The following is a 230686-nucleotide window of genomic DNA, read 5'->3' on the forward strand; positions in this document are numbered from 1 at the left end:
GAACTCCGCGCCGCCTTCGAACACCGTGCGATCCCGGAGCCCGCTCGACTGCCCGTCGACCGGTTCCACTACGACGACGCCGCACGGCACACGATCCCGGCGACGGTCGTCACGTGTGAGATCCGCCCCGAGGACCTCGCCGCCATGGTCGCCGACCACCAGGCGTGGGCGGCTGAGCTCGTCGCGACCGAGGAACTCACCATCGTCGGTCTCGACACCGGCCACTGGCCGATGTTCACGGCGCCGAGGCAGCTCGGCGAGTTGCTGGTCCACGCGTTGGCACCGAAACCCGCGGACGGTCCGTAGCCGAACGGGAGGCCGTGCCCCGTCCGCGACGCAGGTGCGGCCCATGGACGTGACCACCTGCAGGGCCGCGGTCGCGTTGCGGAGCCGAGCCGAGCCTCCAGACCGGAGGCCGACTTGCGACACGCCCGGCCGTCCCGTAATGTGGATGGCTGGTCCGCGCCTGCGCGGGCCCAGTTGTTCAGCCCTCCTGCCGTCGCGAACGCCGCGGCCGGATCGGGCGGCACGCACACCCCCCTCGCAGAACCACCGTCGGTGGCGACGCGCGTGCGTGCCAGGCAAGTGACCTTGGGTGTGGCCGATCGGCCGCACGGTACTCAACAGGAGGAAACCATGGCAGCAGTGTGCCAGGTGACCGGAGCCACCCCCGGCTTCGGACACAACATCTCGCACTCGCACCGCCGGACGAAGCGCCGCTTCGACCCGAACGTGCAGAAGAAGACGTACTACGTGCCCTCGCTTCGTCGTAACGTCACGCTCACGCTCAGCGCAAAGGGCATCAAGGTCATCGACGCACGCGGCATCGAGTCCGTCGTCAAGGACCTCCTCGCCCGTGGGGAGAAGATCTGATGGCCAAGAAGGGTCAGGACGTTCGTCCGATCATCAAGCTCCGCTCCACGGCGGGCACCGGGTTCACCTACGTGACCAAGAAGAACCGTCGCAACAACCCGGACCGTCTCGTGCTGAAGAAGTACGACCCGGTGGTCCGCAAGCACGTCGACTTCCGTGAGGAGCGCTAAGCATGGCGAAGAAGAGCAAGATCGCGAAGAACAACCAGCGCGCCGAGATCATCGCGCGCTACGCCGACCGTCGTCTCGAGCTGAAGAAGGCCCTCGTGGACCCGAACGGCACGGACGAGTCGCGTGAGGCCGCTCGCGTGGGGCTGCAGAAGCTCCCCCGCGACGCCTCGCCGATCCGCTACCGCAACCGCGACGCCATCGACGGCCGCCCCCGTGGCCACCTCGGTGAGTTCGGCATCAGCCGTGTCCGCTTCCGCGACATGGCCCACCGTGGCGAGCTCCCCGGCATCACGAAGAGCTCCTGGTAAGCACTCGCTTCCCGAACGCCCCGTCACCCTCACCGGTGGCGGGGCGTTCGTCGTCCGCGGGTGAACTCGGTTCGCTCTCGGGGGACAAGTTCGTCACATTCGTCACATCTGTCACTCGAGCACCTCAACAACCCCGGAAATCCGGGCGAGTCGGCAGGTTTCGTCCCACCCTGCTGGTAGTTTCAACTCCGGTTCCGCCGGGCTCCGGCCCGCTGGTCCGAAGCACCGGGCAACCGCCCGGGGCAACGGACGCCACGTGCGTCCGACCGATACGCAAGAAGTCCGAGGAGGACATCCAATGGCTGACAAGTCACTGAACCGCACCGAGCTCGTCGCGGCCGTCGCCGCCGAGTCCGGCCAGAGCCAGGCCACCGTCAACGGCGTCGTCGACGCACTCTTCAGCGTCGTCTCGGGCTCCGTCGCCGACGGCACGAAGGTCACGATCCCCGGTTGGATCGCCTTCGAGAAGACGCACCGTGCCGCCCGCACCGGCCGCAACCCGCAGACGGGTGAGGCCATCGAGATCGCCGCGAGCGACTCGGTCAAGGTCAGCGCCGGCTCGAAGCTCAAGGCTGCGGTCAAGTAAGACTGCTCCGGCACGAAGGGGACGGCGTTTCGCCGTCCCCTTCGTCGTTCGTTCTCCACATCTGCCGCCGGCGATTCTGCTGGGGGTCTGGCACGCCCGTAGGCTGTCCTGGTGAACCGGATCGCACGTGTCAGCGGCCCAGCCGTGCTCGTGCTGGTCGCGTTCGTCGCGGTCCTCGTCGCGCTCGTGATCGGCGGGGGAGCGAACGCCGCGCTCATCGCCGACCCCGGGGCCGTCGTGCGGTTCGGGCTCCCGATCGCCCGGGTCTTCGTCGACCTGTCCGCCGCCGCCACGATCGGCGGACTCGCCCTCGCGACCGTCGGCCTCTCGCGCTCCGCCCCCGAGTGGAACCGGGCGATCGACGTCGCCGCCGCGTCGGCCGGCGTCTGGACGGTCGCCTCGGCGGTCACCACCTTCTTCACGTTCCTGAGCGTCGCCGGGTCGAAGGTCAGCCTCGACGAGCAGTTCGGGCAGTCGATGGGGGTCTTCCTCACCGGCACCGACCTCGGTCTGGCGTGGCTGGTCACCGTCCTCGTCGCAGCAGCGGTCACGGTGCTGTGCTTCGCCGTCCGGTCGCGTGGCATGGTCGCGCTCACCGCCGGCGTCTCGATGATCGGGCTCATCCCGCTCGCGCAGCAGGGACACGCCGCCGGCACGGCCAGCCACGACGCCGCCGTCACGGCCCTCGGGTTGCACCTCGTCGGTGCGGCGCTCTGGATCGGCGGGCTGCTCATGCTGGTCCTCGTCCGGAGTGTCGTCCCCGCCGACCGCCTGGCTCCGCTCGTCGGTCGGTACTCGAGCATCGCGCTCGGGTGCTTCGTGCTCGTCGCCGTGTCCGGCGTCGCCTCCGCACAGATCCGGGTCGGCACGCTGTCGAACCTGTTCACCCCGTACGGCGTCCTGATCCTCGTCAAGATCGGAGCGATCGTCGCGATGGGGGTGCTCGGCGCGGTGCAACGACGTCGCACGATCTCCTCGCTCGTGTCGACGCCGGGTCGGTCGCGCCCGTTCTGGCTCCTCGTCGTCGTGGAACTCGCGGTGATGGGTGTCGCGTCCGGGTTCGCCGCAGCGCTCGGTCGCACGGCCACCCCGGTCGACCAGATCGCGTTGAGCAAGACCACGAACCCGTCCCCGGCGGAGCTCCTCACCGACGACCTCCTCCCGCACGCTCCGGGAACCTGGGGCTGGCTGACGTCCTGGAACCTCGACCTGTTCTGGCTGATGGCGGCGGTCCTGCTCGCGGCGACGTACGTGGCAGGGGTCGTCCGCCTGCGCCGTCGGGGCGTCTCGTGGCCGGTCCGCCGGTCGGTGGCCGCCGCGATCGCGATCGTGTGCCTGGTCGTCGCGACGTCCGGCTCGCTGCACGACTACGACCGCTTCCTGGTCTCCGCGAACGTCGGTGCGCACGTGCTCCTCGGGCTCGTCGTGCCCGGGCTCGTCTGGGCGTCGGCGCCCGTGCAGCTCATCCGTGCCGCGGTGCTGCCGCGTGACGACGACAGCACGGGTGTCCGCGAGTGGACGGACGTCATCGTCGACCACCCGGCCGTCCGGTACCTCGCGCAACCGTTCCCCGCGTTCCTGCTGCTCGCCGGCATCTGGTGGGCCTTCTTCGGCACCCAGGCCCTGCGCTGGTCCACGAGCGACCCGACCGGACGCACCGTGATCGACACGGTGTTCCTGCTGGTGGGGCTCCTGGCACTCCCGACGCTCCTCACGCCGATCGCCGCTGGTGGCCGGACGCCGTCGTGGTCCGCGTTCCTGGTGCGTGCCGTCGGCGGGGTCGTCGTCGCCGCGGGGTCGGTGTCGCTCGGCATCGCGATGCAGGGGCCCCTCGGGCTGCTGCAGGCGTCGTGGTTCGGTGCGATGGGGCGCACGTGGGGCCCTGACCCCCTGGTCGACCAGGCCCTGGGTGGTGTCGTGCTCGTCGTCGCCGGCGTCCTGCTGCTCGTGACGGTGCTCGTCGTCGGGCTCGTGCGCGTGCGACGGGGCTCCGGCGATGCTGGTCGGCCGCAGCACCCCGCAGTGGACACAGAACCGCGAGGTCCCGAACACGGTTCCGTGCAGGCGGCGGAGGACGACTTCGACGACGTCAGCGCGGACTCCGAGGCGAGCACCCCGTGAGCGTCGAGCTCAGCGCCGAGCAGCGGGCCGTCTTCGAGTACATCGAGTCCACCCGCGACCACGTGTTCATCACCGGCCGGGCGGGTACGGGCAAGTCCACGCTGCTGAACCACCTGGCGTGGAACACCGAGAAACAGGTCGTGATCTGCGCGCCGACCGGTGTCGCGGCCCTCAACGTCGGCGGCCAGACGATCCACTCGTTGTTCCGGCTGCCGATCGGGCTCATCGCCGACGCCGAACTGCGTCAGGGACCGGAGACCCGCAAGCTCCTCAACACGATGGACACCCTGGTCATCGACGAGGTCTCGATGGTCAACGCCGACCTGCTCGACGCGATGGACCGCTCGCTCCGCAAGGCCCGCGGGCGTCAGTTCGAGGCGTTCGGCGGGGTGCAGGTCGTCATGTTCGGCGACCCGTACCAGCTGCCCCCGGTCCCTGGTGACGCCGACGAGCGCGCGTACTTCACGGACCACTACCGGTCGTTGTGGTTCTTCGACGCGAAGGTGTGGCTCGAAGCCGAGCTCAACATCATCGAGCTCGCGACCGTGCACCGGCAGCGGGACGACGCCTTCGCCGCGATGCTCACGGCCGTGCGGCACGGGCGGGTCACGGCGGACATCGCGGGTCGCCTGAACGAAGCGGGAGCCCGGCCGGCCCCGGACGACGCCATCACCCTCGCGACCAGGAACGACACCGTCGCGAAGATCAACAAGGCCGCGCTCGACCGGTTGCCCGGCGCCACGAAGACGGCCAGGGCGGACGTCAACGGCGACTTCGGCGGGCGGAACTTCCCCGCCGACGAAGCGCTCGAGCTCAAGCCGGGGGCGCACGTGATGTTCCTCCGTAACGACCCGGACCAGCGCTGGGTGAACGGCACGCTCGGCATCGTGCAGACCATCCGCGACACCGTGTGGGTCGACGTCGACGGGGAGTCCTTCGAGGTGCAGCCGTCGGTGTGGGAGAAGTTCAAGTACTCCTACGACGCGGACAAGAAGGAACTGAAGAAGGACACCGTCGGGGAGTTCCAGCAGTTCCCCCTGCGCCTGGCCTGGGCGGTCACCATCCACAAGTCGCAGGGCAGCACCTACGACCGGGCGGTGGTCGACCTCGGCAACCGGGTGTTCAGCGCTGGGCAGACCTACGTCGCGTTGTCGCGGCTGACCTCCCTCGACGGGCTCTACCTGAGCCGACCGCTGCGCCCGCAGGACATCATCGTGGACCTCGACGTCCGGCGCTTCATGTCAGAGGCCCCGCGCATCGTCGCCACGCAGCTCGAGGCCCCGAAGGACACGACCGAGTCCTGAGCACGTCGCCGCCGCGCACGTGGTGGTCCGGGCAGGTGGTGGTCCGGGCTCGCGCTGCGCGGGTCGTTGCGCGTGCAATGAGCGACAAGTCCGTTGTCGTACGACAGCGAGTCTGTCGTTCCGAGTCGGTCGGGATGCTTGCGCGTGCAACGGGCGACATCACCGTTGTCGTACGACAGCGAGTCTGTCGTTCCGAGTCGGGCGCTAGCGACCACCCCACCCACCCCACACACGACGACGCCCGCCTGCCGAGCGGCAGACGGGCGTCGAGGTGTCGCCGAACGCGTCAGGCGGTGGCCGACGCGCGCAGCGCGCGGATGTTCTGCTTGTCGGCGCCGAGCGCGGTGAGCAGCAGCACCACGCCGACGATGGCGTTGAAGACGTTGTCGGTGGTGTTCAGCGCGAAGACGTTGGCCGAGGTGTTCACGAACACGAAGCCGTACGCCGCGAGGACGATCAGCACGACGCCGACGAGGAGGTTGACGTTGCGGGACCCGATGGTGTTGCCGAGTCCGACGATGAAGAGCGCCGCGGCGAGGATCGTCCACAGGAACGCGAGTGCCGGGTTCACCTGGAAGGCGTTCCAGAGCATGCCGCCCGAGTCGCCGAAGAACGCGTGGCCACCGTCACCGGCGAAGAAGAAGCCCAGGACACCCCAGATGACGAGCAGGGTACCGACCGTCAGCGCGAGTGCGCGGTTCGGCGATGCGATGATGCTCGGTTCCTTGACGGCCACTTCGGTCTCCTCTTCTTGCGCCACGAGGGTCGTCGTGGCTGACTCCTGCGGCGCGGTGCGTCCAGCGCTGCTGGACACTGCCTGCCGGAACAGGCCGATCGGGCCCTGGTTCCCAGGTTCCGACCGGCGCGACAACGGTATCGTGTTCGACCCCGACCGACCCAATCGAACGGCCGACGATCCGCTCGGGCGACCGCCCGTCCGGAGCGCCGTGACGAGGCGCACCACCAGGCCCGCGACGACGACCCCGAGGAGGACGATCCCCGTGACCCGTACGCCGGAGCGCACAGCGTCCGATCCGCGCGACGACGGGCGCGGACCGAGCGTCTCGCGCCGGTTCCGGTGGGCTGTGCTGTCGGCTCTGGGGTTCGTGGTCGTGCCTCTCGTCTACGCGGTCGCCGTGCTGACGCCGCTCGGGCAACGGGTCGAGGACTCCGCGCTCGGCGGGGTCCGGGAGACCGACCTGTTCGGGTCGGACACCGCACTCAACGTCATCTCGGTCCCGGTGATCCTGCTGCTGGTCGTGGTGATCGCCGCCGTCGCGTTCGCACGGAGGCGGCTCGCCGTCGGACTGGCGGCGGGTGTGGTGATGCTCGCCTCGGCTGGCACCTCCACGCTCCTCAAGCGTATCGCCGTGCGCCCGGAGATCGCCGGGTCCACGACGCCGAACTCGTACCCGTCCGGTCACGCGACGATCGCGATGGCGGCGTTGTTCGCGGTCCTGATGGTCACACCCCGTCGGTTCCGGCCGATCGTGCTGCTCCTCGGCGCTGCGTACGCGGTGTTCGTGGCGAACCAGACGGTGGTCTACGGCTGGCACCGGGTGAGCGACATCGTCGGCGCGTGTGCGGTCGCCCTGTTCTGGGTGGGGCTGGTCCGTGCCGTCGGGCCCGTCGTCGACCGTGGTGCGCGTGGAGACCGGGACGGCCGGAGGGGTCCCCGCCGCGTGGTGACGGCGGTGCTGCTGGTCTCCACGGGGGTGACGCTCGCCGTGGGGATCGCCGCGCTCGTGCTCGCGGTGACGAACGGCAGCGGGCACGACCACGACGCGATGCTCGTCGCGGGGCGCATGGCGTCCTCGGCCGTCGTGTTGCTCACCGTCACGGCGGTGTGGCTGGCGGACGGGATGCACCACGCGGCGCCGACGACGGACACCAAGGGGCTGCCGGCCCCCGTCTGACCGCGGGTCCGTCACAGCCCGGTAACACCTCGGACGCCGCTGCCGGAATCCGGATAGCGTCGTCGATGTCGGCGGAAGAGGGACCCGCCGCGGACCAAGGGGACGCATGCGGGAGCAGCACACCTCGGCGACGATCGGTCGCCTCCGCCGGACCCTCGCTGCCGCCCTCGGGCTCCTGGTGGGAACCGGTGCCCTCGTGCTCCCGGCTGCACCCGCCGCCGCCGACGTCGTCCCGCAGAGTCGGATCTGCTCGAGCCTGGCGGACGACGCCGCGACGCCGGTCTTCGGGAAGGCGTTCACCCAGCTCTACACACCTGCTGCGCCCGGCACCGACCTCGGCCTCGACACGAAGGCGTCGGCGTTCCCGCCGACGACCGGGACCTACGCGACCGCGACCAGCGCGTTCTACAGCTCGTACGCGCCCGGCGGGTACGGGGACTCCACCGTGTACCGCGGCGAGCTCGCGATCGGCGCGCAGAACATCACGGACGCATCGGACTCGACGGTGACCATCACGCTGCCGTACGCGCAGCGCCTGCAGTTCACGGTCGGCGGACTGGACGCGCCGTCGACCGTGGACGTCACGGCGTCCGGGCCCGGCGGGGTGGTCGTCCCCTCCGGCGCGGCCAGGAGCGCGGACGCCGGCTCGGCGACCGCGGCCGCGGTCGGGAACGTCCTGCGCGTCGGACCGTCGACCGCCTACGCGAACAACGGGGACGCGGACCCGCAGAAAGCCGTCGACGTCTGGTTCGATCGCCCGGTCACGAGCATCACCCTCCACCAGTACGGCGACGGCCCGGGCAACGACGGTGGGTACATCATCACGCCGGCCCTCGGGTGCCAGTCCGGCACGGTGTCCGCGTCGGACGCGACCGCCACGGCGACGGACGTGACCACCGATGGCGCCGGTGGGGCCTCCGTCACGTACGAGGTACCGGTCGCGACGACCGTGACCAACACGAGCGGCACCGACGACATGCAGCTCCTGCCCGCCGTCAGGAGCGACCTCGCTGCGCGGGTCCAGGCCCTCGGCGGCACGCTCGACGGCATCGCGTCGTCGGGCACCGGTGCGTGCGCCCTGCCGGCGGACGCGGCGACCTCCGGCCTGCTGACCGCATCGACGGCGGCCCTCGCCCCGGGTTCCGCGTGCACGCAGACCGCGACGGCGACCGTCACCCTGCCACTCGACGCCGACCCGCGCTCGATCACGACGACGTCGACCCTCGCAAGCTCGACCGACGACACGGCGTCCCGGACCAAGGGCACCGCCAGTGCTGCGATCACGTTCCCGGGCGTCCGCGCCGGGTTGACGGTCGACGCCGCGGGCACGACCGAGGCGCTGCCGTCACGGGTGGTCGAACGCCGGTTCACCGTGACGAGCACCGGTCCGGACCCGGCCGGACGGGCGACGGTGCGGCTCGACGCGCCGAACGGCTTCCCGGCCTCCGCGTGCAGCGTCTCCGGGGTCGAACCGCGACCCACGTGCGCCGAGCTGCTCAGCGGCGACGCCGTCACGCTCGGCACCGTGCCGGCCGGGGCGACGCGGACCGTCCTGCTGCGGGGGACCATCCCCTCCGGTACTCCCGCCGGGACCGCCTACCCCGTGACGGCGACGGTCGCGTCGCCCGCCGACCCGACCGGTCCGCACGACGCCGGCTCCACGCTGCGGGTCGTCCCGCTGAACGCGCCGGTCTTCACCTCCCCGGCCTCCGGGGCGACCACGACCGACGCGACACCCGTCATCCGGGGCGCCCAGGCCGTCGAGGGTGCGGTCGTCACGGTCTTCCAGGGTCCGACCGCGATGTGCACCGCCACGGCGGACAGCGGCGGGTACTGGTCGTGCGTCCCCTCCCCGCGTTTCGCGTACGGCCCCGTGAACCTCACCGCTTCGCAGTCGTACGGCGGCATCACCTCCGGCCCCGCGGCGCTCGGCTTCACCGTCCGGCAGCCGTCGGTGCCGCCGACGACCCAGCCTGGAGGCTCGGCTCCCGTCCCCGGGACACCGTCCGGTCCGGCGAACGGCGGCTCCACCCCGTCCGGCGGCTCCGGCGGGAGCGGCACGTCGGGCGGCAGCGGGAACACGAGCGGTGCCATCGGCCCGGCGTCGCCGTCCACGCCGGCGACGCCGGCGACGCCGCCGTCGGACGACGGGGCAGCCGGTGGATCCGGCAGCGCGGGACCCGCTGGGCCCGGCGGCAGCGGAGCCGGGGGCGGGGACGCGAGCGGCGCCCTCCCGATGGACCTGCGGTTCGGGACGCAGCGGATCATGCCGGGAACGGCAGCTGACATGCGCGGCACGCTCGGGCCGAACGCGTCTGGCGCCACCGTGGCGATCACGTTCTCGGCCCGCATGAGCACCGGCATGGTCTACCGGAACGTCGACGTCGAGGTCGACGAGCAACCGGTCGACTGCTCGGTGGCGACGACGACGTTCTCGTGCCTGATCCCGCTCGACCCCGGCGAGCAGGCCGACGTGGCGATCCGGGTGTTCGCCGACGCCGTGAACGCTCCGGACACCGCCGTGCAGCAGATCCAGGTGGCGTCGAACCGGTCGTCGCAGGCCAACGCGATGACGGTGACGACCGCGGTCGCGAAGGGCGAGACCGAGGCGTCCCAGCTCGCCGACCAGAGCACCACGTTCAACGTCACCGAGTTCCCCGGCGCGATGGTGCCGCTCCTCGCGATGCTGCTCTTCGCGCTCGCCGCCACGGTGGCGGGCCGTCGGGCGACCGGCGGGAGCCCCACGGCCCCGGTGGCGACCGGCCCACCTCCGGGAGCCGACCCACCGGGCGGCACCACAGCCTCCAGTCCGATCCGACCTGACGACCAGTCCGGGAGCAACCGATGACGCAGACGACCGAAGCCCCGCCGGAACGGCGCACCCGACGCAACCCCGCGCCGATCATCCTGCTGGTCGCGGTGGTGCTGCTGGCGGTGTACTACGTCGTGATCGGGCTCTCCGGAGCCCTGAAGACCACGACGACCGTGCCGGTGTCCGGGCCGAACGACCGGATCGGCAACTACATGTCGCTGCGGATGAGCGTGCAGGACGTCGACCTCTCGAACCGGGTGATGCAGGCGAACGTGCTGCCGATCCCGCACGGGGACTTCGTCGGCGACAAGGCCGGTGAGATCTCGGAGCCGTTGCGCATCGAGGTGTCGAGCGGCGGCGTGACCACGAGCGTCGTGACGTTCCCCGGCCAGTCCGTGGTGGACGCGACCTCGTTGGCGTTGACGCTCGACCGCGGTGACACCTCGTACCCGTTCGACCAGCCGTTCGCGAACTTCCAGCTCAGCGTGCAGAACGACGACACCGGTCGAGCGGTCCCCTTCCAGGTCGACATGTCGAACTCCGCGCGACCGTGGAACATGCAGGCCGAGCGCTCCGGTGCCGAGCAGCAGGACGGGCGCACGCTGGTCCCGATGCAGATCGACGGACACCGCGACGCGCTGAGCATCGTGATCGTGTCGTTCTACATCCTCGCGATCCTGTTCACGACGCTGATGGCGGTCGTCACGGTCGGCAGCGCGATCCTCCGGCGGAAGCTGGAGTTCGCGAACGTGATCTGGCTGAGCGCGACGCTGCTGTCGTTCCCCGCACTGCGGTCCGCGATGCCGGGTGCGCCGCCGATCGGGACGACGCTCGACTTCGTGTTCCTGTTCCCGTGTCTGGCGCTCGTCGCGATCATGTTCGTCTGGACGGGCGCGTACCTGCTGTGGCGCGAGTCGAAGGTGCTGCGCGGCAGGGTGATCGAGGACGACGCCTAGTCGCGCTGCCCGTCCGCGGGCTGCGGCTCGTCGGCGTGGTGCAGGGTCCGGAGGATCCGCCGGGCGATCCGTGCTTCCTCGTCGGAGCCGAGCTCGTCGCGCACGGCACGGACGGACAGCCCGAGGATCTCGGCGATCTCGGACGGCGCGACGTTGAGCTCGGTGAGCCGTGCGACCAGGGCGTCGCGGTCGTCGGCGACGGCCTCCTCGAGCGCCCGGGCCTCGGCGCGCATCGCACGTGCGCGCTCGCTCGCACAGCAGACGGCGGCGATGCGCGTGGCGGTCGAGGGGTCGCCGACGACGAACTCGATGCGCGGGGTCTCGCCCGCGAAGTCGTGCACCATCGTGCGGTGCTGGACGACGACGTCGTCGAGCCACGCGCCGTGGTGTTCGATCGCCGGGTAGTCGACGCAGCGCAGCACCCATTCGTCGTCGACGAGTGCGGCTGTCGAGGTGATGGTCGTCACGGTGGAACCTCGTCCTGATCAGCGAACCTGGTGAGGGGTTCCGGTTCGACGCTACGCGGATCGGCGGGCTCTCGCGGTCCGCAGTTCGGCGGACAGGAGCGGGCCGCTGCTCGGTCGCGCGGCGGGCACGCTGCTCGGTCGCGTGGCGGGCCCGCTGCTCGCGGGAATACCGTGTGGGGCGCTACGTTGTACCCGGCAGTTCGATGCAAACGCATTGATCTCATGGAAGGCGGCATCATGCAGTTCGGCATCTTCACGGTCAGTGACGTCACGACCGACCCGACCACGGGGACCACTCCGGACGACACGCAGCGCGTCCGCGACATCATGACGATCGCCGAGCACGCCGACCAGGCCGGGCTCGACGTTTTCGCCACGGGTGAGCACCACAACCCGCCGTTCGTCGCGTCCTCGCCGACGACGATGCTCGGCTACCTGGCCGGACGGACGAAGCACATCACGCTCTCGACGTCGACGACCCTCATCACGACGAACGACCCGGTGCGCATCGCCGAGGAGTACGCGATGCTCCAGGTGATCTCCGACGGCCGCATGGACCTGATGATGGGCCGAGGCAACACCGGCCCGGTCTACCCGTGGTTCGGGCAGGACATCCGGCAGGGCGTGAACCTGGCGATCGAGAACTACGCGCTGGTCCGCCAGCTCTGGGAGAACGAGGTCGTCAACTGGCAGGGCAAGTTCCGCACGCCGCTGCAGGGCTTCACCTCGACGCCGCGTCCGCTCGACGGTGTCGCGCCGTTCGTCTGGCACGGCTCGATCCGCACGCCCGAGATCGCGGAGCAGGCCGCCTACTACGGCGACGGCTTCTTCCACAACAACATCTTCTGGCCGATCGAGCACACCGCGCAGATGGTCGGGCTCTACCGGCAGCGCTTCGAGCACTACGGGCACGGTGCCGCGAACCAGGCGATCGTCGGGCTCGGCGGGCAGTTCTTCGCGCGCAAGAACTCGCAGGACGCCATCGCCGAGTTCCGCCCGTACTTCGACAACGCCCCGGTCTACGGGCACGGGCCGTCGATGGAGGACTTCACCGAGCAGACCCCGCTGACCGTCGGGTCGCCGCAGCAGGTCATCGACCGGTACGCGGCGATGAAGGACAGCGTCGGGCACTACCAGCGCCAGCTGTTCCTCGTCGACCACGCGGGCCTGCCGCTCAAGACGGTCCTCGAGCAGATCGACATCCTCGCGTCGGACATCGTGCCGGAGCTCCGCAAGATCAACGACGAGGGGCGCCCGGCAGGCGTGCCGTCGAACCCGCCGTCGCACGCGGAGCGTGTCGCCGCCGCCCGCGCAGCGGGCACGGTCGGTACCGACCACGTGGCCGCTGTCGACGAGTGGACCGGCGCGTCGGTCTGATCGCACCATCCGCATGACGGGAGGCCCGGTGCCAGCTGGCACCGGGCCTCCCGTCCGTCGGTGGTTCCCACCCATCTCACGTGCGGTGGGAAGCCGAATCGCGCGTAGGAGGTCGGAGGAACCGACCTCCTACGCGCGATTCGACTTCCTACGCGCGATTCGACCGGGCCGGGGAGGCCGGGGAGGCCGGGGAGGCGGGCGCCGGGGAGGCGGGCGCGGGGGCGGGCGCGGCCGGGCGGGCCGGCAGGAGCTTCAGGCCGACGACGCAGCCGACGATGCCGGCGATGAACACCAGGCGGAGGACCGTGACGGGCTCGGCGCCGGTGACCATGCCCCAGAGCACCGTGAGTGCCGCGCCGGTCCCCGTCCACACCGCGTACGCCGTGCTGATCGGGATGTGCTTCAGGACGTAGCCGAACGCGACGAGGCTGATCACGATCGTGATCGCGAAGACGATGGTCGGCTCGAGCCGGGTGAAGCCGTGACTCTGGCCGAGCGCGGTCGCCCAGACGGTCTCGAGCGCTGCGCTGACGAAGAGGACGATCCAAGCCATCTAGCTCACCACCTTGAGTCCGACGACGCAGACCACCAGGCCGAGCACCAGGGCGACCCGGCCGAACGACGCGGTTTCCTGCTTCCGGGCGATCGCGACGAGCACCGTGAGCGACGCACCGATGCCGACCCACACCGCGTAGGCCGTGCCGACCGGGATCGCCGTCATCGCGTACGCCAGGCCGGCCATGCTCGCGGCCATGCCGAGGACGAAGACGATCGTCGGCACCACCTTCTTGAACCCGTTCGACGCGCCGAGTGCGGTGGCCCACACCGCTTCGAGCACGCCGGAGAGGACCAGGACGATCCAGGTCATGACGCTTCCCTTCCGATAGTCGCACGACTGTGCGACACGACCTTTCTAGCATGAGTCGTACAGTCGTGCCAGAATGATCGGGTGACGCGCAGCATCGACCTCGAGGAACGGCGCCGCACCGTGTCCGAAGCCGCCTGCCAGGTGCTCGCGCGCGACGGCCTCGGCGCGCTGAGCGTCCGGAACGTCGCGGCCGAAGCCGGTCTCCCGCCGAGCACCGTCCGCTACGTGTTCCCCACGCAGGCGAGCGTCCGCGAGCACGCGTTGAACCTCGTCTTCGACGGAACCGCTGCCCGCATCGACGCGCTGCCCGCCTCGCTCGGTGGCACGGACTTCGCGCACGCGGTCCTCGTGGAGCTGCTGCCCCTCGACGACGAGCGCCGCATCGAGCTCGACGTGTACCTCGCCCTCGGGACGGCGGCCCTGACGGACCCCGAGCTCCGTCCGTTCCACGACCGGGTCGTCGACGAGATGCGGCAGTGGTGCGTGCGGATCCTCGACGCGGTCGGCGTCCCCGCGGCGGACACCGAGTACGAGACGCGGCGGCTGCATGCCATGGTGGACGGGCTCGCGCTGCACGTGGTGCGGCTCGACCCCGCTGGCGACGCCACGTGGGCGATCGACCTGCTCGACCGCCACGTCGCTGCGCTGGCCGCGGGCTGAGGCCGGCCGGCCACGCTCGTCGCCTATCCTGAGCCGGTGACGACGCGCACCACCACGCCGCCGCAGCGTGCCCGGACCCGCACCGGCCCCGGTCTCGTGCTGCTCGCCGTCGTCGTGCTGCTCGGGATCCGGCTCGCCACCCCGGCCGTCGGCACCGCCGGGCTCCCCGACGTCGTGCAGGACTTCCTCACGCTCGCGATCAGCGTCGTCGTGGAGTCCCTGCCGTTCGTCGTGCTCGGCATCGTGCTGTCGATCGTCGTCGAGGTGTGGGTCCCGCACGGCGCCCTCGAACGCATCCTCCCGAGTCGCCCGATGCCCCGTCGCGCCGTGATCTCCCTGATCGGCATGCTCTTCCCGGTGTGCGAGTGCGGCAACGTCCCCCTCGCCCGCGGCCTCATGCTCCGCGGGTTCACCCCGGCCGAGGCGGTCACGTTCCTCGTCGCGGCCCCGATCCTCAACCCGCTCGTCATCGTCAGCACCGCGCAGGCGTTCGGCTGGTCCGGGTGGATCCTGCCCGTCCGCATCGTCGGCGGCTTCGTGGTCGCGAACCTCGTCGGCTGGATCGTCGCAGCGCACCGTCGCCCCGCGGACCTGCTGCTGCCCGCGTTCGAGGCCCGCTGCCGCGCCGCGATCGGCGCCGCAGCCCCGACCAACCGCTGGCGGGAGAGCGCAGCCCAGTTCGGCGGGGAGACCGCCACGATGATGCCGGCGCTCTTCGTCGGCGCCGGACTCGCGGCGGCGATCCAGGTCGCGGTGCCGCGGAGCACCCTCGTCGCGATCGGGTCGAACCCGGTGCTGTCCGTGCTCGCGATGATGCTCCTCGCGATGACGGTGTCGCTCTGCTCGAACGTGGACGCCTTCTTCGCGCTGTCCTTCGCCTCGACGTTCCTGCCCGGGTCGATCACGGCGTTCCTCATCATCGGGCCGATCATCGACGTCAAGATGATCGCCCTGCTCCGCACGACGTTCCGCGCCCGCTTCCTCGTGCTGCTCGCCGTCGTGTGCGTCCTGTTCGCCCTCGCCGTGGGGTTGGTGATGAATGTCCTCGTCTGAATCGCGGAAGCCCGCGTACCTCGGCCTCGGCTCCGTCCTCGCGGTCGCGCTCTGCACCCTCTGGCTCGCCGTCGCAGGGCACCTCGACCTGTACATCAACCCCCGCTACGCGGTCTTCACGATCGTCCTCGCGGCCGTCGCCGTGCCGGCGTCGATCGCCGGACTCGTCGTGGTCGCGCGGGGAGCCGGACACACGCACGACCACGCGGGTCCGGACGACGCACCGGTCGCCCGGCCTGGAGGCTCGGCTCGGCTCGTGCGCGCCACGCTCGGTGGCATCGCGGCCGCGATCACGATCGGGGTCACCGTGGCCATGCTGGTCCTGCCCCCGGCGACGCTGTCGGCGCGGACCGCTCAGCAGCGGAGTGTGGACTCCGCGACGCTGTCGAACGCCACCGGGTCCGGCACCGTGTCGCTCCTCGGCAGCGAGTCGGTCGACACGTCCGGGTACGGCGTGAAGGACTGGGCAGCGCTCATCCGGCAGACCACCGACACGAGCTCCCTCGTCGGCAAGCGGGTCACCCTCACCGGGTTCGTCGTCCCCGGATCGGACGGCTCGTTCACCCTCACCCGCTTTGTGATCAGCTGCTGCGCCGTCGACGCACAGCCGGTCGGCCTCGTCGTGACCACCGACGGCACCGTCCCGGCCGAGAACCAGTGGGTGACCGTCACGGGGGCCCTCGCCGCGAACCCCGACCAGTCCGCCGACGCCCGGATCGTCATCAAGGCCGCCACCGTCAAGCGGGTCGACCAGCCGCGGGACCCGTATGAGTACTGAGTCAGAACCGCGCCGCCCGGTCGCGCACCGGTTCCGGCGGCGGTTCACGGCCGTCGTGCTCGTGCTCGTCGTGGTGGCGGCGCTCGCCGCGGTCGTCGGGTCGCAGCAGGGCCCGCGGCTGAAGTCGGTGTCCTACGACGCGAGCGGCATCGTCTCCCGTCCGGCGCAGCGTGTGATCCTCACGGCGAACCAGGCGCTCCAGAAGGTTTCCGCGGACGACGTCCGGGTCTCGCCGGCAGCGGCCCACACCGTGACGTCGAGCGGCAACACCGTCGCCGTCGAGTTCGCCGGCCCGCTCGCCTACGACCGGTCGTACACGGTGACGGTCAGCGGCGCCCGGGCACCAGGGCAGCGTGCGACCGCCGACCTCCGCGCGACGATCCGCACCGGGACCACCGACGTGCTCGCCCTCGTCCCGGGCACCGACGGCGCGAAGGACCGCATCGTGCGCCGGTCGCTCGACGCGTCGGGCGCGACGACCGTGTACCAGGGGACGGGCATCACCGAGTACGTCCGCCTGAGCCGGTTCCTCGTCGTGCTGAGCGACTCCGACGTCGGCGACTCCCGGATCGACGTCGTGACGCTGCGGAACGGCGTGGAGGACCCCGACGCGCCCGTCGAGCACCTCACGCTCCCGACCTCCGAAGGACACGCGAGCGCGCTGCACGCCGCGGACGACGGCGCGTCCTTCGGGTTCCAGTACGCGGACACGTCGACGGGGCAGTCGAAGGACGTCGGGCTCTACGTCGTCGACATGACGGGCACCCACATGCCCGAGGCGATCGCGGCCGACGGCAAGCCCACTACCGGAGCCGTCCCGATGACCGTGAGCCAGTGGGCGTACGTCCCGCGCACCGAGAGCGCGCTGGTGCGCACGGCCGCCGACGAGCTGTTCCTCGTCGACATGAGCGGGCGCGCCGACCTCGTGCGGCTCGGCTCCGCCACCTACCTGCACGGCTTCGTCGGCACCGGCACCACCGCGGTCGTCGAGTCCGGCACCGGGATCGAACGCGTGGACCTGACCGACGGCAAGCGGACCGCGATCGTCGCACCAGCCGCGAGCACGGACGCGCAGTACCTCGGTCGGATCGCCCAGCTGACGGACGACACGTACCTGCGCACGGTGGGCGACGTCCGAGCTGACGGGACGATCGCCAGCCGCATCGTGCGCGTGGACGGGAGCCGAGCCTCCCGGCTGCCCGTCGCCATCCCTGATGACGCGAGCCTGACGGCGGTCTGCCCGTCGCCGAACGGCCAGTTCGTCGCGGTCGCGACGAAGTCGCCGACCGGCGCGCTCGTCAGCATCGTCGATGCGACGTCCGGCGCACTCGAGGCGAGCACCGTCGGTGAGGACGTCGACTGGTGCGGCGCGCTGCCGAGCGGCGACGAGGTCGGATAGCGTCGAGCCCGATGCATGCAGCAGTCGTCGAGCGGTGGGTCGCCGGGTGGGCACGGTCGCGGTCGATGCCGTTCGAGGCGGACGGCAGCGGCTGGCACGTCACCGTCGGCGCGGAGACCCGACTGGACGAGTACGTCGTCGCGGAGCCGTCCGGCGTCGAGGCGCTGCGGCTCGCCCGCGTCGTGGCACCGCGGTACACGAGCTGGCTCACGATCGTCGGCGGGATCGCCCCGGACGCGCTGTCCGCACTCGGCTCGCTCGACCGGATGGCCAGGCCGGGCACTGTGATGGAGGCTCGGCTCGCGCCCGTCCCGATGCTGGCGGACGTCGTGGTGGACACCGCCGACGGGGTGGCGTTCCTGCGGATCGAGGTGGACGGGGTCACCGCTGCGCGCGGCCAGGTCGCGCTCGTCGGCCGCGACGCGGTGTTCGACTGCATCGAGACCGAGGAGCCGTACCGACGGCGGGGCCTCGGTGGGCGGATCGTGGCCGGTCTGACGGCGTGGGCGGTGTCGCACGGCGCGGACACCGGGCTGCTGGTGGCCTCGGACGAGGGCCGCGCGCTCTAGCGAACCGTTGGCTGGCGCGACGTGGCCCCGGTGGTGACCTACCGAGGCTTCGCGTGAGCGCGCGGTGCCGAATCGCGCGTGGGCCGAAGCGCGCGTGGTGGGCCGAATCGCGCGTACGAAGCCGAATCGCGCGTAGGAGGCCCGTTGTTCGGACCTCCTACGCGCGAATCGGCTTCCCATTGCACCCGTTGTGGGTGCGAACGGACTACGCCAGCGTCGCCGCGTCGATGACGAAGCGGTAGCGGACGTCCGAGTTCAGGACGCGCTCGTAGGCCTCGTTGATCTGGTCGGCGCTGATGAGCTCGGTCTCCGGCAGGATCCCCTTCTCAGCGCAGAAGTCGAGCATCTCCTGGGTCTCGCGGACGCCGCCGATGGCCGAACCGGCCCAGCTGCGACGGTGTCCGATGAGGGAGAACGCGGGGACCTCGAGGGGCTCGGCCGGGGCACCGACGTTGACGATCGTGCCGTCGACGGCGAGGAGGCCCAGGTAGGCGCCCATGTCGATCTTCGCGGACACCGTGTTGATGATCAGGTCGAACGAGCTGGCCAGCTGCTCGAAGGTCGCAGCGTCCTTCGTCGCGTAGTGGGCCTTCGCGCCGTAGCGGAGCGAGTCGGCTTCCTTCGACGTGGTCTGCGACAGGACGGTGACCTCGGCGCCCAGGGCGACGGCGATCTTCACGGCCATGTGGCCGAGGCCGCCCATGCCGACGACGGCGACGCGCTTGCCGGGGCCGGCCTTCCAGTGGTGCAGCGGCGAGTAGGTGGTGATGCCGGCGCAGAGCAGCGGCGCGACCTTCTCGATGTCGAGCGACTCGGGGACGCGGAGGACGAAGTCCTCGTTCACGACGACGGCCTGCGAGTACCCGCCCTGGGTGATCGAGCCGTCGGCCGGGTCGACGCCCGCGTAGGTCTGGATGTTGCCCTTGAGGCAGTACTGCTCCTCGCCGGCGAGGCAGTTCTCGCACTCGCCGCAGGAGTTCACCATGCAGCCGACGCCGACGCGGTCGCCGACCTTGTGCTTGGTGACGTTCTCGCCGACGGACGAGACGTGGCCGACGATCTCGTGACCGACGACCTGCGGGTACTGGATGGGGCCCCACTCGCCACGGACGGTGTGGATGTCCGAGTGGCAGATGCCGGCGTAGGCGATGTCGATCTCGACGTCGTTCGGGCCGAGGTCACGACGGGTGATCGTGGTCTTGACGAGCGGTTCGGTGGCGGACGGTGCCGCGTACGCGTTGACGGTGCGCAATGGTCTCCTCGTGGGGTTGCGGACGGGCCGTTTCCGACCCGCGGTCGGGCCGCTTCCGGCCCGCCGACCATCGTGCCCGGTGGAGCGCTCCCGTGGGGGGTACGGACAGGGCACCCCGGAGCGGGAAGACCGCGTCCTCGTCCGGAACACGCACGCCCTTCGACAGCGCCCGATCCGGACCGTACGGTTGCTGTACCGAGTCGAAACGAATCCGTCGTCACGATGCCGTCCGCGTCCTGCGGATCCCTGGCACAGCGGAGCGACCTCGGGAGACACCGGGCCAGTGGCCCACGAAGGGCTGGTCCTGATGACCGCCACATCCGCATCCCTGCCGTCCCACGAGTGGCACCGCCGAGGCCTCCGTTCCCCGTCCGAGATCGCCGCACTCGTCGAGGCACGTCTCGGGCACCCCATGCTCGCGGTCGTCGACGAGCCCACCTACGCCGACTTCCTCCGGGCCCCCGCCGCCTGACGCCGCTGCCGGGGCCCGTGTGCCGGGCCGTCCGGGCCGTCCGGGCGTTCCGCGAAAGCGACACCCTCCCGCCGAAGTCCCGCGGCAATCTGTCGCTTCCGCGGCACTGACCGCGGGTCAGGCCCGGGCTCTGTCGCTTCCGCGGCACGGACCGCCGGCGCCGACCTGTGCCGTCAGGCCATGCGGGCCAGGCGCTGCCCTGCGATCCGGGCGAAGCGCAGCGGGTCCGCGAGCGCATCAGACGGTGAACCGGTGGTCTGCGTGGCGATGACCGTCAGGGAAGCACCCGCGTCCCAGTCGTCGAGCGGAGCGTCGATCGCCCCCACGACGAGCATCCGCCGACGTCCTGAAGCGAGCGAGGCCACGACCGACGGCACCTTGCCCACGGCACTCTGCCCGTCGTAGCGCCCCTCACCCGTCACCACGACGTCGGCAGTCGCGACCGCACCGGGGAGCCCGAGCACCGAGGCGATCCCAGACGCCCCACCCGCGAGCGTCGCGCCCCACACCAGCAGCCCGAATCCGGCACCTCCCGCGGCACCCGCTCCTGGCGTGGACGGGTCGACGTCCGGGAACCGCGCGGCCCACGCCGCCAGTCGTTCCTCGTGCACGGGAACGCGCGACGGGGTGATGCCCTTCTGCGGACCGAACACCGCCGCAGCACCGGACGGCCCGAGCAGGGGTGATGTGACGTCGGTCAACACCGAGACCCCGAGCGGCGGCAGCGGGCGGAACGACCCGTCGGGGAGGGTCAGCGCGGACAGCAGTCCCTCGCCTCCGTCGGTCGACGCGCTCCCGCCGATGCCGAGCACGAGCCCGGTCGCCCCGGCGTCGAGCGCTGCGGCGATCGCCTGCCCGAAGCCGATCGTCTGCGCGGTGTCCGGCTGCAGCGTCGTCAGCAGCGGGAGCCCGCTCGTCGCCGCGAGCTCGACGACCGCACGTCCGTCGGGCAGCGCCAGCCACGACGCGTCGACGGGGTCGCCAGCCGGCCCCGTCACGGTGATCGGCACGCGGCGGGCATCGGGGAACGCGGTCGCGAAGGCGTCGAGCGTGCCCTCTCCGCCGTCCGCCATGGGCACGAGCGTGACGGTGTCACCCGGGCGCTCCGATGCCCACCCCTCGCCGATCGCGGCGGCGACGGCGGCCGCGGTGGCGGTCCCCTTGAACGAGTCAGGAGCGATCACGACGTGCACGCGACCACCGTAGCGGTCACGTCGCGGACTCAGGCCAGCGCGAACCTCGGGTGCGGAGCACCGCCGGTCGCCAGGTCCGCGAGCATCTCCCCGAGGAGCGGCGCGAACTTGAAGCCGTGACCGGAGAAGCCCGTCGCGACGGTGATCGGCCCGCGACGGTCCATCACGAAGTCGTCGTCGGGGGAGTTGTCGTACAGGCAGCTGATCGGCGAGGGTTCGGTCGGATCGACACCTGGCACGAAGCGCGCGATGTACGCCTGCAGCCGCTCGAGCTCCTCGGGCACAGCGGTGAAGTCCCGCGCGTCCGGGTCGACGACCGGCCCGGTGCCGTGGAACCCGACCTTGACGCCCTCGCCCGGTGTGAGCAGCCCGTACACGTCCCCGCCGTCGAGCGGGTAGTGCACGAAGCTCGGCCAGGCGTCGTCCGCCAGGTGGCTGGGGAAGTGGGCCGGCTGCTCCTGGGTGACGCGGATGGCCGGGAGGCTCGCCCCGCGTGCCGCGAGCAGGTCGCCGACCAGCGCGGGAGCCCACGACCCCGTGGCCGCGACCACGGACCGGGTCGTCGTCCGCAGGACCGTTCCGTCTGGCTCGGAGGACGAGACGGTGACCGTGTCGCCGTGGTCCTCGATCCCGGTGACCCTGGTGTCGAACCGGAGTTCGGCGAGGCCGGTCCGCTCGGCGAGCGTGAGGAAGACCTCGATCGCGTCGGCGGAACGGATCCGGCCGGCGGTGGCGTGCGCGAGGACGTGCCCCTCGAAGGCGAGCCCGGGCCACCGTGCTGCTGCGGCCTCCTGGGTCAGGGTCTCGTGGGGGATGCCGGCGTCGGACAGCGCCGCGGCGATCGCATCGACGACCTCTGGCCGACCGTGGTCGACGGCACCGGTCCGGTCGAGCAGCGTCTCGCCGCTCGCGGTCTCGAGCGCGTCCCATCGTTCGAGTGCGCGCGTGGTGAGCGCGACGTACTCCGGGTCCGCGTACCCCTGCCGGAAGATCCGCGTCGCGCCGTGGGACGAGCCGAGGTGGTGTCCGCGACCGTGCTGCTCGAGGAGCAGGACGCGCTCGCCCCCGGTCGCGAGGGCGTAGGCGGTCGCGGCGCCGACGACCCCGCCGCCGATGACGACGTGGGTGGTGGTCTGGTCCGAGGACATCTCCAGATCGTATGCGCTGGCCGCGACGGCCTCGATATCGTCGAGGACACTGAGACAAGGGTGGAGGGTCCGAAGTGAGCATGCAATCCGCGCTCCGGCGTGCACGACAGGTGGTCGCGGCCACGATGAACCCGGCGATCCCGGCGGACCGGTTCGAGTGGGTCGGTCCCGACGGGGCGGTCGACCGTGAGATGTTGTCGGAGACCAGGGAAGCGATCGAGCTCCTCCTCACCGACCGGGCTGTCCTGCACGTCGGACGGATCAGTGATCTGCCGATCGAAGCGAACAAGCGTCGAGAACTTTCGAACGCCATCGTGCGCACCGCGTTCGATCGGTTGCCGAGCCGGCGCAGCATCAGCGAGGAGACGCTCAACGCGGCACTCGCGATGTTCGTCGAGGACGTCGCGCTCGTCCGCCGCGACGCCGTCGACTCCGGCGTGCTCGTCCGCTCGCAGGATGGTGCCGCCTACCGACTCCAGTCGATGTGACGTCGTGCCGCTAGCTCGGGAAGCTGGCCCCCGCTCAGCGTCCCGCCGATGCTCACCCGACCGTGGCGGGGTCACATCCCGCTGCCGTCGAAGAACGCGGACAGGGCCGGTGCCGTGTCCGCGACGGTGGACACGTTCGCCAGGAGTACCACGCCGAGGAACAGGAGCATGCAGGGGAGCAGGACGCCCCCGACTGTCAGCACGCGTCGGAGCCGCCGATCGGGCTTGGGGGTGCGGGCCCGCCGTGCCCAGAGCGCCACGGTGCCGGCGGCGACCAGCACGATCGCAGCGACCGCGGTCCCGACGAGGGCGGCGTGGTAGAGCCGGAAGTCGTCGACGAGGGCGGTCAGCACCGGGGTCGTCGCCCCGGTAGCGAGCTGGTCGCGGACCTGCGCCACCGGAGCGCTGTCCAGCGGGAGGAAGTTCAGGACCGACGACAGCGGCGCGACCGCACCCTGCACGTTCGCCATCGCCACCAGCAGCACCAGCGGTGCGACCGCAGCGCCGAGCACCCCGACCAGCAGCAGGCCGGTCCGAGGTCCTCTGGAACTCGCACGTGCCCACGCACCCCAGATCCGCCTCCCGACCGGCAGGAGGGCGACCAGGAGTGCGATGGCCGCCGCGGCCTTCACCACGTGGAACACCGACCAGTACGACACCGCTGCGGCGAGCGGGGCGCTCGACGCCCGCCCCGACGCCACCCACTGACCGAACCCGGAGGCGACGTTGCCGGAGAGCTCCGCGACCGATAGGTGTGTCCCCGATGTCCAACCGGCGACGGCGGCCGGCGACAGCACCACGGCGATCGCCAACGCCCCCGCCAACGCGAGCCACGCGGCGCCGCGGCGGTCCAGGAGCTTCGTCGTGTCCACCATCGTGATCGCCCTCCAGGTCGTCGGGCACATCCCGATGGCACAACGCTAGGGAGACGGACCACGTGGCCGCGTCCTCCTCGATGACGAAGGCCGACCGTCGGAAGTCATCCTCTGGCGTGACCCGACGGCTGGTCAGCGCACCACGGGCGTTCGCAGCGTGGACCGTGCGGCGACGGCGACGACGAGCTGTGTGGCGACGAGAGCGCCCGCGACGACGGCGATGGCGAGGGTCCGGTCGATCGGCAGCAGCGCGGTGAAGAGGGTGCCGAGGACCGCGACCCCCAGCGCGAGAGCGGTCTGCTGCACCGTGACCATCACGCCGCCGCCGACACCCGCGAGGTGCGACGGGACGTCGGCGAGGACCGTCCCGAAGAGCGCGCCGACGCCGAGGGCCTGCCCGATCCCGGACAGCGCCAACGTCAGCACCACGGCGACTATCGGGGGCCCGTCGGGCGCGGCGATGACGAGCGCTGCGGTCCCCGCGAACCCGATCCCCTGGGTCAGTCCGCCGGCGATGAGCACCCTCCGTCCATGGCGTCGCAGGAGCGCGGGAACGGCGAACGAGGTGCAGACGTAGGCGATCGTGATCGGAGTGACGGCGACACCGGACCACAGCGGGCTGATCCCGAGGAGGTCCTGCGTGGTGAGGGCGAAGACGAACAGGAACGCACTGACTGCCGGGAAGAACACCAGCAGGATCGGGAGTCCTCGCCGCATGGATGGTAGCCGGAGCAGCGACGGCGGGAGCAGCGGCAGTCGCCCGAGACGTTCCGCTCGTGCTTCGACGACGACCAGCGCGGCTGCTGCCGGCGCGACGGCGACGAGGACCACGACGGTCCACACGGGCCAGCCGAGCGAGGGTCCCTCCGCCAACGGGACCAGCAGACAGACGAGCACGACGGCGAGCAGCACGACACCGACGAGGTCGAGCCCCGCGCGGACGGACGACCGGTTCTCCGGGACGGTGCGACGTGTGAGCAGCAACGCCGCGAGGCCGATCGGCAGGTTGACGAGGAACACCGTCCGCCATCCCAGGCCGAGGAGGTCGGCCTGGATGAGCAGCCCACCGACCAGCTGCCCGGCGACCGCGGAGAGTCCGCCGGCGACCGCGTACCGGCTGATGGCGCGAGCACGCGCGGGGCCTTCCAGCACGGTCTGCACCGTGGCGAGCACCTGCGGTGTCAGCAGCGCGGCGGCGGCGCCCTGGGCGAACCGCGCGAGCACCAGCACCGTCGCGGTCGGCGCAGTGCCGGCGAGCAGGGAGGTCAGGGCGAACGCGACGAGTCCGATGCCGAACAGGCGGCGTCGTCCGAAGCGGTCGCCGAGCCGGCCACCGAGGACGAGGAACGCGGCGTACGTCACGGCGTACCCGCCGGCGACCAGCTCGAGCGCTCCGGCGGACGCGTGCAGGTCGTGCGCGATGCTCGGCAGCGCGACGTTCGTGATGAACAGGTCGAGGTTGGCGAGGAACGGTCCGACGAGCAGGACCGTCAGTCCGAGCCTGCTGAGCGCCGGGGTGCGCCGCGATGCGGTGTCCTGGGACGTGCCTGAGGTCATGAGAGGAGCGTCGCGCAGGTGCACTGCTGGTACCAGGAGCCTCTTGGTACGGGTACCAGCACCACCAGGACGGAACGGCTCCCCAAGGGCAGGATGAGGTCGTGGACACTCGACTTCGCGAGCTCGGAGCGTTCCTGCGGTCGCGTCGCGGACGGATCCCGCCGCAGGAGATCGGCCTCGCCCCCGGTGGACGTCGGCGCACACCCGGGCTGCGGCGTGAAGAGGTCGCCCAACTCGCCGGCGTCGGCGTCACCTGGTACACGTGGCTCGAGCAAGGGCGTGACATCCACCCGTCCGAGCAGGTGCTGCGGGCCGTCGGTCGCGTGCTCCGACTCGATGACGACGAGCTGGCCTACGTGATGCACCTCGGCGGGTACCGAGTGACGCCCTCGTCACACGGTCGACCACGTGTGGACGACGTGGTGGTGCGGCTGATCGAGCGGCTGTCCCCGGTTCCGGCGTACGTCCAGGACGGCTGCTTCGACGTGGTCGCCCACAACGCGTCCTTCGGGCACCTCGTGACGGACCTCGACGCGCTGCCGACGACGGAGCGGAACACCATGTGGCTGGCGTTCACCGACGCGGACTGGCGTGCCGCGATGCCGGACTGGGAGTCGGTGACCAGACGGATGGTCGCGCAGCTGCGGTCGCAGAGCGAGATCGAACCGCTCGCCGACCGCCGCGCCGCGCTCGTCGCCGGGTTGAGCGCCGCCTCCCCGCGGTTCGTCGAGCTCTGGCATCGCCACGACGTGCTGCAACCGCGGACCGGACACAAGGTCTACGACAGCCCGCGGGTCGGACGGCTCCGGTTCGACGTCGCGACCACGTGGCTCGAACCCGATCCAGGGCTGCGACTGCTGGTGCACCTGCCGGCAGACACCGAGACGGAGGAGCGGCTGGGGCTCTTGGCGGCCCGGCGGTAGGGGACTGGTACCCGAGGACGACCACGGGGACCTGTGGAGCGAGTGACGGGAATCGAACCCGCGCTACCAGCTTGGGAAGCTGGAGTTCTACCATTGAACTACACTCGCGTGCCCGCTCAGCGGGACTCGACAACCATACCGGATTCTCGCCTGGAAGCCAGCCGACCGCGTGCCGTGTGCCGCCGTGCCGGGGCCGACCCGAGCCTCCCGTCCGGTGCCCGTGTCTCTTCTGTGAGCCCGCCCGCCTGACGGACAGGTGTCGGACGCGTGTGTACCGTCCAGGGAGTTCCAGCGACCCCGAACCGAGGAGGACCCGGATGGTCAGACATCCCCTCATCGACGACGTCGTCGGCCCCGCGATCGTGGTCGACTCCGACTCGCAGGTGGTGTGGCTGACCGAGGCGCTGGCCTCGCTGCTGCGGCGTGCGTCCGCTGCCGAACGCATGGTCGTGCTCCGGACCGGGCCGCAGGCTGCGCTCACGCCGGCGCTCCGCCACGCCCTGGGCGTGCACGGTGCCGCGTGGGCGGTGCGGGACTTCGACGGGAGCCTCCGCGACGGCCGGACCGGTGTCCGTGCCGCCGGCGTCGAGGACTTCGTCGAGCGCGGGCCGGAACTGCTCGGGACACCGTCCCCTGAACACCCGGTCGCCGGTGACTCGGTGCGCCAGATCAGCATCGACCTCACGCTGCGCCACCACGACGAGCGGGCGATCGACATCGGGTCCGCGATCGAGGCCCTGTGCCACACGGTCGGTACCTGTCCGACGCGCTGGGGGACTGCCGAACCGCTGTCGGTGCCGTGGGACCGCTGGGTGGTCACGCAGTACGCCAAGCACGAGTCGCCCGGCGTCAGCACCTCGTACGCCGTCGGCGACGGCTTCTCCGCGACCATGACCGCGCACCTCACCGACGGCGTCGTCATCGAGACCATGTCCGCCGTCCTGACGATCCCGGAGGACGGGGCGGACCCGGAGCTCGCAGACCGGCTGCTCGAGGCCGTGCACCGCGTTGCCGAGGACGTCGTCCCGGTGTTCGGCGTCGTCATGCAGCGACGTGGGGACGCCGACCACCTCGTCCGTGCCGTGTCGCACGGCGAACCGGCACCGCTCGCCGTCGTGGTCGGACCGGAGGCGGCCGGGTTCCTCGACCGAGGTGCCGTGTGGCCGCCGCCGCACACCTCGACCTCGACGTTCGGCGCCGGTGCTGCGGTCGACGGAGGCGGGCAGGGACTCATCGTCCGGCTCGAAGACGGCTGGACGGCGCTCGAGTCGTTCCTCGACCGCATCGACGAGGACCGCTTCCTCCAGCTGGTCGGCGGTGCTCCGCTCGACCCGGCGCACGACGAGGGAACGCTCGACGGGCACGTCAGTGCCGGCGGTCGGCACGGTGGCATCGGTGCCCCGTGACGTGACCCTGCTCTGCCGGGAACAGGTGGAGATCCGCGAGGTCGCCGAGGCGCTGCTGCTCCACGACGACACGTGGGGTGTGCGGGCACTCGACGACGGCCCGATGATGCAGGTCTGCCGTGACCAGGAACACCCGGTGATCACGGTGCTCGGCGTCCGCCGGGTCGACTCCTTCGACGAGGTGGAGCGGATCCTCCCGGATGCCCCGACCCTCGGAACCCCGCTGTGGTGGGTGGACACCGTGACCCCTGCCGGGTCGGACGGCGAGTCGGGGATCGCGGCTGCGCTCGAGGCCGCACTCGACCTCGACGCGGTCTGCATCGTCCACGGTGACTGACCGGCGGACAGCCGGACCCCGGTAGCGGACAGCCCGTGCGGCCGTGTCAGTCGCGGTTCATCGCGGACAGGCGCTCGTTGTACGCCTTCAGCTCGGCGTCCCCGTCGCGGTCGGCCTGGCGGTCGAGGCGCTTCGCGTCGCGCTTGTCCGACTTCACCCAGTTCCGCACCACGAGCAGCGCCACGAACACCATCGGCAGCTCGGATGCACCCCACGCGATGCCCCCGCCGGTGTGCTGGTCGGCGAGGAGTGCGGCGTCGTTCGTCTGCCCGAGGGCGTGGAACCAGTCGACGGCGTAGATCGACTCCGACGTCATCACGGCGACACCGAAGAACGCGTGGAACGCCAGGGTCGCGAGCAGGGCGATGATGAGGATCGGGTACTGCGGGCGCTTGGGACCGGGGTCGATGCCGACGAACACCCAGAAGAACAGGTAGCCGCTCAGCACGAAGTGGACGACCATCGCCACGTGCCACTCGTGCGACTGCATCGCGGCCTGGAACGCACCGGTGAAGTAGAACACCACGAGGGACCCGGCGAAGATCACCCCGGCGACGGCCGGCTTCGCCATGAACTGCATGTACCGCGAGTGCACGAACAGCATGAGCCACTCCCGGGCGCCGCGCGAGCCGTCGTTCCGGACCGGCAGGGTCCGCAGCGCGAGCAGTACCGGGCCGCCGAGCACGAGCGGCAGCGGCACGAACATCATCAGCAGCATGTGCTGGATCATGTGCGACGAGAAGTGGATCATGCCGTAGACCGACGGACCGGCCGAGGTCGTCCAGATGAACACCGCGCAGCCGAGCAGCCACGAGATCGTCCGGCCGACCGGCCACTTGTCGCCGCGCTTCCGGAGCTTCCGGACGGCGAAGAGGTACCAGCCGGCACCGACCACGGCGAGGGCGAGCCACACCCAGTCGATGTGCCACTGCGTCAGGAAGGTGTGCAGTGTCTGCGTCGGCGGGTACGGGTAGCCGATGAGGCCCGAGCGGGTGTCCTCGCCGGTCTCCGGGGTCTGCGGGATCGGCGGCTGGCTCCGGGACACCGCGACGGAGACGCCGATGGCGACGGCCATGAACACGATCTCGGCGAGGGCGAACCGGGTGAACGACCGGCGGTCCAGCGGGGAGCGCAGCAGTGCCGGCACGAGCTTCCGTCGCTGCACGACACCGGCGAGCCCGAGCAGGATCAGGATCGACGCCTTGACGGTGATGAGCCAGCCGTACGTCGTGGTGAACAGGTCGAGCGGCCCGGTCAGGCGGAGCGACGCGTTCACGATGCCCGAGAACGCCACGGCGGCGAACGACCACCCGGCGAGTGTCGAGTACCGGGCGACCATGCGTCCGGTGGCGCCCTTCGTCCTGGTGCGCAGTGCGACGACCGCGACGAGCCCTCCGGCCCACACGCACACCCCGATGAGGTGGATCGCGAGGGAGTTGACCGCGTTGGCGTGCTCGAGTGACCCGGCGGCGTGGCCGGAGAGCGCGAGGGGGAGCAGCGCGAAGAGCCCGGCGACCGTGGCCACGGCGAGCGTCGTGACCCGGGTCGCGAACGCCGCGAGCACCGTCGCGATGAGGATCGCGGCCGCCGACACGACGAGCGCCTGCCCGATCTCGACCTGGAACGCGAAGAGCATGAAGTTCCGCGCGAACACCGAGTTCGTCAGCGGGGCCCCGAGGGTGTTCGCCCCGGTGAAGACCAGGCTGACGACGGCGGCGAGGAACCAGATCGCCCCGGTCGTCGCCGCCCACCGGACCGCCCGGTGCTGGACGCTCGACATCGCGCCGTGGTCCTTCTTCTGCGCGGGGAGCGCGAACGCGGCGACGATGAGCAGCCCGATCGTGAGCGCCGCCATCGTGTCGTGCACCACCCGCGCGACGGGGAGCCCGTACTGCACGAGGTCACCGGCCGACACGAGCTGCTGGCTCGCCGTGAACGCGCCGGTCACGGTCATGCCGAGGATCGAGCAGCCGACCGCGAGCGGGATCGCGATGGCGAGCACGGTCGCGACGGTGGATGTACGAGCGGTGACGGGCGCCGATTCCGGCGCCGAGCCTCCAGGCTGTGTTTCGGGTGACGTGACGGTCATCGACCTGTTCCGGGGACGCTTGCGTCCGCGAGACCGCGGACCCTCCATGGTAGGCGCTGCCGACTGATCACACCTTGCGCTCCCAGATCCCCTCGCTGCCGACGCCGACGAACCCGACCGCCTCGTTCACGTCGAGCATCGGCCGGTTCTCCTCCGCGTTGAACGTCACGATGGACGGGTGCCCCGGGTGGTCCCGCTCGACCGTCTCGATCCCGACGACCTTGAGCAGCCAGCCGAGCCGGTGCCCGCGGTGTTCCCGGAGGACGAGCGTGTCCCACTGGAACACGGGCTGATCGCGGTCATCCGGCACGGACAGCTGCGTGAAACCCACCAGGGTGGTGCTCGGGACGTGTTCGACCGCGACGGTGAGCAACGTCCTGGGGGAGTCCTCGAGGTGTTCCTCGTGTTCCTGCAGCCGCTCGACGGTCCACACGTCCTCCGGCTCCTCCATGTCGCCCTCTGGTGCGTCGGTGCTCATCCGGGTCTCGAGCAGCGCGATGCCCGCCTGCCACTCGGTCGGCGTGCGACCCGTCCAGGAGTGCACGCGGTAGTCGGGACCTGCCGCGGTCGACGCCCGCTCGTGCAGGGTCTGCACCACCGAGTGGTCTGCCGGCAGCGCGAGCCGGCTGATGCGGTTCACCTGGCCGAAGCGCCAGCCTCGGCCGGTCAGGAAGCGGACCCCTGGCTCGTCCGCGGGGACGGCGCCGAACCCGGTCGGGGCGACGACGTACCCGGGGCCGGCAGCGGGACCGACCTGCCGCGACACCGCGTAGGTCTTCCATTGGGTGCGGCCCTCGGCGCGGGCGATGCCCTCGATGTGGTCGGCGAGCAGGGTGCCGATCCCGCGGCGACGGTGCTCGGGGTCGACGCCGATCGAGATCCAGCAGTTCGGGGTGCCCTCGGCGGTCTTCGAGTCGTACGCGCCGGCGGCGACGACGATGCCCCCGTCCTCGGAGTCCGCCGTCTCGTCCCGGACGACGAACAGGCGGCTCGGTGCCTCCGGATCGTGCTGCAGGGGGAGCTGTTCCTCGGCCTTCCAGGCGAGCTCGGCGAGGCCGTGGACGGCGACCTCGGAGCGGTTCGACACGTCGACCCACTCCTGGAACGCCCGAACCTTCGCAGGGTCGTCGGTCATGGTGGCGGGGACGTCGAGTTCGACGACGCGGTACACGGTGTGGTTCCTTCCGCCGCCCGTGCCGTCTGCAGGGCAGCCGAGCAGCATATCGGGGGAGCGCCTGTGCCCGCTAGGATTCCGTACCGTGCTGCTCTCCGACCGCGACATCACCGCCCAGCTCGCCGCAGGCCGGATCGGCCTCGATCCCCGCGATCTCTCGCTCGTCCAGCCGTCGAGCGTCGACGTGCGCCTCGACAAGTTCTTCCGGCTGTTCGACAACCACAAGTACCCCCACATCGACCCGGCCGTGGACCAGCCCGACCTCACCCGTCTGGTCGAGACCGACCCGGACGAGGCCTTCGTGCTGCATCCAGGTGAGTTCGTGCTGGGGTCGACGTACGAGGTCGTCACGCTCCCCGACGACATCGCCGCCAGGCTCGAGGGCAAGAGCTCGCTCGGCCGTCTCGGACTCCTGACGCACTCGACCGCCGGGTTCATCGACCCCGGGTTCTCCGGCCACGTGACCCTGGAGCTCTCGAACGTCGCGACCCTGCCCATCAAGCTCTGGCCGGGCATGAAGATCGGGCAGCTCTGCTTCTTCCAGCTGTCGAGCCCCGCGGACAAGCCGTACGGCTCCGCCGAGTACCAGTCGCGGTACCAGGGCCAGCGTGGCCCGACGCCGTCGCGGTCGGCGCAGAACTTCCACCGGACGGACGTCTCCGTCCGCGACTGACGTCCTCGCGGACGGCCCACACGCCCCGATCCGACACGCAGGGCAGAACGATCGGTGCGCGAGATGATACGAAATTTTTCATCTTGTGTATCGTGGCGTCATGTCAGGTGTCCTTGCACGACCCGCGGACCGACTGTCCGCGGCCGACCTCATCCGTGACGCGCGACTCCGTGCCGAGCTGACCCAGGTCCAGCTCGCGAAGCGGGCCGGCGTCACGCAGAGCGTCATCAGCACCTACGAGAACGGTCGACGCGAGCCGTCCCTCGCGGCGCTCCAGCGGTTGCTCTTCGCCGCGGGCTTCATGACCGTCATCGACCTGGAGCCCGTCGCCGATCCGCCGCCGCTCCGCGAACGGGTCGCCGCCGCCCGACTCGAGCTGCTCGAGGTCATCACGCGACTCGGCGGGATGAACCCGCGGCTGTTCGGCAGCGTCGCCCGGGGCGAGGACGGTCCGGACAGCGACGTCGACCTGATGGTGGACCTGCGCCCGGGGCTCGGGATCTTCGCCCTCATGCGCATCCAGGACGCCGCGGAGCAGGTGCTCGGCGTGCGCGTCGACGTCGTCGCGGCGGCCGGCATGGGCGAGGACGTCGTCCGGGACGCGGTGCCGCTGTGAACCGCGACGTCCCGGAGCGGCTCGACGACGTCATCCGGGCGTGCGGGGTCATCGACCGGTACGTCTCGGACACGTCGCTGCCGGAGGACCTGGTCTACGACGCCGTCCGGATGCGCCTCGTCGAGATCGGCGAGGCCGTGCGGATGCTCCCAGTGGCGGTGACGGCCGGCGAGCCGGGCATCCCGTGGTCGCGCGTCTCGCTCCTCGGCGAACGACTCACCCGGCGCTACTTCGACACGACGCCGGCGATCGTGCTCGGGACCGCGCGGGTGGACGTCCCGCACCTCTGCGAGGCGGCGCGCCGCCTGCGTGCCCGCCACGGCTAGCCCCGGCTCGCGCGCTCCGGACGGGAGGCTCGTGGCGGGCCCGCCACGAGCCTCCCGTCCGACGGTTGGTGGCGGCCGGCTGGTTCGCACCCCGGTGCGGACATCGCGCCCCGTCGCGAACGGGCGCGATGTTCGTGGCCGGGCGCGACGCCCCGGGCCCGCAGGCCGGGAACGGGACAGGGCCCCGTCCGCGAGGCGGACGGGGCCCTGTCGGGTGCTGTGTTGCTTACTTGCCGGCCTCGGCCAGCTTCTCGAGGGTGTCGTTGCCCTTGTAGGCCTCGACCGCGTTCTCCTTGGTGACGAGCACCGGGGTGAGTTCGATCGCGGGGACCGTCTTCACACCGTTGTAGTTGTTCGTCTTGTCGATCTTGGTGTCGGGCTTGTCGCCCTTGGCCAGCGTCGAGACCAGGTCGACGGCCGCCTGGGCCTCTTCCGTGGTGTTCTTGTAGATCGTCGAGTACTGCTCGCCGCTCATGATGAGCGGGATCGACGCGGTCTCCGAGTCCTGCCCGGTGACGACGGGGTTCTCCTTGCCGGCGGCCTTGGTCGCGGTCAGGATCGCGCGGGCGAGGGTGTCGTTCGGCGACAGGACGCCGTCGAGCTTGGTGTCACCCGTGTAGTACTGCGACAGCAGGTCCGTCATGCGGGACTGGGCCTTCTGCGCGAGCCAGCCCTGCGTGTTGACCTTGCCGAACGTGGTCTGACCCGAGACGACCTTGAGCGTGCCGTCGTCGATCTTCGGCTGCAGGACGCTCATCGCACCGTTGAAGAACACGGTCGCGTTTGCGTCGTCCGGCGAACCGGCGAAGAGCTCGACGTTGTACGGCCCGCTGCCCTTCTTCTCCTTGAGGCCCTTGAGGAGCGCGTTGGCCTGCAGCTGGCCGACCTTGTAGTTGTTGAACGCGACGTAGTAGTCGACGTTCTTGGTGTTCAGGATGTTGCGGTCCCAGGCGATGACGACGGCACCAGAGGACTTCGCCGACTTGACCTGCGAGGTGAGCTGCGAGCCGTCGGCCGCACCGATGATGACGGCCTTCGCACCCTTGGTGATCATGCCCGAGATCTGCGACTGCTGGTCCGGGACGGGGCTGCCGGCGTTGGCGTACTGGATGTCCGCCTTGAAGCCGGCGTCCTCGATCGACTTCTTGAACGCGGCACCCGCGAGGACCCAGTTCTGCGAGGTCTTCGCCGGGAGCGCGACGCCGATGAGGTCGCCCTTCTTGATGGTCGCGTCGGAACCGCTGCCGGAGTCCGAGCCACGTGCGGAGCAGCCGCTGAGGGCGAGACCCGCGATGAGCGCCAGGCTGAGGCCGGCGACGATCTTCTTGCGCATGTGATTGCTTTCTCTTCGTTGAGGAGGGATGGGGCCGGAGCCCCGCTGTGGGGAGTGGGTGAGCTAGGGGAGGGTGATCTTCTCGGGCTGGTCCTCGATGGACTTCGGCTGCTGCGCGGCCACCGTGTTCTGTTCGGTGTCCTTGCGCTGGAACTGCCGCATCATGCCGCCGATCAGGGACGGACGCCCCTGCGACTTCGAGTAGACGTCGAAGGCGACGGCGACGAGCAGGACGAGACCACGGATGATCTGCACCTTGTTCGACTCGATGCCCATGAGCTGCAGGCCGTTCGACAGCAGCGCCATGACGAGACCACCGATGATCGACCCGGAGATCGTGCCGACACCACCGGCGACCGCTGCACCACCGACGAACACGGCGGCGATCGCGTCGAGCTCCCAGCCGGTGCCGTCAGCAGGGCCGGAGGCGCCCGAGTACCCGACGAAGACCATGCCGGCGATCGCGGCCAGGACGGACATGTTCATCATGACGAAGAAGTTGACCTTCTTGGCGCTGACGCCGGAGAGGACCGCGGCGTTGGCGTTGCCACCGACGGCGTAGACCTGGCGACCGAAGATCGTGTTCTTCGTGACGAAGCCGTAGATGATCGTCAGGACGCCGAGGATGATCGCGACGACGGGGACCGAGGTGCCGACGGGGCCGGCGCCGAAGAGGTACGTCGCGACGAGCGTGACGGCGACGAGGACACCGGTGCGGACGATGGAGACCCACAGCGGCGGGACCTCTGCCTGCATCTTCCGGCGGCGGGCGCGTCCGCGGACCTCGATGATGATGAGGGCAGCGATCGTCACGAGGCCGATGAGCAGGGTGCCGTTGCTGTAGCCGAAGTCCGGCCCGAAGTCGCCGAGGAAGCCGGCGCCGATCGGGGTGTAGCCGTCCGGGACGGGGACCGAGGTCGAGTTGCCGATGATCTGGTTCGCACCACGGAAGATCAGCTGACCGGCCAGCGTCACGATGAACGCGGGGACCCGGACGAACGCGACCCAGAAGCCCTGCCAGGCACCGATCAGGGCGCCGCACACCAGGCCGAGGATGATCGCGGCCCACACCGGGAAGTGCCACACGGCCATCGACTGAGCGACGACGATGCCGACGACCGCCGCGACCGAGCCGACCGACAGGTCGATGTGACCGGCGATGATCACCATGACCATGCCGAGCGCCAGGATGAGGATGTAGGAGTACTGCAGGAACAGGTTGATGACGTTCGTGGGCTCGAGGATGAGCCCGTTCGTCGTGATCGAGAAGATGATCAGGATCGCGATCAACGCGATGATCATGCCGTACTGGCCGATGCTGTTGCCCTTGCCGAAGAGCAGTCTCAGGTTCTTCATTTCGCGAGTGCGCCCTTCCGCGCGGAGGTCATGCTGCGCATGAGCGTTTCCGGATCGGCCTGGTCGGCCGGTACGTCGTTGGTGATCTGGCCCTCGAAGATCGTGTAGATCCGGTCGGAGAGGCCCAGGAGTTCGGGGAGCTCGGACGAGATGAGGATGATGCCCTTCCCCTCGGCCGCGAGCTGCTGGATGATGCCGTAGATCTCGAACTTCGCGCCCACGTCGATGCCGCGGGTCGGTTCGTCGAGGATGAGCAGGTCCGGGTCGGTGAACATCCACTTCGACAGGACGACCTTCTGCTGGTTCCCGCCGGAGAGCTTCCCGACGTTCTCCTCGACGCTCGGCACCTTCGTGCGGAGCAGCTTCCGGTACTTCTCGGCGACGTCGTACTCCTCGAGGGAGTCCACGACGCCGGCCTTCGAGATCTTGTGCAGGTCGGCGGACACCGTCGAGCGCTTGACGGTGTCGAGCAGGTTCAGGCCGAGGGCCTTGCGGTCCTCGGACACGTAGCCGAGTCCGGCGTCGATCGCCTGCTGGACGTTGTTGAGCTTGATCTCCTGGCCGTCCTTGAAGACCTGGCCGCCGAGGAACGTGCCGTAGGAGTGGCCGAAGATGCTCATCGCGAGCTCGGTGCGGCCGGCGCCCATGAGCCCGGCGAACCCGACGATCTCGCCGCGCTTCACGTGGAAGTTCGAGCCCTTGCAGACCAGGCGGGACGAGTCGAGCGGGTGCTGCACGGTCCAGTCGCGGACCTCGAAGAAGGTCTCGCCGATCTTCGGGGTGCGGTCGGGGAAGCGGGACTCGAGCGAGCGGCCGACCATCCCGCGGATGATGCGGTCCTCGTTGACGCCGTCCGCCTTGACGTTGAGCGTCTCGATGGCCTTGCCGTCACGGATGATCGTGATGCTGTCGGCGATCTGCTCGATCTCGTTGAGCTTGTGGCTGATGATGATGCTCGAGATGCCCTTGGCCTTCAGACCGACGATCAGGTCGAGCAGGTGCTGCGAGTCGTTCTCGTTGAGCGCCGCGGTGGGCTCGTCGAGGATGAGGAGCTTGACGTCCTTGTGCAGGGCCTTGGCGATCTCGACCAGCTGCTGCTTGCCGACGCCGATGTTCTTGATCTGCGTGTCCGGGTCGTCGGCGAGGCCGACGCGGGCGAGCAGGTCCTGGGCGCGGAGCTGGGCCGTGGTCCAGTCGATCGCCCCGAAGCGGCTCGGCTCGTTGCCGAGGAACAGGTTCTCGGTGATCGAGAGCTCCGGGATGAGCGCGAGCTCCTGGTGGATGATGACGATGCCGGCCTGCTCGGACTGCTTGATGTCCTTGAAGCGGACCTCTTCGCCTTCGTAGACGATCTCGCCCGTGTAGGTGCCGTACGGGTAGACGCCGGACAGGACCTTCATGAGGGTCGACTTGCCCGCACCGTTCTCCCCGCAGATCGCGTGGATCTCACCGGCGCGGACCGTGAGCGAGACGTCCGCGAGGGCCTTGACACCAGGGAACTCCTTGGTGATCGACCGCATCTCGAGGATGGTCTCGGGTGCGGTGATCGACCGGGTCTCGAGTCCGGTGTCGATCGGGTTTGACGCCACTGTGCATCTCCTTCTGCCGCTTCGGTGCGGCAGTCCTTCGGTGGTTCTGCGAGCGGCAGCGAAGGCACAGAGGTCTGTGTGGACTTCGTTGTCGCGTCCGGTGTCCCAGTCTGTGTGACGGTCCATGTGAACGGTCACATCGGCTGGAACGGAGGTAATACTACGCACGGCGTCGGCGCGGGTGTCAATTCGGATTGGTCGCGTTTCGGTAACGGCCCGCAGTTCCGCGCCGTCGGGCCGCACGGTGACCCTCGATGTGGGGTCGCTTCCCCGGCGTGGCGGGCATCGGACGGGAGGCTCGTGGCGGCCTGGCCACGAGCCTCCCGTGCGCCGTTCTGGCCGGTCTCGGCCGTGGGCCGAATCGCGCGTAGGGAGCCGAATCGCGCGTAGGAGGTCGAATATTCCGACCTCTTACGCGCGGAAGGGCCTCCTACGCGCGGAACGGCCTCCTACGCGCGGAACGGCCTTCTACGCGCGGAACGGCCCGCTACCCGCGGTGCCGCGGCGCGCTCGTGGAGGCGCGGACCACCAGCTGGGGGACGATCTCGATCGGGCGGAGCACATCGCCCTCGTGGGGGAGGAGCAGGTCCACGCAGCGTCGCCCGAGCTCCGCGAAGTCGACCTGCACGGTGGTCAGCGGCGGCCAGAAGTGCTTCGCCTCCGGGATGTCGTCGTACCCCACCACGGACAGGTCTCCCGGCACGTCGAGCCCGTACGACCGCGCCGCGTGCATCACCCCGAGCGCCATGGCGTCGTTCGAGCAGAACACCGCCGTGCAGTCCCGCCATCGAAGGAGCTCGCGGCCGGCGTGGTACCCGAAGTCCGCGGTCCAGTCGCCCAGGATCGGCGGCTGCACGGGCTTGTCGCGGTCGGACATCTCGCGGAGGAAGCCCTGCATGCGGGCGTCGGCCTCGATCCAGTCCTGCGGTCCCGCGATGTGCCTGATGTACTCGTGGCCGAGGTCGAGCAGGTGCGCCGTGGCCAGGCGCGCGCCCTCCATCTGGTCGACCCAGAGCGCCGTCGGGTCCTCGCCGATGCTCGAGCGCAGCGTGATGTACGGCGTCCGGACGCCGAGCTCCTCGATGAGGTCGAACACACGCTGCTGCGGCGCGATGACGATCATGCCCTCGACGTCCTGGTCCAGCAGGTGCCCGAGCCCGTCGCGTACTGCGGCGTCGGTCGGCTCGGCGATGTTCGCCGTCGTGACCGAGTACCCGCGCGCGACGGCCGAGTCCTCGATCGCCTGCATCGTGACCGCGGGGCCGTAGTGCGAGCGCTGTGCCGTCAGCACCCCGATCGTCCGGGTCCGGCTCGTCACCAGCGCGCGTGCGGCGCGGTTCGGTCGGTACTGCAGCTGCTCCATGGCAGCGACCACGCGCTCCCGTGTCTCGGCGCGGATCGCGTCCGAGTTGTTGAGCACCCGCGACACGGTCTGGTGCGACACCCCGGCGACCCGCGCGACATCGCGGATGGAGGGCGATCGCGGTTGCTGTGCCCGCGTCGACGCCATTGCTACTCGTTCCCGCTCGGTCTGCTGGCACGCCCATGTGCACGTTCACATTCCGAGCCAGATCATTATGCACGTCCGGATGCTCGGCGCCACCTGAGTTGTCGTGCTGCTGATGCACCCCCGAGCGCCTGAGACACCTCCGAGCTGCTGAGACACCCCCGATTCCGGAGGTGTCTCAGCAGCTGGGCGGCGTTTCGGCGGCGCGTCAGAGCCAGTTGCGCTTGCGGAACACCACCCACAGCACGCCGGCCAGGGCCAGCATCGCGACGATCGCGGCCGGGTAGCCGTACCGCCAGTGCAGCTCGGGCATGTGGTCGAAGTTCATCCCGTACACGCCGGCGATGAGCCCCGGCGCGAACAGGATCGCCGCCCACGATGAGATCTTCTTCACCTCTTCGCCCTGCTGGTGCGCGGCACGGGCGAGCTGCCGGCTCTCCTCGCCCTGCGCCAGGCTCGCGCTCGTCATCCGCCGCATCGCCTCGTTCTGCTCCTGCGACACCAGGGTCGAGTGCAGGGTCAGGGCGTTCTCGAGCAGGGCGCGGAACGAGTCGATCCGCTCGGTCACCCGCAGCGCGTGGTCCATCACGTCGCGCAGCCGGTGCTGGACGTCCTCGTCGACGGCGTACTTGTCGGCGCCGCGGAGCAGCCCCTTCACCATCGCGGGGACCGGCTTCGTCGCACGCTGGAACGCCAGGACCTCGCTGAGGAGCTGGTAGATCCGCTTCGAGACGTCGGCGGCGACGTGGCCGGCGAAGAGCTGGTCCTCGATCTCGTCGATCTCGTCCTGCAGCACCTCGACGACCGGCGCGTAGCCGTCCACGACCTCGTCGAGCACCGCGGCGGTGACGGCTTCCGAGCCCTTCGCGAGGAACTCCGGGTCCTGCTCGACGCGTGCGCGCAGGGCGGCCAGGTCCGGGCGGTCGGCGTGCCGGACACTCACCACGAAGCGGTCGCCGACGAACAGGTGCACCTCGCCGAACTCGACCGTGCCCTGGTCCGCGTCGTACCAGGCCGGACGGAGCACCACGAACAGGGTGTCGCCGTAGCGCTCGAGCTTGGCGCGCTGGTGGCCCTTCATCGCGTCCTCGACGGCGTTCTCGTGCAGGTCGAACTCCGTCGCGACGGACTCGAGCTCACGTGGGTCCGGGCGCAGCAGCCCGATCCACGCGAGGTCGCAGTCCCGTCGTGCATCGAGCGACAGGGTCGATGACGACTCGACGCGACGTCCGTCGACGTAGATCGCGTTGTCGATCATTGCCATGCTGTGCTCCTTCGGTCGGGAGCAGGCAGGCGCGAGTCCGCGCGGGAGAACCGCTGCGGGGCGGTGGATCTAGGACACGGGCACGGGGGCGACCGGAAGGGTCAGCCGGCCCGCGCGAGGATGGTCACCCGACATCGCGCCTCACCTGCCCTTCTGGTTCGTCCTGTGCCGCGGGGTGTCCCGCAGCCAACCGCCGAGCGTACGCCTGTCGTCCGCGATTCCCAAATACTCCCGGGTGTGCTGATGTTTCAGTGTGACATCTCGGTCACGCTGATCGAAGGAGATCTGATGAACGCATCACTCGTCCGGAACGGCCTCGTCGCGTCGGCACTGTCGGCTGCCCTGCTCGTGGGCATGACCGCAGGGCCCGCGGTCGCAGATTCCGCACCGACTGCCACCGGCAGCTTCGAGGTGAGCTGCGGCAGCCCCGGCGGCGGAGCGAAGGTGTCGTGGGAGCGCACCGGCACGACGTACCGAGCGACCATCGACCAGTACCGGCTGTCGCCGGCCCACGGCAACACGAACTCCGATGGCGAGGTGACGCTCGAGGTCAACGGAGGCGCGTACGTCCAGAAGACGAAGTTGCTGTCCGATGGCGGGTGGCACGGTCTCGGCGCCACGGTGACGGCGAACGTCGCCAGCGGGGCGTCGATCGAGAACCGGTTCACCTTCGTGTACCAGGGGTTCCCGAGCTACCCGTCGTGCACCGCGACGAAGTGGCTCTGACGACGCCGTGACACGGACCGTGGTGTCCGCGGCACCCGCCCCGGACGCCACGGTTCCGCTGCGAGGTCAGTCGAGCGCGCGGACCGGCAGTTCGGCGAGCTGCCAGCCGAGCCATGGGCTGAACGCGAACGGCGCTGCCGAGACCGCGGCGCGCAGCTTCTCCTCCGAGAGCCACACCCACTCGGACACCTCGTCGTCGGCGGGCTCCGGGTCGTGGTCGGCGACCGCACGGAACACCGGGCAGACCTCGTTCTCGACGATGCCGGACGCGTCGACCGCGCGGTAGCGGAAGTCCGGCAGGACCTCCTCGATGCCGTGCAGCGTCATGCCCAGCTCGCGTGCGGCCCGGCGGGCGATGGCGTCCTCGAACGACTCGTCGGGACCGGGGTGTCCGCAGAACGAGTTCGTCCACACCCCCGGCCAGGTCTTCTTCGCCAGCGCACGACGGGTCACGAGGATGTCGCCCGCCTCGTTGGTCACGTGGCAGCTGAACGCCAGGTGGAGGGGCGTGTGGTCTGTGTGCACCGTGAACTTGTCCGCCACGCCGATCGGGGTACGGTCGTCGGCGAGTAGCACCACGGTTTCCGGGAATTGGTTCATCTGTCTCGATAGATTAGTTGCATGACGGACGAAGCGGCCACCGTGGCGCCGATCGACCTCGCTTTGGTCGATGCGTGCCTCGAGCGCTTCTTCACGGTGTCCTCGGGCAGGGCACAGGCGTTCGGGCGTCCGTCCGAGGAACTCTGGCGGGTGCTCCGCAAGGCGAGCATGGGTGGCAAGCGCTTCCGCCCGCGCATGGTGCTCACCGCGTACGCCGGGCTCGGCGGCGACGACATGCACGCCGCGTCGCACATCGCGGCCGCGTACGAGCTGCTGCACACCGCGCTGGTCGTGCACGACGACGTCATCGACCGGGACTGGTCCCGCCGTGGGCAGCCGAACGTCGCAGGAGCCTTCCGCGACACGGGCACGACGGGTGGGCTCCCGCTGCCGATCGCCGAGCACCGGGGGATGAGCGCCGCCGTGATCGCGGGGGACCTGGCGCTCGCCGGAGCCCCGCGCTTCATCGAGTCGAGCGGCGTCACGGGCGACCGTCGCACCCGCCTGCTCGACCTGTTCGACGACGCCGTGTTCGCCAGCGCCGCCGGGGAGATGGCTGACGTCGACCTGAGCCACGGCGTGATGCCGACGGTGGACGAGGTCCTCCAGATGGAGCGGGCGAAGACGAGTGTGTACTCGTTCGAGGCGCCGCTGCAGTCCGGTGCGGTGCTCGCCGGCGCGGACGAGTCGATCGTCGCCGCGCTCGGGGCCTTCGGCCGTGAGATCGGCATCGCCTACCAGATCGTCGACGACCTGCTCGGGGTTTTCGGGGACGAGGCCGCGACGGGCAAGACCGCCATCGGTGACCTGCGCGAGGGCAAGCGCACCATGCTCATCGCCTACGCCGCCACGACCGACTGCTGGGCCGAGCTCGCGGCGTACCTCGGGGACCCGCACCTGACCGAGGAACGTGCGAGTGCGATGCGCGCGCTCCTGACGTCGTGCGGGGCCAGGGATGCTGCCCTCGCACGGGTCGAGGAGCACACGGCCCTGGCCCGCGCCGAACTCGCAGCCCTGCCGTACGACCTCGCGGACCGGCTGGAGACGCTCGTGTCCGAGCTGGTGGAGCGCGTCCGGTGACCTCCAGCAACGCCGGGAGCACGCACACCGCGCGGCTCCCGCTCTACGACGCCACGGCAGAGGCGGCGTCCTCCGTCGTCATCGAGCGCTACTCGACGTCGTTCGGCCTGGCGTCGCGCCTGCTCACGAAGGACACCAGGGAGCACATCAGGAACGTCTACGCGCTGGTCCGCGTCGCGGACGAGGTCGTGGACGGCCCCGCGACCGAGGCCGGGCTCGCACCGGACCTCGCCCGCACCGTGCTCGACGAGCTCGAGACGGACACCGAACGCGCGATGCGCCTGGGGTTCTCGGTGAACCCGGTCGTGCACGCGTTCGCCAGGACCGCCAGGACGATCGGGTTCGGCGCGGAGCTGACGGCCCCGTTCTTCGCCTCGATGCGGATGGACCTCGAGCAGACCGAGCACGACCAGGCCTCGTTCGACGCCTACGTCTACGGCTCGGCGGAGGTCGTCGGGCTGATGTGCCTCCGCGCGTTCGTGTACCGCGCCGGACGGCCGACCTTCGACGAGTCCGTGCTGGTCGAGGGTGCCAGGGCGCTCGGTGCCGCCTTCCAGAAGGTGAACTTCCTCCGCGACCTGCACGCCGACTTCGAGGTGCTCGGCCGGTCGTACTTCCCCGGTGTCGACGTGCGGACGTTCGACGAGGCCACGAAGGACCGACTCGTCGCGGACGTCCAGGCCGACCTCGACACCGCCGCCAGGACCGTGCCGCTGCTGCCGAAGGACGCCCGACAGGCGGTCGGCCTCGCGCACGCGCTGTTCCAGGAGCTCAACGACCGGATCGCGGCCACGCCGGCCGACCGGCTGATCACGACGCGCGTGCGCGTCCCGAACCCCGTCAAGGCGCGGCTCGCCGCGCAGGTGCTCGCCGGTCGCGCGCCGCTGCAGTCCCGGACCGTCACCACCACCCAGCCGGGAGGCTCCTCATGACCCCGCCACGAGCCTCCAGTCCGAAGAACCAGCCGTCCACTGCACGCAAGGTCCCCGTCCGTCGCGCCGTCGTGATCGGCGGCGGCATCAGCGGACTCGCGTCCGCCGCGCTGCTGGCGCGGGACGGCTTCGCCGTCACCGTGCTCGAGCAGCGCACCCAGCTCGGCGGCCGCGCCGGGTCGTGGGAGCGGGACGGCTTCCGGTTCGACACCGGGCCGTCGTGGTACCTCATGCCCGAGGTGTTCGACCACTTCTTCCAGCTGCTCGGCACCAGCGCCGAGGAGCAGCTCGACCTCGTGAAGCTCGACCCCGGGTACCGCGTCTACAGCGAGGGGTACGACGACCCGATCGACCTGCGGGCTTCCCGCGAGGACAACCTCGCGCTGTTCGAGTCGATCGAGCCGGGGGCCGGCGCCCGGATGGCGAAGTACCTCGACTCCGCTGCCGAGACGTACGAGATGGCCGTCCGGCGCTTCCTGTACGGCACGTTCCAGGACTTCCGGAAGCTCGCGGCCCCCGACGTGCTGCTCCGCATGGGCAAGCTCGCGCGGCTGCTCATCGAGCCGCTGTCGACGTTCGCCGAGTCCGCCGTGCGGGATCGTCGCCTGTGGCAGATCCTCGGATACCCGGCCGTGTTCCTCGGCACGAGCCCGTATGCCGCACCGAGCATGTACCACCTGATGAGCCACCTGGACCTCGCCGACGGGGTGCTCTACCCGAAGGGCGGCATCACCGAGGTCATCGCGGCCGTCGAACGCGTCGCCCGGGCCGAGGGGGCGCAGATCATCGCCGGCGCCAAGGTCGAGCGGATCCAGGTCGAGGGCGGCCACGTCACCGGCGTCGTGCACCGAGACCGTCGTGGCGCGCAGCACGTCGCACCGGCGGACGTCGTCGTGAGCGCCGCCGACCTCCGGCACACCGAGATGCAGCTCCTCGACCGCGAGCATCGGACGCACGACGAGTCGCACTGGAAGAAGCGTGACCCCGGCCCCTCCGCCGTGCTCGTCTACCTCGGTGTCGACGGCCCCGTGCCGGGGCTCCTGCACCACACGCTGGTGTTCACCGCGGACTGGAAGGCGAACTTCGGCGCGGTGTTCGGTGACGACCGGCACGTGCCCGACCCCGCGTCGATCTACGTCTGCGCCCCGTCCGAGACCGACCCGACCGTCGCACCGCGGGGATCGAGCAACCTGTTCATCCTGGTGCCGCTCCCCGCCGACGTCGGCATCGGCAAGGGCGGGGTCGACGGCGCGGGTGACTACGAGGTCGAGCAGATCGCGGACCACGCCATCGACGTCGTCGCCGAACGGTCGGGCGTGCCGGACCTCCGCGACCGCATCCGGGTGCGCAAGACGATCGGCCCCCGGGACTTCGCGGACGACTTCAACGCGTGGAGCGGCTCGATGCTCGGGCCGGCGCACACGCTCAAGCAGAGTGCGTTCTTCCGTGAGGGCAACGCCTCCGAGAAGGTCGAGGGGCTCTACTACGCGGGGTCCTCGACGATCCCGGGCATCGGGCTGCCGATGTGCCTGATCAGCGCCGAGGTACTGCTCAAGCGCATACACGGCGACACCTCGACCGAGCCGCTGCCGACGCCGCTCGAGCGTGCGGACGGTGCACCGCCCCGCCCGCCGAAGCGCGCGCCGCGGCGGACGCCGACCACGCCGCCGCCTCCGACCAAGACCCCGGCCGCGACGACCTGATGCCAGGGCTGTACCTCCTCGGGCTCCTCGTGGCGCTCACCGGGATGACCGTGCTCGACGCGCGCTTCCGGTTGTTCTTCTGGCGGGCGCCGTGGCGGGCCGGGGCCGTGATGGCGGTCGGTGTCGCGTTCTTCCTCATCTGGGACGCCGCGGGCGTGGGGCTCGGCATCTTCTTCATCGGGCAGCAGCGTCTGCTGACCGGCGTCCTGCTGGCGCCGGACGTCCCGCTCGAAGAGGTCTTCTTCCTGCTGCTGCTCGGCTACACGACGATGAACCTGATCGGGTTCATCCGGCCCCGCGTGGCCCGGGCGCTCGATCGGGCGGGGGACCGGTGACCGGCTCCGGCGCGTACGCGCTCCTCAGCCTGCCGTTCTTCGGGGTCGTCGCCGTGGTCGGGATCGTGGCAGCGGTGGTCGCGGCACGTCGCCAGCGCCGGCTCGGGCGCGACGTCCACCGCCGACGCCGCACGGGCGTGGTCACCGGGCTCGTCGCCGGTGTCGTGCTGCTCGTGATGACGATCGTGTTCGACAACGTCATCGTCACGCTCCGCGTCGTCGCCTACGACCCGGCGCTCATCAGCGGCGTGAAGATCGGGGCGATCCCGATCGAGGACCTGGCGTACTCGATCGCGGCCGTCGTCCTGCTGCCGAGCCTCTGGGTGCTGTTCGACCGCAGCCACGGGACGGACCACGAGACCCAGCCATCCACCGGACAGGAGCACGACCGATGACGGCGACCCCGGCCTCCCGGCAGTCCACCATGCGCGCGCTGTTCACCTCGTCGCGTCCGATCAGCTGGGTGAACACCGCGTACCCGTTCGGCGCCGCCTACCTGCTCGGCAGCGGGGAGCACTTCTCGATCCTCGCGTTCCTGATCGGCGTCGTGTACTTCCTGGTGCCGTACAACCTCGCGATGTACGGCATCAACGACGTCTTCGACTACGAGTCCGACCTGCGGAACCCGCGGAAGGGCGGCGTCGAGGGGGCGCTGCTCGACAAGAGCGTCCACCGGACGACACTCTGGGCGGTCGTCATCACGAACGTGCCGTTCCTCGTCGCGCTCGTGCTGCTGGGCGGCCCGTGGTCGTGGCTCGTCCTCGCGATCAGCGTCTTCGCGGTGATCGCCTACTCGGCACCGGGGCTGCGGTTCAAGGAGAAGCCGTTCCTCGACTCACTGACGTCGTCGACGCACTTCGTGTCGCCGGCGGTCTACGGGCTCGCGCTCGCCGGGACGCACTGGACCGGGCAGCTCGTCGCCGTGTGCGTGGCGTTCTTCCTGTGGGGCGTCGCCTCGCACGCGTTCGGCGCCGTGCAGGACGTGCTCGCCGACCGGGCCGGCGGGATCGGCTCGGTCGCGACCGTGATCGGTGCGCGGGCGACCGTACGCCTGGCGTTCGTGGCGTACGTGGTGGCCGGGATCGCGCTGCTGTTCTCGGCGTTCCCGGGGCCGATCGCCGCCGTGGTCGTGATCCCGTACGCGCTGAACGTGCTGCCGTGGTGGAACGTCACGGACGACGGCGCCGAGTCGGCGAACGCGGGGTGGAAGCGGTTCCTGTGGATCAACTACCTCGCCGGCTTCCTGGTGACGATGGCGCTCATCGCCTTCGCGTTCACGCGCTGAGCGGGGGCGCGCGGCGCGGGCGGCGCGGGTCGCTTCGCGCGTAGGAAGTCGAATCGCGCGGAGGTGTCCTGGATTCCAGACCACCCACGCGCGAAACGACCTCCCATGGCATGCGTTGTGGGAAGGAACCGCGCGCCTGACAGACTGGACGCGCGCGACGACAGCGCAGTCGAACACGAAGGAGTGCACGCATGACGGTCCGCATCATCCACGTCGGTCTCGGAGGGTGGGGCGGCAGCTGGGCCCGCACCGCACTCCCCGCGGTGTCGGAGGTCGAGGTGGTCGGGATCGCCGACCCGAGTGCGCCGACGCTCGAGGCCGTCCGGAAGGACCTCGGGCTGCCGGAGTCCGCCGCGTTCGGCTCCCTGACCGACGCGCTCCAGGCCGTCGACGCCGACGCCGTGGTCATCACCGCCCCGGCCGTCACGCACGTGCCGCTCGCCCTCGAGGCCCTCGCCGCCGGCAAGCACGTCCTGGTCGAGAAGCCCTTCGCCAACAGCGCCGCCGAAGCCGCCGAGGCCGTGCACCTCGCGGAGGAGCTCGGCCTCGTGCTGCAGGTCAGCCAGAACTACCGCTACTACCCGGCGCCCCGCGTCACGAAGGACCTCCTCGCCGCTGGTGCCGTCGGGGAGCTCTCGGCGATCAACATCGACTTCCGCCAGTGGGACAACGACCGTGCGTTCGAGGACCACCCGCACTACCGGTTCCCGCACGCGATGATCAACGACATGGCGATCCACCACTTCGACCTGCTCCGCATGGTCACCGGCAAGGAGGCCGTGCGGGTCTACGCCAGGGCCACCTACCCGTCATTCAGCAAGTACCAGGACGAGGCGGTCGCGTCGATGCTCATCGAGATGGAGGACGGCATCGTCGTCAGCTACCGCGGCAGCTGGCTCAGCCGCGGGGAGCACACCCCGTGGGCCGGCGAGTGGAGCATCCAGGGCGAGGACGGCGAACTCCAGTTCACCAGCCGGGGCGGGGAGCCCGGCGACGTCAGCTGGGACCGCGTGACCGTCCGGAAGCCCGAGGGGTCCGGTCGGACGTCCGGGGAGGCCGCTCGGACGTCCGTCGAGCTCCCCACGGCGGAGCACCACGACCGGCAGGGCGGGCTCCAGGCCTTCGCCCGTTCGGTGTCCGGCGGCGACGTCCCGGAGACGAGCGGGCGCGACAACCTCAGGAGTCTCGCGCTCATGGAGGCGGCCACCCGCTCAGCGGCGTCCGGCCTGCCAGAGGACGTCGTCGTCCCGAGCTGAGACCGAGCGGACATCGGGCTGAGACCGAGCGGACACCGGGCTGAGACCGAGCGGACATCGGGCTGAGACCGGGCGGACACCGATCATCCGCCACGCGCGAGCCGGACGCAGCCAGGGCCGCGTCCGGCTCGCGACGTGTACGAACGATGTATGGCGAACGACAGTCTCCCCGAGCTCGAACTCGCGAACGTCCGCACGCGTGAACGCATCACCGACACCGTCGAACGCATCCGGCACAAGGTGGACGTCCCCGCACGCACCCGCCTCGCGATCGCGAAGACGAAGCAGCGCTGGCACCGCGACCCCACCCCGCTCGTCGCGCTCGCCGCGACCGCCGCGGCCGGCGTCGCGGCGATCGTGGTGGGTGTCCGGATCCGGAACTCCCCGGCCGCGCGCCTCGACGCACTCCGCACCCCGGCTCCCGTCCCGGTGTTCAAGCCCGTCAAGGTGGGCAAGGACGGGACCGCGAAGGGCGTGCCCGTGTTCGCCCGCAAGGACGACAAGCACAACCCGGTGCTGCGGGACCAGAAGGCCTCCGAGAAGCGCCGCAAGACGGTGCAGAAGCAGGCGAAGAAGGCCGGCAAGCGCGCCGCCAAGCGAGCGAAGAGGATCTGACCATGGCGCGAGAGCACCACAAGCCGGACCCGGACGACCCCCGGAAGGCGGACAGCCCCACGGAGCTGACGAAGCCCACGCTCGTCTACACGCTGAAGAAGACGCTCCGCGAGTTCTCCGCGGACCAGTGCACCGACCTCGCCGCGAGCCTGACGTACTACACGGTCCTGGCGCTCTTCCCCGGGCTGCTGGCGATCGTGTCGATCCTCGGCCTCGTCGGGCAGGCGCAGTCGGTCGTCGACACGTTGCTCGACATCGTCAAGAACGTCGGATCGGCGCAGATCGCATCCCTGCTCGAGGAGCCGATCAACAGCCTCGTCCGGTCGCCGGCGGCACCCATCACCTTCATCGTCGGTGTCGTCGGCGCACTCTGGTCGGCCTCCGGGTACGTCGGCGCCTTCGGCCGCGCGATGAACCGCATCTACAACGTCCGCGAGGGCCGGCCGATCTGGAAGCTCCGCCCGACGATGCTCGGTGTCACGCTGTTCACCGTCGTCCTGCTCGTGATCGGACTGCTGGCACTCGTGAGCGGACCCATCGCGCGGAGCTTCGGCGACACGATCGGGCTCGGCGACGTGGCCGTCACGGTGCTGTCGATCGTGCAGTGGCCGATCCTGCTCGTCATCGCGATCATCGTCGTCGCGGTGCTCTACTACTGGTCGCCGAACGTCAAGCAGCCGAAGTTCCGGTGGGTGAGCGGCGGGTCGATCCTCGCGATCCTGATCCTCGTCATCGCGAGTGTCGGATTCGGGTTCTACGTCGCGAACTTCTCGAACTACAACGCCACGTACGGGTCCCTCGGTGGCGTCATCGTGTTCCTGCTGTGGGTCTGGATCACGAACAACGCGCTGCTGTTCGGCGCGGAGTTCGACGCGGAGCTCGAGCGCGGGCGACAGCTGCAGGCCGGCATCCGTGCCGAGGAGGACATCCAGCTCCCGGAACGCGACACCCGGCAGATCGAGAAGCAGGACGAGAAGCGTGCGCAGGACGTCCTCGACGGCATCAAGATCCGGGAGGGCCGGGGATAGCTCCCGGATGCGTCCGTTACGGTTCCGGGCGTGCCGTCCTTCCTCGAGGGGCTCCCGTTCTGGTGGCTCGTCCTCGCGCTCTTCGTGATCGTGTTCTGCCGTGCGCAGGCCACGTACTGGATCGCGCGTGGAGCCCTCGCCGGCGCATCGCGTTCCCGATGGGGCCGCTGGCTCGACTCCGCCGCGGTCCGTCGCGGCTCGGCGCTCCTCGACCGGTGGGGGCTCCCCGTCGTGACGGTGAGTTTCGTGACGGTCGGGCTGCAGACGGTGATGAACGCGGCAGCCGGGCTCGCCCGTGTCCCGTGGTGGCGGTACCTGCTCGCGATGGTGCCCGGGTGCGTCGCGTGGGCGTTCCTCTACGCCACCGTCGGGCTCGCGGTGTTCTGGGCCGTCGTCGCGGCGCTCGCCGGCTCGCCGTGGGGGATCGCAGCGGTGGCCCTCCTGGTGGTCGCCGCCGTCGTCGCGGTGACGGTCGTGCGGCACCGCGGCAGCCGGACGGGAGGCTCGTCCCGCCTTCCGTAGGCTGGCCTGCGTGACGCACGCACAGCCTCCAGTCCGTCCGGTCGCCCTGGTGACCGGAGCCACCCGCGGTATCGGCCGCGCGATCTCGGCCGATCTCGGCCGCACCCACCACGTGCTCGTCGGCGGCCGGACGGCCGACGCGGTGGACGCCGTCGTGGCGGAGCTGCCGAGCGCGTCGCCGTTCGTCGGGGACCTCGGCGCCGGCGACGTCCCCGAGCTGCCTGCACGACTCGACGTGCTCGTGCACTCCGCCGGTGTGGAGCAGGGCAACCGGATCGCGGACACCCCGCGGTCCACGTGGGAGGCGGTCTTCGCCACGAACGTCTTCGCCGTCGCCGAGCTCACGCGCCTCGCGCTGCCGGCACTCCGGGCGTCCCGCGGCATCGTCGTGACGATCAACTCCGGCTCAGGCTTCGTATCGGGACCGGGTGGCGGGGTCTACGGCGCCTCGAAGTTCGCGCTCCGGGCCTTCACCGACGCCCTGCGCGAAGAGGAACGTCCCAACGGCGTGCGGGTGTCGAGCGTGCACCCCGGTCGGACGGACTCGGACATGCAGCGGGCACTGACGGAGAAGCTCGGGGAGTCGTACGACGCGGAGTACTTCCTCGCGCCGGAGGACGTCGCCGACGCCGTGCGCACCGTCGTCGACCTGCCGGAGCGGGGCACGATCGAGACGCTGTCGATCCGTCCTACTCGCAAACGCTAGTCATATACGAAGTGTAAAATATGCAATTATGAGGGCTCCCCGTCCGAGGAGTCTTCGTCATGCGTTTCCACCGTCCTGCCCGCCTCACCGCCTTCGCCTTGTCTGCGGCGACCCTGGCCGCAGCCGTGATCCTGCCGGTGCTCCCCGCCGCCGCCGCCGAGATCACCACACCCGGTCCCCTGACCAAGATCGAGACGACCAACGCGCTGCGATGTCAGGTCTGGTATCAGGGCACGCAGCAGTTCTACGGCTCGAGTTCGTGCTACACCGCGGTGGCAGTGGACAACGTCATCCGGGGGTACGGTGCCGCGTGGACTCCGGAGAGTCAGACCGTGAGTGGTGCCGGGACGAAGGTCGACCCCCGGGTCATCACGACGACGGTCACCGGCGGCGGGCTGCGGCTCACGCAGCAGGACAGCTACGTGATCGGCAAGGGCGACTTCGACACCCGGGTCGACGTCGTCGACACCACCGGGCGGGACCGTGCCGTTACCGTCTACCGTGCTGCCGACTGCTACCTTCGCGGCGGTGACACCGGGTACGGCGAGTACGACAGCGCGACCGGCGCTCCTTCCTGCCTCAAGAACCCACCAGGGAGCGCCGAGCAGGGCCAGGTGGAGTCGTTCATCCCGAAGACGCCCGGTTCGAACTGGGCGTACGGGGGCTACTCCGCGGTCTACAAGTACTTGTCGGACCGGAAGCCCTTCCCGGACCGGCTCCTCACCACCAACCTGGTCGACAACGGCATGGGGATCAGCTGGGACGCGACCGTTCCGGCGAACGGCTCGAAGTCCTTCGAATGGCAGAACCACTTCCTCACGGGTGAGGACCCGGAAGTGCAGCTCGCGGCCTCCGGCGCGCTCGAGGACACCAACGAGAACGGCAGGACCGACGCGGCGGACACCGTCACGTGGACGGCCCTGCTCGAGAACACCGGCAACGTCCCGCTCTCCTCGGCCGCGGTGACGAACACCCTCGGAGCATCGGTGACCTGTCCCGCCGGCCCCATCGCCGTCGGTGCGACCGTCACGTGCACCGGGAGCGCACCGGTCGGTCAGTCCGCGATCGACGCCGGCTCCCTGACGAACACCCTCTCCGTCTCGGCCACGTCACCGAAGGGGAAGCCGGCCGCTGCCGGTCCCGAGTCCGCGACGGTCGAACTCTCCGGCGCCGCTGCGGTCTCCGCATCGGTCACGAGCAACCTCGGTGCCGCACCCGTCGCGGGTGACACGGTCACCTACCAGGTGGACGTCGAGAACACCGGTTCGCTCACCGTCGCCGACCTGTCGGTCAGTACGGAGTCGGCTCGGCTCGTGGAGTGCACGCCCACCACGATCGCGCCTGGCGGGACCGCAGTGTGCCGACTCGAGCGTCAACTGACCCAGGCGGACGTCGATGCCGGACACCTGGTGTTCACCGGTGTGGTCCGGGGTACTCCTGCGCGTGGTGAGGCCGGTACGCTCGCAGATCTCCGCCTCGACCAGGACATCGCCTCGTCCGCGACGGCGTCCGTCGCGACGACGTCCGACGCCGGCGTGTCCGTGCAGGCAGGGCAGACGATCCGGTACACGACGACCGTCACCAACACCGGGACCGTGACGCTCTCCGACCTCGCTGCTCGGCCGGCGATCGGCGATGCCGCGGCGTGCGAGCGGACGTCCCTCGCTCCCGGCGCATCGACGACCTGCGTCGTGACGTACAGCGCGACGCAGGCCGACGTGGACGCAGGAGCGGTGGAGCAGACCGTGACCGTCGTCGGTGCGGCTCCCGGTGCGGATCCGGCCCGACTCGGGTCCGCGGACGTCCGTGACGTCGCCGTGCCCGCGCCCGACGTCGACGCATCCGTCGAGACCGACGCGGCAGACGTCCCCGCCGTGGGCGACGTCGTCACGGCGACCGTCACCGTGACGAACACCGGGAACGTGACGCTCTCCGACGTGACCGTCGATCCCGCCACCGGCGACCCGGTGACCTGCGTCGCCGCCACCCTGGCTCCCGGAGCGACGACGACCTGCGTGGTGACCCGCGCCCCCCTGACCCAGGCCGACATCGACAGCGGCGCCATCGCGTTCTCCGGCGACGTCCTCGCCACCACGCCGGCCGGTGCGCGATCCGTGCTCGGCGGCGTCCGCGTGACCGATCCGGTCCCGGCGACCCCGTCGGCCGCTGCCACGATGACCTCGAACGCCGGCTCGGCGAAGGTCGGGCAGACCGTCACGTGGACCACCACGGTGACGAACACCGGCAACGTGACCCTGAGCACGGTCGTGGTCGACACTGTCGACGGTGCCGCCGTGTGCGACGTCGACGCCCTCGCCCCCGGACAGCGCGCGACGTGCACGTCGACCGCCGAGGTCACCCAGGCTGACGTCGACAGCGGCACCCTCGACCGCGAGGCCATCGTCAGCGCTGCAGCTCCCGGAGCCGCCCCGGCCGAACTCGCCCGTGCCGAGAGCTCGGACCGCATCGCGCCGGTCCCCGCGCTCGGGGCGTCCACGACGTCGGACGTCACCGAGCACACCGGTGTCGGTGACCAGGTGACGTGGACGACCACGGTCACGAACACCGGGAACGTCACGCTGTCCGCGCTCCGGATCGGTGCCGGCACCTGCGACTCCGCGGTGCTCGCGCCCGGAGCCGAGACCCGCTGCGTCGTGAGCCGGGAGCTGGCCCAGGTCGACGTCGACGCCGGTGTCGTCCGGCTGGACGGGGCGATCTCGGCGACCACGCCGGCCGGGGCCACGGCGGTCCTCGCTCGTGCCGCGGCGGAAGCTCCCGTCGCACAGCACCCGGCGCTCACGGCGACGAGCTCGTCGGACGCCGAAGCGCAGCCGTCCGTCGGTGACGTCGTCACGGTCGTCGTCGCCATGGAGAACACCGGCAACGTGACCCTGCGCGACCTCGCGCTCCGCCCGAGCCGCGGTGAGGTCGCGGACTGCGCGTCGGCGCCGCTCGCACCCGGAGCGCGGATCGAGTGCACCGTGACCACGACCGTCACGCAGGCGGACGTGGACGCCGGCGGGTTCGACGTCGGCACGACGGTCCTCGGGTCCACGCCGGCCGAGGACGGCGCCGAGCTGGCCGAGACCTCGGTCCGGGTGGACGTTCCTGCTCAGCCTGCTGCCACCCTCGCGCTCGCCGCCGCGGTGCGGGAGCGGCTCGACCCGGGCGCGGAGCTGCAGGTCGAGGCGACGGTGACGAACACCGGCAACGTGACCCTGTCCGACATCGAACTCGACGCTTCCGCCGATCAGCAGGTGGCCTGCCCGGACGGTGCGATCGCGCCGGGTGCGTCCGTCACCTGCACGATCACGGTGACGGTGACGCAGGAGCACGTCGACGCAGGTGGGATCGAGTTCCACGTCGACGGCACCGCCGCGGTCCCGTCCGGGGCGCGCACGGCCGTCCCGACCGCGGACCTGACCGTTCCGATCGACGCCGAGCCCGGTGCGACGCTGACCCTGGCGGTGGTGCCCGGTGGCGACCTGTCCGTCGGCAGCACCATCGGATTCCGCGCGACCGTGGCGAACACCGGGAACGTCACGCTCAGCCGACTGGCCGTGAGCCGACTCGTCGCGTTCGCGGCGAAGCACGGCGACGCCGGGGAAGCCCACGATGCCGGTGTGCTGGCGTGCTCGGACGAGACCGTCCCCGTGGGCGGTTCGGTGGCGTGCACCTTCGAGCGGACGATCACGCAGTCCGATCTCGACAGTGGTTCGCTACGCGAAGCCGTGACCGCGTCCGCCGGGGTCCCCGCAGGCGACGACCTCGCGATCGCTCCGGCGTCGGTGACGGTCACGGTGCCCCGGGCGATCGAGGGCTCGACCGAGTTGACTGCGAACACCGACGGTCCGGTGTCCGAGGGCACCAGGGTGACACTGACGACCACGATCCGGAACACCGGGTCCGTCACGCTCAGCGACCTCGTCGTTCGTCAGCACGATGCCGGCGAGCAGGTCTGCGTCGCGCCGGATCTCGCCCCCGGCGCTGAGACGACCTGCTCCGGTGAGCGAACGGTCACCGCGGCCGACGTGGAGCACGGCGCCCTCGAAGCCGCTGTCACGGTGACCGCGACGGATCCGCAGGGCCATGGGGTCGACCTGCCGGATGCCTCGGTGAAGATCCCGGCGACCGCTGCGGCCGAGTTGGCGTTCACCGGCGTGCAGGGGATCAGGCTCACCTCCGCGGCCGCCCTGGCGCTGGTGGCCCTCGGCGCGGCCACGATGGCCCTCATGGCGCGCCGGGCCCGCGCGGAGTCCGAATCGGACTGACCGGTGCCGCCGTGGGCCCGGCTCGGCCTGCCGCCCGTCACTGCGACGGCGACAGGTCGAGCCGGGCGTCGAGGTCCAGCCGGTCGAGGAACGTCTCGTCGTGGCTGACCACCACGACGGCCCCGCGGTAGGCCCCGAGCGCGTCGACGAGCTGGTCGACGCTCGTCATGTCGAGGTCGTTCGTCGGCTCGTCGAGCACCAGCAGCTGCGGGGGCGGGTCAGCGAGCACGAGTCCGGCCAGCGCCACCCGGAAGCGCTCACCACCGGAGAGCGCACCCGCGGGACGGTCCACCGTGTCCCCGCGCACCAGGAAGCGGGCGAGCCGGTTCCTGAGCACGGCGTCCCCGACGTGCTGCGCGCCGCGACGGACGTTCTCGAGCACGGTCAGGTCGTCGTCGAGCGAGTCCTTCCGCTGCGGCAGGTAGGCGATGTGCTCCACGTGCGGTTCGGCGTGCGTGCCCGGGAGCGGGTGCTCCCGCGCGGAGGGCCACCCGACGAGTTGCTCGAGCAGGGTCGTCTTGCCGACGCCGTTGTCCCCGCCGACGGCGATGCGTTCGGGTCCCTGCACGATCGTGTCCCGTCCGCGGACCGTGATCGTCGCGATGCGTCGGGACGCGGGGACGTCCGGATCGGGCAGCTCGACGTGGATGGACTCGTCGACCCGGAGCCGCGTCTCCGCCTCCCGCTTCGTCTGCAGGGCCGCTGCCTCGTCGTCCGCGTACCCGGTGCGGAGCCTCCCCGCCGTCTCCTCTCCCTTCTTCCGCATCTCGTTCGCGAAGATCTTCGGCATGCCCTGCGCGGCCTTGACGCCGGAGCGGGCCCGCCGCGCGATCTTCGTCTCCGCCTCGATCCGCTGCCGCTTCTCGGTGCGGTGCCGCTGCTCGGCGACCCGGACCTCGCGCTCGACGGCGGCCTGCTGGACGGCGAGGTGCTCCTCGAACGCGCTGAACGTCCCGCCGAACACGGTCATCGACCCGGCGCGGAGCTCGGCGACCTCGTCGACGTGCTCCAGGAGCTCCCGGTCGTGGCTGACGACGACGAGCGTCCCGTGCCAGGCGTCGACCATGTCGAGCAGCATCGTCCGCGCTCGTCGGTCGAGGTTGTTCGTCGGCTCGTCGAGGAACGCGATCGGGAGCCCGCGCAGCCGGATCCCGGCGACCGCTGCGAGGACCGCCTGACCGCCGGACAGCGTCGTGACGGGCCGGTCGAGGTCGATGCCGAGCGGGTCGAGCGCGGCTGCGGCGCGTTCCTCGACGTCCCAGTCGTCGCCGATGACGTCGAAGTGCGCGGGCGATGCGTCACCGCCGAGCACGGCTCGGAGCGCCCGGACCGTGGCGCCGATCCCGAGCAGGTCGGCGACGGTGTCCTCGGCGCGCACGGACATGCGCTGGGGGAGGTGGTCGACGGGACCCGACGTCGTGACGGTGCCAGACGTGGGGTGGAGCCGACCGGTGACCAGCCGGACCAGCGTGGTCTTCCCGGCCCCGTTCCTCCCGACCAGACCGGTCCGGCCGGAGCCGAAGGCGGTGGTGAGGTGGTCGATCGCGACGGTGCCGTCCGGCCAGGTGAAGGTGAGGTCGTGCAGGACGACCGATGGGTTCGCGGGCATGGAGGTGCCTCCCGTGTGTCGATGCGGGCGCACGACACCGGAGCCGCGGATGCGGCAGGGACCCGACTCAGGCGGCCGTGATCACGGTGTCAGCGCAGGGGCTGCTGCTGCGAGGACGCAGTACCGGTGATCACGCGCAAGGCGACTTCTTCCGTCGGTTCACCCCCGTTTCCGTGACCCGAGCCGGCGGTCGGTCTCCCGCCCCGCTGCTCCGCGGTCACGACGGAGTGTCCCCCACGGTAAGCCCGTTCCCGGACGGCCGCAAGGGATGACAGGGTGGAGGCATGCCCGAGAACCTGCTGCCGACCCCGTCGAGCAACCCCGAGACCCTGCTCCCCGCCGAACCCGAGGTGACCGCGGCGCTCGCCGCCGACGCACCCGTCGCCAGCGTGGTGGTGTCGCACCCGTCGTCGAGCCTGGCGTGGGCGCTCCTCGCCGACGAGGCGTGGGAGCGTGGCGCGACGCTCGAGTCCTACGCGTACGCCCGTGTCGGCTACCACCGCGGGCTCGACTCGCTCCGCAAGGCCGGGTGGCGGGGTGCCGGGCCGGTGCCGTGGTCGCACGAGCCGAACCGCGGCGTCCTCCGGGCGCTGTTCGCCCTGCGTCGCGCGGCCCAGGCGATCGAGGAGCCCGGCGAGCCCGAGCGCCTCACCGAGTTCCTCGACGGCGCCGACCCCGCAGCGATCCCCGCGCTGACCGCGTAGGGCGGCGCGCCCGCCGCCCCTCCGCCCGCCGACCGCCGGCGCGGATCGCCGAGCCCCGCCGCCTACGCCAGCAGCACGCTCCACGCGCGGGTGGACGGCCAGAGCTGGTGCTCCGGGAGCACGTCCAGCCCGCACGCACGACTCCCGAGCCCGTGCTGCGCGGCATCGAGGTACAGGTACAGCGCGTCGGGCGTCGGGAGCTCGTATGGGTGCGCCGCGCGGCTCACCTGCTGCGCGGTCCACGGCGTCAGGGTGAACCCCGCCCGGTGCGCCCCGACCGTCGACACCGTGAACGGGCCCACCGTCAGTGAACGGAGGCCCGGACGGTGCCCGGTCTCCTGCGGCCTGGAGTAGTTCGCGTTCAGCAGCGACACCGGGGAGCCGAACCGGCCGACGTGCGCCGCGTGCGACGAGTCCGCGTACGACTCGAGCGGCCCCGTCCCGAACCACTCCACGGCGGCGTCCTCGGACACGAGGGACACCGGCAGGTCGATCCGCACGCCGATCCTCGGCCACGTCACGTCCCAGGCGCCGAAGGGGATCGCCGTCGTGTCGAGCAGCAGCCCCTCGTCCGTCCGGGTCCATCGGTGCGTGACCTCGACACCGGCGCCGCTGTTCGCCGCCGCGACCCGGACCCGCTGCACGAGACCGTGCTCGGTCCGCTCGACGTCGATCAGCCGGTGCGTCAGCCGGTCGAGCCCGGCACGCACCCACTTCTCCGCCGACGCCGGCGCGTCGGGATCGCCGACGCCGTGCGTCAGCACCGGGTCAGCGGTCTCGTAGCCGCCCTGCGACGCCAGTCGATCGTTGTCGGTCGGCGCGCGCCAGAGCTCCAGTCGCGGCCCGGCGACGGGCAGTCCCTTCCAGCTCGACAGGTCGCCGCGTTCGGTGAAGGTCGCCTCCCCGAGTCGGTCGCCGTCCCACCCCGTCCTGGAGGCTCGTGGCGCCTCCGCCGGACGGCTCGCGACGAGCGTCTGGGCGCGTGCCACGACGTGGCCGGTGTCCGCCCAGGCCGTCGGTCCGGCGAGCTCCGCGACGACGTCGAACCACAGTTCCTCGCCGGGGGCGATGTCGCCGGCAGCCGCGCCGAGCACGTCGTCCGGGACGGGCACCGTTGCCGACTCGCGAGCGGCGATCACGCCGGGGGCGATCCGCCCCGAGGACTCGACGACGCCGTTCCGCGCCAGGGTCCAGCGGAACCGCACGCCCGCGGTCGAGGCGGAGTGGTACCGGTTCTCGACGAGGACCGTGCCGTTCCCGACCGAGATCCGGACCGGTGCCACGACAGCTGCGTACTCCGCGAGCCCCGGCGTCGGGATGTCGTCGGGCAGCACGAGGCCGTCCATCACGAAGTTGCCGTCGTGCACGACCTCGTGGAAGTCACCGCCGTAGGCGTAGTACGGGGTGCCGTCGGGTGTGTGTGCGAGCAGCCCGTGGTCGCGCCACTCCCACACGAACCCGCCGTGCAGCCGGGGGTACCGGTCGACCAGGTCCTCGTACTCCTGGATCTGCCCGGGGCCGTTCCCCATCGCGTGGACGTACTCGCAGTGGATGAACGGCTTCGACCGCTGCCGTGCGGCCTCGGCGGGGCCGCAGCCGAGCAGGGGCGTCGGGGTCCCGCCGCCGATCGACTCGGTCTCCTGCAGCGTCGGGTACATCCGCGAGTACACGTCGGTGTACTCGCCCGTGTAGTCGCCCTCGTAGTGCACCGGGCGCTCCGGGTCGCGGGCGTGCACCCAGGTCGACATCGCGGCGAGGTTCCGCCCGGTGCCGGACTCGTTGCCGAGCGACCACATCACGATCGACGGGTGGTTCTTGTCGCGCTCGACGGTCCGTTCGATGCGGTCGAGGTAGGCGTCCTCCCACGCGGGGTCGTCGGACGGGTTGCCCTGCCAGTCGAGGAACACGAAGCCGTGCGTCTCGAGGTCGCACTCCAGGATCACCCAGAACCCGAGCTCGTCGGCCAGGTCCAGCACGCGGGGGTGCGGCGGGTAGTGCGAGGTCCGGATGGCGTTCACGTTGTGGCGCTTCATGAGCGCCATGTCGGCGCGGGCGTGGTCCTCGTCGAACACGCGGCCTCGTGACGGGTGGGTCTCGTGCCGGTTCACCCCGTGGAAGACGACGCGTTCGCCGTTGACCAGGAACCGGTCACCGACGATCTGCACCGTGCGGAACCCGAGCCGCAGCGACACGGTCTCCCCGCCCTCGGTCCCGCCGGCCGTCGTGCCAGTGGACAGCGTGGCGTCGTAGAGCTTCGGGAGCTCGGCGCTCCACGGCTCGACGCCCTCGACCTCGATCGGGGCGACGTCGTCGGCGTGCTGCCAGACGACGGACACCCCGAGATCGGGCACCGCGAAGCGGACCGGGAACACCGCGTCGAGCGTCGGCACCGTGATCGTGCCGGAGCCCGTCGCGGGACGCCCGGACGCCGCGGTCCCCGCGGTCGCAGCAGTGCCCAGCGACGCCGTCCACGACGCCCTGACGAAGACGTCGTCGATCGGTGCCGTCGGTCGCGCCAGCAGCGTGACGTCGCGGAAGATCCCCGGCAGCCACCACTGGTCCTGGTCCTCGAGGTACGAGGCGGCCGACCACTGGTGCACGCGGACGCGCAGCTCGTTCGGCCCCGGCCGGAGCAGCGACGTCACGTCGAACTCCGTCGCCAGGCGCGACCCGGTCGACCACCCGACGAGGTCGCCGTTCAGCCACACCCGGAAGTGCGACTCCACCCCGTCGAAGCGGAGCAGCACGCGCGCCGCCGCGTCGAAGGTCGTCGGCACGTCGAACGTCCGTCGGTAGTCGCCCGTCGGGTTCTCCTCCGGCGGGTTCGGCGGGTCGATCGGGAACGGGTACTGCAGGTTCGTGTAGCTCGGCGCCCCGTGCCCGTGCAGGACCCAGTGCGCGGGGACCGGCAGCGTGCCCCATCCGTCCGGGTCCTCGAACGGCGCTGCGTCGGCGACGGGCGACCAACGGAAGTCCCACTCCCCGTCGAGCGACAGCGACGGAGCGTCGGTGTGCAGCCATGCTCTGGGCGTCAGCCGGGACGCCGATCCGGGTGCGGTGGACGCGAGGTCGGGAGTGGTCAACCCTTGACCGATCCTTCCGTGAGGCCCCCGCGCCAGAAGCGCTGCAGGACGATGATGGCGATGACGAGCGGGATGACCGAGACGAGCACCCCGCCGGTGGTGAGCTGGTAGAACTCCGGCAGCCGGTCGACCTGTGCGCGCCAGTTGTTGAGCCCGAGGGTGATCGGGTACAGCTTCTGGTCGGCCAGCATGATCAGCGGCAGGAAGAAGTTGTTCCAGATGCCGACGACCTGGAACAGGAACACCGTCACGAGCGCCGGCGTCATCTGCCGGAGCGCGATCGTGTGGAAGATCCGCAGCTCGCTGGCGCCGTCGAGTCGCGCGGACTCCATGAGCGCCGTGTCGATCGACGCCGCGGCGTACACCCGGCAGAGGAACAGGCCGAACGGGGAGACGAGGCTCGGGATGAGCACGCTCCAGTACGTGTCGGTCAGGCCGAGGGTCGAGAACAGCAGGAACAGCGGCAGCGCCGTCGCGGTCCCCGGCACGAGCACGCCGCCGAGGATCGTCCCGAACACGAGCTGCCGCCCGCGGAACTCGTACTTCGCGAGCGCGTACCCGCCGGCTGCGGCGAAGTACGTCGCGAGCACGGCACCGACGCCCGAGTACAGGATGCTGTTCGCGATCCAGCGGACGAAGATGCCGCCGTCGTACGTGAACACCTGCTGGATGTTGCTGAACAGCGCGAACTCGCCGCCGAACCAGAACCCGTTCGTGGAGAACAGCGCGCCGGTGGTCTTCGTCGCCGCGATGACGACCCAGTACAGCGGCACGAGGAAGTAGATCGCGACGATCACGAGGATGCCCGTGACGACGATCTGGCTCTTGCCGGACCGGTCGAGCTTGCGGCGCTGGTGCGCCGAGATGGACGTGGTGTCCACCGGGACGGCGGACTGCTTGGCCGGTGCTTCGACGGTCATGCGTCCGCCCCCTTCGTCTCGTTGTGCAGACCGGACCCGCCTTGGAGGCCCGGTGCGGCTTGGGAGGTGACCGGGCGGACGGCGGATACGCGCGTCTGGAGCGCGCGCCGCGCCTCCAGTCCGTCCTTCTTGGCCCGCTTGCGCTGGTCGCGCTCCTCCTTCGGCGGCCGGTTCGTCAACGCGAGGAACGCGAACGACAGGATGAACGCGGCCAGGGCGATGATGACCGCCTGCGCACTCGCGACGCCGTACTCGTTGAACGCGAACGCGTTCGTGTACGCGGCGTAGTTCGGCGTGTACTCGGTGTCGATGGCCGGCGCGACCGTCGACAGGATCTGCGGCTCCGCGAAGAGCTGCAGCGTGCCGATGATGGAGAACACCGTCGTCAGCACCAGAGCCGGCGCGATGAGCGGGATCTGGATGCGCCAGGCGACCTGGACCGGACCGGCGCCGTCCATCTTGGCGGCCTCGTAGACCTCGCCGGGGATGGACTTCAGCTGCGCCACGATGATGAGCATGTTGTAGCCGGTGTACGTCCACGTGACGATGTTCGCGATCGACCACAGCACGCTGTTGGCGCCGAGGAAGTCCGGCTGCAGCCCGATCGACTGCAGCAGGGCGACGATCGGCGACAGGCCGGGCACGTAGAGGAACGACCAGAGGATCGTCGCGATGACGCCGGGGACGCCGTACGGCATGAAGTAGATCGCGCGGAAGAACCCGGGCCAGCGGGCGCTCGCCGACTCCAGCAGCAGCGCGAGGATCGTGCAGGCGATGATCATCACCGGGACCTGCACGATGCCGAACAGCAGCATGCGGCCGATCGAGGCGACGAAGCCGGGGTCGTTCAGGGCCGTGACGTAGTTGTCGAACCCGGCGAAGCGGCCGGTGACGCCGTCCTCGCCGAACAGGCCCTTCCGGTCGACGGTCGTGAAGCTCTGGAACAGCGCACTGATGATCGGGATGATGAACGTCAGCACGAACAGGGCGAGGAACGGCGCGAGGAGGACCCACGGCGCGCGCTTCTGTGCGCGGGTGGCCTTCGTCGACGTGCGGAAGGTGGTGTTCGGCTGCGTGCTCATCGTGCCGTCCTGACGCTGAGGCCCTTGTCCTTGAAGGACTGGACGATCTCCTTCTGCGCGAGCTCGACGGCGTCGCGCAGCTTCAGACCGGAGGTGAGCTTCCGGCGGAACTGGTTCTGCAAGCTGGTGAACGCCGACTGCGTGACCGGGGACCAGGACCAGTCGATGTTCTGCTCCTTCGACGCCGGCACGAAGACCTCTTCGTTGTAGTTCTGGCCGGAGAACCACTTGCTCGGCTGCTCGCGCTGCTTCCCGATGTAGTCCACCGCGGGCGACCACCCGATGCCGCAGTACTTGATCATCGCGTCGATGCCCTCCTTCGAGGTGGTCATCCACGTGATGAACTCGAGCGCCTCCCTGGGGTGCTTCGCGTTCGCGAGGACCGCGGCCGTGGAGCCGCCGATCGCGCTCGAGCCGTAGCCCGTGTCGCCCCAGGTCTGCATCTTCGCGACCTTCCACTTGCCCTCGCCGCCCTGCACGGACTCGATGAGGGCGTCACCCCAGCTCGCGCTCGTGACGGCCGCGATCTTGCCGCTCGCCGCCGAGGCGTACCAGCCGGGGGTGTAGGCGCCGGCGCTCGTGTCGACGAGCTTGTCGTCGATGCACCCGTCGAAGAAGTCGGCGACCATCAGGGTCTTGTCGTCGGTCATGTCGACGACCCACTCGTCGCCGTCGACCTTGAACCACCGGGCGCCGGCCTGCTGCGCGTACGCGGCGAAGGGTGAGGCGTCGGCCACGGGGAAGACCTCGAGGTAGTTCTGCGGCCCGGTCTTCCTGACCTTGTCGGCCAACTCGCGCCACTCGTCCCACGTCGCCGGTGGTTCGCCGCCGGCCTGCTCGAGCAGCGCGGTCTGGTAGTAGAAGCCCATGGGGCCGGTGTCCTGCGGGATGCCGTAGACGCCGTCGACGAACGAGACCTGGGCCCACGCCGCCTCGTCGTACTTCGACTCGTGGTCCTTCGCGCCGTACCGGGCGAGGTCGACCAGGCCGTTCGCGAGCATGAACTCGGGGATCTGCCGGAGCTCGACCTGCCCGATGTCCGGACCACCGCCGGCCGCGAGCGCGGAGTACATCTTCTGGTACCCGCCGGAGTTGCCGCCGGGGATCCAGTTCGCGGTGACCTGGACGTGCGGGTTCTTCGCGTTCCAGACGTCGCAGACCTTCTGCAGGTCCTTGAGCCACGCCCAGTAGGTGATCTGGACCGTCTCGCCGCTCGCGGCCGCGGGGATGACCCCGGCCTTGTTGACGTTCGTGGATCCGGGGACCGCGCATCCGGCGAGCAGGCCGGTCGCGGCTGCTCCGATGCCGAAGCCCAACAGCTGTCGTCTCGAGATGGGTCGTGGTGATGGGGGCGTCATTGCCGTCGCACTCCGGTTCGTCGTCGATCGGGGTTGCGGTTCAGCCAACCACAAAACCGAGCGCCAGTGCGATTTCGGCGCTGGGTGTTCCCTCCGATGTGTGACGTCGGAGCGCCGACGGGTGGAGTGTGGTCGGAACGTGAGAGCGCAGGGGCTCCTCGAGTTCCTGCTCCGTCCAACCGAAGGAGCTGCCATGACGTCGACCAACGTCACGAACGAACTGCACCGGATCCTGGGCCAGCGACTGGAGGGCGGAGGCACGTGGGCGTGGGCCTACGTGGACGCCTCGGGCAACGTCGAGGATCCGCGTCGCCAGGCGGCGCTGAAGCTCCGCGGGGTCGAGGAGGCACTCCGAGCGCAGGGTTCGGACCTCGACGCGGTCGACGTCATCGCCGGTGAGCTCGAGAACAGCCCAGGCGTCCCGTCGCCGGTTGCGCGGTACGTGCTCGTGCACGACGGTGAGCTCGTGCTGAGCGAGGTCCTGCCCGGTCCGATGCACGCGGCCGAGTCGATCGGCGTCGGGGCCGTCCCCGACCTCGTGCCGCTCGTCGCGCACCGGCCGATCGACCTGCCGTTCCTGGTCGTCCAGGTCGGCAAGGACGGCGGCGGGTACCGGGCGTTCAAGCTCGGGCACCCGGCGACCGCCGACGACGAGGAGCGCATCTCCGGGGAGACGTTCGACCAGCACAAGGTGAAGGGCGGGTTCGGCGACTGGAAGCAGCCGCGCTGGCAGAGTCGCACCGAGGAGGTCTGGCGGCAGAACACGAGCGAGGTCGCGAGCGCGATCGACAAGGCCGTCGCGCGACTCTCACCCGCGCTCATCGTCGTGGCCGGGGACCTGCAGGCACGTCCGATGCTCATCGAGCGGCTGTCGTCCGACGCACGTCGGCTCGTCAGCGAGGTACCAGGGGGCGGGTTCGACGAGGAGGTCCTCGGCGATCACGTGCGCGTCGCCCTCGCCCGGGTGATCGCGAAGCACCGGCACGACCTCGAGGACGCGCTCCGGTCCCACATCGGTCGCGGGGACAACCAGGCGGTGACCGGGCTCGGACCCGTGGTGGAGGCACTGCAGCAGGCCCAGGGTGCGACGATCGCGCTGGACGCCGTGGCCGTGGGTGATCGGACGTTGCTCGCACTCGGGGCAGCGCCGTGGATCGCGACCGCGCCGGAGCAGGCTGCCGGCGTGCCGGTGATCGGCCCCGTGCCCGCCGTCTGCGCGCTCGTGCGTGCTGCGGTGCTCACGGACGCGGAACTCGTGCTCGTGAACGCGGCGTCGTTGCCCGGAGGGGCTGCTGCGGCGGCGCTGTTGCGCTGGCCGGTGGGCCCCACCGTCCCGGCCTGAGCGGCCTGCGCTACCCCGTGCCCTTTCGCGCGTAGGGGGTCGAATCGCGCGTAGGAGGTCGGGAGTTCCGACCCCCTACGCGCGATTCCGCATCCCATTGCGGGCGTTGTGGGACGAATCGCGCGTGGTTGCCGCGCGGGTCAGTCGTGGGAGCGGTCGGCGTGCGGGACCAGGGGGAGCGCCAGGAGTGGCAGGACCGCCACGATGCCGAACGACGCCGCGAACCCGAGCGCCCCCACGAGCGCACCGATCCCCGGGCCGACGGCGCTCGCCGCGATGAACTGCCCGGTGTTCTGCGCCCCGAGTGCTCTCCCGGACCAGAACGGCCCAGCGGCCTCGGCGACCGACGTGTACGCGAGCCCGTTGTCCGCCACGGTGACGCTCGTCGCGATGACGAGGAACACCGCCGCGCCGGCCAGGTGTGTCGCGTCGACGAGTGCCAGCACGGCCATGACCACGGCGGCGCTGATCGCGACGATGCGCAGTGGTCCGACCCGGGATCCCGCCCGGTCGCTCCACACGCCGACGAGGATCCGTCCGATCGCGCCGACGAACTGCGATGCCCCGACGAGCAGCCCCGCCGCGGGCGTCGACCACCCGAGCCCGACGAGCCACACCAGGCCGTAGGTCGACAGCGTGAACTGCGGCACCACGAGCAGGATCGACACCGCGTGGATCCGCCACAGGAAGCCGTTCGTCCGGTAGGGGTTCGCCGTGACGGTCGTCGCCGCCTCTGAGCGGACCGGCCGCGGCGGGTTCGCGATGCCGATCGCGCACGACACGGCGAGCACCGCGCAGAGGAGGATCGGCAGGACGAGCGACGCCCTGATGCCCTGCGCCTCGGCGAGCTGCGGCACCGTGACCGCCGCGAGCGTCACCCCGAGCGGCTGCGACATCTGCCGGATCCCCATCGCGAGCCCTCGACGCTCCTTCGGGAACCAGCCGACGACCACGCGTCCGCTCGCGGCGTTCGTGGACGCGCTCGTCATGCCGCCCGCCAGGAACGCCAGCCCGAGCAACACCGGGTTCCCTGCCGCGGCCCACGCGCCGACCACGGCGAGCGTCGTCAGGACCAGACCGCCCGCGATCACGATGCGCTCGCCGAAGCGGTCGGTGATCGCACCCCAGGCGATGAGCGTCAGTACCATGCCGAAGGTCGGAGCGGCGGCCAGGAGCCCCGCAAGGGTCAGCGACGTGCCCTGGGCGTGCAGGTACGGGATGAGCAACGCCGGTGCCGAGACCACGAGCGTGCCGGCGGCCTGTGCGGCGACGCCGAGCGCGAGCATCGTCCAGGCGCGGGCGGTGATCGGGGGTGTCGCGGCCGTGCGGTGAGCCGTCGTCGTCATGGAAGCAGTCGTTTCGTCGCGGAACTGATTGGTATACCAAAACGGTATACCATTCGAGGCGCCGCGCCACTAGGCTGATGTGCCGTGACCGAACCGACCGACGCAGCCCCCGTGTCGCAGACGGCCCAGCTCTACGACAACCTCCGTGGCGCGATCCTCACCCTCGACATCGCGCCGGGCGAGCGCATCTCCGAGCGCGGGCTCGAGGCGCGCTTCCACGCGTCGCGCACGCCCGTCCGTGCAGCGCTGTCACGACTGGAGCGCGAGGGGCTGATCCTCCACGAGGGGCGCTCGTGGACCGTCACCCCGATCGACCTCGACGAGATCGCGTCGCTCGCCGAGCTCCGCGGCGTGCTCGAGCCCGCCGCCGCACGGCTCGCCGTCGCGCGCGCGTCCCGTGAGCAGCTCGCCGAGGTCCGGTCGCACCTCGACGCCCTGCAGCCGACGCCGGACCAGCAGGCCGGCATCCGGATGGGCTCGACATTCCACCTCGACCTGGCGGCCCTCGGCGGCAACCGGTTCGTCACCGACGCGATCGCCGATGCGCTGACCCGACTGGAGCGGACGCGTTGGATCGAGGTCCGGACGCCCGAGGCCCGGGACGCCGCGTGGGACGAGCACAGCGCGATCCTCGACGCCGTGCAGGCCGGGGATGCCGACCGCGCGGCCGAACTGCTCGCCGCGCACGTCGCCGGGACGAACGACCGTCTGCTCGCCTTCATCGCCCAGGAACGCCGCCGTCTCCGCGGTGCCGGCATGGCGATCGTGGGTGCGACGGAGCGCTGACGGCGCAAGACCGCACCCGGAACTGCCCGTCGCGACCCGATCTGCGCGACCCACGGCGAGCACGGAACGCGACCCGCTCGACGAGGTGACGGCGCAGACTCGCTGCACCGGGCCTCCTGTCCGGGGCCGCGTCAGCGGCTCACTCGATGCGCGTCCGTTCCTCGGCGATCCAGGCGGTCACGGAGTCTTCGGAGTGCTCGAGGAGCGCGTCACGCACCTCTGCCTCGTCGCGGTTCAGGCGGTGCGCGTCGCGGCGCCCGGAATGTGTCGACTGTGACATCTCGATCGTCCTTCCCGAGTGCGGGCGCATGCCCGCGATGATGCGGACACCGTCCGCTGATTGCGCTTCCCCACGGGACGTACTGAGGTCGCTCCAGTGTCGTCGGATCGCTTCGGACCGCGCAAGGGTCCCGCGGCGGTTGTGGAGAAGTGTGTCGGCGACCGGTGCCTAGGATGGTCCGCTGTCGGGGCGGCTCGCCCCGGTACGGATCACCAGACGGACGGGAGGCACGGGTTGGCCGACCAGCGCACGGCACCTCCCACGGTCTACGACGTCGCCTCTGCGGCCGGCGTCTCCATCGCCACCGTGTCCCGCGTGCTGCGCACGCCGGACGCCGTCCGCGAGGGCACCCGCGACCGCGTGCAGGCGGCGATCCGAGCACTCGGGTACGTCCCGTCGGGCAATGCTCGAGCGCTTGCAGGACGTCGCACGGGCGTGATCGGGTTGCTGCTCCCCGGCTTCGACGTCGTCGCGGACGAGCGACCAGGGCTCGTCACCGACGGCGGCGTCCGCGTGGTCGACGACCGTCGGCACGTGACGCAGCCGTTCGCCTCGAACCTGTACTTCGACGAGGTCCTCCGCGGCGCCGAGACGGAGGCGTGGCAGCGTGGCCTCGCACTCATGGTCGCCGCCGGTCGAGGTCCCTCACGCGACGTCGTCGTGAACGACGTCGCAGGCCGGGTCGACGGGCTCGCGGTGCTGGCGCAGACCGTGCCGGACGACCTGCTCGAGCACGTCGCCCGCCGGATCCCCGTCGTGATGCTCGCCGACGACCGACGCTCGCACGGCTTCGACTCCGTCAGTGTCGACAATGCCGCCGGGATGCGCACGCTGGCGTCACACGTCATCGGGCGGCTGGGCGTCCGGTCGATCGCGTACGTCGCCGGGCCGATCGACTCGCCGGACGACCTGGAGCGTGCGGCAGGGTTCGCGGCGGCGCTCGCGGACCACGGTGTCGAGGCGTCGTCCGTCCGCACGGTGCACGGCGACTTCGGGCGGGTCCGGGCGCGGGAACTCGTCGGGCCGCTGCTGGCCGATGGTGTGCCGCGGGCGATCGTGTGCTCGAACGACCAGTCGGCGCTCGGCGTCCTCGACGGGCTGCTCGCCGCTGGGCTCCGCGTGCCCGAGGACGTCGTCGTGACCGGGTTCGACGGCATCGACGCCGGGCGGTTCTCGTCGCCGCGACTGACCACCGTGCACCAGCCGATGGGGGCGCTCGGGCGCGCTGCCGTCGCGGCGATCGTCGACCGGCTGGACAGCCCCGCCGGCCCCCCGCGCTCGATGCGCCTGCCCGTCGAGGTCCTCCTGCGCGAGAGCTGCCCCCCGGCGCTCTGACGCGCGTCGTGCCCGCGCCCGCGCGTCGTGCCCGCACTCGTACTCGTGCTCGTGCTCGTGCTCGTACTCAATTTCGCGCCTCGGTGCCCGCCCGCCGCAGTCCGGAGTGGTCACGACACCCCGCTGGTTGCGCGCCGACTGGTCACATCTCGTCGGTCCCCGCGCGTTCTGGCGACGGTTCGTGACCGCTGGGTGAACCTGAGCGGGGCGTTGTGACCGGTCGCACGTCGCCCGTCACGCGCCGCGCGCCGCACGCCGGCCGGCCGCTGGCCCGCGCCGGTACCCGAGCGAACCGTGACGGGGGACACCGGAATCCGACGCTTGCGCAGCGCGATGTAAGCGCATACATTGTCTCGGTACCCACTCGACACGGAGGTCGACCGAGCAATGACGCTTCCCCCACAGCGCACGCGCGGCCAGCGCGCACGACGGCGCGGACGCCTGATGGCGGCCCTCGCCGGGCTCGCAGTCGTGGCCCTCACCGCCACCGGCTGCAGCATCCAGGTCCGCTCCCAGCCGGACCCGAGCATCGGCAAGGACACGATGCTCATCAACGCGGACCACGGCAACCCGCTGTTCGACCGCAACTTCAACCCGTACATCGCGAACGCCCGCACGGCGTCGAAGTGGATGTACGAGCCCCTCATCGAGGTGAACCCGCTCGACGGCAAGCGCAACCCGTGGCTCGCGAGCAGCTGGACGCAGCCCGACGCGAAGACGATCGACATGACGATCCGCAGCGGCGTGAAGTGGTCCAACGGCGACGCGTTCAGCGCGAAGGACGTCGTCTTCACATTCGACCTGCTGAAGAAGTTCCCCGCGATGGACGTCAAGGGTGCGTGGCAGCACATCGCCAGCATCGACCAGCAGGGCCAGCACGTGGTCTTCCACCTGAAGTCGGAGGACGTGCCCAGCCTGACGATCATCGGGCAGACGTACATCCTCGGCGAGCAGCACTGGAAGGACGTCAAGGACCCGACGACCTACCGTGACCCGAACCCCGTCGGCACCGGCCCGTTCGTCCTCGGGAACTACACCGACCAGCAGTACTCGATGGACAAGAACACGTCCTACTGGCAGGCCGACAAGATCGCCATCAAGCACCTGATCCTGCCGGCGACGAACACGCAGCTCGACACCGTGACCCGTGGCTACGACTGGGCGTACTCGTTCATCTCCGACGTGAAGGGCACGTGGGGTGCCGCATCGAAGACGAACACGTACTGGTTCCCGCCGGGCGGTGTGATCGGCCTGATCCCGAACCTGACGAAGGCGCCGTACAACGACGTCAACGTCCGCCGGGGGATCTCGCTCGCGCTGAACCGTGACGACATCGCCGAGACCGCCACCGAGGGCAACCTCAAGGCGGCGGCACAGACCGGCCTGATCCTGCCGAACCAGGAAAAGTACGTGAACGACGCCATCCCCGACAAGGGCGTCATCACGCAGGACGTCGACGCCGCGAAGGCCTCCTTCGCGAAGTCCGGCTACGTGGAACAGGGCGGCAAGATCGTCAAGGACGGCAAGCAGCTCGAGATCACGATCATGACCGCGAACGGGTACTCCGACTGGCTCCGCGCCGCGCAGGAGGTCCGCCGCAACCTGACGGCCATCGGCATCAAGGTGACGATCCAGGCCCCGCAGCCCGCCGGGTACCAGCAGAACATCAACAACGGCACGTTCGACATGGCGATGGGTGGCATGGGCAACGGCGACGTGTACCAGGCGTTCAACTCGCTGCTGAGCTCCGACTTCTACCAGCCGGTCGGCAAGTCGACGGTGAACAACTACGAGCGCTACAAGAACGCCGACACGCAGAAGCTCCTCGACGAGTACAAGGCGACGACGGACACCGCGAAGCAGCAGGAGATCCTCGACCAGCTGCAGGAGGTCGTCTACAACGACCTGCCCGTCATCGGGATGTACTACGGCGGCCTCTGGGGGCTCTTCAACACCAGCAAGTTCGTCGGCTGGCCGAGCGCGAAGGACCCGTACATGGCGCCGCAGAACTACGACTCGGCCCCGTTGCTCATCTTCTCCAAGCTCCGTCTGCGCGACAGCGCCGCCGGGCAGAAGATCCTGAAGGACGCAGAGGACAACCAGTGAAGTACATCCTCCAGAAACTCGTCCTCTTCGTCCTGACCCTCTGGGCAGCGGTCACGCTGAACTTCGTGCTCCCGCGACTCATGCCGGGCAGCCCGACCGACGCGGCCCTGGCGAAGCTCAGCCAGAACGGCCCGGTCACCGACGCCACCAAGAAGGCCATCGAGGCGCAGCTCGGCGTCCCGACCGGCAACCTCTGGGACCAGTACGTCAGCTACCTGCACCAGGTCGTCACGCTCGACTTCGGCGTGAGCTACACGTTCTACCCGCAGAACGTCGGGGACCTCGTCGCCCGGGCCCTGCCGTACACGCTGATCCTCGTCGGCCTGGTCACGGTCATCGCCTTCGTGCTCGGCACCCTCATCGGTGTCGGCGCAGCGTGGAAGCGCGGCACCTGGCTCGACTCGCTCCCCACCCTGTCCGGCAGCTTCATGTCGACGTTCCCGTACTTCTGGACGGCGCTCCTGCTGCTGTTCTTCCTCGGCTACGTCCTGCACTGGTTCCCGACCACGGGCGCGTACTCGGCGACGACGACACCCGGCTTCAGCGCCGCGTTCGCCGGCGATGCGATCCAGCACGCGATCCTGCCGGCGCTCACCATCCTCGTGACGAGCCTCGGCGGCTGGATCATCGGCATGCGCAACGCGATGATCAACACGCTCGGCGACGACTACGTGACCTTCGCCGAGGCGAACGGTCTCCGTGGTCGCACGGTCGCGATCCGCTACGCCGCCCGCAACGCGATCCTGCCCAACCTGACCGGCTTCGGTCTGGCGCTCGGTGGTGTCGTCGGCGGCTCGGTGCTCGTCGAGCAGGTGTTCGGCTACCCGGGCATCGGCTACCTGCTGTTCAACGCCGTCATCGGCCAGGACTACCCGCTCATGCAGGCACTCTTCCTGATGATCACCGTGTCGGTGCTCATCGCCAACTTCATCGTGGACGTCCTCTACGGCGTCCTGGACCCGAGGACTCGACGATGAGCACAGTCGCAGTACGCACTCAAGAAGCGCCGGAGCAGCAAGCCCCGAGCCGCCTGAAGTCAGCCGCCCGCCAGTTCGGCGTCGTCTGGGGCAACACCAAGGCCCGGATCGGCATCATCATCCTGGCGGTGTTCGTGATCGTCGCCATCGCGGCCCCGCTCCTCGCCCCCTACGGCGCCAGCCAGAACGGGTTCCCGCGAAGCCAGGACGCGACCGCCGCGCACTGGATGGGCACGACGGCCGCCGGTGAGGACGTCCTGTCCCAGATCATCTACGGCGCCAGGATCTCGGTCCTCGTCGGAGCGGTCGCGGGCATCCTGTCCACGCTCGTGGCGGTGGCGATCGGCCTCAGCTGGGGATACGTCCGCGGCTGGATCGCCGAGGTCATCGGGTTCATCGTGAACCTGTTCCTCGTGATCCCGGGCCTGCCCCTGATGATCGTCATCGCGGCCTACCTGCAGAACGGTGGCATCGCCGTCATCATCGCGGTCATCGTGGTGACCGGCTGGGCATGGGGCGCTCGCGTCCTCCGCTCGCAGACGCAGTCGCTGCGCGGCCGTGACTTCGTGACCGCCGCGCAGTTCTCCGGCGAGGGTGCCACCCGCATCGTCTTCCGCGAGATCCTGCCGAACATGACGTCCCTGATCGTCGGCAGCTTCTTCGGTGCCGCGACGAGCGCGATCCTCGCGGAGGCCGGCCTGGAGTTCCTCGGCCTCGGTGACTCCTCGATCGTCAGCTGGGGCACGATCCTCTACTGGGCGCAGAACTCGAACGCGCTCCTCACCGGCCAGTGGATCCTGCTGTTCGCACCGGGTCTGTGCATCGCGCTCCTCGCGATGAGCCTGACCCTGATCAACTTCGGCGTCGACGCCGTGTCGAACCCGCGACTGCGCGAGGGCGCGCGGGTCAAGAAGGAGAAGGCCGTATGACCAGCCTGGAGGCTCCCATCACGTCCGCCCCGCGGGCTGCGGACGTCCTGCTCGACGTCCGCGACCTGTCGGTCGTCTACGAGTCGGCCGGCCAGACCGCGGTCCAAGCGGTCGACCACGTGTCGTTCTCCCTGAAGAAGGGCGAGTTCGTCGGCCTGGTCGGCGAGTCCGGCTCCGGCAAGTCGACGCTCGGCTACGCGCTGACCCGACTGCAGAAGCCGCCGGCGCGGACGAACGGCGGCAGCATCGTCTTCGCCGGCAAGGACATCCGCGACCTCGACGAGGAAGCACTCCGCCAGCAGCGGCAGGGCGGCTTCGCGATGGTGCTGCAGTCCGGCATGAACGCGCTCAACCCGGTGCGGACCATCCGGAACCACTTCATCGACATCTTCAAGGCGCACGGTCACGTCCCGCGCGAGCGCTGGGACAGCCGGATGCGCGAGCTCGTGGGCAAGGTGAAGCTCCCCGACTCGATGCTGGCCCGGTACCCGGGCGAGCTCTCCGGCGGCATGCGGCAGCGCGTGTCGATCGCACTGGCGCTGTCCCTCGAGCCGCAGCTCATGGTGTTCGACGAGCCGACCACGGCGCTCGACGTCCTCGTGCAGCACGCGGTGATGGACACGATCATCGAGCTGCAGCGATCGGAGGGCTTCACGGCCGTGCTCATCTCCCACGACCTCGGCATCGTGCTCGAGGCCACCGAGCGCGTCCTCGTGATGCACGAGGGACGGATCGTCGAGGACGGCGGCTCCCGCGACATCCTGCGCGACCCGCAGGACGAGTACACGCAGATGCTCCTCTCGCACTACGCGGATCCCCGTGCCGAGGTCGTCTCGCTGCCTGGCTTCCCGGACCGCTCGCTCCGCGCGGAGTCGGGGGAGAAGCGACAGGAGGCGACGACCTCCCACGCCACCGTCGGCACCCGCGAGCGCACGGCCGCGAAGAACCCGATCGTCGTCGACGGCCTCGTGAAGACCTACGCCCCGCCGCGTCGCGGCGAGGAGCCCGTGCGCGCCGTCCGCGACGTGTCGTTCACGCTCGAGCCGGGGCAGTCGCTCGCGCTCGTCGGCCAGTCGGGCTCCGGCAAGTCGACCATCGCGAAGATGCTCACGGGCGTCGAGAAGCCGACGAGCGGCACCGTCCGCTTCGGTGACCTGGACGTCGCGAAGCTCGGGCGCCGGGGCCTGCGGGACCTGCGCTCCGAGGTGCAGATGGTGTTCCAGGACCCGTACGCGGCGCTCAACCCGCTGCACACGGTCGAGTACACGCTGACCCGCCCGGTCGTGAACTACACCGGCCTCCGCGGCAAGGAAGCGCGGCACCGCGTGCTCGAACTCCTCGAGACCGTGGGGCTCACGCCCGTGGAGCAGTTCGCGCAGAAGCTCCCGCACCAGCTCTCCGGCGGTCAGCGGCAGCGCGTGGTCATCGCCCGGGCGCTCGCGAGCGACCCGCAGGTGATCATCGCCGACGAGCCGGTCTCGATGCTCGACGTCACGCTCCGTGCCGGCGTGCTGGCGCTGCTGGAAGACCTGCGCGAGCAGTGGGGCGTCTCGCTCCTCTACATCACGCACGACCTGCTGAGCGCCCGGCTCATCACCGACGACATCATGGTGCTGCACGACGGCGCCGTCGTCGAGCGCGGGCGGACGGCCGACGTGCTGCAGAACCCGCAGGACAGTTACACGATCGACCTGCTCGACGCGGTGCCGAACCCGCGCCGACGGCTGGCGGAAGGAGCACTGTGAGCACCCTGCACGACTTCGAGGCGGTCACCGCCTTCGGACACCTGCCCACCCCGGACGGCGTCGATGTCGTCGGCGTCGACCTGCCGATCGGACGACTGACGGCGTACCGGATCGTGCCGGAGGGCGAGTCCAAGGGCACCGTCCTGATCGTCCCCGGGTACACCGGCTCGAAGGAGGACTGGCGGACCTTCCTGCCGGTCCTCCGCGACGCCGGCTGGTCCGCCGTGGCGATCAGCCGGCGCGGCCAGGCCGACTCGGTGGCGCCGACGGACCGGAGCGAGTACACGCTCGAGCAGGAAGCCGCCGACGTCGTCCGGGTCGCGAGGCTCCTCGACGACGGCGCGCCCGTGCACCTCATCGGGCACTCGCTCGGCGGGGTCATCGTCCGCGCGGCCGCGATCCAGGACCCGAGCGCCTTCCGCGACGTCACGATGTTCTGCTCCGGCCCGCACGGCTGGGCGAACCGCAAGGCCGCTGAGCGCGCGATCGTCTCGGAGTCGTGCAGCAACCGCGCGCTCTTCGACGCGACGAACCCGCTCTGGGCCGGTCGTCCCGACGAGGAACTCCCCGACGACGTCCGGATGGTCCGCGAGCGCTTCGACCACACGAGCGTGCTCAGCGTGCTCGCCGGCGCAGGCATCCTCGAGGACCCGTCCGACACCACCGACGCGCTTCGCGAGACCGGTCTCCCGACCCTCGTGGCGCACGGCGTCTGGGACGCGGCATGGCCGATCCCGTGGCAGCACGACATGGCCGAGCGGCTCGGCGCCGACTACGCGGTCATCCCGGAGAGCTACCACGGCCCCCAGGTCGAGAACCCGCTCGGGACGGTCGCCGTCTTCGATGCGTTCTTGTCCGAGCACTGAAAGGACCCCATCATCACCACGCTGACATTCCCGGACGGCTTCCTCTGGGGCGCGGCCACCGCTGCACACCAGATCGAGGGCAACAACGTCAACAGCAACTGGTGGGTGCACGAGCACGAGCCGGACACCTCCATCGTCGAGCCCTCCGGGGACGCCGCGGACAGCTACCACCGGTACCGCGAGGACATCCGCATCGCGGCCGACCTCGGGCTGAACTCCTACCGGTTCAGCATCGAGTGGGCGCGCATCGAACCGGAGCGCGGGTTCGTCAGCCGTGCCGAGATCGACCACTACCGCCGGATGGTCGAGGCCTGCCACGAGTTCGGCATCGAGCCGATCGTCACCCTCATGCACTTCACCGTGCCCCGGTGGTTCGAGCGCGACGGCTTCTGGCGTGCACCCGACGCCGCCGACCGCTTCGCCCGCTACACCGAGGCGGCGCTCCCCGTCGTCTCGGACGGCGTCCGCTACGTCTGCACGATCAACGAGCCGAACATCGCGGCGATGCTCGCCGGAGGCGAGGACGCCAGGAACCTGGTGGCCTACGGCCTGCCGAACCCGGACCTGGGAGTCGCCGACGCCCTGCTGGCCAGCCACCAGCGGTCGCGCGAGGTGCTGGGACAGGTGTCGGGCCTCCAGTCCGGGTGGACCGTCGCGACCCAGGCGTTCCGCTCGAACGGCGAGCCCGGCGCCGACGAGATGCTCCGCGAGTACGGGTACCCGCGCGACGACTGGTACCTGGAGAACGCCGCCGGCGACGACTTCCTCGGCGTGCAGGCGTACACCCGCACGTTCGTCGGGCCGAACGGTCCGCTCCCCGTCGACGAGACGAACGAGACCACCCTGACCGGCTGGGAGTTCTACCCGGAGGCCTCCGCCGACGGACTTCGCAGCGCGTGGGAGCTCTCCGGCCACGTCCCGCTGATGATCACCGAGAACGGCATCGCGACCGCAGACGACACCCGTCGCCAGGCCTACACGCAGGGCGCCCTGGAGGGGATCCACCGCTGCATCGAGGACGGCATCGAGGTTCTCGGGTACCAGCACTGGTCGCTCCTGGACAACTACGAGTGGGCGTCCGGCTTCCGGCCGACGTTCGGGCTGGTGTCCTGGGACCCGGTGACGTTCGAGCGCACCCCGAAGCCGTCAGCGCACTGGTACGGCGGAGTCGCGAAGGCGAACGCCCTCGAGTCCTGACCCGCCGGCTGCCCGTCACCGGGCAGCCGGCGCGCTCCTGGTGTCCGCCGGGATCGTGAACAGCCGGCTCGTCTCGGTCCGCCCGTTCGCGGTCTGCTCGATGGCGAACCGGAACTCCGTCACACCTGCCGGGACGGTCAGGGCGAACGCCCACGTGCCGTCACCGGACACGGCGTGCTCCCCGGGGGTGAGCGGGTTGCCGGAGGCATCCAGGACGCGGAACGAGGCTCGGGGCGTCGCGGTGCCGGTGAACCGGTTCTCGACACCCGGCTGCACGGTCGCCGGACCGGTCACCGTCACCGGGTCGAGCGCCGGCGGGTCGATGACGACGGACAGGGGCACCCGGTCGTACTCGATGCCGTTGATCTCCTGGATCGCGACGAGCGGGTTCGTGCCGATGGACAGACCGGTGACCGTGATCGACCACGTGCCGGTGTTCGCGTCGACGACCGTCCCCTGACCGCCGATCGACACGCGGGCACCCTTCGTCGCCGTGCCGGCGATCACCGCGGACTTCGCGACGGGGTCGACCGATCGGATCTCGGCGACCAGCTTCGTCCGTGCCGGGCCCGGGCGACCCACCCACGGATCGCCGCCGCCCCATCGCTCGACCCGGCCGCCGTTCCGGCCGTACGCGACCGAGGTGAAGCGGACCGTCATGTACTCGCCGGGTTGCACCCAGGACGGCCAGGGCTGCGACCCGATCGCCAGGGGGCGGAGCTCCCTGCTGCTCGGCGTCACACCGGCGGCGGTGACCTCGCAGCGGACGGCCTCCTGGCACTCGGGCGTCGCGGTGACGGTGACGGACGTCGCGGTGCCCGACACCTTCTTGTCGATCGGCGGGTACGCGAACGGGCCGGCCAGGACCGTGCCGCCGGCGTCGTGCGGCGGCGTCGCCGCCGCCGATGCTGATGCCGGTGTCGTGACGACGAGTCCGACAGTGGCCGCCACGGCCAGCGTGGCGAGGGCGATCAGAGAGCGTGGTCGCGTCGAGGGACCCATGTGCGGGACGCTAGCGAACATCCTGCATCCAGAACAGGAATATCGACAAGCCGGTGTGGTCAGGTGTCGTCCGCGAGGACCTGGGCCACGGTCGGCTCACGGAGCAGGTCGGCGCGGTCCGCGGCGGTCGAGCCCTCGTCGTCCCGGGCGTCCCGGTCCACGTCGAGGTCGAGAGCGGCACGCACCGTGTCGACGTCCCCGGAGTCGACCGCGGCGATGAGCAGCGTCGCACCGCGCGACCCGCGCACACCGGGGTCCGCCCCCGCCTCGGCGAGGGCGCGCACGATCGCCGCGTGGCCACCCCAAGCCGCGCGGACGATCGGCGTGTTGCCGTCGGTGTCCCGGGCCTCCAGGTCGGCGCCTGCAGTGACGAGGACCGCGACGGCACGACGTGCGCCGCGGTCGATGGCCAGCGTCAGCGGCGTGCGGCCTTCGACGTCGTGCAGCTCGAGGGAGGCCCCGCGCCCGATGAGCTCCTCGAGCATCTCCGGCCGGTCGAACCAGGCTGCGGCGTGCAGCGGGGCGAAGCCCCATCGCGGGTCCAGGTCGTCGACGTCGCTGGCGTCGTCGGCGAGGTGCAGGCCGCCCAGGTCGCCGTACGCTGCGGCGCGGACCACCTCGTCCGCCCACTCCACCCATCCGTCCGGCACCGGACCGTGCCAGCCGCGTGCCGGACGCGACTCGAGGCTGGTGAAGTCCGCTTCGTTGACGCTGCGGACCTCGATCGTGACGTCCGTGAAGCGGATCGCGACCTCGCCGATGGGGGAGACGAGGAGCCGGAGCTCCCAGGCGTCCCGACCCGCGTGCTCGATCTCACCGCGGATGACGTGCGCGTCACCGGCGAGGAGGGTCGCTGCGTCGAGGAGCGGCGGCTCGATCACGGCGTCGTCGAAGCGGACACGGACGCGGGCGTGGTTCCAGCGGCGCCAGAGTCCCTCTGGCGTGTCCAGCACCTCGTCGTTGCGGACCAGCACGTCCGCGTGCAGGACCACGGGGTCCGGTTCGCCGTGATCGGGCAGGGATGCGGTGTCGTCGTCCGCGGGCGCCTGGTGCCGGTGGCCGTCCTCGACCGTCCACCTGGCGATGCGGGAGTCGGTCCACCGGACCGTGGCGAGGGCGGCGACCGGCGGAGGTGCGTCCTGCACCAGCCGGGCCAGGTGGTCGGTCTTGCCCTCGAAGTCCTCGAGCGACACGTAGCCCACTGACGGCCAGTTCACTCGACTCCATCGCACGGGGTCGAGACTAGCCGGAATCGACCGGTGAACTCCTCGTGTGAATGTATTTCAAATGTTAATATTGCAACGTGCATGCCGATCGCCGACTCCGGACCCTCATCGTCTCGCAGTACTACCCGCCGGAGAACGTCGGCATGATCGTCCACTCGGTCGCGATCGGTCTGCACGCCCGCGGGCACGACGTCACCGTCCTCACGGCGTTCCCCAACCACCCGGGCGGCCGGGTGTTCCCGGGCTGGAAGCAGCGGTTCGGCCACGTCGAGCGACGGGACGGCGTGACAGTGCATCGCGTCCCGATGTGCCCGGACCACTCCGACCGGGCGTTCGCCCGGGTGATCGCCTACCTGAGCTTCGCGCTCTCGACGTGCTCCGCGTCGAGACTCGGCCGCGATGCCGACGTCGTGTACGTCTACAGCGCGCAGCCGACGGTCGGGATCGCACCGATGCGGTGGCGACGACGGTTCCGGACGCCGTACGTCATGCACGTCCAGGACATCTGGCCGGAGTCCGTCACCGGGTCCGGGATGATCGCCAACCGCTGGGCGACGCGGGCAGTCGCACGCGCAGTGCTGTGGTGGCTCCGGTCGGTGCTCCGGGCGGCCGCGCACGTCATCGCGATCGCCCCTGGTGCCGCGGCGCTGCTGACCGATCGTGGCGCGGACCCCGACCGGACGACGTCGCTGCTCAACTGGGTCGAGCCCCGCAGCGGGGACGTCGTCCGGGACGTCCGCGACGACGGGCGGACCAGGATCGTGTACGCGGGCACGCTCGGGCCGAACCAGGGCCTCGACACCGTGGTCCGTGCCGCGGCCCGGTGCGGTGACCTCGGGGACCTGGAGTTCGTCGTCATCGGGACCGGGGTCGTCGACGGCCACCTCCGGGCGCTCGCCGCGCAGCTCGGAGCAGGCAACATCGTGTTCCGGGCGCCGGTCCCCGCGGCGCAGATGCCCGAGGTGCACGCCGACGCCGACTTCGAGATCGTCTCCCTCGCGGATGCCCCGATGACCGCGGTGACCGTGCCGTCCAAGCTCCAGCAGGCGCTCGGGCACGGTGTCCCGGTCATAGCGGCACTCTCCGGGGACGCCGCGGACCTCGTCTCCGACGGTGGTGCCGGGATCGTCGTCCCGCCGGGTGACGTGGACCGACTGGAGGCGGCATTCCGCCGCGCGCACGCGACCAGCGGGGACGAGCGCAGGCGGCTGTCCGCCAACGCCCTGGCCGTCGTCGCCGAGCACATGGACGGCGGCGTCGCGCTCGACCGTGTCGACCAGATCCTGCGGAAGGCCGCGCGGTGACCGCCGGGGACGCGGGGGCCCGCCGCGCGTGGGACTCGTGGAAACGCGTCGCCGACCTGATCGGCGCGAGCACGCTGCTCGTCCTGTTCGCGCCGTTGCTGCTCGTCCTGGCGGTCGTCGTCCGCGCCGGCGGCGGTGGTCCGGCGCTCTACCGGCAGACCCGGCCCGGTCGGGACGGCGTGCCCTTCCGGATCCTCAAGTTCCGGTCGATGCGACCGGACGCCGCGTTGGAGCTCGCCGGCACCGAGGGCGACCACCTACGCATCACGCGGGTCGGGCGGTTCCTCCGCGCGACCAGCCTCGACGAGCTGCCGAACCTGGTGAACGTCGTCCGCGGCGAGATGAGCCTGATCGGCCCGCGCCCCCTGCTCGTCTCCTACCTCGACCACTACTCGGAACGGCAGGCGCGCCGGCACGAGGTCCGCCCGGGGATGACCGGCCTGGCGCAGGTCCGCGGCCGCAACGCGATCGACTGGGCGAGTCGGCTCGAGTACGACGTCGAGTACGTCGAGCGGCGGTCACCGGTGCTCGACCTCCAGATCCTCGTGGCCACCGTCCGCACCGTGCTCTCACGCCACGGGATCGCCCAGCCGGGGCACGCGACGATGCCGACCTTCGAGGGCACCGACCCCTCGCCGCGCGCCTCAGTCGTCGCCGAACACCAGGTCGAACACGTGCGGCTGCTGCACGGTTGACCGCCAGCGGTCGTAGACGTCCGCCGCCGCTCCGGCACGGCGCGCGAGCTCCGGCGCGGGCATCGCGGCCCACGACTCGATCGTCGCGGTCCAGGCGCCGTCGTCGACGACCGCGCCTCCGCCGTCGCGGACCCGGTCCGACCAGGGCGTCGTGTCGGGCAGGAGCACGGGGCGTCCGACCGACAGCGTCTCGGCGACGGTGTGCCCGAAGTTCTCCGCGGCGGTCGCGGTGACCATCGCGTGCGAGCGGGCGATGCACTCGAGGACGTCGTCGTGTTCGAGCGTCCCGGTGAACGCCACCTCGACGTTCGTGGGGAGCCGCCGTGCCGCATCCAGGCACCGGCGTGCGTAGGCGGTGTCGATGGCAGGACCGACGACCTGCAGGCGGACACGCCTCCGCACGTCCGCCAGCGCCTCGATCAGCAGGTGCGTCCGCTTCTTCGGGCTGATCCGCCCGACCGTCACGAGCTCGAGCACCTCGCCGCGCTCGGGTGCACGTCGCCGGGCCCGGTCCGGGAGCGACGTCTCGTTCTCCCGGACCACGACCCGGGTCCGGCCGCCCACGGCGGCCCGCACGTGGTCGGCCTCGTCCTCCGTGGACGCGTGCCACGTGACGCCGTGGAACACGCCGAGCGCTCGAGCAGCGCGCAGGTAGCAGCGCTTCTTCCGGTTGCCGAGGGCGAGCGCTCCCGGGTCGAGTTCGCCGCGTGGGGCGAGCAGGACCCGACGGGAGCGCATCACCCCGAAGCGTCGGAGCAGGAGCGGGAGCACCGAGAACCGCGCGTCGAACACGCTGTTGACGTAGGTCAGTTCGGGAGCGGGTCGTGCGCGCAGGGCACCGACGAGCGACCACGCGCCGGACACGCCACGGGTGTCGAGGTAGCGGATCGTCACGGCGCCGTCCACCACGGGGCACGTGGGGACCACGAGCCGTTCGGCGGCGCCGAGGTCACGATCCCGCGTCACCACCTCGAGTGCGACGTCCGCCGGGGCGGTCCTGACGAGCGCGCCGAGCGTCCGGATCGGACCACCCCCGTCGACCGCCGGCGCGAAGTACGGCGCGAGGACGCGGACGCGCCTCATCGTGCGACACCGCTCGAACGGCCCGCGGCCAGCGACGACACCAGGTCGCGCCACCGGCGAGCTGCCACGTGGAGGGCGTACGTCGTGTCGACGTGCGCCCGTCCGCTCCGGCCCATGGCGTCCGCGCGCGGACGGTCGTGCAGGACCTCGGCGACCGCACGGGCCAGGTCGTCCACGATGTCGTCGCCGAACGGCACGTGGACGCCCGCGAGCGCCGGTACCGCGTGCTCGGCGCCGCGGGTCGCCGTGGTGACGACGGGGAGTCCGGCGGCCATCGCCTCGAGGAAGACGACACCGAGTCCTTCCTCGCGGGAGGCCAGCGCGAAGACCGACGCCGTGCGGAGCAGCGCGGCGAGATCGGTGTCCGACGGTGCCGCGACCACGTCGACGTCGTTCCGGAGGCCGAGCGCGTCGATCATCGCCCGGTGCGCGGCGGGGAGACCGTGGCGGCCGGCGAGGACGAGGCGGTTGGTGACGCCGTGGTCCCGGCGTGCGACGGCGTAGGCGCGCAGCAGGGTCGGCACGTCCTTGCGCGGGTCGTTGAGCCGGCTGACCATGACGATCGGTCCATCATGCACCCGGACGTCCGCCGGTCGGAAGCGGTCGGTGTCCACGCCCATCGGGAGCAGACGGACCGGACGGCTCGTCAGTTCGGCGAGGCGATCCGCCATCGAGCCGTTCAGTGTGACGACCGCATCGGGCAGCTGCAGCGCCCGCCGGTCGAGGTGTGCTGTCGACGCGGTCGCCCGCCGGAGGAGGAACCCGCGGGCACCGGGGGTGTCCGCGAGGCGCGCGGCCCGTTCCTCCTCGACCAGCGAGGCCACCTTGAGCACCCAGGGGATCCGGACGTCCCGCATGACGCAGCCGATCGCCGGCGTCCCCGCGATCACCACCGCGGCGTCGCACGCGTCGACGAGCTCGGTCAGCGGACGTCGCGGTCGGTAGCGGTTCGCTTCGACCTCCGGCATCACGGTACCGACGTCCCACACGGCCCGGTCGCCGTCCGGCCGGCGGGCCGCGAGCACGCCGCGGACGATCGACCGCGGTCGGAGGAGCGATGCGTGTTCCGGTGCGGCGTGGAACATCCGCGGAGCGACGATGCGGACGTCCCACCGCTCGTGGACGGGCACCGAGTCGCCCCCGAGCGCGTCGGCGACGAAGTCGGCGACGGCGGCCAGGCCGCCGCCGGGGGCTTCACGGGTGCGGTACTCGGGAACGACGATCGCGAGCTTCGGCATGCTGTCCTCTCTCATCGGATCGGTTGTCGGACGGGGGAGGACCCGTGGCGGACCACGAGGAGGCTGCACCACCACGCGACCGCGTTCACGGCGGTGACGACCGTCGCCGTGGCGACGAGCGCGCCGATCCCGAACGGTGCGGCGGCGACCGCGGCCGGTACCCGGACGACCGCCGAGACCGTGCGCAGGGCGACGATGCGCTGCGACAGTCCCAGTGCCCGGTGCGCGGACTCGGGCACCGACGCCACCAGCTGGAACAGCAACTCGACCGCGGTGCAGAGCAGCACGGGCGCGACGAGCGGCCAGGTGTCGCCGAGCAGCGCACGTCCGACCGACGGTGGGAGCGATCCCGCCGCGGCGAGCACGACGAGTGCGGGAGCGGCGACGAGACAGAGCACGGCGGTGTCACCCGCGAGGCCACGGACCCCGCGCCCGTCGGCGAGCCGGGAGACCGCTCGTGGGATGAGCAGGGACCGGACGGCGCCGAGGCCCACCGTGACCGGACCGGCCAGGGTCCCGGCACCTCGCAGTGCTGCGGCGACGGACAGCCCACCGATCGCGGTGGCCACCCACGTCACGAGCTGCACCACACCGCTGCCGATCAGCGTGTCCGCGGCGAACGCGACCGAACGGGACGTGGGCACGGGTGTCGCACGCCAGCGCGGGACCACGTCGAAGCGTTGCCAGACGCACGACGCGTACCCGAGCGCCGAGCCGGTGCCTGCCCAGACCGCGAAGGCGGTCACGGCGGTCCAGGGGCCCAGTGTGGTCGCTCCGAACGACACCGCGGCGGCGAGCAGCCACACGGCTTCCACGGAGGCCGCTGCGCGGGTGGACCCCCGCGCGACGAGGACGGCACGGGCACACTCGCGGAGGGTGATCCCGTGGAGTGCGAGGGCGCCGACGAAGAGGTACTCGGACCGCAGCAGGACCGCCGCGACTCCCGCCACGACGGCGCCGCCGAGCCCGAGGACGGAGGCGCGACCGAGCAGCCGGAGCTCCGGCGACCCGCTCGGGTGGACCACGAGCGGGTCGGTCACGGCCGACCGCGCGAGTGCCGTCAGGAGCACGATGGTCGCCGCTGCGATCGCGAACCGCCCGGTCTCGTCGACCGTCGACACCCGGGCCACCGCGATGGCGACGAGGAAGCCGGAACCACTCGTGCACGCGGCCACCACGAGCGCGCCGACCGCCCGGTTCCGCAGCCGAGTCGCAACGCCGTCGACCGTCACCTGTCCCGCTCCCGCGCCCAGACCCAGAGCACGAGCACGACCGGGGAGGCGGCGACGACCGCTTGCAGCATCGCGATCGACGCGTCCGGCGGTGTCGAGAACCACGCGAGCGGACCGCTCACGAGCAGGGTCGCGAGGACCAGCGCAACTGGGCGCCGGCCGATGGCGTCCCACGGGCGGAGCGAGACCATCGCGGCCGCGAACACGGCGTACAGCAGGACGACGACCGCACCGCCCCAGAAGAACCACGTGGTCGCGACCGGCAGGAACGTGTACGAGGAGATCGACGATCCGCCGAGGAACTCGTTGATGGCGTTGCCCGAGGTGATCGCGGGCCGCTCGGGGTCGAGGAACCGCGGGACGAGACCGTAGCGGACCGTCGCCCACAGATCGGGCTGACCGAGGTCGTGGCCGGCGCCGTACTGCTGCGCGCGCACGATCTGCTCGTCGAACCGCAGACGGTCGCTCGCGGTCACCGCATCGCTGACCGCGATCCCGTCCGCTCTGCGGAGGTCGTTGCGGACGGCGAACACCACCGGCCACGATGCGATGCCCGCCGTCGCCAAGCCGACGATCCACCGGGTGGGCACCAGCTTGGTCATCACCGCCAGCGTCATCGCGGTGATGATGAACGTCGTCGTGGCCGCCGTCGTGCCACGGACGACCGCCATGGTGATGTGCGCCACGACGAGGAGCACGATCCACCTGACGGTGGCGCCCCGACCCAGCCCACCGAGTCCGTTCGCCGCGACGAGCAGCGCGAGTGCCAGGACCGGCCACGACGTGAACGGCGTCAGCAGGGTCAGCACGCCGGACGGGACGACCGCGTTCACCTGCGACAGCAGGGTGAGCCCGCCGAGGAGCACGAGCGTGAGGTTCGCCGTGACCGCCGCGACCGTCACCCAGCGCGCCACGGTCGCGACACGGCCCGGGTCCCACCGGACCGCGCCGTCGAGCCGGGCGGTCGCGGGGCGTCCTGAACGCCGTTCCGCGCAGGCGAGCAGCGCGATCGAGCCCTCGACCGCGACGGTCCCGAGCAGCGCGAGCCCCGCGGTCCGGACGATGAAGTCGATCCCAGGGGCGTCGTTCCACACCGCCATCGGCAGGATCAGCAGCACGTACGGGGCTGCGACGACCAGCGTCGTCGTGAACCGCAGTGCCGGTCGGCGGACCGCCGCCCGGACGGCCGTCACGGCCGGCGCCGGATCCCGGCGTTCGCGTGGTGCGCGTGCGCCGTGCCCAGGACGAACCCGACCACGCGCCGGGCGGTGTCCTGCACCGAGTACTCGGACGGGCCTCCAGACCGGGTGTGACCGGTGGCGGTGCGCACGAACCGCACCGCCTCCGTCACCGCACTGGCTGTGACCCCTGCGGTGATCATCGAGCCGGTGTCGATCGCCTCCGGCCGCTCGATGCGGTCGCGGAGCGTCACCGCGGGGAACCCGAGGATGACCGACTCCTCGCTGATCGTGCCGGAGTCGGACAGGACGACGAACGCCGAGCGCTGCAGTTGGTTGTAGTCGTGGAAGCCGAACGGCTCGTGGAACCGGACACGCGGGTACGCCGACAGGTCGATCGTCGCGAGTGACCGCCGGGTCCTGGGGTGCGTCGAGACCAGGACGGGGAGGTCGTACTCGTCGCCGACCGCCTGGACCGCCTCGAGCAGCGCGACCAGTCGGGCCGGGTCGTCGACGTTCTCCTCACGGTGGGCGCTCACGAGCACGTAGCCGTCGCGGGACAGGCCCGTGCGGTCCAGGACGTCGCTCGCCTCGATCCGGCGGCGGTGGGTCGTGAGCACCTCGCCGAGCGGTGACCCGGTCAGCACGATCCTGGACGGGTGGAGGCCCTCGGCGAGCAGGTTCCTGCGGGCGTGTTCGGTGTACACGAGGTTGTAGTCGGCCACGTGGTCGACCATGCGGCGGTTGGTCTCCTCCGGCACGTTCTCGTCGAACGAGCGGTTGCCGGCCTCCATGTGGAACACCGGGATGCGCATCCGCTTCGCCACGAGCGCCGACACCGCGCTGTTCGTGTCGCCGAGGATGAGCACGCCGTCCGGACGTTCCTCGCGCAGGACCCGTTCGGTCTCGAGCATGATGCCGCCGAGCACGGTGCCGAGTGACGTGGTGTCGATCGCCAGGTGGTGGTCGGGCCGGCGGAGGTCCAGGTCCTCGAAGAAGACGTCGTGCAGCTGCCGGTCGTGGTTCTGCCCGGTGTGCACCAGGACCTGGTCGCAGGTCGCGTCGAGCAGATGGATCACCGCGGAGAGTCGGATGACCTCGGGGCGGGTGCCCACGATCGTCACGATCTTCGTCCGGTCGGATCCGTGTCGCGTGGTCATGCTGCGTCCTGGTGGGTGTCGGGTCGGGCGGGGTCGAAGAGGTCGTTCGTCCAGAAGGCCGTGACGAGCGGGGACGTCCCGGTGTTCGTGATCGAGTGCGCCCACAGCGTCGGCATGTCGACCGCGACCGGGTCCTCGCCGGAGACGTCGATGACCTGGCGTTCGCCGGTGAGCACCCGGCGGAGCACGATCCGGGCGCTGCCCTGCACGACGACGAAGCGTTCGAGCTTGCGGCGGTGGAAGTGGTTCCCGCGGGTCACACCGGGGAGCGTGGTCGAGACGCCGGTCTGTCCGGTGCCGCCGTGGCTCCGGACGAGCTCGGTGAACGCGCCCCGGTGGTCGGATGCCGACGTGAGCCGCTGGACCGGTGCGACCCCGAAGGCGTAGGAACGGTAGGTGTTCAGCAGATCGCGGTCGTACGGACCCGGGAGCGCCGGGATCTCCCCCCGGTCGTAGACGTTCGCCAGGGCGCGCAGCCGTGCCGCGAGCTCCGGGATCGTGATCGTCGTCCCGCGCGACGCGAGCTCCTGCTGGTCGATGTGCCCGACGAGCGCTTCGGCGACGTCCTGGGCGTGCACGAAGGTCCGGACGTGGTCCGAGTCGACCGGGAGCGCCTGTCCACGCGCCAGGCGGTCGCAGAACGTCGACGTCACGGTGTTGTGCCCGGGGACGCCGTGCTCCCCGAAGACGTTGTCGATGACGACGTCGGTGTAGCGGGCTCCCCAGCGGGCGGCGGCGCGGAGCAGCACCTCGCCGGCGAGGGCCTTCCCCTCGGCGTAGGCCCCGACGGAGCCCGGAGCGGACGAGTTGGCGTAGACGACCTCACGGGGCGATGCCCCCGATCGCTCGAGCGCGTCGACGAAGCGGTGCGCCAGCTCGACGTTGCCCTCCCGCAGTTCCCGGTCGGTGCCGCGGACGATGCCTGCGACGTGCACGGCGGTGACGGTCGGGGCCAGCGCGGCGACCTCGTGCAGGGACGGGTCCTGGACGCGGACGTCCACGTCGCGCCACGGCCGTCCGTCGGCGTGGAGCAGGGCGCGGAGGTGCCATCCGACGAAGCCGCCCCGGCCGCTGACGGCGAGGAGCCCGTCGCCGCGACCGCTGCGCGAGCTCACGCCGCGACCCCGACCGGGGTGCGGCCGGCGCCGGCGAGCGCGGTGCGGATCTGCGGCAGGGTCAGCAGGAGGTCCTCGACACCCCGGACGTCGAGTCGGTCGACGGTGTGCGAGTCGTAGGCGACGCGTTCGGTCTGCTCCGGGTCGCCCTCCTCGTAGTAGGCGGCGTAGTTGAGGTCACGGATGTCCGCCGGGATGCGGAAGTAGTCGCCCATGTCCTCGGCGCGCGCGAGTTCCTCGCGGCTGGCGAGCGCCTCGGAGAGCTTCTCCGCGTGCCGCGTCCCGATCACGCGGAACGGGTCGCCCTGGACGCCGAAGAGGTTCGCGAGCGCACGGGCCAGGTCACCGATGGTGCACGAGGCGGCCTTCTTCACGAACAGGTCGCCCTGGTTCGCGTGCACGAAAGCGTGCTCCACCAGGTCGACGCTGTCGTCGAGCGACATCATGAACCGGGTCATCTCCGGGTTCGTGATGGTGAGCTCCTGCCCACGGCGGAGCTGGTCGACGAACAGCGGGATGACCGAGCCGCGGGAGTACATCACGTTGCCGTACCGCACGCAGGAGACCTTGGTCGTGGCGTCGGCGTTGTTGAGCCCGAAGGACAGCGCGACCTTCTCCATCAGCGCCTTGCTGATGCCCATCGCGTTCACCGGGTAGACGGCCTTGTCGGTGCTCAGGCACACGACCGACTGCACATCGGCGGCGACCGCAGCGGCGACGACGTTCTGGCTGCCGAGCACGTTGGTCCGTACCGCCTCCAACGGGAAGAACTCGCACGAGGGCACCTGCTTCAGTGCGGCCGCGTGGAAGACGTGGTCGACACCGCGCATGGCGCGGCCGACGCTCTCCGGCTCGCGCACGTCGCCCAGGTAGAACCGCGCGCGCGGGTCGCCGAGCTCGTGCCGCAGCTGGTCCTGCTTGGCCTCGTCGCGGCTGAGGATGCGGACCTCGCCGACACCGCGGGCGAGCAGCCGCTTGGTCACGGTCTTGCCGAAGGACCCGGTGCCCCCCGTCACGAGGACGCGGGAGCCGATCAGGGATTCGGTGCTGGAGATCATGGTCTGTCCTGTCTGGGGGTTCGGTTCGTTCTCGTGGTCCGTGTCCGCTCCGGCGGGGCTGAGTGGTTCCGGCGCTCCGGCCGGTACGCGTACCCGTCGGTTCGTCGTGGGACGGCGGCCATCCCGATGGCGATGCCGACCACGCGCGCGCCGGCGCGGTCGAGCACGGCGAGCGCGTCGCGGAGTTCCGTGGTGCGCGAGCGTCCGACGGCCGTCACGACGAGGGCGCCGGCCGTCGAGCACGCGAGGACCGCGGCGTCCGTCACCGGCAGGAGCGGCGGCGTGTCGATGAGGACGTGGTCGTGGGTGTCCGCGAGCGCACCGAGCACCTCGGTCATCGCGTCCGAGGCGAGGAGGTCCGCCGGGTTCGGCGCGGCGGTACCCGTCAGCAGCACGGAGCCCGTCCCACCCCAGGGGTGGAGGACGTCCTCGAGCTCCGCGCGGCCGATCAGCACGTCGGTGAGACCGGCCTCGTTCGGCATGCCGAGCCGCGTTGCGATCGCCGGACGACGGAGGTCGCAGTCGACGACGGCGACGGTCGATCCCCCCTCCATGAGCGCTGCGGCGAGGTTCAGCACCGTCGTCGTCTTCCCCTCGCCGGCGCCCGCGGACGTGACGACGACGACGCGATCGGCGCCCGACCGGCTGACGAAGCGCAGGTTGGTCCGCAGCGACCGGAACGCCTCCGCGAAGGACCCGTGGGTGTCGCCCTGGACGTACACCGGAGCGCGCTCGACGTCCTTCGTCCGCGGGATGAGTCCGAGGACCGGGCGGGCGGTGACGGCCTCGACCTCGGCTCGCGTGCGGATCCTGGTGTCGAGGAGGTCCCGGAGCAGCGCGGCGAGCACACCGACCGCGAGTCCGGCGCCGATGCCGAGCAGGATGCTCCGCATCGCGCGGGGCGTCGCTGGGGTCTCCGGGACGAGTGCCGGTTGCACGGTCCGGATCGACACCGGGGTCGGCCCGTCCGGTGTGGCGCCCTGCTCCAGGTCGTCGGCGACGAGCGCGGTGAAGCTCTCGCCGATGGCGTTCGCCGTCGCCGCCGCGCGCTCGGCCGACGTGTCGTCCACGGTGAGATCGAGGAGCACGGTGTTGATCGGCGACGCCGCGGTGACGTGTCCCGCGAGTTCCTGCGCCGTGGTGTCGAGACCGAGCGCGTCGATGGCCGGCTGGAGGACGCGGGGTGTCGTGATGATGTCCACGTACGACTGCACTCGCTGTTCGGCCGCGTTGCCGCCCTGGAGGAGATCGGTGGTGGAACCGGCGCCGGCGGCCTGGACCGTGACGTACATCCGGGTCGTCGCGTCGTACGTCGGGACGGCGAGTGCCAGCTGCCCGGTCGCTCCTGCGACGCCGACGGCGAGTCCCGCGAGCACCACGCGCCACCGCCGACGGAGCGCGCTGAGGATGTCGGGGAGGTCCATGTCGTTCCTTCGGGTGAGGGGAGCTGCGGGCGGGGTCGGTTCAGCGGACGGTGTTGCCGTGGCCCTGGTCGTCGACCTCCGGTGTGGACCCCGTGACCGTGACGGTGTTCCCGGAACCGAGGAGCGTGACGTGTTCCGTTCCGGTGACGGTGATCTGGTTCCCGCTGCCCTCGACCATGAGCGCCTTCGTCTTCCCGAGGGTGACCGTCGCACCGGCACTGACGATGGAGACCGTGGCGCAGTCCCCGAGTTCGTGCGCGTCGCCGTCCCCGCTGATGACCGCCTGCGCACCGTCGCAGGTGTTGTCGTACGGTGCGCGCTCGGTTGCCGTCGAAGCGGTCGCTGATACCGACGGCTTCGAGGCGGAGTCGTCCGTCGGCTGCTGCTGTGCGCAACCGGAGAGCAGGAGCGCCGCGCCGGCGACGGCGATACAACCGATGGCGACGCGAGATGTCGGGTTCAAGCCAAGCATGTATTCAGAATATCAGTTGAATGTTAAATATCGCAATAGTGATATCGCGGAGAACTTGCGTCGTTCGGACGCAACTTTCAGTTCGCTGGGTTGACTCGGCTCCAGTCTGGAGTAGAGTTGAGTCCATCGGACGCAAGTCCGCAGACTTCAGCAGCATCCGCATCAACAGAAGGAGCACCAACACATGGGACGTGCAGTAGGCATCGACCTCGGAACCACCAACTCCGTCGTCTCCGTTCTCGAAGGCGGCGAGCCCACGGTCATCGCGAACGCCGAGGGCATGCGCACCACGCCGTCGATCGTCGCGTTCACGAAGGACGGCGAGGTCCTGGTCGGCGAGACCGCCAAGCGCCAGGCCGTCACGAACGTCGACCGCACCATCGCCAGCGTCAAGCGCCACATCGGCACCGACTGGACGACGGACATCGACGGCAAGAAGTACACGCCGCAGGAGATCTCGGCGCGCATCCTCGGCAAGCTCAAGCGCGACGCCGAGCAGTACCTCGGCGAAGACGTCACCGACGCGGTCATCACCGTGCCGGCGTACTTCAACGACGCCGAGCGCCAGGCCACCAAGGACGCCGGTGAGATCGCCGGACTCAACGTCCTCCGCATCATCAACGAGCCGACCGCGGCCGCGCTGGCCTACGGCCTCGACAAGGGCAAGGAAGACGAGCTCATCCTGGTCTTCGACCTCGGTGGCGGGACGTTCGACGTCTCCCTGCTCGAGGTGGGCAAGGACGACGACTTCTCCACGATCCAGGTCCGTGCGACCTCCGGTGACAACCGCCTCGGTGGTGACGACTGGGACCAGCGCATCGTCGACTACCTGATCAAGAAGTTCAAGGACGAGCACGGCGTCGACCTGTCCACGGACAAGATCGCCAAGCAGCGTCTCAAGGAAGCCGCAGAGCAGGCCAAGAAGGAGCTCTCGAGCCAGCTGAGCGCCAGCATCCAGCTGCCGTACCTCACGCTGACGGCCGACGGCCCGCTGAACCTGGACGAGACCATCTCGCGCGCCCAGTTCGAGCAGATGACCTCCGACCTGCTCGACCGCACCAAGAAGCCGTTCAACGACGTCATCAAGGAAGCGGGCGTGTCGGTCAACGACATCGCGCACGTGGTCCTCGTCGGCGGCTCGACCCGCATGCCCGCCGTGGCCGAGGTCGTCAAGTCGCTGACCGGTGGGAAGTCGCCGAACCAGGGCGTCAACCCGGACGAGGTCGTCGCCGTCGGCGCCGCACTGCAGGCCGGCGTGCTGAAGGGCGAGCGCAAGGACGTCCTGCTCATCGACGTCACCCCGCTGTCGCTCGGCATCGAGACCAAGGGCGGCCTGATGACGAAGCTCATCGACCGCAACACCGCGATCCCGACCAAGCGGAGCGAGACCTTCACGACCGCTGACGACAACCAGCCGTCGGTCGCGATCCAGGTCTTCCAGGGCGAGCGCGAGTTCACCCGCGACAACAAGCCGCTCGGCACGTTCGAGCTCACCGGCATCGCGCCGGCTCCCCGTGGCGTCCCGCAGGTCGAGGTCACCTTCGACATCGACGCCAACGGCATCGTGCACGTGTCCGCGAAGGACAAGGGCACCGGCAAGGAGCAGTCGATGGTCATCTCCGGCGGCTCCTCGCTGCCGAAGGAGGACATCGAGCGCATGGTCCGCGAAGCCGAGGAGCACGCGGCCGAGGACAAGGCCCGTCGCGAGGCCAACGAGCGTCGCAACCAGGCCGAGCAGCTCGTCTACTCGATCGAGAAGCTCATCAAGGAGAACGACGAGAAGCTCCCCGCCGACGTCAAGTCCGAGGTGCAGGCCGACGTCGACGCCCTGAAGTCCGCCCTTGCTGGTGAGGACGACGACGCCGTCAAGACCGCCTTCGACAAGCTCAACGAGTCGCAGGGCAAGCTCGGCCAGGCGATCTACGCGCAGCAGGACGCGGGCGCGGCCGCCGGTGGCGACCAGCCCACGGACGAGCAGCCGGCCGACGACGAGGACATCGTCGACGCCGAGGTCGTGGACGACGACGAGAACGACAAGAAGTAGCCGATGACGGACTCCACGAACGACGACAACGTCGAGAACAACGAGGAGCCCCAGGTCGAGGGCGACGCCACGAACGCGGCGGAACCAGAGGACCTCATCGAGGCCGAAGGCCCCGATGTCGAGGTGTCCACCGACGCGGCGAACGACCTCAGCCCCGAGGACGAAGCGCTGCTCGCCGACGCGGCCCGCGGCATGGCCGAGGACAAGCTGTCCACGGCCGACCGTGACCTCGTCGCCGAGATGCGGGCGGACATGCTCCGTGCGCAGGCCGAGCTCGTGAACTTCCGGAAGCGCGTCGAGCGCGACCGAGAGGCCAACCGAGAGGTCGCGATCGCCGAGGTGGTGCGCGCACTCCTGCCGGCGCTCGACGACCTGACCCGCGCCGAGGCACACGGCGACCTCGCCGAAGGTCCGATGCTGGTCATCGCGCAGAAGATCCGTGGCGGCTTCGGCAAGTTCAAGCTGGAGCAGATCGGTGAGAAGGGTGAAGCCTTCGACCCGACCATCCACGAGGCGATCGTGCAGCTCCCGACACCGGGCGCCACCGGCCAGACCGTGGCGGACGTCGTCGAACCGGGCTACAAGCTCGGTGAGCGGGTCCTCCGTGCGGCCAAGGTCGCGGTGGCGGTCCCGGCCTGATCCGGGCAGGAAGGTAGGTATCCGTGGCCAGTCAGGACTGGTTCGACAAGGACTTCTACAAGGTCCTCGGCGTGTCCAAGGACGCGTCCGAAGCCGAATTGAAGAAGACCTACCGGAAGCTCGCGCGGCAGTTCCACCCGGACTCCAACCCGGGTGACACCGCGGCGGAGAACCGCTTCAAGGAGATCAGCGAGGCGTACTCGGTGCTCTCCGACAAGGAGCAGCGTGCCGAGTACGACCAGGTCCGCGCCATGGGCTCCGGCGCTCGCTTCACGGCGGGCGGCGGAGGCCAGGGCGGCGGCTTCGAGGACGTCTTCGGAGGCATGTTCGGTCAGCAGGGCGGTGGCGGACAGCGTGTCCGCTTCGGCCAGGGTGGCGGTGGCGGCTTCGAGGACATCCTCGGCGGCATGTTCGGCGGCGGCGCCGGGGGCGGCTTCGGCCAGTCCTCCGGCGGGTACCGCGGCTTCGGTGGTCCGACGAAGGGGCGCGACGTCACCGCGACGACGACGCTCGACTTCACGACGGCCATCGCCGGCGACACCGTCAAGCTGTCGCAGGGCAACGGCCGTCCGGTCAACGTCCGGATCCCCGCTGGGGTCGCGGACGGCCAGAAGATCCGGCTCCGCGGTCGCGGTGAACCCTCGCCCGACGGCGGCGAGTCCGGTGACCTGGTGGTGACCGTGCACGTCCGCAAGCACCCGGTGTTCGAGCGCGACGGGCAGAATCTGCGCCTGGACGTCCCCGTGACGTTCGTGGAGGCAGCGCTCGGCGCGACCATCCAGGTGCCCACCCTCGGCGGCGACCCCGTCAAGCTCCGGGTCGCACCAGGCACACCCTCCGGCCGTGTCCTGCGCGTCAAGGGGCGAGGCGTCGCGACCAAGAACGGGACGGGCGACCTGCTCGCCACCGTCCAGGTGGCGGTGCCGTCGCACCTGTCGGACAAGGCGAAGGAAGCCGTCGAGGCACTCGCGGCGGCCCTGCCGGACGAGGACCCCAGAGAAGACCTGCTCGCCAAGGCGCGCAGCTAGCACGACCAACCCGGCCTGGAGGCTCGGCGCGGCTCCGTCAGGAAGCCGACCCGAGCCTCCAGGCTGTTTCCAGACCACGCGGACGACGGAAGGAGCACTCGATGACCGACATGGACGAGAACTCGCCCGTCTTCGCGATCGCGGTCGCGGCGGAACTGGCGGAGATGCACCCGCAGACGCTGCGGCAGTACGACCGGCTCGGCCTGGTCGTGCCGGGGCGGACCCGAGGCGGGTCCCGCCGGTACTCGATGCGCGACATCGTGCAGCTGCGCGAGATCGCGCGCCTCGGTTCCGAAGGGGTGTCGCTGGAGGGGATCCGGCGGGTGCTCGAGCTCGAGAACGAGAACAAGGAACTGCGCGACCGGGTGCGTGAGCTCGAGACGGCCCTGGCCGACCAGCTCATCAACCGGCCGGGCGCGCGGGTGTTCGCGGCCACCACGACGGGAGCAGCGGTCTCCCTGCGAGCCGGTGCACGGCCGCAGCGGAACACCCAGATCGTGCTCTACCGCGGGCCGCGCTGACGGGCATCTGAACACCGAGGAGCCCCGGACCGTGTGTGGTCCGGGGCTCCGCTGCGCGTGCCTGGCGTCAGTTCGCCGGCTGCATGGGGTGCACGATGCGCTTCACCTTGAGGCCGCTGTCCGCCTGGGTGAGGACCACCAGGTACTTCGAGTCGGCCAGCGGCCGGGTGATGGTCCACTCGCCGGTCGTCGCGTCCGCCGTCGTCGTCAGCCGGTACGCCGCGTACTGCTCGCTGTCGCCGAACGGGTCCAGGGTGACCGTGGTGCCCGGGGTCGCCGTCCCGGTGAAGGTCTGGACCGTGCCGGGGGTGAAGCGGTCGCCAGGGCTGGTGAGGACCAGGTCCGCGGTGGCCTCCGGGGTCAAGCGGACGCCCGTGATCTGCTGCACGACATCGCCGTCCACGTCCTGCCGGAACGCGAGGACGTGGTACTCGACGTCAGCGAGGCCGCGCTCGATCGTCCAGGCGCCGGTCGTGGCGTCCGCCGTGGTGGTGAGCGTGTAGCCCGCCATCGCCGGCGACCAACCGAACGGGTTGAACTCCACGGTGGCACCCGGCGTCGCCGTTCCCGAGAACCGCTGCGGGCCGGGCATGAAGGTGCCGCCGGACCGGTGCGAGGTGAGGGTGAGGTCCTGCGGTGCGACGTCTTCGTCCGGGGTGAAGGTGACGTCCTTCATGACCGAGGTGCGACCGTCTGCCGTCGTCTGCGTGAAGGTGATCTCGTAGCCGTCCTTGCTCGCGAGGTCCGCGGACGCCTCCCAGGCGGCGACACCCGAGCGGCTCTGCTTCGCTTCGGTGCGGAACAGCTCCGTGCCCGCGGCGTCGGTGGCGACGATCGTCGCTCCGGCCTCCGCGGACCCGGAGAACGTGCGCTCCCCGGGCTTGTAGGTGTTCTCGGCCTCGATACCGTCCACCTCGAGCAGACGGGGGAGGGCGACGCGTTCCGAGGTCGCGGAGTAGCGCTGGCCGTCGAAGCGCAGGGCGACGAGGTCGAGTTGCTTGCCGGTGAACTCCGAACCGACCGAGAAGCCCCAACCGCTGCCCGGTTCCTGGTAGTGGGCGACCACACGGTCTCCGTCGAGCACCTGGATGCCATGGGTCTCCTGGAGTTCGCCGATGAACTGGAGTCGACCGTTCGGGTGCACGATCAGCTCCCGGAGAGCCGGCGCGACGACGTCCGGGTCGGTCGGGAGGGCTGCGATGTCGACCTGCGCGGCGGGAGACTCCACACCGTCGGCATCCACGGCGACCACGTCGAGCGTGGTGCCGACGTACTCCTGCGGGATCGTCGCGACGAACACGTGTTCCTCGGTGACCCGCGGCTCGCCGATGGGTTCGCCGTCCTTGTTCCGTACCTCGACCGCGGCAGTGCGCTCGTCGACGTTGCCCCAGACCGTGAAGTCACCGTCGATGCGTCGCTCCGAGGGTCGCACCTCGGGAGCGGACGGCCCTTCGGTGGCAGCAGGAGTGAACCGGACCGACTCGACCCGACTGCTGCGGCCGTCGGGGAGCGTCTGGGTGAACGTGACGGTGTGATCGGTCGCGGCGAGGTCCGCCTCGGCGCTCCACGTGCTCGGCCCGTCTGCTGCGCGCGCAGCTGCGTCGGTGGTGAACAGGGTCGTGCCGTCCTCGTCCGTGGCCGTGATCGTCGCGCCGGCGGAAGCAGATCCGGCGAACCGGTGCGACCCGGGGACGAAGGTGTTCTCGTCTTCGATCCCGTCGACGCGCAGGGTCCGGGGGAGCGGTGCCCGCTCGGTCCGCGTCGTCGAGCCGTCGGCGGCGACGTGGACGCGGACGAGATCCAGTGCTCGGTCACTGTACTTGTCCGGCGCGAACACCTGGAACACGCCGGTCTCGCCCGGCCAGGCGCTGATCACGGTGGCACCGTCGAGCAGGTAGACGTGGTCGGACCCCGCGTGGCCGAGTACGACCCGGGCGCCGACGGTGGTGTCCCGGATCGACAGGACCTGGGCAGCCTCGAGCTCGGGATCGACCGGGATCGTGTCGATCGGTTCGTCCACTGACGACGTGGAACGGGGATCACCCGTCTGCGCTGCCGCCGGGGCGGTGGTGGCGGATGCGACGGCGGGGCTGACGAGGCCGACGCCCAGGGACGCCGTGACGATGCTGCAGACGACTGCAGTGGTTCGGAACGGGATGGGGGTCATGGAGACTCCTTCATGAAGGGAATCGTCAGTATATTCGTATGTTGAATATCACAATGTGAACCTCATGAGTGTGATTGTATGTAAAATCTCTGTTTGTGGTACTGCAGTGCTGAACCCCGGTACAGTTCCATCGACGGCACGGGGCCGTCCGGGAACCGGGGAGCGCGCATGCACGAACACGAACCGAGCTGGGACCCGTGGGTGTCACACGCCGCGGAGATCGCCCCCACGGCGTCGATCAGCCGAGGTGCCCGGGTCTGGGCCGGCAGTCACGTCGAGGCGGACGCGGTCGTCGGCGCGGAGTCCATCGTCGGTCGCGGCGTCACGATCGGGCGCGGCGTCCGTGTCGGCAGCAGGTGCAAGATCCAGAACGCCGCCCTGGTCTACGGTCCTGCGGCCCTCGGCGACGGAGTGTTCGTCGGCCCCGGCGTGGTGTTGACGAACGACACGGTGCCGCGAGCGGTCCTCCCCGACGGCACCGTCAAGTCCGGAGGCGACTGGCAGGCATCCGCGGTCGTGATCGACGACGGTGCGTCCATCGGCGCGGGGGCGGTGTGTGTCGCCCCGGTCCGGATCGGGCGATGGGCGATGGTCGCAGCCGGCGCCGTGGTCACGAGGGACGTCCCGGACCACGCACTGGTCGCGGGGGTGCCCGCGCGACGGATCGGCTGGGTCGGTCGCAGCGGTGTCCGGTTGGTCGAGGGCACAGGCACCCTCGTCTGCCCGCGGACCGGTGAGCGGTACACGGTCCACGGTGACGTGGTCGGACTGCTGCGATGAGCGTCGAGACGGTGGACGTGATCCCGGCCGCACGACCGCTCATCGGCGTCGAGGAGCGCCGCGCCGTCGACGCCGTCCTCGCGAGCGGTCGTCTGACCCAGGGCCCCGAGGTCGCGGCGTTCGAGCGGGAGTTCAGCACCACGCTCCTCGACGGGCGGCCGGTGGTCGCGGTGAACAGCGGCACGGCCGCACTGCACCTGGCACTCATCGCGCTCGGCGTCGGACGGGGGGACGAGGTCCTCGTGCCGTCGTTCACGTTCGCGGCCACGGCCAACGCGGTCCGGCTCGTCGGCGCGACTCCCGTCTTCGTGGACGTCGATCCGGACTCGTTCTGCATCGCGCCGACGGCACTGCAGCGTGCGGTGAGCGCGCGGACGCGGGCGATCGTCCCCGTCCACCTCTACGGACACCCCGCTGACATGACGGCGATCGCCGCCGTCGCCAGGGAGCACGACCTGCTGGTGGTCGAGGACGCCGCGCAGGCGCACGGCGCACGGTGGGTCGGCCGGCGTGTCGGGACCTTCGGGGATGCCGGGGCGTTCAGCCTCTACCCGACCAAGAACATGACGGCGGCGGAAGGTGGCATGGTCGCGACCGCGTCACCGTCGTCGGAGCGCGTGCTCCGGCTGCTCCGCAACCAGGGGATGGCCGAGCGGTACGCGAACGAGATCGTCGGGTTCAACGCGCGGATGTCCGACCTGCACGCAGCGATCGGCAGGGTACAAGCGCGCAAGGTGCGCGCCTGGACCGCGCAGCGGCAGGCGAACGCGGCGTACCTCGACGGAGAACTCCGCGGCGTCGTGACGCCGATCGTGCACGCCGAGGCGGAGCACGTGTTCCACCAGTACGTCGTCCGGGTGTCGGACGACCGCGACGGCTTCGTGGACGCGCTCCGCGACGAGTACGGGATCGGCGCGGGGGTCTACTACCCGACACCGGTGCACCGTCTGCCGTCGTTCGCCGACGCCGCGGTGTGCGGATCCGACCTGCACGAGACCGAACGTGCCGCCGCAGAGGTGATCGCCCTGCCGGTCTACCCCACACTCACCCTCCGTGAGCTCGACCGGATCGTGACCGCCGTGAACGCGCTCGCCGCGGCCGGAGGCTCCCGGTGACGCGGCCGCTGCGCGTCGGCGTCGTCGGCCTCGGCATGATGGGTCGGCACCACGCCAGGGTCCTGCGCGACCTCGGCGGTGTCGAGCTCGTGGGCGCGGCCGACGCGCTCGGTGACGTGCACGGAGCCGCTGGCGGGGCGCCGGTCGTCGCCTCCGTGGCGCAGTTGCTCGACCTCGGGCTGGATGCCGCGGTCGTCGCGGTGCCGACCGCCGCCCACGAACCCGTCGCCATCCGGCTCGCGGAAGCGGGCGTGCACGCGCTGATCGAGAAGCCGGTCGCCTCGTCCGCTGCCGGCGCGGCCCGACTGGTCGCCGCGTTCGCGAGCGCGGGACTCGTCGGCGCTGTCGGCCACGTCGAGCGCTACAACCCCGCACTGCAGGAGCTGCGCAGGCGGCTCGACGACGGGCAGCTCGGCGAGGTCTACCAGATCGCGACGCGGCGGCAGGGCCCGTTCCCGGCACGCATCGCGGACGTGGGCGTGGTCAAGGACCTCGCGACGCACGACATCGACGTCACGACGTGGCTCGCGCGGTCGCCCTTCGCCCGGCTCGCCGCGTTGGCGTGCCGCAGGAGCGGGCGTCCTCACGAGGATCTGGTCACCGTGACGGGCGAGCTCGAGGACGGCACGCTGACGACGCACCTGGTGAACTGGCTGACGCCGTTCAAGGAGCGCGTCGTCGTGGTCACCGGTGAGCACGGCACGTTCGTCGCGGACACGGTGAGTGCTGACCTGACCTTCCACGAGAACGGCACCGTCACGACCGGGTGGGACCAGGTAGCTGCCTTCCGCGGTGTCGCCGAGGGGCCGAGCACGCGGTTCGCGATCCAGAAGCGCGAGCCGCTCGTCGTCGAGCACGAGGCGTTCCGTGACGCCGTGCTCGGGAAGCCGACGGACATCGTGTCGCTCCGCGAGGGGCTCGGGATCGTCCGGATCGCCGAAGCGGTGCTCGAGTCCGCCCGGACCCGCACGACCGTCGAGGTGGCGGCATGAGGGTCGCCGTGGTCGGGCTCGGCAAGATCGGCCTGCCGCTGGCGGTGCAGTACGCGTCCTCAGGAGTGCGGGTGACCGGCCTGGACGTCGACCAGTGGGTCGTCGGTGCCGTGAACGCGGGGCGCGAGCCGTTCCCGGGCGAGCACGGTCTCGGCAAAGCCCTGACGGCCGTGGTCGAGGCGGGGGCGTTGCGGGCGACGTGTGACCCGGCGTTCGCGGTCGAGGACGCCGAGGTCGTGGTGGTCGTCGTCCCGCTCGTCGTCTCGGGGGACGGCGAGCCGGACTTCCGGGCGATGGACGCGGCGACCGAGTCGGTCGGCCGCGCACTCGCGCCGGGGACCCTCGTCGCATACGAGACCACACTGCCGGTCGGCACGACGCGTCACCGGTGGGTGCCTCGCCTCGAGGCCGCGTCCGGGCTGGTGCAGGGGGACGACTTCGACGTCGTCTTCTCGCCGGAACGGGTCCTGACCGGCCGGGTGTTCGCAGACCTCCGCCGGTACCCGAAACTCGTCGGCGGGCTGTCGGCGCGCGGCGCGGACCGGGCTCGGGCGTTCTACGAGCGCGTGCTGCAGTTCGACGACCGGCCGGACCTCGGGCGTCCGAACGGCGTCTGGGACCTCGGGACCGCAGAGGCGGCCGAGCTCGCCAAGCTCGCGGAGACCACGTACCGCGACGTCAACATCGCCCTGGCGAACGAGTTCGCGGTGTTCGCGGGACGGAACGGCATCGACGTCGACGTCGTGATCGACGCGTGCAACTCGCAGCCGTACAGCCATCTGCACCGACCCGGCATCGCGGTCGGTGGGCACTGCATCCCGGTGTACCCGCAGCTCTACCTCTGGAACGACCCGGATGCCTCGGTCGTGTCGACCGCTCGTCGGCGCAACGCGGCGATGCCCGAGCACGCCGTCGCGGTGCTGGAACGGTTGCACGGTGACCTCGCCGGTGAACGGGTGGTCGTGCTGGGGGCGTCGTACCGCGGGGGTGTGCAGGAGACGGCCTTCTCGGGGGTGTTCAGCACGGTCGCGGCCCTGCGCGCGCGGGGTGCCCTCGCGTCCGTGTCCGACCCGCTGTACACGGACGCCGAACTGGTCGGCCTCGGGCTGGTCCCGCACCGCGCGGGCGCGCCGGTGGAGGCGGCGATCGTGCAGGCGGACCACGCGGAGTACGCGACGCTCGGCGAGGACTCGTTCCCCGGCGTGCGCACGCTGCTGGACGGGCGGCGGGTCATCGACACGACGCGCTGGCCGTCGACGACGGTCGGGTCGATCGGCGCTCCTCCGGTTCGCCCCGCGCACCGCCCGTGATGGAATGCGACATGTGAAGAACTGGTGATCTGCGCGCGGAGGCACCTAGCGTCGCAGCATGCACTCCCGCCCTCGCCCGTTCGACATCGTCCACGTCTCGAGCGCACACCCCTGGACCGACAACCGGATCCACACCCGGGCGGCCACGACCGCGGCACACGCCGGGTACCGGACCGCGCTCGTGGCGGTCGACACCGGCGGTGGAAGCGCCGAGCGGGCTCCGGCCGACTGGGATCGCCCGGACGAGCGGAGCGGCGTGTGGGTCCGACGCCTTCCGCGGCGCGGGCGGCTCGGACGCCTGGTCGTCTCGACCGTCCAGGCGGTGCTCGCCGCGTTGTCGTCCCGGGCACACGTCGTCCACCTGCATGATCCGGAGCTGGCGTGGGCCGTCCCGCTCCTCCGCCTCGCGCGGCGCCGCGTCGTGTACGACGCGCACGAGGACCTGCCGGCGCAGGTCGCCGGCAAGGAGTACCTCGGGCGGATCCGCAGGGTCGCTGTCCCGATCGCCCGTGGCGTCGTCCGGTTGGCCGCCCACGCGGACGCCGTCGTCGCCGCGACCCCGACCATCGCGTTGCGGTTCCCGGCTGCTCGCACGACGGTCGTGCAGAACCTGCCGGTGCTCCGGGCGTCGGACGCCACCCTGGCTGATGCGTCCGGACGTCCGCCGATCGCGGTGTACCTCGGGGCACTGAGTCATGACCGCGGCATCGGCGTCGTCAGCGGCGTCGCCGGATCGCCGGCGCTGCCGTCGGGGTGGCGACTGCGCACGGCCGGACCGATCGACGGCGCGGTGGATCGCCGCGCGTTCGATGCCCTCTGCGGCACCGGTCGGATCGACCACCGGGGTGTGCTCCCGCCTGACCGGGCACGGGACCTGTTGCAGACCGCGCGGGTCGGACTGCTGCCCCTGCTGCCGACCGTCGCCTACGCGTCGTCCATCCCCACCAAGCTCTTCGAGTACCTGGCCGCCGGCCTCGCGGTGATCGCGACGGACGTCCCGTACTGGCGGGAACTCCTGGACGACATCGAGTGCGTGACCTGGGTGCCCGCGGGTGATCCGGACGCCGTGGTCCGGGCGCTGCAGCGGTACGCCGCCGATCCCGATCTGCTCGACGCACACGGGCGCGCCGGCCGTGCGCTGGTCGACGCGCGCTTCCGGTGGGACCACGAAGCGCCCGAGCTACTCCGGGTCTACCGACGGCTCTGCGGTGCTGCGCCGTTCGACGGGTACCTTCCCAGTTCGTCGGACGCCGACTGGAATGTAGTATCCAAGTGAACGCCCACTGCCCCTTGCACCTCACGAACGGCGGGTACCGTGCGCCGACCCCGACCTCGACCCACGCGTGCGATCCTCACGATCCTGTTCGGGACGCTGCTCGGCCAGGGCCTGGTCATCGCCGTCTCGCCGCTGTTGACCCGGCTGTACGCCCCGACGGACTTCGGCGTGCTCGCCGTCGTCACCGCGATCGCTTCCGTGCTCGGCGCGGGAGCGACCATGGGGACCGATCGCGCGCTCCCCGTGGCGCAGGACGCCACGATGCGCGCGCTCGTGCTGATCGGCATCGTCTCGACGGCGTTCGTCAGTGGTGCGACGGCAGTGGCCACCTGGCTCGCGCGCGATGCGCTCGCTGCGCAGTTCTCGGCGCCGACGTTCGCCGACCTCTGGTGGATCGTCCCGGTCACGACCGGGGCCGTCGGACTCCACCGGGTGGCAACCGCGGTGCTCGCCCGGGGCCGGCGTCACGGCTCGATCGCGATCCGGAACGTGTGCCAGGGGGTCGGGCAGACCGTGTGGAACCTCGTGATGGCCTCGACCGGAGCCCTCGGGCTCGCCGGCGGACTGGCTGCCGGGCGACTCGCGGCACTGCTCGGGATGCTCCGTCCGGCGTCGCTCCGAGTCAGCCCATCACCGCACTCCGTCCGGGCCGCGCTGACGGTGCACCGACGCTTCCTCTGGTTCACCCCGTGGTCCTCCATGCTCAACGTGGTCGGGCAGCAGGCACCGGGGCTGCTCATCGCCGCGGCGCACGGCAGTGCGGCGGCGGGACTGGTGGCCCTGACGATGCGGGTCCTCGGCTCACCGGTCGGGATGCTCGCGGACGCCGTCGCGCAGACGGTCGCCGGGACGATCGGTGGCCGGATCCGCGCCGGAGCGTCGGTACGAGATCCGCTCCGGCGGGTCGTGGGTCGTCTGCTGGTGCTCGGGGCTGCTACGGCCGTCGTCGTGATGATGTCCGGGCCGTCGGTGTTCGGTGCGGTGTTCGGGCCGGACTGGACACGGTCGGGCGAGTACGCGCGCATCCTGGCGCCGGCGTTCGCGCTCCAGGTCGCGGTGTCGCCGGTGAGCCAGGTACTCGGGATGCTCGGTCGACAGTCCTCGCAACTCGCCTGGGATGCCGGACGCTTGGTCCTGACGTCCGGTGCGGTGATCGTGCCGACGCTGCTCGGTGCGCCCGTGCCCGTGGTGCTGGCGGGGCTCTCCGGCGCGATGATCGCGTCCTACCTCGTGATGCTCGGGCTGGTGGTCGCGGCGACCCGGTCCGTCCGCGACTGACCGACTCGCACCCGTGCACGGACCGGTGCGACGGACGGACGGGGTCCGACGATGCGCATCGATGACGTCGCCCGTACCCTGACCCGTCGCGCGGCGCTGTTCGGCGCGGCAGCGGCTCCCGGCGCGGTGTTGATCGGACGCACGCCCTCCGCCCGGGCTGCGTCCGTGCCGCCCGCGCCGACGTCGGCGTCACGGTCCGCCTCGGACATCGACGCGACACGGCTGCAGGACGTCCTCGACCAGGCCCGCCCGCACGCCGTCGTCGACGTGACGCGTCGGTGGACGCTCGCGGAACCACTGGTCGTGGACCAGCCGCTGACGCTCCGGTTCGCCGGGGGATCCGTTGCCACGGACCGGGACATCGACCTCGTGCACATCCGGTCGAGCCTGGTACGCGTCGTCGACGCCGTGCTCGACGGTCCCGGTGCGGAGCACTCGGGGCTCGGTCGAGGCGTCCGCGCGACGGGCACGGCGAAGGCGCCCCTGCGGGACGTGCACGTCACGCGTGCACGTGTCCACGGGTTCCCGCACGACGGTGTCCTGCTCGAACACTGCGAGGGCTTCGTGGTCGACGACTGCGACATCGCGGACGTCGGGTACGCCGGGGTGCTCATGTTCTCGTGCGTCCGGGGTTCCGTCACCGGGAATCGCATCCGTCGTGTGACACAGCCGGCGCCGTACCCGAACTCGTACGGCATCGAGGCGGTCCGCGCCACGACGACCGGGCTCGACGACTCCCCGCGGAGCAGCCGGATCCTGATCGCCGACAACCACGTCTCGGGCGTCCCGCACTGGGAGGGCATCGACACACACGGCGGCTCGTCGATCGCGATCGTCCGGAACCGTGTCGAGGACTGCCGGGTCGGCATCGCCGTGGTGCCGTCGAAGGACGAATCCGACGCGTCGGCGACGAAGTACGCGCCGCTGGACTGCTCGGTGGTCGACAACGTCGTCTCCCGCTCGACGCAGGGGCCGGGCTCGGGCATCATCGTGCGTGGTGCGGGCGAGACCGTGGGGTCGGCCGCGGAGCGCGCGACCGGGATCGTGCTCCGGAACACCGTGACCGGGTACGGCGACGGTGATCGTGACGCGGGGATCCTCGTCTACCTGACCCGCGGCGTCGTGCTCGCGCACAACCGGTGCACCGACGGTGTCCGTCGGGGTGTCTCGCTCTACCACTCCAACGAGGACCTCACGCTGATCGGCAACGTGGTGGCCGGCCTCCGACCGCAGGGGACCGCCACGTCGGTCGCCGTCGACGTCCGGGCGACGGCGAACACGGTCGTCCTGCTCGACAACCGCTACACCGCTGGTGCGACCGCGCCGCCGGTGTACGGCGTGCAGTGCCGGCAGGCCGACAACGACGTGGTGCTGGTCGCGAACGACTGGCGGGCCACGACGACGCCCGTCGTGGCGACGGCCGGGGCGGTGACGCGCTACCGAGAGGGGTGAGGCGCCACCGGCGGAGCGACGTCCGGGCGCCCGACCGGCGCGGCCCCGGTGGCCCCGGGCGCGCGCCAGACCCTGGGCGCGCGCCCAGCCCCGGGCGCGCGCCCGACCCCGGGCGCGCGCCCGGCCTCGGTGGCGCAGGCGGTACCGTCCGCGCGGTCCCACCCGCTCCGCGGGGCGATCGCGAGCACGATCGTCCCGACGAGCAGCCCGTGCGAGAGCATCGCCGTGAAGATCGACGTGTTGCTCAGCATGATGCTCGGCATCACGACCGCCATCGCCGCCACCCGGAGCGGCAGTCCCCGGGCGGCGAGGTCGAGCCCCCGGAGCCACAGCAGCAGCGCTGCCGCCGCCACCGGGATGCCCGCCCACCCGAGGTTCGCGAACCCGTCGGCGAACAGGTTGGCGTTCGCGTAGCCCGTCGACCCCGGCACGAGGAAGTCCGCGATGCGCTTCGGTGGCGGCAGGTCGTACGGGTAGTCCACCCAAGCCCGGAGGAACGAGTACCCGTACTCGGCGACGGGGTTGTCCGAGAAGTACTGCACGTACACCGAACTGAGGAGCCCAGGCGTGAGCATGAACCGTCGCGTGAACACCGACGTCCACGTGATCCCGCCCTGGACCTCGTCGGCGACGGCGGACACGATCATGATGACGATCGGTGCGACCAGGAGCGGGGTCGATCCGCGCGCGGACCGACCCCGGAAGAGGACGGCCATGCCGAGCACGGCGACGAAGGAGAACAGGACGGCCTTGAACCCGGTGCTCGAGTACAGCAGGAACTGCCCGACGACCGCGGCGGCGACCAGGCTCGGCCGCCGTCGTGCGAGTCCGCGGGCGAGCACGAGCGGGTTGATCACGTACGCCTGCCCGGTGAGCAGGTAGCCGAGCGTCCCGCCCGTGCCGACGTCCGCTGCGTACTCGGCGCGCACGTCGTAGATGTCGTCGAGCGCAAGGAAGCGGACCTGCAGCCCGACGGTCGCGACCATCACGCCGTAGGTCGCCGCCGAGTACACGCCGCACACCGTCCAGGTCAGTGCCCCGCGGTCGATACCGCGCGCCCCGAGTGGGATCCGGTCGACGCCGCTCACCGCCGGTGGGGCCGGTGCCCGCGGCGTCGCGATGCAGACCAGCGCGAACGACACCCCGACCGCGGCGCTCAGTGCGAGGGCGGTGTCGGTCGGCAGGTACCCGGTCGAGGGGCTCATCAGCATGGTCGGTGCGACGCACACCACGAAGATCGTCCAGAGCACCACGTGCGACGGCCTGCGCACGACGGCGGGCAGCGCCAGGGCGACGGCCGCGGTCAGGGCGGTCACCACCACCCGGAGCTGCCACGGCGCGTCGACGTGCGTGAACCCGTTGTAGGAGAAGAGCGGTGCCACCAGGTTCGCCGCGATCCAGTCGGTCGTGATGCCGAGCACCGCGACCGTGGCGCACACCACGATCACTCGGCGGAGCAGCGCGACGAGGAGCGATCGCTCTGCCGCCGTCAGCGACGCACGCACGGCAGGAGCTCGTCGTACATCGCGACGAGGCGATCAGCCTCACGGTGCCACCGGAACCGCTGCGCCGCTCGCCGTGCCTCCGCGCCGTGCCGGAGCAGCAGGCCCGGATCCTCGGCGTAGCGGCGCACGGCACCGGCGATCGCGGCGGGGTCGTCCGGCGGCACGAAGGTGACGCAGTCCGAGCCATCGAGCAGCATCCGCAACAGCGGGGTGTCCGTCGCGATCACCGCGAGGCCCGCTGCGAGGTACTCGAACAGCTTCGTCGGGAAGATCTGGTCCGTGACGGGCGTCCGCCGGAAGGGGATGACGCCGATCCGCGCGCCGAGCAGCAGGTCGCGCGCCTGCATCGGGCCGACGACCCCGCCGTGGCGGAGCCGGCCGCTCGACTCGGCGTCACGGAGCGCCGTCGTGTCCGTGGCGGCGTCGATCGCCCCCACGAGCTCCATCCGCCAGCCCGGCGGGAAGTCCGGCTGGCCGGGGACGGCCGCGACCACGTCGATGCCACGGTCGTGACTCAGGACGCCGACGTGCGCGACCACGGTGGGCCGAGCCTCCAGTCCGGTCTGCGCATCGTCGGCCGCGCGCCGCAACGGGTAGTTGTGGATCGCGATCCGCCGCGCCGCCGGGAACCGGCGGCCGGTCCACTCGGTCGCCGTGACGACCCGGTCCGCGGTGCCGGCGAGCCGGAGCAGGCCGTGCGACAGGGCGGAGAGCACCGCCCGCTGCCGGTACGACAGGTAGTCCTTGCCCCAGATCTGGTCGGGCAGGTCCTCGTGTGCGTCGTACACGACGATCCGGCCGGCGGCGCGGAGCACGGGGATGGTCCAGATGAGCTCCGGGTCGTGGAGGTGGACGAGCCGCGCCCGCGACCGCAGCGCCAGCACGAGCGCCTGCGTCGTGGAGACGAGCATCCGTCGGAGACGGCGGCGGCGCGGGATCCGGACGACCTCCACAGCGGTGGGCGGAGCGTCGAGGGCGCAGTCGACCGCGATCAACCGCACGCGGTACCCGGCATCCGCCGCCGCAGCGGCTTCGCGGAGGTGCACGCGGTTGTCCACCCACGGATGGGCGCTCGAGACGTGCACGATGTCCGGCGTCATGCGGCGCTCGCCGCAGCGTCGAGCGCGCCGGCGTACCGGCTGGCGAGCATGCGGTAGTCGTTGTCGCGGAGGACGTGCGCGCGGCCGCGCGCGCCCATGGCGTCGCGATCCGGAGCCGGCATGGCGGCGAGTGCGAGCATGCCCTCCGCGAGCGCGGCCGGGTCGTCCGGGGGGACCTGCAGCCCGCAGCGCGCCGCGGCGACCGGTGCCAGAGGCACCGGAGCCGCGACCAGCAGCGGCCGCCCGGCGAGCATGTACTCGTACTGCTTGTTCATCGAGACCCCGTACCGGTAGAGCGGCAGGTCGTGCATCGTGACGGCGAGGCAGTCGGCCTGCTGGCCGATGCGGCGGGCCTGGTCCTGCGGCACGCGTCCGTCCCAGATCACGTCCGGGGCGGACGGGAGGCTCGACACGCGTTCCCGGAGTGCGCCCACGTCGGCGCCGTCCCCGACCATGCGGAGTCGGAGCTGCGGTCCGCCGGCGGCGCCGGCACGGCCCGTTGCGAGGACGAAGGCGTCGAGGAGGGTCTCGAGGGCGTTCGCCGGGCCCATCGACCCGATGTACGCGATCGTGAACGGAGCGGACCCATCGGCGTCGGGTGCGCCGGCTCCGCTGGTCTGGTCGACTGTGCTGGTCTCGTCGGCTGTGCTGGTCTCGTCGACGTCGACGTCGTTTTCGGCGGTCCGCACGCCGTTCGGTACCCACGTGAACGGCCTGGGCTGGCCGCGCTCGGCGTAGTACCTGCCGACGCCGTCGAGGGGCGACACGAGGTGCGCGGCACGGTCGACGGTGCGCCGTTCGACCGACCGGAGCACCCGGACGAGCGGATGGCGTTCAGCGAGCCCGGCGAGCCCGATCGCGGACTCCGGCCACAGGTCGCGGGGCTCGAACACGAACGGCACGCGGAACCGGGCGGCCAGGAGCGACGCGGCCCAGGCGGCGAGCGGGTGGAACGAGCTCCCGACCACGACGTCCGGTCTGGGGAGCCCACGGAGCGTGCCGGGGACGAGGAGCAGGACCGTGAAGGACACGATGTCGGCGAGGCGCCTGGTGGTGCGCCGGAGCCCGGCGCCGCGGTGGTCGACACCGCGGAGCCAGCAGAACTCGTAGCCGGCGCCCGCCCATCGCTCGCGGAGGCGGCCTCGTCGCATGTGTGCGCGTCCGGTGGGGTGGTCGGTGCCGGCGGCGACGACGACGGTGCGCCAGCCGTGGTCGCCGAGGTGCTCCGCGAGCAGCTGGTGACGAGTGGCGCGACCGTCGCGTTCGTGGTGGTGGGCGTAGTGGTTGACGATCCACACGACGCGCTGCCCGGGCATCACGTGCTCGTCCCGGTGAACGCCTCGCTCGTCGCGTGACCCGGCGTCGTGATGCCCTCGCGGCGGAGCACGACCCCGATCGTCCGCAGCAGGATGCGGGCGTCGAGGGCGAGCGACCTGGTGTCCACGTACTCGAGGTCCGAACGCAGCCGCTCCGGCCACGGCAGCGCGTTGCGACCCCGGACCTGCGCGAGCCCCGTGAGGCCGGGGCGGACGTCGTGCCGCCGGTGCTGCTCGGGTGTGTAGAGGTCGAGGTATCGGCAGAGGCTCGGTCGCGGCCCCACGAAGCTCATCTCGCCGACGAGCACGTTCCAGAGGCTCGGCAGCTCGTCGAGGCTCGTCGAGCGGAGCCAGCGACCGAAGGGGGTGAGGCGATCGGCGTCGTCGACCGTGCCGTCGACTGCTGCCGGTTCGAGCATGGTGCGGAACTTGACGATGGTGAACGTCGTGCCGTGCAGTCCGGGCCGGTCCTGGCGGAAGAGCACGGGGCGGCCGAGGCGCACCGCGACGAGCACCGCGAGCCCGATGAGCAGTGGGGACAGGCCGAGGAGGGCGAGCGCCGCCCCGATCGCATCGAGCGCGCGCTTCACGAAGTGCTCCTCAGGGCGATCGGCGCGGACGTGGTGGTACCGGGGCGTGCGTAGTAGCCGTCGGCCACCGGTCGTCGCGACTTCGTCAGGACGACGCCGTCGACCCGCTCGCCGACGCGGGTCAGCGCGGTGACCGCGAGCCGGACGTCCGAGCGCTTGGTCTGACCGGCGGCAGCGACGAGGAGTGTGGCGGAGACGAGCGTGCTGACGAGCGCTGCGTCGGTCACCGCCAGGACCGGCGGTGTGTCCACGAGCACGACGTCGAACCGCTCGGTGAGGTCCGCGATGACCTGTTCCATCGCCGCCGAGCCGATGAGTTCGCTCGGGTTCGGCGGGATCGTCCCCGCGGGGAGCACGCTGAACGCGTCGACCCCCCATTCCTGCAGGACGTCGTCGAGTTCGGCACGGCCGACGAGCAGATCGGTGAGGCCGACGGCGCCCTCGAGGTCCAGGGTGCTCGCGACGTTCGGGCGTCGGAGGTCCGCGTCGACGACCACGGTGCGCACGTCGCTCTGGGCCAGGGCGATCGCGAGGTTCAGTGTCGTGGTGGTCTTGCCCTCGGCAGGACGCGGGCTCGTGACGGCGATCGTGGACACCCCGCCGGTCCGCAGGAACTGCAGGTTGGTGCGGAGGCTGCGGAACGCCTCCGCCCGGGTGGTCGTGCCCTCGTCGCGGGCGATCAGCGGCTGCCGGGAGGCCTCCGGGTCCATGCCGATCTCGCCGATCAGCGGGACGTCGGCGTCGATGTCCTCTGCGGACCGGACGCGCGTGTCGGCAGCGGCGCGGAGGAGGGCGAGTCCGGTCCCGGATGCCAGTCCGGCGGCGAACCCGAGAGCGAGGTCCGCGGACGTCCTCGGCGCGATCGGTGCGGTCGGGACCGATGCCTCCGACACGCGTTCGAGACGGACGGACGGTTCTCCGGAAGCGGTCCTCGGCTCGATCTCGGAGACGACCTCGGCGAGGACCCGACCCGTTGCGGCGGCGATGCGCGCGGCGGCCCGGGCATCGCCGTCGGTGACCGAGATCTCGATGATCACCGTCCCGGTGCTCACCACGGAGGTCACACGGCGCCCGAGCGCCGCGGGGGTCGTGTCGAGCCGCAGCGCGGCGATCACCTGCTCGAGGACCCGCGGTGACGACGCCAGCACCGTGTACGACTTGATCTTCTGCTGCGCGGCGGTGGACCCCTGGGCGATCTCACCAGCGGAGGCGCTCTCCTGCCCCGCCACGGAGACGTAGTACGACGTCGACGCGCGGAACGTGGGCGGTGTCGTGCTCGTCACCAGGAGCGCGACGCCGCCGCCGACGATCGAGACGGCGAGCACGATCCACCATCCGGAGAGGAGGGCTCGTGCGACGACGAAGTGGTTCATGCGGGGTCCCCGGTCTCTGGACTCGGTCGGTTCTGTGGCCACGGGTGCCGGGCGAGGAGACGTCCTGTTGCCTGCGGGCGTCTCCTCGCCCGGCCGCCGTCTCAGTTCCGGGTGTCGGCCGGCACCCGGAAGAGCTGCGACGTCTCGGTCTGGCCGAACGCGGTCTGCCGGATCGCGAACGCGTAGTCCGTGGCTCCGACGGGGACCTCGGCGGTGAACGACCAGTTGCCGCGGTCGTCGACGTCGAACGGGCCACCGGGGACGATGACCTCGCCCGTGGCGTCCACGACCTGGAACGTGGCTCCGGGCGTCGCGGTCCCGGTGAAGGTGTTCGTCGTCCCGGGAGCCACCGTGTCCGGACCGGTCCGGGTGACCGGCGAGAGGGTGCCTGCCTCGATCCGCACGGGCGTCGTCGCCGATGCTGCGAGCGAGCCCTGCGGAGCGGAGCCGGTGACGGACATCCCCAGCTCGCCGGTGTCGGCGGCGTTCCCCGGGTTCTGCACCGGGACACCGAACCGGACCTCTTGCCCCGCGGTGAGCTTCCACCCGGCGTTGCCCGGCGCCCACCGGAAGGTGACCGATCGACCGTCGGCCGAGACCGAACCGTCGACGAGGTTGTCCGCGGGGAAGTCCGTCCAGTCGCCACCCGATGCCGGACGCTGCTGGCCGCGGACCGTCGTGAGCGCTCGCGGGAAGGTGGTGCCGTCCGGCGCGGTGAACGTGACCCTGGCGTCCGATCCCGGGGTGGCGAACTCCGCGGTGGCACGGAGGTGTCCGAACACCGTGGTGGTCGATCCGGCCGGCAGCGTCGTCGTCGTCCCGGTGATGCCCGTGAGCAGCTGCTTCGGTGCGAACGTCACGTCGACGGAGGTCTGGTTCCGGTAGGCGTTGTCGACGTACTGCTGGAACGTCAATGTGTTCTTGCCGGGGTTGAGCCCGCCGATGACGGCGCTCCAGGTGCCGCTCGCGTTCGCGGTCGCCACGACGGTGTTGTTCCGGCGGATGGACGCGTTCGGCGTCGCAGTCCCGGTGATCGACGCCGATCGCGCGGAGTCGTCCTGTCCCGTCACCCGCGCGGTGATCGAGCGGACCGCGTACGGACGCGTGATCGCGCCGAGCGACGTGGTCGTCTTGCTGTACCAGCCGATGCCGAAGATGTCGCGCGCGTAGGAGTGCACGTACCCGGACGAGATCGTCTCGCCTTCGCGCCAGGACGACGGCCAGGGCACGAGGATGCCGTACCTGGTGTCGACCTCTTTGCGCTCGATGCCGACGCTCGGGATCTTGACCCAGGAACTGCACGACTTGGCCAAGTTGCAGACCGGCGTCGCGAAGATGTACATGCCGTTCTCCTCGGCATCCACGCGGACGTCCCGGGGCGCGCTCACCGTGGTGTTCGGCGTGATGGGCGTTTCCTGGCCGACGCGGGAGACCGCATCGGGTGATGCTGTCGTGGACGCCCCCGCGGTGAGCGTGCCGACGGCGAGCAGCGCGGCGGTCGTGGCGGCGGCGATACTCCGACGGCGGTGCTTGGTCATGTGGTTCCTCCTCGATGGGGATCGGATGGCAGGCGGTGGGCGGGGCCGTCGCCGTGGGTTCGACGGCCCCGCCGGTCAGTCCGGGTCAGCGGGTGTTCGCCGACACGGTGAAGAGCGACGTGGTGTAGGTCGCCCCGTCGATGGTGATGCGGAGCTTGAACTTGAAGTCGAGCTGCCCGGCCGACACCATCCGGTCGAACGACCACGTGCCGTCTCCACCGATCTCGTGGCGTCCCGGCACGATTGCGTTGCCGGATGCGTTGAGCACCTCGAACGCCGCGCCCTTCGGTCCGCTGCCGGTGAAGGTGTTCACCTCTCCGGGCCGCACCGACCGCGTGTCGAGCGTGACCGGGTCGAAGCCCTGGTTCGCGTGGAGCACGAACAACTCGGAGGTCTCCGTGACGTCGCCCTTGCTCTGCCGGATCTTGAACCGGAACTCGGTCGCGCCGGACGAGATGACCCGGTCGAACGTCCAGTTGCCGTCCGGGTCGATGGTCAGCGTGCCCGGCACCAGCGGCGTGTCGGACACGTTCAGGACCTCGTACGAGGCGTCCGGCTCGCCACGACCGGAGAAGGTGTTCGTCACGCCAGGCGTCACGGTGTCCGGCCGGTCGAGGGTGATCGGCGCGAGCTTGTTCGTCGAGCCCGGGTTCACCGTCACCTCGGCGACCGTGGTGTTCGCGCCCCTGGAGTGCTGCACGACCCGGAGGACGTGCTCGGAACGGTCGAGCGTCGTGGTGTCCACGGTCCAGCGTTCGTTCGGAAGGACGCCGTCCTGGCTCCGCCCGATGACCGCGTCACCATCGGTGACGTCGTGGACCTCGATCCGGGAGCCCGGTTCGCCCCTGCCCTCCATGTGGAGCGCTCCGCCGGTGTGTGTCGCGCCGTCCTCCGGAGTGGTGATGCTCACCGGAGAGCCGTAGTCCACGGACCTGGTCACGTCGTGCACGGTGTCGCGGAGCCCGTCGAGGAACTGTGCAGCCGTCACCGCGTACCGGCCGCCTGCGTCCGGAGCCGGGATCGTCGTCGCCCAGGCGCCCGTCACGGCGTCGGCGATGACCGACGCGCCGATCTGCTGACCGTCTGGACGGAAGAGCGACACGCGTGCGCCCGGATGCGCCGTCCCGGACGCGCGGACGGCGGCGTCGACGTCGGCGGGGAAGGTGGTGTCGAAGGTCAGGGCATCGGCCGTCAGCTCCGCGGTGAGCGTTGCCTCGCCCGTCTTCGTGACGCCCTCGTACTGCTCGAGTCCGATCTCGTTGGGACCGAAGGCCAGGGATCCGACGGAGGTCGACCAGCGGCCGTTCTGGTCGACCCACACCGGTGCACCGCCGTTCACCAGGATCCTCGCACCGGCGGCGCCCGTTCCCGAGATGCGCGCCGTCCGCGTGAGGACGTCGACGCCGTCGACCTGGGCCGTGAAGCCGGAGACGAACTCGTCGATCGTCGGGATGCGGTCGGCCACCGTCCGGGACTGGAGTCGCATCACGTCGTCCTTGTTGAACAGCCCGAGGTAGCCGTCGTTGTACGTCGACTTGATGCCGGTGCCGATCGGGTTGTTCGATCCCGTGTTGGCCGCCTGTGTGAAGAGCTGTGCCGGGTCGCCGGCGACACAGTCCTCGAGCGTGACCGGGGACGAGTTGGTGATGGACCGGCTCTCGGCGGTCAGGCAGAGTCCGGGATCGGACTGGGGGCGGACGGTCGACGTCGATCCGGCCGCGGGGACGAACCAACTGGCTGCGGCAGCCCGTGCCTGGGCCAGGGTCGCGGCACGGTTCGCGGGGACCGGTTGACCGGCGCGTCCCGCGGACGGTGCACTGAAGGCGAGCGCCCCTTCGAACGACGACGTCTCCGTCACGAGCGGGCCGACGACCTGGGCGTCGTCGAGGGTCGATGCTGCCCAGGCGTTGGTGCTGGTGAGGCTCGCGGTCACCGTGGTGAGTATGAGCACGCTCGCACCGAGGGTCCGTTTCGTCCGGCCCGTGCATTGCGACTTCGGCATTGCTGCCCTTTCTGTCGAATTGAGGAGTGACACGGAAGATATCAGATACGAGTGACCCTGTGGGTACGAAATGCAACATTCACAAACGCACTTATTCCCGCAATATCGACCATTTGCGCATGCCTTTCCCCGGGCCGAGTGCGCGAGTATTCTGATATCCGAGGAAAGGGGATCGCGATGGATGGACCACAGCCCCCGACGCGTCGTTCCGTCGTCATCGGCGGCGCCGCCGGTGTCGTCGGCGTCGTCGCTGCCGTGGTGGTCGCGACGTGGGGCCGCGGCGGGAGTGCGGACGGGGAGACGGGTGCTCCGGACGCGCTGCAGGCCTCGCTCGACGCGCTGCCGGTCGGCGGGACGCTGACCATCAGCGAGCCGGTCGAGCGATCGACGTCGCTGACGGTCGTGCGCGCCGTCACGATCCGGTTCACCGGCGCGGGGGCGATCCGGATGACCGCGGACCAGGACGCCGTCGTCGTGCGTGCGTCCGACGTCCGGATCGTCGCACCGGAGATCACCGGGGTCGGAGCTCCCAGCGGCGGCCGGTCGAACGCGATCACCGTGCGCGGCAAGCGATCGACGCCCCTGTCCGACGTCCGGATCTCGGGCGGACACCTGCGGGACGTCCCGCGCGACGGCGTCCACGTGGAGTACGCGGACCGTGTCGTCGTCGAGCGCGTGTCCGTCGCCAGGGTGGGGTACGCGGGGGTGCTCCTGCTCGGTGTGACGGACTCCGTGGTGCAGGACAGCGTGGTCTCGGACATCCGGCAGCGTGCGGACGAGGTGAACTCCTACGGCATCACGGTGACCAGGGACGCCACGGCCGGCACCGCGGTCACCCGGCGGTCGTCGGGCGTCCGGGTGCTGCGCAACCGCGTCAGCGGCGTCCCGGCGTGGGAGGGGATCGACACCCACGCGGGTGACCGGATCGAGATCCGGGACAACGTCGTCAGCGGATGCCGGGTCGGGATCGCGGCGGTCCCGAGCAAGTCGGCGACCGACCGTGGCACCACGGACGTCGCACCGACCGGCCTCGTGATCGCCGGCAACCGCGTCACCCGGACCGGTGCCCTGGCTGCCGGGTCGGGGATCGTCGTCAGTGGAGCCGGCACCACGGTCGGGTCGACTGCACCGCGGGCAACGGGGTCCGTCACGGGCAACACCGTCACCGGGGCCGGCGGCACCGACGCGGGCGGGATCCTGGTGAAGCTGACGCGCGGGCTCACCGTCGCGGACAACGCCATCGTGTCGAGCGTCGACGACGCGATCGCGGTCGAGCACTCGAACGCCGCCCTCACGGTGCGCGGGAACCGGATCACCGGTGTCTCCGGCGACGCGGTCGCCATCGACGTCCGGTCCGCCGCGAACGACGGCAGGATCACGGGTAACCGCGTGGACCGGACGGAGCCACGAGTGCGCGTCGGGTTGCGGTTCGGCGATCGGACCAACCGCTTCGTGGTCAGCGGGAACACGTTCAGCGGGGCGACCGTCCACGAGTCGGACGGGGGTGCCCACATCACACGATGACCGGTTCCGCGCCGGTCGAGAGCCCGACCGACTACGCTGCACCGGTGCCCGCGTTCGACTTCGCCGACCTCTTCCGACGGACGCCCGACGACGACGGGCCCGACCTGCTCGCGATCGACGGCACCGACCGCTTCATCCTCGACGAGGCGCCGCACGTGCACGGCGACGCGCTGCGGCAGCCAGGAGCGGTCGCGATCGTGGACGACCAGCGCGGCGTCCTCACGATCGGCGTGATCGCGGTCCACGGGGCCACGAACGTCCGCGTCGTGCAGGACTCGCTCGTGTCGCAGCGTGCCCTGCAGGCGAACGCCGGCACGTTCGGCCACCGGGGTTTCCACCACCCGGACTCCCTCGAGGACGCGTTCCGGGACGCCCGGCTCGTGCTGCTCCGCCTGACGAAGTCCCTGGACCGCCTCGACGAGATCGCCAGGGCCGTCGCACGCTTCGCCGCACCGGACGTCGTGCTGCTCTGCGGTGGACGGACGAAGTTCATGACCCTGTCGCAGAACGACGTCCTCCGACGGTCCTTCGGCGAGGTCGTGGCGTCCCGCGGGCGTGCGAAGTCGCGGCTGCTCGTCGCCCAGGACCCCCTGACCGCCGCCGCGAACCGTGCGGCCATCACGGCGCCCTGGCCGCGCGTGGTGCACAACGACGAACTCGGGATGTCCATCGCCGCGCACGGCGGGGTCTTCGCCGGTTCCTCCCTGGACATGGGCACCCGGGTGCTCCTCGACGCGATGGACGACGCCGTGCCGACCGCCAGGGTCGCCGTCGACCTCGGCTGCGGGAACGGCGTCATCGCGACGGCGATCGCCAGGCGACGGCCGGGGATCCGTGTCGTCGCGACCGACGTCTCGCACGCGGCGGTCGCGAGCACCCGCGCGACCGCCGACCGCAACGGCGTCGGCGACCGCGTCACCACCGTCCGGAGCGATGCCGGCGACGAACTCGACGAGGGGTCCGCCCAGCTGGTCCTGTGCAACCCGCCGTTCCACGCGGACACCACCGTGAGCACGGACGCGGCTGAGGCGATGTTCCGGAACGCGGCCACGATCCTCCAGTCCGGCGGCGAACTGTGGTGCGTCTGGAACTCGCACCTGCGTTACCGGCCGGTGCTGGAGAAGGTCGTCGGACCGACCCGTCAGGTCGTCCGCACGGACAAGTTCACCGTGACGGCGTCCCGCCGGGCCTGACGAGCCGGCTCGCCAGCAGGCCGCGGTCGACTCGCGGGCGCGTCAGTGGGTGGTCGGGACCCCGGTGCCGCGTGCGACACGGTTCGGCGACCACGACACGGGCCGGCGCGGGACCGAGCAGCCGGACACCGTGCAGGAGCAGGGCGGACTCGTGGGCGAACACCGCGCCGCCGGGCAGCCGGGGGAGGACGGCACTGACCCGTACGAGGTGCCGCGCCCGGTCGTCGAGCGCGAGCCACTGCGCACGGTCGACGTACAGTCCGCGACCGATCCGCACGAGGTCGGCGCCGGCGCGGCGCTGCACGGCCCGCGCGACGGACGGCGGCGTGCGGTCGTCGACGCGCACGACCGGGCAGTCCGGGAGCAGGATCACACGCCCATCATGGCGGGCGTGAGGCGAGCCTCCCGGCTTGTCCACAGGCGCCCGCGTGATGTGCGCGTGCAAACGACAAGTGCGCATGCGGGCGCATGCGCACTTGTCGTCAAGGCGAGCAGCTGCCGAGCCCGCCCACAGGAACGAGCCCGACCAGAACCGCCTACTCCGGGATGTAGGCGAACGTGTCGGGGTCCGGCCCCGTGCGGTGCCCCTTGTCGAGCGTCGTGATGTCGGTCATGTCCTCGTCGGACAGCTCGAAGTCGAAGATCGCGAAGTTCTCCTCGACGCGGGCACGGGTGACCGACTTCGGGAAGACGATGTCGCCGCGCTGGATGTGCCAGCGGAGCACGACCTGCGCGGGGCTCTTGCCGACCGACTCCGCGATCCGGACGATCGTCGAGTCGTCGAGCACCAGGCCCTGGGCGATCGGGGACCATGCCTCCGTCGCGATGCCGAGTTCGCGGTTGACCGCGCGCAGCGACTCCTGCGCCAGGTAGGGGTGCACCTCGATCTGGTTCACGGCCGGGGTGATCGTCGTCTCGGCGACGAGCTTGCGGAGGTGGTGCGCCTCGAAGTTCGAGACACCGATCGAGCGCGAGGTGCCGGCGGCGTAGAGCTCCTCGAACGTCTTCCACGTCGGCACGAAGTCGCTGACGGTCGCGAGCGGCCAGTGGATCAGGAACAGGTCGGTGTAGCCGCCGAGCAGGTCGGCCGACTTCTTGCCGTTCTCCAGCGCGAGCGCGGGGTCGTGGAAGCCGTTGTTGAGCTTCGAGGTGACGAAGATCTCGGACCGGGGGATGCCCGACTCGGCGATCGCCTCGCCGACCTCTTTCTCGTTGCCGTACATCTCGGCGGTGTCGATGTGGCGGTAGCCGACCTCGAGCGCCGTCAGCGTCGCTTCCTTCGTCGACGAGGGGTCGATCTGGAACACGCCGAAGCCGAGCTGCGGGATGGTCTTGCCGTCGTTGAGTGTGATGTTCGGAACGGTCATGGTCCCAGACAACCAGGGAACACCCGAACTCCATTCTGGATTCGTTCAGGCACGCTCACTCCAGCGCGGCCGTGATGTAGGCCACCAGGGCCTGCCCGTACGCGATCGCCGGGTCCGCAGCAGCGAACGACCGGTCCTCGCCCCGGAGCACGACCGTCACCGTGTGCACCACACGCTCCCCGGCGGCGACCCGGGTGAGCCCGACGAACGACGGTCCGAGCAGCTCGCGCAACTGGTCCTCGCGGGGCAACCACAGCGACTCGGCTGCGGTCACCGAATCGAGCGCCCACTCGGTCGTCCCGTTGAACCCGAGGATGGTGCCCGACGGGTGGTCGTGCCGCTCGACGGTCATCTCGGACACGGTGTACACGTCGTCGTCGACCCCGGGCTTGTCGATGACGAACCGGTCCCCGGTCTCGGGGTTCCAGCGGAGTCCGGCTGCGCGGAGGTCCTTGGCGAGTTCGACGGTGATCACCTCCCCAACCTGCCACGGCAGCCCGTACGGATGTTCCCGAAAGCAACCCGTACTAGCATCGCGGAGCACCCTCGTGCGTGGATCACCCGACTGTTCCACGCGCGCGACGCGACGACGCCCGGACGACCGGTGCCGTGCCTCCAGGCGGTTGAACCGGCCACGGGACGGTCCGCCGGCCGGGCCCCGACCGCGGTGGGCCACGGATCGGCCCGCCCAGAGAAGGATCCGCATGACGCTCGAACGCGAGGAACTCCGCGACGCCTGGACCGTCGCCATGGTCGCCGAGACCGCTCCGGCGACCGCGCCGGCCGGTGCCATCGCCGGCATCCCCGCCACGGTCCCCGGTCAGGTGCACACGGATCTCGAGCGCGAGGGCCTGCTCGCCGACCCGACGCTCGACCGCGACGAGGACGCCGCGAAGTGGGTCGGGCGCGCCGATTGGACGTACTCGCGCACGGTCGACGTCGACCCCCGTGGTCACGAGCGCGTCGACCTGGTCTGCGACGGCCTCGACACCGTCGCCGAGCTGACGCTGGACGGCGTGCAGATCGGTGCCACCCGGAACATGCACCGCCGCTACCGCTTCGACCTCCGCGACACCACGGACGGCAGCAACACCAGGACCGAGCGCGACCTCGAGATCCTGTTCGAGTCGCCCTACCGCGAAGCCGGGCGCGTCGCGGCCCGCGCCGGCGCGATGCCCGGGCCGTACGACGAGCCCTTCCCGTACGTCCGCAAGATGGCGTCGAACTTCGGCTGGGACTGGGGGCTCACCGCGGTGACCAGCGGCCCCTGGCGTCCCATCGCGATCGAGCGCTGGTCGACCGCGAGGCTCCGCGACGTCCGGCCGCTCGTCGACATCGAGGCGGGCGAAGGCGTCCTCGACGCACACATCGCGTTCGAGCGGTCCGGACTGAACGACCTCGACCAGGACGGCGAGGACGACGACCTCGTGCTCGTCGTCACGGTCTCCGGCGAGACCGAGGACGGCGCGAAGACCCGGCAGCGGTCTCGCGCGCAGGTCACCCCGAAGCAGGACGAGACCGTCGTCACCGTCCGGGTCCCCGAGGTGCAGCGGTGGTGGCCGCGTGGGTACGGCGAGCAACCGCTCTACGACGTCGTCGTCGAGCTGCAGACCGTCGACGGCGAGGTCCTCGACCGCCAGGCGTTCCGCACCGGGTTCCGGTCGACGCGGATCGACACCGCGGTGGACGACATCGGTCGTCCGTTCGACGTGTACGTCAACGGCACGCGCATCGACGTCCGCGGTGTGAACTGGATCCCCGACGACGTCATCGTGTCGCGGGTCGACCGTCCGCGGTACGGATCGCGCCTGCGTGCAGCGGCCGACCTCAACGTGAACATGGTCCGCGTCTGGGGCGGTGGCGTGTACGAGTCGCACGACTTCTACGAGGTCTGCGACGAGCTCGGCCTGCTCGTCTGGCAGGACTTCCCGTTCGCCTGCTCGGCCTACCCCGAGGACGAGCCGCTCCGCAGTGAGGTCATCGCCGAGGCCCGCGACAACGTCGCCCGGCTCTCCCGGCACCCCTCGCTCGTGCTCTGGAACGGCAACAACGAGAACATCTGGCTGCACGACGTCGACGGCTGGGACCGGGCGCTCGGGGAGCGCGGCTGGGGGCTCGACTACTACCTCGACCTGCTGCCGACGATCGTCGATGCGGTCGACCCGTCGCGGTTCTACACGGTCGCGTCGCCGTGGTCCGGCTCCGAGTCGCTGTTCGCGAACGACGTCGACCACGAGACGCACCACTCGTGGGACGTCTGGAACCGCCTCTCCGACGACCACTACCGCGACTCGGTCCCCCGGTTCGTGTCGGAGTTCGGCTGGCAGGCACCGCCCGCGTGGCGCACCATGCGCGACGCGGTCTCGGACGAGCCGATGACGCCGTCCTCGCCCGGTGTCGTGCACCACCAGAAGGCCGCATCCGGCATGCAGAAGCTCGCGGACGGGCTCGCGCCCCGGTTCGGCGTCGTGCCGTCCGACTTCGACCGGTGGCACTACCTGACGCAGCTCCAGCAGGCGCGCGCCATCGCGACCGGCGTCGAGCACTGGCGCACGCACTGGCCCCGCAACACCGGGGTCATCGTCTGGCAGCTGAACGACCTGTGGCCCGTGTCGTCGTGGTCGGCGATCGACTCGGCAGGGCGGCTGAAGCCGCTGGCGCACGAGCTGCGCCGGCTGTACGACGACGTCCTGGTGGCGATCCGGCCCGTCTCGTCGGTCCGGACGGTTCCTGCCCCGGACCGGACTGGAGGCTCGGATCACCCGACCGCGTCGCTGCCGGTCGCGGACGTGGCCGGTTCCGCACCCGCCGGCTCCTCGCCGATCGAGGTGGCCGTCCGGTCGACCCGCCGCGGTCTCGACAGCGTGGTCCGCGTCCGGCGCATCGACCTCGCCGGCCGTGTCCTCGCCGAGGAGACGTTGCCCGTGCACCTCGACGCGGCCGGTGTCGCGGTCGTGACCCTGCCCGACGCGGTCGGGGTGGTGGGCGACCCGACCGGTGAGCTCGTCGTGGCCGACATGGACTGGCGTCGCGCGGTGTGGACTCCGGCGCCGGACAAGGACATGCGGTGGGAACCGGCGCACTACCGCGCGGCGTTCACCCCCGCGGCGGACGGCGACGGGCTCGACCTGGTCGTCGAGGCCGAGTCGCTCGTGCGTGACCTGCTCCTCCAGCCCGACCGGGTGCAGCCGGGTGGCACCGTCGACCGCGGGTTCATGACCCTGCTGCCGGGTGAGCGGGTCGCGTACCGCCTGCACGGCGTGACCGAGGCGGACATCCCGAGCCTGACCGGGACCGCCGTGCTGTGGTCGCTCGACCGCGTGCTGGCGGACTGACCTCCTGGCGCGCTGATGGTGTCGATCCTGTGCGGGAGGTGTTCGTTCGGGCGCTCGACCTGGGCTTCCCGGCCCGTGCGAGTTACGATGGACGGACCACGGCTTCCGCCGGGCTCGTCGATGACGACGAGCTGACGGCGACCACTTCCAGAATCAAGGAGTCATGATGCTCGGAAACCTCACCGGTGTACACCTGCTGATCATCCTCGGCATCGTGGTGCTGCTGTTCGGCGCGACGAAGCTGCCGGCGCTCGCCAAGGGCCTCGGCCAGTCCATCAACATCTTCAAGAAGGAGATGGACACCGACGACAAGAAGGCCAAGGGCACGGACGGCACCACCGTCCAGAGCGTCCCCGCCGACCAGGCTTCGACGGCCGCCCCGGTCGTCAACCCGGCGCCGTCCGTCCAGCCCAACTCGGACTCACGCACCAACTAGACATCCCAGCCCCGGGAACGACCGAGCCCCGCACCTGTCCACAGGTGCGGGGCTCCGTCGTTCCCGGGGCGCTCCGAGGGCGCATGATGAGCGCATGACCGATCCCGCCACCCCGGTGCACACCGCACCGCTCCGTGACGACCGCCGCGTGGTGCTGGTCGTCGCGATCCTGGCGTCCTTCGTGGTCGGGCTCGACTCCAGTGTCGTGAACGTCGCGTTGCCGGCCATCCGGCAGGAACTCGGCGGTGGGCTCGTCGTGCAGCAGTGGACCGTCGACGCGTACCTGGTCACGCTCGGGTCGCTGATCCTCGTCGCGGGCTCGCTCTCCGACCTGTTCGGCCGCGTCCGGATCATCACGTGGGGCCTCGTCGTGTTCGGGGTCGCATCGGTGCTGTGCGCGGTGGCGCCGACCGGTGCCGTGCTCATCGTGGCGCGGGCGTTGCAGGGCGTCGGTGGCGCGCTCGTCACCCCGAGCTCGCTCGCGCTCATCGTCGCGGCCTACCGGGGAGCGGCGCAGGCGAAGGCGATCGGATCGTGGACGGCATGGTCGAGCGCGGCTGTCATCGTCGGTCCGGTGATCGGTGGGCTCATCGTCGACGGCATCGGCTGGCGGTGGATCTTCGTCCTCACGGCGGTCCCCATCGCGGTGACGATCCCGCTCGTCCGCCGGATCTCGGGTGACGTCGTCGCCGGGCACCGCCCCCGCGTGGACGTGGTCGGCGCCGTGCTCGCGGTGGTCGGGGTCGGTGGGGTCGTGCTCGGGCTCATCGAGCAGGGGCGGCTCGGGTGGGGTGCGCCGACGGTGGTGGCCGCGCTCGTCATCGGCGGGCTGGCGCTCGTCGGGTTCGTGCCGTGGGAGCTCCGCGTCACCCGGGTGATCGGGGCACCGCTCGTCCCGCTGGAGTTGTTCCGCGCCCGGAACTTCGCGGTCGGCAACATCGCGACGCTCTCGATCTACGGAGCCCTCGGGATGGTCGGCTTCGTCGTCACGCTCTTCCTGCAGGAGGTGTGGGGGCTCCCGGCCTGGCTCGCCGGCCTCGCGACGCTGCCGCCCACGGTGCTCCTCCTGCTGCTCTCGACGACGGTCGGATCGTTCGCCGGGCGGTACGGTCCACGCTGGTTCATGGCTGCGGGACCAGCGGTCGCCGCGGTCGGGTCGCTCCTCATGGTCCTGGTCGGCAGCGAACCAGGCGCGTACTGGTACGCGGTGTTCCCGGGGCTCGTCCTCGTCGGTGTCGGGATCTCCCTGATGGTGACGCCGTTGACCAGCGCCGTGCTCGGCTCGGTGCCGCAGACCGAGGCGGGTGTCGGCTCAGCGGTGAACAACGCGATCGCCCGCATCGCGAGCCTGGTGATGGTGGCGCTCGCCGGCGTCGTGCTCGGCGGTGCGATGAGCGTCGGCGGGTTCCACCGCGCGGTGATCGTGATGGCGCTGCTGCTCCTGGCCGGATCCGTCGTCAGCGCCGTCGGGATCCGGAATACCCCTGCGCAGACGTAAGTTGAGTTGAGTAGACTCAAGTATCCGACAAAACCGAACGAAAGGACGGAACGCATGGCGAACCTCCAGGGCGCTCCTGACTCGCAAGAGCGTCAGAAGACCGCCCTCGAGCAGTACGGCGTCGACCTGACGGCCGTCGCTCGCAGCGGCAAGCTCGACCCCGTGATCGGCCGTGACGCCGAGATCCGCCGTGTCAGCCAGGTGCTGACCCGCCGCACCAAGAACAACCCCGTGCTCATCGGTGAGCCGGGCGTCGGCAAGACCGCCGTCGTCGAAGGACTCGCCCAGCGCATCGTCGCGGGTGACGTCGCCGACTCACTCAAGGACAAGCGACTCGTGTCGCTCGACATCTCCGCCCTCATCGCCGGCGCGAAGTACCGCGGCGAGTTCGAGGAGCGGCTCAAGGCCGTGCTCAAGGAGATCAACGACTCCGACGGGCAGGTCATCACCTTCATCGACGAGCTCCACACGCTCATGGGCGCCGGCGGCGGCGAGGGCTCCGTCGCGGCGTCGAACATGCTCAAGCCGATGCTCGCCCGCGGTGAGCTCCGGCTGATCGGCGCGACGACCCTCGACGAGTACCGCGAGTACATCGAGAAGGACGCGGCACTCGAACGGCGCTTCCAGCAGGTCTACGTCGGGGAGCCCAGCGTCGAGGACGCGGTGGCGATCCTCCGCGGGCTCAAGGAGCGCTACGAGGCGCACCACAAGGTCACCATCAACGACTCCGCGCTCGTGGCTGCGGCGAGCCTGTCGAACCGCTACATCTCCGGCCGACAGCTGCCCGACAAGGCGATCGACCTCATCGACGAGGCAGCGTCGCGGCTCCGCATGGAGATCGACTCCAGCCCGGTCGAGATCGACGAGCTGAAGCGGAACGTCGACCGGCTGCGCGTCGAGGAGTTCGCGCTCAAGCAGGAGAAGGACGACGCCTCGAAGGCCCGGCTCGAGACCCTGCGCACCGAGCTGCGCTCCCGAGAGGAACGTCTGGCGGCGCTCGAGCAGCGCTGGCAGGCGGAACGGGCGAGCCTCAATCGCATCGGTGAACTCAAGCAGCAGCTCGACGACCTCAACATGCGCAGTCAGCGCGCGCAGCGGGAAGCCGACTACGCGACCGTGTCGCGGCTGGAGTACGCGGAGAAGCCCCGGATCGAAGCCGAGCTCGCCGCGGCCGAACAGGCCGAGTCGGCGGACCGCATGGTGAACGACAGCGTCACCGACGAGGACATCGCCGCGGTCATCGCGCAGTGGACCGGCATCCCCGTCGGCCGGCTGCTGCAGGGCGAGACCGAGAAGCTCCTGCACCTGGAGACCGAACTCGGCCGCCGGATCATCGGGCAGCGCACCGCCGTGGCCGCCGTGTCCGAAGCCGTCCGACGCACCCGTGCCGGCATCTCGGACCCCGACCGCCCGACCGGCTCGTTCCTGTTCCTCGGCCCGACCGGCGTGGGCAAGACCGAGCTCGCGAAGGCCCTCGCGGAGTTCCTCTTCGACGACGAGAAGGCCCTCGTCCGCATCGACATGAGCGAGTACGGCGAGAAGCACTCCGTCGCCAGGCTCATCGGCGCCCCGCCCGGGTACGTCGGCTACGAGGCCGGCGGGCAGCTCACCGAAGCCGTCCGTCGTCGCCCCTACTCGGTGATCCTGCTCGACGAGGTCGAGAAGGCGCACCCCGAGGTGTTCGACGTGCTGCTCCAGGTGCTCGACGACGGCCGTCTGACCGACGGGCAGGGCCGCACGGTCGACTTCCGGAACACGATCATGGTGTTGACGTCGAACCTCGGCTCGCAGTTCACGACCGACATGTCCCTGACCGAGGACCAGCGCCAAGAGGCCGTCCGCGAGCTCGTGCAGCAGGCCTTCCGTCCCGAGTTCATCAACCGGCTCGACGACATCGTGGTGTTCCAGGCGCTCACCGCGGAGGACCTCGGGCAGATCGTCTCGCTCTACGTCGACCGGCTCGCGAAGCGCCTGTCCGGTCGGCGGCTCGAGCTCGCCGTCACCCCCCAGGCACGCGGATGGCTCGCCGAGCGCGGGTACGACCCCGTGTACGGCGCGCGGCCACTGCGTCGCCTCATGCAGCGGCAGATCGACGACCAGCTCGCGCGGGCGATCCTCGCGGGGGACGTGCGCGACGGCGACACCGTCCGCGTGGACGTCGCCGAGGGCGGCGACGCCCTGACGGTGGAGCCGTTCGAACTGGCGGAGATCGTCGAGGAGTAGTCGCGGCTCGGCGCGCGACTGACGGGAGGTCCGTCACCGGTTCCTGGGACCGGTGACGGGCCTTCCGGCCTACGTTCACCCCCATGCCCGAGATCCGCGCGCTCCGTCGCCTCACCGAGTCCATCGAGCACGCGAGCGTGCTCGACACGGCCGTCGACATCGACCGGAAGGTGGTCGAGGTCCTCGCGAAGCCCGAGGGGCTCCGCCGGCTGCTGCACGGCGTGCCGTTCGGGCACCCGATCCACCCGCTGATGGTGCAGGTCCCGCTCGGGGCGTGGATCTCCGCGGCGGTGCTCGACCTGCTCGGCGGGAAGGGCAACGCGAAGGCCGCGAAGACCCTCGTCGGCGTCGGACTCGTGTCGTCGGGCAGCGCCAGCGTCGCCGGGTACGTCGACTGGTCGGAACTCGACCGGGAGCAGCTCCGCACGGGGTGGGTGCACCAGGCCGTGAACTGGGTCGGCATCTCGCTCTACGGGTTCTCGTGGCTGCAGCGGAAGCGCGGCAACCACGGCGCGGGGAAGCTCCTCGGGTTCGCCGGACTGGCGGTGGTGGGTGTCGGCGGGTACCTGGGTGGGCACCTGGCCTACCGGCAGCGCGCCGGGGTGAGTGTGCAGGGCGAGGTCCCGTTCGAGGCCTGACGCAACAGCCGCGAAACACCGCGCCGCGAAGAATCGGGACATGCCGTCCCGGTCCACGCATAGCAATGTCGTATGCAATACACGTATGCGCGTGCTCGTGGTGGACGATGAGATCGCCCTGGCCGACCTGGTCGCGAAGGGTCTGACCCGGCAGGACATGGCCGTCGACGTCGCGTACCGCGGCGACCACGCGGACGAGCTCCTGGCGGTGAACGACTACGACGTCGTCGTGCTCGACCGGGACGTCCCCGGGATGCACGGGGACGAGGTTGCCCGACGGGTCGCCGCGCGCGGCGGGCTGACCCGCATCCTCATGCTCACCGCGGCGTCGACGTTGTCCGACCGGGTGCACGGCCTGGAGCTCGGCGCCGACGACTACCTCACCAAGCCGTTCGAGTACCCGGAGCTCGTGGCCAGGGTCCGGGCACTCGGGCGACGATCGGTGACCGCGGTCGCCCCCGTGCTCGAACGCGGGGGGATCCAACTCGACACGAATCGGCGGATCGCCACCAGGGACGGTCGACCGCTCGACCTGGCCGCGAAGGAGTTCGGCATCCTGGAGACCCTGCTGCGGGCCGACGGCCGGATCGTCTCCGCCGAGGAGCTGCTGGAGAAGGTCTGGGACATGAACGTCGACCCGTTCACCTCGGCCGTGCGGGTGACGATGTCCAAGCTCCGGCGGAAGCTCGGGGAGCCCGATCCCATCAGGACCGTGCCCAGCGCCGGGTACGCCCTGTGAGGCGCTCGCTCACCATCCGCGCTCGAACAGCGTTCGCGTTCGCCCTGGCGTCGATGGTCATCACGACCGCCGTGCTCGCGTTCGTGAACTTGGCGTCCCAGCGGTCCTTCGCCCTCGCTGTGCCGGGGGTCGAGCCGTTGGCGCCCCCGGCGACGCCGGTCGACCCGAGCCGGTTCCACGGCTCCGGCAGCGAGCTGTCGATCGTCGCCCAGGTCGCGACCCTGCAGTGGCAGTGGTCGGCGGTCGGCGTCGTCGCCGCGGGACTCCTCGCCGGAGCCCTCGGGTGGTTGGTCAGTCGACGGATGCTCCGGCCGATCGACCGCATCACCGACACCACGAAGAGGATCTCCGGGGCGAACCTGCACGAGCGGATCGACCTCGACGGGCCGGACGACGAACTCCGTCGGCTGTCGCGCACCATCGACGCGCTGCTCGACCGGCTCGAGACCGCGTTCGAGAGCCAGCGGCGGTTCGTCGCGCAGGCGTCGCACGAGCTCCGGACGCCGCTGGCGGTCCAGCGCGCGGCGCTCCAGATCGGTCTGCCGGACGATGCCGGTCCCGACGAGATCGCGACGACGCGGCGGGAGCTGCTCGACCAGAACCGGCGGACCGAGCACCTCGTGGAGAGCCTGCTCGTCCTCGCCGAGGCCGACCGTGGCCTCGACGACCGCCGCGTCCCCGTCGACCTGGCGGGCATTGCAGACGAGGTGACCGCGGGGTTCGTGGACGCCGCTCGCGCCGCGGGTGTGACGGTGACCTGCGAGACGCACACCGAGCCTCCCGGCTCCGGGGCGACCGTCGTGACCGGTGAGCCCATGCTCGTCGGCCAGGTGCTGTCGAACCTCGTCGACAACGCGCTCGAGTACAACCAGCCCGGAGGCTTCGTCCGGGTCGTGACCGACGCTGGCGGCATCACCGTCGAGAACTCGGGGGCGGCGGTACCCGCGGACTCCGTTGCCGCGCTGACCGAGCCCTTCCGCCGCCTCGGCACTGACGGGAGTCGCCAGCACAGCGGGCTCGGGCTGTCCATCGTGGCCGCAGTGGTGCGCGCGCACGGATGGCAACTGTCGGTGGCCGCACGCGAGGACGGCGGGCTCCGGGTGCACGTCGGTGTTTCGTCGATGTGACCTCGCCGGTACCGTCGCCGCAACATCCGGGCTGATGTCCTGGGATCATGAACATGACATTCACGACTCTTCGCTCCCGTTCCGCGGTCGCCGTCCTCGCCGGGCTCCTCCTCCTGCCCGGGCTGCTCACCGCCTGCAGCTCGACGCCGTCCTCTGATTCGACCTCCGCCGCTGGTGCCTCGAAGAACTCGGGAGCAGTGGAGCTTGCCTCCTGCATGCGCGACAAGGGCTACGACATGGAAGACCCGTCTGCTGGGGCCGTGAACCTCTCCCCGCCCGACGGCGTCGACGCCGACCAGTGGCGCAGCGACCTCGTCGCGTGCACCGGTGACGGCAAGGCCCCAGGCGAAGCCAACGTCGCCAAGCCGATGCCGGGCATGGAGGACATGGCGCGCGCCATGGCCGAGTGCATGCGCGACAACGGTTTCTCTGACTACCCGGACGATCAGGGCGACCAGGTGTCCTACACGCCGAGCGGGGACGCGAGCACCTTTGCCGACGTCGAGCAGACTTGCGGCGAGAAGGCGTACGCATCGATGCAGAAGCCGAGCAACTGATGCGTCGCATCACCACGCGCACGATGGTCGCCTCGGCCTGCCTGGTCGCCGTCCTCGGCGTAGGTATCGGGACCTGGGCGGTGCTCGGTACCTCGTCGGACTCGTCGGCGTCGGCCTCGACGGACGAGCGACACGGGAAGCACGCGACCGCCAGCGTCATGCAGGGCGATCTCACCGACACACGGACCTTCGCTGGCACGCTCGGCTACGGCGCTGCGACCGGCGTCCCGGGTACGGCGCCGGGCACGCTGACGTGGCTCCCGAAGCCCGGCGACGTCATCGAGCGGGACCAGCCGCTGTACGCCCTCGACGAGCGGCCGGTCCGGGCGATGTACGGCACGACGCCGCTCTGGCGCGACCTGCACCGTGGGCTCCGCGGCGCGGACGTGCAGCAGCTCAACGAGAACCTCGCGGCGCTCGGGTATGGACTCTCGGTCGACGACACCTTCGGCCGTCGTACCGCCGCGGCCGTCGAGCGGTGGCAGCGGGACCGCGCACTGACGGTCACCGGCACCATCACCGCGGGTGACGTTGCCTTCGTCAACGGCCCCGTCCGGATCGCCGGGGTCGACGGGGTGCTCGGGCAGGCCCCGTCGGGCGATGTCCTGTCGGTCACGAGCACGAACCGGGTGGTCACGGCGTCCGTGGCCCAGCGCGACGCCGAGCAGCTCGCCGTCGGCATCGACGTCGACGTCCGCGTCAACGGTGCTGGCGATCAGATGCCCGGCAGGGTCGTCAACGCCGTGCCCGCGGCTTCGGAGGACGGGCCCGCGACGGTCGACGTCACCATCGAGTTCGATGCGGGCGACCGCACGCTGCCCGCCGCCGCCGCCGTGCAGGTCGAGGCCCGGGGGCGCACCGAGCAGGGCGTCCTCTCGGTGCCCGTCGCGGCGCTCGTCGCCCGCGGGACGTCCGGCGGGTACGCCCTCGACGTGGTGCGCCGCGACGGCACGACCAAGCGCGTGCCGGTCACGGCGGGGTTCGTGGCGGGCGGTCGCGTGGCCGTCACCGGGGCCATCGCGGCCGGGGCCCACGTGGTGGTGCCCTCGTGAGCATCGCGTCCGTCCTGGCACTGCGCGCCGTCACGAAGTCGTACGGCGACGTCGCGGCGCTCCGCGGGGTGTCGCTCGACGTCGCGGCGGGGGAGCTCGTCGCCGTCGTCGGGCCATCGGGTTCGGGCAAGTCGACCATGCTGAACATCGTCGGGACGCTCGACCGGCCGACGTGGGGCACCGTGACCATCAGCGGCAACGACGTCAGCGGCATGTCCGACGACGCCCTCTCCGCACTCCGCGCTGACCACATCGGCTTCGTGTTTCAGCACTTCCACCTGCAGGCCGGGGCGACCGCGGCCGAGAACGTGGCCGACGGCCTGCTCTACGCGGGCGTGGGCCGCCGCGCGCGGAAGGAGCGAGCGGTCGCCGCCCTGCAGCGGGTCGGACTCGGCCACCGCGTCGACCACCGGCCGCCGCAGCTGTCCGGCGGTGAGAAGCAGCGCGTCGCCATCGCACGGGCGATCGTCGGCGACCCGACCATCCTGCTCGCGGACGAACCCACCGGGGCGCTCGACACCGCGTCCGGAGCCGCGGTCCTCGGGCTGCTGCGCGAGCTCAACGCCGCCGGGACGACAGTGCTCGTCATCACCCACGACCTCGAGCTCGCCGCCTCCATGCCGCGGCAGGTGCGGATGCGCGACGGGGCCGTGGAGGAGGACTCCGCTGTCACCGGGCGACCCGCGGACGACGCAGCGTCGCTCGGTGCCGCCATCGTCCGGGACGGCGTCGTGGGCGGGATCACACGATGAGCCGGGGGGCCTTCGGCGCCGGCGACCTGCTCCGACTCGGCATGTTCGGACTCCGGACCAGACCGACCCGCGTCGTGCTGTCGGCGCTGGGCATCGCCATCGGCATCGCGGCGATGATCGCGGTCGTCGGAATCTCGTCCTCGAGCAAGGCGGCGGTCGACCGGGTGCTGGACGCGCTCGGGACGAACGTGCTGACGACCACGCAGGCGCAGGGGTTCGGCGACGTGCCGCCGCTGCCCGACTCGGCCGTGCCGTCGGCGCTCCGGCAGGACGTCGTCGAGGACGCCGCCGGCGTAGGGAGCGTCCCGGACGCACACGTCTACCGGAACGACCGCGTCCCCGCGGCGGAGACCAAGGGCCTCGGCGTCATGGGGGTGTGGGGCGAGGTGCCTGCCGTGCTCGGCGGCCAGCTCGCCTCCGGACGGTGGGTCGACCCGGCGCCGTCCGCTCCGGCGCAGGTCGTCCTCGGCGCCGGAGCCGCTCGGGCGCTCGGCATCGACGAAGCCGGACCGGACACCGCCGTGTGGATCGGCGGCCAGTGGGTGCAGGTCGTCGGGATCCTGGAGCCGATCGCGCTCGCCGAGGACCTCGACGACCAGGTCTTCGTGCCGCGCGGGCTCGCCGAGTCGCTCGGGTTCGACGGACACCCCACGGCGGTCTACACGCGGGTCGACCAGGACCGGGTGTCGGCGGCGCGGGACCTGCTCGCCGCGGCGATCAGTCCGGGGCGGCCGCAGGACGTCGGAGTCACGCGGCCGTCTGACGCCCTCGCCGCCAAGAGCGCGACCGACGACTCCTTCACCGGGTTGCTCGTCGGCATCGGCGGGGTCGCGCTGCTCGTCGGCGGCATCGGTGTCGCGAACACGATGGTGATCACGGTGCTCGAACGTCGGGCGGAGGTCGGTGTCCGTCGGGCGCTCGGGGCACGTCGGCGGAACATCCGGGACCAGTTCCTCGTCGAGTCGCTGCTGCTGTCGCTCCTCGGCGGTGTTGCCGGTGTGGCGATCGGAGTCGGTGTGACCATCGTCTTCGCCCTCGCGCAGGGGTGGCCGGTCGCGATCCCGGTCTGGGCCGTCGCGGGCGGTCTCGGCGCGACGGTCGTCATCGGCGGGATCTCCGGGCTCTACCCGGCGGCGCGCGCCGCGCGCATCCCGCCGACCTCGGCGCTGGCAGCCGTGTAGGGCAGTGGACGCAACGACCTGGAGGCCCGGTGCCGGTCCGACGGACCGGCACCGGGCCTCCAGGCTGGTCGCGTCCAGATCCGTCAGCCGACCCCGACGGCGCTCGCCACCAGGTCTGCCATCCCGGCGTGGCCGCGAGTGTTCGGGTGGACCAGCGTGTCGGTGCCGTCTGCGCCCTGCATGCCCTCGATCCAGCGGGTGACGGGGTCGCTGCAGACGTCGTGGCCCGCGCTGGCGTCCGTCGGGTCGACGAACACGACGCCGTGCGCGACGCTCTGTGCGCCGATGCCGAGGTTGAGGCGTTCCTCGGCCAGGTGGAAGAACGGCAGGTCGGCGCGGGCCACGCGGGAGAACTGCGTCGGCTCGTTCCACGTGCACTGCTGCGGGTCGGTCGGGGCGAGCTGCGGGTAGCCGACGGTGACGATCGTCGCGTTCGGGGCCGCGGCCCGGACCGCTTCGAGCATGTCGCCGTACTCGGACAGGACGTCGGCGAGCTTCGTCTCGAGCGTCGTGCCGAGTCGGCCGCTCTCGACGTCCGCCTTGTAGAACGTCGTGCACGGGGTGCCAGGGCGCTCCGAACCGATGCCGCCGACGGCGAGACAGGTGCCGAGGATCGTGCCGAAGCCCAGGGAGTTGCCGGAGAGGCCGATCGTGACGACCTCGGTGCGGTCGGACAGCGCCTCGAGCTGCGGGGCGACCGGATCCGTGCCGGCAGGCGGGACCTGGGACTCCCAGACGTGCTTCGTCTCGGCGCCGACGCACGACACGTTCACGAGCTCGAGGTCCGGTCGAGCGGCCGCGTGGGCGACGACCGGGTAGGAGCCGCTCGTGCGGAGGCAACCGTCCCTGGGTTCGAGCTGGTCGCCGGCGAAGAACCCGGCTGTGTAGGAATCGCCGAGACCGCCCACTCCCCGCGTTCAGCGGCTGCGGGCTCCGCGGCTGTCGCTGCGGGCTGCGCGGCTGTCGCTGCGGTGCCCCCGGCGAGGAGGCTCGCGCCGAGGAGGGCGGTGGTCGTGGCGAGGGCGAAGGACTTGTGCATCACGTCTCCTTTCGTCGTCGCAGCGGTGCGACGACTGACGTGTGATATGCAACACCCGACGTTTCACGGAGTCAACGTGATATCAACCTTCCGGGATCAGGCCGCGGGCCAGCGCTCCGTGCCCCACGTCACGGGCACGTTCCGCATGAGCAGCACGTCCGAGAACTCGGCGCTGTCGCGGGGGAGTGCGTCGATGAACGACGAGTGCACGCGGTGCGCCCGGGCCGGGGAGACCCGCCATGCGTCCGTGCGGAGCTCGAGGCCCTCGAGTGCGCCGCGGTGGTCGGGGGACCAGCCGGTGCTCCCGGCGCGGAAGAAGTCGGATGCCTGGTCCATGTCGCGGAAGACGCTGCTCGTCCAGCGATGCGCCGGGACGCGCTCGACGTCGACGTCGGCCTCGGCGTCGGCGGCGTCGAAGCCGACACGGAACCGCTCCTCGTCCTCGTCGACGTCGAAGCGGGCGTGCTGGTGCACGCCGGGCATCACCCGCCCGCCGAGTGCGACCGGCACCCACGACGCGCTGTAGCGCTTCGAGATGTACACGCCACGACGGACTCCGGTCGGTCCGTCCCACTCGACGGCGATGCGGTGCGCGGCGTTCTCGGCACCCCACGCGATCCCGCGAGGAACCCAGCGTGGTCGGAGGCCGGCCATGCGCAGCAGGCAGACGCCGGCGACCGCCGATCCGTCGACGAGCTGCGGGCGGAGGCCGTCCGGCAAGACGCGATGGAGTGCGGTCGGGTCGACCCGGAAGTTCACCAGGAGCCGACGATCGATGCGGGCGACGATGCCGGCGCGGGACGGGGTCGTCGTGGTCGGTTTCGTCGACGCCTTGTGCGCTGCGGTGGTCACCCGTCGGATGCTAGCCCCCGCGCGGGGCGAGCGCCAGGGGGTGGAATGGTGCCTGGTCATGACCAGTTCGTCAAGCAATCGGCAGGATTCGTTCGATATCCGTTATCCCCCGGAAACATGCGGATCATCGGTCTCCACAGGCAGGAAATCGGAGGTTGACAACCCCGCCCCGAGGGTCTTTCATTGCCATTACGCAACGTCCTTTCATAAAGGTCGGACCAAGGGAGTCAACGTGACACGCACGCGATTCGCCGCACTCGGTGCGCTCGGCCTGGCGGCCGCGCTCGCCCTCGCCGGGTGCTCTGCCGGAAGCAACGGAGCTTCCGACAGCGGAACGAAGTCCATCGGCACACCCGATGGCAAGGGCAAGACCCTCAACGTCTGGATCATGAACGGCGACCTCAGCCCGAAGATCCTCGACGTCGCCGAGAAGCAGTTCACGAAGGCCACCGGCGCCAAGGTGAAGCTCCAGCTGCAGCAGTGGGACGGCATCACCACGAAGCTGACCACCGCCCTCGCCCAGAAGGACGCGCCGGACATCGTCGACCTCGGCAACACCCAGGTGCCGGTGTACGCCGCGACGGGTGGGCTGATGGACCTCAGCCCGTACAAGAAGGAACTGGCCGACGGGCAGACCTGGCTCTCCGGGCTCGAAGGGCCCGCGACCGTCGACGGCAAGCTCTACGGCGCACCGCTCTTCGCGGGCAACCGTGCGGTCATCTACAACAAGAAGACCTGGGCGGACGCCGGGGTGACCGGGACGCCGAAGTCGTACGAGGAGCTCACCGCCGACCTCGACAAGGTCAAGGCGAAGAACCCCGCTGCGGACTTCTCGGCGTTCTACATGCCGGGGCAGTACTGGTACGGCGGCCTGCAGTGGGTGTGGGACGCCGGTGGACAGATCGCCACCGAGAAGGGCGGCAAGTGGACCGGGGCGATCGACTCCGCCGACGCCGTCAAGGGACTGACCGCCTGGAAGGACTTCCAGAACGCCTACTCGGCGAAGTCCACGCAGGACATCAACACCGACAAGCCGGCCGAGTCCGACGTCTTCGCGCAGGGCAACACCTCCGCGATCCTCGGTTCGGCGTGGGAGATCGGCTCGATCACCACGGCGAAGCCGGAGCTCAAGGACCAGATCGGCACGTTCGCGATGCCGTCGGCTACCGAGGGCAAGACCCAGCCGGTGTTCCTCGGCGGCTCGGACCTCGGCATCCCGTCGAAGTCGGCGAACCAGGACCTCGCGTTGTACTACATGAAGATCCTGACCTCGAAGAAGTTCCAGCAGGACCAGGTCTTCGGCGTCGACGGGTGGGAGCCGAACTCCACGCAGCTGCTCGACTCGGTGGCGGCAGACGTGGACGAGCTCCACAAGCCGTACTTCGCCGCAGCCGGCACGAGCCGCCCGACCCCGGCGACGCCCGGGTGGGCGACCATCGAGGGCGACGCGTCATTCCAGTCGATGTTCGCGGACATCGCGACGGGCCGGAAGACGCCGGAGGAATCCGCGAAGGACTTCTCGAAGCACCTCACCTCGGCGCTCAACGCGAGTCTGTAGTCGATGACCTCGACCGCTGACACGGCGACCGGTTCGGCACCTGCCGGGCCGGTCGCCGGCGCCGGGCAACCGCCCGTCGCCGGCCGGGTCCCCGGGTCCGGCCGGACCGGACGGTCCGGCCGCCCGCCCCGCCCCCGTCGTCGCTCCGTCGGCGCTTCGCGCGCACCCCTCGTGCTGCTCGCACCGGCCGCGGTGCTCCTGCTGGCGCTCGTCGTCTACCCGCTCGTCCGGCTCATCGTCATCTCCTTCCAGGAGTACGGCCTGCGGGCGATCTTCACCGGGCAGGCCGGGTTCGCCGGTCTCACGAACTACACGAACGTCCTGACCGACGGCAGCTTCTGGCCGGTCATCCTGCGCACGATCGTCGTCACCGCGTCGATGGTGATCGGCACGCTCGTCATCGGGATGGGGGTGTCGCAGCTGCTCACGCGGCTCGGGGTCGCGATGCGGACGATCGTCAGCGTCGTCCTCGTGCTGGCGTGGGCGATGCCGAACGTCGCCTCGAGCCTGGTCTGGCAGTGGCTGTTCCAGCCCTTCTACGGCGTGCTGAACTGGCTGATCACGCAGATGCGGGTCTTCGGCGACCACACCCAGGACAACTGGGCGTCGCACCCGGGACAGGCGTACACGATCGTCCTGACCCTGGTGATCTGGCAGGCGGTGCCGTTCGTCGCCCTGACGCTCTACGCGGCACAGTCGCAGATCGCGCCGGAGTACTACGAAGCCGGGTCGCTCGACGGCGCCTCGGCGTGGGCCATGTACCGCGCGATCACGCTGCCGGCACTCGCCCCGACGCTGCTCCTCGTGACGATCCTCTCGGTGATCTGGGACTTCAACGTGTTCAACCAGATCTGGCTCCTCACCAGGGGCGGGCCTGAGGACGCGACGCTCACGCTCGGCGTCTGGACCTTCGTGAAGTCCTTCGTCTCGAACGCCTACGGGCAGGGCGCGGCGATCGCGGTCATCTCGACGGCGATCCTCGGCGTGCTCACCAGCTACTACATCCGCCGGCTCATCCGGAGCGGGGAGGAAGACCTGTGACGGCTCCAGCTGTTCGACCCGAAGCGCGCCAGGTGCGCCAGCGCAAGCGGAAGCCCCGCGTGCTCGCCAACACCATCGCAGTGGTGTTCTGCCTGGTGTGGGTGTTCCCGATCTACTGGATGCTGAACACCGCGTTCAAGCCGGCGGACGAGGTCACCACCCTCACGCCGATCTGGGCACCCATCCACCCGACGATCGAGAACTTCACCAGGGCGCTCACGCAAGAGGGCTTCCTGGGCTACCTCCGGAACTCCGCGATCGTCGTGGTCGCCGCGGTGCTGCTGTCGATCGTCGTCGGCTTCCTGGCGTCGGCGGCGCTGTCCCGGTTCCGGTTCAAGGGGCGCCGGGCCATCCTCGTGGGCATCCTCTTCGTGCAGATGATCCCGTCGGGCGCGCTGCTCATCCCGCTGTTCCTGTCGTTCCAGTCCCTCGGGCTGCTCAACAGCTACATCGGGCTGATCCTGGCGTACGTCGCGAGCGTGCTGCCGTTCTCGATCTGGGTCATGCGCGGCTTCTTCGTCGCAGTCCCGGTGGAGATCGAAGAGGCGGCGAAGACCGACGGCGCGGGCACCTTCCGCATCCTGTGGAGCGTGCTGTTCCCGCTCGTGATGCCCGGGGTCATCGCGACGAGCGTGTTCGCGTTCATCGCCGCGTGGAACGACTACCTGACCGCCTACGTGATGCTCAAGGACCAGTCGATGTACACGCTGCCGGTCTGGCTCGCGGGCTTCTCGACGAACAAGGGAACGGACTTCGGCGGGCTCATGGCGGCGAGCGTGCTGTTCAGCCTGCCGGTCGTGGTGTTCTTCCTCATCGTGCAGCGTCGTCTGGTCAGCGGCATGACGGCCGGCGCTGTGAAGGGGTAACGCCGGACGAGACGGACGGGAGGCTCGGTGCCAGCTGGCACCGAGCCTCCCGTCCGTCGTTCCCGTCCGTCGTCCCTGTTCCCGTTCGTCTTTCCTGTTCTCGTTCTCGGTCTCGATCGGCGACCGGTCACGACACCCCGTCCGTGATTGCCGAGCGGTCGAAGATCGTCGGCCGTGCGGCACTGGGGCGACGATTCTCGACCACTCGTCGGATCTGAGCGGTGTGTTGTGACCGGCCGGGAGCTGGAGCGGGAGCAGGCGCACGCCTGCGGGTGTGTGGGATCGAAGACGAAACACTTGCGTTTGTGTTGGGTGTGGACGTACAGTTCCTGAAACCAACGCGAACGAAGGAGTTCGGTCATGTACGCAACCGAGCGGCACGATGCGATCGCCGCCGAGCTGCAGTCGGCAGGGCGGGTCTCCGTCGCCGACCTCGCCGAGCACTTCGACGTCACGACCGAGACCGTCCGGCGTGACCTCGACGCGCTCGAGTCGGCAGGGGTCCTCCGCCGGGTGCACGGGGGAGCGGTCCCGGTCGGACGCTCCAGCGTGGTCGAGCTCACCGTCGCCGAGCGCGAGGGGCAGCACGGGTCCGCCAAGTCCGCGATCGCCCGGGCCGCGATGCGCCTCGTGCCGCCGACCTTCACCGGGTCCATCGCCCTCGACGCGGGTACGACCTGCGCCGCTGTCGCGACCGAACTCGCACGGTGGGAGCCTGCGGAGTCCGGCGCGACGATCACGGTCATCACGAACTCCGTCCCCATCGCCGCGACCCTGCAGCACAGCGAGCACGTCGAGCTGCACCTGCTCGGCGGCCGCGTGCGCGGGGTGACGAGCGCCGCGGTCGGGACCGCCACCGTCGAGCAGATCGGCGCGCTGCGTCCCGACATCGCCTTCGTCGGCACGAACGGGCTCTCCGCGGGGTTCGGCCTGAGCACCCCGGACGAGTACGAGGCCGCCGTGAAGGCCGCGTACGTGCTCGCCGCACGGCGGAGCGTCGTCCTCGCGGATGCCGCGAAGCACGGCGTCGAGGCGCTCATGCGGTTCGCCCGGCTCGACGAGGTCGACACGATCGTCACCGACGAGCAGCCCCCAGCCGACCTCGCCGGAGCGCTCACCGACGCCGACGTCGAGGTGGTCGTGGCATGAACGAGTCCAGCACGCGCATCGTCACGGTGACGCCGAACCCGTCGCTCGACCGCACGATCGAGCTCGCCGGTGAACTGCAGCGCGGTTCGGTGCAGCGCGCCACGCGGTCGACCGCGGAGCCGGGCGGCAAGGGCGTCAACGTCTCCCGTGTCGTCGTCGCCAGCGGCGGGGACACGATCGCGGTCCTGCCCGGGGACGAGCTCGACCCGGTCCTGCTCGGCCTCGCCACCCGAGGCATCCCGACCGCCGCGCTGCCGATCGGCGCACCGCTCCGGTCCAACGTCACCGTCACCGAGCCGACCGGGACGACCACGAAGCTCAACGAGCCCGGGCCGTCCCTCGCCGGACGCCTCGACGAGCTCGCGGCGCTGGTCGCCGACACCGCGGACGTCACCGCCACCGGACCCCGTGCCCGGTGGGTCGTCCTCGCCGGATCGCTCCCGCCCGGTCTACCGGACGACGCACTCGCCGTCCTCGTGCGGGCCGTCCGCGAGCGGCACGGCGACGACGTCCGGATCGCCGTCGACTCGTCCGGCGTGCCGTTCACCGCGCTGCTGCAGTCCGGCGAGCGGATCGACCTCGTCAAGCCGAACGCCGAGGAGCTCGCCGAGATCGTCGGCGGGGACCCGGACGAGTACGAACGCGACCACGAGCTCGCGGCAGCGGCAGCCGAACGGCTCCGCGACCGTGGTGTGGACACCGTCCTGCTCACCCTCGGCAGCGCCGGCGCGATCCTGATCGGGCCGGAGGGCTCGTTCGCCGCGGCGGCACCCCGGATCGTCGCCCGCTCGACCGTGGGCGCGGGTGACTCCTCCCTGGCTGGTTACCTGCTCGCCGAGGTCGCCGGTCGGCCGCCGGAGGAGCGGCTCGCACAGGCCGTCGCGACGGGGGCTGCGGCAGCCGCGCTCCCGGGCAGCGACGTCCCGGCGCTCGACCACACCGACCCGGGTGCCGTCACCGTCACCCGTCTCCGTCAGACAGCGGCACCCGCCGCCTGACCGTCCCACCGCACCACATCACCGCCAACAGCACCGCAACCCGAACCACAGCGAACCCCAGCGCCACCGCGCCACTGCAAAGGAGCACACCATGACCGCTGCGCGCAGCTCGGACACGAGTCCCGGCCTCATCAGCGTCGCCCTCGTCGGCCTCGACGAGGACCTCGGCGCCACCTCGTCCGACGTCATCCGCGTCCTCGCCGACCGCGTCGCTGCGACCGGCCGCGCCGCCGACGGAGGCGCCCTCGCGGCGGACGCCATCAAGCGTGAGGCGAGCGTCGGCACCGGCGTCCCCGGTGGCATCGCCATCCCGCACGCCCGGTCGGCCTCGGTCACCGAACCGACACTCGCGATGAGCAGGCTCGCCCGGACGGTGCCGTTCGGCGCCCCGGACGGCGACGCGGACCTGGTCTTCATGATCGCCGTGCCGGAGGGCGCGGACAAGGACCACCTCACCGTCCTCTCGACCCTGGCCCGTGCGCTCATCCGCGATGACTTCACGGCCGCCCTCCGCGCCGCGACGACCCAGCAGGAGATCGTCGACCTGGTCGACCGCGAGGTGACCGGCGAGGTCGCCGACGCCGGCGTGACGGGCGCACCCCGAGCCTCCAGTCCGGCCGCGCCGACCACGGCACCGACCGCCGGCCGGAAGGTCATCGTCGGCGTCACCGCCTGCCCGACCGGCATCGCCCACACCTACATGGCAGCCGACGCGCTCGTCGCCGCCGCCCAGCGGGCCGGCGCCGAGATGCACGTCGAGACGCAGGGGTCCTCGCAGGTCGAGCCGCTCGACCCGGCGCTCATCGCCCGGGCCGACGCGGTCGTCTTCGCGGTCGACGTCGACGTCCGCGACCGTTCGCGCTTCGCCGGCAAGCCGCTCGTGTCCGGCCCGGTCAAGCGCGGCGTCGACGAACCCGACGCGATGATCGCCGAGGCGCTCCGTGCCGCGGACGACCCCAACGCCGCACGGGTGACCGGATCCGCGGCGGAGGCGGGCACCAGCACCGCGAAGGACGAGCACTTCGGGCAGTCGCTCAAGCGCTGGCTCCTCACCGGCGTCTCCTACATGATCCCGTTCGTCGCCGGCGGCGGTCTGCTCATCGCGCTCGGGTTCCTGCTCGCCGGGTACGGCATCGCGCTGACCCACGGCGACTCGGGTCAGAACAACGCCGTGTACACGCTGACGCACTACACGCTGCTGAACCTGCCGCCGGAGGGCCTGGCGTACTACCTCGGTGCCGCCGCGTTCCAGATCGGTGGCGTGTCGCTCGGCTTCCTGGTCGCAGCGCTCGCCGGGTACATCGCGTACGCCATGGCCGACCGCCCCGGCATCGCTCCGGGCTTCGTCGCCGGGTCGATCGCGGTGTTCATGAACGCCGGGTTCCTCGGCGGTCTGGTCGGCGGTCTCATCGCCGGTGCCGCCGCCTACTGGATCGGGCGCATCCCGGTCTGGCGCTGGCTCCGCGGCTTGATGCCGGTCGTGATCATCCCGCTGTTCGCGTCGATCATCGCCTCCGGTCTGCTGCTCCTGGTGCTGGGCGGCCCGATCGCCTGGGTGATGACGCAGCTCACCACCTGGCTGAACTCGCTGAGCGGCGCCTCGGCGGTCATGCTCGGCATCATCCTCGGCCTCATGATGGCGTTCGACCTCGGCGGCCCCGTGAACAAGGTGGCGTACGCGTTCGCCGTCGCGGGTCTCGGTGCCGGATCGGCCACCAACGTCGTGCCGTTCGAGATCATGGCCGCGGTCATGGCCGCCGGCATGGTCCCGCCGCTGGCCCTGGCGCTCGCGTCGACCGTGCTCTACCGCAAGGGGTTCACGAAGCCCGAGCGCGAGAACGGCAAGGCCGCGTGGCTGCTCGGTGCGTCGTTCATCTCCGAGGGTGCGATCCCGTTCGCCGCAGCCGACCCGCTGCGCGTCATCCCGGCGTCGATGGTCGGCGCCGCGGTGACCGGTGCGATCTCGATGGCTGCCGGTGTGACCTCGCGGGCGCCGCACGGTGGGATCTTCGTGTTCTTCGCCATCGGGGACGTCGCGATGTTCATCGTCGCGATCCTGGCGGGCACCGTCGTCTCGGCGCTGGTGCTGGTCGGCCTGAAGAAGTGGGTGCGTCGGGCGCCGGCGGCTGACGCCGCAGCGGTGGGCGTGCCGGCCGACGACCGGGTCGCGGTCGCCGCGTAGGGCGTCACCGCGGGGCGGGCGTCACCACGGGGCGGGCGTCACCACGGGACGGGCGGGAGGCTCGGGACGGGCGGGAGGCTCGGTGCCAGCTGGCACCGAGCCTCCCGTCCGTCGTCGGCGTGGCGCCGACTGGTCACGACCCACCGTCGGCGTGGCGCCGACTGGTCACATCCTGTCGCTCGGCGAGCAGCGGAGCGACGGCCTTCGACCGGTCGGTGGAACTGAGCGGGGTGTCGTGGCCGCTCGGGAAGGGACAGGTCGGCTCTGCCCGGGCCCGGGCCGGGACAGGGCCCGGGCCCGGGCCGGGACAGGGCCCGGGCCGGGACAGGGCCGTGCCCGTGCCCGGGCCCGCGACCCGCGTCAAGCGGCCAGCAGGAGCGGGGCGGTGTCGGTGTGCAGCGGCCCGTCGAAGGTGGCGGGGTCGAGCACGGGGACCGATGCGTGCGAGATCTTCGGGTGCACGGGTCGTCGTTCGGTCTCGCCCCGCCCGATGAGGTCCTCGTGCAGCTTCTCGCCGGGGCGCAGGCCGCTGAAGACGATGTCCGAGGTGCCGCCCATCGCGGCGATCATCCGACGGGCGACGTCGAGGATGCGGACCGGTTCGCCCATGTCGAGCACCAGGACCTCGCCGGGCCGAGCGATCGCGGCGGCCTGGATCACCAGGTGGCATGCCTCGGGGATGGACATGAAGTAGCGCGTGGCATCCGGGTGGGTGACCGTCACCGGGCGCCCGGCACGGATGAGCTCCCCGAACAGCGGCAGCATCGACCCGCGACTGCCGAGGACGTTGCCGAACCGGACGGACACGTAGTCGCGACCCGTCTCCGCCGCGGTCCACGCCGTCAGCCGTTCGGCCAGGCGCTTCGTCTGCCCGAGGACGCTCGTCGGGTTCGCGGCCTTGTCCGTGGAGATGTTCACGAGCGTCTGGACGCCGGACTCGACCGCGGCGGCGAGCACGTTGCGGGTCCCGAGGACGTTCGTCTTCCACCCTTCGTCCGGGTACTGCTCGAGCATCGGGAGGTGCTTGAGCGCCGCGGCGTGGAAGACCACGTCGGGACGGCGGTCGAGCAGCACCTGCCGGATCGTCGACGCGTCGCGGATGTCGGCGAGTACGACGTCCTTCGTGTCGAGCAGCCCGTGCCCCGCGACCGACACCTGCACCTGCTGCAGGGCCGTCTCGTCGCGGTCGAGCATGATGACCTCGGCCGGGTCCGAGCGCATCAGCTGCCGACAGAGTTCGCTGCCGATCGACCCGCCGGCGCCGGTGACGAGCACGGTCCGACCGCGGACGAAGTCGATCGGCAGTTCGAGCTCGTGATCGGCCGGGTGCCGGCCGATCAGCGCGTCGAGGTCGAAGTCGTCGGAGGCCGACGCAGTGCACCTGTCCATGGACACCAACCTATCGGCTGGTATCTGGTATGTGCAACGTCAGTCCGCGATGTTCGCCGTGATCGCGTCGATGTACGCGGCACGTTCCTCGCGCGTCCCGGGTCGACCGGGGACGCCAGGACGCTCCTGCCACGGGAACGGGCCGGTCTCGTGGCGGTACTCGATGCCCATCGCCTCGAGTCGCGCGAGGTGCTCCGCCAGCCGCCCGCGGAAGTCCGCGAGGTCCCGGGGTCCGGTGACATCTGCGGACCAGAGCGCCTCGGACAGTGCCGCGACCCGTGGGAAGAGCTGGTAGTCGAGCTTCCGGACGGTGTCCACGTGCTCGCACCACATGTTCCCCTGGCCGCCGATGACATGGGCGCGCTCGTCGTCGGTCAGGTCGGCCGGCACCGGGTCGAACGCGAAGACGTCGTCCACGGTGAGCACGATCGACACCGGGATCGGCTCGTTCGGCAGGTCGCTCTGACGGTAGTCGAGGTACACCTGGTCATCAGGCGAGGAGATCACGTCGTGCCCGCGCTTCGCCGCCGTCGACGCGCCGCGGAGCCCCCGCCACGAGACGACCGTGGCCGACTCCGAGAGCGTCCCGCCCTCGAGGATCTCGTCCCAGCCGAACGCCCGACGGCCCTTCGACTCGATGTGCGCCGCGAGCTGCCCGATGATCCAGGCCTGGAGCTGTTCCTCGTCCGCGAGCCCGAGCGACCGCATGCGCTCCTGCGTGCGGGGGTCCTGTTCCCACTGCACCTTCGGGCACTCGTCGCCGCCCAGGCCGATGTACGCGCTCGGGAACAGGTCGACGACCTCGTCGAAGACGCCCTTGAAGAAGTCGATCGTCGCGTCGTCGGCGTTCAGGACGTCCTCGGCGATGCCCCACTCCGTCCAGACCTCGACCCCGGCCTCCGGGTGCACGCCGAGTTCCGGGTACGCGGCGAGTGCGGCGCGGACGTGCCCGGGGGTCTCGATCTCCGGGACGACCGTGACGAACCGGTCGGCCGCGTAGGCGATGATCTCGCGGATGTCGTCCTGCGTGTAGTAGCCGCCGTGCGGTCGGCCGTCGAAGCCCTGCGGTCGCATGACCCCGTCGGCGTCCGGGACGTGCGCGCCGACCTGGGACTCGCGGCGCCACGAGCCGATCTCGGTCAGGCGCGGGTACTTCCGGATCTCGATGCGCCAGCCCTGGTCGTCCGTGAGGTGGAAGTGCAGCGTGTTGATGCGGTGCGCCGCGAGCTGGTCGATGACGCGGAGGACCTCGGCCTTGGTGCGGAAGTGCCGGACGACGTCGAGCATGACGCCGCGCCAGGCGAACGCGGGGGCGTCCTCGACGGTCTGCACCGCGACGGTCCAGGGCCCGGTGCCGACCCGGCCCTTGCGGTAGACGTCGGCGGGGAACAGCTGGAGGAGAGCCTGCACGCCGTAGAACACGCCGGCCGCGCTGCCGCCGAGGACGTCGATGCCGTCCGGTGTCACGGTGAGGCGGAACGACTCGGCGGTGGACCCGGCGGGGCCGGTCGGGAGTGCCGCGTCCGCGTCGCCTGTTGCCTGCGTGTCGTCCGCCACGCGCAGGCGGATCACGTCGATCCCCGGGGTCTCGGCGTCGCGCACCGGCAGCCCGGTGGACCCCCGCAGCGTCTGCTGCAGGTACAGCCGCACGGACTCGCTCGCGGCGTCTGCGGCGATGCGGGTCGTCGGCGTGATCTCGAACGAGCCGACACCGGGGGTCGACAGGCGCGGGCGGGGGATGAGCATGTCGGAGTCCACCATTCCTCAATGATCTTTCGTAATATGAGGCTATGGCCGTGAACGAGACCCTGTCAACGATGAGCACGCCGGGTGCCCTGCGCCTGGTGAACTCGCGCGCCATCCTCGACGAACTGTTCCGCAGCGACGCGTCCGTCACCGTCACCGAGCTGGGGCGCACCGTGGGGCTCTCGCGGCCGACGGTCGAGGCGTCGCTCGCCGACCTCGTCGCCGAGGGCTGGGCGCGGGAGGCCGACGCGATCGTCACCCCGAACAAGGCCGGGCGCCGGGCCAAGCGGTTCCGAGCCGATGCCGGCGCCGGGTCGGTCCTCGGCGTGGACCTCGGGCTGCACGGCATCGTCGGGCTCCTCGCCGACCTCCGCGGCAACGAGATCGCCCGGGTGGAGGAGGTCTACCCGGACCTCGCTTCGGCGGACCAGGCGTGGGCGAGCGTGCAGGACGTCGTGCAGCGCCTGACCTCGACGCCGGGAGCCGGCCGCCTCCTCGCCGCGACGTTCGGCGTCCCCGCCGTCGTCGACCGCGACGGCGCCATCGACTACACGATCGCCGTGCCGCAGTGGGTCGAGGGCCGCATGCCCGGCCGCATCCAGGACCTGTTCCCGACGGCCCCCACCTTCTTCGACAACGACGCGAAGCTCGCCGCGACCGCCGAGACGATGTGGGGCCGGTTCACGGGTGCGCGCGACGCGCTCTACCTGGTGATGGGGCGGCAGATCGGCGCGGCCTACCTCGTCGACGGCACGCTGGCGCGTGGCGCCAGGGGAGCGGCGGGCGAGGTGGGTGGCCTGGCATCGACCGGCTGGCCCGGCGCGCCGGCCCGACTGGAGGCCCGGATCCCGTCCGGCGCGGACCTCGAGTCCGTCATGGAGTCGGCCGGGCACGGCGACCCGGCTGCCGCCGAGATCGTCCGGGCGCTCGCCGCGGACGTCGCGACCGGGGTCGCGCAGCTCGTCGCGACGATCGATCCGGAGGTCGTCGTCGTGGGGGGAGAGGTCCTGCCTGCTGCAGCGGTGTTCTGCGCGGCGCTCGCGGAGGCCGTCGGCCCGCAGCTCCGGCACCCGGTGGAGATCGTGCCGTCGACGGTCGGGCGGGACGCGGTCGCCAGGGGTGCGCTGGCCCGGTCGTTGACGCACGTGCGGGCGTCGCACATGGGCCTGGGCTGATCCGCAGGTCGCGTCCTGCCGCCTGTCAGGGCACTCAGGGACGATTGCTGCATGACGACTGCCCTCGCCGCCGCCACGTCCTCTCCTGACGCCGAGATGGGTGGGTTGTCGGGGATGGTGCTCCAGCTCATCGACATGCTCGGCGAGTGGGGCGTCGCGCTGATGCTCTTCGTCGAGACCGTCTTCCCGCCGATCCCGTCCGAGGTCATCCTGCCGCTCGCGGGGTTCCTCGCCGGTGCCGGGCGGATGAACCTGGCGCTCGTCCTGGTCCTCGCGACGCTCGGTTCCTACGTCGGTGCACTGGTGCTCTACTGGCTCGGCCGGGTGATCGGGTTCGACCGGACCGTCCGCTGGCTGGGCAAGCTGCCGCTCGTCGACGAGGACGACTTCCGCAAGGCCGCCGCGTGGTTCCACCGGCACGGGCGCGGCGCGGTCCTCTTCGGGCGGCTGGTCCCGATCGTGCGCAGCCTGATCTCGCTGCCGGCCGGTGCCGACCGGATGAACCTCTGGTCGTTCTCGCTGTTCACGATCATCGGCTCCGGCGTCTGGAACAGCCTGCTGGTGCTCGGCGGCGCGGCGCTCGGCACGCAGTACGAGCGGATCGAGGGCTACACCGAGTGGATCGACCGCGGGATGTACGCGGCGATCGCCGGGGTCGTCGTCGTGTTCGTCGTGCGACGGATCCGCCGTGGTCGTGCCGCTCGCGCCAGCCGTGCTGAACGCGGCCGTCGTCGCGCCGAGCCCGCAGGGGACTGAGCCGCGTCAGGCCTTCGTGAGCGCCGACTCCTTGTGTGCAGCGCGCTTGCCGGTCTTCTCGGACTCCACGATCCAGTAGGGGTCGTCGTCCGTCGGCTTGAACTGCTGCCCGTCGAACTCGAAGTCGCGCACACGCTTCTGGACGAGCGTTCCGGTGGTCTTCCCCTGCGAGGTGTTCCAGTGCACCTCGTCGCCCTTCGACAGCGCCATGACGGGTCCTTTCTCGGTGGTGTCCCCGAGAGGGTAGACCCCGATGCATCCGCATGAACTCAGGGATGTACCCCTCGTCACGAAGTCATAACACCCGCGCGTTCGGCCCCGTTCGCGCGTACCGTGGTCGACGAGTCATCTTGCGAGCAACCTTCGCCTCTCCTTGGCTCCCGACGGATCGAACCGCACGATGACCCTTGTCGCCAACGGACGGACGGAGACCATCCTCTCCGGCCGCTACCGGCTGTCCCGGCTCATCGGCACGGGCGGCATGGGATCCGTGTACGAAGCCCGCGACGAGCACACCTACCGACTGGTCGCCGTGAAGCTCTTCGCGACGCCGCAGGCCATGACGACGGCCGACCGGGTCCGCCAGGAACGCGAGATCCGGCTGCTCAGCATGCTGTCGCACCCCGGCCTCATCCCGCTCTACGACGCGGGCACGCACGAGTTCTCGGACGGTCCGCACCGGTACATCGTGATGGAGCTCATCGCCGACACGACCCTGCTCCGCCGACTGGCCGAGGGGGCGCTGCACAACTACGAGGTCGCCGACCTCGGCGCGCAGCTCGCCGACGCCCTGGCGTACGTGCACTCCCGCGGGATCGTGCACCGCGACGTGAAGCCCGCCAACATCCTCATCAGCGACGAGGGCTCGTCTGGGTTCGCCCGGACGGTCAAGCTGACCGACTTCGGCGTCGCGCACTTCGTCGACGGATCGCGCCTGACGAACGACGGCACCATCATCGGCACGGCGGCGTACCTCAGCCCCGAGCAGGTCGCCGGCGAGCCGATCAGCTTCGCGACGGACGTGTACTCCCTCGGGCTCGTCCTGCTCGAGGCCCTGACCGGGCACCAGGAGTACTCCGGCACCCTCGTCGAAGCCGCACTCGCTCGGCTCCGGAACAGCCCGGAGGTCCCCGAGTCCGTCGGACCGGAGTGGCGCGAGCTGCTCCTGCGCATGACCGACCGTGACCCGGCTCGTCGACCGACCGCCGTCGCCGTCGCCCGTGCGCTCCGAGGCGGATCGGTGCAGGTCACCGGACCGGTGCCGCTCGGCCCGAGCCGGACGGCGCACAAGCGCGACCACCGGATGCACCGGGCAGCGCACCGGCACGCCAAGCGCGGCACCTTCGTGGCCGTCAAGCGGTGGCGCCGACGCAACATCCTGACCGGATCTTTCGCGGTCGTCGCGGTGCTGCTCGCGTGCGGCCTGAGCTACGTCGCCGGCACGCTCCACTGATCGCCGTCGGCGCACCCGCACGGCTGTCGTTTCGTGCAGGATGGGTTGCATGACCGACCAGCGCTGGATCAAGATCTGCGGCCTGTCGACGCCCGAGACCGTGGACGCCGCCATCGACGCCGGTGCCGACGCGGTCGGGTTCGTCTTCGCCGCTGGCAGTCCCCGGACCGTGACCGCCGACCTCGCGAAGGAGCTCGTCGAGCGGGTGCCGGACGGGATCGACGCCGTCGGCGTGTTCCGCGACCAGGAGATCGACGAGATCGTCGGGATCGCGTCAGCGGTGGGCCTCACGACCCTCCAACTGCACGGCGGCGAGTCGGCGACCGACTTCGCGCGTGCCCGGGACGCCGGGTTCTTCACGATCCGAGCGGTGTCGGCGGAGGCCTACCTCGCCGAGTCCGCGGAACAGCGGGCGTCGTACGACCACGACCTGCTGCTGCTCGACGCCGCGGTGCCCGGCAGCGGACGGCTGATCGATCCCGCGTCCGTCACCGGCAAGGTCGACGAAGCGTGGATCCTCGCAGGGGGCCTCACGCCGGCGAACGTCGTGGCTGCGGTCGAGAGCCTGGACCCCGACGGGGTCGACGTGTCGAGCGGTGTCGAGTCCGAGCGCGGCGTCAAGGACCCGGCGAAGATCCGGGCGTTCGTCGAGGCGGTCCGCAGCCTGCCCTGACGGGGCCGACCCGGGCCTCCTGTCCGGGGCTGCGCCGTTCCGGGGCTGCGCCGTTCCGGGGCTGCGCCGTTCCGGGGCTGCGCCGTCAGGCGCGGGCGCGACCGAGCGTCGGGATCAGCTCGGTGAGGAACGCGTCCGTGTCCTCCCAGCCCTCCACCGCGTGGCAGGGGACGCCGAGCGCCTTCACCGGGTAGTCGTTGCCCTCGGGGTCGAGGCGGTCCCCGACGAACAGCATGTCGTCGAGCGCGATGCCGGTGAGCTCGGCCAGACGCTGCATGCCGTACGCCTTGTCGATGCCCTTGCGGGTGATGTCGATGCTGGTGGATCCGCCGGAACGGACCTCGAGGTCGGGGAGCTCGGCCTGCACGCGGCGCCGGAGGTCGTCCTTCTTGGCACCTGTCGGGTCCCACACCTTCTTCGCGGCGACGGGCGCGGCCTGACCGAGGGCCGAGAACGTGATCTGTGAACCGCGGTCTTCGAGGATGGCGCCCCAGGTCTCGGACTCCCAGTAGCCGGCGGCCTTCGCCTGGGACTCGACCGCGGCGAGGGCCTGCTGCTTCTGGGCGTCGGTGAGGTCCTCGGCGTACTGCAGCGCCCAGTCGTCGTCGGACCAGCGGTAGTACCGGGTGCCGCAGGTGGGGAGCAGGTGCAGGTCGTCGAGCGTGAGACCGTCACGGTGTCGCAGGGGCGTCACGAGCTGCTGCTCGAACTGGTGGAAGTTGCCGCCGCTGATCACGGCGACCGGGACCACGTCGAGCAGGGCGGCGAAGGTGTCGAGCATGCGCGGGTCGAGCGCGGACTTCGACGGGGCGAGGGTGTCGTCCAGATCGAACGCGACGAGACGTGGTGCGGTCATGCCGTCGATTCTGTCATGCGACATGTCCCCGATCCTCAGGGCTGCGGGGATCAGTGGATCGTTGCGGGAACCCGGTCGCGAGCGTACGTGATCTCCGTGTAGCCGTGCGGGGCCGGGTTGCCGTCGACGTCCAGGTTGACGAACACGACCTCGTCGATGGTGAGGATGCTGCGGTGCGTGAAGAGGTTCCGCGCCTCGGCCCGCATCGTCAGCGAGGTCCGGCCGAACCGGGTCGCGACGAGGCCGATCTCGACGATGTCGCCCTCCTTCGCCGAGGAGACGAACTCGATCTCGGACATGTACTTGGTGACGACCTTGCCGTTGCCGAGCTGGATGATCGCGTACACCGCGGCCTCTTCGTCGATCCAGCGGAGCAGGCTGCCACCGAAGAGCGTGCCGTTCGCGTTGAGGTCCTCCGGCCGGACCCACTTGCGGGTGTAGAAGTTCATCTCGGGCTGCATGTCTGTACATACTACGCGGCCGGGATCCCCGTGCGGGTCCCGGCCGCGGTCGTGCTGCTGGTGTGGTTACTCCTTGACGAGGACGACCTCGTCGAGTGCGATGCGGGTGCGCGGGGCGACCTCACGCTCTGCGGCCTTCTCCTCGAGCTGCGACGGGTCCGCGACGGTGCCGATCGCCGTGACGGTGAAGGGCACGAAGCGCTCCGGCAGGTCGAAGGCGGCGGCGAGGCCGGCGGCGTCGATGCCGGCCATCTGGTGGACGTGCAGGCCCTCGGCGTGCGCCTGGACGGTCAGCGCCGCGAGGGACTGGCCGAGGTCGTACTCGGCGTAGCGGAGCGGCTCGCCCTGCTCGTTCGTCGTCTCGAGGATGCCCACGACGAGGGCGCTCGCGCGGAACGCCCAACCGGCGTTGAAGCCGAGCAGGTTGTCCGTGATCTTCCGGAAAGCGTCCGTGCCACGGCGCGCGGCGACGAACCGGCGTGGCTGCAGGTTCATGGCCGACGGTGCCCAGCGAGCGGCCTCGAGCACGGCGTCGAGCTGCTCGTCGGAGATCGTCGCGGTCTCGTCGTAGGAGCGGGGGCTCCAACGTTCCTCGAGGAGCGGGACGAGCGGCTGGCTCGAGTCGGTCGAACGGGTGAGCGTCGTGGCGTTGGTCATGATGCCGTCAACGGTATTCGATGCGTTCGCATTTCCGGTCTGTACGACGTCACATGTCGGGCGGTGCCGCACCCGTTGCCGCGCCCGGTGCGGGGCTGCCGCGGGACTGACAGGATGGGGGTGATGAGTGGCGTTCTGATCGGCTTCGCGATCATCGGCGCGATCATCGCGGCCGGGTACGTCGTCGGGCGTATCGGGCTCCTCGGGCCGCACGCCCAGTTCGTGATCAGCCGACTGGCGTTCTTCGTGCTGATGCCGTGCCTGCTCTTCCACACGATCGCCACGGCGGACATCGCGTCGCTGGTGTCGCCGATGCTCTGGGTGTCGCTGCTCAGTGCCGTGCTCGTGGCGCTCGGCACGGCGCTCGTGTTCGCCCTGGTGCTGCGGCGCTCGATCACGACGACGACGGTCGGGGCGCTGGCTGCGAGCTACGTGAACGCGAACAACATCGGCCTGCCGGTCGCCGTGTACGTGCTCGGGCAGGCCACCGCCGTCGTGCCCGTCATCCTGCTGCAGCTCGTCGTGATGGCCCCGATCGCTCTGACCGTGCTCGACACCGCGACGGCGTCCGGGGGCGGGTGGAAGCGCCGGGTGCTCGGGCCGGTGACGAACCCGCTGATCATCGCCTCGCTGACGGGGTTGGTGTTCTCCGCCTTCCGGATCGAGCTGCCGGACCCGGTGCTCGAGCCGTTCTCGCTCGTCGGTGCCGCCGCCGTGCCGCTCGTGCTGCTGTCGTTCGGGATGAGCCTGCACGGCGCTGCACCCCTCCGTGACCCGGCGATCCGGACGGACGTCATCGTGGCGTCGTCGATCAAGCTCGTCGTGATGCCAGCGGTGGCGTTCGTGCTCGCACGGTTCGTGTTCGGGCTCGACGACCAGCAGGTGTTCGTCCTGACGACGCTCGGGGCGTTGCCGGCGGCGCAGAACGTCTTCAACTACGCGCAGCGGTACGACGCGGCGGTGCCCGTCGCCCGTGACGTGGTGCTCATCTCGACGCTCGGCGCCGTCCCGGTGCTCGTCGCGATCGCCGCGCTCCTGCACCCGTAGCGCGCGGGCCGGCGGCGCGCCGCGTGTCGAGTGGTCGCGACACCCCGTCGGCCGCGCGTCGAGCGGTCGCAGACCGTCGGCGACGGTCCTCGCGACCGACGCTTCGTGGCCTGTCGGCAGACGCGAGCGGGGTGTTGCGACCGGTGGGTGCGGGCTGCGCGGGCGCGGGCGCGGGACCGCGGCGCGCGGTGGCGGCGGTCCACCGACGGACGGGAGGCGCGGTATCAGCCCGCCACGGGCCTCCCGTTCGGCCAACCCCGCGCCGCGCGTCGAGTGGTCGCGACACCCCGTCGGCCGCGCGTCGAGCGGTCGCAGACCGTCGGCGACGGTCGTCGCGACCGACGCTTCGTGGCCTGTCGGCAGACCCGAGCGGGGTGTCGTGACCGGTGGGTGCGGACTGCGCAGCGCGCGGGCGCGGTGCGCGGGCGCGCCCGGGCGCGGTGCGCGGGCGCGCCCGCGCGCCGCGCGCGTCAGAAGATCATCGGGCGGTCGTCGTCGAGGGAGGTCTCGAGATCGAGGTCCACGACGACCGGCACGTGGTCGCTCGGGGCGTCGCCCTTCCGCTCGTCCCGGTGGATGGACGCACCCGTGACGACGTCGGCGAACCCCTGCGATCCCATGACGAAGTCGATGCGCATGCCCTCGCCACGGGGGAACCGCAGCTGCTTGTAGTCCCAGTAGGTGTAGCCCGACGGCACCAGGGGTCGGACGACGTCCTGCAGCCCCCGTTCTTCGAACGCGCGGAAGGCGGCGCGCTCCGGCTCGGTGACGTGCGTGTGCCCCTCGAAGACGGAGACGTCCCAGACGTCGGAGTCGAGCGGTGCGACGTTCCAGTCGCCCATCAGCGCGAGCTTCAGGTCCGGGTCCGCCTCGAGCCACGACGTGGTGCTGTCGGCCAGCTGCGCGAGCCAGTCGAGCTTGTACGTGTAGTGCGGGTCACCGATCTCCCGGCCGTTCGGGACGTACAGGCTCCAGAGCCGGACGTCGTCGACGGTGACGCCGATCGCGCGGGCCTCGACGGGGAGATCGGGACCCTCGTGTCCCTTGAGGAAGCCGGGCTGGCCGGGGAAGTCACGGGTGACGTCGGTCATCGGCAGGCGGCTGGCGAACGCGACGCCGTTCCACTGGTTCAGGCCGTGCGCCTCGACCTGGTAGCCGGCGGCCTCGAACGCCTCGACCGGGAACTGCTCCGGCTTGCACTTGATCTCCTGCATGCCGAGCACGTCGACGTCTTCGCGGACGAGCCAGTCGACGACACGGCCGACTCGGGTGCGGACGGAGTTCACGTTCCAGGTCGCGACGCGCATGGTGTCGAACCTACCGGTCGCGACCGACGGCGCGGTGCGGGCGACGCGGGGATGCCGCTGGTCGGGCGGCGTGCGGCACGATGGTGTTCCCTGGAAGCACGACATCGCACGGAGCGTGAGGAGCACGATCATGGCATCGACGACGAACCGCGTCGACGGGAACCCGACCACCGGGAGCGTCACCACGCAGGTGACCAGCGCCGGCAAGACCATCATCGACGACCAGGTCGTCGCGAAGATCGCGGGCATCGCCGCCCGCGACGTGCCCGGCGTCTTCGCCCTCGGCGGCAACGCGGCGCGGGCCTTCGGTGCCATCCGTGACGCCATCGGCTCCAGCGCACTCGGCCAGGGCGTCCGCGTCGAGGTCGGCGAGACCCAGGTCGCCGTCGACCTGACGATCGTGGTCGACTACCCGACGCCGATGATGGAGGTCGCGTCCGCTGTCCGCGCGGCCGTGACCGACGCCGTCACCGAGCTCGTCGGCCTCGAGGTCACCGAGGTCAACATCGCGATCAACGACGTCAACATCCCGGCACTGGGCGGCGCACCCGACGAGGCCGAGGGTCGCGTCCGGTGAACGCCACCGTCGTCGGGATGGGGGTCGGCGCCCTCCTGGCCGTCGTCGCGGTCACGCTCGGCTTCTGGGCGTTCGTCGTCGTGGCCGTCTTCATGATCGTCGGCGGTGTCGTGGCGCGGATCGTCACCGGGGACATCGACTTCCGACGCCTGCTCGACGTGCTGCGCGGACGCCGGAGCTCGTCGTGAGTCCGGCGGCCGACGTGCCGCCGATCGCCTCGTCCGGTACCGCGCCGTCCCGTGCGGTCGCGGTGCCGCGCGTCGCCGGGTACGACCGCATCGGCACGACCGCGCTGGTCCGGACCGCGCAGGCCGTCGCGGCGGAAGCGCTCCGCACACCCGTCCGGGAGGTCCGTGCCCGGGTCGCCGACGACGGTCGCGGATCGTTGGCGGTCGAGATCACCTCCCCACTCGCGGTGCCCGTGCTCGGTTCCCACGCGGTGCCCGACGAACCGGTGGTCCACACGGCGCACCGGGCTCGCGCGACCATCGCCGAGCGTCTGAACACCATCACCGGGCGACAGGTCGAGCGGGTCACCATCACGTTCGCGTCGTCGGTCGTCGACGCCCCGAGGAGAGTCCGATGAGCTCGATCCCGCCACCGGCTTCGCCGCCGGTGTCGTCACCGATCCCGTCGCAGTCTGCGCCGGCATCGGGGGAGCACGACGCTGTGTACCGCCGCGTCCTGCGGCGCGAGACCCACGTCTCGCGTTCGGGCAGCGTGGTCGTCGCCGTCCTCGTCGCACTCGTCGTCGCCGCAGCCGCCGTGTTCGCCGCGGCGCTGGTGTTCCTCGACCAGAACGTCCTCGGCATCGATCCCCGTGCCGTCGTCGACGGTGCCGCCCGTGCGCCACGCGGACTCGTGGACGCCATCGTGGTCGTCACCGGCGCCGTCGTCGCGGTCATCGGCCTGGTGTTCCTGCTGCAGGGCGTCCTGCCGCAGCGACGCCCCCGCCACACGATGTCGTCCAGGCGGCTCGCGATCGTCGTGGACGACGAGGTCCTCGCCTCCGCCGCGGCACGCGCTGCCCGGAGCGCCACACGACTCGGACCCGACGCGGCCGTGGGAACCGTCGGCCGTCGCACCGTCGAGGTCGTCCTCCGTCCGGCTGCCGGTGTCGACGTGCCGGCAGTCGCTGCGACCGACGCCGTCGAGCGCGAGTTCGCGGAGATCGACACCACGCCGTCGATCACCCCTCGGGTCCGTGTCCAGCCGACCGGACGGGTGGACGGATGAACGCCACGAACCGGGCACTCGGACGCATCGCCCTCGTCCTCGTCGGGCTGGCACTGCTCGTCGGGGGACTCGGCACCGTGCTCGTGCAGACGGTCCCGCAAGCCGCCGATCTCTGGCACCAGGCGGCCCGCGCGTCGCTCGGCGACCTCGGTGCGGACGCATCCCGTGACGCCTCGATCGCCGCGTGGGCGTGGGTGCTCGGCGGAGCGGTCGTGCTCGGCGTCCTCGCGCTGGCCGTCCTCACGACACTCGGCGGTGGCCGTGTCGGCACCGTGATCGAGGACGACGGGGCCGCGGACGGGCTCCCCGGCGAGGTCCGCATCGACGCCGCTGCGGTCCAGCACGCGCTCTCGTCAGCCATCGGGGACCTCCCGCAGGTCGCCTCGCTCGCGGTCGACGTCTACCGGGTACGCCGCCGCCGGGCGCTGCGCATCAAGGTCCGCCCGCGGAAGGGTGCGTCGCCGCGGGAGATCGCCGACCGGATCGAGGACATCGTCACCGACCTCGACGCGCTGCTCGGCGAGCGGTTGCCCGTCCTCCTGCAGATCGCGCGCGGGGGATCGGGGTCGTCCCGGCCGGATCGCGTGCACTGACGATGAGCTCCCTCGGGTCGCAGACCCCCGACGCCCCCGTCACGGTGCCGGAGCCCGTCGCCCGGATCGTCGGCGATCGACGAGCCGTCCCCGTGTGGGTGAACGAGATCGGCGGGAAGACGTTCCGCATCGGCGGCGACGGGAGCGTCGGGTCCGCCGAGGAGTACGTCAAGTGGGTGCCGACCCACTACGCGGCCTGGATCGCGGCCGAAGCGGCACGTCTGACCTGGGCCGGCCGGTGGCTCCGCGTGCCGGAGGTCGTCGAACACGACGCGGACGAGCACGGTGCCTGGCTCCGGACCCGCGCGCTGCCAGGGTGGAGCGCCGTGGACCCCCGATGGCGCGACGAGCCCCGGACCGCCGTGATCGCCGTGGGGGAGGGCCTCCGGGCGATGCACGACACACTGCCGGTCGACGGCTGCCCCTTCGCGTGGTCGACGTCCGACCGGACGGCGCGGGCGCGTGCGGCCGGGTCCGACCCCGCGGCGCTCGGCCCCGAGCCGGCGTCGGACCGCACGGTGGTGTGTCACGGCGACCCCTGCACGCCGAACACCCTCATCGGGGCGGACCGGCGCTGGTACGGGCACGTCGACCTCGGCGCGCTCGGGATCGCCGACCGCTGGGCCGACATCGCCGTCGCCACGATGGCACTCGGGTGGAACCACGGTCCCGGATGGGAGCAGCTGTTCCACGAGGCGTACGGCGTCCCCTTCGACGAGGAACGGACGGCCTGGTACCGCGCCCTCTGGAACCTCGACGAGGACGAGGTCTAGGACGAGGTCTGACCCGAGGGCGTCGGGACCGCTAGAAGCCGACCCCGCGCGCGGCCATGAACGGCACCGGGTTGGTGGTGCCACCGCCCACGTGGGTCTCGTAGTGCAGGTGGCACCCGGTCGAGTTCCCCGTGGACCCGACGAGCGCGACGAGGGTCCCCGCGGCGACCTGCTGCCCGGGAGACACACGGAACCCACCGCTGACGATGTGGCCGTACGCGCTCTTCACGCCGTTGCCGTGGTTGATCCGCACGTAGTTGCCGTACCCGCCGTACCACCCGACGTACTCGACCGTGCCGGCCGACGCGGCGACGATCGCCGTCGAGCAGCCGCTGCCGAGGTCGATGCCGTCGTGGAAGCTCGTCGCGCCCGTGATGGGGTGCACACGCGTGCCGTACGAGCTCGTGATCCAGCCGCCGGCGGGACGGACCCACCCGCTGCCGGAGCCCGACCCGACGGCCCCACCGCCGCCGCCACCCGACCCGCCGCCGCTGTTCGCCGCGGCTGCCGCACGTGCCGCTGCCGCCGCGGCTTCACGGGCCGCACGCTCCGCGGCTGCCTTGCGCTCGGCCTCGCCCTTGGCGAACTCGGCCTCGGTCCGGACACGGCCGGACTTCAGCGTCGCGAGCTGTGCTTCGAGTCGCGCCTTGTTGTCCTGCTGCTCGTCGTAGGCCACCTGGGCACGGTCGGATGCCGCCTGTGCCTCGGCCATGCGCTCCTCGGCCGCCTTCGCGAGGTCGGCCAGCGCCAGCGCGGCACGGTCGGCCTGCCCGGAGAGCGCCCGGGCGACGGCGGCGTCGGCGGTGGCCGCGGCTTCGACGCGCTCCGCCTGCTCGGAGAGCTTGCTCAGCGCGCCGAGGTCGTACAGCAGGTCACGTGCGTCCTCGCCACCGGTGAGCACGCTCGTCGTGACGTCCGCGCCGCCGGACCTGGCCATCTGCGCGGCGAACTGCCCGGCCTGCGCGGCGCTCTGCTCGGCGATCTCGGCGTGCTCCTCCGCGTCCGCGCGGAGCGTCTGTTCCTTCTCGGCGGCGCGCTGGGCCTTCCGCTGCGCGACCGAGTACTCGTTGCCGCGTGCTTCGGCTTCGGCGACGGCGGCGTCGGCCTTCGCCCCGAGCTGCCCGATCAGGTCCTGGATGTCGGCGATCTGGCCGTTCTTCGCCGACTCCTGCCCGCGGGCGGCGAGGACGTCGTCCCACGAGGGGTAGGTCGCCGCGCTGGCCGGAGGAGCGTCGAGGACGAGCGTGCCGGTCAGCCCGAGCAGGGCGAACCCGGTCACCGCCAGGCGCAGACGCAGGGCGGTGAGGGAGTGCGTGGGGCGTTGGGCGGGACGAGTCATCGAGGGCGAGCCTATACATCCGTACAGGGATGATGCGAAGCCGACGCACCGCTGTGGAGAACTCTCGTCAGAACCCGCGGTCGCGCAGGATCGTCTCGGCGCTCCCGACGACGTCCTGCTGCAGGGTCGTCGCACCGGCCGTGCCGGCGTAGTCCCAGATGTCGAAGCCGGTGCAGTGCGTCACCGACGCCGGCGGCCCGAGGGAGTCCTCCACCGGGGTGGACCAGACGTCCCCTGATCCCACGACGACGAAGGTCGGCCGGGCATCGCGGTACGCACCGAGGTCGACGAGCCAGGGGTAGGTCTGGAACGTGTCGCGCACCTGGAGCAGCCCGACGTTCTCCGACGAGTAGGCGGCGAGCGGACGGACGGTCCAGAACTGCCCGACGCCGACGACGTCGCGCCCACCGGCCCAGTGGTCCAGGCAGGTCGCGGGGTCGTACGCCGCGGTGCGTACCCCCCGGAGCGTCGACGGCGCCATGGCCACACCCGCGGCGAAGACGATCGCCGCGCCGATGGCGAGTGTCATCCGGACGCCACGGAGCGGCCGGTGCACCCGGGTCCGTCTGACCGCGGTCCGTGTCAGCTCGCACACCGCGACGAGGGCCAGGAGCGGGGCGACGACGACGGGTTCCAGGTAGCGCGGGGTCTCCGAGCCGGCGACGACGACCCCGACGGACACGGCGACGATCGTCACGAGCGGCAGCAGCGACGCGACGAGCACGGTGCGCGAGGTCCGCACCCGCCAGGCCCAGACCGTCCCACCGACGGCGAGCAGCACCCCGACGAACATCAGGACGAGCCCGGCGTCGCCGAGCGCCGTCGCCGCTCGGGCGTCGGTGAGCGACGCGAAGAACCCGAGCGTCGTCGCCGCGCGTTCCGGGTGCACGTACGTCGAGGGGTCGAGCGAGACGAACGGTCGCAGCGGGATGCGCAGGACGTACCCGACGACCGAGCCCGCGACGACGACCCCGGACAGCCACAGGGCAGGTCGCCACGGCACCCGACGGGCGACGCCGAGGAGCAGCAGCGTGACGACGAGCGGGGCACCCGACCACGGGACGTACAGCGGGTTCGACGCCGTGGTGCACGCGGCGACGAGCCCGAGCGTCACGAGCACGGCGACGGACGCACGGCCGATCCGGATCGCCCGGAGCGCGAGCGCCGCCGTCGCGAGGAGCGCGAGGACCACCCCGTAGTAGTAGGTGGTCGTGAGGAGCAGGGACGCGAGCTCGAGCGACGTCGCGGACGCCGACGACTCGGTGAGCACGTGCAGCGTCAGGAACCCGACCGCGAGCGCCGACACCGCGATGCGTGCCGAGCGTCGCGCGGACGGCATGAGCTCGTTCGCCACCGCCCGCAGGAGCGCGTAGACGCCCACGAGGACGAGCACGCCGTTGAGGGCCAGCGCCTGCTGCGGGGTCGCGGTGACGGCGGCGCAGACCAGGTAGACCGGCAGCTCCGGGAAGAAGAACAGCGCGGGGGACATCGCCCACTCGAACGGCTGACCGAGCTGGATCGACCTGACCACCATCGGCAGCAGCACCGAGTCGCCGTCGTACCAGAGCAGCGTGACCCTGGCCGTCGCCAGGACGTGCCGCAGCGCGATCAGGGCGAGCGCGACCGCGACGATCGCCCCGATCGCCTCGTGCCCGAGCGCACCGGCGAGGCCGCGGAACCGGGATGCCCCGACCGCTGGGCGCGACGGTGCATCGAGGGACATACCCGGATCGTACCGACGCGGACCCGGGATGAACGGGCGGGCGGCTGACCGTCCGTGCAGGCTGGATGAGCGCTGCGCGGCCCGGACGGGCTACCCTTGTGCGCTGTGACGGACGCGCGCGAGCAGTTGATCGACCACATCACGGCCGAGGCGGTGTTCCACGGCGACTTCACCCTGACCAGCGGCAAGAAGGCGACGTACTACATCGACCTCCGCAAGGTGAGCCTCGACCACCGTGTGGCGCCGCTCATCGGACAGGTGATGACGGACCTCATCGCCGAGGTCCCCGACGTCTCCGCGGTCGGCGGCCTCACCATGGGCGCCGACCCGATCGCGAGCGCCGTGCTCCACCAGGCCGCCGCCCGTGGTGGCACGTACGACGCCTTCGTCGTCCGCAAGGAGCCGAAGGACCACGGTCGTGGCAAGCAGGTCGAGGGTCCCGACCTCCGCGGCAAGCGCGTCATCGTCCTCGAGGACACCTCGACCACCGGCGGCTCGCCGCTCAAGGCCGCCGAGGCGCTCGAGCGCGAGGGCGCGATCGTCGCCGCAGTGGCCGTCGTCGTCGACCGCGACACCGGCGCGAAGGAGAAGATCGAGGCGGCCGGGTACCCGTACTTCGCGGCGATCGGACTGGCCGACCTGGGGTTGTCCGCGTGACCGAGGAGCGTCCGGACGACGCGCACGAGCCCGACCAGACCGGCGGCCCCGACACCGGGGCAGACGGCCAGGAGGCTCGTGGCGCGTCCGCCCCGGACGCTCGCTTCACGGGACTCCGCAGTGCCGCCGACATCTTCGGTGCGCCGCGGAAGGCCGACGAGTGGCCGTCGCGCCGCGAGCGTCGCGAGGCGGAACGCGCCGCCGCCGAGACCGGTGCGCCGCTGCCGGAACCCTTCACGCCCGAGGAACCGGTGCCGGTCGAGCCCGCGCCGGCCGAGCCCGCGCCGGCCGAACCTGCGCCGGCCGAACCCGCGCCGGCCACCCCGCCAGCGCCGTACGACGAGGACGCCACCCAGGCGATCTCGATGCCGGAGCAGCTCGCGGCACCGTCCCAGCCCGCACCGCCGACGTCCGACCCGGACCGCTCGCTCCTCGGCAGCCGCATCCCGCCGGCCGCCGCCGTGCCGCCGACGTCGACCGCGCCGCACCCCAGCTCGATCCAGCTGCCGACCGCGCAGGCGAACCGGGAGCAGCGTGCCGCCGAGACCCGGGCGATCGAGGACGAACGACGCCGGACGGACCCCCGCGGCGAGGGCCGAGACGACGTCGACTGGCTGGGCCGCGCCACCGGATCGACGCCGACCCCGACCGGCCCCGTCGTCCAGCAGCCCGTCGGTGTGGAGAACACGCTCCCGTCGTCCCAGGAGCCCCCGAGCTTCACCGACCTGCTCCGCATCCAGGGCTCGGACGCCTCCGAGCGTCCGAGCGTCGAGCGTCCCTTCGACTGGGCTGTCCACGACGACGAGACCGGCGAGGTCCCGACGACCCTGACCACGAACTCGTTCGACACCACCGCGCTCGGCGCCGGCTCCTGGCACCTGGCGGACGACACCGAGGACGACGTGGTCTCCGGCGAGGTGCCGATCACCCCGGCCCCCGCCGTGTCCGCCCCGGTGGCCGCCGACGCTGCGACCACCGCGCTGCCGGTCCAGGAGACGGTCGAACCCGACCCCGACCCCACCGACAGCAGCAGCTGGTCGCTCGCCGACGAGGCCGCACGCACCGGCGAGGTCTTCCCCGGCGACACGGTGGACGACGCCGTCGGCGACGCGGCCCCGACCGCGCTACCGCCCCTCGTCGAGCCGGCAGAACCGACGCCGAGGGTCGACGAGTACCCCGCGCACCTCCCGCCAGCCGTCGAGCAGGATCTTGACCAGTCCGAGTGGGACGGCCGCGAGACCAGTGACACGAGCGCCATCAAGGACCTCTTCGGCACGCAGGCCGTCGACCAGCTCGGCACGACCGGCTACGACCCGCACGACACCGGCACCCGCATGATGCCCGCGATGGGCGCCCCCGCGCACGCACCTGCGCCCGGCCGCGCCCCGTCCGCAGCAGGCTCGCCCGTGCCGCCGGACGCCGACAGCGGCAACTTCATCAACGAGGGCGCCGCGCGCCTCCGCGGTGAGGGCAAGCGTGGCAAGCTCCTGCTCTTCGGCGGTGCGATCGCGATCATCGTCGTCATGCTGATCGCCGTGTTCCTGCTCGCGAGCTGGATCCTGGGGAACAACATCGAGGAGAAGACCGTGCCGCCGACGAAGTCGCCTGCCGCGGCGTCTGCCCAGGTGACGACCGGCTCGTCGACCAAGCCGTCAGCGCCCGCGACGGCTGCCGCGGCGCCGACGATCACCTTCGCGTCCTCGACCGCGGCACCCGGACAGCACCCCTGGTACGACCTCGCCGGCGGGGAGTGCCTGACGCCGTTCGACAGCGCATGGGCCGAGGACTTCACCGTCGTCGACTGCGGCACAGAGCACACCGCGCAGCTCACGGCGCGCGGGACGATCGACGGCGACGCCTACCCCGGCGTCGAAGCCGTGAAGACCCAGGCGGCGACCCAGTGCCAGTCCGCCGCAGGGCTCGACCTGACCGCTGCCGCCCGCTTCGGCGACGTCCAGGTGCAGGGCGTCTACCCGCCAGACCAGGCGGCGTGGGACAAGGGTGACCGCTTCTGGTCCTGCTTCGTCACCCGCTCCGGCGGCGGTGCGTTGACGGGATCGCTCGCGCCGAGCGCGTAGCCGGCCACATCACGGACGGGAGGCTCCCCACCGGTCCGGTGGGGAGCCTCCCGTCCGTCGTGTGGTGCGGTCTCAGGCCGTGGCCGGCACCTTCGCGGAGGCGTCGGACAGCGTCTGCAGCTCGTCCGTCGTGAGCTCGAGCTCGGCGGAGGCGAGGAGCGCCGGCAGCTGCTCGAGGTTCCGCGCCGAGGCGATCGGTGCGACCACGTCGGGCTGCGCCTGCAGCCAAGCGAGCGCGACGGTGGCGATCTCGGTGTCGTGAGCGGTCGCGATGGTCGACAGGGAGTCGACGACCTCGAGGCCGGCGTCGGTGAAGTACCCGGAGACCTGTCCCTCGCGGTCCTTGCCGGCGAAGTCCTCCTTCGAGCGGTACTTACCCGTCAGGAACCCGGCGGCGAGGGAGAAGTACGGCACGACGCCGAGGCCGTGCTCGTGGGCGAGCGGCGCGATCTCGGACTCGTAGGGCTCCCGCGTCACGAGGTTGTAGTGCGGCTGGATCGCGACGGGCTTCGCGAGGCCGTGCTCGTCAGCGATGCGGATCCACTCCGCGGCGCGGTCCTTCGCGTAGTTCGAGATCGCGGTGTACCGGACGATGCCGTCGCGCACGAGCTGGTCGAACGCGCGGACGGTCTCCTCGAGCGGGGTGTCCTGGTCGTCGAAGTGCGCGTAGTAGAGGTCGATGCGGTCCGTGCCGAGGCGCTGGAGGCTCGCGCGGGCGGCCTTCGCGACGGTGTCGGCGCCGAGACCCTGGAACTCGGGGTGCTGCGAGCCCTTCGTCGCGATGACGACGTCGTCGCGCTTGCCGGACTTCGCGAGCCAGGAGCCGATCACGGTCTCGGACTCGCCGCCCGAGTTGCCAGGTGCCCAGGCGGAGTAGACGTCCGCGGTGTCGATGAAGTCGCCGCCAGCCGCCGTGTAGGCGTCGAGGACCTGGTGGGAGGTCGACTCGTCAGCGGTCCAGCCGAAGACGTTGCCGCCGAGGGCGAGGGGGAACACGGTGAGGTCGCTTGATCCGATGCGGGGCATGGGGGTCCTTTCGTGGTGGAACTGTTCGACCGCTCCACCGTAGGCCTCGGGTCTTGCGAGCTGCTCGGGGTCCGTGGGCTCGGTGGCAGTGGGGTCGGTGGCAGTCGGCAGACTGGGGGCATGACCACGCTCTCCGACGTCCTCGCCACCGGCACCGCGTCCGCTCGACTCCGGGCGGTCATGGCGGCAGGGACGACCCCGGACCCGGCCGACCTCGACGTGCTCGTGGAGCAGTGCGCCGTCGAGCCGGACTTCCAGGTGCGGGAGATGCTCACGTGGGCGCTCATCCGGCTCCCGGCGGAGCGCGTCGTGCCGCGGGTGCTCCCCGAGCTCGAGCGCCAGGAGGCCCAGGCGCGGAGCCAGGCGTTGCACACGCTCTCGAAGATCGGGGACGGCTCGGTGTACCCGCAGGTGACCGAGCGGCTCGGGGACATCGACCCCGGCGTCGTCCGCACCGCCTGGCGTGCCGCGGTCGTGCTCGTGCCCGACGACGGACGCGCCGACCTCGCGCGCCGACTCGCGGTGCAGCTCGGCCAGGGGGATCGTGAGACGCGCCTCGCCCTGAGCCGCGCGCTCGTCGGACTCGGCGCGGACGTCGTGGAGCCGGTGCTCGAGGACGCGGCCGGTCGCAGTGAGGCCGTCCGGACGCACGCCGCCGACACCGTGCGGCTGCTGCACGACCCCTCCGCGGGGTCGTCGCTGGCGCTCGAGCGTGCTCGGCGCGAGGTGGCGCTGGGCCGGACGCGTTCCGCCAAGGGCTGAGGGCGTCCGCGGAGTTCCGGGGCGGGCGCACCAAGTCCCGGATTCGGGGTGCCGAACAGGGCCGATCGGCTTGCACATGCGGATCGGCGCGCGCCAGAGTGGGTGTCGAAGGGGAGTAGCTCCCAGCGCGTGCATCGACACACTGGCCATCACGACGATCGGCCCGGTGCACCACCTTCGACTCCGGTCGGGGCGAGCGAGACCTTCGGCCGTTCCGCCATGGCCGAAGCCGCTCCCGTGCGCCGCGTCATGGCTCGACCACGAGGACCACCATGACGAACACCCTGTCACCTGCACCGGCGCGCGATCTGCCGGCGTCCCGGATGGGCGCGAGTGCCTGGGGTCGCATCGCGATCTGCATCGCCATCGCCCTGCCCGCCGTCGTCTTCCGGGTCGGCGGGTTCGCGCCGAACCCCGTCGTCGACCTGCTGGTCTTCGGCGCGGCCGTCGTCGCCGCGTCGTTCCTGCTCGCCTGGGCCGCCGAGGCCGCACAGAAGGACATCGCCGGCGCGCTGGCCATCGCGATCCTGGCGCTCATCGCCGTGCTGCCCGAGTACGCCGTCGACCTATACTACGCGTTCCGCTCCGGGTACGACCCGTCGTACGAGCAGTTCGCCGCCGCCAACATGACCGGCTCGAACCGCCTGCTGCTCGGGTTCGGGTGGCCGCTCGTCGTGATCATCTCGCTGCTCGTCGCACGGCGCTTCGTCCGCGCCGGGTCCCTGCCCGCCTCCGCCACCCGGGTGCTCGAGCTGTCGCGGTCGTCGCGCGTGGACATCGGGTTCCTGGCGCTCCTCGCCGTCATCGCGTTCCTCATCCCGCTGATGGGGTCCATCCCGATGTGGTTCGGGTTCGTCCTGCTCGCCGCGTTCGTCGTGTACCTGTGGCGCGCGTCGAAGGTGTCGGACGACGACGGTGAGGACGAGGAGATCGTCGGCATGGCCGGGAACATCGCGTCGATGCCGCAGCGCGCCCGGCGCTGGACGATCGTCGCGCTGTTCGTCGTGGCCGCCGCCGTCATCCTGTCCTCGGCGGAGCCGTTCGCCGACGCCCTCGTCGAGTCGGGCAGTGCGCTCGGCATCGACAGCTACTTCCTCGTGCAGTGGCTCGCGCCGCTGGCGACGGAGGCGCCGGAGTTCATCGTCGCGGCGCTGTTCGCGCTGCGGGGCATGGGCGGGGCGGCGATCGGCACGCTCATCGCGTCGAAGGTGAACCAGTGGTCGTTGCTCGTCGGGTCGCTGCCGATCGCGCACGTCCTCGGCGGTGGCACGACCGGCGGGCTGCCGCTCGACTCCCGGCAGGTCGAGGAGTTCATGCTGACCGCGTCGCAGACCCTGCTCGGTGTCGCGATCATCATCGCGCTGCGGTTCCACCGCTGGTCGGCGATCGCGTTGGCGGCGCTGTTCGCGGTGCAGTTCTTCGTCACGGACACGAACGGGCGCTGGGTGCTGAGCATCGTGCACCTCGTCGCGGCCCTCGTGGTGTTCTGGATCAACCGCCGCGACATCCTGCCGACGATCACGGCCCCGTTCCGCCGCCCGTCATCCCCCGCGCTGCGGTAGGGGCGGGGCGGGGCTCCGGGGGCCGGGGCCCGTCGAGGTTCGGTGTCCGTCGAGGTTCCGTGTCCGTCACACCGTTCGTGATCGGCGAGTGGTCGGAGAACGTCGGTGCAGGCTGCACCGGGCGACGACTCGTGACCGTTCGGCGGACGTGAACGGGGTGTCGTGACCAGTCGGGTTCGCGCGAGGCGAGCGCGCCCCGGGGTCAGTCGGCGTCGGGGGCGAGCCAGATCGCGGCGGCGGCAGCGGCAGGCAGGTCGACGAGGGACTCCGTGCCGTCCTCCGAGCGCCGGGACACCGCGATGACCCCCGCGTAGTCCCTGACCTGCTCCACGCGGAGGTGGGTGCCGAGCCCGACGCCGAGCTCGTCGAAGTAGCGCAGCAGCGAGGGGTCGTCGTCCGACACCCGACCGACGGTGCCGCACGACCCCGGCGCGATCGTGCCGAGGAGCGCCCCGGGGGAGTCCGGCAGCGTGCCGTCCGCGCGCGGGATCGGGTCACCGTGCGGGTCGTGCGTCGGGTGCCCGAGGTCGGCGTCGACACGGTCGAGGAACGTCTCCGACACCGCGTGCTCGAGTGCCTCCGCCTCCGTGTGCACCTCGTCCCACGTGTAGCCCAGCCGGGACACCAGGAACGACTCGATCAGGCGGTGCCGCCGGACCATCGCCACGGCGACCTGCTGTCCGAGGGGCGTGAGCACGACGCCGTAGTACGGGGTGTGCTCGATCAGGCCGTCGCGGTCGAGCTTCCGGAGGTTGCCGGAGACGGTCGACGCGGACACCTTCAGCGACGCGGCGATGTCCCGGGTGGCGATGCCGGTGTCCCCACGCTCGCGGGCCTTCCAGATGAGCTTGACGTAATCCTCCGCCATCGTGGACAGAGAAGGGAGTCGCATACCGCAATGGTACAAACAGGCATGGCATCCGAACGACGGCGCTGGCCCGTCCCGCCGTCGCTCCTGGTCGGCCTCGCACCCCTCGTGGTGTTCGCCGGCATCAGCGCCTGGCGGTCCCGACCGAGCGACGACTACCCCTCCCTCGGCGAGACGGTCGACAGCGTGGTCCGGGCGCTCGTCGTCCCGGAGGGCATCGCCGCGCTGGCGCTCGCCGTCGTCGTGACGGCGCTCGGCTGGTGGCGCATCGCGACGGTCGACACGACCAGGAGTCCGCTGCGCTGGACGTGGATCGCCCCGGCGCTGATCCTCGTCGTCTGCCTGGTCCGGCTGCCGCTCGTCGACTGGACGGCGCTCCCGTGGCACTACTTCCTGCTGCTCGGCATCGGCGTGCTGTTCGTCGGGGTCTTCGAGGAGCTGATGACCCGCGGCGTGCTGCTCGTGGGGCTCCGGCGGCGGCTGCCCGAGTTCGGCGTGTGGATCGTCTCGTGCGTGCTCTTCGGCCTGCTGCACCTGCTCAACGCCCTCGCCGGCGCCGGCATCGGACCCACGCTGATCCAGGTCGTGTTCGCGGCGTCCTTCGGCTCCGTGCTGTACGTCGCCCGGCGGCTCTCGGGCGGCCTGCTGCTGCCGGTGCTGCTGCACGCGTTCTGGGACTTCGGGTCGATCGCGGTGTCGGCGACGGCGCGGGGTGACCTCGGCACGATGGCCATCGCCGGCGTCATCGGGATCGGCGCCTTCGCGGTGCTGGCCCTCGGGATCGTGGCCGGTGGGCTCGTCTCGTGGCGGGACGATGCTCCGCGCAGACTCCAGCGGCGGTGGCGCGACGTCCCCCCAAACCCGTTGGCCGAGCAACGCCGCCCCGTACCGGAGTGGTACGACCTGCGAACCCGCACAGACACTCCGACCGGTTCACCTGCCTGACCCCGGCCGTTCCTCGGACCGACACCGAGCCTCCTTACCGTCGCGTCGATCCCAGTCGACACCGACGCCGTCGGTCCACAGAGAGGAGCGCCGTCCGGCTCCGGACGGCAACCACGCATGCGCACATCCGCACGCGCCATGGCCACGGGGGTGATCGTCGCGGGCGTCGCGACGGCCCTGGTCATCGGCAACCCACTCACGGCCTCCGCCGCGAGCTACCCGAGCGACACCACGAAGCCGGACCTCGTCTCGCTGCTCAGCGGCTACGACGCGTTCTGGAAGTCGAGCGGCGTCAACGACCTGCACGGCACCGTCGTCGACCCGGCGACGCTCGCGAAGAACGACGAGCTGACCTCGTGGATCAACCAGAACGCGACGAAGGCGCAGCAGTTCACGGCGCTGCAGGACTCCGAGTACAACAACGCCTCGAACACCGCCTACGACCAGTCGCTCACGGTGTCGCAGGGGCTCGGCGCCGCGCTCGAGAAGATCTACGTCGACGGAACGAACTCCGGTGCGCTGCCGTTGACGCAGGCGCTCATCAACAGCTCGAACGGCACCACCGGCGCCTACGTCAGCACCGGTGATGCCAAGGCGCACTTCAGCTACCCGCGTCCGTACCTGCCGGGCACCACGACGGCCACGCTCCCGGCCGGCGACGACCAGACGGGCTGCCCCCCGGCCACCGTGAACGCCTCGTCCGTGACGCCGAACCGCGTCGGCAAGGCGTGGGCCAGCGCCGACGGCACGCTCGACATCACCCGCGTCGCGCCGCAGACCGACACGACGAAGGAGTTCTCGCCGAACGACGTCGTGCTCGACGCCGGCTACGGCACGAAGGGCATCTGCACCGGCGGCTCGTACCCGAGCGGCCACACGACGACGGCGTACCAGGCCGGCATCACCCTCGCGACGCTCGTCCCCGAGCTCGCGCCGGAGATCCTCGCCCGCACGTCGGAGAACGGCAACGACCGCATCGTCCTCGGCGTGCACTACCCGCTCGACATCATGGGCGGGCGCATCGACGGCGAGGCCGCGCTCGCAGCCCGCTGGTCGGACACCCAGTACCGCACGCAGGTCCTCGAGCCGGCCCGGGCCGAGCTCACCGCGTACCTCGAGTCGAAGTGCGGCGACACCCTGTCGAACTGCATCGCCGCGGAGAAGCCGTACGAGAACGACCCCTACGGCGGCAAGGCCATCCCCGGCGGCACGTCCCAGATCGTCACCGACCGTGCGTCGGCCGTCAAGGTCTACCACGAGCGCCTCGACTACGGCTTCGCCGCGACGGGCACGACGGGTCTCGCCCCGAGCGTCCCGACCGGTGCGGAGAACCTGCTCCTCACCGCGTTCCCGACCCTCACCGACGCCCAGCGCACCTCGGTGCTCGCGCAGACCGAGATCGCGTCGGGTGACCCGCTCGACCAGTCCGGCAGCGCGAGCGGCTCGTGGGAGCGGCTCGACCTCGCCGCCGCGACGAGCGCCACGGTCGCGGTCGCTGACGACGGCTCCGTGAAGGTGGTCGCCACCGGCGGGCAGGCCTCGGTCCTGTCCGCGCACCTCACCGCGCCGAACGGCACGTCGGTGCAGGCGGGCTCGTCGCTCGCGCTCGCCGGGACCGGCTTCACCGCAGGCGAGTCCTACCGCGTCGTGCTGCACAGCGACCCGGTCGTCGTCGGCACGCTCACGCCCGACGCCTCCGGCGCCGTCACCGGCAGCGTCGTCATCCCGGCGGGCACCGCTGCGGGCTCGCACACGATCGACGTCGTGGACGCGTCCGGTGCGTCGGTGCTGACCGACCCGCTCGCGATCACCGTCACGGCGGCGTCCGCCGCGGCAGGCGGGACCGGTACCGGCACCAGCCCGGTGGCGATCGGCATCCACCTGCCCGTCGTCAGCGGCTGATCCACAGCGACCGGACTGGAGGCCCGGCGCGGCGACCCGACGCCGCGCCGGCCTCCACAGGAAGGCACGTCCACCCCATGCGCAAGCGCACCATCTGGACCACCGTCGGCATCGCGGCAGCGGCCGTCGTCGCCGCCGGCGCCGTCACGATCCCGCTCCTCGGCGGCACGCCCGCGCCGTCCTCCACCGCGTCGACGTCCGCCCGGCCGGTCGCCTCCGCCCCCGCCGTGCCGTCCGTGAGCGACTCCGCGCTCGCGGCGCTCCCGGAGGCGCAGTACTCCGCGGTCATCGGCGGGCTGATGCCCGTGCGGGACACCGTCACGACGGACACCGTCTTCCGGCTGCGAGCGGACGCGCCGCTGTTCGGCTCGGACCGCACGGAGCCCGTCGCCCGCTTCGCCGCGACGGACTTCCTGCAGCAGCCGACGACCGTCGTGGGGCTCCGCCGCGAGGGCCCGTGGGAACTCGTGCTCACCCCCGCCCGGCAGCAGCTGCCCTCCGCAGCCGGGGGATCGGCGGCCGCGCAGACCTCGGCCTGGGTGCCGGTCGCGTCGCTCACGAAGGCGTCGACGCCGACGTCCCGCGTCGTGATCTCGACGAAGGACCAGAGCGTCTCGATCGTCTCCGCGTCGGGCGCCGTGCAGCAGCGGTTCTCGGCCGGGGTCGGCACGGCGGACACCCCGACACCGACCGACGTGACGGGGTACCTCGAGCAGCGCTACGTCGACCCGTCGCAGGGCACCGGCGACCACCCGATCCAGCTCACTTCGCTCCACTCGGCCGCGGCCGACGAGCCGTACGGCGGACACGACGGCGGGCTCATCGGCATGCACTGGAACGCCGAGACCTCCGGAGCGGTGTCGCACGGCTGCGTCCGCCTCGACGCCGACGCCGTGGCCGCGATCAACGCCCTCCCGCTCGGCACCCTCGTCACCGTGCAGTAGTGCCGCGTTTGTCGTCCAGCTCCCGCTCCCACAGGTTGCGCCCCGCTGTGAACACCGCGCCCCGTCGCGCCGGGGCGCGGTGTTCGTGCGGGGGCGCGATCGGGCGTCAGGACCTGCGGGCGACGGCGAAGACGCGTCGGAAGGGGTAGACCGTGCCGTGCGGGCCCGTCGGGTACGCCTGCCGCAGACGGGCCGCGTACTCGGACTCGTACGCACTGGACAGCGCGCCGGAGGGATCGGCAGCGTCGAGTGCCGCCAGCGCTGGACGGAGCCCCGTCCCGCGGACCCACTCGAGCACGGGATCCGGGCCATGCAGGAGCTGCATGTAGGTCGTCTCCCAGGCGTCCGCGTGGAACCCGTTCGACTCGAACAGCTCCAGGTACCCGGCGGGGCCGAGCACCGGATCGGCGCGGAGGACGCCGTCGAGCGCGCTCGCCCACGGGCCGTCGGCCGCGACCGCCCGCATCAGCGCGTGCGAGGGGGAGTCGAAGTTCCCGGGGACCTGCATCGCGAACCACGACCCGGACGGCATCGCGGCGAGCCACCCCGGCAGCAGCGACACGTGCGACGGGACCCACTGCAGCGCGGCGTTCGTGACCACGACGTCGTCCTCCGCCGTGGGGGACCACTCCTCGATGGCACGCTGCTCGAACGACAGGTTCGGATGCGCGGACGCGATGCTCGCCCCATCGGCGAGCATCTCCGCCGAGGAGTCCATCCCGACGACGCGGGCCGACGGCCAGCGTTCCGCGAGGGTGGCCGTGAGGGCCCCGGGACCGCAGCCCAGGTCGACGACGCGACGGGGAGCCTCCCGTCCGATCCGGGCGACCAGGTCGTGGAACGGACGCGACCGCTCGTCGCTGAAGGCCGCGTAGCGGGCCGGGTCCCAGCGCACTACATCTCGACTTCGATGGGCTCGGTGCGCACGAGTTCGTGGACGCCGGAGATGACCTCGCTCGGGCGGAACGGGTAGCGGTCGATCTCGGCCTGGTCGCTGATGCCCGTCATGACGAGGACGGTGTGGAGCCCCGCTTCGATGCCGGCCTGCACGTCGGTGTCCATGCGGTCGCCGATCATGCCGGTGTTCTCGGAGTGCGCGCCGATCCGGTTCATCGCGGAGCGGAACATCATCGGGTTCGGCTTGCCGACCACGTACGGCTGCTTGCCGGTGGCCTTCTCGATCATCGCGGCGATGGCGCCCGTCGCGGGCAGGACGCCCTCGGCGCTCGGGCCCGTCGCGTCGGGGTTCGTGACGATGAAGCGGGCACCGTCGCGGATCAGGCGGACGGCCTTGGTGATCGCCTCGAACGAGTAGTTGCGGGTCTCGCCGACGACGACGTAGTCGGGGGCGGTCTCGGTCATGATGAAGCCGGCCTCGTGGAGGGCGGTGGTCATGCCGGCCTCGCCGATGACGAACGCGGAGCCGCCCGGCATCTGCGACTTGCAGAAGTCCGCCGTCGCGAGGGCGCTCGTCCAGATCCGGTCCTCCGGCACGTCGATGCCGGACCACCGCAGGCGGGCGCTGAGGTCGCGCGGCGTGAAGATCGAGTTGTTCGTGAGGACGAGGAACTCCGTGCCCTCGTCGAGCCACTGCTGGATGAGTTCCGGGGCACCGGGGAGCGCCTGGTTCTCGTGGACGAGGACGCCGTCCATGTCCGTCAGCCAGCACTCGACCTCGTCGCGGGTTGCCATGTTCCTCACCCTAGTGCGCGCCGGTTGCGGCGCCGCCCGTGGCCGGCTCGGAAAAGGCCGGGAGGCTCGGATCGGCTCTTGCGCGCCGCTCGCGGACCCGAGATGGTCGAGACACCGAACGGCGTTCGGCTTTGCCGTACGCTTTTCGAGACCCGTACCGAAACTGCGGGATCCGTCCCGAACCAGGAGAACCACCCGTGCTCGTCGAACCCGGAAGCCCGTCCGCCACCCCACGACCGTCGGCCGGTGACGCCGTCGTGCCGGCGGCTCCGCGACGACGTCGGGGGCGGCCGAACGTGCTCACCCGCGAGCAGGTCATCGACGCTGCGACGGCGATCGCGAACGAGGACGGTCTCGAGCGGCTGTCGTTCCGTGCCCTCGGCAACCGGCTCGGGGTCGCGCCGATGACGGTGCACCGGACGATCGGCGGGCTCGACGACCTGCACGCGGAGCTCGTGCGCCGGACGGTCGACGAGTTCACGGCGACGTTCGTGTGGCCGACGGACTGGCGGGAGATCGTCCGCGTCTTCGCCACCACCTTCCGGGACCTGATGCGCACCCACCCGCTCGTGCTCGAGTCGCACAGCAGCCGGGCGCCGCTCGTGTCGAGCGAGTCGGACGCGGTCGTCGCGAAGGTCGTCGGCGCGCTCCGTTCCGCCGGGCTGTCCGACACCGAGGCGATGTACGCGTTCTTCGTCGTGTACGACTTCGTCGTCGGGCACGCCGGCGTGCAGGTCGGTCGTGGTGACGCCGAGGCCGGGCGCCCGGAGCGGCACGCGCTCGTCGGCGAGATCCTCGGGTCGCACTCGTACGACGACCGGTTCTCCCTCGGACTGGACATCCTGCTCGCGGGGATCGAGTCCCGCGTCCGCTGATTTTCGAGGTCAACGAAAACTCCTTGACACGTGGAGTGTGGAACGCCAGGATTTCACACACCAACCAAGAAGGGGGTCTTCGAATGACCGCATTGTCGCCGTCCGCCTATGCAGCTCAGGTCTCACTGATCAACGCCTGGCGTTCCGCTCACCCCGCTGTTCGATCGAACGGCGTGATCCCGATCATCCTCGTCGTGGCGATCGTCGTCCTGCTCGCGCTGGGCGCAACGATCGTGATCGGCGCCGTCGCACTCTGCGCGGCGAACGGTGGGGTCCTCGACTCCGTCGTGAGCCTGTCTGACTGGACCGTGAAGGTCACCTGCCACAAGCTGAAGTGAGCGGCGGAATGGCTCTCATGTCCACGCAGCGCACACTGTTCGGCACGTTCCTCGGAGGGCTGCTGGGGCTGCTCTCGGGCATCGTCATCGACGGCGGACTGTGGCTGTGGGCGTTCGCGTCCGTGCTCAGTGGCGACGGTGCCGTGACCATCGGGCCCATCGTCCACGCTTCGACCATCGAGGGGTCTGCGACCGCGGTCGGCGGTCCCGGTCTCTTGATCGTCCCGGTCGGCCTCGCGCTCGTCGGAGCTGTGCTCGCCTGGCTCATCTCGCGTCGATCGGCAGCGGGTACCCGGGCGGCCGTACCCCGAGGGTGACACATCGCAGGCGCGAAGTTTGGCCGGCGGCGATCATCGCCGCCGGCCAGGCTTCCTGGCGAGTGACGCTCGTCGTCCTCGGCGTCGTGGTCGTGCCCGGCGCAGCGATCTGCACCGTCGGAGTCGTCGCCTTCGGCCCCGCCGTCCTCGGACCGATGGTCGTCGCGCTCTCGCTGTTCGTGCTGTCGTCCTTCATCCACGAACTCGGCCACGCGGTTGCGCACGTGCTCTTCGCCGATCCTGCCCGGGCGATCGTCGCGGGTCGCGGGGCGTGGGCGTCCGGGAGTGTTGTCCGGTGGAGTCTCGGCACCAACGCGGACGGCGCCGTGGCGATCGCCGGCCCCTTCGCGGCGATGGCCTCCGGACTCCTCATCCTCGTGCTCCCGATCCCGTTCATCCTCGCGTACCCCGTCGTCGCGCTGTTCTCCGTCCACCTCCTCAGCCTGACTCGTCATGCCGCAGACGGCAGCCAGGTACGTCGCGCGATCGAAGGAGATCCTGATGCTTGAAGTCCGAGCCGTGTCCAAGTCCTACGGGCCCAGTGCAGTGCTGGCCGATGTCTCCTTCGCCATCGAGCCGGGCGAAGTCGTTGCGCTCGTCGGTCCGAACGGGGCCGGGAAGAGCACGCTGATCCACGTCATCACCGGTCTCACGAAGCCGACCTCGGGTGATGTCCTCGCAGACGGCGTCCGGATCAGAGCGGGTGGCTACACCGGCATCGGGTTCTGCCCGGACGACCTCCCGCTCCCCGAACTCCTGACCGGCCACGAGTACCTCGACTTCGCCGAGGCGTTGCACGGATCTCGTGTCGGGGCCGGACATCGGCAGCGGCTGCTCGAGTGCCTCCGGCTCGACGACGCGGCTGGTCGGCTGCTGTCCACGTTCAGCCACGGGATGAAGCGGAAGCTCCAGCTCCTCGCGGCTCTGCTCCGAGGTCCGAGCGTCCTCATCCTCGACGAGCCGCTCCGCGGTCTCGATCCAGAGTCCGGAGCGCTGCTGCGCGCGCTGATCCACGACTTCGCCGAGCACGGAGGCGCCGTCTTGCTCTCGACACACGACCTGCCATCTGCGCAGACGACGGCCACGCGCTTCCTGGTCCTCCAGCAGGGACGCCTCATCGTCGACGACAGTGTGCGCGAGCTCGCGGCGGGAGGACGCTCGATCGAGGACGTCTTCCTCGCGACGACCGGGATCGGCGAGTCCGTCGCGCGATCCAGTGCGCTGTTCGTCGGTGCGCTGGCGCGCGCGGAACGGTCGCGTCGATGACGCCCACCTTCGCCATCGCGCGCACGACCGGTCTCGTCCTCGTCAGGCACATCGAGCAAGCGGTCGGCGGTCGAGCGGTCGCCACGGTCATCGCGGCGATCGTCGGAGCCGCCGTCGTGCTGTACAACGTCGTGGCGTACGACTTCCTCGCGCGGTTCCTCCCGGCCGACGCCGTCGAGGCGTCGTACATCGACGCCGCGCAGCTGGTCGATGCCCTCTCCGCAGCGCAGGTGGCGAGTGCGGGAGGGATCGCGGTCCTGGTGCTGATCCTCGCACCTGGCAACTCCGCCGTGCGGATCTCGGCCCAGGTGCTCTCAGCGCGTCGTGTCCCTGCCCGACTGGGCGAGTCCATTCCCTTCGTGGTGCTCATCACGACGGCGTCCGGGGCGTTGACCATCGGTCCGTCGGTGTACCTCGGGTCGATCGTCGGCGACGGCCCGTTCACCGCGTGCGCGCTGCTCGCAACGAACGTCGCGTCGGCCCTCGGGATCGCGATCGTCGCGGAGAGCCTCCGCCTCATCGGCACCGCGGTACGGCTCAGTTCGGCCGCAGTCCAGCTCATCGCGGTCCTCGGCGCGGTGACGGTGGTCGGGGTGACGGTCTACGACTCCACATCCGCTGCGCGGGAGGGGAGGGCACCGGCGGCGGCGATCTGGTCGGAGGTCGTCACGATGCGACAGGGTGTCGACGGATCGGTCGTCGCCCTGTCCGCCGCGGTGCTGTCCACCGCTGTCCTGCTCGTCGCCCTGCTCGTCGTCCGCTGCGCGCAGCGGTTGGAGCCACTCGGGCATCCCCACCGCCTCGTCACGTTGCGCCGATGCCTGCCCCGAGGCGGTGCTTGGCTCACGCGCGAGATCGCGATGGTCGTCCGGCAGCCCATCGGCCAGGTGTCGCTCGCGGTCTCGGTGGTCACGGTCGCCCTCGTGGGCGTGGCCGCCCGCAACGGTGTGATGCCGCTCTCCGTGGCGCTCATGACGTGCGCGATGCTCGCGGCAGCGCCGCTCGAACTGTCGTGGGGTCGGGTGGCGACCTGGTCGTGGGTCTACCGGCAGCACCGGACGCCCGCAGTCCGCATCGTGGTCCCACAGGTTGCGGCGGGGATGGTGTGGGCAGTGCTCCTCACCTGTACGGCGTTCGGGGTGATCGGGACCGTCCCCGAGCCGTCCGTCGTCGTGCAGCACTCCCTCGCCCTCGTCGCCGCGGCGAGTGTGGCCTACGCCGCGGGATGCGTCGCTCCGGCGAACGCGGACGTCCCTGCGTCCGTGGCTGTGACCTCCGTCCTGGCCATCGTGTGCGAGACGCTCGTCGTGTGGGCAGGATCGCGGCTCGACCTGCTCCACCTCGGACTCAGCGGCGTGTTGTTCGGAGTGGTGGCGGTCGCGTCGCTCGGAGCCGCCGTCGCGCGGATCCGCTCCCGCCTCGAGAGTCCCTGAGCCGGCTCGCCCGTACGCTGGAGCCGTGACCGACGAGCCCGCGCCGACCCATGAGCGCACGACGCACGGGGTCGGGCCGCACCCGCGGCCGTGGCCCGACGATCCCCGGCTCGACCCGGAGCTGCTCGAGCACGGGGACACCCGCAACGTCGTGGACGCCTACCGGTACTGGTCGATGGAGGCGATCGTCGCTGACCTCGACACCCGTCGACACGGGTTCGACGTCGCGATCGAGAACTGGCAGCACGACCTGAACATCGGGTCGATCGTCCGGTCGGCGAACGCGTTCCTCGCGGGGACCGTGCACATCATCGGGCGCCGGCGCTGGAACCGTCGCGGGGCGATGGTCACGGACCGGTACCAGCACGTGCGGAACCACCCCGACGTGGCGTCCTTCCTGCAGGCGATGCGCGACGAGGGACGCCCGGTCATCGCGATCGACAACACCCCTGGTGCCGAGATGCTCGAGACCGCGGAGGTCCCCGAGCGCTGCGTGTTCCTGTTCGGGCAGGAGGGGCCCGGGCTGACCGACGAGGCCGTCGCCGGCGCGGACGGGCACCTCGAGATCGCGCAGTACGGCTCCACCCGGAGCATCAACGCGTCCGCGGCCGCCGCGATCGTCATGCACGCGTGGATCGTCCGGCACGCCACGCCCCCTCGCTGAACCCGTCCCGGGTCCGGCTGCCGAGTGCGCAGAAGTGGTGACGTCCGGGGTGGAGCGCTCACATCGTCTGCGCACTCGATCGGGGCCGAGGTAGTGGATGCCAGCTCCGGCAGATGAGTGCGCAGAAGTGCTGACGTCCGGGGTGGAGCGCTCACATCGTCTGCGCACTCGATCCAGTGCGGCACGTCCGGCACGTGCGACACGTCCGGCACGTGCGGCACGAGCGGCACGTGCGGCACGTGCGGCACCCGCGGCCCTGCGCCACCGGGAAGCGATGGGCGACACCTGTCCCCCGAACAGGGTGAACGGCGGGGTGAAAAACCCCCGAACGAGGGGTCCTCGACCTTTCCGCCCTCCAAGATCAGAGGAGTCGGCCATTGAGGCGGTCGGCAATCCCTGATCAAACTGACCTGCACGCGTGGACCCGACCACACGAAGGGGTCTCCTCGTCGTGTCCGGAAGGTCACACACGTGCTGCTCGCGCCCCGTTCCCCTCGGCATCGGTCGGAATCCGTCGCGCGTCCCCGGTGGTTCCGCGGGATCGCGTTGGCCCTCGCCGTGCTCATCCCGACCACCGGCGTCGCCCTGGGTACCACCGGGGTGGCGCAGGCGGCCGTGGTGCAGTGGGGGAGCGGGGCCGATCAGTCACCGAACTACCAGGCGACCGTCAACGGCGACTTCACCATGACGGGCAACGGCGTCCTGGCGTGCTCGGGTACCGCGCTCACCGCGACGACCACGAGCGGCAGCTGCACCGACCTGCACGCGAACAACCCGGGCACGGGCGTCACGACGTCGTACAACGACTACTTCAAGATGACGAACTCGAACACGGTGTCCGGGTTCACCACGAACTCGTCGACCGGCAGCGTGACGATCCCGTCCGGCGCGACTGTGACGAAGGCGTACCTCGACTGGAGCGCGAACACGGGCGTGTTCACCGGCTCCGGCAACGTGACCTGCTCGGGGAACTCCGCGAACGGCTCGCAGTGGTACGCCACGCGACCGGACGCGGCGAACGGCTACCGGACGCAGGGCGTGCAGCTCAAGGTCGGCACCGGCGCGATCCGGACGGTTGCGCCCGACGCCCTCCTCGAGGACCCGACGAGCCAGGCGAGCGCGTTGTACTACTCGGCGAGCGCCGACGTGACGAGCGCCTTCGCGAACGCGACGACCGGTTCCGCGCTGAACGTCAGCGCCGGGAACATCTGGGCCGCGGTCGGCGCCGGCTGCTACGCGGGCTGGTCCCTGACGGTCGTGTACGACTACGGCAAGTACATCCCCGGGAACGCCGCGAGCGCCCCGCACAAGGTCATCTACTACCAGGGCCACGTCCGCGAGGCCGCGTCGGACAGCCCGCTGACCGTGAACTTCACCGGCTTCTCGGCGCTGCAGTCCGGCGTGAAGTTCGGGTACACGCTCTACGAGGGCGACCGCGGCATCACCGGCGACTACATGCGGTACACCCCGCAGGGCGGCACCGCGACCGAGGTCCTGAACACCAAGGGCGCGAGCGGCAACATCGGTGTCGGGCAGGCGGACGGCTCGGCCAGGTACACGCAGACGAGCGACACCAGCGCGTTCACGAACCAGAGCGTCGACGTGCACACCCAGACGCTCTCCGGTGTCAACAAGGGCGACACGTCGATGACCCTGACGGTCGGGACGAGCGGTGACTCCTACCTGCTGCAGAACGCCGTGCTGTCCGTGCCGACGGCGGCGCTCAGCGTGTCGAAGACCCTCGACGGCTCGACGAACGACCAGTACCGGATCGCCTCGGAGAACACGGCCTACACGATCACGGTGACGAACAACGGGTCGGTCGCCCTGTCGAACATCCGCCTGACGTTCCCCGACACCGAGACGTGCACGCCGTCGTCCACCATCGCCGGACCGTTGGCGTCGGGCGCGACGGCCACGGTCCAGTGCACCGGTCCGCCGCCCACGGCAGCGTCGACCACCAGCTCGGTGACCGCGACCGGCCAGGTCGCGAGCGACACCACGGTGTCCGTGACCGACACGGCATCCACGAACACGTACCTCTCCGCGCTCGGGCTCACGAAGACGTCCGCCCTGGCGAACGGAGCGACCGGCAAGGCCGGCGACACCGTGAACTACACCTTCACCGCGACGAACACCGGCACCGGCCCGCTCTCCGGCGTCGCGATCACGGACCCGCTCGCCGGGCTCTCCGCACTGACCTACGGCTCCTGGCCGTCCGGCACGGCCGGGGCGCTCGCCGCCGGGCAGTCCGTCACGGCCACCGGCACGTACACGCTGACGCAGAACGACGTCGACGCCGGCACCGTCACGAACACCGCCACCGTCACGGGCACGGACCCGGACGGCGGCCCCACGCCCACCGCGACCGCGTCGCGCACGCAGCCGCTCGGCGCCGCGAACGCGCTCACCCTGACGAAGTCCGGTGCGCTGGCATCCGGAGCGACCGGCAAGGCCGGCGACACCGTGAACTGGTCGTTCCGTCTGACGAACTCCGGTGCCCAGACGATCACCGGTGCGACGATCACCGACCAGCTCGCCGGCGTCTCGTCCATCGCGTACGGCACGTGGCCGCAGGGGACGGCCGGGAGGCTCGGGCCGGGTCAGTCCGTCACGGCAACCGCGACCTCGACGCTGACCCAGGGGCAGGTCGATGCCGGCTCGCTGACGAACACGGCCACCGCCTCCGGACGGAGCGCCACCGGCAGCGCCGTCACCGCACCGACCGCGACGGCGACCGTCGCGATCCCCGCCGCGAACGTGCTGACGCTCGCCAAGACCGGGGCGATCGCCGCCGGCTCGACCGGCAAGGCCGGCGACGGTGTGACCTGGTCGTTCACGCTGACCAACTCGGGCAACCAGACCGTCACCTCCGCGAGCATCACCGACCGACTCGCGGGAGTGTCCGCGATCACGTTCGGCACCTGGCCGTCCGGCACGAGCGGCACGCTCGCTCCCGGGCAGTCCGTGACCGGGACCGCGACGTACGCGCTCACGCAGACCGACGTCGACGCCGGCAGCGTCGTGAACACCGCCGGTGCGTCCGCGACGGCCGCCACGGGTGGGACGGTCACCGCGACCGACGCGACGGCGACGGTCCGGGTGACCGATGCCTCCAGTCTGACCATCGTCAAGGACGGGAGCCTGGCGTCCGGCGCGACCGGGCGTGCCGGGGACACCGTGAACTGGACGTTCCGGGTGACCAACGGCGGCAACCGCACCCTCACCGGTGTCGCGATCGCCGACCCGCTGGCCGGGCTGTCCGCGATCTCCTACGGCACCTGGGCGTCCGGGACCACAGGCAAGCTCGCACCGGGGCAGTCCGTCACCGCGACCGCGACGTCGACGCTGACGCAGGCGCAGGTCGACGCCGGATCGATCACGAACACCGCGACCGCGAACGGCACGAACCCGTCGGGCACGGCCGTGACGAGCGGCCAGACCACGAAGACGGTCAACGTGGCCGCGGCGCAGAAGATCGCCGTCACGAAGACCGGTTCGCTCGCGTCCGGTGCGACCGGCGGGGTCGGTGACACCGTGAACTGGCAGTTCAGCGCGACGAACACCGGCAACACCACGCTGTACGGGGTCGCGATCGCGGACGGGCTCTCCGGCATCTCGGCGGTGACGTACACGTGGCCGGGGACCAGCGGCCAGCTCGCCCCGAACCAGACGGTGACCGCGACGGCGACGTACAAGCTGACCCAGGCGGACGTCGACGCCGGCAGCGTCGTGAACACCGCGACGGCCTCCGGGAACACCCGGGCCGACGGCACCGGCTCCCCGGCGTCGTCGACGGGCTCCGCCGCGGTCTCGGTGACCCGTGCACCCGGCATCGCGGTCGCGAAGTCCGGGGCGCTCGCCTCGGGCTCGACGGGTGCCGTCGGGGACACCGTGAACTACACGTTCACCGTCCGGAACTCGGGCAACCAGACCCTCACCGGGGTGGCCGTCAGCGACCCGCTGGCCGGGCTGTCCTCGCTGACCTACTCGTGGCCGGGCACCTCGGGCCGCCTGACCCCCGGGCAGTCCGCCACCGCGACGGCGACCTACAAGCTGACCCAGAAGGACGTCGACGCCGGGGTCGTGACGAACACGGCCACCGCGACCGGAGCCGCGCCCGACGGCAGCACCGCGACCAACTCCGCATCGGCCCGCACCACGGTGCCGACGGCGCCCGGGATCGCCGTCGCGAAGACCGGGGCGCTCGCCGCCGGTGCGACGGGCAAGGCCGGTGACACCGTGGACTACACGTTCACGGCGCGGAACACCGGCAACCAGACGCTGACCGGCGTCACCGTGTCCGACGCGCTCGCCGGCGTCTCCACGATCGCGTACGGCACGTGGCCCTCCGGGACCGCGGGCACGCTCGCACCGGGGCAGTCCGTCACCGCGACCGCGACGTACACGCTGACCCAGGCGGACGTCGACGCGGGCAGCGTGGTGAACACCGCCCAGTCGACGGGTCGTTCGCCCGCGGGCACGGCCGTCACCGCGTCGTCCCCCTCGACGCTCGTCGTGCCGGCGTCCGGTGCACTGTCCTTCACGAAGACGGGCACGGCGCCGTCGGGTGCAGCGGCCGGGTCGACCGTGAGCTGGACCTTCACCGCGCGGAACACCGGCAACGTGACCCTCACCGGCGTCACGATCACCGACCAGCTCGCGGGGCTCTCCGCGATCACGTCCTCGTGGCCGGGGGCCACCGGGCGCCTCGCTCCGGGGCAGACCGTCACCGCGACCGCCACGTCGACGCTGACGCAGGCGCAGGTCGACGCTGGCACCGTCCGGAACACCGCGACGATCGCCGGCACGACCCCGTCGAACACCGTCGTGTCCCAGGCCACCGCGACCAGCGTGTCGATCGACCGCACGGCGTCGATCACCGTCACGAAGACCGGCTCGCTCGCCGCGGGCTCGACCGGGACCGCCGGCGACCGCGCCGACTGGACGCTCCGCATCACGAACACCGGCAACACCACGCTGACGTCCGTCGCCGCGACGGACTCGCTCGCCGGGCTCTCCTCGTTGACCTACACCTGGCCGGGGACCGCGGGGACCCTCGCACCGGGGCAGTCCGCGACCGCGACGGCGTCCGGCACGGTGACCCAGGCGGACATCGACGCCGGCTCGGTGACGAACACCGCGTCCGCGTCCGGGTCCGGTCCGTCCGGCACGACGACCGCGACGGCGCAGGGCTCCGGCACGATCCCGCTCGCGGGCTCGCCGGCGCTCGGCTTCACGAAGAGCGTGGCGACGGGCAACGGGTACACCGGCCGGGCCGGTGACACCCTCGTCTACACGTTCCGGGTGACCAACTCGGGCAACCAGACGCTCACGAACGTCGCGATCACCGACCCGCACGCCGGCCTCGGTGCGATGACGTACTCCTGGCCGGGCACCGCTGGTCGACTGACGCCTGGTCAGTCGGCCACCGCGACCGCGTCCTACACGCTGACGCAGGCCGACGTCGACGCCGGCACCGTGGCGAACCGGGCGACGGCATCGGCGACGACGCCCTCCGGCACAGCCGTGACGACTCCGGCATCGGCATCGGCGGCGATCACCGCGGCGCCCGGCATCGCGGTCGCGAAGAGCGCCGTCGTCGGCGGGACCGGCCGGGCCGGCGACACCGTGACGTACCGCTTCGACGTGTCGAACACCGGTACCACGACCCTGACCGGCGTCGCCGTCAGCGACCCGCTGTCCGGGCTCTCGACGATCTCGTACGGCACGTGGCCCTCCGGCACCTCCGGCACGCTCGCGCCGGGACAGACCGTCCGCGGTACCGCGACGTACACGATCACCCAGGCGGACATCGACGCCGGCAGCATCGTCAACACCGCGACCACGACGGGCACGACTCCGGGCGGCTCCGCCGTGCGCGGCACCGGTTCGACGACCGTGACGCCGGCCGGTGGTGCGCCCGCGATCGCCCTGGCCAAGACCGAGCGGCTCGGCACGACCGCCACCGGTGTCGCGGGTGACACCGTGCGCCTCGGCTACACGATCACGAACTCCGGCAACCAGACCCTGACGAACGTCACCCTCACCGACGCGCAGTCCGGGATCTCCGCGTTCACCTACGGCGCATGGCCCTCCGGCACCGCCGGACGGCTCGCCCCCGGGCAGTCGGTCACCGTCACGGCGACCTACGCCCTGACCCAGGCCGACGTCGACGCGGGCACGATCTCGAGCACCGCGACGACGACGGGCGTCTCGCCGGGCGGGACGACCGTGCGCGACACCGACACCGGCTCCGTCAGCACCAACCGCTCGCCGGCGGTCGCCCTCACCGAGAGCGGCACCGTCACGAGCGGCACCGGCGGCGTCGGGTCCGTCGTGACCTGGACCTACCGCGCGACGAACACCGGCACCGTGACCCTGTCCGTGCCGGAGATCGTGCACGCCCTCGGCGGCACCGTCACCTACGCATGGCCGAACGCGCCGAACACCCTCGCCCCAGGACAGTCCGTCACCGCGACGACCACCTCCACCATCACGCAGGAGGACGTCGACGCCGGATCCCTCGTCGACTCGTCGTCCGTCACCGGGACCGCCCCCACGGGTGTCGACCCCGCGACCGTCACCGCGACGGCGTCGGCCACCGTGACGACGAACGACGCCGCCCCCGGCCTGACCGTCACGAAGGCCGAGACCTTCGCCGCGGACGGCTCGACCACCCGCGCCGCCGTCGCTGGCGACCAGGTCGACATGCGCTACCGCATCACGAACTCGGGCAACGTCACGCTGACCATCGTCGGTGTGCAGGACGCCCAGCGCGGCATCTCGAGCGTCGTCTTCGCCGACGGCGACACCACGATCACGCTCGCTCCTGGCCGGAGCGCCACCGCCACGGCCAGCTACACGCTGAGCCAGTCCGACGTCGACGCGGGCGGCATCAGCTCCGTCGCGACGGCCTTCGGCACGACCCCCGCCGGCACCCGGGTCACCGCGACCGCGAGCGCCGGGGTCACGATCACCCCGACCCCGGCCGTGTCCCTGACGAAGACCGCGCGCTACGACGTCGGCTCGGACGGCGCCGTGCAGAGCGGGAAGGTCGGCGACACCGTCGTCTTCTCGTTCCTCGCGACGAACACCGGCACGGTCACGCTCGACGGGATCGCGCTCCGCGACCAGCTCGTCGGCCTCGCCTCGGCGACCCCGGTCACCGGCACGCCGACCCTGACGAACGTCGAGTGGTCCGGCGGCTCCGCCGGATCGCTCGCCCCGGGGGAGCGCGTCCGCGCCGTCGCCCGGTACACCGTCACCCAGGCCGACGTCGACGCCGGCTCGATCACGAACGCGGCGACGATCAGCGGCACCACGCCGACGGGTGCCACCACGTCCGGCGACGCCACCGTCACGATCGCGACCGACGCCGACAACACGGCGGCGATCGGCATCGTCAAGACCGCGACGGTCCCCGGTACCGGCACGCCGAAGCCCGGCGACCCGGTGGACCTCGGCTACACCGTGACGAACACCGGCGACTTCACGCTGACCGGCGTGACGATCCGGGACGCCGGCGCGAACGGCGACGGCATCACGGTCGGGACCTGGCCCTCCGGCACCGCCGGACGCCTGACGCCCGGGCAGACCGTCACCGCGACCGCCGTGCACACGTTGACCCAGGCGGACATCGACGCCGGCTTCGTCTCGAGCCCCGCGACCACCACGGGGACGCCAGCGAGCGGCGCAGCGGTCACGGCGACGAGCTACCGCACGGTGCCGATCACGCAGGTCAACACGTTCTCCTTCAACAAGACGGGCGTCCCGACGGGCAGCGGTGCCGGCGCGGGCGACGAGCTCCGCTTCACGCTGACCGCCGCGAACACCGGCAACACGACGCTCGACCTGCTCCAGATGACCGACCAGCTGCAGGGCGTCGGCGTCCTGTCGTACACCTGGCCGGACCCGTCGAAGCCCGGGACGGTCCTCCCCGGGCAGCAGGCGACGGCGACCGCGGCGTACACGGTCAGCCAGGCGGACGTCGACGCCGGCAGCGTCGTGAACACCGCAAACGCGGTCGCCAGCCCGCCGACCGGAGCCGCGATCACGAAGACCGCAGCGTCGACCACCGCGACCGACGCACCAGCGCCGACGATCACGCTCGACAAGACCGAGGCGCTGACCGATGGGTCCGCCGGTGTCGCCGGGGACGTCGTGCGGTTCGGCTACACCGTCACGAACACCGGGAAGACCACCCTGACCGGTGTCGGCCTGACCGACGAGCAGCAGGGCCTGTCCGGTGTCGCGTTCGGTGCGTGGCCGTCCGGCACCACCGGCACGCTCGCGCCGGGTCAGTCCGTCACTGCGACGGCGACGTACCGGCTCACGCAGGCCGACGTCGACCGCGCGGCGGCGGACACCGACGACCACGTGTCGCTCGCGAGCGCCGCGACGACGACCGCCACCGACCGCCGCACCGGTGCGCCGGTGAGCGCCACGTCCGACGGTCGGGTCGTGCTCGACCCGTCGAGCTCGGTCGCCACCAGGAAGACCGCGTCGACGGTCGGTGGCGGCGACATCCGCGCCGTGCAGGTCGGCGACGTCGTCCGGTACACCGTGACCGCGACGAACACCGGACAGACGACGCTGACCGACGTGGTGGTCGCCGACCCGATCGCCGGGCTCGGCACCCCGACCACCACGTGGCCGAACGCCACCGCGGGCACGCTCGCACCCGGGCAGGCCGTCGTCGTCACCGCGGACCGCACGGTCACGCAGGACGACGTCGACGCCGGGTCGATCGCGAACACGGCCACGACGACCGCGTCCACGCCCGCCGGCACCAGCGTGTCCGGCAGCGGCACCCGGACCGTCGTCACGACGAGCGGCGCTCCCGGCATCCGCATCGTCAAGGACGAGCGACTGACCGCCGGTGCCACCGGGGCAGCCGGCGACTCCGTCGACATGACCTTCACCGTGACGAACACCGGCGACGTGACCCTCACCGGCGTCGGGGTCAGCGACTCGCAGCAGGGTGTCTCCGGCGTCCGCTTCGACGCCTGGCCGTCCGCGACCGGCCGACTCGCCCCCGGGCAGTCCGTCGTCGCCCACGCCACGTACACGCTCACGCAGGCCGACGTCGACCGCGGCTCGGTCTCGAGCACGGCGATCACGACGGGCACGCCGCCGCGGGGTGCCGCCGTGTCCGCCTCCGACGACGGCAGCGCGACCGTCGCACCGCGCGGGTCGATCACCGTCGACAAGACCGCGACCCTCGCCGGGGCGACCGGCGCCGTCGGCGACACCGTCCGGTACGGCTTCCGCGTCGAGAACACCGGCAACGTCACGCTCACGGGCGTCGGGATCGACGACGTCCTGAACGGGCTGTCCGCCGTGACGATCGCCGACTGGCCGTCCACGACCGGCCGACTCGCACCGGGACAGGTCGTCACCGGCACCGCGACGTACCGGGTCACGCAGGCCGACGTCGACGCGGGGAGTGTCGCGAACGACGCCACCGCGTCCGGCACGACGCCCGCCGGCGACACCGTCACCGCGAGCGACGCGGCCACCGTGCCGCTCGCCGCAGCAGCGCCGGGGATCCGGATCGACAAGACCGAGCGGCTCGCCGACGGGGCTGCCGGCGTCGCGGGCGACACCGTCCGGCTCGGCTTCACGGTCACGAACACCGGCACGGCGACACTGTCCGGTGTCACGCTGACCGACGCGCAGCCCGGGCTGTCCGACATCGCGTTCGGCAGCTGGCCGTCCGCGGTCGGGACCCTCGCTCCTGGGCAGTCCGTCACCGCGACGGCGACCGTCACGCTGACGCAGGCGGACGTCGACCGCGGTTCCGTCGCCAGCATCGCCGAGACCACGGGGACCGCCCCTCGTGGCACCACCGTGTCCGACACCGCCCGTGGCAGCGTCGCGCTGACGGCCCCGGCGGACGTCTCGGTCCAGAAGCAGGCGGCGTACCTCGGTGGCGGCACGGGCCGGGTCGGTGACGTCGTGGGCTACACGTTCACGATCACGAACACCGGACAGGTCACGCTGACCGCGAGCCGGGTCGCCGACGAGCTCGCCGGCCTCGGCCCGGTCACGGTCGCCGACGGTCCGAACGGCGACGGCACACTCGCGCCCGGGCAGACGCTGACCGCGAAGGCCACGTACACCGTGACCCAGTCGGACGTCGACGCCGGCTCCGTCGTGAACCGTGCGACGGTCACCGCGACGCCGGCCCGCGGCGACGACGTCACCGCGTCCGACAGCGCCACGATCCGCACGTCCGACGGCGCACCGGCGATCGCACTCACCAAGACCGAGGAGCGCACCGGTACCGGGACGCCGGTGGTCGGCGACACCGTGCGCCTCGGCTACACGATCACGAACACCGGCAACCAGACCCTCACCGGCATCAGGGTCGCCGACGAGCAGCAGGGCGTCGGCACCGTCGCCTACGGCGCCTGGCCCGGTGCGTCCGGTCGCCTCGCCCCCGGCGAGTCCGTCACCGCGACGACGACCTACGCCCTCACCCAGGCGGACATCGACGCCGGTCGCGTCGCGAGTGCCGCCACCGCCACCGGGTCCGCCCCGACGGGAGGCTCGGTGCGCGCCACCGACACCGCCGGCGTCGACCTGCTGGCGGCTCCAGGGCTCCGGGTCACCAAGGCGGGCCGGCTTGCGCCTGGTGCCACCGGCGCTGCCGGCGAGGGCATCCGCTGGACCTTCACCATCGCCAACACGGGCAACGTCACGCTGACGGGCGTCTCCGTCGCGGACGGCCTCGCCGGGATCTCCGACCCGACCGTCGGCACCTGGCCCGGCGCGACCGGTGTCCTGGCGCCGGGGCAGACCGTCACGGCGACCGCGGCGTCGACGATCGCACAGTCCGACGTCGATGCCGGGTCCGTCACGAACTCCGCGACCGTCTCCGGCACCGCGCCGGACGGCTCCGTCGTGGACGACTCCGACACCGCGACGGTGCAGACCGCAGCGTCCGGCCCGCGGATCGGCGTCGTGAAGTCGGCGACCCTCGCGGACGGTGCCACCGGTGCCGCGGGTGACCGGGTCGAGTACCGCTACACGATCACGAACTCCGGCAACGTCACCCTCACCGGCGTGACGGCGGCGGACGACCAGGACGGCGTCTCCGCGATCGCCTACGGCACCTGGCCGGGCACCGCCGGACGCCTCGCACCGGGGCAGACCGTGACGGCGACCGCCTCGCACGTGCTGACGCAGGCCGAGGTGGACCGCGGCTCCCTGACGAGCACCGTCACCGCGACCGGCAACCCGCCGACGGGTGACCGCGCCAGCGCCACCGACGCCGCGACCGTCGTGATCGTCCCCGACGCCGCGCTGACGTTCTCGAAGTCCGCCGCGTACACCGACGGTGGCATCGGCCGCGTCGGCGACACCGTCCGCTACACGCTCACGGCGAGGAACACCGGCACCGTCACGCTCTCCGGCGTGACGCTGTCCGACCGCCTCGCCGGGCTGTCCGCGATCGACGCGGACTGGCCGGGCACCGCTGGAACCCTCGCGCCGTCGCAGACCGTGACGGCGACGGCGGAGTACACGGTCACCCAGGCCGACGTCGACGCCGGCAGCATCGTCAACGCCGCCACCGCGACCGGCAACCCGCCGGCCGGGGCACCGGTCACGCGCACGGACAGCACCACCGTGCGCACCGCGGACCCGGCCGACGGCATCGCGCTGGTCAAGGACGAGCGGGTGACGAGCGGCACCGGCGTGGCCGGCGACACCGTCACCTTCACCTTCACGATCGCGAACACCGGCAACCGGACCCTCGACGGCGTCACGCTCGACGACGACCAGGCCCGCCTCGGCACCGTGACCTTCGGCTCGTGGCCGGCACGCGCCGGACAGCTCGCACCAGGGCAGTCGGTCACCGCCACGGCGACGTACGTGCTGACCCAGGCCGACGTCGACCGCGGTTCGATCGAGAGCACGGCGACCACGACCGCGACGACCCCGGCCGGGGACGTCGTGCGCGACACCGCGACGGGTGGGGTCGACACGGTCCGCACCGGCTCGTGGACGATCGACAAGCGCGGCGCGCTCGCCGACGGCGCCCGGGGCGTCCTCGGCGACCGGATCGACTGGACCTACCGCGTCACGAACACCGGCACGGTCACGCTGACCGACGTCGACGTCGCGGACACCCTGCCAGGCGTCTCCGACCCGACGGTGTCCGCGTGGCCGAACGGCACCGCCGGCACCCTGCTGCCCGGACAGTCCGTCACCGCCACGGCACGCTCGACCGTCACGCAGACCGACGTCGACGCGGGCAGCGTGGTCAACCGCGCGACCGCGACGGCAGCCACACCCGACGGCGTCACGGACCCCGGCGCGCAGGACGACAGCGCCACCGTCGTGCTCCGCTCCGCCGAGCAGCGCATCGCCGTCACGAAGACCGCGCGCCTCGCGGACGGCTCCACCGGTGCCGCCGGCGACACCATCGAGTTCGGCTACGTCGTGACGAACACCGGCACCGCGACGCTCTCCGGGGTCACCGTGACCGACGCCCGCGTCGGTGTCTCGACCATCAGGGTCGACTGGCCGGGACGCACCGGGGTCCTGGCGCCAGGGGAGTCCGCGCGGGCAGTGGCGTCCACCGCACTCACGCAGGCCGACGTCGATGCCGGGAGCCAGGCCTCCCGTGCGACCGCGACCGGGAGCGGACCCGGCGGCGCGACCGTCACCGCGACCGACTCGGCCGTCGTGACCATCGCGCCGCAGCCCGCGATCGCGCTGTCCGAGCAGGGTGCCCTGGCACCGGGCGCGACCGGCGCCGTGGGCGACACCGTGCAGTGGACGTTCACCGTGACGAACACCGGCACCGTGACGCTCGACCAGGCAGCGCTCCGCGCGCAGCTCGGCGACGCGGCGTTCGGGCCGTGGCCGGGGGCCGACGGCGTGCTCGCACCGGGGCAGGTCGTCACCGCCACCGCCACGTCGACGATCACGCAGGCCGACTTCGACCGCGGCAGCGTCGCCAACCCGGCGACCGTCACGGCGACGGCGCCCGACGGCCAGGCCGCGACCGCCGACGCCTCCGCGACCGTGGCGACCGGTCCCGCCGATGCCCGCATCGGCATCACGAAGACCGCGGCGCTGCCGGACGGCGACACCGCGCCTCGTGCCGGCGACGTCGTGACGTTCACGTACCGCGTGACGAACACCGGCACCTCGACGCTGGACGGCGTCACGGTCACCGACGCGCAGGACGGCGTCGGCACCGTGTCGTACGACTGGCCGGGTGCCGCCGGGGTCCTCGCTCCGGGGCAGACCGTCACGGCGACCGCGACGGTCGCGCTCACCCAGCAGGACGTCGACCGCGGGTCCCTCGGCAGCTCGGCGACCGCCACCGGCACGCCGCCGACCGGGCCGTCCGTCGACGCGACCGCCGACGCGACCGTGGTGCTGCCGGGATCGCCGTCGCTCGCGGTGACCAAGTCCGGCGTGCTCCGCGACGGCGCCACCGGATCGGTCGGTGACACGGTCGACTACACCGTCACCGTGCGGAACACCGGGACCACGACGCTCCACGACATCGCGGCGACGGACCCGCTGCCCGGGCTCGGCGCGCTGCGCTTCGCCGACTCGTTCGACGGCACGCTCGCACCGGGTGAGGCCGCCACGGCGACCGCCGCGTACACGGTGACCCAGGACGACGTCGACGCCGGCAGCGTGCTGAACACCGCGACCGCGACGGCGAGCCCGCCGACGGGTGGGCCGGTGACGGCCTCCGGTTCGGCGACCGTCGGACTCGCCGCTGCCGCCGCCGGGATCACCATCGACAAGACCCAGCAGCTCGCCGACGGGGCAGCCGGTCGAGCAGGCGACCGGGTGACGTACACATTCACCGTCACGAACACCGGCACGGCGACGCTCTCCGGTGTCACGGTCGCCGACGGGCAGCAGGGGCTCAGCGCGGTCAGCGTGCAGTGGCCGGGCGCGTCCGGGGTGCTCCGCCCCGGGCAGTCCGCGACGGCGACGGCGACCTACACGCTGACGCAGGCGGACGTCGACCGCGGGCGGATCGCGTCCACGGCGACGACCTCGGGCACGAGCGCCGCCGGGGCGACCGTTCGGGCGTCCGACGACGGCGCCACGACGATCTCCGGGACCCCGGGGCTGTCCGTGGTGAAGTCGGGGACCCTCGTGGGCAGCGGTTCCGCCGGCAGCACCGTCCGGTGGACGATCGACGTGCGGAACTCCGGCGCGGTGACCCTCACCGACGTCGCCGTCACGGACGACCTCGCCGGGTTCGCCACGACGGGCACGACCTGGCCGGGCGGCGCGGGTGTCCTCGCACCCGGACAGACCGTCCGGATCACCGGGACCTCGGTGCTCACGCAGGCCGACGTCGACGCGGGCGGGGTCGTGAACACCGCGCGCGCCACGGGCACCGGGCCGGACGGGACCTCGGCTTCGGCCGGCGGATCCGCCACCGTGCCGACGCCGAGCGCCACGCCGGGCATCACGATCGTGAAGACCGCACAGCTCGCACCCGGGGCCACCGGCGTCGCGGGTGACACCGTGCGCTTCCACTACGTCGTGACGAACGGCGGGGACCAGACCCTGTACGGCGTCTCGGTCCGCGACGCCCAGGCCGGCGTCTCCGCGATCACCTACCAGTGGCCGGGCACCAGCGGCGTGCTGACGCCCGGGCAGTCCGTCACGGCGGACGCCACGTACGTGCTGACGCAGGCCGACGTGGACGCGGGCCTCGTGACCTCGCCCGCGACGGCCACCGGGTACGCCCCGGACGGCGTACCGGTGAACGACTCGTCGAACGCCGGGATCAGCCTGCCGACGGCGCCGCACCTGACGCTCGTGAAGACCGGCGAACTGTCGGGGAGCGGCGCGGTCGGCGACCCCGTGGACTACACGTTCCGCGTCACGAACGACGGCAACGCGATCCTGACGGACGTCGGACTCGACGAACCGATGGCCGGGCTCTCTGGCGTCACGTGGACGTGGCCGGGAACCCCTGGACGACTCGACATCGGCCAGACCGCCACCGGTACCGCGAGGTACACGGTCACCCAGGCCGACGTCGACGCCGGCACGGTCGTGAACACCGCGACCGCGACCGGCACGGGCCCGACCGGCACCGTCGTCGTGAGTACCCCGTCCGGTGCGACCGTGCCGGTCGGGGACGCCGGAGCGGTCGGCGACCTGACGATCACGAAGACCGTGCAGTACGCCGAGGGCACCGACGGCACCGTCGGACAGCGGCTGCAGTACGGCTTCACGCTCGTGAACACCGGCACCGTGACGCTGCACGACGTGCACGTCGACGACCGGCTCGCCGGGCTCGGCACCGTCGTCTACGGCCAGTGGCCAGGGACGCCCGGTGTGCTCGAGCCGGGGGAGCGCGTCACCGCGACCGCCGCATACACGGTCGGACAGTCCGACGGCGCCGCGGGTACGGTTGTCAACAGCGCGACGGCGATCGGGACGCCGCCACCGGGGGCCCTGCCCGGCGACGACCCGGTCGTGTCCGCGCCCGACAGTGTCCGGATCACCACCCGTCCCGCTGCGGGGGTCCCTGCCCTCGCGTTCACCGGGGCGGACCCCGCCCCGGCGCTGGCCGCAGCCGCCCTGATGGTGCTGCTCGGCCTCGCACTGGCGGTCATCGGGAACCGCCGCCGCTCCAGGAAGGAACACCGATGACCCTGCGCCCCACGCGCTCCGTCTCCGTCCGACTGCTCGCCCTCGCCGGGGTCGCCGCACTGGGGCTCGGCCTCGCCGGGTGCTCCGGCGACGCCCCGGACGGCAAGGCCTCGGCGTCCGCGTCGGCGTCCGCCACCGAGCAGCCCGCGATCACCGAGGTGCAGACCCCGGCAGGCGGTGACGGCGACTACGTCGGAGCGGTCAAGGACGTCCAGGTCACCTCGTGCAAGCGTGACGGGTCGTCGTGGTCCGTGAAGGGATCGGCGGAGAACCCCGAGGACAGCGCGCAGAGCTACCGCATCTACGTCTCGCTCCTGAAGGGCGCGTCGGACACCCGGGCCGTCAAGGAGGTCGACGTCGACGGCGTGGACGCCAAGGCCTCGAAGGACTGGGACACCACCATCGACACGTCCGAGAGCGGCCTGTCGTGCGTCCTCCGCGTGGAGCGGTTCGCCGCTTGACGCAGTGACCCCGCTCCCGCGCACGCAGGTCGGCACGACCGGACCGGTGGTCCGGCGTGCCGACGCGCCCGTCGTGCACCGGCCCCGTCTCGTCGACCGCGTCGAGCGCGCGCTCGACGACGGGTGCCCGGTCGTCGTCGAGGGGCCGCCGCGCGCCGGGGTCACGACACTCGTCGAGGACTGGGCCGACCGGACACGACGCACGGTGGTGGTCGTCTCGGCCGGCGCGGGCGACGAGGCGGTCACGTCCGCGGTGGCGGTCGCCGCCGCCGGTGACCCGGACGGGAGGCACGCCCTCCTCGTCGACGACGCGCACCTCCTCGGGGCGGCCGGCTCCCGTGCCGTGGTCGAGTTCGCCGCACACGGTGCGCTCGTGCTGGCGGGCAGGGTCCCCGGGCCCGACGGGATCGACGACCCGGTCCGGATCGGGCCGGGCGACCTCGCCCTCGACGCCGGGGAGACCGCCACCCTGGTCGGCCGTGCGGTCGGCGTCGTCGTGGCACCCGCGGTCGTCGCACGGGCGACGGAGTCCGCGGCGGGCAACGCCGGGGTGCTGGCCGCCGCGAGCGGGCTCCTCGCCGCCGAGGACCGTCCGCCCGTCGACGTGTCCGCCCGGTTCCGCCGAGCGACCGACCGCGCGGCAGCGCAATGGGTCGAGGCGACGCTCGACGACCCGGGGCTCCGGGACTTCGCCGAACGTGCCGCGACCGCCGCGCACGCCCCGGCCGACCTCGTCCGGCACCTGACCGGCGTGACCGACCTCGTCGCGCCGTACCGAGCCGCTGCCGCTGCCGGGCTCGGCGCTGCCGGGTTCGGCGCTGCCGGGTTCGGCGGCGACGACCAGACCGACGCGTTCACGTGGCACCCCGCGGTCGCCGCCGCACTCCGGCGTGCCGCCGCCCGTCGTGACCCCGAGGGGGTCAGGGTCCGCGCCGAGCAGGCGGTGGCGTGGTCGCTCGAGCACGAGGCGACCGTCCCGGCGATCGACGCCGCCGTGCAGCTCGGCGACCTCGACGTCCTCTCCGACGTCCTCGTCCGCAACTGGACCCGCATCACCGGACCGGGAGCACCGGCGGTCGCCCGCATCCTCGACCCGATCCAGCCGCGCCGAGCAGCCGACCACCCGGTGGTCCTCGCCGCGATCGCCCGGGCAGAGGCGGCCGCCGACCGGCACCACGCACGGGCATCCCGCGTGAACGCCGCCGTGCTGCCAGCGATCGCAGCGCGGACGTCCGGCCTCCCTGCCCACGAGCTGCCGTTCCTCGCCGCCGTCGACGCCCAGGCGCGACGCATCGCCGGCGACGACCGCGGCGCCCGTCGCGCCGCGGCGACCGTGGGCCGGGCACTCGCCGTGCTCGACGGTGACGGGCGCACGGAACTGGCACCGCGCCTCCCGTACGTCCTGCAGCAGGTCGCCGCGACCGCGCTGATGGACGGCGACACCGAGGGTGCCTTGGCGACGCTCGCCGGGATCGAGCCGGCGCCGGGGCCGGACGGACCGCTGCAGCAAGCCGCCGTCGACGGGCTCACCGCGTTCGTGCACGCCCTCGCCGGGGAGGTCGACGTCGCGCGCCGCCTGCTCGAGGCCGGCGATGCGCTCGACGTGCCCACCGGGGTCCTGGCGAGCGCCGTCGTCGCGCTCGAGGACGGCGACCCCGACCGTGTCACCGGGCTGCTGCGGCGCATCGATCCGCTCTTCGGCGCGTTCGAGCACTGGCCGATCGTGCTCGCGCTGCGTGCAAGGGCGACGACCATCTCGGGACGGGTGCCCCCGGCGGACCAGCTGGCGATGCACGACGCCGAGGTGCAGCGCTTCCGGCTCCGGAGCGCGGCGACCGGGGTCGCGGCGCGGTTGCTCGCGCGCTCCCGGATCCGCCTGCAGCTCGCGGCGGGGCAGCTGCGGCAGGCGGAGCGCTCCCTGGACGCGCTCGGTCCGGTGCGGGCGTGGACGGCGGCGGAGCACGTGGCGCTCGCGCTCGCCCGTGACGAACCGGACCGGGCGCTGCGCGTCGTCACCGCGGTGTCGGTGCGGTCCGGGTACGAGGCCAGGACGTCTGCGGTGCTCGTCCTCTTCCGGGCCGTCGCACTCCGGCGGACCGGGGACGTGCTCGGTGCCGTGGCGTCCTTCCGCGAGGCGCTCGACTTGTTCGAGCGGCACGGCATGCGCGGCGAGCTCCTGACGCCGCCGCGGGACGACGTCCTGCAGCTCGTCGAGGCCGCGGACGACCCGCGTGGGCGCGCCTACCTGGAGCCGTTGCTCGGGCTCAGGTCGGTGATGCCGGGGCCGGACGTCGCCGTGACGCTGTCGGGACGGGAGTCGGTCGTGCTCGGGCTGCTGGCGGAGCCGCTCAGCCTGCCGGAGGTCGCGGCGGAGCTGCACGTGTCGGTGAACACCGTGAAGACCCAGGTCAGGAGCGTGTACCGGAAGCTCGGGGTCTCCGGCCGCCGCGAGGCCGTGGAGCAGGCGCACGGCCTCGGGCTCCTCGGTCGCTGAGGGCAGCGGTTGGTCTCGCCCCGCCCCCGCTTCGCCCCGCCCCGACTCGCCCCGTCTCGCTTCGCCCCGCCCCGCTTCGCCCCGCCCCGCTTCGCCCCGCCCCGACTGGTCACGACACCCCGCCGGCGTCTCGCCCAGTGGTCGCAACCCGTCGGAGCAGGCGACGCGCACCGACCGATGGTGACCACTCGGCGGAGGTGAGCGGGGTGTCGTGACCGGGGGAGCCTCCAGGGCGGTGCGCGTCAGCGTTCGGCGGTGGTGCGGCGGGCGACCAGGCGGGGTTCCACCAGCAGTTCCGTCGCGGCGAGCGACGGGTCGGCGATGCGTGCGAGCAGACGCTCGCCGGCGCCTCGGCCGATCTCGACACTGCGGTCGTCGATGCTCGTCAGGCCCACGTACCGCGTCGCGGCGACCGGGGTGTCGTCGTAGCCGATGACGGAGACGTCCTCGGGGACCCGGAGTCCGCGTTCGGCGAGGGACGACATCGCGCCGAGCGCCATCACGTCGTTCGCGCCGAAGACCGCCGTCACGTCGGGGTGCTCGTCGAACAGCGCGGTGGCGGCACGGAAGCCGGCGTCCTCGGTGAGTTCCTCCGGCAGGGTGGACACGTGCACGGTGGCTGCCTCGCCGACGCCGTCGCGGAACCCGGCGAGGCGTTCGGTCGCGGCCGCCGAACGGGCGCCGACGAACCCGAGTCGGGTGTGCCCGAGGCCGATGAGGTGTTCGGCGGCCATCCGTCCGCCCGCACGGTCGTCGTTCGCCACGGTGTCCGCGCGGGGGATCGAGACCCGGCCCCCGGCGATGACGAGCGGGGTCGAGGCGGGGATCGCGAGGTCGGTGTCCGGTTCGCCGGCGATGACGAGCCCCTCGACGCGCATGGACAGGAAGCCCTCCACCGGGGAGGCGTCGAGTCCGGTGTTGAGGAACCGGTCGGCGACGACGAGGCGGTGCCCTTGGTCCTGCAGCGACTCGCGGAGCCCGGTGAGCAGATCCACGAACCACTGGTTGCGGAAGTCGTCCAGCACGACGCCGACGGTGCGGCTGCGGGTACCGGCGAGGGACACGGCGGCGGTGGAGGGACGGTAGTCGAGCTCTTGGATCGCCTTGAGCACTGCGGCCCGTCGTCCGTCGCTCACGCGCGGGGAGCGCTGCAGCACGAGCGAGACGAGCGACTTCGACACCCCCGCCCGGGCAGCGACGTCGTAGATCGTCGCGGGTTTCGCGTCTCCCATAGTCAGCATCGACCTCCGGCTTGCGTCCTTGCGATCGTATCGGTGTCCGACTGGGTGGTGTCGCCGCCGATGGCCCGCTCCATCCACGGCGCGCGGACGCGGGGCGGCGCGGACGCGGGGCGGGGCGGCTGGCGCGTCAGCTGCGCGGGTGTCCGAGCGGGACGTCCGCCAGGCCGCCGCCGAGGAACGTCATGTCCTCTGGCGGCAGGTCGTCCCGCTCATCGACGGGGAGCACCACCGACGCGTCGTCCCGGGGCCGGAACCCGATCCGCTCGCCCGCCGCGAAGTCCGCCGGGGCGCCCGTGTTCCGCGACACCGCCCACACGACGTGGTGCCCGGCATCGGTCAACGCCACCGTTGCCGCAACCAACCGGGCGAGGTCGTCCGGGGAGCTCCACATGAGCAACGCCCGTCGGGAGTCCGGCCGGTCCCCGAACGCCCCGATGCGTGCCGACACGATCGACATGTCGTACCGGTCGGCGAACAGGCTGCCGAGGAGCTCCATCGCAGCCTTCGTGAAGCCGTAGTACGAGTCCGGCCGGGGGAGTCGGTCGCCGGGGACGCTTCCGGCAGCGGCGTCCTCGGGTACCCGGCCGACGGCGTGGATCGAGCTCGCCTGCAGCACGCGGAGCACCCCGGAAGCCGCAGCGGCCTCGAGGACGTTCTTGGTCCCGGTGACGTTCGCGTCGATCAGGGCTTCCCAGGTGTCCTCCGTGGGGATGCCGGCCAGGTGCACCACGGTGTCGACCCCGGGGAGTGCGAGCTCGAGCGCGTCACGGTCGTTCACCGAACCCGGGACGAACCGCTCGCGCTCGCCGACCGCCGGGTCGGGCGGTCGTTCGTCGAGCAGCACGAGGTCGTGTCCGGCGTCGAGCAGCCTCGGGCGCAACGCGGTCGCGATGCGTCCGGCCGCCCCGGTGATGAGCAGCGTCGCCATGCCCGAGACCGTACGCGTGGCGGGGCGCGCCCGTCCGCTCCCGGCCGCCGGCGCGGATCGCACCCGCACAACGGAAAGCACTCCGCGCCATGGCGTTGCGTGGCGCGGAGTGCTTTCGGTTGTGCGAACGGGCGCCGGGAGCGCCCGGCCCGCTACCCGATCAGACTCGGGCGCAGGTCGCGCAGCGTGCGGGAGCGTCCCTGGCGGGCAGCGACCACGAAGGTGACGAGCAGCGCGCCGACGAGCCAGCACGCGAGCGTCCCCGCGTCCGACCACGCAGCACCCATCGACCCGCCGTACATCGTCTGCCGGAGCGCGTCGACCGAGTACGTCATCGGCAGCGCGAAGTGGAGCGCTGCCAACGGCCCGGGGAGCGTCTGCCAGGGGAACGTCCCGCCGGCCGTGACGAGCTGCACGAGCATGAGCACCAGCCCGAGGAACTGCCCGACGGAGCCGAGCAGCACGTTGAGCGCCATCAGGATCGCCGCGAACGTCGCCGACGCCAGCACCATCACCCCGATCGTCGCCCCGGCGTGCACCACGTTCAGGTCGAGTGCGAACCGCACGATGAAGAACAGCGCCACCATCTGCACGATCCCGAGCACCACGGGCGTGAGCCACCCGCCGAGGACGATCTGCAGCGGCTTGCGCACCGCCGTGATGGCCCGCTTGGAGATCGGCTTGAGGATGAGGAACAGCGCGTACATGCCGATCCACGCAGCGAGCGAGATGAAGAACGGCGCGAGCCCGGCGCCGTAGTTGTCCGCAGCCGCCACGTTGTCGTCGCCGACCTTCACCGGGTCGGAGATGACCGACGCCTGCGACTCTCGCTCGGACGCGTTCGACGCCGGGATCTTCGTCCGGCCCTCGTCGAGCTGTGACGCGAGCGTCGATGCGCCGTCCCGCAGCGAGTGCAGCCCCGTCGCCAGGGACTGCGCGCCGTCATCCGCGGTCGCGGTGCCGGAGGCCAGGGTCGCTGCGCCGTTCGACAGCGTCGGCGCAGCGGCGGCCAGTGCCGAGGTCCCGGAAGCGACCTGCGACGCCCCGCCCGACAGCGTCGACGCACCGGATGCCGCCGACGCGATCCCCGCGGTCAGCTGCGGGGCCGCGGCGTTCAGCTGCTGGGTGCCGGCGTAGAGCTCGCCGGAACCGTCCCGGAGCTGGTCGATCCCCTCGAGGCCGGTCTTCGCCTCGGCGAGACCCTTCTGCGTCTTCGGGTCCTCGAGTCGCGCCGTGACCCCGGCCTTGATCGCCGCCTGCGCCTCTGGTGTGAGGGTGATGCCCTGGTCGGTGACGGCCTGCTCGATCGTCGCGGTGAGGCTGTCAGCGGTCAACCCGTTGAGCGTCTCGAGCGCCGGGTCGGTCTGGCTCGCGAGCGTGGTGAGGTTGTCGGAGATCGTCTTCGCGCCGCTGTTCAGGCGCGCGGCCTGGTCCGGCAGGGACGCCGTCTGCTGCTGCAGTGTCGACAGGCCGGACGACAGCGTCGACGCACCCGAGGCGACCTGCTGCGCGCCGTCGTTCAGCTTCGTCGTCTGGGCGGGGAGCGAGGCGGTGCCGGATGCGAGCTGGGATGCGCCGGAGCGCAGCTGCGACGTCCCGGCAGCGAGCTGGTCCGCACCGTTCGACGCCGTGGTGGCACCAGAGGCGAGCTGCCCCGCGCCGTCGACCGCGTCCCCGAGGCTGTCGCGCACGTCGGCGAGCCCGACGAGCAGCGTCTTCGCGGCCTTCTTGCCGACCTGCTCGGCCACGGCGGTGCGCATGGTCTTGCCCGCCTGCTCCGCGATGGTCGAGGCGAGGTACGAGTTCGTGTCCGCCGTCGTCATCACGAGTTCTGCGCGCTTCGGGTCGTTCGACTGCGCCGACACCAGGGATTCCGAGAAGTCGTGCGGGATCGTCACGACGAAGTCGTACGTACCGTTGCGGACGCCGGAGCGGGCGTCGGCCGCGGATGTCTTCGACCACTTGAAGTCGCCGCCGTCGATGGCGCGCTTCGTGACGTCCTTGCCGTAGTTCACGGTGTCGCCGTCGAGCGTGGCACCGGCGTCCTGGTTGACGATCGCGGCCGGGACCTGGTCGAGCTTGGCGTAGGGGTCGCGGTTCGCCCACAGGTAGGCGCCGCCGTAGAGCAGCGGCACGACCATGAGCGCGATGAACGCGAGCCGTGCGAGCGGGGTCGCGGTGAGTCGCGCGAGTTCCGCGCGGATGAGCGAGGTGGTGGTCACGAGCGGCTCTCCAGGGATTCCGACGGGAGGCTCGGCTCGCCTCCGGTGGTGCTGGTCGCGTCATCGGGACCTTCGGGTACAGACGTGTCCTCAGCGGGCACGGGGATGGTCGCCAGGAGGCGCTCGGCGGTGGCCGCCGCGGCCTTCGAGGTGACGAGCAGGACGGTGACGCCGCGCATCGCGACGTCCCGCACGACGGCGAACCAGCCCTCGACGGAGCCGCCGTGGCGCTCCGGGGAGGTGATCACGAGGCCGGTGATGCCGTCGCGGAGCAGTGCGAGCTCGACGAGCAGCCGCACGCGGACGTCGGTCGGCACGCGCTGCACGTGGGTGTCGGCGTACGCGGTCATGCCGAGTTCGTCGAGCACGGTGTCGACGTGCTCGCGGGAGGGACGACGCCCGGCGAACGCGAGCTCTTCGCGCACGATCCGGCGGAGCGTCATCACGGGGAAGGGTTCGGCGATCCCGGGGGTGTCCACGAGCGCGAACGCCCGTCGGATCGCCGCGGGGTCGTCGTGTCCGTCGACGAGCACGCGTCCGGTCTCGGGCTTCATGCGGCCGCCGGCGACGAGCGACGCCAGGACCGGCGCCTGCTCGGTCTCGACGGCGACGATGCCCGGACGGTGCGGTCCGGCGACGGCCGACACGACGGGGAGGGCCGCGCCGGGCTCCTCGCCGATGCCGGCGTGGTCGATCTCGAGCGTGGTCATGCGAGGTCCTCTTCGGAGCTGATGGATTCGGTGAGGAGCGCGGTGCGCCAGTCGATGCCGGCCATCCCGAGTGCCGAGATGACGACCATCCTGCGCCCCTCGTCGTCCGGGGTTGCGGAGCGGGTGGCTTCGTCGAGCACGGCGATGCACGCCCCCTCGACCAACCGGCCGAGCGTGGCGGCATCGACGTCGTCGCGCATCGAGCCCTCGGCGATCCCGAGCGCACACGCGTCGCGGACCTGGGCCCTGAGCGGTGCGAACACCTCGGCGACGGACTCGCCGAACGGGCTCCTGACGGCGATGCGGGCCATCGAGCGGACGTGCGAGACCTCTGACCAGAGGGTGACCGCGATGGCGGCGATGCGGGCGGCGGGGGGCAGGTCGCCGAGGTCCGAGGAGGTCGGCATCGCGGCGGCGATCCGGGACGCCCCGGCGGTCACGACGGCGCGGACGAGGTCGTCGCGGGAGGGGAAATGTCCGTAGACCGCACGCCGGGAGAGCCCGGCGACGGCCGCGATCGACTCGATCGAGGCGTCCGGGTCCCGCTGCAGGGCGGTCTTCGCGGCGTCGAGCAGTGCGGCCCGGTTCTCGGTCGCATCGCGGCGCGGAGCGCGGACTGGAGCGTCAGGACTGGTCACGCCCCCCATCGTAATAACTTGCACACCGCTGTGCAAGATCGCAGGAAGGGGTACCCCCGAACGGGGGACGTCCCCCAAAGTGCCGACTCCCGCACCTGAGCAGCAGCACATAGCTTCTGAGCAATTCCCAAGCAACACGGACGGAGCCAGGAGTGCGCCCAGTGAACCGTGCAACACAGGACCCGAACACCCCCAACCCGAGACGCATGACCCGAGTCGTCACCGCGCTCGTCGCGGCCGGAGCCCTCGCCTGCGGCGGTCTCGCCGTCGGTGGCACGGCGTCTGCCGCGCCGGCCGGTGTCGCATCGGCCGACCTGAAGCTGTCGGCACCGCTGCGGAGCGCGAAGCCCCAGACGACGATCGCCGCCTTCGTGCGGACGACCGGCGAGGGAGCGCTCGCCGTGGACGCCAAGGCGAAGGGCGGCGACCTCACGCAGTCGAAGAGCCCGTCGGGCGCCGCGAAGCAGCGGCTGTCGGCGATCAAGTCGACGACCGAGGACGTCCGCGACGCCGTGCAGTCCGCCGACGCCGACGCGACCGAGCTCTACACGACCGAGTACACCGTCCCCGGTGTCGCCGTCGTGGCCGACGTCGCGGCGCTCCGCAAGGTCGCCGAGCGCTCCGACGTGGAGAGCGTCATCCCGCTCACGCCGAAGAAGATCGTCGACCCGACCGTCAGCGACAGCGCCGACGCTGCCCCGAGCGGCGTCGACCCCGACGTCGTCAAGCCCGGCGCCGACGGCGTCAGCCCGAAGAACGCGGCGAGCGACGTCTACACGCGTGCCCTCGACGCGTGGCAGCAGACCGGCCACACCGGCAAGGGCGTGAACGTCGCCGTGCTCGACACCGGCCTCGACTACACGCAGGCGGACTTCGGCGGCCCCGGCACGACGGAGGCGTACGAGCAGGCGCTCGCGAGCTCGAGCGCCCCGGACCCGAGCTGGTTCGACGCGAAGAAGTTCCTCGGCGGCTACGACTTCGCCGGCCCCACGTACAACGCGGACCCGGCCTCCCCGGCGTACGACCCGACGCCGAAGCCCGACGACAACCCGATCGACGGCAAGGGCGGCGACCACGGCACCCACGTCTCCGGCACCATCGCGGGCTACGGCCTCGACGCCGACAAGAAGACCTTCGAGGGGGACTACAAGAAGCTGACCACGCAGTCCGTGCAGGACATGTGGATCGGCCCCGGCACCGCACCGGAGGCCGGGCTCTACGCCCTCAAGGTCTTCGGTGACGGCGGCGGTTCGACCGACGTGACCGGCGCCGCGCTCGACTGGGTCGGCCAGGCACTGACCGAGGGCAAGGACATCAACGTCCTCAACCTGTCGCTCGGCTCCGACTACGGTGCGCCGGACGACCCCGACAACGCCAAGATCGACGCGCTCACCGCCCGCGGTGTGCTGCCGGTGATCGCCTCGGGCAACGCCGACGACTTCACCGACATCGGTGGATCGCCGGGCAACGCCGAAGGAGCCCTGACGGTCGCCGCGAGCGCCACCGGCCAGAGCCTCTACGACGGCGTCCAGGCCACCGCTCCCGCTGACGTCGCGAAGACCTACCGCGCGCAGTACTCGCAGAACTACCAGGGCACGCTGCCGGTCGAGGGTGACGTCGTCGTCCCGACCACGAACGTGGACGGCTGCGCTGCCTTCAGCGCGGACGAGGCCGCGAAGGTCAAGGGCAAGGTCGTCTGGCTGAAGTGGACGGACGGTGCGCTCGAGTGCGGCTCCGGTGTCCGGTTCAACAACGTCCAGGCCGCCGGCGGAGTCGGCGTCCTGCTCGCCGGGACGATCAACACCTTCGACAGCGGGATCGCGGGGAACGCGACCATCCCGGGTGCCGAGCTGACGGCGGACAGTGCTGCGAGCCTCCAGTCCGCTGCCCAGGCCGGGACCCTGCACGTGAAGTTCGCCGACGAGCTCAAGGGCTTCCAGCTCGCGACCGACGCCGAAGCCGTGAACACGCTCGCGCAGTTCACCAGCCGTGGTGTCCACGGGTCGTTCGACGACATCGTCAAGCCGGACGTCGCCGGCCCCGGGGTCAACGTGATCTCCGCGGCCAACGGCACCGGTGACGGACGCATGTCGATGAGCGGCACCTCGATGGCGACGCCGGACGTGGCGGGCATCGCCGCGCTGACGTTCGAGTCGCACCCGACGTGGTCGGCACCGGACGTCAAGGCGACGATCATGAACACCGCGACGCACGACGTGCGGGACGGTGACGGGAACGCGACCCTGCTGCGGCAGGGGACCGGTCGCGTCGACGCGCTGCAGGCGGTCACCGCCGGCACCACGGTGCGCAGCGTCGAGAACGACCAGCTCGTCACGGCGTCGTTCGGTGTCGTCGAGGTCGCCTCGCCGACCACCGAGAAGCGCACGCTGCAGATCAAGAACACCGACGGTCGGCCGCACACGTACGACGTGGCCTACGAGTCCCGCGTCGCGCAGTCCGGCGTCGCGTTCTCGATCGACAAGCAGCGCGTCACGGTCGTGCCGCACGGTACCGCCACCGTCACCCTGACGATGACGATCGCCGACCCGACGAAGGTCGGGCGCACCATCGACCCGACGCAGGAGTCGACGACGCTCGGGTACCAGCGCGAGTTCGTCGCCGCTGCGACCGGTCTCGTCACGTTCACGCCGACCGACAAGAAGCTCAACCCGCTGCGGATCGGCACCTACGCCGCGCCGAAGCCCGTGAGCGCCGTGCACGGTTCGGACGTGTCCTTCGAGAGCGACTCGACCGAGTCCTCGATCGCCCTGGCCGGCCGCGGTGTGACCGGAGCCCTCGTGGCCCCGTTCGTCCTCGGTGGGACCGACCCGCAGGAGTCGTTCCCGGACGGTTCGGCGAAGCAGTCGCTCCAGGCGGCGGACATCAGGGCCTACGGCGCGAACGCGTCGGACGGCACGCTGGCGTTCGGCGTCCAGACGACCGGTCCCGACGCCAACCCCGGCGCCGTGACCAACGTCGAGGTGCTCATCGACGCCGACCGTGACGGCACGCCGGACTACCTGGTGTACGACGCCAAGTCGGCCACGGTGGACGCCACGTTCGCGACGACGATCGACCTCGCCACCGGTGCGACGCTCGACTCGCAGCCGCTGAACGGGGGCGCCCCGGGTCAGGACGTCAACACGTTCGACAGCGCGGTGAAGGTGCTGACCGTCTCGCAGGAGGCGATCGGTGTCACCGGCGCGTTCGACTACTCGGTACTCACCGAGTCGGCGTACGCACCGGCACTGGCGACGAGTGGCTCGTACGTGGTCGACGACACGAAGTCCGCGACGTTCGACCCGTCCGCACCGGGTCTGTCGTTCGGGGGAGTCCTCCTCCCGGACAGCGGCTCGGTCCCGGTGACCCGCTCCGCAGGCACCTCGTCCGCGAGCGTGCTGCTGCTGCACCTGCACAACGCGGTCGGCGACCAGGTGGACACGGTGTCGGCGACGGTCGCTGCGCCGAAGCTGGCGCTCCGCGAGGGCAGTGCGGTCACGGTGTCCGGTACACCGAAGGTCGGCAAGCAGCTGACCGCCGGGCCGGGCGACTGGAACGCGCGGGGCGTGAAGTTCTCGTACCAGTGGCTCCGTGACGGGTCCGTCGTGGAGGGTGCGACCACGAAGAAGATCAAGCTGGGCACGTCGGACGTGGGGCACACGTTCCAGGTCCGCGTGACCGCCACGGCGAAGGGGTACCAGGACGGCACCGCGACCTCGGCGTCCACCGCGAAGGTGACGCGCAAGTAGCCGGACCGAAAGGGCCCGTGGATCGCCTCCACGGGCCCTTTCCATGTCCTCAGATGCGTGTCGCGGATATGTAGTTAGACAAACTAGCGAAACGGTGGCACGGTTGTCCTCATGCAGAACACGTTGTCGCAGCTCCGGCAGAACCCCGTCGAGTGGCGCCGTCGTGGCCTGACCCCGCCGGATGTCATCCAGGCGATGGTCAACGAACGGCTCGCCGAGCCGGGCCACAACGCCCCGATGACGAACCCCAGTTACGCAGACTTCTTCCGGTCCTGATCCCCGGCAGAAGAGACGCGCGGACGCGATCGGGTCGCGGCCGTGGATGAGAGCGACGGGAGGCACGGTGCCAGCTGGCACCGTGCCTCCTGGTCGTTCCCGTGGTCCGCGATCAGGCCGTGATCTGGACGATCGTCCCGAGCGGGAGCTTGTTGATCGCATCGACGGCGTCGCCGTCCAGTCGCACGCAGCCGTGCGACACCGCACCGCGTGCGGTCGATTCGTAGTGCACGCCGATCAGCCCGCCGTCCTCGCCGCCGTAGGGCTCGTCGGCTGCAGCGGAGTGCAGCGTCGTCAGGTTGATCTCGTGAACCGTCTGGTCCTGCGCCGGATCGAGGTAGCGCGCCTGGATGTAGCCGATCACACCGGTCGGGGTCGGCGTGCCACCCGCACCGACGCCTGCCGGGAACTCCTTGACGGTCTTGCCGTCCGCACCGACGATCGACACGGTCTGTGCGCCGACGGCGATGACCACGTGGTCCTCGAGCGAGGTCTTCTTCGTGAGCAGGTCACGGCGGATCCACGCGGCGCTCTGCGCGGCCGCCGCACCGTTCGTCGCCGAGGGCAGTGCCTGCCGCGCGGGGGTCATGACCATCGCCCAGTCACCGGAGAACTGGACCGGGACGACGACGGTCGGGTCGCCGAGGAAGTCCTTCTCCGCCAGTCGCGCGACGGGCTTCGTGCGGTCATCGCCGTAGAGCGGTGCGTCAGCACTGATCGTGTACGACTCGTCCGCGGTCTTCGGGATCGTCGACTCGTAGTAGGGGAGCAAGCCGCCGATCACCGCGTTGTACTGCGCCTGCGGCAGCAGGGCGACCTGTGCGGCGCTGGGGGCCTCGTACGCCTCGGCGGAGGGCGTCGCACTGCGCGTCGCGGTCGGCTTCGTGCCCGTGTCCTGCCCGGTGCAGGCCGTGAGCCCGAACGTCAGGAGCAGTGCGGCGGCGAGTGCAGTGCTCGCCGCGCGGACGGTGCTGGTGCGGGTCATGCGGTGGTTCCTCCGGTGGAACGCAGACGGGGGCACGACCGATGGTCGTGCCCCCGTCCGCGGATCTGGTGCGACTAGCCGGCGACGACCGGCAGGGTGCCGGCCGGACGGGTGCCGGTGGACGGCGTGGTGCCGGTGCCCGGCGTGGTGCCGGTGCCGGGCGTCGTCGCGACGGCCGGCAGGGTGATCGTGAAGTCGATCGTGTCGACGACGTTGAGGTCGGCGTCGACCTCACCCACGGTCAGGTCCTGCGTGGTGGCAGCCGAGTCCGAGAAGGTGCCCGTGGTGGTCCACGTGCCGTCTTCCTTCACGACCGTCGCCGGGGCGACGACGTCACCGTCCGCGTTCACGATCGCGATCGCGTCACCGGGGGTGCCGGTACCCGTGTAGGTCACCGTGCGGGAGTCGACCGTCGAGCCGTCCTTCGGGGTGACGAGCGTCAGCGGGGTGGCTGCCGGGGGAGTGGCGACCGCGGGCAGGTTGATGGTGAAGTTGACCTCGCCCTGGCCCTGGCCGCCACCGATCTGGTTGACCGACAGGTTCTGCACGACGGGGGCCGAGTTGCTGAAGGTGCCCGTGGTGGTCCAGGTGCCGTCGGCGCCGACGAGCACCTGCGGCGCGACGCGGTCGCCGGCCTCGTTGAGGGTGTTCACCAGGTCGCCGGGCGTGCCGGTCCCCGTGAAGGTGACGGTGCGCGAGTCGACGGTGGAGCCGTCGGTCGGGCTGGTCAGCGAGAACTGGTCCGCCGGAGCGACGGCCGGGAGCGTGATGTTCACGGTCGTGTCGCCGGCACCGCTGCCGCCACGGACGTCCGTGACACGGACGGCCTGCTGGCGCGCCGCGCTGTTCGGGAACGTGACGGTGGCGGTCCAGGTCTGGTCGGCACCCACGACGACGTTGCCGGTCAGGCGGTCGCCGTTCGCGTCGAGCAGGTTGATGGAGTCGCCCTGCTGGCCGGTGCCGGTGAAGGTCACGGTGCGGGAGTCGACCGTCGAGTTGTTCTCCGGGCTGGTGACCGCGAACTGTGCCTGCTGGGCCTCGGCGGCGGCCTGGAACGAGCCCTGCGCCTGGGTCTGGAAGCCGTTGTTCTGCTCGAGGATCGTGTAGGTCTTCGAGTCGGTGCCGGCGCTCTCCGGGATCTGGTAGGTGAGGCTCCAGTTGCCGTCCGCGGGGATGCGCACGCGGTTGACGCCACCGTTCGGCGGGTCGACCTGGACGGTCAGGCCCGGGGTGCCGGTGCCGGTCACGGTCAGCGTGCGACCGGAGACGGTGTGGGTCGAGACGGCGAACGTCGGCGCGGCCTGCTCGGGTGCGGCCGTGATCTGGACCGAACCGTCCTGGTTCAGACCGTTGAGCTGCTCGATCGTGTACGTCTGCGACGAGGTGTCGGTGCCCGGGATCGTGTACGTGATCGTCCACTTGCCATCGCTGGCGATGGCGTGCCGGGTGTTGCGGAAGTCCTCGTCGAGCTGGATGTTCTCGCCCGGGGTGCCGGTCCCCATGACCGTCAGCACGCGGCCGGAAACAGACTGGCTGGTGACCGAGAGGTCCGCCGGGTCTGCGTTCGCGGGGGTGGCGACGAGCGTCATGCCGCCGATCACGATCGCGGCGCAGGCCGGGAGGGCCAGCGCCTTCTTGCTCCAGAGAGCCTTGTTCATCGTCGAACTCACTTCCTGCACCCGATGCGGGCACGGTTGTGGCGCGTCCCGGCGTGCGCGCACGACGTTCCGCGGTTCGGCGCGCGGGCACGCCGAACGAGCCGCGCGTATCTCGCGCGGCGAGAGATCCGCACGCAGGGACGTGGGACCAGGGGGGTGTGCGCCGCCGGTGAAGCGAGCACGAGAGGCACGCTACGTCGTAATTGTTGCCCATGTGCAACGATCTCCGAGATGTCCCCCGTACTGGGGACTCTCGATGATCCGGCCATCCGAGAAGCGCACTCGGGTGCCCGTCCGATAGAGTCGAGTGGACCACCGGCCCGACGGTCGCGTGAGGTCCTCCGCGAACGTGAGGAGAACCAGATGCCCGCAGCAGTCATCATCGGAGCCCAGTGGGGTGACGAGGGCAAGGGGAAGGCGACCGACCTGCTCGGCAGCCGCATCGACTACGTCGTCAAGTTCAACGGCGGCAACAACGCCGGGCACACCGTGGTCGTCGGGGGCGAGAAGTACGCGCTCCACCTGCTGCCGTCCGGCATCCTCACCCCCGGTGTCACGCCCGTGATCGGCAACGGCGTCGTCGTCGACCTCGAGGTCCTGTTCCAGGAGCTCGACGCGCTGAAGGCCCGCGGCGTCGACGTCTCGAAGCTCCGCGTCTCGGCGAACGCCCACGTCATCACGCACTACCACCGCACCATCGACAAGGTGACGGAGCGCTTCCTCGGCAAGCGGCAGATCGGCACCACCGGTCGTGGCATCGGCCCGAGCTACGCGGACAAGATCAACCGCGTCGGCATCCGCATCCAGGACATCTTCGACGAGAACATCCTGCGGCAGAAGGTCGAAGCGGCCCTCGACCAGAAGAACCACCTGCTGGTGAAGGTCTTCAACCGTCGCGCGATCGACCCCGAAGAGGTCGTCGAGTCGCTGCTGTCCTTCGCCGAGCGCCTGCGCCCGATGGTCGCGGACACCGCCCTCGAGATCCACCGTGCCCTCGAGCGGGGCGAGACCGTCCTGTTCGAGGCCGGTCAGGCGACCATGCTCGACGTCGACCACGGCACGTACCCGTTCGTCACGTCCTCGTCGGCGACCGCAGGTGGCGCGGCGACCGGTTCCGGCATCGGCCCGGGGAAGATCCAGCGCGTCATCGGCATCGTCAAGGCGTACACGACCCGCGTCGGCGCCGGGCCGTTCCCGACCGAGCTGTTCGACGAGTCGGGGGAGTTCCTCCGCGCGAACGGTTTCGAGTTCGGCACCACCACCGGCCGCCCGCGTCGATGCGGCTGGTACGACGCCCCGATCGCCCGGTACACGGCGCGCATCAACGGCGTGACGGACTTCGTGCTCACGAAGCTCGACGTGCTGACCGGGCTGGAGACCATCCCCGTGTGCGTCGCGTACGAGGTCGACGGCGAACGCGTGGACGAGGTCCCCGTCTCGCAGTCGGACTTCCACCACGCGAAGCCGATCTACGAGGACTTCCCCGGCTGGACCGAGGACATCACCGGTGCCCGTTCGTTCGAGGACCTGCCCGCGAACGCCCAGGCGTACGTCCTGGCGGTCGAGGCGATGTCCGGCGCGCGCATCTCGGCGATCGGCGTCGGCCCCGGCCGTGACGCGATCGTCGTCCGGCACGACCTGCTCGACGCGTGAACGTGCGGGTCCTGTTCGTCTGCAGCGGCAACATCTGTCGGTCACCGCTGGGCGCACAGGTCCTGGAGGCTCGGCTCGGCTCGGTGGCGTCGTCGTACGTCATCGAGTCGGCCGGCACCATCGCCCAGGACGACATGGCCATGGACGGTGCGGCCGCCGCGCAGTCCGTCCGGCTCGGCGGCGACCCGTCCGCGCATCGGTCGCGTTACCTGACGGAGTCGATCGCCGCCGGCGCCGACCTCGTGCTGACCGCCGAGCGCTCGCACCGGGCCGACGTCGTCCGTCTGGCGCCGCGAGCCGCGAAGCGTGCGTTCACGATCAAGCAGTTCGCGCGGGTGCTCGACGGGCTCGAGCCGTCGGACCTCGCCGATGTGCACTCGCCGCAGGCCCTCGTCGAGCGGGTCGCGCGGCTCCGCGGCACCGTCGCGCCGCCGGCCGACCCCGCTGACGACGACGTCGACGACCCGTACCGCCGCTCGGAGGCGACGCATGCCCGCGTCGCCGACGAGCTCGACCGGGCGCTCACCCTGATCGCCGACGCCCTGCGCGCGGTCGCGTAGGGGCGCGCCGGGCGCGAGACTCCGCGCCCCGGGCGAGCACGTGGCGGTCGCGGCTGGCGGCAGCGCCGGCGAACCCCTGGACGACGAGCATCGCCAGCAGCACCCCGATCGGCGCCGTCCACCCGCCCGTCGCCGTGTGCAGCAGCCCGATCCCGAGCGGCCCGAGGCCAGCGAGCAGGTACCCGATGCCCTGCGCCATCGTCGACACGTGCGCCGTGTGCCTGGCGTCCGGGGAGCGCCACACGATGTAGCTGAGCGACAGGCTGATCGCTCCGCCCTGTCCGAGGCCGAGGAGCGTCATCCACACCCATGCCCCGGCGGCGGGCGCGACCGCGAGCCCGACGAACCCCGCCATGCAGAGCACGACGACCACGAGCACGGGCACCCACGACGGCCGGATGCGCCGGGCGATCGCCGGACCCGCGATGCCCGTGAGGATCCCGGGCAGGCTCGAGTACGCCAGCATCAGCCCCGCCGTGTGCGCGGAGACGCCGACGTCCTGCAGCACCGTCGGCGCCCAGGTCAGGAACGCGTAGTACGACAGGCTCTGCAGCCCCATGAACCCCGTCACGGCGATCGCCACCGGGTCGCGGAGGAGCGCCGTCATCCGGGGCTCGCCTGCCTCGGACGGGGCGTCGGCCGCGCGGTTCCGTCCGGCGACCCGCACGTGCCCCGGGTTCTGCAGCGCACGCGGCAGCCACACCAGGAACGCGAGCACGGCGGGGAGCGCCCAGAACGCCAGCGCCGGTCGCCACGATCCGCCGAACGCCGCCATGAGCGGCACGACCGATGCCGACGCCACTGCCGCGCTGAGGAAGAGCATCGTCGAGTAGAGCCCCATCATCAGCCCGACGCGGTGGGCGAAGTCGCTCTTGATCGCCGCAGGCATGAGCACGTTCGCGACCGCGATCGCCGCCCCCGCGAGCACCGTCCCGCCGTACAGTGCCCACCCCTGCGGCTCGAAGCGGAGCGCGATGCCGAGCGCGAGGACGGCCATCGTCAGCCCGAGCAGCCGGTGCAGTCCGACGCGCCTGGTCAGCACGGGCGTCAGGAAGGCGAACGCCCCGAATGCGAACACCGGGATCGTGGTGAGCAGGCTCGCCGCCGACGGTGTCAGGTGGAGCGACCGCTCGATCGCCGTGAGCACCGGCCCGACCGAGGCGACGCCCATGCGCAGGTTGATCGCGATGAGCAGCAGCCCCGCCCCGACGTACCAGGCGGCGAGCACACGGCGGCGTGGCGCTGGCAGGGGCACGGTCACGGGGAGTGGGACGGAAGCGGTCGAGGTCATGTCCTCATCCGACCACCTGCCACCCACTGCTCGGAACACGTACACTGCCGCTCGATGTCGAAAACCCGCCGCCTCGAGGACTTCGAGATCGACGCCCGCCTGACCGACGGCCGGTCCGAGGCCGCGTTCCTGTTCGACCACGCCGAGACGACGACTTCCCACACCCACACCCGCGGCCACCTGGTGCACGCCGCCAGCGGGGTGCTGTCGCTCATCACCGACGACGGCGCCTGGATCGCCCCGCCCAACCGTGTCGCGTGGGTGCCGGCCGGCGCCGAGCACCGGCACCGGGCCCACGGGGTGACCGACATGCGGGTCGTGTACCTGGAGGCGGATGCGGCCATGTCCCTGCCGTCCGGACCTGCTGTGCTGGCGGTCACCCCGCTCGCACGGGAGGCCCTGCTCGCCGCCACCGCGTCGGCACCGCGTTCCGAGGCGGCGCGGTCGCACCTGCGGATGGTCATCGTGGACGAGGTCGCGTCCGCGCCGGAGCAGCCGCTGCACCTGCCGGAGGCGCACGACGTGCGGCTGCGCCGCGTCGTGGTGATCGTGGAACGCGACCTGACCGTGGCATGGTCGCTCGGTGCCCTGGCGCGGGAGACGGGCGTGGGGGAGCGCACCCTGACCCGGCTGTTCCGCGACGAGACGGGCATGGGGTACCGGCAGTGGCGGCTGCAGCTCCGGGTGCACCGGGCGCTGGTGCTGCTCGCGCAGGGGTGGTCGGTGACGGACACCGCGGCGGCGTGCGGGTGGGCGACGACGAGCCAGTGCATCGAGCAGTTCTCCCCGCTGGTCGGCATGACCCCTGGGGCGTACCGTCGAGACGTGGGGAGCGTGGGCAGATGACCGAGCGTCTCAGGGCCAAGGCCGGGACCGCTGCCTGGCTGTGGTGGAGCGCGGTCGGGATCGTCGTCACGTTCGGCGTGTTGACGCTGCTGGGCCGATGGGTGCCGGCGGTGCCGCCGATCGCTGTGGCGTGGGTGTTCTCTGCGATCGCCGAACGCCGGGTTCGACAGGTCTTCCCGAGGCGTGCGCCCCAGTGGCTCGTCACGGTCGCGTACAGCGCCACGTTCGTCGGACTCGGTCTCGTGCTCCCGGCGCTGTGGCCGGACACCTGGCAGCGGGACAGTGCGCTGGTCGGGCTGGTGATCGGCATCGTGGTCCTCTCGTTCGGGGTGGTGACCGCGGTGTTCGCGGACCGGTACGTCCCCCGGCGGGTGATCGATGCGGAGATCGAGCGGTACCGGCGGTCCGTCGAGGATGCGTGATCAGGCGACGGGATCGTGCCCGATCCGCTGAATCGGTGGACTGTCCGCTCCGCGAGTACCCCGGTGGGGGACGTGTACCCCGGAAGTGCGTCGCACTGTCCCGCGAATCCGGGAAGTGATGATGGCCCGCATGAACAGAACCCGTGAATCGACGGGGCTCGCTGGCGAGGGGAGGGTCCGACGCCATACGGTTTGAGGACCGCAGGATGTACCCCGGAACGTGACAGGAGCAGCGCCATGAGCATGACCGACAGCAGCACGAAGACGCAGCGTGACGTGACCCTCGACACCGACACCGTCGACACGATCGCCGTCCTCGAAGCCGAGACCGTCAGCGCCGCGCGGCCGGCCCGCGCCAAGCTCACCTGGACGCAGGAAGACGCCGGCGAGTGGATCGCCAACTACGGCGGCTACTTCGGTGGATCGGTCGACAAGCGTGACGGACACTACGTCGCCTCGGACACGTTCGGCCTCGTCGTCGGCGAATTCGACTCGCTCGAAGACGCCCAGGGCCACCTCGCCGACCAGCTGCACATCATGCTGCCGCCGGTCATCCGTCCGGTCGAGTAGTCGAACAGCACCACACCCCCTGAGCACCACACCCCTTGCACGTCCTGAGGAAGGAACCATGAGCATCGCCGAGTCCCACCGCCCCGACACCGAGGCGAAGCTGGACACCGAGACGATCGAGGTCATCACCGCGATCGAAGCCGAGGTCGTCACGCCGTCGACCCCGACCCAGGCGCGCATCATCTGGTCGCGCCCGGACACCGGCCTGTGGGCCGCGAACTACGGCGGGTACTACGGCGGCACCGTCGACCAGCAGGGCGCGCACTACTTCGTGTCCGACACCTTCGGGCAGTACGTCGGGGACTACCGCACGCTCGACGAGGCCAAGGTCGCACTCGCCGACCGCCTCAGCCGAGTGCTGCCGGACGTCATCCGCGCGGCCCGCTAGCCGCAACCACCACGAGCTGACCGCCCGCGCAGCCGTCGCTACGCGCCGACGAGCTGTCCCGGTGCGCCGGTCAGCGCCGGTGCCGCCGCGACGGCATCGCGTCGCAGCGCCACCACGGTGACGTCGTCGTCGTGGTCCATCGACCGGGCGAGTGCGATGAGGCGCTCGACGATCGCTCCGGGGCTCGTGTCCTCGCGTGCGATCGCGGCGACGCGGTCGATCGTGTCGAGTTCGCCGCCGAACAGGTCGAGCACGCCGTCGCTGATGCACACCAGCACGTCGTCCGGTCCGAGTCGGGTCTCCGTCGCCGTCCACACCTCGTCGAGCCCCAGGCCGATCGGCAGATGCGACGACGCGAGTCGTTCGGCCGAGCCGTCCCGTCGCGCGATCACCGTCAGCCCGTGGCCAGCGTCGACCCACCGCAGCACGTCGCCGTCGATCCGGGCGTGGAACAGGGTCGTGAAGCCGGCCGTCGTCTCCACACGGTCCGGGTCGATCGCGAGGCCCTGCGATGCCCGGTGCACCGCAGCAGCGGGATCCGGTTCGGTACGGGCGCTCCGCAGCACGGCGCGGACCGCGGCTGCGAGCAGCGCGGAGCCGACCCCCTTGCCCATCACGTCGCCGAGCGTCAGCGTGAGGCCGCCGTCCGTCTCGTACCAGTCCAGGAAGTCACCGCCGACGCTCTTGGCGGGCAGGCACGTCCCGGCCACGCGGTACCCGGGAACCTGCCCGACCGACCGGGGGAGCAGTGAACGCTGGATCTCGGCAGCCCGCTCGATCTCGGCCTGGACCACGGCCTCCCGGTCGCGCGACCGCCGGAGCTGCGCGCCGTGCAGGCGGCTGAGCTGGTTGACCACGATCGCGAGCGTGCCGTACGCGACCAGCACGACACCGAGCCGGACGAACTCGGTGGTGGGGTCGATCACTCCGGCGCCGAACAGGAACGGCGTCAAGATCACGACCGCCGTGCCGAGCGCGGAGTACAGGATGAAGCGCCGACCCTCCTGCGCGGCGAGCCACACCACGGGGAGCACCACGAGCGCGGTGAACACCGACGAGGACGATCCGGTGGACCACCGCAGCATCCCGAGCGCGAGGAAGTCGATCGCCGGCACGACGTTGACCAACGCGGGGACCGAGCCGCCGCGGACGCCGATCACTGCGGACCAGAGGGTGGCGACGATCGTCAGCGTGATCGCGGCGAACAGCCCGCCCTCGTCGCTCACCGTGAGCTGCGGGATCGTCAGGGACAGGACCGTCGCCATCGCGACGAGCAGCGCGAGCGGAGCCTGCTTCATCAGCGGCGTGAGGGACCAGCGTTCGAGGAGTCTGTTCATCGTGTGCATGGGTCGCCTCCGCTCGCTGCCCTGATCCGAGGGCCCGTCGTGCCCTGGTTCGGGGCACGTCTGGTGTTCGGAGTCCTCGCGATCAACGCTAGGTGGCGGTGTCGCGTGGCAGCACCCCCAGAGCGAGTGGGGCGGGCGCGCCAGCACGCCCGCAGCGCGACCGGATCGGTCAGCGCGGCCAGGTCGCGACGACCGCCACAGCGTTGAACACCGCGTGCGCCAGGATCGCTCCACCGATCCGGTCCGTCATCGCCACCAGGGTGCCCGTGAGCAGCCCGAGCAGGAACGTGGTCACGAACACTTCGAACCCACCGAGCGTCGATCCGCCGGTGGTGATCAGCACGTGCACGATCGCGAACACGAACGCCGTCACGATCACCGCGAGGAACCGCGTCCGCGGAGTGAGCGTGTCAGCGAGTCGGCGCTGCACGATCCCACGGAACACGAGCTCCTCGATGATCGGACTGACGATGCAGGTCCCGATCGCCGCGATCAGCAAGAGGACGACGGACGGTGGTCCGAGCGTGGGCGCCGGAGTGAGCCCGGTCGTGCCGAAGAACGACAGCGACATCGCTGCATCCACGGCTCGGCAGACGATCACGATGCCGATCGCCGCGACCACGTCGGCGAGGTCGAGCCGGAACAGGGAACGGACAGCACGCGTCCGCCGCAGGGCGACGACCGCTCCGACCACGAGCGGCACCCACACGGCGAGATCGCTCGCCAGCACCTGCGTGACCGGATCCGGCAGACCCCCAGTTCGTGCGACACCGCCGACGATCCGTTCGAGCACGACCGCCACCACGATCACCACGAACACCACGAGAACCGCGCGGTCCCGAGGGCGAGCCTGGACCTCGGGCGACGGCTGCATGGCATCACCGTAGAGGACACGGTGCGCAACCCGACACCCGTCGACCCGAGCCGGACCCATCCGTGTGGCAGTATTTCCCTGCCGATTGCTGGGAAAATCCCGGCTCGCTCGCGCGAGGGACCGCGCGGCCGGCGTCCCACGGGGAAGGCAGGCGCGTGGAACTACGCGACTACATCACGGTGCTGCGCAAGGGATGGGTGCTCATCCTGGTGTTGGCGCTGGTCGGCGTCGCCGCAGCAGCCGGCTTCTCGGTGCTCAAGCAGCCGGTGTACTCCGCTTCGGCGCAGGTCTTCGTCTCCACGCAGACGAGCGGCAGCGCGAGTGACCTCGCGCAGGGCAACACCTTCACGCAGCAGCGGGTCCTGACGTACTCGAACCTCGTGACGACGCCGATCGTCCTGCTGCCGGTGATCTCGAGCCTGAAGCTCGACATGAGCGCCGACGAGCTCGCGAAGCTCGTCACCGCCGATGCCCCGACGAACACCACGCTCATCGCCATCACCGTCAACGAGACCGACCCCGTGCAGGCCGCCGACATCGCGAACGCGACGTCGCAGAGCCTGACGAACGTCGTGCAGAACATCGAGGCCACCGACGCGAACGGCGCCAGCACGGTGAAGCTCACCCGCGTCAAGGAAGCCCAGGTCCCGAGCACCCCGATCAGCCCGAACGTGCCCGTGAACGTCGTCCTCGGCCTGCTCGTCGGCCTCGCGCTCGGTGTCGGCCTTGCCGTCCTCCGCGAGACGCTCGACAACCGCGTCCGCACCGAGTCCGACGTCGAGAAGGTCAGCGACAAGCCGATCGTCGGTGGCATCGCCTTCGACAGCAAGGCGTCGGAGCGTCCCCTCATCGTGCAGGTCGACCCGCGCAGCCCCCGCGCCGAGTCCTTCCGTACGCTCCGCACCAACCTGCAGTTCGTCGACATCGGCAGCGACGCCCGCACCTTCGTGATGACCTCGTCCGTCCAGTCCGAGGGCAAGAGCACCACCGTCGCGAACCTCGCGATCGCCCTCGACAGCGCGGGCTACAAGGTCATCCTCATCGACGCCGACCTGCGTCGTCCCCGCGTCGCCCAGTACATGGACCTCGAGGGCGGCGCCGGTCTGACGGACGTCCTGATCGGCCGCGCCGCACTCGAGGACGTCGCCGTCCCGTGGGGCCGCGGCAACCTGGTCGTCCTGCCGGCCGGCGAGATCCCGCCGAACCCGTCCGAACTCCTCGGATCGCAAGCGATGAGCATGCTCATCGAGCGTCTCGAGGCGCAGTTCGACTACGTCCTCTTCGACGCCCCGCCGCTGCTCCCCGTCACCGACGCCGCCATCCTGTCGAAGAAGGCATCCGGCGCGATCGTCGTGGTGGCGTCCGGCAGGACCATGAAGGGCCAGCTCGCGGGCGCCGTCCAGTCGCTCGAGAACGTCGGTGCCCCGATCGCAGGCTTCGTCATGACGATGATGCCGACCAGGGGACCCGGGGCCTACGGCTACGGCCGCTACGGCTACGCGTACGGGTACGGCACCGACGAGGAAGACGCCCCGAAGCCCCCGAAGCAGGCTCGCCGCGGTCGCGTCGGTGCGCTCCGGAAGGCGGAGCGGTGAGGGTGGTCTCCACGTGAGCCCGCGCCGAGGACCCAGCAGCCTCGGCCGAGCGATCTCGCGTCGCACCCTCGTCTGGGTCGGGATCGTCGTCGTCGCCCTCGTGGTGATCGACGTGGTCCTGGTCGGTCTCGCCGTCGCGCGCACCGCGCCCGAGACCAACGGCACGGCCGGTCCGATCCCCACCTTCTCCAGCACCCCGATCCCGACAGGGACCGGCACGGCTGCTCCGCAGCCCACCGCCACCAGCGGGACCGCAGCGATGGTCACGCCCGGCCGCCACCTGCTGTCCGCCACCAACGGCCTGGAGGCATGGCGAGCCTCCAGTGGGACCTGTGGCGGTGACGAAGCGGTGCTGCAGCACACCGTGGACGGCGGGAAGTCGTGGACCTCCGTCGGTCTCGGTGACGGTGTGAGCACCGTGCTGGCGCTCCGCGCCAGCAGCACCGGCGTCGCCGTCGTCGCCGGCACCGGTGACGACTGCGCGCCCACCGTCCGCACCAGCACGGACGACGGTGCCACGTGGAAGGACGGTCCGGATGGAGCGGCCGGCGCCGCCATCGGGACCGACGGTCTCCTCCTGAAGAGCGGCACCGTCGACGCACCCTGCCCGGACCCGATCGAGGTCTTCGAGGGCACCTACACGACCGCCGTCACCTGCGACGGCGAGGTCCAGTGGCGATCCGGCACCGGAGCGTGGGTGGCTGCGCCGATCGACGGCGTCCGATCCCTCGCCGACGCCGGCAACACCTACACGCTCGCCCGCACCGGCATCGCGTCGTGCGAGGGCGTGCAGATCGCGAGCATGCCCGCGGCGAAGGTCACCGCCACCACCGAGGCCACCGCGGTCGGCTGTGCAGCCGACGCCGACGCCAGCGGAGCGGTCACCATCGCCAGGAGCGGCCAGCACGTGTGGTTGTGGGCCGGTGACTTGGTGCAGGTGTCGGGTGACGGTGGTGTCACGTGGTGACGATGACCAGCCGGCAGACGACGGCGGCGGTACCGTGGGCGAAACGCTACGCGCGGCGGATACTCGTCACAGACGTGCTCGTGCTGATCTGGGTCGCGTTCGGCGTGCAGATCGCCTGGTTCGGGCTCGACAGCGCCCAGGTCGCGGTCAGCGGCAGCACGGCTGACCTCGCGGTCGGGTACACCACCGTCTCGCTCGCGGTGATCGTGGCCTGGCTCGTAGTCCTCGCGATCTACGACACCCGTGACCACCGGTACATCGGCACCGGCTCGGCCGAGTACCGCCGGATCGTCGACGCGTCGATCCGGCTCTTCGCCTTCGTCGCGATCGTCGCCTACGCGTTCAAGATCGACCTCGCCCGCGGCTACATCTTCATCGCGTTCCCGCTTGGAACGCTCGTGCTCATGCTCAGCCGGTGGATGTGGCGGCAGTGGCTCAACGCCCAGCGCCATGGTGGCGCGTACTCCGCGCAGGTGCTGCTCGTCGGGTCGACCGACAGCGTCGAGCACATCGCCCGCGAGCTCGCTCGGCATCCGGAGGAGGGCTACCGCGTGGTGGCGGTGTGCGTGCCGTCCGGTTCGATCGGTGGGCAACTTCCGGGGACGGAGATCCCGATCGTCGGGCGTATCCCAGATGCCCTCTCGGCGCTGGGGTCGTCCGGGGCCGACACCGTCGTCGTCACCGGTTCCGAGGAACTCGGCGCGCAGGCGGTCCGCGAACTCAGCTGGGGGCTCGAGGGAGGGCGACAGCACCTGATCGTCGCGCCGAGCCTGACCGAGATCAACGGTCCCCGCATCCACACCCGCCCGGTCGCCGGCCTGCCGCTGATCCACGTCGAGATGCCGCGGTACGAGGGCTCGACGCTCTTCCTGAAGCGAGCGTTCGACATCGTCGGATCCGGGCTGCTGATCGCCGTGCTCTCGCCGGTGCTGATCGTGCTCGCCCTCGCAGTGAAGTGCACCAGTGCCGGCCCGGTCCTGTACCGCCAAGAACGCGTGGGGCTCAACGGCGACCCGTTCAACATGCTCAAGTTCCGTTCGATGCGAGTGAACGCCGACGACGAGCTCGCCGCGCTGCTGGCCCAGCAGGGATCGTCGGACAAGCCGCTGTTCAAGGTCTCGAACGACCCGCGGGTGACCTCGATCGGGCACTTCCTGCGGAAGCACTCCCTCGACGAGTTCCCGCAGCTCTTCAACGTGCTGCTCGGGTCGATGAGCCTGGTCGGTCCTCGGCCGCAGCGCTCCGGCGAGGTAGCGCTGTACGACAACGCCGCACACCGTCGTCTGCTCCTCAAGCCCGGGATGAGTGGGCTCTGGCAGGTCAGCGGTCGTTCCGCGTTGTCGTGGGAGGACGCCATCCGGCTCGACCTGTACTACGTCGAGAACTGGTCGATCACGGGGGACGTCACGATCCTCTGGAAGACCGTTCGTGCGGTGCTCGCGCCGGGGAACGAGGCGCACTGATGGTCGGGCTGATCGCGCACGAGTGGATCGCACCACACGGCGGTTCCGAGAACGTCGCCGAGGCCATGGCTCGTGCGTTCCCGGACGCCGACGTGCTCGCGCTCTGGAACGACGCCCCCGGGCGCTTTGCCGGCCACGACGTCAGGGAGACCTGGCTCGCTCGTTCGCCACTCCGCCGAAGCAAGGCAGCTGCCCTCCCATTCATGTCCACCGCGTGGCGCAGCGCGAAGACCGACGAGTACGACTTCGTACTCGCCAGCTCGCATGTGTTCGCACACCATGTCGGAGGGCGACGAGCGACACGGAAGTTCGCGTACGTCCACACTCCCGCCAGAACGATCTGGGCTCCGGAGCAGGACACCCGCGGCGCAAACCCGCTGGTGCGCTCGCTCGCACCGGCGTTCCGCAGAGCCGATCGTCGCCAGGTTTCCTCGGAGATCACCTACGCCGCGAACAGCCGGTACATCCAGCAGCGCATCGCGGACGTGTGGGAACAGGACTCCACCGTCATCTACCCGCCCGTCGACGTGCGCACGATCCGTGCCGGCGGCTCGGGATTCGACGCCGTTGACCAGCAGATCCTCGACGGCCTTCCGAGCGACTTCGTCCTGGGTGCCTCTCGCTTCGTGCCCTACAAGCGCCTCGACCTGGTGCTCCGGGCCGGTGCTACGGCGGGCCTTCCGGTCGTCCTCGCCGGTAGCGGTCCGATGCGCGCCGAGCTGGAGGACACCGCACGTGGACTTCGCGTGCCGGTGCACTTCGTGCACCGGCCGTCGGATGCCGTACTCCACGAGCTCTACCGCCGCGCGAGCGTGTTCGTCTTCCCTGCCGTCGAGGACTTCGGCATCATGCCCGTCGAGGCCATGGCCGCGGGCACCCCGGTCGTCGTCTACCGCGAGGGCGGGGCGAGCGAGAGTGTCGAGATGGTCGGCGGGGGAGTCGTCGTCGACCGATTGGCTGAGGGACACCTGGCGCGGGCAATCCGCGACGCCGTCGGATTCGACATGAGCGCTGTCCCCGAACGGGTCGAGAAGGGATTCGGAGAGCGCGAGTTCCGCTCGCGGCTCCTCGACTGGATGCAGCTCCCGCGTGAGGAGCGCACCCGATGACCCTCTACGTCGACACCAGCCGTGACGGCATGCACGGCATCGGCCGCTACTCGCGAGAGGTCGTGTCACGGCTCGACCTCGAGTGGACCGACCTCGGCCACCGTCTGCGCAAGCCGCTGCCGGTCGACGCTCTGAACCCCAAGCGCATGTCGCTCTCGAAGAACGACGTCGTCTACGCGCCGGGCTTCAACGCGGGCATCACCCGTGCGACCCAGCTCCTGACGATCCACGACCTCATCCACCTGCAGGTTCCGTCCGAGGGATCGGCGCTCAAGACCCTCTACTACGAGCGGATCATCAAGCCGGCCGTGATGAAGGCTGGCCTCGTCTTCACGGTCTCCGAGACGTCAGCGGGCTACATCGGTGAGTGGCTGGGCGATGACTCCGTCGAGATCGTGAACACCGGTAACGGCGTCTCCTCGGAGTTCACTCCGGACGGACCGGCGCTGCAGAATTCGACGCCCTTCTTCGCATACGTCGGGAACCTCCGTGAGCACAAGAACGTCGACGTGGTCCTGGACGCGCTCGGACTCCTCGACGACTTCGGCATGGTCATCGTGACTGCGGATGTCGCCGAAGCGCGTCGCCGAGTGACCGAGCGAGGTCTCGAGAATCGCGTCGTAGTGCGTAACCGCGTCGATGATGCTGAGCTCGCGACCATCTACCGAGGGGCGGCCGCCGTCGTGATGCCCTCGACGATCGAAGGATTCGGTCTGCCTGCCGCCGAAGCGGTTGCATGCGGACGTCCTGTCGCCTACTGGCAGGGGTGCGCGAGCGTGGCGGAGATCGTCGGCACGTTCGGCAGCGCCGTGGAAGGTGCCCGGGACGTCGACGAATGGGTCGAGGCGCTGCAGACCTTCGGCGACACCGAGTTTCCGCCCCCCAGCACCGATCGTCGGAGCGCCTGGGCGTGGTCCTCAGTCGCTCACGTTGTGGCGCAACGGGTGGCGGGCGCATCGTGATCAAGCCGTACCGGTGGTTCCAGCCGTGGATGCTGCTGCTGCTCCCAGTGCTCGCCAGCTTCCTGGCCTGGGTCGTTCCAGGTGAGGGGACCTACCTACGGGGGTTCGCCGTTCGGAGCAATTTCTCGCTCTCAGCAGCGTTCGCTCTCGGTGCGTGGTACCTCGCATGCATCCTGGTGCTCGCGTTCGGGTCAGCGATCGGGCGAACGGTCCGGCCGTCACGTGGCCTGCTCGCCGCTGAGCAGAGCGCGTTCTTCGAGCGGTACTTCTATCGAATGCTCACGGCTTTCGCGATCGTCGGTGTCTGCGGCGCGTACTACCTGATCTCGCGTGACCTGTCGATCGTCGCTGCCATCCAGTCGGATCAAGCCAATTTGCTGTCCGAAGCACTCCTGGACGGTTCCTCGGTCGGCACCTTGCGATACGCGGTGACGGTGGCCGCTCCTGTCGGGCTGATTCTCGCGCTCGAACGGAAGGCCAGCTGGTTGTCAGCCGGGGTCAACCTGGTGATGCTGCTGGCTGTTGTCCTGTTGAGCTCTCGACTCTCGCTGATCATGGCGACTGCTGTCTTCATCTTCCTCTACTACCAGCGCCGGCCAGCCGGACGCCTTCGACTCGGCATGGCAACTTGTGCCGGGATTGCTCTGTTCCTGCTGCTCGCGGTGTTCAACTACACGCGGAACGCGAATTACTATCGCTCCTTCGGCGTTGACAACCCTATTGCGATGAACGTCTACCAGATACTCAGCTACGTCGGTGCGCCGTCGCAAGTCTCCATTGGTGTCGCGGATGCGATCGTTGGGGGCCGGTTCCCGGTGAACGTGTCGGCTGTGCAGGCGCTTCAAGCCGTCGTGCCGACATTTCTGCAGAGCGAGAAAGGGGACAAGTCGGCGGCCACAGACCTCGGCCTGTATGCCTATCAGGTGGATGTCGCACCGAACCTCAACGCGAATTCTTCCTTTGCTGACGTCTATGCGCAATGGGGGTGGTGGGGGCTTGTGTACACGCTCATCGTCCTGGGGATCGCCGCCGCAGTGTTCACGCATTTCCGGCAGTACAAGTCCGCCGTGGCGGTCATGGCTGGTGTCATGGCATATGGCTTCCTCGAGTACTGGCGCGGGTACCTCTTCAATACCGGAAACATCGTTTTCCTGGTCCTGATCATCATGTTCTCGGCATGGGCAGCCCGCTTTTTCGCTAATTTGCGACCATCTCGGGATCCGTTGCCCAACGCTCAAGAACAACTGCTGGGAGAACCTCTATGAATAGCTCAACCCGCCCAGAGGGCGTCATCTACTGCACCGTCGTCGCCCAGAACTACCTTCCTCAGGCGCTGGCGCTCTACGACAGCGTTCGTGCGGTTGAACCCGACAAGGAACTCGTGATTCTGGTCGTCGACGGCGACCGACGTGAGATCGAATCCGGACGGCCGGGTCTCCGCGTGGTCACGACGGAGGTGCTCGGTCTGGCACCCCGGGATGTCCTCGAACTCGCGGCGATCTACGACGTCGTCGAGTTCTCGACTTCGGTCAAGCCCCTCCTCTTCAAGGCGCTTCTCGCGGAGGCGGGAACGGTGGTCTATCTCGACCCGGACATGATGGTCGTGTCGCCGCTGTCCGAGCTCGAGGGCCTCGTCGCCGAGCACGGCATCGTGCTCACGCCGCACTTCCTTGAGCCGATCTCCGAATCGACCGACCACATCACGGAGGGCCACGATCTCACGGTAGGTGTTTTCAACCTCGGGTTCTGCGCGGTCGGACGCTCTGCGATCCCGTTCCTCGACTGGTGGTGGTCGCATCTCGAACGGGAGTGCCTGATCTACCCGCTGCTCGGTGTCTTCGTCGATCAGAAGTGGGTAGATATCGGCGCGAACTTCTTCGGAGCGCACTCCCTGCGGCACGGCGGGTACAACGTCGGCCCGTGGAACCTCCACGAGCGCCGTTTCGACGAGTCCGAGGCGGGTGGCTACCGGCTGAGCGAATCGGGAGACGAACTGCGGTTGATCCACTTCAGTGGATTCAACCCGGCTGATCCCGAAGCAATCAGTGTCCGACTCTCGGTGGACATGCGTGATGTCGGGGACGAGTTCCCGGCGTTGCGCGAGGTGAGCTACCGCTACGCGGATGCCGTGAACGCTGCGCGGCGTGCGCTCGGGGGCGTGCCGCAGTATGGCTTCGGGCGTGACGCGGATGGCGCGGTGATGACCAAGCGCACTCGCCGCGCATACCGGAAAGCGTTGCTCGAAGTTCCGGCGGGGGCACGACTTCCGTCGCCCTTCTTGGACCAGGAGGTTGAGCGGTTCCGGTCGTGGAAGCGCCGTTCCCTCCTGACACGACTCGGAATCACGCTCGGCGACGCATCGATCGCGGCCAAGTACTCCTTCCCCGACGAGTTCACGCTCGTCAAGAAGCGGATGCCGGGGTTCGGCGCGGTCCGCAAACGGCTGCTCGATGCCGGAAGAGTTCGCCGCTGATGGAGTCTCGATGAGTAGGCGTCGGCTCGGTGCTCTGGCGGGCTACGCCCTGTCTGTCGGTCTCACAGCGGCGGTCACGCTCGTCAGCATCCCGATTCTGATCGCAGCAGCCGGGGCACATGCCTGGGCGAGTATCGCTCTTGCGCAAGCCGTCGGTACAGCCGGGGCGATCCTCGTCGGCTTCGGGTGGGGCATCACCGGTCCGACTGTCGTGGCCAGCACGGGCCAAGCCGAGCGCTTGGACTACTTCGTCTCGTCGTTCTGGTCCCGGGTGACCCTCGCGGTTCCCGCTCTCGCGATCACCGCCGCGGTGACGTTCGTGTCTACGTCCACCGCTTCGGGCGCGTCGACCCTCAACGCAATCGCGTACACCCTGACAGGTCTTCTGAGTGGCTGGTTCTTCACGGGGAGTTCACGCCCGTGGTCGTTCTTCCTGCTGGACGCGATCCCTCGGATCGCCGGTGCCTCCGTCGGTACCGCGGCAGTCTTCTTCGGAGCTCCCCTCTGGGTATTCGGCGCAGCCCAGATCGTCGGGATCCTCCTCGGCGTCGCTGTCACCGTTTCTCGGATTGCTGGCAAGAAGGTCCGGCACGCGCCGCGGCCACGTGCGGTCGCGATGACGCTGCGCAGTCAGTCGCACGGGATGCTCCTGTCGAGCGTGTCTGCGATCGTGACAGGGCTCCCGCCCGTGCTGGTCTCCCTCCTCGCACCTGCCGCTCTGCCGGCGTATTCGCTCGCGGACAAGCTCATGCGATTTGCGACCACCGGATTCTCGCCGGTCCTGCAGTTCCTTCAGGGATGGGTGCCAGCAGCCATCGGCACTGCGCGCATCCGGAGAGCGAATCGTGCAGCTTGCAGCGGTGCGGTCATGGCAATCGTGGCAGGGATCGCGTTCGCGCTGTTGGCACCTCTCATCGGCGACCTGCTCAGCAGAGACTCAGTCCAACTCGATGGCTGGACCGCTGCCGCTTTCGGCCTCGTCCTGGCCGCTCTCATCGGAGCGCAAGTCGTGGGCCTCGTCGGACTGCTCGCGCTTGATGCGACTCGTCAGTTCGCGAGGTACACGCTCGTCGGGGCGTTCGTCGGCATGCCGTTGACCGCACTCGGGGCGTTGTTCGGAGGGGCACCCGGTGCGGCGTTCGGGTTCGCAATCGGTGAGCTGCTTGCGCTCACACTCGAAGTGACTCTGTTCTGGCAGATCGCACGAGGTCCGGAGCGCTACGGGAGTGCGCGCTCAGATCCGGACCCAGCCGTCTGAAGCACTCCAGGTCTTGAGCGGGCGAGCGGGCACCCCGCCGACGATCGTTCCAGCAGGAACGTCTCGCGTGACGACGGAGTTGGCGCCGATCACGGCACCATCGCCGATCCGGAGCGGACCGATGAGCGCCGCGTTGTCACCGATCCAGACGTTCTGGCCGATGGTGATCGGCCCGCCGCCGCCCAAGGGACGCCGTGCTGGAGAGTCGAGCGGTCCGGACTGATGCGACCCCGAGTAACGGCCGTGGTTGTGATCGGAGATGTAGACGCCGCTACCGATCAAGCACCCGGTCCCGATGGTCACGGACGTGATCGCCGAGATGTGCACGCGATTCGAGAAGGAGACGTCGTCGCCGATCGTGATGTGAGGCGAGTACGTCTCTCCCTCGTATGACGCGACCGCTTCCAGCCAGAGATCTGAGCCGCTGGAGAACCGAGCACCGAAGTCGATCTGACGCCCTCCTCGGATTTCTGCACGAGGCCCGAAGAAGCTTCCGGGCGCATTCAATTGGGCACCGAGGATCGCGCTCGTGAGCTTGCGAAAAGCGCGACTGCCGACGCGTCCGACAGCGAGTAGCGGGGGTTCGACGTCAAGACGAAGTGTGCGCGTGAACGAGCGGATCATGAGGTCGATGGGTCCAAATCAGGTGATTGTCGACGTTGATTGCAGTGAACTCGGAGCGTGCAACCGCAGCGGCTCGCGCCGGTGGGAGCTCATCGCAGGGGCGATGGTTAAACCTTAGGATGAGCCCATGTCGGACCTTCCCGAGTCGCGACGCGCCACCCGGCCTCGGAGGTCCCGACCTCGCACCGTGCTGTGGGTCGTCCTCGCCCTGATCCTGTTGCTGCTGCTCGCCGTCGCCTGGGTCGGCGTGCGCGCGGTGATGGCGAAGAACGCACTGCAGGAGTCAGTGGCACACGTCGACGCCTTGAAGACGCAGCTCACGAGCGGGGACACCCCCGGCGCGGAGCGAACAGCCTCGGAGCTCGAGCAGAGCGCTTCGCATGCGCGCTCGTTGACGAGCGACCCGGTGTGGGGAGCGGCACAGTACGTCCCGGTCCTCGGGACGAACCTCCGCGCCGTCCGGCAGATCTCGGTGATCGTCGACGACGTCGCCACCGATGCGGTCAAGCCGGTGGCCGGCGTTTTGGGCGACATCGACGTGGATGCGTTCAAGCCCAAGAACGGCCGCATCGACCTCGCACCCCTGGTGAAGGCGCAGCCAGCCGTCGCGAAGGCGACCGCGACGCTCGCGACGGCGACCCGGGAAGCCGACCGCATCGACACGAGCGGCACCCTGTCAGCGGTGACGGGCGCGGTCGACCAGCTCCGAGCCTCCTTGTCGAGTGTTTCGACGCAGGCCGACACTGCGAACCGCGCGGTCGCGCTGGCGCCGAGCATGCTCGGCGACGGTGGTGCGAAGCACTACCTGGTGCTGTTCCAGAACAACGCGGAGCTGCGTGCCGGCGGTGGTATCCCCGGCGCGGTCGGCGAGCTGACGGTCGACGATGGCGCGATCTCGCTCGGGCGGCAGGCGTCGACGTCGGACTTCGCGATCGCCGACCAGCCGGTGCTGCCGCTCGGGACGGACACGCAGGGGCTGTACGGCGGGATCACGGGGGAGTACATCCAGGACGTCACCCTGACGCCGCGCTTCGAGACGTCGGCGCAACTCGCGCGCGAGATGTGGAAGCAGAAGTACGGGGAAACGGTGGACGGTGTCCTCGCGATCGACCCGGTGACGCTCGGCTACATCCTCAAGGCGACGGGCCCGGTGCAACTCGCGACGGGGGACACCCTGACGTCGGACAACGCGGTGCAGCTGCTGCTGAGAGACGCGTACGCGAAGTACCCGGACCCGACGGTGCAGGACGCGTTCTTCGCGTCAGCGGCGAGTGCCGTGTTCTCGAAGGTGTCCGAGGGCGGATTCGACCCGAAGGCGTTCATCGCTGCGCTGGGTACCGGTGTGGACGAGGGGCGGGTGCGGCTCTGGAGCGCGAACGCCGATGAGCAGGATCAGCTCGCAGGCACGGCGGTGTCGGGAGACCTGCCGACGAGCGGCAAGGACACGCAGCGCTTCGGCGTCTACCTCAACGACGCGACCGGCGCGAAGATGGACTACTACCTCGACAAGACGGTCGGACTGGGCAGCCAGGTGTGCCGGAAGGACGGCCGTCCGACGTGGGTCGTCGAGGTCACGCTGAAGAACACCGCGCCAGCCGACGCGGCGACGAGCCTGCCCGAGTACGTGACCGGGGGCGGAGAGTACGGCGTCACACCCGGCGCGATCCGGACAAACGTCGCCGTGTACGCCCCCACTTCGGGTGTCTACGTCCAGGCCTCTCAGGACGGAAGGGTTGCGTCCCCACAGACCGCAACGGACGGCAAGTACCCCGTCGCACAGTTCCAAACCCTGCTCTCACCAGGGGAAAGTACCACCTTGAAAGTGTCCTTCCTCGGCCCGGCCAGTGCAGCGCGCACCCCTGTCGACGTCACGAGCACACCAGGAATTAACGTGAACGATACGAAACACGTGGCAATTGACTGTGAAGACCCGGTAGGTTGAGACAACTTCGCCATAGCGACTGCATGGAGTTCAGGGCAGACCCGCATCGTCCTCGCGAAGCCACAACCATCAGGGGAGCACCATGAAGAAGATCATCGCTGCCATCGTGCTCGCGTCCGCGGCACTGATCGCCACGCCGGCCGCCGCCAACGCTGCGGGTTACGTCCCGGCCTCGAACGTCTCGGTCTCCGGTTCCGCCGTCGCCGGTGGCACCGCGACCGTCGGCTTCGCAGCTGGCTCCTTCATCGCGGACGAGACCGTCACGGTCTCCATCACGGGTGCTGGCGCCGCCACGCTCGGCGCGCTGCCGACCACGACCGTTTCGAAGACCTACGTGGCTTCCTCGACCGGTGCCGCGACCGTCCGCGTGACGCTCCCGGCCGGCGCTTCGGGTACCTACTCGCTCACCGCGACCGGCGCCACGTCGGGCAACGTCGCGACGACGGCGCTCACTGTCGTCCCGGCTGACGGCGCTGCTGCGACCGCTGCCTCGGGCAACGGCACGCTCGCCTTCACCGGTGGCACCATCTCCGCGCTGGCTCTCTGGGTCGCCGGTGGGGCCGTCGTCCTCGGCGGTGGCCTCCTCGCGGTGCGCACCTCGGTGCGTCGCCAGCGCACGGCTGCCTGAGCGCCTCAGTACTGCACGACGGAACCCCCGGAGCTTCGGCTCCGGGGGTTCTTCGTTGTGCGGGGGCGGACGGGTGGTCAGTGCATGCTCTGACGGGATGGCGCCGGCCGGGCAGGCGACAAAGTCGATGTCGTACGACAGCCGTTCTGTCATTCGAACGCGCCTGCAACAGTTGCACGCGCGTGCCAGCGACAGAGTCGCTGTCGTACGACAACGAGTCCGTCGTTCCGAGTCGGCCGGCACCACCACCCAGTGCGGCCGGCACCGCCACCCAGCGCGGCCGGCACCGCCACCCAGCGCGGCCGGCGCCCATCACCCAGCGCGGCGGCCCTCAGCAAACGCGACGCCGCGCGCCCCACCCGAGCACCACGACGCCCACCAGCGCCCCGATCACCGCCCCACTCGTGTTCGACAGCACGTCGTCCAGCGACGCGAACCGCGCAGGCAGGAACACCGCCTGCCCGGTCTCGATGCACGCGCTGAGGACGAGCCCGGCCGCCGCGCCGACCCACCACCGCCGCGCGCCGACGAGCAGCACCACGAGCAGCCCGAGCGGCAAGAAGAAGAGCGCGTTGGCAGTGAACTCGAGCGCCCCGTACCCGAACCACCCCGGCACCCCGACCCGGTGCGAAGCGTCGAGTGCCCGGATGACGAGCGGATGCGCCCCGGCGTCCACCGGGGAGCCGGCGAACCCCACGAACAGCACCCCGACGCCGTAGACGCCGATCACCCACGCCGCGATCCGACGGCTGCGCGGCGTCGCCGGCGCGAGCGGCGCCCGCATCGCGGCGAGCACGAGCCACCCGAGCGCCAGCCCGACGAGGATCGCCACCACGACCGACACCCACGTCGCACCCGGAGCCGGGGACCGGAGCGCCAGGAGTCCACCGAGCACCACCGATCCGAGTGCAGCCCAGCCCGTCGCCCGCCGGGCATCGGTGGGTACCGCGGAGGCGACGAGCGCGGGGAGCGGGATGGTCACCGCCGTCACGGCCATCGCCGTGGCGAAGCCGTCCTCCACGGACAGGAGGCCGTGTCCGGCTCCCCGGAGCTCCGTCACCACCGCGTGGAACACCTCCACCGCCGCGGTCGCGACCCACGGCAGGGACGCCAGGGCGATCAGCACCGCGGTACCGGCGGCCAGCACCGCGCGGGCGAACGAGGTCCGCGCCGACGCCGTGCGGAATGCCGAGGTCATGTCGGCCGACGTTACCGTGCCGGACCGTGCCCGCTGCGTGACACCAGTTCGGGGAGGGTCCCCCCTATTGGGGACCGCGATGTCCCCATCGGCATGCGGCGAACTGTCAGAATCGGAGTCGGCGGAGGACGCCCGAGCTCGCAACCGGAGCCCAGTGCGCGTCCCGTCGCCGAGCACGTCCCGACCCGAAAGAGACCGATGCGCCATTCCCTGGACACCCGTGTGCCCCGAGCCCGCCAGGGGCTCCGACTCATCGCCATGGTGGGCGCCACGCTCCTCGCGGGCGCCGGCATCACCGCGACCACCGCGGTCGTCACCGCCGCTCCCGCATCGGCCGTCACGGCGACCGCGAACGGTGCGTTCATCTGC

The 230686-nt window shown here is 71.1% G+C and carries 198 protein-coding genes, 1 tRNA gene and 1 pseudogene (2 of these 200 only partly in view); 126 read left to right on the plus strand and 74 right to left on the minus strand.

What is annotated here, in order from left to right; genetic code table 11:
• From ACIPJ2_RS05625 to ACIPJ2_RS05655, 7 genes are all read left to right on the plus strand, one after another.
• Positions 1–306, plus strand: partial view of an alpha/beta fold hydrolase gene (locus ACIPJ2_RS05625; protein ID WP_402727933.1) — the final stretch only. Its footprint begins 390 nt before the window's first position; the window shows 306 of its 696 coding nt (coding positions 391–696); the start codon falls outside the window, past its left edge; its stop codon occupies positions 304–306.
• A gap of 330 nt (positions 307–636) precedes the next feature.
• Positions 637–873 carry a 50S ribosomal protein L28 gene (rpmB, locus tag ACIPJ2_RS05630; RefSeq protein WP_022903747.1) on the plus strand — a complete coding sequence of 79 codons (237 nt, stop codon included), beginning with the start codon at positions 637–639 and terminating at the stop codon, positions 871–873.
• Positions 873–1043 (plus strand): 50S ribosomal protein L33, encoded by a 171-nt coding sequence (gene rpmG / locus ACIPJ2_RS05635; protein WP_056123557.1) that lies wholly within the window; start codon positions 873–875, stop codon positions 1041–1043. Before rpmB ends, rpmG begins: the two co-directional genes overlap by 1 nt.
• A 2-nt stretch (positions 1044–1045) precedes the next feature.
• Positions 1046–1351, plus strand: coding sequence for a 30S ribosomal protein S14 (gene rpsN / locus ACIPJ2_RS05640; protein ID WP_071299872.1), 306 nt, complete (start codon positions 1046–1048; stop codon positions 1349–1351).
• 298 nt (positions 1352–1649) lie between these two features.
• A complete protein-coding gene (locus ACIPJ2_RS05645; protein WP_022908191.1) occupies positions 1650–1937 on the plus strand; it encodes an HU family DNA-binding protein in 288 nt (95 codons plus the stop codon).
• A 111-nt stretch (positions 1938–2048) separates the two neighbouring features.
• Entirely contained in the window at positions 2049–4058 is a 2010-nt protein-coding gene (locus ACIPJ2_RS05650; RefSeq protein WP_402727934.1) for a cytochrome c oxidase assembly protein, read from the plus strand.
• Positions 4055–5362 carry an ATP-dependent RecD-like DNA helicase gene (locus ACIPJ2_RS05655; RefSeq protein ID WP_402727935.1) on the plus strand — a complete coding sequence of 436 codons (1308 nt, stop codon included), beginning with the start codon at positions 4055–4057 and terminating at the stop codon, positions 5360–5362. Before ACIPJ2_RS05650 ends, ACIPJ2_RS05655 begins: the two co-directional genes overlap by 4 nt.
• 286 nt (positions 5363–5648) lie before the next feature.
• Here the strand turns inward: ACIPJ2_RS05655 and ACIPJ2_RS05660 are convergent, their stop codons facing one another.
• Positions 5649–6098: a DUF4383 domain-containing protein gene (locus ACIPJ2_RS05660; protein ID WP_402727936.1), complete on the minus strand. Its 450-nt coding sequence runs from the start codon at positions 6096–6098 to the stop codon at positions 5649–5651.
• 376 nt (positions 6099–6474) lie between these two features.
• Here ACIPJ2_RS05660 and ACIPJ2_RS05665 point away from each other — a divergent pair, with 376 nt between their 5' ends.
• From ACIPJ2_RS05665 to ACIPJ2_RS05675, 3 genes are all read left to right on the plus strand, one after another.
• Positions 6475–7278: a phosphatase PAP2 family protein gene (locus ACIPJ2_RS05665; protein ID WP_402727937.1), complete on the plus strand. Its 804-nt coding sequence runs from the start codon at positions 6475–6477 to the stop codon at positions 7276–7278.
• Positions 7279–7384: 106 nt separating this feature from the next.
• Positions 7385–10126 (plus strand): hypothetical protein, encoded by a 2742-nt coding sequence (locus ACIPJ2_RS05670; RefSeq protein ID WP_402727938.1) that lies wholly within the window; start codon positions 7385–7387, stop codon positions 10124–10126.
• A complete protein-coding gene (locus ACIPJ2_RS05675; protein WP_402727939.1) occupies positions 10123–11046 on the plus strand; it encodes a DUF4436 family protein in 924 nt (307 codons plus the stop codon). The genes ACIPJ2_RS05670 and ACIPJ2_RS05675 overlap by 4 nt, the downstream gene beginning before the upstream one ends.
• On the opposite strand, the gene ACIPJ2_RS05680 is transcribed toward ACIPJ2_RS05675, so the two are convergent.
• A complete protein-coding gene (locus tag ACIPJ2_RS05680) occupies positions 11043–11513 on the minus strand; it encodes a hypothetical protein (protein WP_402727940.1) in 471 nt (156 codons plus the stop codon). The genes ACIPJ2_RS05675 and ACIPJ2_RS05680 overlap by 4 nt on opposite strands.
• Before the next feature lie 237 nt (positions 11514–11750).
• Between ACIPJ2_RS05680 and ACIPJ2_RS05685 the strand changes: the two genes are divergently transcribed.
• Entirely contained in the window at positions 11751–12890 is a 1140-nt protein-coding gene (locus ACIPJ2_RS05685; RefSeq protein WP_281266714.1) for a CE1758 family FMN-dependent luciferase-like monooxygenase, read from the plus strand.
• Between the two features lie 148 nt (positions 12891–13038).
• On the opposite strand, the gene ACIPJ2_RS05690 is transcribed toward ACIPJ2_RS05685, so the two are convergent.
• Positions 13039–13443, minus strand: a complete 405-nt coding sequence (locus ACIPJ2_RS05690) for a DMT family transporter (protein WP_402727941.1) — start codon at positions 13441–13443, stop codon at positions 13039–13041.
• A complete protein-coding gene (locus ACIPJ2_RS05695; protein WP_402727942.1) occupies positions 13444–13758 on the minus strand; it encodes a DMT family transporter in 315 nt (104 codons plus the stop codon).
• Between the two features lie 81 nt (positions 13759–13839).
• Between ACIPJ2_RS05695 and ACIPJ2_RS05700 the strand changes: the two genes are divergently transcribed.
• Genes ACIPJ2_RS05700 through ACIPJ2_RS05720 form a run of 5 tightly spaced genes read left to right on the plus strand, consistent with a single transcriptional unit; the run spans position 13840 to position 18217 of the window.
• Positions 13840–14418 carry a TetR/AcrR family transcriptional regulator gene (locus tag ACIPJ2_RS05700; RefSeq protein WP_402727943.1) on the plus strand — a complete coding sequence of 193 codons (579 nt, stop codon included), beginning with the start codon at positions 13840–13842 and terminating at the stop codon, positions 14416–14418.
• Between the two features lie 36 nt (positions 14419–14454).
• Positions 14455–15471: a permease gene (locus ACIPJ2_RS05705; RefSeq protein WP_402727944.1), complete on the plus strand. Its 1017-nt coding sequence runs from the start codon at positions 14455–14457 to the stop codon at positions 15469–15471.
• A complete protein-coding gene (locus ACIPJ2_RS05710; RefSeq protein WP_402727945.1) occupies positions 15458–16249 on the plus strand; it encodes a TIGR03943 family putative permease subunit in 792 nt (263 codons plus the stop codon). Before ACIPJ2_RS05705 ends, ACIPJ2_RS05710 begins: the two co-directional genes overlap by 14 nt.
• A complete protein-coding gene (locus tag ACIPJ2_RS05715; protein ID WP_402727946.1) occupies positions 16239–17648 on the plus strand; it encodes a hypothetical protein in 1410 nt (469 codons plus the stop codon). Before ACIPJ2_RS05710 ends, ACIPJ2_RS05715 begins: the two co-directional genes overlap by 11 nt.
• A gap of 11 nt (positions 17649–17659) precedes the next feature.
• Positions 17660–18217: a hypothetical protein gene (locus ACIPJ2_RS05720; protein ID WP_402727947.1), complete on the plus strand. Its 558-nt coding sequence runs from the start codon at positions 17660–17662 to the stop codon at positions 18215–18217.
• Positions 18218–18422: 205 nt separating this feature from the next.
• On the opposite strand, the gene ACIPJ2_RS05725 is transcribed toward ACIPJ2_RS05720, so the two are convergent.
• Positions 18423–19469, minus strand: a complete 1047-nt coding sequence (locus ACIPJ2_RS05725) for an NAD(P)-dependent alcohol dehydrogenase (RefSeq protein ID WP_402727948.1) — start codon at positions 19467–19469, stop codon at positions 18423–18425.
• Between the two features lie 307 nt (positions 19470–19776).
• Between ACIPJ2_RS05725 and ACIPJ2_RS05730 the strand changes: the two genes are divergently transcribed.
• Positions 19777–19941, plus strand: coding sequence for a hypothetical protein (locus ACIPJ2_RS05730; RefSeq protein WP_402727949.1), 165 nt, complete (start codon positions 19777–19779; stop codon positions 19939–19941).
• A gap of 173 nt (positions 19942–20114) precedes the next feature.
• On the opposite strand, the gene ACIPJ2_RS05735 is transcribed toward ACIPJ2_RS05730, so the two are convergent.
• Positions 20115–21134, minus strand: a complete 1020-nt coding sequence (locus tag ACIPJ2_RS05735; protein ID WP_402727950.1) for a glycerate kinase — start codon at positions 21132–21134, stop codon at positions 20115–20117.
• Positions 21135–21163: 29 nt separating this feature from the next.
• A complete protein-coding gene (locus ACIPJ2_RS05740; RefSeq protein WP_402727951.1) occupies positions 21164–22282 on the minus strand; it encodes an FAD-dependent oxidoreductase in 1119 nt (372 codons plus the stop codon).
• Between the two features lie 80 nt (positions 22283–22362).
• Between ACIPJ2_RS05740 and ACIPJ2_RS05745 the strand changes: the two genes are divergently transcribed.
• The gene (locus ACIPJ2_RS05745; RefSeq protein WP_402728319.1) at positions 22363–22770 is read left to right on the plus strand and encodes a DUF2087 domain-containing protein; all 408 of its coding nucleotides are present in this window, start codon (positions 22363–22365) and stop codon (positions 22768–22770) included.
• Positions 22771–22841: 71 nt separating this feature from the next.
• Here the strand turns inward: ACIPJ2_RS05745 and ACIPJ2_RS05750 are convergent, their stop codons facing one another.
• Together ACIPJ2_RS05750 and ACIPJ2_RS05755 are read right to left on the minus strand one after the other, a co-directional pair.
• Positions 22842–23645 carry a hypothetical protein gene (locus ACIPJ2_RS05750; RefSeq protein WP_402727952.1) on the minus strand — a complete coding sequence of 268 codons (804 nt, stop codon included), beginning with the start codon at positions 23643–23645 and terminating at the stop codon, positions 22842–22844.
• Positions 23646–23777: 132 nt separating this feature from the next.
• Positions 23778–25202, minus strand: coding sequence for an MFS transporter (locus ACIPJ2_RS05755; protein ID WP_402727953.1), 1425 nt, complete (start codon positions 25200–25202; stop codon positions 23778–23780).
• A 101-nt stretch (positions 25203–25303) separates the two neighbouring features.
• Here ACIPJ2_RS05755 and ACIPJ2_RS05760 point away from each other — a divergent pair, with 101 nt between their 5' ends.
• On the plus strand, positions 25304–26125 hold the full coding sequence (locus ACIPJ2_RS05760; protein WP_402727954.1) for a helix-turn-helix transcriptional regulator: 822 nt from the start codon (positions 25304–25306) through the stop codon (positions 26123–26125).
• A gap of 34 nt (positions 26126–26159) precedes the next feature.
• Here ACIPJ2_RS05760 and ACIPJ2_RS05765 read toward each other — a convergent pair.
• A tRNA-Gly gene (locus ACIPJ2_RS05765) sits at positions 26160–26233 on the minus strand.
• A gap of 209 nt (positions 26234–26442) precedes the next feature.
• Between ACIPJ2_RS05765 and ACIPJ2_RS05770 the strand changes: the two genes are divergently transcribed.
• Positions 26443–27531 (plus strand): DUF6177 family protein, encoded by a 1089-nt coding sequence (locus ACIPJ2_RS05770; protein ID WP_402727955.1) that lies wholly within the window; start codon positions 26443–26445, stop codon positions 27529–27531.
• Positions 27521–27868, plus strand: coding sequence for a hypothetical protein (locus ACIPJ2_RS05775; protein WP_281266729.1), 348 nt, complete (start codon positions 27521–27523; stop codon positions 27866–27868). Before ACIPJ2_RS05770 ends, ACIPJ2_RS05775 begins: the two co-directional genes overlap by 11 nt.
• Positions 27869–27914: 46 nt before the next feature.
• Here ACIPJ2_RS05775 and ACIPJ2_RS05780 read toward each other — a convergent pair whose 3' ends face one another.
• Complete coding sequence (locus ACIPJ2_RS05780) at positions 27915–29870, minus strand: cytochrome c oxidase assembly protein (RefSeq protein WP_402727956.1); 1956 nt, start codon at positions 29868–29870, stop codon at positions 27915–27917.
• Positions 29871–30024: 154 nt separating this feature from the next.
• Entirely contained in the window at positions 30025–31128 is a 1104-nt protein-coding gene (locus ACIPJ2_RS05785; RefSeq protein WP_402727957.1) for a GNAT family N-acetyltransferase, read from the minus strand.
• A gap of 88 nt (positions 31129–31216) precedes the next feature.
• On the opposite strand from ACIPJ2_RS05785, the gene dcd reads away from it, so the two are divergent.
• The 3 genes from dcd (at position 31217) to ACIPJ2_RS05800 (ending at position 32746) form a co-directional block, all read left to right on the plus strand.
• The gene (gene dcd, locus ACIPJ2_RS05790; protein ID WP_402727958.1) at positions 31217–31804 is read left to right on the plus strand and encodes a dCTP deaminase; all 588 of its coding nucleotides are present in this window, start codon (positions 31217–31219) and stop codon (positions 31802–31804) included.
• Between the two features lie 100 nt (positions 31805–31904).
• Positions 31905–32420: a helix-turn-helix domain-containing protein gene (locus ACIPJ2_RS05795; RefSeq protein WP_402727959.1), complete on the plus strand. Its 516-nt coding sequence runs from the start codon at positions 31905–31907 to the stop codon at positions 32418–32420.
• Positions 32417–32746: a DUF86 domain-containing protein gene (locus ACIPJ2_RS05800; protein WP_281266734.1), complete on the plus strand. Its 330-nt coding sequence runs from the start codon at positions 32417–32419 to the stop codon at positions 32744–32746. The genes ACIPJ2_RS05795 and ACIPJ2_RS05800 overlap by 4 nt, the downstream gene beginning before the upstream one ends.
• A gap of 226 nt (positions 32747–32972) precedes the next feature.
• Here ACIPJ2_RS05800 and ACIPJ2_RS05805 read toward each other — a convergent pair whose 3' ends face one another.
• The 5 genes from ACIPJ2_RS05805 to ACIPJ2_RS05825 form a co-directional block, all read right to left on the minus strand.
• Complete coding sequence (locus ACIPJ2_RS05805) at positions 32973–34079, minus strand: substrate-binding domain-containing protein (protein ID WP_402727960.1); 1107 nt, start codon at positions 34077–34079, stop codon at positions 32973–32975.
• Positions 34080–34142: 63 nt separating this feature from the next.
• Positions 34143–35435, minus strand: a complete 1293-nt coding sequence (mmsB, locus tag ACIPJ2_RS05810; protein ID WP_402727961.1) for a multiple monosaccharide ABC transporter permease — start codon at positions 35433–35435, stop codon at positions 34143–34145.
• Positions 35432–36955, minus strand: coding sequence for a multiple monosaccharide ABC transporter ATP-binding protein (mmsA, locus tag ACIPJ2_RS05815; protein WP_402728320.1), 1524 nt, complete (start codon positions 36953–36955; stop codon positions 35432–35434). The genes mmsB and mmsA overlap by 4 nt, the downstream gene beginning before the upstream one ends.
• Before the next feature lie 556 nt (positions 36956–37511).
• Complete coding sequence (locus ACIPJ2_RS05820) at positions 37512–38534, minus strand: LacI family DNA-binding transcriptional regulator (RefSeq protein ID WP_281266737.1); 1023 nt, start codon at positions 38532–38534, stop codon at positions 37512–37514.
• 205 nt (positions 38535–38739) lie between these two features.
• Positions 38740–39795 carry a magnesium and cobalt transport protein CorA gene (locus tag ACIPJ2_RS05825; RefSeq protein WP_402727962.1) on the minus strand — a complete coding sequence of 352 codons (1056 nt, stop codon included), beginning with the start codon at positions 39793–39795 and terminating at the stop codon, positions 38740–38742.
• 288 nt (positions 39796–40083) lie between these two features.
• Here ACIPJ2_RS05825 and ACIPJ2_RS05830 point away from each other — a divergent pair, with 288 nt between their 5' ends.
• Positions 40084–40521, plus strand: a complete 438-nt coding sequence (locus ACIPJ2_RS05830) for a hypothetical protein (RefSeq protein WP_402727963.1) — start codon at positions 40084–40086, stop codon at positions 40519–40521.
• A 66-nt stretch (positions 40522–40587) separates the two neighbouring features.
• Here ACIPJ2_RS05830 and idi read toward each other — a convergent pair whose 3' ends face one another.
• Positions 40588–41121: an isopentenyl-diphosphate Delta-isomerase gene (gene idi / locus ACIPJ2_RS05835; RefSeq protein ID WP_402727964.1), complete on the minus strand. Its 534-nt coding sequence runs from the start codon at positions 41119–41121 to the stop codon at positions 40588–40590.
• Between the two features lie 21 nt (positions 41122–41142).
• On the opposite strand from idi, the gene ACIPJ2_RS05840 reads away from it, so the two are divergent.
• From ACIPJ2_RS05840 to ACIPJ2_RS05895, 12 genes are all read left to right on the plus strand, one after another.
• A complete protein-coding gene (locus ACIPJ2_RS05840; protein ID WP_402727965.1) occupies positions 41143–42201 on the plus strand; it encodes a polyprenyl synthetase family protein in 1059 nt (352 codons plus the stop codon).
• Positions 42198–43133 (plus strand): phytoene/squalene synthase family protein, encoded by a 936-nt coding sequence (locus ACIPJ2_RS05845; RefSeq protein WP_402727966.1) that lies wholly within the window; start codon positions 42198–42200, stop codon positions 43131–43133. Before ACIPJ2_RS05840 ends, ACIPJ2_RS05845 begins: the two co-directional genes overlap by 4 nt.
• Complete coding sequence (crtI, locus tag ACIPJ2_RS05850; RefSeq protein WP_402727967.1) at positions 43130–44836, plus strand: phytoene desaturase family protein; 1707 nt, start codon at positions 43130–43132, stop codon at positions 44834–44836. The genes ACIPJ2_RS05845 and crtI overlap by 4 nt, the downstream gene beginning before the upstream one ends.
• Positions 44836–45171 (plus strand): lycopene cyclase domain-containing protein, encoded by a 336-nt coding sequence (locus ACIPJ2_RS05855; protein ID WP_402727968.1) that lies wholly within the window; start codon positions 44836–44838, stop codon positions 45169–45171. Before crtI ends, ACIPJ2_RS05855 begins: the two co-directional genes overlap by 1 nt.
• The gene (locus ACIPJ2_RS05860; protein WP_402727969.1) at positions 45168–45566 is read left to right on the plus strand and encodes a lycopene cyclase domain-containing protein; all 399 of its coding nucleotides are present in this window, start codon (positions 45168–45170) and stop codon (positions 45564–45566) included. Before ACIPJ2_RS05855 ends, ACIPJ2_RS05860 begins: the two co-directional genes overlap by 4 nt.
• On the plus strand, positions 45563–46456 hold the full coding sequence (locus ACIPJ2_RS05865; RefSeq protein ID WP_402727970.1) for a prenyltransferase: 894 nt from the start codon (positions 45563–45565) through the stop codon (positions 46454–46456). Before ACIPJ2_RS05860 ends, ACIPJ2_RS05865 begins: the two co-directional genes overlap by 4 nt.
• A gap of 191 nt (positions 46457–46647) precedes the next feature.
• Positions 46648–47712: a Gfo/Idh/MocA family protein gene (locus ACIPJ2_RS05870; RefSeq protein ID WP_402727971.1), complete on the plus strand. Its 1065-nt coding sequence runs from the start codon at positions 46648–46650 to the stop codon at positions 47710–47712.
• A gap of 150 nt (positions 47713–47862) precedes the next feature.
• On the plus strand, positions 47863–48327 hold the full coding sequence (locus ACIPJ2_RS05875) for a hypothetical protein (RefSeq protein ID WP_402727972.1): 465 nt from the start codon (positions 47863–47865) through the stop codon (positions 48325–48327).
• Between the two features lie 2 nt (positions 48328–48329).
• Positions 48330–49355: a YihY/virulence factor BrkB family protein gene (locus ACIPJ2_RS05880; protein WP_281266749.1), complete on the plus strand. Its 1026-nt coding sequence runs from the start codon at positions 48330–48332 to the stop codon at positions 49353–49355.
• A gap of 30 nt (positions 49356–49385) precedes the next feature.
• Entirely contained in the window at positions 49386–49877 is a 492-nt protein-coding gene (locus ACIPJ2_RS05885; RefSeq protein WP_402727973.1) for a DedA family protein, read from the plus strand.
• A 10-nt stretch (positions 49878–49887) separates the two neighbouring features.
• The gene (locus tag ACIPJ2_RS05890; protein WP_402727974.1) at positions 49888–50583 is read left to right on the plus strand and encodes an SDR family oxidoreductase; all 696 of its coding nucleotides are present in this window, start codon (positions 49888–49890) and stop codon (positions 50581–50583) included.
• Between the two features lie 59 nt (positions 50584–50642).
• Positions 50643–54854, plus strand: a complete 4212-nt coding sequence (locus ACIPJ2_RS05895; protein WP_402727975.1) for a hypothetical protein — start codon at positions 50643–50645, stop codon at positions 54852–54854.
• A 37-nt stretch (positions 54855–54891) separates the two neighbouring features.
• Here ACIPJ2_RS05895 and ACIPJ2_RS05900 read toward each other — a convergent pair whose 3' ends face one another.
• Positions 54892–56463, minus strand: a complete 1572-nt coding sequence (locus tag ACIPJ2_RS05900) for an ABC-F family ATP-binding cassette domain-containing protein (protein WP_402727976.1) — start codon at positions 56461–56463, stop codon at positions 54892–54894.
• Positions 56464–56747: 284 nt separating this feature from the next.
• On the opposite strand from ACIPJ2_RS05900, the gene ACIPJ2_RS05905 reads away from it, so the two are divergent.
• Complete coding sequence (locus ACIPJ2_RS05905; RefSeq protein ID WP_402727977.1) at positions 56748–57167, plus strand: DUF3151 domain-containing protein; 420 nt, start codon at positions 56748–56750, stop codon at positions 57165–57167.
• A 62-nt stretch (positions 57168–57229) separates the two neighbouring features.
• On the opposite strand, the gene ACIPJ2_RS05910 is transcribed toward ACIPJ2_RS05905, so the two are convergent.
• Genes ACIPJ2_RS05910 through ACIPJ2_RS05925 form a run of 4 tightly spaced genes read right to left on the minus strand, consistent with a single transcriptional unit; the run spans position 57230 to position 63610 of the window.
• Positions 57230–60250 carry a glycoside hydrolase family 2 TIM barrel-domain containing protein gene (locus tag ACIPJ2_RS05910; RefSeq protein WP_402727978.1) on the minus strand — a complete coding sequence of 1007 codons (3021 nt, stop codon included), beginning with the start codon at positions 60248–60250 and terminating at the stop codon, positions 57230–57232.
• A complete protein-coding gene (locus ACIPJ2_RS05915; RefSeq protein ID WP_402727979.1) occupies positions 60247–61170 on the minus strand; it encodes a carbohydrate ABC transporter permease in 924 nt (307 codons plus the stop codon). Before ACIPJ2_RS05915 ends, ACIPJ2_RS05910 begins: the two co-directional genes overlap by 4 nt.
• A complete protein-coding gene (locus ACIPJ2_RS05920) occupies positions 61167–62252 on the minus strand; it encodes a carbohydrate ABC transporter permease (RefSeq protein WP_402727980.1) in 1086 nt (361 codons plus the stop codon). The genes ACIPJ2_RS05915 and ACIPJ2_RS05920 overlap by 4 nt, the downstream gene beginning before the upstream one ends.
• Complete coding sequence (locus tag ACIPJ2_RS05925; protein WP_402727981.1) at positions 62249–63610, minus strand: ABC transporter substrate-binding protein; 1362 nt, start codon at positions 63608–63610, stop codon at positions 62249–62251. The genes ACIPJ2_RS05920 and ACIPJ2_RS05925 overlap by 4 nt, the downstream gene beginning before the upstream one ends.
• A 193-nt stretch (positions 63611–63803) precedes the next feature.
• On the opposite strand from ACIPJ2_RS05925, the gene ACIPJ2_RS05930 reads away from it, so the two are divergent.
• Entirely contained in the window at positions 63804–64952 is a 1149-nt protein-coding gene (locus tag ACIPJ2_RS05930) for a Vms1/Ankzf1 family peptidyl-tRNA hydrolase (RefSeq protein WP_402727982.1), read from the plus strand.
• Between the two features lie 140 nt (positions 64953–65092).
• On the opposite strand, the gene ACIPJ2_RS05935 is transcribed toward ACIPJ2_RS05930, so the two are convergent.
• Positions 65093–66298 carry an MFS transporter gene (locus ACIPJ2_RS05935; RefSeq protein WP_402727983.1) on the minus strand — a complete coding sequence of 402 codons (1206 nt, stop codon included), beginning with the start codon at positions 66296–66298 and terminating at the stop codon, positions 65093–65095.
• A gap of 84 nt (positions 66299–66382) precedes the next feature.
• On the opposite strand from ACIPJ2_RS05935, the gene ACIPJ2_RS05940 reads away from it, so the two are divergent.
• The gene (locus tag ACIPJ2_RS05940; protein WP_402727984.1) at positions 66383–67084 is read left to right on the plus strand and encodes a GntR family transcriptional regulator; all 702 of its coding nucleotides are present in this window, start codon (positions 66383–66385) and stop codon (positions 67082–67084) included.
• Positions 67085–67223: 139 nt separating this feature from the next.
• Here the strand turns inward: ACIPJ2_RS05940 and ACIPJ2_RS05945 are convergent, their stop codons facing one another.
• Positions 67224–67364, minus strand: a complete 141-nt coding sequence (locus ACIPJ2_RS05945) for a hypothetical protein (RefSeq protein ID WP_402727985.1) — start codon at positions 67362–67364, stop codon at positions 67224–67226.
• 234 nt (positions 67365–67598) lie between these two features.
• Between ACIPJ2_RS05945 and ACIPJ2_RS05950 the strand changes: the two genes are divergently transcribed.
• From ACIPJ2_RS05950 to ACIPJ2_RS05980, 7 genes are all read left to right on the plus strand, one after another.
• Positions 67599–68699 carry a LacI family DNA-binding transcriptional regulator gene (locus ACIPJ2_RS05950; protein WP_402727986.1) on the plus strand — a complete coding sequence of 367 codons (1101 nt, stop codon included), beginning with the start codon at positions 67599–67601 and terminating at the stop codon, positions 68697–68699.
• 387 nt (positions 68700–69086) lie between these two features.
• On the plus strand, positions 69087–70805 hold the full coding sequence (locus ACIPJ2_RS05955) for an ABC transporter substrate-binding protein (protein ID WP_402727987.1): 1719 nt from the start codon (positions 69087–69089) through the stop codon (positions 70803–70805).
• Positions 70802–71782, plus strand: a complete 981-nt coding sequence (locus ACIPJ2_RS05960) for an ABC transporter permease (RefSeq protein ID WP_402727988.1) — start codon at positions 70802–70804, stop codon at positions 71780–71782. Before ACIPJ2_RS05955 ends, ACIPJ2_RS05960 begins: the two co-directional genes overlap by 4 nt.
• On the plus strand, positions 71779–72711 hold the full coding sequence (locus ACIPJ2_RS05965; protein WP_402727989.1) for an ABC transporter permease: 933 nt from the start codon (positions 71779–71781) through the stop codon (positions 72709–72711). The genes ACIPJ2_RS05960 and ACIPJ2_RS05965 overlap by 4 nt, the downstream gene beginning before the upstream one ends.
• A complete protein-coding gene (locus ACIPJ2_RS05970) occupies positions 72708–74456 on the plus strand; it encodes an ABC transporter ATP-binding protein (RefSeq protein WP_402727990.1) in 1749 nt (582 codons plus the stop codon). Before ACIPJ2_RS05965 ends, ACIPJ2_RS05970 begins: the two co-directional genes overlap by 4 nt.
• Positions 74453–75322 (plus strand): alpha/beta fold hydrolase, encoded by an 870-nt coding sequence (locus ACIPJ2_RS05975; RefSeq protein WP_402727991.1) that lies wholly within the window; start codon positions 74453–74455, stop codon positions 75320–75322. The genes ACIPJ2_RS05970 and ACIPJ2_RS05975 overlap by 4 nt, the downstream gene beginning before the upstream one ends.
• A 9-nt stretch (positions 75323–75331) precedes the next feature.
• Positions 75332–76519 (plus strand): glycoside hydrolase family 1 protein, encoded by a 1188-nt coding sequence (locus ACIPJ2_RS05980; RefSeq protein WP_402728321.1) that lies wholly within the window; start codon positions 75332–75334, stop codon positions 76517–76519.
• A gap of 15 nt (positions 76520–76534) precedes the next feature.
• Here the strand turns inward: ACIPJ2_RS05980 and ACIPJ2_RS05985 are convergent, their stop codons facing one another.
• Entirely contained in the window at positions 76535–77521 is a 987-nt protein-coding gene (locus ACIPJ2_RS05985) for a hypothetical protein (RefSeq protein WP_402727992.1), read from the minus strand.
• A gap of 59 nt (positions 77522–77580) precedes the next feature.
• A complete protein-coding gene (locus ACIPJ2_RS05990; protein WP_402727993.1) occupies positions 77581–78753 on the minus strand; it encodes an ankyrin repeat domain-containing protein in 1173 nt (390 codons plus the stop codon).
• A gap of 71 nt (positions 78754–78824) precedes the next feature.
• On the opposite strand from ACIPJ2_RS05990, the gene ACIPJ2_RS05995 reads away from it, so the two are divergent.
• Positions 78825–80051 carry a glycosyltransferase family 4 protein gene (locus tag ACIPJ2_RS05995; RefSeq protein ID WP_402727994.1) on the plus strand — a complete coding sequence of 409 codons (1227 nt, stop codon included), beginning with the start codon at positions 78825–78827 and terminating at the stop codon, positions 80049–80051.
• A complete protein-coding gene (locus tag ACIPJ2_RS06000) occupies positions 80048–80746 on the plus strand; it encodes a sugar transferase (RefSeq protein WP_402727995.1) in 699 nt (232 codons plus the stop codon). Before ACIPJ2_RS05995 ends, ACIPJ2_RS06000 begins: the two co-directional genes overlap by 4 nt.
• Here ACIPJ2_RS06000 and ACIPJ2_RS06005 read toward each other — a convergent pair.
• The 9 genes from ACIPJ2_RS06005 to ACIPJ2_RS06045 are packed head-to-tail and all read right to left on the minus strand — an operon-like array spanning position 80696 to position 90706.
• Complete coding sequence (locus ACIPJ2_RS06005; RefSeq protein ID WP_402727996.1) at positions 80696–81829, minus strand: glycosyltransferase; 1134 nt, start codon at positions 81827–81829, stop codon at positions 80696–80698. The two genes, ACIPJ2_RS06000 and ACIPJ2_RS06005, sit on opposite strands and share 51 nt — an antisense overlap.
• The gene (locus ACIPJ2_RS06010) at positions 81826–83067 is read right to left on the minus strand and encodes a glycosyltransferase family 4 protein (protein ID WP_402727997.1); all 1242 of its coding nucleotides are present in this window, start codon (positions 83065–83067) and stop codon (positions 81826–81828) included. The genes ACIPJ2_RS06005 and ACIPJ2_RS06010 overlap by 4 nt, the downstream gene beginning before the upstream one ends.
• Positions 83068–83078: 11 nt before the next feature.
• Positions 83079–84299 (minus strand): hypothetical protein, encoded by a 1221-nt coding sequence (locus ACIPJ2_RS06015; protein WP_402727998.1) that lies wholly within the window; start codon positions 84297–84299, stop codon positions 83079–83081.
• A complete protein-coding gene (locus tag ACIPJ2_RS06020; protein WP_402727999.1) occupies positions 84296–85492 on the minus strand; it encodes a hypothetical protein in 1197 nt (398 codons plus the stop codon). The genes ACIPJ2_RS06015 and ACIPJ2_RS06020 overlap by 4 nt, the downstream gene beginning before the upstream one ends.
• Positions 85489–86637: a non-hydrolyzing UDP-N-acetylglucosamine 2-epimerase gene (gene wecB / locus ACIPJ2_RS06025; RefSeq protein ID WP_402728000.1), complete on the minus strand. Its 1149-nt coding sequence runs from the start codon at positions 86635–86637 to the stop codon at positions 85489–85491. The genes ACIPJ2_RS06020 and wecB overlap by 4 nt, the downstream gene beginning before the upstream one ends.
• Positions 86634–87752, minus strand: coding sequence for an NAD-dependent epimerase/dehydratase family protein (locus ACIPJ2_RS06030; protein WP_402728001.1), 1119 nt, complete (start codon positions 87750–87752; stop codon positions 86634–86636). Before ACIPJ2_RS06030 ends, wecB begins: the two co-directional genes overlap by 4 nt.
• Entirely contained in the window at positions 87749–88810 is a 1062-nt protein-coding gene (locus tag ACIPJ2_RS06035; RefSeq protein WP_402728002.1) for a polysaccharide biosynthesis protein, read from the minus strand. The genes ACIPJ2_RS06030 and ACIPJ2_RS06035 overlap by 4 nt, the downstream gene beginning before the upstream one ends.
• Positions 88807–90234 carry a polysaccharide biosynthesis tyrosine autokinase gene (locus ACIPJ2_RS06040; protein ID WP_402728003.1) on the minus strand — a complete coding sequence of 476 codons (1428 nt, stop codon included), beginning with the start codon at positions 90232–90234 and terminating at the stop codon, positions 88807–88809. Before ACIPJ2_RS06040 ends, ACIPJ2_RS06035 begins: the two co-directional genes overlap by 4 nt.
• 40 nt (positions 90235–90274) lie before the next feature.
• Positions 90275–90706, minus strand: a complete 432-nt coding sequence (locus tag ACIPJ2_RS06045; RefSeq protein WP_402728004.1) for a DUF3060 domain-containing protein — start codon at positions 90704–90706, stop codon at positions 90275–90277.
• A gap of 184 nt (positions 90707–90890) precedes the next feature.
• On the opposite strand from ACIPJ2_RS06045, the gene dnaK reads away from it, so the two are divergent.
• From dnaK to ACIPJ2_RS06065, 4 genes are all read left to right on the plus strand, one after another.
• Entirely contained in the window at positions 90891–92750 is a 1860-nt protein-coding gene (gene dnaK / locus ACIPJ2_RS06050) for a molecular chaperone DnaK (RefSeq protein WP_281266771.1), read from the plus strand.
• 3 nt (positions 92751–92753) lie between these two features.
• A complete protein-coding gene (locus ACIPJ2_RS06055; protein ID WP_281266772.1) occupies positions 92754–93389 on the plus strand; it encodes a nucleotide exchange factor GrpE in 636 nt (211 codons plus the stop codon).
• Between the two features lie 23 nt (positions 93390–93412).
• Positions 93413–94417 carry a DnaJ C-terminal domain-containing protein gene (locus tag ACIPJ2_RS06060; RefSeq protein ID WP_402728005.1) on the plus strand — a complete coding sequence of 335 codons (1005 nt, stop codon included), beginning with the start codon at positions 93413–93415 and terminating at the stop codon, positions 94415–94417.
• 110 nt (positions 94418–94527) lie between these two features.
• The gene (locus ACIPJ2_RS06065; RefSeq protein WP_402728322.1) at positions 94528–94938 is read left to right on the plus strand and encodes a heat shock protein transcriptional repressor HspR; all 411 of its coding nucleotides are present in this window, start codon (positions 94528–94530) and stop codon (positions 94936–94938) included.
• A 67-nt stretch (positions 94939–95005) separates the two neighbouring features.
• On the opposite strand, the gene ACIPJ2_RS06070 is transcribed toward ACIPJ2_RS06065, so the two are convergent.
• The gene (locus ACIPJ2_RS06070; RefSeq protein WP_402728006.1) at positions 95006–97105 is read right to left on the minus strand and encodes an Ig-like domain-containing protein; all 2100 of its coding nucleotides are present in this window, start codon (positions 97103–97105) and stop codon (positions 95006–95008) included.
• Positions 97106–97273: 168 nt separating this feature from the next.
• Between ACIPJ2_RS06070 and ACIPJ2_RS06075 the strand changes: the two genes are divergently transcribed.
• The 7 genes from ACIPJ2_RS06075 to ACIPJ2_RS06105 are packed head-to-tail and all read left to right on the plus strand — an operon-like array spanning position 97274 to position 105308.
• A complete protein-coding gene (locus ACIPJ2_RS06075) occupies positions 97274–97885 on the plus strand; it encodes an acyltransferase (protein WP_402728007.1) in 612 nt (203 codons plus the stop codon).
• Complete coding sequence (locus ACIPJ2_RS06080; RefSeq protein ID WP_402728008.1) at positions 97882–99000, plus strand: DegT/DnrJ/EryC1/StrS family aminotransferase; 1119 nt, start codon at positions 97882–97884, stop codon at positions 98998–99000. The genes ACIPJ2_RS06075 and ACIPJ2_RS06080 overlap by 4 nt, the downstream gene beginning before the upstream one ends.
• Positions 98997–99992, plus strand: coding sequence for a Gfo/Idh/MocA family protein (locus tag ACIPJ2_RS06085; RefSeq protein WP_402728009.1), 996 nt, complete (start codon positions 98997–98999; stop codon positions 99990–99992). The genes ACIPJ2_RS06080 and ACIPJ2_RS06085 overlap by 4 nt, the downstream gene beginning before the upstream one ends.
• Positions 99989–101302, plus strand: coding sequence for a nucleotide sugar dehydrogenase (locus ACIPJ2_RS06090; protein ID WP_402728010.1), 1314 nt, complete (start codon positions 99989–99991; stop codon positions 101300–101302). The genes ACIPJ2_RS06085 and ACIPJ2_RS06090 overlap by 4 nt, the downstream gene beginning before the upstream one ends.
• A 58-nt stretch (positions 101303–101360) precedes the next feature.
• Entirely contained in the window at positions 101361–102578 is a 1218-nt protein-coding gene (locus ACIPJ2_RS06095) for a glycosyltransferase (RefSeq protein ID WP_402728011.1), read from the plus strand.
• 39 nt (positions 102579–102617) lie between these two features.
• Positions 102618–103856 carry a lipopolysaccharide biosynthesis protein gene (locus ACIPJ2_RS06100; protein WP_402728012.1) on the plus strand — a complete coding sequence of 413 codons (1239 nt, stop codon included), beginning with the start codon at positions 102618–102620 and terminating at the stop codon, positions 103854–103856.
• Between the two features lie 51 nt (positions 103857–103907).
• Entirely contained in the window at positions 103908–105308 is a 1401-nt protein-coding gene (locus tag ACIPJ2_RS06105) for a nitrous oxide reductase family maturation protein NosD (RefSeq protein ID WP_402728013.1), read from the plus strand.
• On the opposite strand, the gene ACIPJ2_RS06110 is transcribed toward ACIPJ2_RS06105, so the two are convergent.
• The 7 genes from ACIPJ2_RS06110 to ACIPJ2_RS06140 all read right to left on the minus strand — a co-directional run bounded on the left by ACIPJ2_RS06110 (position 105293) and on the right by ACIPJ2_RS06140 (position 114663).
• Positions 105293–106813 (minus strand): hypothetical protein, encoded by a 1521-nt coding sequence (locus ACIPJ2_RS06110; RefSeq protein ID WP_402728014.1) that lies wholly within the window; start codon positions 106811–106813, stop codon positions 105293–105295. The two genes, ACIPJ2_RS06105 and ACIPJ2_RS06110, sit on opposite strands and share 16 nt — an antisense overlap.
• A complete protein-coding gene (locus ACIPJ2_RS06115) occupies positions 106798–107913 on the minus strand; it encodes a glycosyltransferase family 4 protein (protein WP_402728015.1) in 1116 nt (371 codons plus the stop codon). The genes ACIPJ2_RS06110 and ACIPJ2_RS06115 overlap by 16 nt, the downstream gene beginning before the upstream one ends.
• Complete coding sequence (locus ACIPJ2_RS06120) at positions 107910–109229, minus strand: glycosyltransferase family 4 protein (protein WP_402728016.1); 1320 nt, start codon at positions 109227–109229, stop codon at positions 107910–107912. Before ACIPJ2_RS06120 ends, ACIPJ2_RS06115 begins: the two co-directional genes overlap by 4 nt.
• Positions 109229–109819, minus strand: a complete 591-nt coding sequence (locus ACIPJ2_RS06125) for a sugar transferase (RefSeq protein WP_402728017.1) — start codon at positions 109817–109819, stop codon at positions 109229–109231. Before ACIPJ2_RS06125 ends, ACIPJ2_RS06120 begins: the two co-directional genes overlap by 1 nt.
• Positions 109816–111192 (minus strand): polysaccharide biosynthesis tyrosine autokinase, encoded by a 1377-nt coding sequence (locus ACIPJ2_RS06130; protein ID WP_402728018.1) that lies wholly within the window; start codon positions 111190–111192, stop codon positions 109816–109818. The genes ACIPJ2_RS06125 and ACIPJ2_RS06130 overlap by 4 nt, the downstream gene beginning before the upstream one ends.
• A 101-nt stretch (positions 111193–111293) precedes the next feature.
• The gene (locus ACIPJ2_RS06135) at positions 111294–112730 is read right to left on the minus strand and encodes a hypothetical protein (RefSeq protein WP_402728019.1); all 1437 of its coding nucleotides are present in this window, start codon (positions 112728–112730) and stop codon (positions 111294–111296) included.
• A gap of 85 nt (positions 112731–112815) precedes the next feature.
• Complete coding sequence (locus ACIPJ2_RS06140; protein WP_402728020.1) at positions 112816–114663, minus strand: hypothetical protein; 1848 nt, start codon at positions 114661–114663, stop codon at positions 112816–112818.
• Between the two features lie 246 nt (positions 114664–114909).
• Between ACIPJ2_RS06140 and ACIPJ2_RS06145 the strand changes: the two genes are divergently transcribed.
• Together ACIPJ2_RS06145 and ACIPJ2_RS06150 are read left to right on the plus strand one after the other, a co-directional pair.
• Positions 114910–116256: a right-handed parallel beta-helix repeat-containing protein gene (locus tag ACIPJ2_RS06145; RefSeq protein ID WP_402728021.1), complete on the plus strand. Its 1347-nt coding sequence runs from the start codon at positions 114910–114912 to the stop codon at positions 116254–116256.
• Between the two features lie 44 nt (positions 116257–116300).
• Positions 116301–117449: a class I SAM-dependent methyltransferase gene (locus ACIPJ2_RS06150; protein ID WP_402728022.1), complete on the plus strand. Its 1149-nt coding sequence runs from the start codon at positions 116301–116303 to the stop codon at positions 117447–117449.
• Here the strand turns inward: ACIPJ2_RS06150 and ACIPJ2_RS06155 are convergent.
• The 3 genes from ACIPJ2_RS06155 to ACIPJ2_RS06165 all read right to left on the minus strand — a co-directional run bounded on the left by ACIPJ2_RS06155 (position 117421) and on the right by ACIPJ2_RS06165 (position 119291).
• Positions 117421–117822, minus strand: a complete 402-nt coding sequence (locus ACIPJ2_RS06155) for a hypothetical protein (protein ID WP_402728023.1) — start codon at positions 117820–117822, stop codon at positions 117421–117423. The two genes, ACIPJ2_RS06150 and ACIPJ2_RS06155, sit on opposite strands and share 29 nt — an antisense overlap.
• A 163-nt stretch (positions 117823–117985) precedes the next feature.
• Positions 117986–118816 (minus strand): aldo/keto reductase, encoded by an 831-nt coding sequence (locus ACIPJ2_RS06160; protein ID WP_281266791.1) that lies wholly within the window; start codon positions 118814–118816, stop codon positions 117986–117988.
• 55 nt (positions 118817–118871) lie between these two features.
• Positions 118872–119291, minus strand: coding sequence for a pilus assembly protein CpaE (locus tag ACIPJ2_RS06165; RefSeq protein ID WP_402728024.1), 420 nt, complete (start codon positions 119289–119291; stop codon positions 118872–118874).
• A 229-nt stretch (positions 119292–119520) separates the two neighbouring features.
• On the opposite strand from ACIPJ2_RS06165, the gene ACIPJ2_RS06170 reads away from it, so the two are divergent.
• From ACIPJ2_RS06170 to ACIPJ2_RS06220, 11 genes are all read left to right on the plus strand, one after another.
• Positions 119521–122151 carry a glycoside hydrolase family 2 protein gene (locus ACIPJ2_RS06170; RefSeq protein ID WP_402728025.1) on the plus strand — a complete coding sequence of 877 codons (2631 nt, stop codon included), beginning with the start codon at positions 119521–119523 and terminating at the stop codon, positions 122149–122151.
• A gap of 166 nt (positions 122152–122317) precedes the next feature.
• On the plus strand, positions 122318–122587 hold the full coding sequence (gene tatA / locus ACIPJ2_RS06175) for a twin-arginine translocase TatA/TatE family subunit (protein WP_281266794.1): 270 nt from the start codon (positions 122318–122320) through the stop codon (positions 122585–122587).
• A gap of 94 nt (positions 122588–122681) precedes the next feature.
• Positions 122682–124085 carry an MFS transporter gene (locus tag ACIPJ2_RS06180; RefSeq protein WP_402728026.1) on the plus strand — a complete coding sequence of 468 codons (1404 nt, stop codon included), beginning with the start codon at positions 122682–122684 and terminating at the stop codon, positions 124083–124085.
• Between the two features lie 54 nt (positions 124086–124139).
• A complete protein-coding gene (locus ACIPJ2_RS06185; protein ID WP_402728027.1) occupies positions 124140–126308 on the plus strand; it encodes an ATP-dependent Clp protease ATP-binding subunit in 2169 nt (722 codons plus the stop codon).
• Positions 126309–126391: 83 nt separating this feature from the next.
• A complete protein-coding gene (locus ACIPJ2_RS06190) occupies positions 126392–126946 on the plus strand; it encodes a DUF2231 domain-containing protein (protein ID WP_402728028.1) in 555 nt (184 codons plus the stop codon).
• 85 nt (positions 126947–127031) lie between these two features.
• A complete protein-coding gene (locus ACIPJ2_RS06195; protein WP_402728029.1) occupies positions 127032–127685 on the plus strand; it encodes a response regulator transcription factor in 654 nt (217 codons plus the stop codon).
• Positions 127686–127738: 53 nt separating this feature from the next.
• Entirely contained in the window at positions 127739–128812 is a 1074-nt protein-coding gene (locus ACIPJ2_RS06200) for a sensor histidine kinase (protein WP_402728030.1), read from the plus strand.
• Between the two features lie 53 nt (positions 128813–128865).
• Positions 128866–129369: a hypothetical protein gene (locus tag ACIPJ2_RS06205; RefSeq protein ID WP_402728031.1), complete on the plus strand. Its 504-nt coding sequence runs from the start codon at positions 128866–128868 to the stop codon at positions 129367–129369.
• On the plus strand, positions 129369–130421 hold the full coding sequence (locus ACIPJ2_RS06210) for a peptidoglycan-binding protein (RefSeq protein WP_402728032.1): 1053 nt from the start codon (positions 129369–129371) through the stop codon (positions 130419–130421). The genes ACIPJ2_RS06205 and ACIPJ2_RS06210 overlap by 1 nt, the downstream gene beginning before the upstream one ends.
• 2 nt (positions 130422–130423) lie before the next feature.
• On the plus strand, positions 130424–131173 hold the full coding sequence (locus tag ACIPJ2_RS06215; protein WP_402728323.1) for an ABC transporter ATP-binding protein: 750 nt from the start codon (positions 130424–130426) through the stop codon (positions 131171–131173).
• A complete protein-coding gene (locus tag ACIPJ2_RS06220) occupies positions 131170–132354 on the plus strand; it encodes an ABC transporter permease (RefSeq protein ID WP_402728033.1) in 1185 nt (394 codons plus the stop codon). Before ACIPJ2_RS06215 ends, ACIPJ2_RS06220 begins: the two co-directional genes overlap by 4 nt.
• 83 nt (positions 132355–132437) lie before the next feature.
• Here ACIPJ2_RS06220 and ACIPJ2_RS06225 read toward each other — a convergent pair whose 3' ends face one another.
• Positions 132438–133262: an SGNH/GDSL hydrolase family protein gene (locus tag ACIPJ2_RS06225; RefSeq protein ID WP_402728034.1), complete on the minus strand. Its 825-nt coding sequence runs from the start codon at positions 133260–133262 to the stop codon at positions 132438–132440.
• 227 nt (positions 133263–133489) lie between these two features.
• Positions 133490–134245: a DUF2071 domain-containing protein gene (locus tag ACIPJ2_RS06230; protein WP_402728035.1), complete on the minus strand. Its 756-nt coding sequence runs from the start codon at positions 134243–134245 to the stop codon at positions 133490–133492.
• A 232-nt stretch (positions 134246–134477) separates the two neighbouring features.
• Here ACIPJ2_RS06230 and ACIPJ2_RS06235 point away from each other — a divergent pair, with 232 nt between their 5' ends.
• The 6 genes from ACIPJ2_RS06235 to ACIPJ2_RS06260 all read left to right on the plus strand — a co-directional run bounded on the left by ACIPJ2_RS06235 (position 134478) and on the right by ACIPJ2_RS06260 (position 142039).
• Entirely contained in the window at positions 134478–135803 is a 1326-nt protein-coding gene (locus ACIPJ2_RS06235; RefSeq protein ID WP_281266805.1) for a sugar ABC transporter substrate-binding protein, read from the plus strand.
• A gap of 3 nt (positions 135804–135806) precedes the next feature.
• Complete coding sequence (locus ACIPJ2_RS06240) at positions 135807–136844, plus strand: carbohydrate ABC transporter permease (protein WP_402728036.1); 1038 nt, start codon at positions 135807–135809, stop codon at positions 136842–136844.
• A gap of 32 nt (positions 136845–136876) precedes the next feature.
• Entirely contained in the window at positions 136877–137710 is an 834-nt protein-coding gene (locus tag ACIPJ2_RS06245) for a carbohydrate ABC transporter permease (RefSeq protein WP_402728037.1), read from the plus strand.
• A 360-nt stretch (positions 137711–138070) separates the two neighbouring features.
• Positions 138071–138859 (plus strand): DeoR/GlpR family DNA-binding transcription regulator, encoded by a 789-nt coding sequence (locus tag ACIPJ2_RS06250; protein ID WP_402728038.1) that lies wholly within the window; start codon positions 138071–138073, stop codon positions 138857–138859.
• Positions 138856–139857, plus strand: a complete 1002-nt coding sequence (locus tag ACIPJ2_RS06255; protein WP_402728039.1) for a 1-phosphofructokinase family hexose kinase — start codon at positions 138856–138858, stop codon at positions 139855–139857. The genes ACIPJ2_RS06250 and ACIPJ2_RS06255 overlap by 4 nt, the downstream gene beginning before the upstream one ends.
• Before the next feature lie 91 nt (positions 139858–139948).
• Entirely contained in the window at positions 139949–142039 is a 2091-nt protein-coding gene (locus tag ACIPJ2_RS06260) for a fructose-specific PTS transporter subunit EIIC (RefSeq protein ID WP_402728040.1), read from the plus strand.
• A 360-nt stretch (positions 142040–142399) separates the two neighbouring features.
• Here the strand turns inward: ACIPJ2_RS06260 and ACIPJ2_RS06265 are convergent.
• A pseudogene (locus ACIPJ2_RS06265) lies at positions 142400–143398 on the minus strand (UDP-N-acetylglucosamine 4,6-dehydratase family protein); the annotation flags it as partial.
• A gap of 69 nt (positions 143399–143467) precedes the next feature.
• On the minus strand, positions 143468–145189 hold the full coding sequence (locus ACIPJ2_RS06270; protein ID WP_402728041.1) for a beta-N-acetylhexosaminidase: 1722 nt from the start codon (positions 145187–145189) through the stop codon (positions 143468–143470).
• Positions 145190–145224: 35 nt separating this feature from the next.
• On the opposite strand from ACIPJ2_RS06270, the gene ACIPJ2_RS06275 reads away from it, so the two are divergent.
• A complete protein-coding gene (locus tag ACIPJ2_RS06275; protein WP_281266812.1) occupies positions 145225–146349 on the plus strand; it encodes an ROK family transcriptional regulator in 1125 nt (374 codons plus the stop codon).
• Between the two features lie 51 nt (positions 146350–146400).
• Positions 146401–147105 (plus strand): DedA family protein, encoded by a 705-nt coding sequence (locus ACIPJ2_RS06280; RefSeq protein ID WP_402728042.1) that lies wholly within the window; start codon positions 146401–146403, stop codon positions 147103–147105.
• 6 nt (positions 147106–147111) lie between these two features.
• Here ACIPJ2_RS06280 and ACIPJ2_RS06285 read toward each other — a convergent pair whose 3' ends face one another.
• Positions 147112–147315, minus strand: coding sequence for a DUF2945 domain-containing protein (locus tag ACIPJ2_RS06285; protein ID WP_402728043.1), 204 nt, complete (start codon positions 147313–147315; stop codon positions 147112–147114).
• 190 nt (positions 147316–147505) lie between these two features.
• Here ACIPJ2_RS06285 and ACIPJ2_RS06290 point away from each other — a divergent pair, with 190 nt between their 5' ends.
• Together ACIPJ2_RS06290 and ACIPJ2_RS06295 are read left to right on the plus strand one after the other, a co-directional pair.
• A complete protein-coding gene (locus ACIPJ2_RS06290) occupies positions 147506–148558 on the plus strand; it encodes a serine/threonine-protein kinase (protein ID WP_402728044.1) in 1053 nt (350 codons plus the stop codon).
• 49 nt (positions 148559–148607) lie between these two features.
• Positions 148608–149231, plus strand: coding sequence for a phosphoribosylanthranilate isomerase (locus ACIPJ2_RS06295; protein WP_402728045.1), 624 nt, complete (start codon positions 148608–148610; stop codon positions 149229–149231).
• Between the two features lie 85 nt (positions 149232–149316).
• Here the strand turns inward: ACIPJ2_RS06295 and ACIPJ2_RS06300 are convergent, their stop codons facing one another.
• The 3 genes from ACIPJ2_RS06300 to ACIPJ2_RS06310 form a co-directional block, all read right to left on the minus strand.
• A complete protein-coding gene (locus ACIPJ2_RS06300; protein ID WP_281266817.1) occupies positions 149317–150087 on the minus strand; it encodes an HAD-IIB family hydrolase in 771 nt (256 codons plus the stop codon).
• A 50-nt stretch (positions 150088–150137) separates the two neighbouring features.
• Positions 150138–150548, minus strand: a complete 411-nt coding sequence (locus tag ACIPJ2_RS06305; RefSeq protein ID WP_281266818.1) for an acyl-CoA thioesterase — start codon at positions 150546–150548, stop codon at positions 150138–150140.
• A gap of 66 nt (positions 150549–150614) precedes the next feature.
• On the minus strand, positions 150615–151205 hold the full coding sequence (locus tag ACIPJ2_RS06310) for a nitroreductase family protein (RefSeq protein ID WP_402728046.1): 591 nt from the start codon (positions 151203–151205) through the stop codon (positions 150615–150617).
• A 123-nt stretch (positions 151206–151328) separates the two neighbouring features.
• On the opposite strand from ACIPJ2_RS06310, the gene ACIPJ2_RS06315 reads away from it, so the two are divergent.
• Positions 151329–152252 (plus strand): AEC family transporter, encoded by a 924-nt coding sequence (locus tag ACIPJ2_RS06315; RefSeq protein WP_402728047.1) that lies wholly within the window; start codon positions 151329–151331, stop codon positions 152250–152252.
• A gap of 470 nt (positions 152253–152722) precedes the next feature.
• Here ACIPJ2_RS06315 and ACIPJ2_RS06320 read toward each other — a convergent pair whose 3' ends face one another.
• Positions 152723–153559, minus strand: a complete 837-nt coding sequence (locus ACIPJ2_RS06320; protein WP_402728048.1) for an exodeoxyribonuclease III — start codon at positions 153557–153559, stop codon at positions 152723–152725.
• A 130-nt stretch (positions 153560–153689) separates the two neighbouring features.
• On the opposite strand from ACIPJ2_RS06320, the gene ACIPJ2_RS06325 reads away from it, so the two are divergent.
• The 6 genes from ACIPJ2_RS06325 to ACIPJ2_RS06350 are packed head-to-tail and all read left to right on the plus strand — an operon-like array spanning position 153690 to position 156738.
• Complete coding sequence (locus ACIPJ2_RS06325) at positions 153690–154136, plus strand: Asp23/Gls24 family envelope stress response protein (protein WP_281266822.1); 447 nt, start codon at positions 153690–153692, stop codon at positions 154134–154136.
• Positions 154133–154324, plus strand: a complete 192-nt coding sequence (locus ACIPJ2_RS06330; protein WP_402728049.1) for a DUF2273 domain-containing protein — start codon at positions 154133–154135, stop codon at positions 154322–154324. The genes ACIPJ2_RS06325 and ACIPJ2_RS06330 overlap by 4 nt, the downstream gene beginning before the upstream one ends.
• Positions 154321–154722, plus strand: a complete 402-nt coding sequence (locus tag ACIPJ2_RS06335) for a hypothetical protein (protein WP_281266824.1) — start codon at positions 154321–154323, stop codon at positions 154720–154722. The genes ACIPJ2_RS06330 and ACIPJ2_RS06335 overlap by 4 nt, the downstream gene beginning before the upstream one ends.
• Positions 154719–155372: a hypothetical protein gene (locus ACIPJ2_RS06340; protein ID WP_402728050.1), complete on the plus strand. Its 654-nt coding sequence runs from the start codon at positions 154719–154721 to the stop codon at positions 155370–155372. The genes ACIPJ2_RS06335 and ACIPJ2_RS06340 overlap by 4 nt, the downstream gene beginning before the upstream one ends.
• A complete protein-coding gene (locus ACIPJ2_RS06345; RefSeq protein ID WP_402728051.1) occupies positions 155369–155965 on the plus strand; it encodes a hypothetical protein in 597 nt (198 codons plus the stop codon). Before ACIPJ2_RS06340 ends, ACIPJ2_RS06345 begins: the two co-directional genes overlap by 4 nt.
• Positions 155966–155967: 2 nt before the next feature.
• Positions 155968–156738 (plus strand): phosphotransferase, encoded by a 771-nt coding sequence (locus ACIPJ2_RS06350; RefSeq protein ID WP_402728052.1) that lies wholly within the window; start codon positions 155968–155970, stop codon positions 156736–156738.
• Positions 156739–156769: 31 nt separating this feature from the next.
• On the opposite strand, the gene ACIPJ2_RS06355 is transcribed toward ACIPJ2_RS06350, so the two are convergent.
• Positions 156770–158077, minus strand: coding sequence for a M23 family metallopeptidase (locus tag ACIPJ2_RS06355; protein WP_402728053.1), 1308 nt, complete (start codon positions 158075–158077; stop codon positions 156770–156772).
• A gap of 67 nt (positions 158078–158144) precedes the next feature.
• Entirely contained in the window at positions 158145–159800 is a 1656-nt protein-coding gene (locus tag ACIPJ2_RS06360) for a hypothetical protein (RefSeq protein ID WP_402728054.1), read from the minus strand.
• 105 nt (positions 159801–159905) lie between these two features.
• On the opposite strand from ACIPJ2_RS06360, the gene pyrE reads away from it, so the two are divergent.
• Both pyrE and ACIPJ2_RS06370 read left to right on the plus strand, forming a co-directional pair.
• The gene (gene pyrE / locus ACIPJ2_RS06365; RefSeq protein WP_281266830.1) at positions 159906–160457 is read left to right on the plus strand and encodes an orotate phosphoribosyltransferase; all 552 of its coding nucleotides are present in this window, start codon (positions 159906–159908) and stop codon (positions 160455–160457) included.
• The gene (locus ACIPJ2_RS06370) at positions 160454–162535 is read left to right on the plus strand and encodes a septum formation family protein (protein WP_402728055.1); all 2082 of its coding nucleotides are present in this window, start codon (positions 160454–160456) and stop codon (positions 162533–162535) included. Before pyrE ends, ACIPJ2_RS06370 begins: the two co-directional genes overlap by 4 nt.
• 72 nt (positions 162536–162607) lie before the next feature.
• Here ACIPJ2_RS06370 and ACIPJ2_RS06375 read toward each other — a convergent pair whose 3' ends face one another.
• Positions 162608–163561, minus strand: coding sequence for an aldo/keto reductase (locus ACIPJ2_RS06375; RefSeq protein WP_402728056.1), 954 nt, complete (start codon positions 163559–163561; stop codon positions 162608–162610).
• Positions 163562–163681: 120 nt separating this feature from the next.
• Here ACIPJ2_RS06375 and ACIPJ2_RS06380 point away from each other — a divergent pair, with 120 nt between their 5' ends.
• Both ACIPJ2_RS06380 and ACIPJ2_RS06385 read left to right on the plus strand, forming a co-directional pair.
• Positions 163682–164323, plus strand: coding sequence for a HEAT repeat domain-containing protein (locus ACIPJ2_RS06380; RefSeq protein ID WP_402728057.1), 642 nt, complete (start codon positions 163682–163684; stop codon positions 164321–164323).
• Between the two features lie 272 nt (positions 164324–164595).
• Positions 164596–165885: a sodium:proton exchanger gene (locus tag ACIPJ2_RS06385; RefSeq protein ID WP_402728058.1), complete on the plus strand. Its 1290-nt coding sequence runs from the start codon at positions 164596–164598 to the stop codon at positions 165883–165885.
• 202 nt (positions 165886–166087) lie between these two features.
• Here ACIPJ2_RS06385 and ACIPJ2_RS06390 read toward each other — a convergent pair whose 3' ends face one another.
• On the minus strand, positions 166088–166777 hold the full coding sequence (locus ACIPJ2_RS06390) for a metal-dependent transcriptional regulator (RefSeq protein WP_402728059.1): 690 nt from the start codon (positions 166775–166777) through the stop codon (positions 166088–166090).
• Between the two features lie 21 nt (positions 166778–166798).
• Here ACIPJ2_RS06390 and ACIPJ2_RS06395 point away from each other — a divergent pair, with 21 nt between their 5' ends.
• From ACIPJ2_RS06395 to ACIPJ2_RS06405, 3 genes are all read left to right on the plus strand, one after another.
• Positions 166799–167698, plus strand: coding sequence for a CPBP family intramembrane glutamic endopeptidase (locus ACIPJ2_RS06395; protein ID WP_281266836.1), 900 nt, complete (start codon positions 166799–166801; stop codon positions 167696–167698).
• 117 nt (positions 167699–167815) lie between these two features.
• The gene (locus tag ACIPJ2_RS06400) at positions 167816–169600 is read left to right on the plus strand and encodes a phosphatase PAP2 family protein (protein WP_402728060.1); all 1785 of its coding nucleotides are present in this window, start codon (positions 167816–167818) and stop codon (positions 169598–169600) included.
• A gap of 77 nt (positions 169601–169677) precedes the next feature.
• Entirely contained in the window at positions 169678–170544 is an 867-nt protein-coding gene (locus tag ACIPJ2_RS06405) for a L,D-transpeptidase (RefSeq protein WP_402728061.1), read from the plus strand.
• A gap of 106 nt (positions 170545–170650) precedes the next feature.
• Here ACIPJ2_RS06405 and ACIPJ2_RS06410 read toward each other — a convergent pair whose 3' ends face one another.
• Complete coding sequence (locus ACIPJ2_RS06410) at positions 170651–171439, minus strand: trans-aconitate 2-methyltransferase (protein WP_402728062.1); 789 nt, start codon at positions 171437–171439, stop codon at positions 170651–170653.
• The gene (locus tag ACIPJ2_RS06415) at positions 171439–172236 is read right to left on the minus strand and encodes an HAD-IIA family hydrolase (protein WP_144756338.1); all 798 of its coding nucleotides are present in this window, start codon (positions 172234–172236) and stop codon (positions 171439–171441) included. The genes ACIPJ2_RS06410 and ACIPJ2_RS06415 overlap by 1 nt, the downstream gene beginning before the upstream one ends.
• Positions 172237–172433: 197 nt before the next feature.
• Between ACIPJ2_RS06415 and ACIPJ2_RS06420 the strand changes: the two genes are divergently transcribed.
• The 10 genes from ACIPJ2_RS06420 (at position 172434) to ACIPJ2_RS06465 (ending at position 195741) form a co-directional block, all read left to right on the plus strand.
• Positions 172434–173111 carry a TetR/AcrR family transcriptional regulator C-terminal domain-containing protein gene (locus tag ACIPJ2_RS06420; RefSeq protein ID WP_402728063.1) on the plus strand — a complete coding sequence of 226 codons (678 nt, stop codon included), beginning with the start codon at positions 172434–172436 and terminating at the stop codon, positions 173109–173111.
• Between the two features lie 173 nt (positions 173112–173284).
• Positions 173285–173449 (plus strand): hypothetical protein, encoded by a 165-nt coding sequence (locus ACIPJ2_RS06425; protein WP_402728064.1) that lies wholly within the window; start codon positions 173285–173287, stop codon positions 173447–173449.
• Positions 173450–173466: 17 nt separating this feature from the next.
• A complete protein-coding gene (locus ACIPJ2_RS06430) occupies positions 173467–173766 on the plus strand; it encodes a hypothetical protein (RefSeq protein WP_402728065.1) in 300 nt (99 codons plus the stop codon).
• Between the two features lie 62 nt (positions 173767–173828).
• Positions 173829–174275: a hypothetical protein gene (locus tag ACIPJ2_RS06435; protein WP_402728066.1), complete on the plus strand. Its 447-nt coding sequence runs from the start codon at positions 173829–173831 to the stop codon at positions 174273–174275.
• The gene (locus ACIPJ2_RS06440) at positions 174268–175032 is read left to right on the plus strand and encodes an ABC transporter ATP-binding protein (protein ID WP_402728067.1); all 765 of its coding nucleotides are present in this window, start codon (positions 174268–174270) and stop codon (positions 175030–175032) included. Before ACIPJ2_RS06435 ends, ACIPJ2_RS06440 begins: the two co-directional genes overlap by 8 nt.
• The gene (locus ACIPJ2_RS06445) at positions 175029–176465 is read left to right on the plus strand and encodes a hypothetical protein (protein ID WP_402728068.1); all 1437 of its coding nucleotides are present in this window, start codon (positions 175029–175031) and stop codon (positions 176463–176465) included. The genes ACIPJ2_RS06440 and ACIPJ2_RS06445 overlap by 4 nt, the downstream gene beginning before the upstream one ends.
• A gap of 25 nt (positions 176466–176490) precedes the next feature.
• A complete protein-coding gene (locus ACIPJ2_RS06450; RefSeq protein WP_402728069.1) occupies positions 176491–177129 on the plus strand; it encodes a TrmH family RNA methyltransferase in 639 nt (212 codons plus the stop codon).
• Between the two features lie 558 nt (positions 177130–177687).
• Positions 177688–192786 carry a hypothetical protein gene (locus ACIPJ2_RS06455; RefSeq protein ID WP_402728070.1) on the plus strand — a complete coding sequence of 5033 codons (15099 nt, stop codon included), beginning with the start codon at positions 177688–177690 and terminating at the stop codon, positions 192784–192786.
• Positions 192783–193247, plus strand: coding sequence for a hypothetical protein (locus ACIPJ2_RS06460; protein ID WP_402728071.1), 465 nt, complete (start codon positions 192783–192785; stop codon positions 193245–193247). The genes ACIPJ2_RS06455 and ACIPJ2_RS06460 overlap by 4 nt, the downstream gene beginning before the upstream one ends.
• Before the next feature lie 4 nt (positions 193248–193251).
• Positions 193252–195741 (plus strand): LuxR C-terminal-related transcriptional regulator, encoded by a 2490-nt coding sequence (locus ACIPJ2_RS06465; RefSeq protein ID WP_402728072.1) that lies wholly within the window; start codon positions 193252–193254, stop codon positions 195739–195741.
• A gap of 242 nt (positions 195742–195983) precedes the next feature.
• Here ACIPJ2_RS06465 and ACIPJ2_RS06470 read toward each other — a convergent pair whose 3' ends face one another.
• From ACIPJ2_RS06470 to ACIPJ2_RS06490, 5 genes are all read right to left on the minus strand, one after another.
• Positions 195984–196973 carry a LacI family DNA-binding transcriptional regulator gene (locus tag ACIPJ2_RS06470; protein ID WP_402728073.1) on the minus strand — a complete coding sequence of 330 codons (990 nt, stop codon included), beginning with the start codon at positions 196971–196973 and terminating at the stop codon, positions 195984–195986.
• 136 nt (positions 196974–197109) lie between these two features.
• Positions 197110–197910: an NAD-dependent epimerase/dehydratase family protein gene (locus ACIPJ2_RS06475; protein WP_402728074.1), complete on the minus strand. Its 801-nt coding sequence runs from the start codon at positions 197908–197910 to the stop codon at positions 197110–197112.
• A 152-nt stretch (positions 197911–198062) separates the two neighbouring features.
• A complete protein-coding gene (locus ACIPJ2_RS06480; RefSeq protein ID WP_402728075.1) occupies positions 198063–200132 on the minus strand; it encodes a YhgE/Pip family protein in 2070 nt (689 codons plus the stop codon).
• Entirely contained in the window at positions 200129–200842 is a 714-nt protein-coding gene (locus ACIPJ2_RS06485) for a hypothetical protein (protein WP_402728076.1), read from the minus strand. The genes ACIPJ2_RS06480 and ACIPJ2_RS06485 overlap by 4 nt, the downstream gene beginning before the upstream one ends.
• Positions 200839–201480: a TetR/AcrR family transcriptional regulator gene (locus ACIPJ2_RS06490; protein WP_402728077.1), complete on the minus strand. Its 642-nt coding sequence runs from the start codon at positions 201478–201480 to the stop codon at positions 200839–200841. The genes ACIPJ2_RS06485 and ACIPJ2_RS06490 overlap by 4 nt, the downstream gene beginning before the upstream one ends.
• Positions 201481–201686: 206 nt before the next feature.
• On the opposite strand from ACIPJ2_RS06490, the gene ACIPJ2_RS06495 reads away from it, so the two are divergent.
• Together ACIPJ2_RS06495 and ACIPJ2_RS06500 are read left to right on the plus strand one after the other, a co-directional pair.
• Positions 201687–205229, plus strand: a complete 3543-nt coding sequence (locus ACIPJ2_RS06495) for a S8 family serine peptidase (protein WP_402728078.1) — start codon at positions 201687–201689, stop codon at positions 205227–205229.
• A 111-nt stretch (positions 205230–205340) separates the two neighbouring features.
• Positions 205341–205505, plus strand: a complete 165-nt coding sequence (locus ACIPJ2_RS06500; protein WP_281266854.1) for a hypothetical protein — start codon at positions 205341–205343, stop codon at positions 205503–205505.
• Between the two features lie 112 nt (positions 205506–205617).
• On the opposite strand, the gene ACIPJ2_RS06505 is transcribed toward ACIPJ2_RS06500, so the two are convergent.
• Positions 205618–206490, minus strand: coding sequence for a L,D-transpeptidase (locus tag ACIPJ2_RS06505; protein WP_402728079.1), 873 nt, complete (start codon positions 206488–206490; stop codon positions 205618–205620).
• Between the two features lie 74 nt (positions 206491–206564).
• The gene (locus ACIPJ2_RS06510) at positions 206565–208148 is read right to left on the minus strand and encodes a hypothetical protein (RefSeq protein ID WP_402728080.1); all 1584 of its coding nucleotides are present in this window, start codon (positions 208146–208148) and stop codon (positions 206565–206567) included.
• A gap of 363 nt (positions 208149–208511) precedes the next feature.
• Here ACIPJ2_RS06510 and ACIPJ2_RS06515 point away from each other — a divergent pair, with 363 nt between their 5' ends.
• Positions 208512–209801 (plus strand): adenylosuccinate synthase, encoded by a 1290-nt coding sequence (locus tag ACIPJ2_RS06515; protein ID WP_402728081.1) that lies wholly within the window; start codon positions 208512–208514, stop codon positions 209799–209801.
• Positions 209798–210361, plus strand: a complete 564-nt coding sequence (locus tag ACIPJ2_RS06520; protein ID WP_402728082.1) for a low molecular weight phosphatase family protein — start codon at positions 209798–209800, stop codon at positions 210359–210361. The genes ACIPJ2_RS06515 and ACIPJ2_RS06520 overlap by 4 nt, the downstream gene beginning before the upstream one ends.
• Here the strand turns inward: ACIPJ2_RS06520 and ACIPJ2_RS06525 are convergent.
• A complete protein-coding gene (locus ACIPJ2_RS06525) occupies positions 210324–211652 on the minus strand; it encodes an MFS transporter (protein WP_402728083.1) in 1329 nt (442 codons plus the stop codon). The genes ACIPJ2_RS06520 and ACIPJ2_RS06525 overlap by 38 nt on opposite strands.
• A gap of 54 nt (positions 211653–211706) precedes the next feature.
• Here ACIPJ2_RS06525 and ACIPJ2_RS06530 point away from each other — a divergent pair, with 54 nt between their 5' ends.
• The 4 genes from ACIPJ2_RS06530 to ACIPJ2_RS06545 all read left to right on the plus strand — a co-directional run bounded on the left by ACIPJ2_RS06530 (position 211707) and on the right by ACIPJ2_RS06545 (position 213878).
• Entirely contained in the window at positions 211707–212498 is a 792-nt protein-coding gene (locus tag ACIPJ2_RS06530; protein ID WP_402728084.1) for an AraC family transcriptional regulator, read from the plus strand.
• Positions 212495–212920 (plus strand): hypothetical protein, encoded by a 426-nt coding sequence (locus ACIPJ2_RS06535; protein WP_402728085.1) that lies wholly within the window; start codon positions 212495–212497, stop codon positions 212918–212920. Before ACIPJ2_RS06530 ends, ACIPJ2_RS06535 begins: the two co-directional genes overlap by 4 nt.
• 237 nt (positions 212921–213157) lie before the next feature.
• Positions 213158–213490: a hypothetical protein gene (locus ACIPJ2_RS06540; protein WP_402728086.1), complete on the plus strand. Its 333-nt coding sequence runs from the start codon at positions 213158–213160 to the stop codon at positions 213488–213490.
• Between the two features lie 58 nt (positions 213491–213548).
• Positions 213549–213878, plus strand: a complete 330-nt coding sequence (locus ACIPJ2_RS06545; protein ID WP_402728087.1) for a hypothetical protein — start codon at positions 213549–213551, stop codon at positions 213876–213878.
• A 38-nt stretch (positions 213879–213916) separates the two neighbouring features.
• Here ACIPJ2_RS06545 and ACIPJ2_RS06550 read toward each other — a convergent pair whose 3' ends face one another.
• Positions 213917–215215 (minus strand): PP2C family protein-serine/threonine phosphatase, encoded by a 1299-nt coding sequence (locus ACIPJ2_RS06550; protein WP_402728088.1) that lies wholly within the window; start codon positions 215213–215215, stop codon positions 213917–213919.
• Positions 215216–215393: 178 nt separating this feature from the next.
• A complete protein-coding gene (locus ACIPJ2_RS06555) occupies positions 215394–216098 on the minus strand; it encodes a type II CAAX prenyl endopeptidase Rce1 family protein (RefSeq protein ID WP_402728089.1) in 705 nt (234 codons plus the stop codon).
• A 155-nt stretch (positions 216099–216253) separates the two neighbouring features.
• Between ACIPJ2_RS06555 and ACIPJ2_RS06560 the strand changes: the two genes are divergently transcribed.
• The 8 genes from ACIPJ2_RS06560 to ACIPJ2_RS06595 all read left to right on the plus strand — a co-directional run bounded on the left by ACIPJ2_RS06560 (position 216254) and on the right by ACIPJ2_RS06595 (position 225925).
• Positions 216254–217693, plus strand: a complete 1440-nt coding sequence (locus ACIPJ2_RS06560) for a polysaccharide biosynthesis tyrosine autokinase (protein ID WP_402728090.1) — start codon at positions 216254–216256, stop codon at positions 217691–217693.
• 13 nt (positions 217694–217706) lie between these two features.
• On the plus strand, positions 217707–218660 hold the full coding sequence (locus ACIPJ2_RS06565; protein WP_402728091.1) for a WD40/YVTN/BNR-like repeat-containing protein: 954 nt from the start codon (positions 217707–217709) through the stop codon (positions 218658–218660).
• 2 nt (positions 218661–218662) lie between these two features.
• Positions 218663–220123: a sugar transferase gene (locus ACIPJ2_RS06570; protein WP_402728092.1), complete on the plus strand. Its 1461-nt coding sequence runs from the start codon at positions 218663–218665 to the stop codon at positions 220121–220123.
• Complete coding sequence (locus ACIPJ2_RS06575) at positions 220123–221232, plus strand: glycosyltransferase (RefSeq protein ID WP_402728093.1); 1110 nt, start codon at positions 220123–220125, stop codon at positions 221230–221232. Before ACIPJ2_RS06570 ends, ACIPJ2_RS06575 begins: the two co-directional genes overlap by 1 nt.
• Before the next feature lie 62 nt (positions 221233–221294).
• Complete coding sequence (locus ACIPJ2_RS06580) at positions 221295–222194, plus strand: glycosyltransferase family 4 protein (RefSeq protein WP_402728094.1); 900 nt, start codon at positions 221295–221297, stop codon at positions 222192–222194.
• On the plus strand, positions 222191–223459 hold the full coding sequence (locus tag ACIPJ2_RS06585) for an oligosaccharide repeat unit polymerase (RefSeq protein WP_402728095.1): 1269 nt from the start codon (positions 222191–222193) through the stop codon (positions 223457–223459). The genes ACIPJ2_RS06580 and ACIPJ2_RS06585 overlap by 4 nt, the downstream gene beginning before the upstream one ends.
• Complete coding sequence (locus ACIPJ2_RS06590; RefSeq protein WP_402728096.1) at positions 223456–224667, plus strand: hypothetical protein; 1212 nt, start codon at positions 223456–223458, stop codon at positions 224665–224667. The genes ACIPJ2_RS06585 and ACIPJ2_RS06590 overlap by 4 nt, the downstream gene beginning before the upstream one ends.
• On the plus strand, positions 224645–225925 hold the full coding sequence (locus ACIPJ2_RS06595; RefSeq protein WP_402728097.1) for a hypothetical protein: 1281 nt from the start codon (positions 224645–224647) through the stop codon (positions 225923–225925). Before ACIPJ2_RS06590 ends, ACIPJ2_RS06595 begins: the two co-directional genes overlap by 23 nt.
• On the opposite strand, the gene ACIPJ2_RS06600 is transcribed toward ACIPJ2_RS06595, so the two are convergent.
• Positions 225902–226549 carry an acyltransferase gene (locus ACIPJ2_RS06600; protein ID WP_402728098.1) on the minus strand — a complete coding sequence of 216 codons (648 nt, stop codon included), beginning with the start codon at positions 226547–226549 and terminating at the stop codon, positions 225902–225904. The genes ACIPJ2_RS06595 and ACIPJ2_RS06600 overlap by 24 nt on opposite strands.
• A 127-nt stretch (positions 226550–226676) precedes the next feature.
• On the opposite strand from ACIPJ2_RS06600, the gene ACIPJ2_RS06605 reads away from it, so the two are divergent.
• Both ACIPJ2_RS06605 and ACIPJ2_RS06610 read left to right on the plus strand, forming a co-directional pair.
• On the plus strand, positions 226677–228491 hold the full coding sequence (locus ACIPJ2_RS06605; RefSeq protein ID WP_402728099.1) for a DUF4012 domain-containing protein: 1815 nt from the start codon (positions 226677–226679) through the stop codon (positions 228489–228491).
• Positions 228492–228573: 82 nt separating this feature from the next.
• On the plus strand, positions 228574–229119 hold the full coding sequence (locus ACIPJ2_RS06610) for a sortase (protein ID WP_402728100.1): 546 nt from the start codon (positions 228574–228576) through the stop codon (positions 229117–229119).
• A gap of 331 nt (positions 229120–229450) precedes the next feature.
• On the opposite strand, the gene ACIPJ2_RS06615 is transcribed toward ACIPJ2_RS06610, so the two are convergent.
• Positions 229451–230317: a VanZ family protein gene (locus ACIPJ2_RS06615; RefSeq protein WP_402728101.1), complete on the minus strand. Its 867-nt coding sequence runs from the start codon at positions 230315–230317 to the stop codon at positions 229451–229453.
• Between the two features lie 198 nt (positions 230318–230515).
• Between ACIPJ2_RS06615 and ACIPJ2_RS06620 the strand changes: the two genes are divergently transcribed.
• Positions 230516–230686 carry the start of a beta strand repeat-containing protein gene (locus ACIPJ2_RS06620; RefSeq protein ID WP_402728102.1) on the plus strand. It continues 5274 nt past the right edge of the window, so only the first 171 of its 5445 coding nucleotides appear in the window; the start codon lies at positions 230516–230518; its stop codon lies beyond the right edge, outside the window.

This window comes from Curtobacterium sp. NPDC090217, from assembly GCF_044746705.1.
Classification (GTDB): Bacteria; Actinomycetota; Actinomycetes; order Actinomycetales; family Microbacteriaceae; genus Curtobacterium.

Excerpts from the sequence above, each read along its gene's own strand:
- ACIPJ2_RS06010 (WP_402727997.1), bottom strand. The coding sequence starts at position 83,067 with ATGCCGAAGCTCGCGATCGTCGTTCCCGAGTACCGCACCCGTGAAGCC.
- ACIPJ2_RS06255 (WP_402728039.1), top strand. The coding sequence starts at position 138,856 with ATGAACGAGTCCAGCACGCGCATCGTCACGGTGACGCCGAACCCGTCG.
- ACIPJ2_RS06075 (WP_402728007.1), top strand. The coding sequence starts at position 97,274 with ATGCACGAACACGAACCGAGCTGGGACCCGTGGGTGTCACACGCCGCG.
- ACIPJ2_RS06240 (WP_402728036.1), top strand. The coding sequence starts at position 135,807 with ATGACCTCGACCGCTGACACGGCGACCGGTTCGGCACCTGCCGGGCCG.
- ACIPJ2_RS06530 (WP_402728084.1), top strand. The coding sequence starts at position 211,707 with ATGTCGAAAACCCGCCGCCTCGAGGACTTCGAGATCGACGCCCGCCTG.
- ACIPJ2_RS05745 (WP_402728319.1), top strand. The coding sequence starts at position 22,363 with ATGCAATCCGCGCTCCGGCGTGCACGACAGGTGGTCGCGGCCACGATG.
- ACIPJ2_RS06405 (WP_402728061.1), top strand. The coding sequence starts at position 169,678 with ATGCGCAAGCGCACCATCTGGACCACCGTCGGCATCGCGGCAGCGGCC.
- ACIPJ2_RS06135 (WP_402728019.1), bottom strand. The coding sequence starts at position 112,730 with ATGACCAAGCACCGCCGTCGGAGTATCGCCGCCGCCACGACCGCCGCG.
- ACIPJ2_RS06555 (WP_402728089.1), bottom strand. The coding sequence starts at position 216,098 with ATGCAGCCGTCGCCCGAGGTCCAGGCTCGCCCTCGGGACCGCGCGGTT.
- ACIPJ2_RS05730 (WP_402727949.1), top strand. The coding sequence starts at position 19,777 with ATGACCGCCACATCCGCATCCCTGCCGTCCCACGAGTGGCACCGCCGA.
- ACIPJ2_RS06250 (WP_402728038.1), top strand. The coding sequence starts at position 138,071 with ATGTACGCAACCGAGCGGCACGATGCGATCGCCGCCGAGCTGCAGTCG.
- ACIPJ2_RS05930 (WP_402727982.1), top strand. The coding sequence starts at position 63,804 with ATGACGTCGACCAACGTCACGAACGAACTGCACCGGATCCTGGGCCAG.
- rpmG (WP_056123557.1), top strand. The coding sequence starts at position 873 with ATGGCCAAGAAGGGTCAGGACGTTCGTCCGATCATCAAGCTCCGCTCC.
- ACIPJ2_RS06095 (WP_402728011.1), top strand. The coding sequence starts at position 101,361 with ATGCACTCCCGCCCTCGCCCGTTCGACATCGTCCACGTCTCGAGCGCA.
- ACIPJ2_RS06345 (WP_402728051.1), top strand. The coding sequence starts at position 155,369 with ATGAACGCCACGAACCGGGCACTCGGACGCATCGCCCTCGTCCTCGTC.
- ACIPJ2_RS06055 (WP_281266772.1), top strand. The coding sequence starts at position 92,754 with ATGACGGACTCCACGAACGACGACAACGTCGAGAACAACGAGGAGCCC.
- ACIPJ2_RS06430 (WP_402728065.1), top strand. The coding sequence starts at position 173,467 with ATGTCCACGCAGCGCACACTGTTCGGCACGTTCCTCGGAGGGCTGCTG.
- ACIPJ2_RS06540 (WP_402728086.1), top strand. The coding sequence starts at position 213,158 with ATGAGCATGACCGACAGCAGCACGAAGACGCAGCGTGACGTGACCCTC.
- ACIPJ2_RS06380 (WP_402728057.1), top strand. The coding sequence starts at position 163,682 with ATGACCACGCTCTCCGACGTCCTCGCCACCGGCACCGCGTCCGCTCGA.
- ACIPJ2_RS06390 (WP_402728059.1), bottom strand. The coding sequence starts at position 166,777 with ATGCGACTCCCTTCTCTGTCCACGATGGCGGAGGATTACGTCAAGCTC.
- ACIPJ2_RS05820 (WP_281266737.1), bottom strand. The coding sequence starts at position 38,534 with ATGGCGTCGACGCGGGCACAGCAACCGCGATCGCCCTCCATCCGCGAT.
- ACIPJ2_RS06605 (WP_402728099.1), top strand. The coding sequence starts at position 226,677 with ATGTCGGACCTTCCCGAGTCGCGACGCGCCACCCGGCCTCGGAGGTCC.
- ACIPJ2_RS06190 (WP_402728028.1), top strand. The coding sequence starts at position 126,392 with ATGCCCGAGATCCGCGCGCTCCGTCGCCTCACCGAGTCCATCGAGCAC.
- ACIPJ2_RS05685 (WP_281266714.1), top strand. The coding sequence starts at position 11,751 with ATGCAGTTCGGCATCTTCACGGTCAGTGACGTCACGACCGACCCGACC.
- ACIPJ2_RS06395 (WP_281266836.1), top strand. The coding sequence starts at position 166,799 with ATGGCATCCGAACGACGGCGCTGGCCCGTCCCGCCGTCGCTCCTGGTC.
- ACIPJ2_RS05675 (WP_402727939.1), top strand. The coding sequence starts at position 10,123 with ATGACGCAGACGACCGAAGCCCCGCCGGAACGGCGCACCCGACGCAAC.
- ACIPJ2_RS05935 (WP_402727983.1), bottom strand. The coding sequence starts at position 66,298 with ATGACGACGACGGCTCACCGCACGGCCGCGACACCCCCGATCACCGCC.
- ACIPJ2_RS06610 (WP_402728100.1), top strand. The coding sequence starts at position 228,574 with ATGAAGAAGATCATCGCTGCCATCGTGCTCGCGTCCGCGGCACTGATC.
- ACIPJ2_RS06355 (WP_402728053.1), bottom strand. The coding sequence starts at position 158,077 with ATGACTCGTCCCGCCCAACGCCCCACGCACTCCCTCACCGCCCTGCGT.
- ACIPJ2_RS05720 (WP_402727947.1), top strand. The coding sequence starts at position 17,660 with ATGCATGCAGCAGTCGTCGAGCGGTGGGTCGCCGGGTGGGCACGGTCG.
- ACIPJ2_RS05805 (WP_402727960.1), bottom strand. The coding sequence starts at position 34,079 with ATGCGCAAGAAGATCGTCGCCGGCCTCAGCCTGGCGCTCATCGCGGGT.
- ACIPJ2_RS06475 (WP_402728074.1), bottom strand. The coding sequence starts at position 197,910 with ATGGCGACGCTGCTCATCACCGGGGCGGCCGGACGCATCGCGACCGCG.
- ACIPJ2_RS05795 (WP_402727959.1), top strand. The coding sequence starts at position 31,905 with ATGTCAGGTGTCCTTGCACGACCCGCGGACCGACTGTCCGCGGCCGAC.
- ACIPJ2_RS06600 (WP_402728098.1), bottom strand. The coding sequence starts at position 226,549 with ATGATCCGCTCGTTCACGCGCACACTTCGTCTTGACGTCGAACCCCCG.
- ACIPJ2_RS06315 (WP_402728047.1), top strand. The coding sequence starts at position 151,329 with ATGAGTGGCGTTCTGATCGGCTTCGCGATCATCGGCGCGATCATCGCG.
- ACIPJ2_RS05985 (WP_402727992.1), bottom strand. The coding sequence starts at position 77,521 with ATGGGTCCCTCGACGCGACCACGCTCTCTGATCGCCCTCGCCACGCTG.
- ACIPJ2_RS05955 (WP_402727987.1), top strand. The coding sequence starts at position 69,087 with ATGACGCTTCCCCCACAGCGCACGCGCGGCCAGCGCGCACGACGGCGC.
- ACIPJ2_RS06280 (WP_402728042.1), top strand. The coding sequence starts at position 146,401 with ATGACGACTGCCCTCGCCGCCGCCACGTCCTCTCCTGACGCCGAGATG.
- ACIPJ2_RS05895 (WP_402727975.1), top strand. The coding sequence starts at position 50,643 with ATGCGTTTCCACCGTCCTGCCCGCCTCACCGCCTTCGCCTTGTCTGCG.
- ACIPJ2_RS06115 (WP_402728015.1), bottom strand. The coding sequence starts at position 107,913 with ATGACGCCGGACATCGTGCACGTCTCGAGCGCCCATCCGTGGGTGGAC.
- ACIPJ2_RS06360 (WP_402728054.1), bottom strand. The coding sequence starts at position 159,800 with ATGTCCCTCGATGCACCGTCGCGCCCAGCGGTCGGGGCATCCCGGTTC.
- ACIPJ2_RS06045 (WP_402728004.1), bottom strand. The coding sequence starts at position 90,706 with ATGCTTGGCTTGAACCCGACATCTCGCGTCGCCATCGGTTGTATCGCC.
- ACIPJ2_RS06305 (WP_281266818.1), bottom strand. The coding sequence starts at position 150,548 with ATGCAGCCCGAGATGAACTTCTACACCCGCAAGTGGGTCCGGCCGGAG.
- ACIPJ2_RS06040 (WP_402728003.1), bottom strand. The coding sequence starts at position 90,234 with ATGGACCTCCCCGACATCCTCAGCGCGCTCCGTCGGCGGTGGCGCGTG.
- ACIPJ2_RS06185 (WP_402728027.1), top strand. The coding sequence starts at position 124,140 with ATGGCGAACCTCCAGGGCGCTCCTGACTCGCAAGAGCGTCAGAAGACC.
- ACIPJ2_RS05920 (WP_402727980.1), bottom strand. The coding sequence starts at position 62,252 with ATGAGCACGCAGCCGAACACCACCTTCCGCACGTCGACGAAGGCCACC.
- ACIPJ2_RS06320 (WP_402728048.1), bottom strand. The coding sequence starts at position 153,559 with ATGCGCGTCGCGACCTGGAACGTGAACTCCGTCCGCACCCGAGTCGGC.
- ACIPJ2_RS06460 (WP_402728071.1), top strand. The coding sequence starts at position 192,783 with ATGACCCTGCGCCCCACGCGCTCCGTCTCCGTCCGACTGCTCGCCCTC.
- ACIPJ2_RS06105 (WP_402728013.1), top strand. The coding sequence starts at position 103,908 with ATGCGCATCGATGACGTCGCCCGTACCCTGACCCGTCGCGCGGCGCTG.
- rpmB (WP_022903747.1), top strand. The coding sequence starts at position 637 with ATGGCAGCAGTGTGCCAGGTGACCGGAGCCACCCCCGGCTTCGGACAC.
- crtI (WP_402727967.1), top strand. The coding sequence starts at position 43,130 with ATGACCCCGCCACGAGCCTCCAGTCCGAAGAACCAGCCGTCCACTGCA.
- ACIPJ2_RS06200 (WP_402728030.1), top strand. The coding sequence starts at position 127,739 with ATGGTCATCACGACCGCCGTGCTCGCGTTCGTGAACTTGGCGTCCCAG.
- ACIPJ2_RS06340 (WP_402728050.1), top strand. The coding sequence starts at position 154,719 with ATGAGCTCGATCCCGCCACCGGCTTCGCCGCCGGTGTCGTCACCGATC.
- ACIPJ2_RS06485 (WP_402728076.1), bottom strand. The coding sequence starts at position 200,842 with ATGACCACGCTCGAGATCGACCACGCCGGCATCGGCGAGGAGCCCGGC.
- ACIPJ2_RS06615 (WP_402728101.1), bottom strand. The coding sequence starts at position 230,317 with ATGACCTCGGCATTCCGCACGGCGTCGGCGCGGACCTCGTTCGCCCGC.
- ACIPJ2_RS06090 (WP_402728010.1), top strand. The coding sequence starts at position 99,989 with ATGAGGGTCGCCGTGGTCGGGCTCGGCAAGATCGGCCTGCCGCTGGCG.
- ACIPJ2_RS06260 (WP_402728040.1), top strand. The coding sequence starts at position 139,949 with ATGACCGCTGCGCGCAGCTCGGACACGAGTCCCGGCCTCATCAGCGTC.
- ACIPJ2_RS05970 (WP_402727990.1), top strand. The coding sequence starts at position 72,708 with ATGACCAGCCTGGAGGCTCCCATCACGTCCGCCCCGCGGGCTGCGGAC.
- ACIPJ2_RS06590 (WP_402728096.1), top strand. The coding sequence starts at position 223,456 with ATGAATAGCTCAACCCGCCCAGAGGGCGTCATCTACTGCACCGTCGTC.
- ACIPJ2_RS06400 (WP_402728060.1), top strand. The coding sequence starts at position 167,816 with ATGCGCACATCCGCACGCGCCATGGCCACGGGGGTGATCGTCGCGGGC.
- wecB (WP_402728000.1), bottom strand. The coding sequence starts at position 86,637 with ATGACCACGCGACACGGATCCGACCGGACGAAGATCGTGACGATCGTG.
- ACIPJ2_RS06070 (WP_402728006.1), bottom strand. The coding sequence starts at position 97,105 with ATGACCCCCATCCCGTTCCGAACCACTGCAGTCGTCTGCAGCATCGTC.
- ACIPJ2_RS06415 (WP_144756338.1), bottom strand. The coding sequence starts at position 172,236 with ATGGCAACCCGCGACGAGGTCGAGTGCTGGCTGACGGACATGGACGGC.
- ACIPJ2_RS05875 (WP_402727972.1), top strand. The coding sequence starts at position 47,863 with ATGGCGAACGACAGTCTCCCCGAGCTCGAACTCGCGAACGTCCGCACG.
- ACIPJ2_RS06210 (WP_402728032.1), top strand. The coding sequence starts at position 129,369 with ATGCGTCGCATCACCACGCGCACGATGGTCGCCTCGGCCTGCCTGGTC.
- ACIPJ2_RS05690 (WP_402727941.1), bottom strand. The coding sequence starts at position 13,443 with ATGGCTTGGATCGTCCTCTTCGTCAGCGCAGCGCTCGAGACCGTCTGG.
- ACIPJ2_RS05710 (WP_402727945.1), top strand. The coding sequence starts at position 15,458 with ATGTCCTCGTCTGAATCGCGGAAGCCCGCGTACCTCGGCCTCGGCTCC.
- ACIPJ2_RS05870 (WP_402727971.1), top strand. The coding sequence starts at position 46,648 with ATGACGGTCCGCATCATCCACGTCGGTCTCGGAGGGTGGGGCGGCAGC.
- mmsA (WP_402728320.1), bottom strand. The coding sequence starts at position 36,955 with ATGCGGTCGATCACCAAGGAGTTCCCTGGTGTCAAGGCCCTCGCGGAC.
- tatA (WP_281266794.1), top strand. The coding sequence starts at position 122,318 with ATGCTCGGAAACCTCACCGGTGTACACCTGCTGATCATCCTCGGCATC.
- ACIPJ2_RS05695 (WP_402727942.1), bottom strand. The coding sequence starts at position 13,758 with ATGACCTGGATCGTCCTGGTCCTCTCCGGCGTGCTCGAAGCGGTGTGG.
- ACIPJ2_RS06310 (WP_402728046.1), bottom strand. The coding sequence starts at position 151,205 with ATGACCAACGCCACGACGCTCACCCGTTCGACCGACTCGAGCCAGCCG.
- ACIPJ2_RS05880 (WP_281266749.1), top strand. The coding sequence starts at position 48,330 with ATGGCGCGAGAGCACCACAAGCCGGACCCGGACGACCCCCGGAAGGCG.
- ACIPJ2_RS05770 (WP_402727955.1), top strand. The coding sequence starts at position 26,443 with ATGGTCAGACATCCCCTCATCGACGACGTCGTCGGCCCCGCGATCGTG.
- ACIPJ2_RS06295 (WP_402728045.1), top strand. The coding sequence starts at position 148,608 with ATGACCGACCAGCGCTGGATCAAGATCTGCGGCCTGTCGACGCCCGAG.
- ACIPJ2_RS06270 (WP_402728041.1), bottom strand. The coding sequence starts at position 145,189 with ATGGTGGACTCCGACATGCTCATCCCCCGCCCGCGCCTGTCGACCCCC.
- ACIPJ2_RS06035 (WP_402728002.1), bottom strand. The coding sequence starts at position 88,810 with ATGATCTCCAGCACCGAATCCCTGATCGGCTCCCGCGTCCTCGTGACG.
- ACIPJ2_RS05755 (WP_402727953.1), bottom strand. The coding sequence starts at position 25,202 with ATGACCTCAGGCACGTCCCAGGACACCGCATCGCGGCGCACCCCGGCG.
- ACIPJ2_RS06350 (WP_402728052.1), top strand. The coding sequence starts at position 155,968 with ATGAGCTCCCTCGGGTCGCAGACCCCCGACGCCCCCGTCACGGTGCCG.
- rpsN (WP_071299872.1), top strand. The coding sequence starts at position 1,046 with ATGGCGAAGAAGAGCAAGATCGCGAAGAACAACCAGCGCGCCGAGATC.
- ACIPJ2_RS06385 (WP_402728058.1), top strand. The coding sequence starts at position 164,596 with ATGACGAACACCCTGTCACCTGCACCGGCGCGCGATCTGCCGGCGTCC.
- ACIPJ2_RS05715 (WP_402727946.1), top strand. The coding sequence starts at position 16,239 with ATGAGTACTGAGTCAGAACCGCGCCGCCCGGTCGCGCACCGGTTCCGG.
- ACIPJ2_RS06285 (WP_402728043.1), bottom strand. The coding sequence starts at position 147,315 with ATGGCGCTGTCGAAGGGCGACGAGGTGCACTGGAACACCTCGCAGGGG.
- ACIPJ2_RS05925 (WP_402727981.1), bottom strand. The coding sequence starts at position 63,610 with ATGACGCCCCCATCACCACGACCCATCTCGAGACGACAGCTGTTGGGC.
- ACIPJ2_RS05945 (WP_402727985.1), bottom strand. The coding sequence starts at position 67,364 with ATGTCACAGTCGACACATTCCGGGCGCCGCGACGCGCACCGCCTGAAC.
- ACIPJ2_RS05825 (WP_402727962.1), bottom strand. The coding sequence starts at position 39,795 with ATGGCAATGATCGACAACGCGATCTACGTCGACGGACGTCGCGTCGAG.
- ACIPJ2_RS06205 (WP_402728031.1), top strand. The coding sequence starts at position 128,866 with ATGACATTCACGACTCTTCGCTCCCGTTCCGCGGTCGCCGTCCTCGCC.
- ACIPJ2_RS06470 (WP_402728073.1), bottom strand. The coding sequence starts at position 196,973 with ATGGGAGACGCGAAACCCGCGACGATCTACGACGTCGCTGCCCGGGCG.
- ACIPJ2_RS06145 (WP_402728021.1), top strand. The coding sequence starts at position 114,910 with ATGGATGGACCACAGCCCCCGACGCGTCGTTCCGTCGTCATCGGCGGC.
- ACIPJ2_RS06445 (WP_402728068.1), top strand. The coding sequence starts at position 175,029 with ATGACGCCCACCTTCGCCATCGCGCGCACGACCGGTCTCGTCCTCGTC.
- dnaK (WP_281266771.1), top strand. The coding sequence starts at position 90,891 with ATGGGACGTGCAGTAGGCATCGACCTCGGAACCACCAACTCCGTCGTC.
- ACIPJ2_RS05740 (WP_402727951.1), bottom strand. The coding sequence starts at position 22,282 with ATGTCCTCGGACCAGACCACCACCCACGTCGTCATCGGCGGCGGGGTC.
- ACIPJ2_RS06440 (WP_402728067.1), top strand. The coding sequence starts at position 174,268 with ATGCTTGAAGTCCGAGCCGTGTCCAAGTCCTACGGGCCCAGTGCAGTG.
- ACIPJ2_RS06160 (WP_281266791.1), bottom strand. The coding sequence starts at position 118,816 with ATGACCGTTCCGAACATCACACTCAACGACGGCAAGACCATCCCGCAG.
- ACIPJ2_RS05865 (WP_402727970.1), top strand. The coding sequence starts at position 45,563 with ATGACGGCGACCCCGGCCTCCCGGCAGTCCACCATGCGCGCGCTGTTC.
- ACIPJ2_RS06575 (WP_402728093.1), top strand. The coding sequence starts at position 220,123 with ATGGTCGGGCTGATCGCGCACGAGTGGATCGCACCACACGGCGGTTCC.
- ACIPJ2_RS05905 (WP_402727977.1), top strand. The coding sequence starts at position 56,748 with ATGCCCGAGAACCTGCTGCCGACCCCGTCGAGCAACCCCGAGACCCTG.
- ACIPJ2_RS06195 (WP_402728029.1), top strand. The coding sequence starts at position 127,032 with ATGCGCGTGCTCGTGGTGGACGATGAGATCGCCCTGGCCGACCTGGTC.
- ACIPJ2_RS05670 (WP_402727938.1), top strand. The coding sequence starts at position 7,385 with ATGCGGGAGCAGCACACCTCGGCGACGATCGGTCGCCTCCGCCGGACC.
- ACIPJ2_RS05645 (WP_022908191.1), top strand. The coding sequence starts at position 1,650 with ATGGCTGACAAGTCACTGAACCGCACCGAGCTCGTCGCGGCCGTCGCC.
- ACIPJ2_RS06300 (WP_281266817.1), bottom strand. The coding sequence starts at position 150,087 with ATGACCGCACCACGTCTCGTCGCGTTCGATCTGGACGACACCCTCGCC.
- ACIPJ2_RS05840 (WP_402727965.1), top strand. The coding sequence starts at position 41,143 with ATGACGGACGAAGCGGCCACCGTGGCGCCGATCGACCTCGCTTTGGTC.
- ACIPJ2_RS06595 (WP_402728097.1), top strand. The coding sequence starts at position 224,645 with ATGCCGGAAGAGTTCGCCGCTGATGGAGTCTCGATGAGTAGGCGTCGG.
- ACIPJ2_RS06120 (WP_402728016.1), bottom strand. The coding sequence starts at position 109,229 with ATGCCCGGGCAGCGCGTCGTGTGGATCGTCAACCACTACGCCCACCAC.
- ACIPJ2_RS06545 (WP_402728087.1), top strand. The coding sequence starts at position 213,549 with ATGAGCATCGCCGAGTCCCACCGCCCCGACACCGAGGCGAAGCTGGAC.
- ACIPJ2_RS06170 (WP_402728025.1), top strand. The coding sequence starts at position 119,521 with ATGACGCTCGAACGCGAGGAACTCCGCGACGCCTGGACCGTCGCCATG.
- ACIPJ2_RS05855 (WP_402727968.1), top strand. The coding sequence starts at position 44,836 with ATGCCAGGGCTGTACCTCCTCGGGCTCCTCGTGGCGCTCACCGGGATG.
- ACIPJ2_RS06375 (WP_402728056.1), bottom strand. The coding sequence starts at position 163,561 with ATGCCCCGCATCGGATCAAGCGACCTCACCGTGTTCCCCCTCGCCCTC.
- ACIPJ2_RS06290 (WP_402728044.1), top strand. The coding sequence starts at position 147,506 with ATGACCCTTGTCGCCAACGGACGGACGGAGACCATCCTCTCCGGCCGC.
- ACIPJ2_RS06180 (WP_402728026.1), top strand. The coding sequence starts at position 122,682 with ATGACCGATCCCGCCACCCCGGTGCACACCGCACCGCTCCGTGACGAC.
- ACIPJ2_RS05900 (WP_402727976.1), bottom strand. The coding sequence starts at position 56,463 with ATGCCCGCGAACCCATCGGTCGTCCTGCACGACCTCACCTTCACCTGG.
- mmsB (WP_402727961.1), bottom strand. The coding sequence starts at position 35,435 with ATGAAGAACCTGAGACTGCTCTTCGGCAAGGGCAACAGCATCGGCCAG.
- ACIPJ2_RS05830 (WP_402727963.1), top strand. The coding sequence starts at position 40,084 with ATGAACGCATCACTCGTCCGGAACGGCCTCGTCGCGTCGGCACTGTCG.
- ACIPJ2_RS06005 (WP_402727996.1), bottom strand. The coding sequence starts at position 81,829 with ATGAGGCGCGTCCGCGTCCTCGCGCCGTACTTCGCGCCGGCGGTCGAC.
- ACIPJ2_RS06515 (WP_402728081.1), top strand. The coding sequence starts at position 208,512 with ATGCCCGCAGCAGTCATCATCGGAGCCCAGTGGGGTGACGAGGGCAAG.
- ACIPJ2_RS06080 (WP_402728008.1), top strand. The coding sequence starts at position 97,882 with ATGAGCGTCGAGACGGTGGACGTGATCCCGGCCGCACGACCGCTCATC.
- ACIPJ2_RS05965 (WP_402727989.1), top strand. The coding sequence starts at position 71,779 with ATGAGCACAGTCGCAGTACGCACTCAAGAAGCGCCGGAGCAGCAAGCC.
- ACIPJ2_RS06570 (WP_402728092.1), top strand. The coding sequence starts at position 218,663 with ATGACCAGCCGGCAGACGACGGCGGCGGTACCGTGGGCGAAACGCTAC.
- ACIPJ2_RS06065 (WP_402728322.1), top strand. The coding sequence starts at position 94,528 with ATGGACGAGAACTCGCCCGTCTTCGCGATCGCGGTCGCGGCGGAACTG.
- ACIPJ2_RS05915 (WP_402727979.1), bottom strand. The coding sequence starts at position 61,170 with ATGACCGTCGAAGCACCGGCCAAGCAGTCCGCCGTCCCGGTGGACACC.
- ACIPJ2_RS06130 (WP_402728018.1), bottom strand. The coding sequence starts at position 111,192 with ATGAACCACTTCGTCGTCGCACGAGCCCTCCTCTCCGGATGGTGGATC.
- ACIPJ2_RS06505 (WP_402728079.1), bottom strand. The coding sequence starts at position 206,490 with ATGACCCGCACCAGCACCGTCCGCGCGGCGAGCACTGCACTCGCCGCC.
- ACIPJ2_RS06220 (WP_402728033.1), top strand. The coding sequence starts at position 131,170 with ATGAGCCGGGGGGCCTTCGGCGCCGGCGACCTGCTCCGACTCGGCATG.
- ACIPJ2_RS06495 (WP_402728078.1), top strand. The coding sequence starts at position 201,687 with ATGACCCGAGTCGTCACCGCGCTCGTCGCGGCCGGAGCCCTCGCCTGC.
- ACIPJ2_RS06325 (WP_281266822.1), top strand. The coding sequence starts at position 153,690 with ATGGCATCGACGACGAACCGCGTCGACGGGAACCCGACCACCGGGAGC.
- ACIPJ2_RS06525 (WP_402728083.1), bottom strand. The coding sequence starts at position 211,652 with ATGACCTCGACCGCTTCCGTCCCACTCCCCGTGACCGTGCCCCTGCCA.
- idi (WP_402727964.1), bottom strand. The coding sequence starts at position 41,121 with ATGAACCAATTCCCGGAAACCGTGGTGCTACTCGCCGACGACCGTACC.
- ACIPJ2_RS06550 (WP_402728088.1), bottom strand. The coding sequence starts at position 215,215 with ATGAACAGACTCCTCGAACGCTGGTCCCTCACGCCGCTGATGAAGCAG.
- ACIPJ2_RS06500 (WP_281266854.1), top strand. The coding sequence starts at position 205,341 with ATGCAGAACACGTTGTCGCAGCTCCGGCAGAACCCCGTCGAGTGGCGC.
- ACIPJ2_RS06535 (WP_402728085.1), top strand. The coding sequence starts at position 212,495 with ATGACCGAGCGTCTCAGGGCCAAGGCCGGGACCGCTGCCTGGCTGTGG.
- ACIPJ2_RS05750 (WP_402727952.1), bottom strand. The coding sequence starts at position 23,645 with ATGGTGGACACGACGAAGCTCCTGGACCGCCGCGGCGCCGCGTGGCTC.
- ACIPJ2_RS06510 (WP_402728080.1), bottom strand. The coding sequence starts at position 208,148 with ATGAACAAGGCTCTCTGGAGCAAGAAGGCGCTGGCCCTCCCGGCCTGC.